The organism is Paenibacillus amylolyticus (genome assembly GCF_001570725.1).
GTDB classification, from domain to species: domain Bacteria; phylum Bacillota; class Bacilli; order Paenibacillales; family Paenibacillaceae; genus Paenibacillus; species Paenibacillus amylolyticus_A.
This window is the reverse complement of record NZ_BCNV01000001.1, coordinates 1,843,922-2,074,607: the sequence shown is the minus strand read 5'-3', so window position 1 is coordinate 2,074,607 and position 230,686 is coordinate 1,843,922. Positions and strand designations below refer to the sequence as shown.

193 protein-coding genes and 1 pseudogene (2 of these 194 cut by a window edge) are annotated in these 230,686 nt (G+C 44.9%); 43 read left to right on the top strand and 151 right to left on the bottom strand.

The genetic code is table 11. The annotated features are described in order from the left end of the window. A protein-coding gene (locus PAHA3_RS09250) for a helix-turn-helix domain-containing protein (protein WP_062834470.1) crosses the window boundary here: on the bottom strand, window positions 1–1,018 show its 5' portion. It extends 599 nt beyond the left edge of the window; the window shows 1,018 of its 1,617 coding nt (coding positions 1–1,018); the start codon lies at window positions 1,016–1,018; its stop codon lies beyond the left edge, outside the window. A 199-nt stretch (window positions 1,019–1,217) separates the two neighbouring features. Further along, window positions 1,218–5,267 carry a DUF2252 family protein gene (locus tag PAHA3_RS09245; RefSeq protein ID WP_062834469.1) on the bottom strand — a complete coding sequence of 1,350 codons (4,050 nt, stop codon included), beginning with the start codon at window positions 5,265–5,267 and terminating at the stop codon, window positions 1,218–1,220. A gap of 238 nt (window positions 5,268–5,505) precedes the next feature. Here PAHA3_RS09245 and PAHA3_RS09240 point away from each other — a divergent pair, with 238 nt between their 5' ends. After that, window positions 5,506–5,781 carry a hypothetical protein gene (locus PAHA3_RS09240; RefSeq protein WP_062834468.1) on the top strand — a complete coding sequence of 92 codons (276 nt, stop codon included), beginning with the start codon at window positions 5,506–5,508 and terminating at the stop codon, window positions 5,779–5,781. 206 nt (window positions 5,782–5,987) lie between these two features. Here the strand turns inward: PAHA3_RS09240 and PAHA3_RS09235 are convergent, their stop codons facing one another. From PAHA3_RS09235 to PAHA3_RS09210, 6 genes are all read right to left on the bottom strand, one after another. Beyond that, the gene (locus tag PAHA3_RS09235) at window positions 5,988–6,611 is read right to left on the bottom strand and encodes a hypothetical protein (protein ID WP_062834467.1); all 624 of its coding nucleotides are present in this window, start codon (window positions 6,609–6,611) and stop codon (window positions 5,988–5,990) included. 155 nt (window positions 6,612–6,766) lie between these two features. Further along, a complete protein-coding gene (gene cydC / locus PAHA3_RS09230) occupies window positions 6,767–8,494 on the bottom strand; it encodes a thiol reductant ABC exporter subunit CydC (RefSeq protein WP_062834466.1) in 1,728 nt (575 codons plus the stop codon). After that, the gene (gene cydD / locus PAHA3_RS09225; RefSeq protein WP_062834465.1) at window positions 8,491–10,314 is read right to left on the bottom strand and encodes a thiol reductant ABC exporter subunit CydD; all 1,824 of its coding nucleotides are present in this window, start codon (window positions 10,312–10,314) and stop codon (window positions 8,491–8,493) included. The genes cydC and cydD overlap by 4 nt, the downstream gene beginning before the upstream one ends. A 14-nt stretch (window positions 10,315–10,328) precedes the next feature. Continuing rightward, window positions 10,329–11,342, bottom strand: a complete 1,014-nt coding sequence (locus PAHA3_RS09220; protein ID WP_186333610.1) for a cytochrome d ubiquinol oxidase subunit II — start codon at window positions 11,340–11,342, stop codon at window positions 10,329–10,331. Next, window positions 11,342–12,706, bottom strand: coding sequence for a cytochrome ubiquinol oxidase subunit I (locus PAHA3_RS09215; RefSeq protein WP_062834463.1), 1,365 nt, complete (start codon window positions 12,704–12,706; stop codon window positions 11,342–11,344). The genes PAHA3_RS09220 and PAHA3_RS09215 overlap by 1 nt, the downstream gene beginning before the upstream one ends. Window positions 12,707–13,121: 415 nt before the next feature. Then, the gene (locus PAHA3_RS09210; RefSeq protein WP_062834462.1) at window positions 13,122–14,513 is read right to left on the bottom strand and encodes an MFS transporter; all 1,392 of its coding nucleotides are present in this window, start codon (window positions 14,511–14,513) and stop codon (window positions 13,122–13,124) included. A 109-nt stretch (window positions 14,514–14,622) separates the two neighbouring features. On the opposite strand from PAHA3_RS09210, the gene PAHA3_RS09205 reads away from it, so the two are divergent. Beyond that, complete coding sequence (locus tag PAHA3_RS09205) at window positions 14,623–15,498, top strand: LysR family transcriptional regulator (protein WP_062836035.1); 876 nt, start codon at window positions 14,623–14,625, stop codon at window positions 15,496–15,498. 537 nt (window positions 15,499–16,035) lie between these two features. On the opposite strand, the gene PAHA3_RS09195 is transcribed toward PAHA3_RS09205, so the two are convergent. From PAHA3_RS09195 to PAHA3_RS09175, 5 genes are all read right to left on the bottom strand, one after another. Continuing rightward, window positions 16,036–16,848, bottom strand: coding sequence for an MFS transporter (locus PAHA3_RS09195; RefSeq protein WP_167350862.1), 813 nt, complete (start codon window positions 16,846–16,848; stop codon window positions 16,036–16,038). Window positions 16,849–16,981: 133 nt separating this feature from the next. Beyond that, complete coding sequence (locus PAHA3_RS09190; protein WP_062834459.1) at window positions 16,982–18,406, bottom strand: 6-phospho-beta-glucosidase; 1,425 nt, start codon at window positions 18,404–18,406, stop codon at window positions 16,982–16,984. Window positions 18,407–18,434: 28 nt separating this feature from the next. Then, the gene (locus PAHA3_RS09185; RefSeq protein WP_062834458.1) at window positions 18,435–20,324 is read right to left on the bottom strand and encodes a beta-glucoside-specific PTS transporter subunit IIABC; all 1,890 of its coding nucleotides are present in this window, start codon (window positions 20,322–20,324) and stop codon (window positions 18,435–18,437) included. A gap of 176 nt (window positions 20,325–20,500) precedes the next feature. Beyond that, window positions 20,501–21,382, bottom strand: coding sequence for a LysR family transcriptional regulator (locus tag PAHA3_RS09180; RefSeq protein ID WP_062834457.1), 882 nt, complete (start codon window positions 21,380–21,382; stop codon window positions 20,501–20,503). Between the two features lie 133 nt (window positions 21,383–21,515). After that, on the bottom strand, window positions 21,516–22,271 hold the full coding sequence (locus PAHA3_RS09175; protein ID WP_062834456.1) for a carboxymuconolactone decarboxylase family protein: 756 nt from the start codon (window positions 22,269–22,271) through the stop codon (window positions 21,516–21,518). Window positions 22,272–22,621: 350 nt separating this feature from the next. On the opposite strand from PAHA3_RS09175, the gene PAHA3_RS09170 reads away from it, so the two are divergent. Next, window positions 22,622–23,167 carry a TetR/AcrR family transcriptional regulator gene (locus tag PAHA3_RS09170; protein ID WP_062834455.1) on the top strand — a complete coding sequence of 182 codons (546 nt, stop codon included), beginning with the start codon at window positions 22,622–22,624 and terminating at the stop codon, window positions 23,165–23,167. Between the two features lie 97 nt (window positions 23,168–23,264). On the opposite strand, the gene PAHA3_RS09165 is transcribed toward PAHA3_RS09170, so the two are convergent. From PAHA3_RS09165 to PAHA3_RS09130, 8 genes are all read right to left on the bottom strand, one after another. Next, a complete protein-coding gene (locus PAHA3_RS09165; RefSeq protein ID WP_062834454.1) occupies window positions 23,265–24,230 on the bottom strand; it encodes an aldo/keto reductase in 966 nt (321 codons plus the stop codon). Between the two features lie 30 nt (window positions 24,231–24,260). Continuing rightward, window positions 24,261–24,806: an NAD(P)H-dependent oxidoreductase gene (locus tag PAHA3_RS09160; RefSeq protein ID WP_062834453.1), complete on the bottom strand. Its 546-nt coding sequence runs from the start codon at window positions 24,804–24,806 to the stop codon at window positions 24,261–24,263. Continuing rightward, a complete protein-coding gene (gene dmpI / locus PAHA3_RS09155) occupies window positions 24,806–25,045 on the bottom strand; it encodes a 4-oxalocrotonate tautomerase DmpI (RefSeq protein ID WP_062834452.1) in 240 nt (79 codons plus the stop codon). Before dmpI ends, PAHA3_RS09160 begins: the two co-directional genes overlap by 1 nt. A gap of 263 nt (window positions 25,046–25,308) precedes the next feature. Next, window positions 25,309–26,280 carry a hypothetical protein gene (locus tag PAHA3_RS09150; RefSeq protein ID WP_062834451.1) on the bottom strand — a complete coding sequence of 324 codons (972 nt, stop codon included), beginning with the start codon at window positions 26,278–26,280 and terminating at the stop codon, window positions 25,309–25,311. After that, a complete protein-coding gene (locus PAHA3_RS09145) occupies window positions 26,280–26,771 on the bottom strand; it encodes an RNA polymerase sigma factor (RefSeq protein WP_036615805.1) in 492 nt (163 codons plus the stop codon). The genes PAHA3_RS09150 and PAHA3_RS09145 overlap by 1 nt, the downstream gene beginning before the upstream one ends. A 151-nt stretch (window positions 26,772–26,922) precedes the next feature. After that, window positions 26,923–28,503, bottom strand: a complete 1,581-nt coding sequence (locus tag PAHA3_RS09140; protein ID WP_062834450.1) for a histidine-type phosphatase — start codon at window positions 28,501–28,503, stop codon at window positions 26,923–26,925. Window positions 28,504–28,743: 240 nt separating this feature from the next. Next, window positions 28,744–29,163 carry a DUF3237 family protein gene (locus PAHA3_RS09135; RefSeq protein ID WP_062834449.1) on the bottom strand — a complete coding sequence of 140 codons (420 nt, stop codon included), beginning with the start codon at window positions 29,161–29,163 and terminating at the stop codon, window positions 28,744–28,746. A gap of 20 nt (window positions 29,164–29,183) precedes the next feature. Continuing rightward, the gene (locus PAHA3_RS09130) at window positions 29,184–31,166 is read right to left on the bottom strand and encodes a glycoside hydrolase family 2 protein (protein ID WP_167350861.1); all 1,983 of its coding nucleotides are present in this window, start codon (window positions 31,164–31,166) and stop codon (window positions 29,184–29,186) included. Between the two features lie 249 nt (window positions 31,167–31,415). On the opposite strand from PAHA3_RS09130, the gene PAHA3_RS09125 reads away from it, so the two are divergent. Next, a complete protein-coding gene (locus tag PAHA3_RS09125; RefSeq protein WP_062834447.1) occupies window positions 31,416–32,618 on the top strand; it encodes an MFS transporter in 1,203 nt (400 codons plus the stop codon). Between the two features lie 16 nt (window positions 32,619–32,634). Beyond that, on the top strand, window positions 32,635–33,258 hold the full coding sequence (locus PAHA3_RS09120) for a TetR/AcrR family transcriptional regulator (protein WP_235599395.1): 624 nt from the start codon (window positions 32,635–32,637) through the stop codon (window positions 33,256–33,258). A gap of 91 nt (window positions 33,259–33,349) precedes the next feature. Here the strand turns inward: PAHA3_RS09120 and PAHA3_RS09115 are convergent, their stop codons facing one another. From PAHA3_RS09115 to PAHA3_RS09090, 6 genes are all read right to left on the bottom strand, one after another. Further along, window positions 33,350–35,611 (bottom strand): glycoside hydrolase family 3 N-terminal domain-containing protein, encoded by a 2,262-nt coding sequence (locus tag PAHA3_RS09115; RefSeq protein WP_062834445.1) that lies wholly within the window; start codon window positions 35,609–35,611, stop codon window positions 33,350–33,352. Between the two features lie 114 nt (window positions 35,612–35,725). Then, window positions 35,726–38,044, bottom strand: a complete 2,319-nt coding sequence (locus PAHA3_RS09110; protein WP_062834444.1) for a glycoside hydrolase family 95 protein — start codon at window positions 38,042–38,044, stop codon at window positions 35,726–35,728. A gap of 211 nt (window positions 38,045–38,255) precedes the next feature. Then, a complete protein-coding gene (locus tag PAHA3_RS09105) occupies window positions 38,256–38,681 on the bottom strand; it encodes a MarR family winged helix-turn-helix transcriptional regulator (protein WP_062834443.1) in 426 nt (141 codons plus the stop codon). Window positions 38,682–38,819: 138 nt separating this feature from the next. Continuing rightward, window positions 38,820–39,560, bottom strand: a complete 741-nt coding sequence (nfsA, locus tag PAHA3_RS09100) for an oxygen-insensitive NADPH nitroreductase (protein ID WP_062834442.1) — start codon at window positions 39,558–39,560, stop codon at window positions 38,820–38,822. A 14-nt stretch (window positions 39,561–39,574) separates the two neighbouring features. Further along, window positions 39,575–40,921, bottom strand: coding sequence for an NtaA/DmoA family FMN-dependent monooxygenase (locus PAHA3_RS09095; RefSeq protein ID WP_062834441.1), 1,347 nt, complete (start codon window positions 40,919–40,921; stop codon window positions 39,575–39,577). Window positions 40,922–40,941: 20 nt separating this feature from the next. Next, on the bottom strand, window positions 40,942–42,045 hold the full coding sequence (locus tag PAHA3_RS09090; protein WP_062834440.1) for a Gfo/Idh/MocA family protein: 1,104 nt from the start codon (window positions 42,043–42,045) through the stop codon (window positions 40,942–40,944). A gap of 313 nt (window positions 42,046–42,358) precedes the next feature. Here PAHA3_RS09090 and PAHA3_RS09085 point away from each other — a divergent pair, with 313 nt between their 5' ends. Continuing rightward, window positions 42,359–42,712 (top strand): winged helix-turn-helix transcriptional regulator, encoded by a 354-nt coding sequence (locus PAHA3_RS09085; protein WP_062834439.1) that lies wholly within the window; start codon window positions 42,359–42,361, stop codon window positions 42,710–42,712. Between the two features lie 676 nt (window positions 42,713–43,388). Here PAHA3_RS09085 and PAHA3_RS09075 read toward each other — a convergent pair. After that, on the bottom strand, window positions 43,389–44,567 hold the full coding sequence (locus PAHA3_RS09075; protein WP_062834437.1) for an adenosylhomocysteinase: 1,179 nt from the start codon (window positions 44,565–44,567) through the stop codon (window positions 43,389–43,391). Between the two features lie 183 nt (window positions 44,568–44,750). Between PAHA3_RS09075 and PAHA3_RS09070 the strand changes: the two genes are divergently transcribed. Continuing rightward, a complete protein-coding gene (locus PAHA3_RS09070; RefSeq protein WP_062834436.1) occupies window positions 44,751–45,422 on the top strand; it encodes a Crp/Fnr family transcriptional regulator in 672 nt (223 codons plus the stop codon). A gap of 158 nt (window positions 45,423–45,580) precedes the next feature. Here PAHA3_RS09070 and PAHA3_RS09065 read toward each other — a convergent pair whose 3' ends face one another. The 13 genes from PAHA3_RS09065 to PAHA3_RS09005 form a co-directional block, all read right to left on the bottom strand. Then, window positions 45,581–46,546: a sensor domain-containing diguanylate cyclase gene (locus PAHA3_RS09065; RefSeq protein ID WP_062834435.1), complete on the bottom strand. Its 966-nt coding sequence runs from the start codon at window positions 46,544–46,546 to the stop codon at window positions 45,581–45,583. Further along, window positions 46,539–47,174: a hypothetical protein gene (locus PAHA3_RS09060; RefSeq protein ID WP_062834434.1), complete on the bottom strand. Its 636-nt coding sequence runs from the start codon at window positions 47,172–47,174 to the stop codon at window positions 46,539–46,541. Before PAHA3_RS09060 ends, PAHA3_RS09065 begins: the two co-directional genes overlap by 8 nt. Continuing rightward, entirely contained in the window at window positions 47,164–47,538 is a 375-nt protein-coding gene (locus tag PAHA3_RS09055) for a response regulator transcription factor (RefSeq protein ID WP_062834433.1), read from the bottom strand. Before PAHA3_RS09055 ends, PAHA3_RS09060 begins: the two co-directional genes overlap by 11 nt. A gap of 251 nt (window positions 47,539–47,789) precedes the next feature. After that, window positions 47,790–48,692: a carbohydrate ABC transporter permease gene (locus PAHA3_RS09050; protein WP_062834432.1), complete on the bottom strand. Its 903-nt coding sequence runs from the start codon at window positions 48,690–48,692 to the stop codon at window positions 47,790–47,792. 12 nt (window positions 48,693–48,704) lie between these two features. Then, window positions 48,705–49,670 carry an ABC transporter permease gene (locus PAHA3_RS09045; RefSeq protein WP_082762750.1) on the bottom strand — a complete coding sequence of 322 codons (966 nt, stop codon included), beginning with the start codon at window positions 49,668–49,670 and terminating at the stop codon, window positions 48,705–48,707. Window positions 49,671–49,781: 111 nt separating this feature from the next. Then, window positions 49,782–51,437 (bottom strand): ABC transporter substrate-binding protein, encoded by a 1,656-nt coding sequence (locus PAHA3_RS09040; RefSeq protein WP_062834431.1) that lies wholly within the window; start codon window positions 51,435–51,437, stop codon window positions 49,782–49,784. Between the two features lie 139 nt (window positions 51,438–51,576). Next, window positions 51,577–53,118: a response regulator gene (locus tag PAHA3_RS09035; RefSeq protein ID WP_062834430.1), complete on the bottom strand. Its 1,542-nt coding sequence runs from the start codon at window positions 53,116–53,118 to the stop codon at window positions 51,577–51,579. Between the two features lie 6 nt (window positions 53,119–53,124). After that, window positions 53,125–54,912 (bottom strand): sensor histidine kinase, encoded by a 1,788-nt coding sequence (locus tag PAHA3_RS09030; protein ID WP_062834429.1) that lies wholly within the window; start codon window positions 54,910–54,912, stop codon window positions 53,125–53,127. Window positions 54,913–54,916: 4 nt separating this feature from the next. Then, on the bottom strand, window positions 54,917–56,029 hold the full coding sequence (locus PAHA3_RS09025; protein ID WP_167350860.1) for a helix-turn-helix domain-containing protein: 1,113 nt from the start codon (window positions 56,027–56,029) through the stop codon (window positions 54,917–54,919). 261 nt (window positions 56,030–56,290) lie between these two features. After that, entirely contained in the window at window positions 56,291–57,130 is an 840-nt protein-coding gene (locus PAHA3_RS09020) for a formylglycine-generating enzyme family protein (protein ID WP_062834427.1), read from the bottom strand. 138 nt (window positions 57,131–57,268) lie between these two features. Beyond that, entirely contained in the window at window positions 57,269–57,904 is a 636-nt protein-coding gene (locus PAHA3_RS09015; protein WP_062834426.1) for a glycoside hydrolase family 11 protein, read from the bottom strand. A 68-nt stretch (window positions 57,905–57,972) separates the two neighbouring features. Then, on the bottom strand, window positions 57,973–58,746 hold the full coding sequence (locus PAHA3_RS09010) for an alpha/beta hydrolase (protein WP_062834425.1): 774 nt from the start codon (window positions 58,744–58,746) through the stop codon (window positions 57,973–57,975). Between the two features lie 48 nt (window positions 58,747–58,794). Continuing rightward, window positions 58,795–60,078, bottom strand: a complete 1,284-nt coding sequence (locus tag PAHA3_RS09005; protein WP_062834424.1) for an SGNH/GDSL hydrolase family protein — start codon at window positions 60,076–60,078, stop codon at window positions 58,795–58,797. A gap of 290 nt (window positions 60,079–60,368) precedes the next feature. Here PAHA3_RS09005 and PAHA3_RS09000 point away from each other — a divergent pair, with 290 nt between their 5' ends. Beyond that, window positions 60,369–61,511, top strand: coding sequence for a glycosyl hydrolase family 8 (locus PAHA3_RS09000; protein WP_062834423.1), 1,143 nt, complete (start codon window positions 60,369–60,371; stop codon window positions 61,509–61,511). A gap of 226 nt (window positions 61,512–61,737) precedes the next feature. On the opposite strand, the gene PAHA3_RS08995 is transcribed toward PAHA3_RS09000, so the two are convergent. From PAHA3_RS08995 to PAHA3_RS08930, 14 genes are all read right to left on the bottom strand, one after another. Then, complete coding sequence (locus PAHA3_RS08995) at window positions 61,738–63,378, bottom strand: ABC transporter substrate-binding protein (RefSeq protein ID WP_062834422.1); 1,641 nt, start codon at window positions 63,376–63,378, stop codon at window positions 61,738–61,740. Between the two features lie 36 nt (window positions 63,379–63,414). Beyond that, window positions 63,415–64,344 carry a carbohydrate ABC transporter permease gene (locus tag PAHA3_RS08990; RefSeq protein WP_062834421.1) on the bottom strand — a complete coding sequence of 310 codons (930 nt, stop codon included), beginning with the start codon at window positions 64,342–64,344 and terminating at the stop codon, window positions 63,415–63,417. 27 nt (window positions 64,345–64,371) lie between these two features. After that, window positions 64,372–65,226, bottom strand: coding sequence for an ABC transporter permease (locus PAHA3_RS08985; RefSeq protein ID WP_036671100.1), 855 nt, complete (start codon window positions 65,224–65,226; stop codon window positions 64,372–64,374). Window positions 65,227–65,501: 275 nt separating this feature from the next. After that, a complete protein-coding gene (locus tag PAHA3_RS08980) occupies window positions 65,502–67,853 on the bottom strand; it encodes a helix-turn-helix domain-containing protein (protein ID WP_062834420.1) in 2,352 nt (783 codons plus the stop codon). Between the two features lie 290 nt (window positions 67,854–68,143). Then, window positions 68,144–69,847 carry an RICIN domain-containing protein gene (locus tag PAHA3_RS08975; RefSeq protein WP_062834419.1) on the bottom strand — a complete coding sequence of 568 codons (1,704 nt, stop codon included), beginning with the start codon at window positions 69,845–69,847 and terminating at the stop codon, window positions 68,144–68,146. A gap of 274 nt (window positions 69,848–70,121) precedes the next feature. Further along, on the bottom strand, window positions 70,122–71,069 hold the full coding sequence (locus PAHA3_RS08970; RefSeq protein WP_105598719.1) for a carbohydrate ABC transporter permease: 948 nt from the start codon (window positions 71,067–71,069) through the stop codon (window positions 70,122–70,124). 17 nt (window positions 71,070–71,086) lie between these two features. After that, entirely contained in the window at window positions 71,087–71,932 is an 846-nt protein-coding gene (locus PAHA3_RS08965) for a carbohydrate ABC transporter permease (protein WP_082219083.1), read from the bottom strand. 53 nt (window positions 71,933–71,985) lie between these two features. Continuing rightward, window positions 71,986–74,562 (bottom strand): DUF5696 domain-containing protein, encoded by a 2,577-nt coding sequence (locus PAHA3_RS30395; protein ID WP_062834418.1) that lies wholly within the window; start codon window positions 74,560–74,562, stop codon window positions 71,986–71,988. Window positions 74,563–74,579: 17 nt separating this feature from the next. After that, complete coding sequence (locus PAHA3_RS08955; RefSeq protein WP_062834417.1) at window positions 74,580–75,215, bottom strand: YIP1 family protein; 636 nt, start codon at window positions 75,213–75,215, stop codon at window positions 74,580–74,582. Next, window positions 75,199–76,662, bottom strand: a complete 1,464-nt coding sequence (locus PAHA3_RS08950) for an NHL repeat-containing protein (RefSeq protein ID WP_062834416.1) — start codon at window positions 76,660–76,662, stop codon at window positions 75,199–75,201. Before PAHA3_RS08950 ends, PAHA3_RS08955 begins: the two co-directional genes overlap by 17 nt. 15 nt (window positions 76,663–76,677) lie before the next feature. Then, window positions 76,678–77,553 carry a carbohydrate ABC transporter permease gene (locus PAHA3_RS08945; protein WP_026081082.1) on the bottom strand — a complete coding sequence of 292 codons (876 nt, stop codon included), beginning with the start codon at window positions 77,551–77,553 and terminating at the stop codon, window positions 76,678–76,680. Between the two features lie 2 nt (window positions 77,554–77,555). After that, window positions 77,556–78,512: a carbohydrate ABC transporter permease gene (locus tag PAHA3_RS08940; protein WP_062834415.1), complete on the bottom strand. Its 957-nt coding sequence runs from the start codon at window positions 78,510–78,512 to the stop codon at window positions 77,556–77,558. A gap of 19 nt (window positions 78,513–78,531) precedes the next feature. Next, window positions 78,532–81,429: an extracellular solute-binding protein gene (locus tag PAHA3_RS08935; RefSeq protein WP_062834414.1), complete on the bottom strand. Its 2,898-nt coding sequence runs from the start codon at window positions 81,427–81,429 to the stop codon at window positions 78,532–78,534. A gap of 105 nt (window positions 81,430–81,534) precedes the next feature. Then, complete coding sequence (locus PAHA3_RS08930) at window positions 81,535–82,890, bottom strand: extracellular solute-binding protein (protein WP_062834413.1); 1,356 nt, start codon at window positions 82,888–82,890, stop codon at window positions 81,535–81,537. Window positions 82,891–83,164: 274 nt separating this feature from the next. Between PAHA3_RS08930 and PAHA3_RS08925 the strand changes: the two genes are divergently transcribed. Next, window positions 83,165–83,932, top strand: coding sequence for a helix-turn-helix domain-containing protein (locus PAHA3_RS08925; protein WP_062834412.1), 768 nt, complete (start codon window positions 83,165–83,167; stop codon window positions 83,930–83,932). A 122-nt stretch (window positions 83,933–84,054) separates the two neighbouring features. On the opposite strand, the gene PAHA3_RS08920 is transcribed toward PAHA3_RS08925, so the two are convergent. From PAHA3_RS08920 to PAHA3_RS08900, 5 genes are all read right to left on the bottom strand, one after another. Continuing rightward, window positions 84,055–85,686, bottom strand: coding sequence for a response regulator (locus PAHA3_RS08920; protein WP_062834411.1), 1,632 nt, complete (start codon window positions 85,684–85,686; stop codon window positions 84,055–84,057). After that, window positions 85,671–87,428, bottom strand: a complete 1,758-nt coding sequence (locus tag PAHA3_RS08915; RefSeq protein WP_062834410.1) for a sensor histidine kinase — start codon at window positions 87,426–87,428, stop codon at window positions 85,671–85,673. The genes PAHA3_RS08920 and PAHA3_RS08915 overlap by 16 nt, the downstream gene beginning before the upstream one ends. A gap of 62 nt (window positions 87,429–87,490) precedes the next feature. Beyond that, window positions 87,491–89,170, bottom strand: a complete 1,680-nt coding sequence (locus PAHA3_RS08910) for an extracellular solute-binding protein (protein WP_201028076.1) — start codon at window positions 89,168–89,170, stop codon at window positions 87,491–87,493. A gap of 146 nt (window positions 89,171–89,316) precedes the next feature. Further along, window positions 89,317–90,858, bottom strand: a complete 1,542-nt coding sequence (locus PAHA3_RS08905) for a glycoside hydrolase family 43 protein (RefSeq protein ID WP_062834409.1) — start codon at window positions 90,856–90,858, stop codon at window positions 89,317–89,319. Between the two features lie 7 nt (window positions 90,859–90,865). After that, window positions 90,866–92,395, bottom strand: coding sequence for a glycoside hydrolase family 43 protein (locus PAHA3_RS08900; protein WP_062834408.1), 1,530 nt, complete (start codon window positions 92,393–92,395; stop codon window positions 90,866–90,868). 161 nt (window positions 92,396–92,556) lie between these two features. On the opposite strand from PAHA3_RS08900, the gene PAHA3_RS08895 reads away from it, so the two are divergent. Beyond that, window positions 92,557–93,429 carry an AraC family transcriptional regulator gene (locus tag PAHA3_RS08895; RefSeq protein ID WP_062834407.1) on the top strand — a complete coding sequence of 291 codons (873 nt, stop codon included), beginning with the start codon at window positions 92,557–92,559 and terminating at the stop codon, window positions 93,427–93,429. A 111-nt stretch (window positions 93,430–93,540) separates the two neighbouring features. Here the strand turns inward: PAHA3_RS08895 and PAHA3_RS08890 are convergent, their stop codons facing one another. The 4 genes from PAHA3_RS08890 to PAHA3_RS08875 form a co-directional block, all read right to left on the bottom strand. Continuing rightward, on the bottom strand, window positions 93,541–95,235 hold the full coding sequence (locus PAHA3_RS08890; protein WP_062834406.1) for an ABC transporter substrate-binding protein: 1,695 nt from the start codon (window positions 95,233–95,235) through the stop codon (window positions 93,541–93,543). 278 nt (window positions 95,236–95,513) lie between these two features. Further along, window positions 95,514–95,789 (bottom strand): barstar family protein, encoded by a 276-nt coding sequence (locus tag PAHA3_RS08885; RefSeq protein ID WP_062834405.1) that lies wholly within the window; start codon window positions 95,787–95,789, stop codon window positions 95,514–95,516. Window positions 95,790–95,803: 14 nt separating this feature from the next. After that, window positions 95,804–96,238 carry a ribonuclease domain-containing protein gene (locus PAHA3_RS08880; RefSeq protein WP_062834404.1) on the bottom strand — a complete coding sequence of 145 codons (435 nt, stop codon included), beginning with the start codon at window positions 96,236–96,238 and terminating at the stop codon, window positions 95,804–95,806. 184 nt (window positions 96,239–96,422) lie between these two features. Then, window positions 96,423–97,184, bottom strand: coding sequence for an alpha/beta hydrolase (locus PAHA3_RS08875; protein ID WP_082762749.1), 762 nt, complete (start codon window positions 97,182–97,184; stop codon window positions 96,423–96,425). 138 nt (window positions 97,185–97,322) lie between these two features. Here PAHA3_RS08875 and PAHA3_RS08870 point away from each other — a divergent pair, with 138 nt between their 5' ends. The 3 genes from PAHA3_RS08870 (at window position 97,323) to PAHA3_RS08860 (ending at window position 100,232) form a co-directional block, all read left to right on the top strand. Continuing rightward, window positions 97,323–97,934, top strand: coding sequence for a TetR/AcrR family transcriptional regulator (locus PAHA3_RS08870; RefSeq protein WP_062834403.1), 612 nt, complete (start codon window positions 97,323–97,325; stop codon window positions 97,932–97,934). 27 nt (window positions 97,935–97,961) lie between these two features. Next, complete coding sequence (locus PAHA3_RS08865) at window positions 97,962–98,843, top strand: AraC family transcriptional regulator (protein WP_062834402.1); 882 nt, start codon at window positions 97,962–97,964, stop codon at window positions 98,841–98,843. Between the two features lie 108 nt (window positions 98,844–98,951). Then, window positions 98,952–100,232 (top strand): glycoside hydrolase family 27 protein, encoded by a 1,281-nt coding sequence (locus tag PAHA3_RS08860; protein WP_062834401.1) that lies wholly within the window; start codon window positions 98,952–98,954, stop codon window positions 100,230–100,232. A gap of 83 nt (window positions 100,233–100,315) precedes the next feature. Here the strand turns inward: PAHA3_RS08860 and PAHA3_RS08855 are convergent, their stop codons facing one another. The 4 genes from PAHA3_RS08855 to PAHA3_RS08840 all read right to left on the bottom strand — a co-directional run bounded on the left by PAHA3_RS08855 (window position 100,316) and on the right by PAHA3_RS08840 (window position 105,443). Beyond that, the gene (locus PAHA3_RS08855) at window positions 100,316–100,696 is read right to left on the bottom strand and encodes a hypothetical protein (RefSeq protein ID WP_062834400.1); all 381 of its coding nucleotides are present in this window, start codon (window positions 100,694–100,696) and stop codon (window positions 100,316–100,318) included. A 130-nt stretch (window positions 100,697–100,826) separates the two neighbouring features. Next, window positions 100,827–101,555, bottom strand: a complete 729-nt coding sequence (locus PAHA3_RS08850; RefSeq protein WP_062834399.1) for an amino acid ABC transporter ATP-binding protein — start codon at window positions 101,553–101,555, stop codon at window positions 100,827–100,829. Then, window positions 101,548–102,996: an amino acid ABC transporter substrate-binding protein/permease gene (locus tag PAHA3_RS08845; RefSeq protein WP_062834398.1), complete on the bottom strand. Its 1,449-nt coding sequence runs from the start codon at window positions 102,994–102,996 to the stop codon at window positions 101,548–101,550. The genes PAHA3_RS08850 and PAHA3_RS08845 overlap by 8 nt, the downstream gene beginning before the upstream one ends. A 341-nt stretch (window positions 102,997–103,337) precedes the next feature. Then, complete coding sequence (locus PAHA3_RS08840) at window positions 103,338–105,443, bottom strand: serine hydrolase domain-containing protein (RefSeq protein ID WP_062834397.1); 2,106 nt, start codon at window positions 105,441–105,443, stop codon at window positions 103,338–103,340. A gap of 283 nt (window positions 105,444–105,726) precedes the next feature. Between PAHA3_RS08840 and pdxR the strand changes: the two genes are divergently transcribed. Together pdxR and PAHA3_RS08830 are read left to right on the top strand one after the other, a co-directional pair. Further along, window positions 105,727–107,157, top strand: coding sequence for a MocR-like pyridoxine biosynthesis transcription factor PdxR (gene pdxR / locus PAHA3_RS08835; RefSeq protein ID WP_062834396.1), 1,431 nt, complete (start codon window positions 105,727–105,729; stop codon window positions 107,155–107,157). A gap of 44 nt (window positions 107,158–107,201) precedes the next feature. Continuing rightward, on the top strand, window positions 107,202–107,822 hold the full coding sequence (locus PAHA3_RS08830; RefSeq protein WP_062836030.1) for an NAD(P)-dependent oxidoreductase: 621 nt from the start codon (window positions 107,202–107,204) through the stop codon (window positions 107,820–107,822). 136 nt (window positions 107,823–107,958) lie between these two features. Here PAHA3_RS08830 and PAHA3_RS31135 read toward each other — a convergent pair whose 3' ends face one another. The 10 genes and pseudogenes from PAHA3_RS31135 to PAHA3_RS08785 all read right to left on the bottom strand — a co-directional run bounded on the left by PAHA3_RS31135 (window position 107,959) and on the right by PAHA3_RS08785 (window position 116,559). After that, the gene (locus tag PAHA3_RS31135; RefSeq protein WP_305778487.1) at window positions 107,959–108,153 is read right to left on the bottom strand and encodes a hypothetical protein; all 195 of its coding nucleotides are present in this window, start codon (window positions 108,151–108,153) and stop codon (window positions 107,959–107,961) included. Window positions 108,154–108,346: 193 nt separating this feature from the next. After that, window positions 108,347–109,552 (bottom strand): benzoate/H(+) symporter BenE family transporter, encoded by a 1,206-nt coding sequence (locus PAHA3_RS08825; protein ID WP_062834395.1) that lies wholly within the window; start codon window positions 109,550–109,552, stop codon window positions 108,347–108,349. Between the two features lie 54 nt (window positions 109,553–109,606). After that, window positions 109,607–109,873, bottom strand: a pseudogene (locus PAHA3_RS08820) (YggS family pyridoxal phosphate-dependent enzyme); the annotation flags it as partial. Between the two features lie 324 nt (window positions 109,874–110,197). After that, a complete protein-coding gene (gene rbsB / locus PAHA3_RS08815; protein WP_062834394.1) occupies window positions 110,198–111,130 on the bottom strand; it encodes a ribose ABC transporter substrate-binding protein RbsB in 933 nt (310 codons plus the stop codon). Window positions 111,131–111,144: 14 nt separating this feature from the next. After that, window positions 111,145–112,107 carry an ABC transporter permease subunit gene (locus tag PAHA3_RS08810; RefSeq protein WP_371327932.1) on the bottom strand — a complete coding sequence of 321 codons (963 nt, stop codon included), beginning with the start codon at window positions 112,105–112,107 and terminating at the stop codon, window positions 111,145–111,147. Between the two features lie 10 nt (window positions 112,108–112,117). Next, window positions 112,118–113,599, bottom strand: a complete 1,482-nt coding sequence (locus PAHA3_RS08805) for a sugar ABC transporter ATP-binding protein (RefSeq protein WP_062834392.1) — start codon at window positions 113,597–113,599, stop codon at window positions 112,118–112,120. Between the two features lie 15 nt (window positions 113,600–113,614). Beyond that, window positions 113,615–114,016, bottom strand: a complete 402-nt coding sequence (gene rbsD / locus PAHA3_RS08800; RefSeq protein WP_062834391.1) for a D-ribose pyranase — start codon at window positions 114,014–114,016, stop codon at window positions 113,615–113,617. Beyond that, a complete protein-coding gene (gene rbsK / locus PAHA3_RS08795; protein ID WP_062834390.1) occupies window positions 114,016–114,894 on the bottom strand; it encodes a ribokinase in 879 nt (292 codons plus the stop codon). Before rbsK ends, rbsD begins: the two co-directional genes overlap by 1 nt. A 4-nt stretch (window positions 114,895–114,898) precedes the next feature. After that, entirely contained in the window at window positions 114,899–115,876 is a 978-nt protein-coding gene (locus tag PAHA3_RS08790; RefSeq protein WP_062834389.1) for a LacI family DNA-binding transcriptional regulator, read from the bottom strand. A gap of 248 nt (window positions 115,877–116,124) precedes the next feature. Next, window positions 116,125–116,559, bottom strand: coding sequence for a nuclear transport factor 2 family protein (locus PAHA3_RS08785; RefSeq protein ID WP_062834388.1), 435 nt, complete (start codon window positions 116,557–116,559; stop codon window positions 116,125–116,127). A 187-nt stretch (window positions 116,560–116,746) separates the two neighbouring features. Here PAHA3_RS08785 and PAHA3_RS08780 point away from each other — a divergent pair, with 187 nt between their 5' ends. Further along, a complete protein-coding gene (locus PAHA3_RS08780; protein ID WP_062834387.1) occupies window positions 116,747–117,316 on the top strand; it encodes a TetR/AcrR family transcriptional regulator in 570 nt (189 codons plus the stop codon). Between the two features lie 155 nt (window positions 117,317–117,471). On the opposite strand, the gene PAHA3_RS08775 is transcribed toward PAHA3_RS08780, so the two are convergent. Then, window positions 117,472–120,654: a sugar-binding domain-containing protein gene (locus PAHA3_RS08775; RefSeq protein WP_062834386.1), complete on the bottom strand. Its 3,183-nt coding sequence runs from the start codon at window positions 120,652–120,654 to the stop codon at window positions 117,472–117,474. Between the two features lie 99 nt (window positions 120,655–120,753). On the opposite strand from PAHA3_RS08775, the gene PAHA3_RS08770 reads away from it, so the two are divergent. Beyond that, window positions 120,754–121,608, top strand: a complete 855-nt coding sequence (locus PAHA3_RS08770) for a helix-turn-helix domain-containing protein (protein ID WP_062834385.1) — start codon at window positions 120,754–120,756, stop codon at window positions 121,606–121,608. A 554-nt stretch (window positions 121,609–122,162) separates the two neighbouring features. Here the strand turns inward: PAHA3_RS08770 and PAHA3_RS08765 are convergent. After that, a complete protein-coding gene (locus PAHA3_RS08765; RefSeq protein WP_062834384.1) occupies window positions 122,163–122,576 on the bottom strand; it encodes a cupin domain-containing protein in 414 nt (137 codons plus the stop codon). Between the two features lie 270 nt (window positions 122,577–122,846). Here PAHA3_RS08765 and PAHA3_RS08760 point away from each other — a divergent pair, with 270 nt between their 5' ends. Further along, window positions 122,847–123,326 carry a TetR/AcrR family transcriptional regulator gene (locus PAHA3_RS08760; RefSeq protein WP_371327905.1) on the top strand — a complete coding sequence of 160 codons (480 nt, stop codon included), beginning with the start codon at window positions 122,847–122,849 and terminating at the stop codon, window positions 123,324–123,326. Window positions 123,327–123,483: 157 nt separating this feature from the next. Further along, entirely contained in the window at window positions 123,484–124,452 is a 969-nt protein-coding gene (locus PAHA3_RS08755) for a DMT family transporter (RefSeq protein ID WP_153028186.1), read from the top strand. Between the two features lie 101 nt (window positions 124,453–124,553). Here PAHA3_RS08755 and PAHA3_RS08750 read toward each other — a convergent pair whose 3' ends face one another. From PAHA3_RS08750 to PAHA3_RS08725, 6 genes are all read right to left on the bottom strand, one after another. Beyond that, entirely contained in the window at window positions 124,554–125,021 is a 468-nt protein-coding gene (locus PAHA3_RS08750; RefSeq protein ID WP_167350859.1) for a DUF4309 domain-containing protein, read from the bottom strand. 23 nt (window positions 125,022–125,044) lie between these two features. Further along, window positions 125,045–125,695 carry a hypothetical protein gene (locus PAHA3_RS30390; protein ID WP_062834382.1) on the bottom strand — a complete coding sequence of 217 codons (651 nt, stop codon included), beginning with the start codon at window positions 125,693–125,695 and terminating at the stop codon, window positions 125,045–125,047. 294 nt (window positions 125,696–125,989) lie between these two features. Continuing rightward, complete coding sequence (locus PAHA3_RS08740; RefSeq protein WP_062834381.1) at window positions 125,990–127,123, bottom strand: serine hydrolase domain-containing protein; 1,134 nt, start codon at window positions 127,121–127,123, stop codon at window positions 125,990–125,992. Window positions 127,124–127,359: 236 nt separating this feature from the next. Further along, window positions 127,360–127,932 carry a nitroreductase family protein gene (locus PAHA3_RS08735; RefSeq protein WP_062834380.1) on the bottom strand — a complete coding sequence of 191 codons (573 nt, stop codon included), beginning with the start codon at window positions 127,930–127,932 and terminating at the stop codon, window positions 127,360–127,362. Between the two features lie 31 nt (window positions 127,933–127,963). Then, window positions 127,964–129,934 carry an AraC family transcriptional regulator gene (locus tag PAHA3_RS08730; RefSeq protein WP_062834379.1) on the bottom strand — a complete coding sequence of 657 codons (1,971 nt, stop codon included), beginning with the start codon at window positions 129,932–129,934 and terminating at the stop codon, window positions 127,964–127,966. A gap of 183 nt (window positions 129,935–130,117) precedes the next feature. Continuing rightward, window positions 130,118–130,312 carry a hypothetical protein gene (locus tag PAHA3_RS08725; protein WP_017688524.1) on the bottom strand — a complete coding sequence of 65 codons (195 nt, stop codon included), beginning with the start codon at window positions 130,310–130,312 and terminating at the stop codon, window positions 130,118–130,120. A gap of 205 nt (window positions 130,313–130,517) precedes the next feature. Here PAHA3_RS08725 and PAHA3_RS08720 point away from each other — a divergent pair, with 205 nt between their 5' ends. Continuing rightward, window positions 130,518–131,192, top strand: coding sequence for a cyclase family protein (locus tag PAHA3_RS08720; protein WP_062834378.1), 675 nt, complete (start codon window positions 130,518–130,520; stop codon window positions 131,190–131,192). A 107-nt stretch (window positions 131,193–131,299) separates the two neighbouring features. Here PAHA3_RS08720 and PAHA3_RS08715 read toward each other — a convergent pair whose 3' ends face one another. After that, complete coding sequence (locus PAHA3_RS08715) at window positions 131,300–132,172, bottom strand: YitT family protein (RefSeq protein ID WP_036670902.1); 873 nt, start codon at window positions 132,170–132,172, stop codon at window positions 131,300–131,302. A gap of 90 nt (window positions 132,173–132,262) precedes the next feature. Further along, the gene (locus PAHA3_RS08710) at window positions 132,263–132,619 is read right to left on the bottom strand and encodes a MerR family transcriptional regulator (RefSeq protein ID WP_062834377.1); all 357 of its coding nucleotides are present in this window, start codon (window positions 132,617–132,619) and stop codon (window positions 132,263–132,265) included. A gap of 110 nt (window positions 132,620–132,729) precedes the next feature. Here PAHA3_RS08710 and PAHA3_RS08705 point away from each other — a divergent pair, with 110 nt between their 5' ends. Beyond that, window positions 132,730–133,503: an SDR family NAD(P)-dependent oxidoreductase gene (locus tag PAHA3_RS08705; RefSeq protein WP_062834376.1), complete on the top strand. Its 774-nt coding sequence runs from the start codon at window positions 132,730–132,732 to the stop codon at window positions 133,501–133,503. Between the two features lie 182 nt (window positions 133,504–133,685). Here the strand turns inward: PAHA3_RS08705 and nspC are convergent, their stop codons facing one another. The 5 genes from nspC to PAHA3_RS08680 form a co-directional block, all read right to left on the bottom strand. Then, window positions 133,686–134,813, bottom strand: coding sequence for a carboxynorspermidine decarboxylase (gene nspC, locus PAHA3_RS08700; protein WP_062834375.1), 1,128 nt, complete (start codon window positions 134,811–134,813; stop codon window positions 133,686–133,688). Window position 134,814: 1 nt separating this feature from the next. Continuing rightward, window positions 134,815–136,053, bottom strand: coding sequence for a saccharopine dehydrogenase family protein (locus tag PAHA3_RS08695; protein ID WP_017688530.1), 1,239 nt, complete (start codon window positions 136,051–136,053; stop codon window positions 134,815–134,817). Between the two features lie 546 nt (window positions 136,054–136,599). Continuing rightward, complete coding sequence (locus PAHA3_RS08690) at window positions 136,600–137,058, bottom strand: nucleoside deaminase (RefSeq protein ID WP_062834374.1); 459 nt, start codon at window positions 137,056–137,058, stop codon at window positions 136,600–136,602. Window positions 137,059–137,222: 164 nt separating this feature from the next. After that, window positions 137,223–138,482: a cytochrome P450 family protein gene (locus PAHA3_RS08685; protein ID WP_062834373.1), complete on the bottom strand. Its 1,260-nt coding sequence runs from the start codon at window positions 138,480–138,482 to the stop codon at window positions 137,223–137,225. Window positions 138,483–138,700: 218 nt separating this feature from the next. Next, the gene (locus tag PAHA3_RS08680; RefSeq protein WP_062834372.1) at window positions 138,701–139,594 is read right to left on the bottom strand and encodes a TetR/AcrR family transcriptional regulator; all 894 of its coding nucleotides are present in this window, start codon (window positions 139,592–139,594) and stop codon (window positions 138,701–138,703) included. 236 nt (window positions 139,595–139,830) lie between these two features. On the opposite strand from PAHA3_RS08680, the gene PAHA3_RS08675 reads away from it, so the two are divergent. Beyond that, window positions 139,831–140,478: a TetR/AcrR family transcriptional regulator gene (locus PAHA3_RS08675; protein ID WP_062834371.1), complete on the top strand. Its 648-nt coding sequence runs from the start codon at window positions 139,831–139,833 to the stop codon at window positions 140,476–140,478. Between the two features lie 20 nt (window positions 140,479–140,498). Next, entirely contained in the window at window positions 140,499–142,823 is a 2,325-nt protein-coding gene (locus PAHA3_RS08670; RefSeq protein ID WP_062834370.1) for an MMPL family transporter, read from the top strand. Window positions 142,824–142,936: 113 nt separating this feature from the next. Here PAHA3_RS08670 and PAHA3_RS08665 read toward each other — a convergent pair whose 3' ends face one another. Continuing rightward, a complete protein-coding gene (locus PAHA3_RS08665; RefSeq protein ID WP_062834369.1) occupies window positions 142,937–143,692 on the bottom strand; it encodes a gamma-glutamyl-gamma-aminobutyrate hydrolase family protein in 756 nt (251 codons plus the stop codon). 214 nt (window positions 143,693–143,906) lie between these two features. Beyond that, complete coding sequence (locus PAHA3_RS08660; protein WP_062834368.1) at window positions 143,907–145,106, bottom strand: MFS transporter; 1,200 nt, start codon at window positions 145,104–145,106, stop codon at window positions 143,907–143,909. A gap of 245 nt (window positions 145,107–145,351) precedes the next feature. On the opposite strand from PAHA3_RS08660, the gene PAHA3_RS08655 reads away from it, so the two are divergent. Then, on the top strand, window positions 145,352–146,218 hold the full coding sequence (locus PAHA3_RS08655) for an AraC family transcriptional regulator (RefSeq protein ID WP_062834367.1): 867 nt from the start codon (window positions 145,352–145,354) through the stop codon (window positions 146,216–146,218). 96 nt (window positions 146,219–146,314) lie between these two features. Here the strand turns inward: PAHA3_RS08655 and PAHA3_RS08650 are convergent, their stop codons facing one another. The 3 genes from PAHA3_RS08650 to PAHA3_RS08640 form a co-directional block, all read right to left on the bottom strand. Next, entirely contained in the window at window positions 146,315–148,300 is a 1,986-nt protein-coding gene (locus tag PAHA3_RS08650; protein WP_062834366.1) for a methyl-accepting chemotaxis protein, read from the bottom strand. A gap of 241 nt (window positions 148,301–148,541) precedes the next feature. After that, window positions 148,542–150,068 (bottom strand): response regulator, encoded by a 1,527-nt coding sequence (locus PAHA3_RS08645; RefSeq protein ID WP_062834365.1) that lies wholly within the window; start codon window positions 150,066–150,068, stop codon window positions 148,542–148,544. A gap of 16 nt (window positions 150,069–150,084) precedes the next feature. Beyond that, window positions 150,085–151,845, bottom strand: coding sequence for a sensor histidine kinase (locus PAHA3_RS08640; protein WP_062834364.1), 1,761 nt, complete (start codon window positions 151,843–151,845; stop codon window positions 150,085–150,087). A gap of 206 nt (window positions 151,846–152,051) precedes the next feature. On the opposite strand from PAHA3_RS08640, the gene PAHA3_RS08635 reads away from it, so the two are divergent. The 3 genes from PAHA3_RS08635 (at window position 152,052) to PAHA3_RS08625 (ending at window position 155,138) form a co-directional block, all read left to right on the top strand. Next, the gene (locus PAHA3_RS08635) at window positions 152,052–153,365 is read left to right on the top strand and encodes an ABC transporter substrate-binding protein (RefSeq protein WP_062834363.1); all 1,314 of its coding nucleotides are present in this window, start codon (window positions 152,052–152,054) and stop codon (window positions 153,363–153,365) included. Window positions 153,366–153,433: 68 nt separating this feature from the next. After that, on the top strand, window positions 153,434–154,306 hold the full coding sequence (locus tag PAHA3_RS08630) for a carbohydrate ABC transporter permease (RefSeq protein WP_062834362.1): 873 nt from the start codon (window positions 153,434–153,436) through the stop codon (window positions 154,304–154,306). Window position 154,307: 1 nt separating this feature from the next. Next, window positions 154,308–155,138 (top strand): carbohydrate ABC transporter permease, encoded by an 831-nt coding sequence (locus PAHA3_RS08625; protein ID WP_017688542.1) that lies wholly within the window; start codon window positions 154,308–154,310, stop codon window positions 155,136–155,138. 117 nt (window positions 155,139–155,255) lie between these two features. Here the strand turns inward: PAHA3_RS08625 and PAHA3_RS08620 are convergent, their stop codons facing one another. Next, complete coding sequence (locus tag PAHA3_RS08620; protein WP_036616036.1) at window positions 155,256–155,960, bottom strand: SDR family oxidoreductase; 705 nt, start codon at window positions 155,958–155,960, stop codon at window positions 155,256–155,258. A 221-nt stretch (window positions 155,961–156,181) separates the two neighbouring features. Further along, complete coding sequence (helD, locus tag PAHA3_RS08615; protein ID WP_062834361.1) at window positions 156,182–158,596, bottom strand: RNA polymerase recycling motor HelD; 2,415 nt, start codon at window positions 158,594–158,596, stop codon at window positions 156,182–156,184. 369 nt (window positions 158,597–158,965) lie between these two features. Between helD and PAHA3_RS08610 the strand changes: the two genes are divergently transcribed. From PAHA3_RS08610 to PAHA3_RS08600, 3 genes are all read left to right on the top strand, one after another. Continuing rightward, window positions 158,966–159,283 carry a winged helix-turn-helix transcriptional regulator gene (locus PAHA3_RS08610; protein ID WP_062834360.1) on the top strand — a complete coding sequence of 106 codons (318 nt, stop codon included), beginning with the start codon at window positions 158,966–158,968 and terminating at the stop codon, window positions 159,281–159,283. 146 nt (window positions 159,284–159,429) lie between these two features. Beyond that, window positions 159,430–160,311, top strand: coding sequence for an SDR family oxidoreductase (locus tag PAHA3_RS08605; RefSeq protein ID WP_062834359.1), 882 nt, complete (start codon window positions 159,430–159,432; stop codon window positions 160,309–160,311). A gap of 257 nt (window positions 160,312–160,568) precedes the next feature. Continuing rightward, a complete protein-coding gene (locus PAHA3_RS08600; RefSeq protein WP_062834358.1) occupies window positions 160,569–161,549 on the top strand; it encodes an aldo/keto reductase in 981 nt (326 codons plus the stop codon). Window positions 161,550–161,621: 72 nt separating this feature from the next. Here the strand turns inward: PAHA3_RS08600 and PAHA3_RS08595 are convergent, their stop codons facing one another. The 3 genes from PAHA3_RS08595 to PAHA3_RS08585 form a co-directional block, all read right to left on the bottom strand. Beyond that, complete coding sequence (locus tag PAHA3_RS08595) at window positions 161,622–161,993, bottom strand: iron chaperone (RefSeq protein WP_062834357.1); 372 nt, start codon at window positions 161,991–161,993, stop codon at window positions 161,622–161,624. Between the two features lie 128 nt (window positions 161,994–162,121). Further along, window positions 162,122–162,595, bottom strand: a complete 474-nt coding sequence (locus PAHA3_RS08590) for an HIT family protein (protein WP_062834356.1) — start codon at window positions 162,593–162,595, stop codon at window positions 162,122–162,124. A 183-nt stretch (window positions 162,596–162,778) separates the two neighbouring features. Then, a complete protein-coding gene (locus tag PAHA3_RS08585; RefSeq protein WP_062834355.1) occupies window positions 162,779–163,819 on the bottom strand; it encodes an NAD(P)-dependent alcohol dehydrogenase in 1,041 nt (346 codons plus the stop codon). Between the two features lie 193 nt (window positions 163,820–164,012). Between PAHA3_RS08585 and PAHA3_RS08580 the strand changes: the two genes are divergently transcribed. After that, window positions 164,013–164,426 (top strand): MerR family transcriptional regulator, encoded by a 414-nt coding sequence (locus PAHA3_RS08580; RefSeq protein WP_062834354.1) that lies wholly within the window; start codon window positions 164,013–164,015, stop codon window positions 164,424–164,426. Between the two features lie 100 nt (window positions 164,427–164,526). On the opposite strand, the gene PAHA3_RS08575 is transcribed toward PAHA3_RS08580, so the two are convergent. Next, complete coding sequence (locus tag PAHA3_RS08575) at window positions 164,527–165,105, bottom strand: TetR/AcrR family transcriptional regulator (RefSeq protein ID WP_062834353.1); 579 nt, start codon at window positions 165,103–165,105, stop codon at window positions 164,527–164,529. A gap of 291 nt (window positions 165,106–165,396) precedes the next feature. Between PAHA3_RS08575 and PAHA3_RS08570 the strand changes: the two genes are divergently transcribed. Continuing rightward, entirely contained in the window at window positions 165,397–166,320 is a 924-nt protein-coding gene (locus tag PAHA3_RS08570) for an AraC family transcriptional regulator (RefSeq protein WP_062834352.1), read from the top strand. A gap of 139 nt (window positions 166,321–166,459) precedes the next feature. On the opposite strand, the gene PAHA3_RS08565 is transcribed toward PAHA3_RS08570, so the two are convergent. The 5 genes from PAHA3_RS08565 to PAHA3_RS08545 form a co-directional block, all read right to left on the bottom strand. Continuing rightward, window positions 166,460–167,482, bottom strand: coding sequence for an NADH:flavin oxidoreductase/NADH oxidase (locus PAHA3_RS08565; RefSeq protein WP_062834351.1), 1,023 nt, complete (start codon window positions 167,480–167,482; stop codon window positions 166,460–166,462). A gap of 87 nt (window positions 167,483–167,569) precedes the next feature. Beyond that, complete coding sequence (locus PAHA3_RS08560; RefSeq protein WP_062834350.1) at window positions 167,570–167,935, bottom strand: rhodanese-like domain-containing protein; 366 nt, start codon at window positions 167,933–167,935, stop codon at window positions 167,570–167,572. 50 nt (window positions 167,936–167,985) lie between these two features. After that, window positions 167,986–168,630 (bottom strand): SDR family oxidoreductase, encoded by a 645-nt coding sequence (locus PAHA3_RS08555; RefSeq protein ID WP_062834349.1) that lies wholly within the window; start codon window positions 168,628–168,630, stop codon window positions 167,986–167,988. A gap of 137 nt (window positions 168,631–168,767) precedes the next feature. Next, entirely contained in the window at window positions 168,768–169,193 is a 426-nt protein-coding gene (locus tag PAHA3_RS08550; RefSeq protein ID WP_062834348.1) for a MarR family winged helix-turn-helix transcriptional regulator, read from the bottom strand. Window positions 169,194–169,379: 186 nt separating this feature from the next. Further along, a complete protein-coding gene (locus PAHA3_RS08545) occupies window positions 169,380–170,408 on the bottom strand; it encodes an ABC transporter substrate-binding protein (RefSeq protein WP_062834347.1) in 1,029 nt (342 codons plus the stop codon). A gap of 210 nt (window positions 170,409–170,618) precedes the next feature. Between PAHA3_RS08545 and PAHA3_RS08540 the strand changes: the two genes are divergently transcribed. Continuing rightward, complete coding sequence (locus PAHA3_RS08540) at window positions 170,619–171,431, top strand: undecaprenyl-diphosphate phosphatase (RefSeq protein ID WP_062834346.1); 813 nt, start codon at window positions 170,619–170,621, stop codon at window positions 171,429–171,431. An 85-nt stretch (window positions 171,432–171,516) separates the two neighbouring features. Here the strand turns inward: PAHA3_RS08540 and PAHA3_RS08535 are convergent, their stop codons facing one another. Both PAHA3_RS08535 and PAHA3_RS08530 read right to left on the bottom strand, forming a co-directional pair. After that, window positions 171,517–172,695 carry an MFS transporter gene (locus PAHA3_RS08535; protein WP_062834345.1) on the bottom strand — a complete coding sequence of 393 codons (1,179 nt, stop codon included), beginning with the start codon at window positions 172,693–172,695 and terminating at the stop codon, window positions 171,517–171,519. A gap of 145 nt (window positions 172,696–172,840) precedes the next feature. Then, window positions 172,841–173,698 (bottom strand): arginase family protein, encoded by an 858-nt coding sequence (locus tag PAHA3_RS08530; protein WP_062834344.1) that lies wholly within the window; start codon window positions 173,696–173,698, stop codon window positions 172,841–172,843. Between the two features lie 105 nt (window positions 173,699–173,803). Between PAHA3_RS08530 and PAHA3_RS08525 the strand changes: the two genes are divergently transcribed. Beyond that, window positions 173,804–174,169, top strand: coding sequence for a winged helix-turn-helix transcriptional regulator (locus tag PAHA3_RS08525; RefSeq protein WP_062836027.1), 366 nt, complete (start codon window positions 173,804–173,806; stop codon window positions 174,167–174,169). Between the two features lie 130 nt (window positions 174,170–174,299). Here PAHA3_RS08525 and PAHA3_RS08520 read toward each other — a convergent pair whose 3' ends face one another. After that, window positions 174,300–174,770, bottom strand: coding sequence for a GNAT family N-acetyltransferase (locus PAHA3_RS08520; RefSeq protein ID WP_062834343.1), 471 nt, complete (start codon window positions 174,768–174,770; stop codon window positions 174,300–174,302). Window positions 174,771–174,975: 205 nt separating this feature from the next. Here PAHA3_RS08520 and PAHA3_RS08515 point away from each other — a divergent pair, with 205 nt between their 5' ends. Further along, entirely contained in the window at window positions 174,976–175,635 is a 660-nt protein-coding gene (locus tag PAHA3_RS08515; protein WP_062834342.1) for an MBL fold metallo-hydrolase, read from the top strand. A 57-nt stretch (window positions 175,636–175,692) separates the two neighbouring features. Here the strand turns inward: PAHA3_RS08515 and PAHA3_RS08510 are convergent, their stop codons facing one another. Continuing rightward, window positions 175,693–176,316 (bottom strand): hypothetical protein, encoded by a 624-nt coding sequence (locus tag PAHA3_RS08510; protein WP_062834341.1) that lies wholly within the window; start codon window positions 176,314–176,316, stop codon window positions 175,693–175,695. Between the two features lie 16 nt (window positions 176,317–176,332). Further along, on the bottom strand, window positions 176,333–176,680 hold the full coding sequence (locus PAHA3_RS30385) for a DUF3888 domain-containing protein (RefSeq protein ID WP_268801813.1): 348 nt from the start codon (window positions 176,678–176,680) through the stop codon (window positions 176,333–176,335). Window positions 176,681–176,998: 318 nt separating this feature from the next. On the opposite strand from PAHA3_RS30385, the gene metE reads away from it, so the two are divergent. Continuing rightward, the gene (metE, locus tag PAHA3_RS08500) at window positions 176,999–179,293 is read left to right on the top strand and encodes a 5-methyltetrahydropteroyltriglutamate--homocysteine S-methyltransferase (protein WP_062834339.1); all 2,295 of its coding nucleotides are present in this window, start codon (window positions 176,999–177,001) and stop codon (window positions 179,291–179,293) included. Between the two features lie 193 nt (window positions 179,294–179,486). Here metE and PAHA3_RS08495 read toward each other — a convergent pair whose 3' ends face one another. The 8 genes from PAHA3_RS08495 to PAHA3_RS08460 form a co-directional block, all read right to left on the bottom strand. Further along, window positions 179,487–180,023, bottom strand: a complete 537-nt coding sequence (locus PAHA3_RS08495) for a TlpA family protein disulfide reductase (protein WP_235599394.1) — start codon at window positions 180,021–180,023, stop codon at window positions 179,487–179,489. Window positions 180,024–180,046: 23 nt separating this feature from the next. Next, window positions 180,047–180,760 (bottom strand): heme ABC exporter ATP-binding protein CcmA, encoded by a 714-nt coding sequence (gene ccmA / locus PAHA3_RS08490; RefSeq protein WP_062834337.1) that lies wholly within the window; start codon window positions 180,758–180,760, stop codon window positions 180,047–180,049. Then, on the bottom strand, window positions 180,753–181,574 hold the full coding sequence (locus PAHA3_RS08485; RefSeq protein WP_062834336.1) for an ABC transporter permease: 822 nt from the start codon (window positions 181,572–181,574) through the stop codon (window positions 180,753–180,755). The genes ccmA and PAHA3_RS08485 overlap by 8 nt, the downstream gene beginning before the upstream one ends. Before the next feature lie 28 nt (window positions 181,575–181,602). Beyond that, window positions 181,603–182,184 (bottom strand): nitrous oxide reductase accessory protein NosL, encoded by a 582-nt coding sequence (locus PAHA3_RS08480; RefSeq protein WP_062834335.1) that lies wholly within the window; start codon window positions 182,182–182,184, stop codon window positions 181,603–181,605. Continuing rightward, window positions 182,181–183,569 (bottom strand): right-handed parallel beta-helix repeat-containing protein, encoded by a 1,389-nt coding sequence (locus tag PAHA3_RS08475; protein ID WP_235599393.1) that lies wholly within the window; start codon window positions 183,567–183,569, stop codon window positions 182,181–182,183. Before PAHA3_RS08475 ends, PAHA3_RS08480 begins: the two co-directional genes overlap by 4 nt. A 319-nt stretch (window positions 183,570–183,888) precedes the next feature. After that, window positions 183,889–184,563, bottom strand: a complete 675-nt coding sequence (gene bshB2, locus PAHA3_RS08470) for a bacillithiol biosynthesis deacetylase BshB2 (protein ID WP_062836025.1) — start codon at window positions 184,561–184,563, stop codon at window positions 183,889–183,891. A 23-nt stretch (window positions 184,564–184,586) separates the two neighbouring features. Beyond that, window positions 184,587–184,931, bottom strand: coding sequence for a YojF family protein (locus tag PAHA3_RS08465; protein WP_062834334.1), 345 nt, complete (start codon window positions 184,929–184,931; stop codon window positions 184,587–184,589). 136 nt (window positions 184,932–185,067) lie between these two features. Beyond that, window positions 185,068–185,403 carry an antibiotic biosynthesis monooxygenase gene (locus PAHA3_RS08460; RefSeq protein ID WP_062834333.1) on the bottom strand — a complete coding sequence of 112 codons (336 nt, stop codon included), beginning with the start codon at window positions 185,401–185,403 and terminating at the stop codon, window positions 185,068–185,070. Window positions 185,404–185,639: 236 nt separating this feature from the next. On the opposite strand from PAHA3_RS08460, the gene PAHA3_RS08455 reads away from it, so the two are divergent. After that, on the top strand, window positions 185,640–186,461 hold the full coding sequence (locus tag PAHA3_RS08455) for a DUF817 domain-containing protein (RefSeq protein WP_062834332.1): 822 nt from the start codon (window positions 185,640–185,642) through the stop codon (window positions 186,459–186,461). A 61-nt stretch (window positions 186,462–186,522) separates the two neighbouring features. Further along, window positions 186,523–186,675, top strand: coding sequence for a hypothetical protein (locus PAHA3_RS30125; RefSeq protein WP_167350857.1), 153 nt, complete (start codon window positions 186,523–186,525; stop codon window positions 186,673–186,675). 45 nt (window positions 186,676–186,720) lie between these two features. Here the strand turns inward: PAHA3_RS30125 and PAHA3_RS08450 are convergent, their stop codons facing one another. The 13 genes from PAHA3_RS08450 to PAHA3_RS08390 form a co-directional block, all read right to left on the bottom strand. Further along, window positions 186,721–189,264 (bottom strand): glycosyl hydrolase family 95 catalytic domain-containing protein, encoded by a 2,544-nt coding sequence (locus PAHA3_RS08450; RefSeq protein WP_371327904.1) that lies wholly within the window; start codon window positions 189,262–189,264, stop codon window positions 186,721–186,723. After that, window positions 189,261–190,406, bottom strand: a complete 1,146-nt coding sequence (locus PAHA3_RS08445) for a glycoside hydrolase family 88/105 protein (RefSeq protein ID WP_235599392.1) — start codon at window positions 190,404–190,406, stop codon at window positions 189,261–189,263. The genes PAHA3_RS08450 and PAHA3_RS08445 overlap by 4 nt, the downstream gene beginning before the upstream one ends. A 67-nt stretch (window positions 190,407–190,473) precedes the next feature. After that, window positions 190,474–192,531, bottom strand: coding sequence for a hypothetical protein (locus tag PAHA3_RS08440; RefSeq protein ID WP_062836023.1), 2,058 nt, complete (start codon window positions 192,529–192,531; stop codon window positions 190,474–190,476). 44 nt (window positions 192,532–192,575) lie between these two features. Continuing rightward, window positions 192,576–194,855 carry an AraC family transcriptional regulator gene (locus PAHA3_RS08435; RefSeq protein WP_235599391.1) on the bottom strand — a complete coding sequence of 760 codons (2,280 nt, stop codon included), beginning with the start codon at window positions 194,853–194,855 and terminating at the stop codon, window positions 192,576–192,578. A gap of 102 nt (window positions 194,856–194,957) precedes the next feature. Further along, a complete protein-coding gene (locus tag PAHA3_RS08430; RefSeq protein WP_082762746.1) occupies window positions 194,958–197,189 on the bottom strand; it encodes a glycoside hydrolase family 88/105 protein in 2,232 nt (743 codons plus the stop codon). 1 nt (window position 197,190) lies between these two features. Beyond that, on the bottom strand, window positions 197,191–198,519 hold the full coding sequence (locus PAHA3_RS08425) for a Gfo/Idh/MocA family protein (protein ID WP_062834329.1): 1,329 nt from the start codon (window positions 198,517–198,519) through the stop codon (window positions 197,191–197,193). Further along, the gene (locus PAHA3_RS08420; protein WP_062834328.1) at window positions 198,516–200,054 is read right to left on the bottom strand and encodes an extracellular solute-binding protein; all 1,539 of its coding nucleotides are present in this window, start codon (window positions 200,052–200,054) and stop codon (window positions 198,516–198,518) included. Before PAHA3_RS08420 ends, PAHA3_RS08425 begins: the two co-directional genes overlap by 4 nt. 23 nt (window positions 200,055–200,077) lie before the next feature. After that, window positions 200,078–200,947: a carbohydrate ABC transporter permease gene (locus tag PAHA3_RS08415; RefSeq protein ID WP_062836022.1), complete on the bottom strand. Its 870-nt coding sequence runs from the start codon at window positions 200,945–200,947 to the stop codon at window positions 200,078–200,080. Window positions 200,948–200,949: 2 nt separating this feature from the next. Further along, the gene (locus PAHA3_RS08410; protein WP_062834327.1) at window positions 200,950–201,909 is read right to left on the bottom strand and encodes an ABC transporter permease; all 960 of its coding nucleotides are present in this window, start codon (window positions 201,907–201,909) and stop codon (window positions 200,950–200,952) included. 268 nt (window positions 201,910–202,177) lie between these two features. Beyond that, a complete protein-coding gene (locus PAHA3_RS08405; RefSeq protein ID WP_062834326.1) occupies window positions 202,178–202,873 on the bottom strand; it encodes a hypothetical protein in 696 nt (231 codons plus the stop codon). Between the two features lie 146 nt (window positions 202,874–203,019). After that, a complete protein-coding gene (gene murB / locus PAHA3_RS08400) occupies window positions 203,020–203,928 on the bottom strand; it encodes a UDP-N-acetylmuramate dehydrogenase (RefSeq protein WP_371327931.1) in 909 nt (302 codons plus the stop codon). 115 nt (window positions 203,929–204,043) lie between these two features. Beyond that, the gene (locus PAHA3_RS08395) at window positions 204,044–206,074 is read right to left on the bottom strand and encodes a methyl-accepting chemotaxis protein (protein ID WP_062834324.1); all 2,031 of its coding nucleotides are present in this window, start codon (window positions 206,072–206,074) and stop codon (window positions 204,044–204,046) included. Between the two features lie 231 nt (window positions 206,075–206,305). Next, window positions 206,306–207,295, bottom strand: coding sequence for an SDR family NAD(P)-dependent oxidoreductase (locus tag PAHA3_RS08390; protein ID WP_062834323.1), 990 nt, complete (start codon window positions 207,293–207,295; stop codon window positions 206,306–206,308). Between the two features lie 188 nt (window positions 207,296–207,483). Between PAHA3_RS08390 and PAHA3_RS08385 the strand changes: the two genes are divergently transcribed. Next, window positions 207,484–208,158, top strand: a complete 675-nt coding sequence (locus PAHA3_RS08385) for a class I SAM-dependent methyltransferase (protein ID WP_062834322.1) — start codon at window positions 207,484–207,486, stop codon at window positions 208,156–208,158. Between the two features lie 90 nt (window positions 208,159–208,248). Here PAHA3_RS08385 and PAHA3_RS08380 read toward each other — a convergent pair whose 3' ends face one another. The 8 genes from PAHA3_RS08380 to PAHA3_RS08345 form a co-directional block, all read right to left on the bottom strand. Continuing rightward, window positions 208,249–209,652, bottom strand: coding sequence for an outer membrane protein assembly factor BamB family protein (locus PAHA3_RS08380; RefSeq protein ID WP_062834321.1), 1,404 nt, complete (start codon window positions 209,650–209,652; stop codon window positions 208,249–208,251). Between the two features lie 195 nt (window positions 209,653–209,847). Further along, entirely contained in the window at window positions 209,848–211,899 is a 2,052-nt protein-coding gene (locus tag PAHA3_RS08375) for a serine hydrolase domain-containing protein (RefSeq protein WP_062834320.1), read from the bottom strand. A gap of 110 nt (window positions 211,900–212,009) precedes the next feature. After that, complete coding sequence (locus tag PAHA3_RS08370) at window positions 212,010–213,308, bottom strand: GHKL domain-containing protein (RefSeq protein WP_062834319.1); 1,299 nt, start codon at window positions 213,306–213,308, stop codon at window positions 212,010–212,012. Window position 213,309: 1 nt separating this feature from the next. Further along, window positions 213,310–214,050, bottom strand: coding sequence for a LytR/AlgR family response regulator transcription factor (locus PAHA3_RS08365; protein ID WP_062834318.1), 741 nt, complete (start codon window positions 214,048–214,050; stop codon window positions 213,310–213,312). A 230-nt stretch (window positions 214,051–214,280) separates the two neighbouring features. Beyond that, window positions 214,281–217,100, bottom strand: coding sequence for a glycoside hydrolase family 2 TIM barrel-domain containing protein (locus PAHA3_RS08360; protein WP_062836021.1), 2,820 nt, complete (start codon window positions 217,098–217,100; stop codon window positions 214,281–214,283). A gap of 187 nt (window positions 217,101–217,287) precedes the next feature. Then, entirely contained in the window at window positions 217,288–218,082 is a 795-nt protein-coding gene (locus tag PAHA3_RS08355; protein WP_062834317.1) for an SDR family NAD(P)-dependent oxidoreductase, read from the bottom strand. Window positions 218,083–218,212: 130 nt separating this feature from the next. Next, on the bottom strand, window positions 218,213–219,211 hold the full coding sequence (locus tag PAHA3_RS08350) for an AraC family transcriptional regulator (protein ID WP_062834316.1): 999 nt from the start codon (window positions 219,209–219,211) through the stop codon (window positions 218,213–218,215). After that, window positions 219,192–219,773: a TetR/AcrR family transcriptional regulator gene (locus PAHA3_RS08345; protein WP_062834315.1), complete on the bottom strand. Its 582-nt coding sequence runs from the start codon at window positions 219,771–219,773 to the stop codon at window positions 219,192–219,194. The genes PAHA3_RS08350 and PAHA3_RS08345 overlap by 20 nt, the downstream gene beginning before the upstream one ends. Window positions 219,774–219,976: 203 nt before the next feature. On the opposite strand from PAHA3_RS08345, the gene PAHA3_RS08340 reads away from it, so the two are divergent. After that, window positions 219,977–221,029 (top strand): ketopantoate reductase family protein, encoded by a 1,053-nt coding sequence (locus PAHA3_RS08340; RefSeq protein ID WP_062834314.1) that lies wholly within the window; start codon window positions 219,977–219,979, stop codon window positions 221,027–221,029. Window positions 221,030–221,173: 144 nt separating this feature from the next. Here PAHA3_RS08340 and PAHA3_RS08335 read toward each other — a convergent pair whose 3' ends face one another. Beyond that, on the bottom strand, window positions 221,174–221,755 hold the full coding sequence (locus PAHA3_RS08335; RefSeq protein WP_254847849.1) for an esterase/lipase family protein: 582 nt from the start codon (window positions 221,753–221,755) through the stop codon (window positions 221,174–221,176). A gap of 175 nt (window positions 221,756–221,930) precedes the next feature. Continuing rightward, window positions 221,931–222,239, bottom strand: coding sequence for a hypothetical protein (locus tag PAHA3_RS08330; protein WP_062834312.1), 309 nt, complete (start codon window positions 222,237–222,239; stop codon window positions 221,931–221,933). A gap of 167 nt (window positions 222,240–222,406) precedes the next feature. Here PAHA3_RS08330 and PAHA3_RS08325 point away from each other — a divergent pair, with 167 nt between their 5' ends. Beyond that, window positions 222,407–223,642 (top strand): GAF domain-containing sensor histidine kinase, encoded by a 1,236-nt coding sequence (locus PAHA3_RS08325; protein WP_062834311.1) that lies wholly within the window; start codon window positions 222,407–222,409, stop codon window positions 223,640–223,642. A 42-nt stretch (window positions 223,643–223,684) separates the two neighbouring features. Then, window positions 223,685–224,110, top strand: a complete 426-nt coding sequence (locus tag PAHA3_RS08320; RefSeq protein WP_062834310.1) for a hypothetical protein — start codon at window positions 223,685–223,687, stop codon at window positions 224,108–224,110. Window positions 224,111–224,189: 79 nt separating this feature from the next. On the opposite strand, the gene PAHA3_RS08315 is transcribed toward PAHA3_RS08320, so the two are convergent. Further along, on the bottom strand, window positions 224,190–225,422 hold the full coding sequence (locus tag PAHA3_RS08315; protein WP_062834309.1) for a sialidase family protein: 1,233 nt from the start codon (window positions 225,420–225,422) through the stop codon (window positions 224,190–224,192). 18 nt (window positions 225,423–225,440) lie between these two features. Then, window positions 225,441–225,809 carry a hypothetical protein gene (locus PAHA3_RS08310; protein ID WP_062834308.1) on the bottom strand — a complete coding sequence of 123 codons (369 nt, stop codon included), beginning with the start codon at window positions 225,807–225,809 and terminating at the stop codon, window positions 225,441–225,443. A gap of 182 nt (window positions 225,810–225,991) precedes the next feature. On the opposite strand from PAHA3_RS08310, the gene PAHA3_RS08305 reads away from it, so the two are divergent. Beyond that, complete coding sequence (locus PAHA3_RS08305) at window positions 225,992–227,266, top strand: stalk domain-containing protein (RefSeq protein WP_062834307.1); 1,275 nt, start codon at window positions 225,992–225,994, stop codon at window positions 227,264–227,266. 95 nt (window positions 227,267–227,361) lie between these two features. Here PAHA3_RS08305 and PAHA3_RS08300 read toward each other — a convergent pair whose 3' ends face one another. The 4 genes in view from PAHA3_RS08300 to PAHA3_RS08285 are tightly spaced (at most 44 nt apart) and all read right to left on the bottom strand, a layout consistent with a single transcriptional unit that may run on beyond the window. Continuing rightward, entirely contained in the window at window positions 227,362–227,580 is a 219-nt protein-coding gene (locus tag PAHA3_RS08300) for a hypothetical protein (protein WP_062834306.1), read from the bottom strand. A gap of 44 nt (window positions 227,581–227,624) precedes the next feature. Next, entirely contained in the window at window positions 227,625–228,800 is a 1,176-nt protein-coding gene (locus tag PAHA3_RS08295; RefSeq protein ID WP_062834305.1) for a Ger(x)C family spore germination protein, read from the bottom strand. A gap of 15 nt (window positions 228,801–228,815) precedes the next feature. Next, complete coding sequence (locus tag PAHA3_RS08290) at window positions 228,816–229,976, bottom strand: GerAB/ArcD/ProY family transporter (RefSeq protein ID WP_082762745.1); 1,161 nt, start codon at window positions 229,974–229,976, stop codon at window positions 228,816–228,818. 6 nt (window positions 229,977–229,982) lie between these two features. Further along, on the bottom strand, window positions 229,983–230,686 hold the 3' portion of the coding sequence (locus PAHA3_RS08285) for a spore germination protein (RefSeq protein WP_062834303.1). 706 nt of this gene lie beyond the right edge of the window; only the last 704 of its 1,410 coding nucleotides appear in the window; its start codon lies beyond the right edge, outside the window; it ends in the stop codon at window positions 229,983–229,985.

Below are 230,686 nucleotides of genomic sequence, written 5' to 3'. Positions count from 1 at the left end.
TTACCCATAACTTCATAAAATCTCTTTCTTGTTGCGGGCTCAGAGCTCCTTTTACTTCATTTCTATCGGGGGATTGAACCATATCATCGTAATACAACACCTGGTTGCTCCCTGTGAAGAAACCCTGTTGTAGAGCCATTTCTGCCTCTTGGCAGGCCATTTTAATGTGAGGTAAACCGGAAGTCATTCTACTCACACCAGCCGTGAGTGATAGATTCATAAAATCCTTGATTGAAGACAGCAATTTATTACATAGTTTAGTCAAGTCGGAGTGTACAGATTGGCTCTCTGGAAGTACGTTAACGATAAGCCAATATTCAGAAGAACTTTCAACGAAAACCTCTTTCTCCCATCTCGATGGAATGATCTCTTCCATAATATTAAGCATCGAAAACCGGAGTAGCTTCTCCCCCTTTTCAATATATTTCCTCTTCGCATCCTCGTAATAGTTCACGACGAACTTGATGACGACCAACTGGTCCGATCGTATACGAAAATGCAGTTCTTCCGCTTTAGTGACAATATCCTTTTCACTTATGAATCCGCTTACAATATCTTGGAAGAAGGTGTCCTTTAGATGTCTTAGGCTGTTGGAATAATCATGTGCCCTAGAAGATGTGTAGGTTGGATGAACATGTTCGCTTTGTAGTTTCTGTCCAACGGTACTCAGGAGATCGATAAGGGCAGTTTCTGTAATCTCGCTTTTAATCAAGTAGTCTGAAGCGCCAAGTTTTAGTGCCTTTTTTACATAATGAAATTCGTCAAAGTTACTCAGAATGACATACTTACAGGTTTTCAGTACGCAGGAGGCCTCTTGTATAAGCTGTAGCCCATCCATAATCGGCATCTTGATATCCGTAATAATTAGATCAGGCATCACTTCAAGCGCAAGGTTCAATGCCTCTTTTCCATTTCCAGCCTCACCAACAACATAGAAGTTGTACTCTTCCCAATTCAGCATGGAACGAATTCCAACCCGCATGAGCAATTCATCATCAACGATCATCAGTTTATACATGCGCATCCCCCAACATGAACCATTTTTAGATATTTTACCATTAAACGAACCGTTGCAAAGGTGTCTAGCGAACCTTCTTGAGTTGAGGATCTTCAAAAAAATTATATTCCTCATGGATCAATAAATAACAAAAGGCTATTTCGTAGGATATTTCCATCCTGAAATAGCCTTTGTTTGTTAATATCATCCTAGAGTTTCGTTATGGTTGAAGCTTAATCAGACGAAGGATCATTGCAGCTGCCTCAGCACGCGTTGTTTTGTCCTTAGGCTTGAAGCTACCGTCTGTATATCCGTTTAATATACCTTCAGCAATGGCTTTGGAAATCGCTGGTTGAGCCCAATTGGATACAAGCGAGGCGTCTGTGAAACTGATCGATGTATCACTGATTTCCCATTGCGCAGCTCGCACGACAAAGGTAGCCATTTCTTCTCGCGTAACCCATTCATTCGGTCCAAAACGATTATCACTATAGCCGTTTGCTATCCCAAGTGCATGTGCTGTGTTAATAGCATCATGAGCCCAATGAGCATCTGTATCGGTGAAGTCTGATTCTGTCGAAGTCTCTAGCTTCAAAGCCTTAACAATCAAGCTGATCAACTCAGCTCGGGAAACGTTGCGGTCAGGTCTAAACGACTGATCGGGATACCCATTAATGACCCCGAGCGACACCAATTCAAGAATATTGGCAGCTCCCCAATGTGTTTGGATATCGCTGAACGTTAGCGAAGTTTCAGGTAAGGATATGCCGTGTCCGGCTGATAAGAGTATCGCAAATGTTCCCAGATAGCTCGTTGATCCAGATATGGTCCCTTTCTCCCGATCTACTTTAACCTCATTAAACGGTTCCCATTGTTTGTTTGCCTCATTATAACCGTACAAACGGATTTCCTGATTCGGTGAAACTTTGGTTTGGTCGAAAGGTAAGGTTACTGTCACCGGTGTAAGAAACATCTTAGAATTGGCTTGGAATACATCTCCCAACAATTGATATGGTGTTCCTGTAAGCAATGATGCTGCATCTGGAACTTTGGTGATGTCCATTGTAGTGCTCGCCTGTAGTGCACCGTTCGGTACCCGAAGGGTGACTCCTTGGAATGCGAATTCTCCGCCACCGGCAGGTATTAGCTGATTAGTATTAGATGGTGTTCCACTGTTTCCATTTGTACCACTTGAACCGGCTGAGCCGCCACCGCCTGATGGATTCGAAGGCGTGGGTTGCGTTAACGCACCACGTAAAACGGTCAGATTATAGCTACGAGTTAATCCGTTTCGTGCAGTCACGACAAACGGGATTTGATTTTGTCCTGAAGACAAAGCGAACGTCTGGGAGTGAGCGTTAGCATACGAACTTCCTTTTGCCGTTAATGCTGCCTTGGCATCTGTGGATTTCGCTGTGATATCAATGCTCTCTGTGTTCGCATCAACCGTAACACGGTATTGTGTAGTTTCAGGATTAAAGGATGGTTCCATCGTGCCTTGGCTAACGGTTAAATTATCCAGTGTGGCTACATCAATTAACTTACCTGATCGCATATCTTCTTTCACAAGATTAAAATCGGTTACGATCTGTTGCGAATAATCCTCAGCTGCGTTCAGGATTGCTGGCACGAGTGCATCCCAGATCGGAATGATATCCGACACGAAACGATCTTCGTAAGCATAGTTCAACGTATCGGATATCGAATCCAAACGTGAGCTCGCATATGCGTATGATTTGGCAGCGTCGATCAAGTATTGCTGCAGCTCTTCTTTACTCTGGAAAGTCTTGTCCGTATAGTCTCCTTTGAAAGGCGAAACTTCACGAATCAGGTATGAACGCTGAGCTGCAACCAACGTGCCCAGATAGGTATCAACGTCAACACCCATGTTCAGGTAGGCATTCTTGGATTCAGAAGCGTCCGGGGTCTGCTCTTTCACATCCAGTAAAATGTCATCTGTGTGATTGTCGCTCGCACCTTCGATCAGAACGTTGAACCGTTTGACGCCAATACTTCCTACACCCTGATTAATACGTCGTACGGCATCCTTCATGGTAAAGTAATCCTCGAACTGCTCATCTGTGAGGTTTGGAAAATGGTGTCTTACTTCTGCTTTATATGCTTCCCATCCTGATTGCAACGCACTTAATTCCGCTTCAGTAGCTTTTTCGAATTTATCGGGGTTGCCTGCAATGTTAAGCTTGCCATTCAGCGTACGCTTTCCGAGTAATTTTTCAAGTGCTTCTTCATATGATTTCTTCGAAACGCTATTCATGACTGCTTTCGTATAATCTGTTACATTACTGGCTGTCAATTTGGTACCTTTCAGACCCTTATTATTTTGGATATCCACGAGTGTATCTTTGTATGTCTCCAAAAAGACCCTTGATACATCACGGTAATCAGACGTTTGCAGATGTTGAATACCTGAGCTGTCTTTATCATACGGAAGGATGTACACGCTTGTAACGAAGCGAAGGAGTTCTTCATAAAAGCTTCCAATCCCAGCGGTATCAAAATCATTCAGACCAAACACCATCTGCTTGGTGCTGTCATTGAATGTACCCACGTTTTGAATGTGAGCATCACCTTCAGTATAGGTCAGAATGTCTTTGTTCGCCCAATCCTTAATAACTTCAGCAGGGGAAGTGATTAGACCTGAAGCAAGATCAGCTTTGAACAAAGCATTTGTGCCTCGTAAGAAAGTGTACTCATTCGCGGCCAGGCCTTCAGTTCCATATTTGTACTCTTTGGTAACTGGATCATTAAAGAAAGTATTGTCCGCAATTATACTTTTCTCGACCCAATCTTTTCGTGCTATATCCGTAAGAACCGGCTTAATGTAACGACCAAGTGTCAGCTCCATTGCCTCTGAAGCGAGCCATTCATTACCGTCCTGTATTGCCTCTGGATTCAGAACAATATTAAGCTTTATTTGTTCAGACACTGGAGTATCTGATTGGCCTTCGATAGAGATGGTAACGGAGCGATCAGCAGATTCACCTACCGCAGCCAGTTCCCAGTTTCCGGATGGAAGTCCTGTTAGCGTATAAGCTTCAGATGCAAGAATGCCATCGATCGGAAGGCCTTGACTTACTTCAATTCGAACCTTCGTACTCATGTCATGTGAACCTGTCATGTGAATGAAAGCAGAGTTCGAATCTGGTGATGCCACAATCTGATGATCAGGCGTGAATTTTGCTATTGTAACGCGATGACTGCCTTGATAAACGTTTAACGTGGAAGATGGTTTGTTGATTTGGTTCCACGCCTCGGGATGAATCTCGAAGAATAACTCGGACTCAGCAAGAACACGACCCGTCCCATCCCCATTGAAAGTCAATTGAATCTGATCTCCATTCGCAGCTGCCTCAGCAAATATTCCGTTAGGCAGGCCGAGCACGTTAAACTCACTTGAAGACCACGGACCCTGTTTCAATTTTCCTCCAACAGCAGTCAGCATAACTTTGTTAGCATCATTGCTTACCATGGATTCGGACTGCATTTGAATCGTTTGTTCCTGTTCAAGAATAACGTAAGCTGCCGTATTTCCAGAGTTACGAACCGGTGCTCCTTTTACTTTCTCGAAGTCTCTACCATTGTCACGCGTATCCCAGTTGTTACCGCGATCCGGGAACATAGTAGCCGTAGCAGGTTGATCTGGGTTTAAAGGATCGAAGACCAAACGTTGCATTGTACTTTGCTTGCCACTTTCAGAAGCAGGAGTTCCCCAATAGGCATCTGCACCATAACCAACGAAGTCCACTATGTCTGCATTCAGGGGATCTGTCGTGGGGTCCATTACGGTTAAAGTCGAATCTGTTCTCAAAAGAACAATTTTGCCACTTTTATTGCTCAGTTTGATGGCGGAAGATTGCTCGTCAGCTTGCGGAAGTGCAGCTCCGACTGCTCCATTACTGTCAAGACTAATGAGATAATAACCATAGGCTGGGATGGAATGGTTCACTGTCCCCAGATCAACCTTTTTCCACTTGCTCTTCTGACTGTCTGCATACTGAATGGACCAGCCCGTCAGAGAAATCTCTTCTCCTGTGGGATTATGTAACTCGACGAAGTCATTACTGTAGGTATCCTCCACATCGTCTTTTTTACCACCGTAAAATTGACTGATTACTACGTTTTTTGCCAGATGTCCAGTTTCATACGAAGCTGCTCCAGCAATTTGGATTCCTATAAATGACCATGCCGACTGAACAATCATGACCATGACAAGAATAATTGCTAACCAGCGCTGTCCATAAATTCTCATGCTGTCTTACCCCTCTCATATTCAAATACGAGTTAGTATAACAAGCATGTATTAAGCGGGAGTAAAGAAAAATCAAATGAGCATTAAATATAATATATGAACGTATTATATTTGAGTTGAGTATTTTTAAATTCACTCGCCAATATAAATATCACTTTTACAGAACGTATGTTCCTGTTATAATCAAGTTATAGTGCTTTGTGCAGTATAGAATCCCTACCTGGAAAGGATACATATCATGAATTTATACAAGTTCGAATTAACGGTGAATGGATATCTATTACGCGTTCATTTCAGTGCATCTGAAGAAAGTGGACTCAAATGGTGCAAGCGAATTGCTACTGATTTCCAAAATAACGTTGCTAATCTGGAGATCAAGGTTGATATACATAAAAAGCAGAAACAAAAGCATGCGCGGGAATATTACGGAAAGCCATATCTGTATGATCGGACTTTGAGGAAAAAGCCACTTACGAAGAAAAATAAGGCGTTTGAATCATCTGCTGTTATGTGAAGGTTACTAAAAGACTTTAAGATTCTCATCATATAGGTAACTGGGTAGAGTACATTTTAATTCGGCTTTTCCCTGTTCTGCCAAACAGTTCAGCGACTCTGCATACTGTTGGTCTTCAATACCAGAGAAAAAAGCTTGCTCCAATGTGGAACAAGCTTTTATCCGGGTCAGTTGTAATATAGCCAAGAAAGGTTTTCGTTCACCATTTAGTATCTCTCTGATTCCTTAAATATCATATAACGATGGACGCCTCTGACAGCATGCATTGCTTCCTGTAATTGCTGAATCGCAGTTTCGCGTTGTCCCGCTTTTAGTTCGATCGCTGCAAGAAGCGAAGATCTCATCCAGACCTTGTTAATGGATTTCAAGTGTTCCCTCGCCTGCTCACTTCTTCCTTCTTCCATAAGCAAATACGTTTCATAATATGTACGATAATCTGATCTACGCATATTCTGTACCGCAGTACGAACAGCTACTAAGTCGTTGCGGTAGATGCCGTAAGCTGCATTATATACTGCTTGTGTCCTTTTATTCGTGTCCTCATTTCTGATGCGCTCTATTGTTTGTTCCAATTCATCATCAAGTCTGTTTGCAAGAGCGTAATAGATATAAAGCCTTGGATTATTTTCCTGTCTACGTAGAAATGCCTCGACGCGGTCCATGCGTGTTTCCCAGCCCAGAGGATAAAAAATACGAATGGTAAACATGATCAGAGTCGCGACGAGAACGATCCCAAGTATCAGAAACAGAGATTGGTCATTCATCTTCATGTACACAACAAATAAAAATACGGCCAAATAAAAAACAATATCCCACTTATATTTTCCCATCATCCATCTCCTTTATAGACATAAAAAAACTATTATATCAAAAACAAACCCCAAGGAGTATGTGAACCGCACCCTTTGGGGTTTATAACATTGATTTTTTGAAATTATTTTCATGCTCAAAGATTGACTGTTTTTTTGTTACAGGGACTACATTCTCACGCCCCGGCGTCTCCAATCATTTGTCGTTCAATTTGTTTCATCTCATAAAAGTATCCTTTTTGCTCCATCAGCTCGGTAAAGGAACCCGATTCCACGATCTTGCCCTGGTCCATGACCACAATCCGATCCATCTCTTCCAATCCCGTAAGCCGATGGCAGATCAACAGAAGTGTATCTTCGGATGCCTGGGCCAGAAGATGCTGCAATACACGTTGCTCTGTGACGTAATCCAGTGAAGACGTCGGTTCGTCCAGAAGCCATAACCGTCCTTTGCGCAGCATGGCCCGTGCCAGAGCCAGCCTCTGCTTCTCGCCATCCGATAGGTTCTCTCCTTTTTCATATACCATATCGGTCAACGACTTGTTCGGCAGTTGTACTTTATCCAGCACAGCCGACAGTTGTTCATCCGAATGTTCTTCTCCATTCAGCAGCAGGTTATCCCGGATGGTTCCCCGGAAGAAATGACTTTGCTGCAACACGACATTCGCGTTTTGCCAGATGCTCTCTTCATTCAGTTCCTGCACTGGAACATCGTTTAACCGTATATCGCCAGACGTTGGCGTACGCAGCTTGAGCAGCAGATCGATAATCGTTGACTTGCCTGAACCGCTTGGGCCAACAATCGCTGTTTTGGAGCCTGCTGTAAGTTGCAAGGATAGCTCCCTGAGCGCCGGTCTCCATTCACCTTCATATTGGAAGTTAACACGAGATAACTCGATTGAAACTGCATGATCGCCTGACACTTTACCGCTCGGCTGTACTGGTTCCACATCGGAGGTCGGGACTGTTTCTGACAGTCGCTGAGCAGCGTGTTCGCTATCCTGCTTATACAAAGGTAATATAGCCATTGCCGCAGCTTCTTCGAACACGGTCTGTGTGGCCAGGATCAGCATGGCGAGGAATACACCGGCAAACGCTCCATTCACAATTAAGAAAGCGCTCAGTGCCAGCACACCCCATGTAACGAGATACGTTACAAAAACATGCATGGATTGCCCACGCAGCAAGTGCGAAGCCGCTTGTTTCTGTTCTATTGCCAATGCAGCGGAAGCCTGCTGGAGCTGCTGCTCACGTTGTTCTAATTGGCCGTATACTTTCAGATCACGGAAACCATACAACACTTCGGTTACTTCCGTGGACAGCAAAGCTCGTTGCTGGCGGACACGTCCGTGTATTTTTCGCTGACCTAACAAGACAATGCCTGGTACAACAAATGCCGTGATTAGCATGCCTAGTACTAACAAGCACGCAATCCAGATCGAAAAGGCCGACGTGAACAGCATGGTAGCCAAGAACACCATAACGACCATGATTGGTGGATACGCGACTCGCAAAAAGTAATTTTGCAAGCTTTCCACATCACCTACGATTCGCGCAAGCAGATCCCCGCTTCGATTTTTGTTCAATATACCCGGCGTTACGGGAATCAGTTTGGCAAAAAAGGACGTCCGCAAACGGCTCAGCATGGAGAATGTCGCCCTGTGGGAATACAACCGTTCTCCGTAGCGGCTTGCCGCCCGCAGGAAACCGAGCAATTTAACCATCGAGGTGAGTACTATTAAGGTGTACAACGGTGGCGCAAATACCGTTTGCGATATCATATACCCGCTCGCGGAAAAGAGAGCTACACCTGCTATGCCGGCGATGAATCCGCCCAATATCGAAAGCAAGATATCCTTGCGTTCCTGAATCATCGCTTTTGACAAAATCGTCAGCTCATTCATGCTAACCCTCCTTTCCGCCCTACATCCACCATCTCTGCATATTGCGGCAAACGTGCTAGAAGCTCGTTATGATGACCTGAATCCACCAATACCCCATTGTCCATAAACAAAATGTTGTCCGCATGTTGAATCGTATATAAACGGTGTGCCACCGTAATCATCGTTGCCGTTTTGGCTAATGACGCAATGGATTGTTGCAGTACCCGCTCGGTATGCAGATCCAGTCCCACGGTGGGTTCATCGAACAAAATGACAGCGGGTCTCTTCAGAAAAGCACGTGCCAAGGCAAGTCTTTGCTTTTCCCCACCAGATAATCCCCGGCCCCCTTCACCAACAAACGTGTCTAATCCCTGCTCCAATTGTGCAACAACGCCAGCAAGTCCTGCTTCCTCTGCCGCCTGCTCAATTTCAACTCTGGAGACGTTCCGCCCTGCCCCAATCGCGATATTTTCGGCAAATGTACCTGCAAAAATATACGGATGCTGTGTAATGTAGCTAACACGCTCGAACCATGCAGCCTCATCATGTTGCGAAATCTGGCTTCCGTTAACCAGAACCGCTCCCGAATCTGTTTTCAGCAAACCTGCAATAAGATGAAGTAGCGTGGTTTTACCTGAGCCACTTTTGCCTACAATAGCGATCTGTTCTCCCGGTCCAATTGAGATCTGTCCTGTCTCAAGTCCAAAGGAATCAGGCGAGTACTGGAATCGGACATCGTTCAGTTCAATGGTCGGGGGCATTGTTATCAACTCGGCGCGAGTTGTACGAAGCTCTTCCGTCTTTGCAATTGCATCCAAATCGGTTATATCGCTTTGATCGGATCCTTCTTCTGACTTCGTTTGTGTGCTCTTAACACTTGTTTCCTCAAGCATTTGTTCTACTTTACGAATCGCCCCCATACTGGTTCGCCCGCTGTGAAAAGCCGTTCCTGTATTCTTCAACAGACTGTAGAACTCTGGCACGAGCAACAACACGAGAAAGGCCGTGTGGAAGCTCATCGATTTGAAAACGAGTAATTGGATAGCCAGTTCAAGCGCGACGATACCAATGCTTAACATCACGATCGATTCCAGCATAAACGTATTAGTAAATGCAATCTTCAAAATGCCCATGGTGGCATCACGATAACCTAGACTGCTGCGTTCAATCTCTTGCTGTTGACGTTTCGCCCGTCCGAATATTTTTAACGTAACCAGCCCTTGAAGCGAATCCAGAAACGTACCGGAGAACTCGGCCAGTTGCGCGTATTTTTCTTCTGATTTGTTCTTCGTCTGGAGCCCAACCAAGATCATAAACAGCGGAATAAATGGCGCCGTGAACAGCATAATCCAGCCTGTGTTGGCGTGCTGCGTAAACGTAACAACCAGAATCAGAATCGCGATCATCGCAGCTTCCATCATCCGTGGCATGTACTGACTGAAATAACTGTCGGCTTCATCCACAGCATCCAAAGCAACGCTGACCTTTCCTCCCGTCTGTCCACGAAGGGTTGAAGGCATGGAGGCTTGCGTCAGTTTCTGTAAAACGGCTGCTCGCATATTCGTCTTGGCACGGGCTGCCATATGCAAGCCCACTTTCCCATTGCCATACGTCAACAGTGTGCGTACAGCCATAACAGCCAGCAATAGAACAAGCAACAGGATCACGGATGAAAAGGAAGCTTTCTCTACAAAGATTCGCTGGACTGCTTCAGCCACCAATGTGGCCTGACTTACAATAGCTACACCAAGCGCCAGCGAGATGATCGCAAGGAAAAGCCTGTTTTTTCGTTGTAAAGACATTTGCTGCGATATCAGATTGGATTTGGCTCTCCTCTTCATGGAACGCTCCTCCTTTATTTTTTCCCTTTCACATAATCCGCATCAAACAGGAACAGTTTGAAGACCAGAATCAGAGAAGGAATTAACAGGCACAGACCACCGATAAACACGACCACTAGAGCGAAGCCCATTGCAGGCGATGTGGCGCTGCTCTGAATCGTGATGTATGGATCAAGAATGTAAGGATATTGCCCAATCCCGTAAGCGAAAAAGGCTGTGAAAAATTGCAGCATGATGCATATAAAAGCTAAACCATAACGGCGTCCGTTATATAACAGCCACATGGCAATCATGAAAAATGCAACGGAAAGCGCCAGCAGCCACCATAAATCCATCATATTTTGAAAATGACGCTCATTGTGTTGACCCAAATATATAAATGCAGTCAGCGCGAGAATAATGGTCGGTGTGCTCCAGAACAAAGCATAGTTCCGCATCAGCTTCAATGCCGGATGATCCTCTGCCCGTGAAGCGTAAAATGTGAGAAATGATCCGCTAATGAACAATACGGACACGATGGCTAGTCCAACGATGCTCCACGATAATGGATTCGTAAATAGTGCCCAGTAATCGAGGGAAACGGTATCCCCCTGCTTCAAAATAAAGCCACCTTCAGACAATGTCAGTGCTACTGACAACGACGCTGGAATAAGCAAACCTGTAGCTCCGTATAGAAACAAGTACACGATACTTTTTTTGGAACCATAATTTTCGAAAGCATAGAACGATCCACGTATGGCAAGTAAAATGACGGCAATACTTCCCGGAACGAGCAGCGCGGAGCCATAATAATAGGCCGTATCCGGAAAGAAGCCGACGATGCCAATATAGAAAAAGACAAAGAATACATTGGTGATCTCCCAGACCGGTGATAGATAGCGAGAGATCAGACGATTAATCAGGTGATCCTGCTTCGTCAGGCGTGCGTAAAAGGCGAAGAACCCTGCTCCAAAATCAATGGATGCTACAATAAGATAGCCGTACAAGAACAGCCAGAGTACCGATATACCAATCAATTCATAACTCATTATGCCTGCTCCCCTTTCTCGGCTGATTGATCATGCTTCTCTTTCAACCATTTCTCCATCTCAAGTTCAGCAGGATTGTTATTGAACAACCGTCTCAGTACGACGACACACATAACGCCTAGCAGGATGTATAGAAGCAAGAAGACGAAAAATAAAATTCTCACGCTCGGGGAAGAAGTAGCGGCCTCTTCTACCCGCATATAACCTCGGATGATCCATGGCTGTCGCCCCACTTCTGCATAGAACCAACCCATCTCAACAGCCAGAAAAGCAAGCGGTGCACTGAGTGCAACCATACGAAGCATCCACTTGTTAAACTGATTACGTTTCTTCCAGAACACAAACAGGAAGTACAGACTTGATATAGCAAGCAGAGCGAAACCTATTCCAGCCATTAGATCAAACAAGTAATGCACAAGTAATGGTGGATGCTCGTCTGGTGGAAATTCATTCAACCCGGTTACTTCGGCATTAAAGTCTCCAAAGGCAAGGAAGCTGAGCAGCTTCGGCAAATGAAGAGCGCCTATAATTTCATGTTCAGCATTCAACCATCCCAATAAAATGAGATCCGCGCCGCTTTCTGTCTCGAAATGCCACTCGGCAGCTGCGAGCTTCTCCGGCTGATGCTCAGCTAAAAACTTGGCAGATACATCTCCAGCTAAGGAGTTTAATAAACTGAATACGAAAACTACGGCCATCATGAGATTCAAGCCTTTTTTGTGGTAGGCTGACACCCCTTTTCTCAGCATCGCAAAGGCTGCAATTCCTGCTAACAGTGCAGCTCCTGTCAGATAGGCTGAGCTTAATACATGGAACACCTTGGAGAACGTCGCCGTATTCAGCATCGCTTGTACGGGGTTCACTGCCATGAATTGACCTGCTTCCATGACAAAGCCTTCAGGCTGGTTCATGAATCCGTTCACTGTTGTAATAAAAACAGCAGACATGCCTGCCCCGGCGACAATCGGAATAGTCAGCAGCCAGTGGATATACGGATTTTTGAACCGATCCCATGTGTACAGATAAATGCCTAGGAATATCGCTTCAAAAAAGAATGCGAACACTTCCATAAATAGTGGCAGTGCAATGACATTCCCGGCCAGTTTCATAAAATTCGGCCACACCAAAGCCAATTGCAGCGAGATCGCTGTACCTGTCACGACACCCACCGCCACAGAAATGACAAACCCTCTGGACCACCTTTTTGCCATAAGTATGTAATGGTGATCTTTCTTCCGAATACCGATGAACTCTGCAATAGCAATCATCAAAGGTACGCCGACACCAAGCGTTGCAAAAATCACGTGGAAACCGAGCGTCAAACCCGTCACCAGCCTGCTCCATAACACCGTATCAATAGCCATTCTTTGTGTTGCCTCCTTTCAAACTCTGTTTCATTTTTGTGATCAATTTTTGCTTAGGACCAGGTCTGCTACTCATTGGCTGCATTCAATATCAGGTTTGGACGTTCCTAATCGTTCATGTGAACGAATTAAGAGAAAAATTTCACAAAGTAAATGACAACGATATCTTGCCACATGTTCTTTGCGTTTACTCCTGTTGATTCCTGATATCAAATGCATAGAAAATGCTCTACAAGACCTAATAATCAAAATTATTATATCTTTATTTTTATCTAATTCAATCAAAGTCACGTCTTCTACCCTAAACGTTCAAGAAAGGATCAACTCTTTCTGACAACTTGGTGAAAAACAAAAAAAACACCCAATGGAGCTATTGATTCATTGGGTGCAACCGTGGTATTAAAGGGCGTTTCGCTTAGTTTACCTGCTCTGGATTCACCCCATCCTCCTTGCTACGTATGCTCATAATGATTAACGATGCAGCAAGCACTGTAAGGATGACGCCAAGTATCTGAAATCCTGTCACACTGAATGTATCTCCCATGACGATCCCAATCAATAATGACGATAAGATGGTCCCCAGGTAGCGTGATGTATTAAAAATCCCCGATGCTACACCGATCATTTCTTTGGGTGTGCTTTTGAACAGAGCTGCTTGCATGCCAACCGCGTTTAAGCCGTTACTTATGCCGAATAAAGCTAAAGCAACAATGATTATGAAGATTGGAGAAGTTTCATTTATAACAACGATTAATATAGATCCAAATGTCATTAAAGAAGCGGATACGATCAGAGCTGCTCGTGATCCCGATCTGTCAATCCAGCGCCCGGCGATCGGAGAAATAATTAGTGAACACACCCCCAAGGCTAGCATACTCATTCCTGTATAGACTTCGTTGAGATGACGTACCTGCTTCAAGTACGTAGGAACGCCAAAAAAAAGAGCGTAAAACAGGATGTTCACCAGCATGTATTGCACATTGATCCACGTCATTTCGGGGTATCTGGCAAACGTTCGCAGAGGAATAAAAGGCGTGTCTGCTTTTAATTCATGTCGGATGAACATGACGAGTGCGATTAATCCCATCCCCCCTGTCAGCAGATGCCACGTTGAAATATTTCCAGTGGAGTTGACTGAGAGTAATCCGATAAGCAGAGTCACCAAGGCTACCGTAAACAACAGGATGCCTGGTGCATCAATTAATGCAAGCCATTGCCGAATGGACATGTGACCAGAGATCGACGGAGATGTCTCGTCCTTCGGGATGCTTTTCCAGCCGAACCAAAAGCTTACCATGACAAACGGAATATTAACGATGAATATGCTATGCCAGTCCCACCAATGAATCAATACACCACCAATAAAAGGTCCAATTGCAGCTGCTCCAGAGAGGAATATCGCCAAGGTAGACAAGGCGGATGCTTGTTTTTCAGTCACGTTCATTCTCACAATCGCCATTCCGACAGCCACCATCATGCTTGTGCCAATCGATTGAACGATTCGAAATACGATAAGCCATGAAAAGCTGGGAGACCATGGAGCTAACATGGATGAAACGAAAACAATAACAAGACCCATGAGGAAAATCTTCCTGCGACCAAACAAATCACTACACTTGCCCATGACGGGTTGAGCCACAGCACTGGCAATGTAGAACGATAAAATAATCCACGAAACGGCTGTAAAATCAAGTTGATACACGAGTTGCAATCTTGAGATAGCCACAGTAATCATAGAGGAATTTAACGGATTCAACATGATTCCGAGTCCAACAGCTAACATCAATCCTTTTTTTCCAACGTTCATTGGTGCACCTCTCCTTCTTCTGCTGTCATCTTACTTGAAACCATTCATTTATTCCAACGCATTATATGTTATGATTTGATGAACTAGAAGGAATGAAGGAATGGTGCAAATGGAGCTTCTTCAACTAAAATATTTCCTGACGGTGGCCCGATGCGAGCATGTTACGGAAGCCGCAGGAAAGTTACACGTCACGCAGTCCTCCCTGAGCAAAACGATACAACGATTAGAGGACGACCTGGGCGTCCCTTTATTTGATCGAATCGGGAGAAAGCTGCGACTAAACGACTTTGGGAGAACATTTCTTCAGCGAACTGAAAATGCCCTATTTGAACTGGAACAGGGACAGCGGGAAATCGCTGACCTCTCCAATCCGGATCAGGGTACACTGCAATTGGCAGTGACTACGGCGAGCACATTGCCCGGCATACTGCGGGAATTCCGGAAAAACAAGCCGGATATTCAGTTCCATGTGCAAATGGTTTCGTTAGAAAACATGTCCAGACTTCTACATCGGGGCGAGGTGGACTTTTGTCTCTCCTCCCCTCCGATTGAAGGTGACGATATCGAATGTCAGATGCTGTTTGACGACCCGATCGTAGTCGCTGTTCCTATGGGTCATCGATATGCAGACCGAAGTAGCATTCAATTAACTGAGCTTAAGGACGAGTGGTTTGTTGGGGTAAAGCAAGGGTATGGTGTTCGTGATATGGTAGATTCCACATGTCAATCTGTTGGTTTCCTACCGAAGTATGTATATGAAGGTGATGAGCCTGCAAGATTAACCGCCCTTGTCGAGGCGGAGATCGGTCTCGCTTTTATACCAAGCACAGCAAGAAACCCACATGAACGCATTAAATATCTTCAGGTAGAGGAGCACAGACTCGTTCGGGAAATCGCTCTTCTTTCGCACAAAAACAGGTATATTTCAAAAGCCGCTTTAGCATTTCGTAGCGTAGTCATGAACTATTTCAGTGCTATGTCTTGAGGAAAATGGATATGAGTAAATGTACACTGGAGTGGTTAAGGGTTTATACACGAAAATAATGAATGGACCGATCATTTGGTTTATTACAAAAATTCTAATTAAACGGTTTATACAACTCACTCTAAAACAAGGGAACTCCATATCAAGAAGTTCCCTGTTTTCTATGTTTGTTGAATATTCTTCTTTTTGCGATGAAGGGTTACTACTCCAAAACTGGCTACTGACATCAACAATAGGATCATTGCATTACTGGAGACTAATGATTGCACTGTATCTAGTTGCAACAGTTGAGTAATTAACCTTCCTTCATACGGCGAAAGTGTGGCTCCCAAGTTATACGAGATCAGAACAATGGTAGTACCCAACTTTGCCATTTTCGCGATTTGTTGAGCAAACGTATGCAATAAATAGGGCATTATACAGCGGAATGAAAACCCGATGATCATTGAGCAAATGGTAGTAAGAATGATACTTTGCGATAATGTGGTAACGAACATCGAGCTTCCAAGTAACAGAATCGATAATGGAACGATATAGTTACCGAATGTTTCGTATACTTTTCCAAAAGAAAAGCCGGCAACAAAAGCTCCCAAACCTATAAATGCAATCATATTGCTTCCGTTTGTCGCAGTTCCAATATTTTTTTCTAAAATCAAAAGTAATCTGTAAATTATAATTGATGAACATAGCTACAATCACAAATAATAAGAGACCATAGCCAATCATGACTTGAAGGGCTTTTTTATTATTTGTTTGGCTTGAATTCGTTGTGGCCGCTTCTCTTCTATTAAGCTCTTTTTTATCAGAAGGAACAAAAATCAGGAATGCAATGAAAATAGGAAGTGCCAGGGTGTAGACATAAAATGATGTATGCCAGCCCATTTTCAATAGTTGACCAACGAGTAGTGTCAGACAAATGCCTCCTAATCCCTCAAAGGCACTTTCTAAGCCAATTACGGTTGCTTGTTTACCTGGATTCTGATGATACATATCACTGATCATCTGAATGATGAGCCGGTTAAACAAACCTACACCTAACCCAAACAAACAGCGAGAAATGAACAGTAACGAAAAAAGGTCATGATACAATGCAGGGAATACTCCCGCAATGAGAACAAGTCCTAATCCAGTGAGTATAGTTGCTTTCTTCCCAATCAGAAGTTCAAGTCGATTAGCGATTAACACACCAAGAATAACAAACAATGAAGGTATGGTCGTTAATAATCCTACATGTGTTACCGATATCTCTGGAAAATCATTGGCTATCGCAGGAATGTTAGCGGCAATCACTGGACCTGAAGAAATTAATAACGCAACGGACAATAACGAATATGTTTTAAGCTTCTCCATGGATGTTATAAAAATCAACTCCTTTACTGTTTGTATTTGCTCCATATTGCCAGCATTTAGCGCTCGATGCTGCGATAAATGGATAAAGCAGTAACGCATAAGTCGATGACTTCATACGTTACTGCTCAGTCGATTAGAGTTCTTTACCGTTACTTTGGATAACTTTTTTGAACCATTCAAAGGATTTTTTCTTGCTGCGTTTTAACGTACCCTTTCCAGCATCATCTTTGTCGACATGTATGAAACCGTATCGTTTACTCATCTCTCCAGAACTTGAGCTTACTAAATCAATACAACCCCAAGATGTGTAACCCAACAAGTCAACGCCATCTTCTTCCACTCCTTTTATGAAGGCTTGGATGTGTTGACGCAAATACTCGATTCTATAGTCATCCGCAATATATCCCGTCTCATCAGGAGTATCTATCGCTCCTAATCCATTCTCAACGATGAATAATGGCTTTTGATATCGATCATACAAGGAGTTCATTGTAATTCTTAGACCTTCAGGATCGATTTGCCATCCCCATTCACTCGTTTTCAAATGTGGATTGCGCAGTGTCGGAAACAGGTTAGCTGCCGTTTGTGTGTTTACTGCCGGATCTGCACTGGTCAATCGTGAACCATAGTAACTGAACGAAACGAAATCAACCGTATTATTTTTCAAGCATTCCTCGTCCCCGTCTTCCATGGCTAAGTGAATATTCATTCGTTCTAACATTTTCTTGGCATAGTTTGGGTATTCTCCTCGGGATTGTACATCGACGAAGAAGTAATGCTCGCGATCCCTTGTCATGGCTTTCCAGACATCATCTGGTGCACATGTATACGGATAAGTGTTGGCACCTGCTAACATACAGCCGATCTTCATTTCCGGGTTAATTCTACGCGCAATTTCAGTCGCTTTTGCACTTGCGATCAATTGATGATGAGCTGCCTGATATTTGACAGCGTCCTCATCCTCACCTTCTTCAAACACTAGACCTGAGCTTCCAAAAGGTAAATGCAACAGCATGTTGATTTCATTAAAGGTAAGCCAATACTTCACTTTATCTTTATAACGGGTGAAGATCGTTTCACACAGTTTCTCATAATAATCCACCATTTTTCGGCTTCTCCACGATCCAATGGTTTTCACCAAATGAATAGGGACGTCAAAGTGGGTGATGGTGACAAGAGGCTCAATGCCGTATTTCAAACATTCATCAAATACATTCTCATAGAATTGCAATCCCTCTTCGTTGGGGAGCTCGTCATCTCCATTAGGGTAGATCCGTGTCCATGCCAAAGATAAACGGAAACACGTAAAGCCCATCTCTGCAAATAAAGCAATGTCTTCTTTATATCGATGATAAAAATCAATAGCCTCATGACTTGGATAAAAATGCTCTTGATCACACTCCAACATTTTTAATTGCCCTCGCATGACAGGAACACGTTCTTTCCCTGCCGGGATCACATCAACTGTAGATAGTCCCTTGTTGCCTTCGGCATATCCACCTTCACATTGATTAGCAGCAACTGCCCCACCCCACAAAAAGTCTTTTCTTAAAGTCATTAAAACACACTCCTAACTTGTAGTTTTGTTAAGCTTTGACAACCAACAATGTGTTGTTAAAATCAATATTTTTTTGACTTGTCTCTGCAATCACATCCGAGTAACTGTACGTATTGGTTACAATAACAGGCGTTTGAGTGACATATCCTTCTTCTCTGATTTTTTCCAGATCAAATGTCAGCAAAGTCTGTCCCTTCGTGATTCTCTGACCTTCTTCCACGAAAGCCTCAAAATATTTTCCGTTCAGCTTTACTGTATTTAAGCCGACATGAATAAGAATTTCGACTCCTTCATCGGATAATAGTCCAATAGCATGTTTCTTAGGAAATAGGGACACAATCATACCATCAAATGGAGCAATGACTTTCCCCTCGCTGGGTTCAATAGCAATTCCTTTACCCATTGCCTCTGAGGCAAACGCGACATCCTGTACATCCTGAAGTTGAATGAGTTGACCTTTAAGTGGAGTTGCAATAACGGAATCTTTAATTGGAATGACTTCATCCGCAACACTACTCACCTCATTCATACTTGAAACAATATTTTGTGAAGGTGCGTCTTTTTCATATTTCAAACTGAGCAAATAGGTAAGCACAGCAGTTACAACAGTTGTTATCACAAGGGCGATCAAAATATTATATAGATTCCAGATATTTTCACCAATGTACAGCGGAATCGCCGGGATTCCTGAAGCGCCTGTTGCGTAACGGGAAACATCCATTAGCCCTGCAAAGAGTCCCCCACTGGCAGCTCCAATCATACCCGCGACAAGTGGGTATCTCTTCGGTAAATTTACACCGTAAAGAGCTGGTTCCGTGATTCCCATCAACGCTGTGATCCCACTGGAAGTAGAAATTTGTTTTAATGCTTTATCCCTGGTTCTCATCCCTACAACTAATGCCGCAACACCTTGACCTATACAATTGATCATCGCTCCAGGACCGAGGATATTCTCATAACCTGATGTGGTGATTTGAGCAATGGACAGAGGAACAATATTATGGTGTAGTCCAAACATAACCAGTATTGGCCAGAAGGTTGCAACCAGGAAAATAACCAACCAGCTACCATGTGCACCCAAGAATTCAAAGCCCATCGCTAAATACGTTCCGAAAAATGACCCCAGTGGTCCGAATACGGTTAAGGCCAGAATTCCCGTCACTAAAATAGTGAACATGGGAACAAAAATAACTTTTACTGCATTCGGAATAATCCTTTTAAACATAGATTCAATATATGATTGTGACCAAACTATTAAGAGAATTGGAACTACAGATGAACTATAAGATACAAGAGTTAGCGGGATTCCAAAAACACTTACGTCAGTTCCATCTACACGCAATTGCGTCAAGTTTGGATGGAGCAAAATGCCAGCTAAAACGAGAGCTAACACGGGACTGCACTTTAATTTGTTTGCAGCCGAAAATGCCAACAAGAATGGTAAAAAGTAGAAAATGGCATCCGACATAAGACTTACGACATAGTAGGTTTGGGAATCTTTTGAAATCCAGTTGAACAAAATAAGCAGAGCGAGTAGTGCCTTGATCATCCCAGCACCAGCAATAGCAGGAACAATCGGACTAAATGTTCCGGAGACGAAATCGATTAGCTTCCCCAAAATACTAATTTTTCTAGCTTGAGTTGGTTCACCCGATGAACTCGCGTTAGGTTTAAGTTGTTTGATCACTTCTTTGTAAACGTCTTCAACATGTGTGCCGATAACGACTTGAAATTGTCCGCCGCTCTCAACCGCATCAATAACGCCATCAAACGACTTAAGCGCTTTTTGATCTGCTTTACTGGTATCATTCAGTGCAAATCTAAGCCTAGTCATACAGTGAGTCAGAGTGGATACATTCTCACTACCGCCCACTTTCTCTACAATATCTTGAGCCAACTTCTCGTATTTCTTGCTCATCCCATAATGCCCCCTCTTGTTGTTGCCGCCTAAATGAATAAAATCGAAAGCGCTTTAAATAACTTTCCATGCAACAAAAAAGCTATTTATCTGTAATACATAAAGGCTGCATTCACTACACCTTTAAAATATCATCTGATAAACAGCTATAGCCAATACCTATAATTTATACTTTATTATGCCTGAAAGGCATGCCTGATATGTTCCAAAAAACGTACCTCAGTTTGACTGAATACCTTATGTTTTTTCCACACAATCACTGTTGGAAACTGAAGTTCCGGGTGAAAAGCTCTAAAGCATAATGTGTCAGACTGCTTCATTGCAAGCGCACCCTCAATACAGATTGCCGTCCCTAACCCCTCCTCTACGAGGTTAAGTACATTAGATATTAAATTATAGGTCGCAACGAAGTTTAGATGTGCATATTCATCGGCAAACCAGCTTGCAATCTCATTCTGTACGACAGATCGGCTGGATATGAGCAGAGGCACTCCGGCTAAATCGGTTGAAGTTACATATTCGTTCTGTGCAAGAGGTGATGAGGTCTTCATAAGGACTCCCCAGCGCTCCTTCTGGGGCAGTCTGATGAAATCGTATTTCTCAATGTGAATGGGCTCTAACAAAATGCCCACATCGAGCAGTCCTTTATCAATTCGCTCCTTTATGTCATCCCCCGTTCCACTATAGATGTGATACTTAACCTGTGGATACTCCATATTGAAGTCTTTTAATAATTGTAAAATAACATTGGACGTTAATGATTCAACACTCCCGATCGATATGGTTCCTCCAACCAGATTGTTCTGATCTTTAAACTCTTTCTCTGTTTTATCCGCAAGTGTGAGAATTTCTTCTGCTCTTTGACGTAAAAGCATGCCTGCTTCTGTCAGTGTTATTTTACTTTTCCCACGTATAAACAATTGAGTTTCTAAATTTTTTTCCAGATCAGCCAACTGTCTGCTTAACGTAGGCTGTGTCACATGTAAGATCGTTGCAGCATGTGTGATATTTTCTACACGAGCTACTGTCAAAAAATATCGAAGTACTCTAAGTTCCATAACTCCTCCTGGTTTACATTCCATTTAAGTCTGCTTGAAGCATCAATTTCTTAGCTGTATTTGCCTGTTAACCAGAAATAGACAGTTGATTGGGATAATCAACTGCCTGTAATCATTAGCGCTATTAAGGTGATTATTTCTCTGGAATGATTTCATTAACGCAGCCTAAAGCATTAAGAGTTCGAGGGAATCCCATATAGGGAAGGCAGTGAGTAAGAGCGGTGATCATGGTTTCTTTATCATTGCCGACATTGATGTTGCCCTTAACATGTGCTTTGACTTGACTATCAGCACCTCCAAGTGCACTTAGTATGCAAAGAGTAAGTAGCTCTCTTGTTTTGAGATCCAGACCTCCACGGGTATAGAAGTCACCAAAGCAAAATGCTGAAAGGTAATCCTGTATATGCTTTTGATTTGACGGGGCATTTTTCCGGTTTTTCTCAATAATATCGCCAAAAATCTCTTTTTGGATACCAAGTCCTTTGTCAAGGCGGTTATCTTCTTCAACCCGTTGTTGACTCTCAAGAGGCAGTGCAACATGTTGTTCTTCGAAAACTTCATTCATTTCCGATATGGCATTTAAAGTTTTCGGGAATCCTAAGTATGGTGCACATTGGTAGATTGCTTCTTGGATCTCCACGGGTGTCAGTCCAACATTTAGCGCGGCACGAACATGTGCCTTGAGCTGAGGCAACGTTTGATTCGTAGTAAGTACGACCAGGGTAATAAGCTCGCGTTGTTTATCATCAAGGGCACCTTGATCGAAAATTTCACCAAATATGAAGCGACTCAATATGTCCTGAAATTCAGGATGTGTAGCATATGCCGCTGGAACTCCATCGCCGAATAGTTTTTTATATGTTTCTTGGCTCTTGTCAATTCGATTCATATATTCATCAAACCTCCTGTTTCTTTTTAGTTAAAGCTAGGTGTACTCATTTTACATTGAAAGAGAAAAGAAACTATATCCTATTCATATCATTTTATTGCCTAATCCTATCAAATGAATACTGTTGAATGAGGTCTGTTTTGAATAAAAGGACTATTATAATCAATGAAATAAGGGTTTCTCGATTCCCGCTGACGCTAAAGAAAGCCATTTACAGTGAATGATATGCATATTGATTATTTAACCAAACCGTGTTTATAATGCTAAAAACCGAGCATTGAAACAGTGTTCTCTCATGATAAAGGATTTTCGAATAATACAATGTTAGGGTCTAAGACGGAGGTTTTTGAATGGTTAAACTGGATCGAAGAGTGATCAAATCTCAAGACGCTATTAAGAAAGCAGTACTTGAGTTGATGGCTGAAAAAATTTTCGAAGAAATTACTATCCGTGATATTTCAGATAGAGCAAACGTTAATCGAGGCACGATTTACCTACACTATATGGATAAATATGACCTACTCGATAAAATTATCGAAGAGCATATTGGCAATCTCCGTGATCTATGCCACGCTGCATCCGAAATGAGTTTTCAAGAAGGGAACTATGTTTGGTTTGAATATTTTGCCAAAAACCACTTATTTTTCTCAACCATGTTAAACACGAAAAGTGCCACTTATTTTCACAGCCGATTCATTGATCTGATTGTCCAGGAATATAAGATTGAGGTTGATACTACCGAAGGAAAGAATAAGGGCATGGATGACGAAGTTATTCTTCAATTTCTTGCAGCCGCAGTTGTTGGAAGTGTGGAATGGTGGTTCAAAAATGGAATGACCATACCTCCTCGGGTTATGGCAGAACAGACTGGGATATTGTTAGATAGAAACTTCTAATTCCCTTACCTTGCAGGATTCAAACAGAAGCAAACAAATAACAAATCCTCATTTCTGTTAGGAAATGAGGATTTGTTATTTGTTTATAAGAGTTCAGTTAGTGCATTGCTTTTTCCCACTCGCCTGGAACCTCGACATCCGTTTCTTCTGCTGCGATCTGCAGTTTAGTGATGTCGTCCGTAGTCAAAGTAATTTCAATGGCTTTTACAGCATCCTCGACGTGGCTCGTTTTCGTTACACCGATAATCGGAACGGTACCCTTCGCAATAGCCCATGCCATTGCAATATGGGCAACAGAGGCACTGTACTTGCTACCTATTTCTCTCATGACGTGAATCAAACTTTCGAGCTTAGCAAGGCGATCAGGACCAAAGGCTTCCCCTCTCCTTGTACCACTAGGTAAAGGATTTTGTGCACTGTATTTGTCTGTTAATGCTCCTTGTTCCAGTACCATGTAGGAGAAGAATACAATATCATTCTCTGTACAGTAATCAATAATTCCTGCTTTCTCAGACGAGCGATAGAGTAAGCTGTAATGATTTTGCACAGCTGATATTCGCAAGCCTTCCTCCGCCAATATACTGGCTGCCAGTTTGATTTCATCCAAATTATGATTGGATACTCCTACATGACGAACTTTTCCACTTTTCATTAAAGGAATTAGTTGAGGGGTCCACCTTTTTACATCTGCGGGATTATGTATCCAGTAGATATCTGCATGATCCACATGAAGTCTTTCTAAACTTTCTTCTAAAAGTTCCTCCATTGCGTTATCGTGATCGCCCGCAATTTGTGGTGTGAATTTCGTAGAAATCAACACGGCATCATGTTGTTTGGCAAAACTCCCCAATATGGACTCCGAGGAACCCATTCCATATACTGCTGCTGTATCCCATAACCAGAGTCCGGCATTCATAGCTGCGTCAAAAACTGGTTGGAGGTCCGCTTCTGTCAGCTGATTCCCGAACACGGTTTTTCCTCCAGCTTCGCCGGTTCCCCAAGACCAAGTGCCCAAAGCAATCGGTGGTACATTGGTGTTTTTTGAAAATCGAACACTCTTCATTTACGATCACCTTCTTACTATGAGTTTTTATTAGCTGGATATCTGCTCAACTTTTGGGTTCAACGCATACGTCACGTAATCCTCGGCACTTTTCTCAAGTTGCTCATCTGACAGGTGTTGCATTACGCCAGTCAATATGTATGGTGTCAGATAGCGAGTTCCAATCATATTACTGGTTGCCTCGAATGGACGTAACAGCTCTGTAATCGAATATTTAAAGTGCCCGTCTGACATATAGTTTTCTTTTGGGGCACCAGCAGAAACGGCAACAAGAAGCTCTTTTCCATGTAGGTTATTTCCTTGGCTACCATAAGCCCAACCATAAGTCAGGACGGTATCCTGCCATTTTTTCAATAATGATGGGCTACTGTACCAGTAGAAAGGGAATTGCAAAACAATGCGGTCATGTCCTTCCATCAATTGTTGCTCGGCCGCTACATCAATTTTCTCATCAGGATAAGCCTCATATAGACGATGAACGGTAACGTTGGACTGCTTTTCCATTTCTTCGGTCAATCGCTTGTTCACACGAGAAGTTGCCAAATTTGGGTGAAATACAAGAATGAGTGTTTTCATTATAGTCGGTCTCCTTGTTGTGTGTTGTTTTCCTCGCTTTTAAGCGAATCGATTTGCTGTCTGTCTGCAATAAGCTGTCCTGCAACACCTATGTTCTCTGTATCATTCTCCTTCACAAATACAAAAAAAGCTTGCTGAGGTATGTTCATGATATTTGAAGCTGATTCGGTAAGTTCTTGTACTAACTTTCTTTTTTGTTCTTTAGACAATTTTGCTGCTTCAACTGTAATTACTGGCATTGGCGTTGTCTCCTTTTATTTGGATTTTCATATAGATCACTGATCAACTTACTTTCATTATTTTAAACAGATACAGGACAGTTACAATGAGCAAATCTTCGAGATGTGTGGATTACTCAACACAATAGTTACAATTGCCTATTATAATGTATATGGATTAATATGATATTCTAATTTTATGTATAAAAAGAGCGAACAAAGCACTTTCATGCCCTGTTCGCTCTTCTCCATCTACTCCTTGCACTCGTATCGCTGTGTTTTCCTTACTCGCCCAGGCTGTTCCAGAATGTTTGAAACGCGCCTTTTTCTACTTCCAGGAATGCCGGAACATTACCGTAACGCACCAGACCTTCACCGAACAGAACCAGTGGAACCTGCGTTTTATCTTCAAGCGTGAGGTAGATAATCTTGCGATCTTCCTTGCCGTAGAGGTTCTCTTCCAACTCCGGGCTCGTTGCGATCGGTTTTGCAGCAGATAACGCCGAGATAAAGCTTTCCAACGATTCGTCCGCTGTTAACGGCTGAAGCTGCTGCAATCCATTGTTCCAGCTGTCAAACGTCTCCCATTGCGCCGAAGCGATGTTGCCTTCGAGATGAAGTTTTCCGATCAGGTCGGCTCCGCTACTGATGGTGATTCCGTTGTTTTTGTCAAATAGTTGAGCATACACCTGACCATCGATCTCGGTGTAAGACATGATACGGAAATCCTTATCGTAGCCATTAACCGTATAGATGTCTGCTTCACCAATGTTGGAAGCAAGCTCCGTGTATTTATCCTGGCCGCTCAGCTCATCGATGCCGCCAGTTGTGGTACCCAACTTTTCGCCGCGCAGGTTTAGCGCACTGGTGCCTTCAAGTAATGTTGGGGACTGTGTATATACGTTCCCCTCATAGACAACCAGTTGCAGCATACTTGCCATGGCACCTTTGCCGTTTGAATCCGGCAGCTCCGTCTTCGGAATGACAATGGGGTCGAATGACGCACCAGGGGTAACCCCTGCCACCTGTGGTGTTGGTGTGGCTGGTCCATTGAATTGCTGCCATACACTTGGCGCAGCCAACCCAATGCTGGCAGCGATAACGACACTTGCTGCAATATATAATGGTTTGCGTTGGCGTTTCGGTCCCTGATACTGCGTGTTCAAAGATTGCTCTACCCGTTTTTTCATTTGCTCGTTTGTTTTCATATGATCCACCGCTTTCTTGTAGTTTCGTTTGAATTGTTCTTCGTTCATTACAGTTCCTCTCCTTCAAGCTCCAGTTTTAACAGCTGTCTGCCACGTTTTAATCTCATTTTCACTGCTGACTCGCTAATCTCCAGGATCTCGCTGATTTCTCGGATTGGATAATCTTCGTAATAATACAGATGGACCACCGATCTATACTTGACGGGCAGTGACAGCACGAGTTCGATCAATGCGTGATCTTCAGGGTTGTCCGTAGTAAGGGGATCGACTCCCTCCAACTTGACCTCCCGTTTACGCCAGCCTCTGCCTAATAAGGATTTGCAATGATTGGTGATGACCCGAATCAACCATGCTTTCTGATGCTCCGCATCGTTGAATGTAGGGGCTTTTTCTATTAGTTTGATGAAGGTATCCTGAGTGGCTTCCTCCGCGTCTTCTCGTCTGCCGAGGTGCACCATGGCAATCCGGAACAGCGTATCCGCGTATGTCTCATAGACTTTCATCACATGATCGCCCAGCTGGGGAACTGATCGCTGCATGGTTGGTATGCCCTCCTTTATACCTCTAACACTCTTAAGGACGGCATTTGGTCACATTTTGTTTTAGGATTTTTTTATTGGTCCATTTCATTCAACATGCAAAAAAAGAAAGCAACCCCTTTGAGTGGAGTTGCTTTCTTCGTTCAACCAATTAGAATTTCTTCTGTAAAAGTTCAATATTATCTTCCAAACTGCTGTCCAAGCTTACGCCTACCTTCTGCAGTTTGTTTTGGTAATATGTCTTCACATCTTCCCACTTATAGTATGGGTAGGTCTTAGTTTCGATTGGGAAGGCGATTTCTTCTTCATTTCTAAGCATTTTCACCAAAACATCTTTACCGTTGGAGTACAGAATCCATTGAATATTTGCCCCCATTGGTGAGATGACCGAGCCATTCCAGTTTTGGGTCACGTCCTGCGGCTTATCTACACTAACATTCGCTCCGGCGATATCCAGGAATGAAGATAGTGGAATGATGGTTTCTGCGTGAGCAAAACGAAATATACCAGCCGTGTCTTTCTGCTGAATGGACTGTTCGGTTGACACGATCAATTCTTTGACCAGGGGTGCAATGATATTCTGCGGCAGATCTGTTGACGTTAAGGACGGACCTTTTTCATAAAAATCATTGATATTATCGACGCTCTCGTACCACTTTAACTGATTGGTTGTGAAATACCGCCCGAATTCGAAGTCACCTTCTCCTTTAATATTCGAAGAGATGATGTACAGTTCATATAGATTAGAAGCAGCCTCGGTTGGGTTGCTGAGCTTCACTTTTCCCTTCTCATCCTTCAGCTCGAACTCTCCAGCGTTCAACCGCTTGTAGAAGTCTTCAGAGAAAAATTGCAAAAGTACTTCTTTTGCATAACGCGTTCCTGTGCTCTGAGTAACATAATCCTCGTATAACTTAACCCAGTCTCCATCTTCAGCATATTCGTTATACTTTGTAGCTAAATCGTAGGGACGTAGATAAGGATCTTGCTCTTCTTCAAAGGCTGAAGCCAGAATGTCTACCTTGTTATCGCCCAAGCTATCCTTTAACCCTTCAATAAACTGATCTCTGCTCTGAGGCGTTCGATCTTTGAAAGTTGCTTGTGCAATTACTTTTTTATCTGATGTAAATAGTTCTTTGAAATTCTGCCCGACTCTGCTTCCTATTCCTTTCAGTTCTTCTCCACCCGTGGTGGATAGCAATCCATAATGATCTTTTTCAACCACCATCAGTTTGCCAATTTCCTTCTTCAACTCTTTGCCTAGATTGGTAATCTGCCCATCCTTTTCTGCGATGTCGAGCAGTTCAAAAAGCGTCTTGTCGTACTTGGAACTGGATAGATGTCTGGAACCATGTCTTCCTACGTAGTTAATAAATACGGGCTCATATCCATCAGGAGCTTCTGTATAACTTGCTTCTTTGAAAGGATATGGCGTTTTGGTACCACGGTATCCCTGCTCATCGTTAATCTTTTGTCCAACAAACACCGATTGAGTGTTGTTATCCCAGTCTACCTCTTTTCCCAAGGCTTCCCCAATCGCTCTTGCCGGTACATAAGTGACTCCGTTATATAGAAACGATTCTCCTTCCACCCTTTGACCGTTCACAACCACGTTAGCCGATTGTTCGGACACTTCGATCATGCGTTTTGAAGCTGCACCATAAACGTCAAACATACTTACCGATGTCAGAATGGTGAGTGATACTACTGAAATTCCGATTTTTTTGATGATCATAATAACGTGTCTACTCCCTTGATATGCTCGTATTTGTTTATTTTCGCTCATCATACTATAGGTGAAGAATGTCCGCGTAGTACCCATTCTTTGTTAATTTAATGTAAAAGAATACATATAAATATTGACGTAAAATCGCATAACGACAAAAAGAGCCGCTCATTAGCGACTCTGACTCTGCATACAGGCTATCTTGCGCCCCGACACATGAACAAAATAGGTATCATATGTTTCGCGTTATCATAGCTCCCTATATATTTTTATATCTACTCCAGACTCCGTTGAATGACCTTCGCCAATAAGCGTCGCACTGTTCAAAAAGGATAAAGCCTCGCTGTTCGTAATCATTTTGGGGGACGTGCGGAACAATGCAGTTTTCAGCGCTTTGTCGATGTTTCCGTTGTTTTCGATATAAATTTTGCAGCTATGCCCGCTGTTGTCCGTTCCGTGGAGCATATATCTTGCCGAGAGAGTATGCGGATCCCCATTCTTCCCGATGATCTGAGTATCCACGCCTCCACCTAACACGATTCCCTCAAAGTACTTTCCTGTTGCGCTGCCTGTAAAAGTAATCATAACAACCGAATCGCCTTCGCTATTCTGTAGATCCAATGATTTCTCGATGTTCACATGTACCGTGAACAACTCTTCTAATTTCACGCGTTCCCACCTCCAGTTATTTACGTGTATGTCATCAGCAAACCGCTACTCACCGAAAATCCGGTGGGTCTGATGATATCTAACATAAGTTCGTTCCATCGATTCTCAGGAATGTGGGTAAAATAAAACATGTGCTTCTCCCCAGGTGATAAATCCGGGATGTGTTCAGTAATGCAATCACCGAGCGGGTTAACCAGTCTCAGCGTATAGCCAGATATCCGATAACATGGAATGTCATTTCGGTTCTCCACGGTTACTACAACTTGGGCCTTCTCCTTAACCAGTTCCACGTTGAGGTTGATTGGTGAAGCTAATCGGCGCAAAGCTTCGTAAGAAGGCTTGGGCGTGCCATCTAAACTCATGGAACCATGCACCCGTTGGCGCAGCCTTCCCTCGCCTTCCTCCCCCATTTGCGTACGATAATCGTTTAGGCTGAAGTATATAAGTGCTGCGATGGCAGGATGCTTCCGGTACTCCCTTGTGTTTTCCACCAGGATCCGTGTACGACGCTCATCCCCGCCATTAAAAGCAGGCTCACATAGTCCATATTCAGCTACCACGAGAGGTTTATTTGGTAAATTGCTAGTCATATTTTGAATAACTTCCGGCCTGTCCAACTCACCGTGCCATGTCCCGATATAATCGTTCCACATGATCATGTCACCTACACCCGTGGCATCCTGGGCAGGATTCTCATGCACAGTGTTAGACACATAGTTAATGAATCTCGTATCGTCAAGTCCGTGCACCAGAGATTTGAGTTTCTCAAAATACCGAACTGTAACAGTGGATTGTCCGTTCACCTCGTTGCCAATGCCCCATGCATAGATGCAAGGATGATTGTAGTGACGATGGATCATTTCTTGGGCATGCTTAATTGAAATATTCAACCATTCATCATTAGGATCTTGTGGAGTCTGCCAATGTGGAATCTCCTCCTGTACCAGTAACCCGTTACGATCACACCACTCCAGCAGCTTGCTATCCTGCTGCCAATGAAAGCGGGTAATAACACAATTCGCATGTTTCATATGATGGAGCATCTCTTCCAACTGTGCTACCGATTCTGCCATACCGCTCATAGGATTCGATCCGGGCATCCATTCTACCCCCATAAGACGTACCGGCTCACGGTTCAGCAACAATGTATTTCCCTCCGAGCGAATCTCTCTAAATCCTACTGCTGTGCATACCTCATCTGTAAGGACACCATCCGAGTATAAAGAAATGGTTACTGTGTATAGATGGGGATGATCAAAATGCCACAACTTAAGGTGTTCCAACTTGATGTCTTGAAAGCTTAGAATACCTTCATCGCTGGATATTTCCCATTCCTTCGAAGTTAACATGTCTTCTTCATACGACATGATCACCTTAAGTTTTACAGATTTGCACTCAGACTCATGTGGTGGTTGCTCCCACAACCGAATCTCACCAGATAACATGCCGTATGGAGCTACAGCTCCGCCCATATCGTCTGAGAAGAAAGGTGCCGCTTGAAGTTTGGAATAGTCGATTGCCGTGCGACCGCTAACCAGCAGCGATACGCCGCGAATAATTCCGCCGTCGTCAGCCCAATCAAAGCTATTTCCCATGGGAAGAGCCGTGTGGCTATTTTCATTATTCACTGATACTACGATGTGGTTGGTTGTATCAAAAATGACTGTGTCGGAGATCTCTATAACAAATGGAGTGTAACCTGATTGAGTATGTTCTCCTACACGTTTTCCGTTTACCCAAACCACCGCATCTCGATAAACTGCATCAAACTGTAACCGCAGTAATTTCCCTTCCCATTCCAGAGGAGCGTAAAAATCATGACTGTACCATCCCGTTCCACGGAACTCCTCTAACCCATTTTGCACGTTCCACGTGTGGGGAATCTTAACGGTTTCACCCAAGGGAGGACCCTCTTTATACCATTGTAGTTCCATGCCCAGATTCTCGGTATCTGCCTGAAACAACCATGATTCTTCCAATGAAACTACTGTTCTAGCTCTCACTTTGATTCCTCTCTTTCTCATGCTGTTTTTTAATATGATATAGGAGACTCCTTTGTAAGGCCATTCAACATCCGCTGAATGTCATGGACAATCTGGTGACCATTTCTGGTGTTGGTGAGAGAAGTGCCACATTAACGTTTAATTCACTGTCACACTAAAAAAAGATTTACAAATCTCCTTCTAGTCCATTAATATGGTTTACATACTGTAAAGGTTAACATTGTGTAAATAAAGGAGAATAATACGTACATGAGTACATTGCCAAAATCAATTCGGCTGCCGCTCTTCATTCTAATGTTGAATCTGTTTATTGCTTTATTGGGGCAAGGAATGCTTATTCCCATACTGCCAGAGTATCTGAAGCTTTTTCATGCGGGAGGTACCGTCGCCGGATTTTTGGTAGCGGCCTTTGGGGCGGCTCAATTCTTGTTTTCACCACTCGGGGGACAATTGTCTGATCGCTTTGGGCGCAAAAAATTGATTATGGCCGGAATGTTTCTTTCCGTTGTTTCGGATGTGATCTTTGCACTTTCCACTTCGCTGCCTCTCCTGTATGTCGCAAGATTCATTGGTGGAATCAGTCTCGGCCTAATGGTCCCTGCGAACCTCGCTTATGTAGCTGATATTACAACGCCAGAGACTCGCGCGAAGGGTATGGGATACTTTGGCGCAGCTATGAATCTGGGAATTGTACTTGGCCCTGGACTAGGTGGTCTAATCGCTGAGATGGGCATTCGCATTCCTTATTTCTTCGCAGCTGGTCTTGGATTGGTAGCGGCTTTACTTACACTGCTACTGCCTGAGACACTTCCGCCTGAGAAAAGAACGGCCTCCATTCGTATACAAAAGGGAGATCACCTGGGCAAAAAAATCTGGAGTTCGTTTAAAGTACCTTATTTCAAATACTTAATTTTGCTACTTGTCATGACCTTTGGCCTCATGAGTTATGAGACGGTATTCGCTCTTTTTGCAGAGCAAAAATACGGATTTGACGCCGCAACGATCTCCATCATCATCACCTTGGGAGCGATTATCGGTATCGTTGTGCAAATTTGGCTACTGGATTGGTTCGTGCAGAGAATTGGTGAAGTTAAGCTCATCCGTCTATCATTAATGATTACACCCATAGCGTTATTGCTGATGTTAATTAAGGTCAACCTTGTCTTTCTATTATTCGCTTCTGCGCTATATTTTGCATTCAATTCATTCTTGCGACCAGCAATCAGCACGCTAATATCCAAAAACGCAGGTGATCGGCAAGGTTATGCGTCTGGTCTGAACACCACATTCTCCAGTCTGGGAACGGTATTCGGTCCACTGATCGCAGGGCTACTGTTTGACAAAAACATCAACTTCCCGTATATTTTTGGTGCAATTATGCTTCTTGCTTCTCTTGCACTTACAATGAAAGCATTCCGTTCAAGGAAAGGACAACTGTATACAAGTGAATGAAAACTGGCATCAACAATTGAGAAATAAAAATCGTGATGATCTGATAGAAGCAGGTAAAGAGCTTTTTTTGAAATATGGATTGCTCCAGGTGAAGATAAAGGATGTATGCACGAAAGCTGAACTTAGTAGAGTGACCTTCTATAAACATTTTCAGTCGATGGACGAGCTTCTTCTAGCCATTCAGATGCAATTGATCGAACATTTAACCGATGAGGTTAGCCGTACATCAACGAAGGACTTAAACGGACGAGAGCAGCTCACGGTCATGTTGAATGCATGGGTTGTTTTTGCCCAGGAGCATCCAGACTACATCCGATTCATTCAATTATTTGATATCAACTATGAGATGTATGATTTTAGTCCAGAATTGAGAGAACAGTATGATAAGTTCAACCAGAACGGGAAAGAAAAGCATTTCCTCTTGCACGCTTTATCCATAGGCGTAGCTGATGGCAGTATCAAGAATCTGTCCCCTCCGCTGGAACTTGCTCAGTTTATCTTCACAACGTTGATGGGCATGCTTCAACGGGTTGTTAAGATCGATCCGTCGAAATCCAGTGCAATGGATACTCGGATGACGGAGCAATTTGTGAAGATGCTGCTTCATTTTGTCTGTAGTGAGGAAACACCCGAGGGATAGCATGTTAGCATGGATCGGTAAATCAAAGTTTAAAATAAAAAACGGATTCCGTATGCTGGAATCCGTTTTTTTCTTCATTAGTAATGAGGCGTTAATCCGTTTGTACGGGCAATGTTCCTCCAGCTTTCAGTTGGCCAAGCAAAACTTTGATCCCGGCAGACGTATTCGTCTCCTGCTTTCCATACACAGCAAGCCCTGAGCGCACGTTCTGCAAATAGACCATCTCGTAAGGGTTGCCGAGTGACAATAGTGTGTACCGCTGATTACTCTTGTTCATCGAATCAATCAAGGTTTGATAATTGCTCCATCCGAACTGGCTGGCGACATTACGGAATTGGTAAGATGCAAGAATGACATAATTGGCTTTGCCAATCGCCTGAAGGGTTTCATTCATTTTGCCTTCACCAACAACTGATATTTCTGTTCTTAACGACAGGTTATTAGCGGCTTGCAATAGCTGCTTCTCGAGCTGTTTCGCCTGTTCCTGCTCGGCTGCGACAATAACAACCCGGTCGCCTTGCTTCACTGGATCTGGAAGCACACCTTCGCGACTGCTGAGTATAGTGACCGCTCGCTCTGCGATTGTCTGCTCCACTTCTCGATGCGCCTTCGATCCGATGATACCATTAAGCTTAGCTAGCTTTTGTGCAAGCGATTCGCTGCTTTCAAACAGTCCATATTTCGATTTCATCTCCAAAATTCGTTTCACGGATGCATGTATGGTTTCATCCTTGATCGTTCCATTGTTCACCGCGTTCACCAACGTTTGATGGGCCGCTGCTGAATCTTTCGGCATAAGGATGATATCAACACCTGCGGAAATGGCGCGCTCTACCGATTTATTTTCTCCAAAATGCTCCGCAATTGCATTCATGGTAAAAGCATCCGAAATGATGAGACCTTCATATCCGAGCTCTCCGCGAAGAAGTCCGGTCAGTACCTTTTTCGATAAGGTGGCAGGAATCGGCACACGTTCCCCGTCTTTGAGCGAAGTGACATGCTCGTTATCTATGGCAGGAAAAGCAATATGCGCGGTCATAATCATCTCTACTCCATTCTCGATTGCAGCCCGGAACGGTTTTAATTCTACCGCATCAAGACGCTCCTGATTATGAGTTAGTACCGGCATACCGAGGTGGGAGTCTACCTGCGTATCTCCATGCCCCGGAAAATGCTTCACTGCCGCCATCACCCTGGCTTGCTGTAAGCCCTGTATTGTGGCGAGACCAAGTCGCGTCACCAAATCTGCATTCGAGCCAAATGATCGGATGCCAATGATGGGGTTGTCCGGATTGCTGTTGATGTCTAGCACTGGCGCAAAGTTGATCTGCAGTCCCAGTGCCTTCAGCTCCTCCCCTGTCAGCTGCCCAGCGGCTTGGGCCAGTGCTGTATCTCCCGTTGCGCCAATCGCCATCTGACCGGGCAGATTGGTCCCGCCGGGTATGCGTTTAATAACGCCTCCCTCTTGGTCGATGCTAAGAAACAGAGGAATATCACCGGCTTCTCTTTGCAGATCATGTGTGAACGTTGTAAGCTGCTTCACGTCTACGATATTTTTATCAAAAAGAATAAGTCCGCCCAGGTCCTGATCATGGATACTGCGTTTCAGTCCTTCATTAACGGTGGTCGTGGCTTTACCATTCCACTGCCTGATGTCAGGCATAAGCATCTGACCGACTTGCTCGCTTACCGTCATATAGGATATCAGCTTGTCCCAATCCTGTGTCCGAATGGCGGCTTCGCGTTCGAAACGAATCACTCGCGACATAAACACGGCATATTCAGCGCGCGTGACAGATTGATTTGGACGAAAAGTAGCATCCGAATAACCGCCGACCAGACCATTGGAACTCATAATAAGAATAGGTGCTGCTGCCCAATGTCTGTCCGTATCTGTCCATCTTGCCGGTTCATTGCCTTCCGCGAGTGAATACGCACGTGTGAGAAACGCAGCAGTCTCTGCGCGGTTCAGCGGTACGTCCGGACGGAAGGTCCCGTTAGGGAATCCGCTCGCAAGTCCATTTTTAGCTGCAATTGTAATTTCTCTATAAAAGGGGTGTGTAGTTGGAACATCCGAATAGGTTGTGCCTTCCACTGCTCTTTGAAGCTGCTCCGGATAAAGCTCCCGAACCATAAATGTGATGGCTTGTGCCCTCGTCACCTGTGCCCCAGGCTTGAATATCCCATTGCCATATCCGGCCACTGTTCCCCGTTTCGCCATATACGTTATGCCATCCTCTGCCCACTTCGAGTGCTTCAGATCGACAAAACGTTCTTCCGCAGCTGCGCTCCCCGCCCCTATCAACATAGAGCCGAGAACGGCTCCAAAGATCATCTTCCATTTTACATGCATCTATTTCACTCCTGTTGTTAATCTATGGATGAATAGACGCTACTACGATATCGTTTGTTGCGCTTGTATAACAGTATATAGATGAAAACCATAGTTTTCTTAATCAGGAACTTCTTAATTATTGCTCCAGTCGTAACCTTTCAATTCAATCATAGAATTGGGGCCAGGAAAGGTTAATTCTATCTTTTGGTCCTGATAGGATACGGTTACTCTTGTTTCTTCAATAGAGCGAATCCTTGTATTCAACAGACGACCATTTTCCCATTCCAGATCTATTTCGAATCCGCCACGAGCCCGAACACCATGAATATATCCTTTTGGCCAGGCTGTGGGCAAAGCAGGTAACAATCTGATTACTTCGTCATGGCTCTGGAGAAGCATCTCTGCTATCCCTGCAGTACCTCCAAAGTTCCCATCAATTTGAAATGGAGGATGGTCGCAGAACAGATTGGGTAACGTGGAGGAACGCAGAAGTTCCACGATGTTAGCGTGTGCAAGTTCCGACTCCTCTAATCGTGCCCACATGTTGAGAATCCAGGCCCTGCTCCATCCAGTGTGTCCACCACCGTGTTCCAATCTTCTGTTGAGTGTTACGCGAGCTGCCGTAGCCAGATCAGGCGTTGATTGCAACGTAATTTTCGTTCCAGGATGCAAAGCGAATAAATGGGAAATATGTCTGTGACCAGGTTCCAATTCATCATAATCGTTACTCCACTCTTGGATCTGTCCATGTTTTCCAATGGAGGTCTCCGGTATTTTGGTTAAAGCACTACGGAGTACTTCTCCGAATTCCTGATCTTCTTGCAATATTCGGGTACTTTCAATGCAACGCGTGAAGAGTTCTCTAATAATCTGATTGTCCATTGAAGCACCAAAGCATAAAGCCCCCGCCTCTCCATTATCTAATATATAGCGATTTTCCGGTGAGGACGAAGGACATATCACCCAATTGCCGGAAGGATCCTCTATTAGATAATCCAGAATAAACATAGCCGCATCTTTCATCGTGGCGTAAACGTTTTTGAGAAATTGAACATCCTTATTGTATTCGTAGTGGTCCCATAGATGTAATGAAAGCCATGCTCCTCCCATAGTCCAAAACGTCGATGTCATGCATACATCCTGCGGAGCAGCGTCTGCCCATATATCTGAATTATGATGAGCAACGAATCCCTTGCATCCATACATGGTTCTAGCGGTTTCCTTTCCTCGGACTTGCAATCTCTCAATAAAATCAAACAATGGAACGTGACATTCAGACAGATTGCAGCTTTCTGCAGGCCAGTAGTTCATCTGTGTATTAATATTAATCGTATATTTGCTATCCCATACAGGAAGCATGTCTTTATTCCATATCCCTTGAAGGTTTGCTGGTAAAGAACCTGGACGGCTGCTTGAGATAAGCAGATAACGACCAAATTGAAAGTATAAACTCATCAGTTCAGGATCATGCTTACCAGCTCTAAGTCGTTCAAGGCGCTGATCGATTGGAAGTTCGGAACATACAACATCTTTATTTTCATCTTCGAGATGTATATCCATCTTTTGGAATAAGGATTGATAGTCCGAGACATGAGCGGCGAGCAGTTCACTATATGGCTTTGCGGAAGCAGCATCAATTCTGCGGAGGCACTCTACTTCGAGTTGTTCTTTGGGTACTCGGAAATCCGTGCAAGCCGTGATTAGAATAGTCGCTGAATTACCATCCTTCAGAGAAAGCTGACCGCCTGAATAATGAACATGCCCCCCTTCAGATATAAGGCGAATCGCACAACAAAATCGGATTCCTTCTTCTCCCCCACTTCTTCCCCGGATAATCAAGTTATTCATTCCACGCTTCTCGATCCGGTCCAGATAGGATTGGAAACCAACAGGATGCTTAAGAATATCTGAATAGGATGTTGACTCCAGAACAGCTCCCCTGCCGAAAATAGTGGAGAAAGATAACTTTCCAGGCAAGCTAGATTTGAGATGAACAACGAGTACTTGATCCAGATAGCTAGCAAAATAATCACGGCTGTAAATGGATTGATCTGCGGTATAATTCACGTTTACCTTGCCTTGTTCCAGATCGAGATGTCTTTGATATTCATTCGGTTCATGCTCACTGTGGTCCATAGCGATATACAAGTCCCCTAGTGGCTCATAATGTCTTTGCCCGTCAGGAACACCTACCAGAGTAACTGCTGCGAGTTCTTCTGCTTCACTAATCTTGCCATCAAAAATCAGGTTTCTGATCTGAGATAAAGATTCAAGTGCTTGAGGATTATTCCGCTGCATCGGACCACCGTACCATAGACTATCTTCATTGAGTTGAATTCTCTCGATCTGTGTTTTCCCAAAAATCATGCCTCCAAGAGTTCCATTTCCGATAGGTAATGCCTCTTCCCATCTTCCAGCAGGTTGATTAAACCAGATATTTTGGGTCTTCATGTTAAAACCTCCAACGAATTATAATTCCACACATTGTTTATGTTTAGTGTGTTCCGTTTATATGTTATTTCAGTGTACTGTAATCTCATGAGCATCTAAATGAACAAAATTAACTTGAATTATCACAATCCTATCTCAGCAATAAAAAAAAGCCGCTATAATAGCGACTTTGTATCGTTCATTGCATTTAGTTTAGTGAAACTTGCTTAAATTATAGGATGTTTCGCTCCATTTGTTGCATTAATTTCCTCAATATTAACCGATCCTCCAAAGAAATGGATTGAAGTAATTTCGCTTGCTGCTCACTCCATTTAAGCTCAACCGGTTTTTCTAATTCTTTGCCCTTGTCGGTTAAAAAGATACGCATAATCCTTGCATCCTGTACATCCCGTTTACGATATATAAATCCGTTCTGCTCTAATGATTTGACCATGTTCGTAACGGTTGGTGGTTCGCATTTCATATGTTCACTTAGTTGCATCTGTGTTACACCATCCCCCAACCACAGCCGATACAACAAATTATCTTGTCCTACATAAAGATTAAGTTCCCGAAGAGATTCACTATAATTTCGACGCATTTGGGAGGAAATTCGATCTAAGGACTGTCGAATATCACAATCTACTGCATCTGTCATGAACGATTCCTCCCTGCCATCCGAATTATATTTAGCAGACTAAATGTATCATGGGGAAATGGAGGTGTCAATTCACCCTAGTATCGTTATAAGTACCTTTTCCTAACCAAGTTTCAGCAGGATACATTGGTTTGGTCCTTATTTTTTGGCAAAACCTTGCTTGTTCAAATAGTCCATCATTTGCGGCTGAATACTTCTCTCAAGGTGATCCTGAATATGGTCACTCCATCCTTTTACTTTTTTTACGGTGAAAGGAGCTCTCGTCGGACGATTTTCATAATACTTCAGCATGGTCTCATCATAGATTGTTAATTTCTGTTGATCAATAGATTGATACTGATTCTCAAATAAAACCATGGATTGAGGTAGCCGAGGCTTCAGCTCAGGTTTATCTCCATCTGGATGACCAATGCATAGCCCCACCAGAGGAATAACATATTTAGGTAAATTCAACACGTCAGATAGTTCGCTAATATTAGCTCTGACCCCACCAATGAACACGCCGCCAAGTCCCATCGATTCGGCAGCGGTTAACGCATTTTGTGCCATCAGGCCGGCATCGAATGAACCGATTAGCAGAAATTCAATATATTCAATATCCACTTCTGGGGCAATTTGATGATTGCGGTTAAAATCTGCACAGAAAATCCAAAACTCAGCCGCTTCTTCGATATAAGGTTGATTGACAGAAAGTTGTCTGACTTTCTTTCGAAGAACCGGATCGGTGATTCGAATAATAGACACGGCCTGCAGGAGACTGAACGATGAAGTTTGATTCGCTGCCTGAAAGATCACATCGATTTGCTCTGCTGTCAGAGGTTGAGATGTGTAAGATCGATGCGATGTATGGTTATGAAGCAATTCAAGTGTGTTATTCATAAATACTCTCTCCTCTATCTAGTTTTTTCATTTTCCCGCATTCCATACTCATAAGGAACACCCATATTCTCGCGTAGTGTTTTCCCTTCATATTCTCTATGAAACAGACCCCGTTCCTGCAAAATGGGGACAACCATGTTGACAAAATCCGCAACTCCGTCAAAAGATATATCCGGTACCACTGAGAATCCATCACATGCATCTGCCAAAAACCATTCTTCCAAGAAATCAGCAACTTGTACGGGAGTACCCGCAACCACTGGGTGATAGTTAATAACACCATGGGCCAGAACCTCGCGAATCGTTAATCCTTCTAAAAGTAACTTCAACGCCCTTGCGGAACGGGGGTCCATTGGGTTGGCATATGCATTTCTCAACAAGTTTGGTTCTAATGGTTTATCAATATCTACCGAGTTTACCGAGAGCGGTATACCGATCATGGAACCAAGGTAACTTACCCGATTGGGTATCTCTTCAGGATTAAAACTCATGAGCTGTTTTCGACGTTCCAACGCTTCTTCTTCCGTAGCACCCAGAGAAAACATAAAACCTGCAAACATTTTGATATCATCTGGGTTTCGACCGAAACGAATAGCACTTTGTTGAATAGCTAGTCTCTGCTCACGAGCGGACTCTATGTCATATGGATTAGCATATACACCTGAAGCGTATTTTCCCGCCAACTCAAGTCCCTCACTTCCTCCTCCAGCTTGGAAAATAACCGGCTGTCCTTGCTCGGATGGAGGAATCGGTAGAGGACCACGAGATGCATAATATTGACCTTGAAGGTTAATAGGCCGGATTTTATTCATATCCGCAAATTCCCCTCCCTCCACATCTAACGTCCAAGCATCTGATTCCCAACTTCCCCATAAGGACTGAACAATCTGAATGCTTTCATGTGCTCTGTCATAACGTTCCTGGCGACTTGCCACACGTGCCCCAAAGTTTGCCGCGGCTGCAGGATCGGATGTGGTAACCGCATTCCATCCCACACGTCCATGACTGATTACATCCAATGCTTTGAACTGACGTGCAATGTTGTAGGGATAATTAAATGTCGTAGACAGCGTAGCAACTAATCCAATGTGCATTGTCTCTCTTGCCACGGCCATCAGTGCCAGCATTGGGTCCATAGGAAACATGGGCGTTTGAGGACCTAAGTTAACGGTTAGTGCTGGTGTATCAGCGATGAAAATCATTTGAAATTTTCCTTTTTCTGCCAATTTGGCTCGTTCCACATAACTATCCGTGTTCGTATAAGCTTCGGGATCTGTCCCAGGCATTCTCCACGCACTGAATTCTGCTCCATATCCCGAAACCATCTGTAGTGCCAGTTGCATCTCTCTTCTTTTATTCATAACGTTCTTCTCCTTGAAGATTATAGATATTGACGTTCACCGCTCTGTGCTGATTTTTCGACAGCATCAAGTAACTGATGAAGTTTTACCGCATCCGCGAAGTTAGGTGTCAAAGATGTCCCCTCTTGGATATCTTTGGCGAACTTGCGATAAGCTTGAGCTATATTCAGAACAAATCCAGAGTCGGATTGAAGTGAATCAGGAGCATAGTAATAGGAATCAGGAATACGTAGTTCACGAAGTTCGTTGTCCATTGATCCCGCACCGCGTAATTGGTGTGATCCGAATTGAATGGATGCAGGTGCACTCAGCACGAGGGTTCCTTTGTCTCCGAAAATTTCTAACGTTAGTCCTGTCTGATGTTTAACTCCACCTTGAATATGAACGCTGGCTGCTGCACCATTAGTCAATTTTCCAGTAATCATAATCTGATCATCCGTTGTTTTCTTGATGACTTTCTGAATATCTACCAATTCAACTTCTGGAAACTGTTGAGCTGTGGTGGCAGACAATTCTGTAAAGTCCCCAAGCATGTAAGTGAAGGCATCCAGATTATGTCCCCCTACAATGGTCAGTAAGTTCCCTCCAACTTTCCGGTCAAACAAGTATGCAGTCGACTTGTCACCAATGCCACCCATGCCATCTATAGAGATCTTCAGGTTGGCAGACAACACTTTCCCAGCATAACCCTCTGCCAACAGATCTTTCACATACTGAATTGCTGGTGCTTGTCTGGCCTGAAGTCCAATCGCATTTGGTAATTGGGCAGAGGATACCCAATCCTTCATTTCAAGCGCTTCCTCTGTATTAGAACCCAGGGGCCATTCACAATAGATTGGTTTGCCAGCAGGAGCGATGGCTTTGACTGCATTATAATGCTCCCTAACATTAATGCTAACAACCACCATATCAACATCGGTATGATGAGCCAATTCCTCGATGTTATCAAATCCGTGATCTGCGCGGAAAGCTTCTGCACTCTTCTTAGCACTTGCCATATTACTTGTTCCCACTGCGGTAAGCTCGTACTCATCCAGGTTCTCAATAGCTGGAATATGTGTTCCACTTGCCCATCCGTTATTAATTGAAGCTCCTATGATTCCTGTACGAATTTTTTTCCTCATTATTAAACAACTCCCTTGTTATAGTTCACGGTATGATCGAATATCAGTTGTTCCCAACCATGTACATCTAAAAAACGCATCCCTATTTCCTTCTACTTGCTGTATGCCCTTATCAGTCACTCCTTTCTATGGTATATTTATTTAGCTTGCTAACTATAGAATCAAGATATCATTATTTATCTTTCACATTTTAGGTAAACTAAAATTGTTTTGGTGTTGACACCATCATAGGTGTATTCGTTTTGTTTGCAAAGAGGGCAATTTAAGTGAACATAGTACATCTTTTTGTACCTTTGGATCAGGAGTGATATGAATGAGAGTATGCAACGAAGGATTTGATCAAGACTTTATAGATGGAAAAAGTGATATGTACGCCATAGCTTTTACACAGAATGTTCTTTCCGGACGATGGAAATATTTTATATTATGGTATCTAAAAGACGAAACACGTCGATATACGGATATCAAAAAATTCCTTGGAGATCTGTCTCAAGGCTCTCTTACGAAGCAGCTTAAAGAATTGGAGAATGATGGAGTTATTCAACGTGATGTCTATCCGGAAGTTCCTCCAAGGGTCGAGTACTCATTAACAGACAAGGGAATCAAATTACTTCCGGTTCTTGAAAAGATGGCGGACTACGGTAGAGAATATGGTGAGACAACGTAAGCTTAGAACACGACGTGACAGAGATGTTTATTTGATCAATTTCAGTTAACAATAGCATTCTCAGCCAGCATAGGCACATCAATATGATCAATAGGGTTCCTTATTACTTATCTTTGTTAAGGGGGAGGATTGTTTTCTCCTTTTTTAATAATAACCAAAAAAAGCCGCTAATATAGCGGCTCTCAATTGGGCCATGCTCTGGTCCCTCTAACATGTGGTCATACCAACATTAATCTTATGGTTTAATATTAGCTTGCTTACCATCAGGAGCCACCGACCTATCGCTCGTTCTTACACCCCTGCGCTTCTTGTAACCTTTGAATATGAAATACCCCACTATTATTAAAATAATCGGTATTCCGTATTTTAATAGGATATAGTAAAACAACACCAAAAATAAAATTAACATACTAACTATTTCGATCAATCTGTGCACTCCTTTATAAGTATCCCTGGCTAATTTCTTACTACATTACTTAATAGCTACTTTTTCATCTTCATATGTAAAAATATAAACTTAATTCCTTGTCAATCTTACATCAAACGAAATAGAAATCATAGCTTAAGGATCAACCTTCTATACTCTTAACCAATTCAGCTATGTGCCCCCAGAATATCATTAGATAGATCGTAGTTATCCAATTTTATTCTAGGGGTATATTTCAAGTCGACTTCTCTATTGTAAAGAGTTCATAAATAGCTTACTAACTTGACTATCAATATCTTTCGGTACAGGTTGCAAACCATGTTGCAGTGATTCCACATTCGTCATTATACGATAGGCAGAATAGGAAATTAGAGCAAAGCCCATGTCCATAATCTCGATGGGATTACCGTCAGCTCCTGCCAAATTAACAGGATTGGCACTGTGAAGCAAATAGATACTTTTCTCTGCAAAACTTATTCGTTCAATCCCTTCTTTCACGATTTCAACGGATTGAGAAGCTTGCTTGATTTCTTCCACATTGATTTCAAACCCATAGTGTCCTGAATTCGCAAGGATGACTTTTTCTTTGAACAGAGGTATATGCTGCTCGGTAATGACATTAAAAGATCCAGTTGCCGTAATAATCACATCTGCTTCGGGAATTAATTCGTGCAGCTCGCCAACCCAATGCCCGTCTGTTTTTGCATTTAAGAGATGAACAGGATTCATGTCATAGACTAACGTATTCGCGCCTAATCCCCGGAACTTTTTAGCAATCCCGCTGCCGCAATAACCATAACCTACAACCAGAACTTTTTTCCCTCCAACGAGAAGACTGGTTGTTCGCATGAAGCCATCCACAACAGACTGTCCAACACCCAGCGCGTTCTCAAAAGTCTGCTTTAAGGGCGAATCATCAATCACGATAACTGGGTAGTCAGGCTGAACCCCATTTTTCTCAATCAATAACTTTCCTGTGCGTGTCTCTTCGTTCGCACCGATGGGATTCCAACCGGGTTTTAGTTCATGATGAGCAAGAATCAGACTAGCACCATTGTCCAGGAAGAGATCGATTTTATGCGCCATAACCATCTTTAGATAGCGTTTGTGGTCCTCATAAAGATCTCCTTCTTTCGCTAAAACCGTTACATTAGGCAGAGATGCCAAATATGCTGCGGTATCCTTCTTCGTTGTTCCAAGACACCCGACTAAATAGATATGTGCAGCCCCACCAGCTAAGAGTCCCTCTACCCAGAATCCGGTTTTTGGCTCAATATGCATACTGATCGCGATGGTCATTCCTTTGAGGACTTGCTGTTGCTTGAACAATTGATTCACTTCTGTGACCAATGGCATTCTCTCTCTATACCATTGCATTCTCACTAACCCCGCACTAGCCAAACTTTGATCATCAATAATACTATTCATCACAAGTCCCCCTATTAACTACTCCGTTGTTTTCTATTTCGAGGTAAGTATAATATTAAAAAAGGACTGTCAATAAGGACAAATGTCCGCCTTTTGGAGAGTACATCAAATAATCACTTTATGTATGATGATCGGGAGAACATGAACGATCTAAAATAGTTAGTGAAGGAGTCATCATGTGTTATGTCTATTAAGGTTCACCCTGATATCACAGCTGCCGTTCTCAAATCGAATTTACATGAAATCATTACCGATGAAGCTTTGACCACTCTGCAAGTGAAAATGTATAAGAAAAACGAGACGGTTGTCGTCTCAGGCAACGAATTGAAGTACTTTTATATCGTAATTGAAGGCAGGGTTGCCATTCACAATTATTCTGATCAAGGAAACATAGCCGTTGTCGATTATGTAGAAAAAAACGGAGTGTTGGGGGACTTGGAATTTTTTCAACAATGCAATTATCTTCATACTGCTGTCGCTGTTGTACCGTCAACCATTCTACTGATTCCTTTGGATATTGTACATTCGCATTTGACCCAATCAGTCACTTTTTTATCGCATATGTGTACAGTTCTCACGGATAAACTCATGAAGTCTTCAGTAAAAAATGCAAGATCATTGTTGTATCCTGCAAAAAATAAGCTGTGTAAATATATTCTGCAAACCTCGGAGAAATTGGAATCAGCAACGATTCCGTTTGTCATGAAAGATATTTCAAGCATGATGGGAATCTCCGATCGACATATTAGAAGATTGTTAAGTGATTTGGCCCAGGAGCAGATCATCATTAAGGAAAATAGAACATTAAAGGTGTTGGATATGGAGCAGTTACATCGATATTCAACCGATTTCTAAAAACAAATGATTCAAAGGTCATACAAAAAACACCTGTCCTTCTAAAATGCAAAAGACCAGGCGCTTACTATTTAGGAAAAACATATTTTTTCTTGTATTCATTGTATAGAAAAATAAAGTTGCTATTCTAGCAACTTTAAGAAAGGCCATGTTCAAATTTATTCATCACTTTCAGGTTCGAAGATTCCGTATCCGTTCTTACCATTCTTCTTAATCTTGTACATGGCTCGATCCGCATGTCTCAAAAGTTCGGAAGGTTCCTGTCCATGCTTCGGAAAAAGGCTTATGCCAATACTGATCGATAAATTAATATAATTTCCGGCAATTTTGAAATGGGTGCTGAATGCAGCTTCCAATTGTTTGGCGATGATGTCAGCGTCATGATCATCCTTCAGGTGGCTTAATATGATGAATTCATCCCCGCCGAGCCGTGCTACAGTGTCTGTCGTTGGAATCGTTTCGCTTAATCGCTTGGCCATTTCCAGCAACACTTGATCACCAACATCGTGTCCATACGTATCATTCACTTGCTTGAACCCGTCAGCATCTACAAACATGACAGCAAGTCTGCTATCACTTCTTTGGGCGTTGCTGATAGCCCATGCAAGACGGTCATTATAAGCCAGACGATTAGGCAGACCCGTAAGTGGATCATGCAAAGACATATGCTTGCTGATCTTCTCGGAAATTTTGATTTTGGTGTACTCGGTCTCCAGTTCCTTAATCAGGTTTTTAAGTTTATATACCCGGGTATTCATGTTTGTCATATCAGTAATTTGAATTAGGGCATAACAGCGATCTTCCTGATAAAGCGGTTCAACATGCATATTTTGTCGGATTAAATGTTCATCCTCGCCTTCATTAGGGAGAATAAACGCTTTATGTAAAGCGCTTGAGCAAAACCTGCTCTGACCATGATACAGCGCATTTTGCAAAATATTCAGGTAGACATTGGACTTAAAGCGTGGACACACTTCAAGCAGATTCTGGCCAACGACTTCTTCCCTACTCTTGCCAGTAAGGCGTTCCAACCAGCCATTCCACACCACAACTTTCAGTTGCCTGTCGACAATCATAATTCCCATATTGGCTTTGTTCAAAGCTTGTGATACGAGATTACCCATGGTCTGCCTCCAATAAAGCGTCCATTTTGGCCAACAGGCTCGATATGGAGTTCATACTCAGCGCTATAACAATAATGCCTGTCACATCGGTATCGGCAAGTAAAAACGATGTGTGCAACACCAGCACATATACTTCATTCTGCAAAAGTATTTGTTGATCTGAATTGGTGACATAGATCAGCTCAATATCAGGTAGTACATATTCCAGTTTAATCTCCAGGAAATTTCCGAATTCGCCAATGATGGCGTTAAGTAAGACATTGCTAACTTCTTTTAGCACGTCCAGATCCGTATCCATCAAGCTCGGATCAGCAGGAATAACGGTCTCTCCCATTTCTCCAAGGCAGATATTGGCCAACACTTTAGCCTGCTCAACAGGAAACATCAGAAATGCTTTTCCTTGAAATTCGTAGCCAAACTGTAAAGAAGATCTGAACAGGTGACCTTCACTGAAGAAAATGTTGTATCTTCGATCTCCAGGATCAACATCTGATATGGAGATCAGCTCCACTTCCGGAATATTTAAAACGATACGTTTGTCTACAATCTCTGACAACATGTTAGCCGCTTGTCCCACGTAAACGTTCACAAGTTCAGTCAGCAGATCTTTCTGTAAATCATTCAGCATGATAAGCCGCCTGAATCAGTTGAATCAATGTATTTGCCTTTTCCGCGGTTAACGGTTTATTCAAAAATCCGGAGATCCCCAGATTCTCTACTTCATCCCGAGTCGTCTTCTGAATATCCGCAGATAGAATAATAATCTTGACTGTGCTATCCGTTTCCCGAATCATTCGCAGCATTTCTTGTCCGTTCAAGCCAGGCATCAGCAGGTCGGTCGTTATAAAATCAGGTCGGAACTCCTGAAATAGGTTATATCCTTGCTCTCCATTGCTAGCAATCTGAATCTCGCATTCTGGAATATGATCAACAATCAGCTTTCGAAGCAATTTCTGTACGAATATGGAGTCTTCCACAATTAATACTTTCATTTTCTCTTCAATCTCCTCAATAAAATGGTAAGAGTTCGGGATTGTCAGGCGCTGTTCACAGTTCTTGAGAGAGACTGACTGGTGAATCAAGTAAATATAAATTATAGTAACTTTAATTTAATTGTCAACAACATTATTGAATAGATTAGATTCGTGTACAATGGATATGGCATGGCTTTCCGCTAGAAAAACAAAAAAAACGGTCACCATCGTGACCGTTTTTGATCGGTTATCTGCAACTGCATCTAAGTTTACTCTTTTACCCCACCAAGCTGCAAGCCATGAACAAAATACTTTTGCAAAAATGGATAGACGACCAAGATCGGCAATGCAGCTACAATCGTAATCGCTGCCCGAATAGATACAGGAGTAACCATGTTACGCGCAGCGCCGAGATCTGCACCATTGGCAACGGCTGCACTGCTGTTCGAGTTCATGGAAGAAGACAGTAATTTCATCAACTCATATTGCAGAGTGCTCAGGTTTTGCTTGGAAGACGCATACAGAAACGTATCGAACCACGAGTTCCATTGACCGACTGCAATGAACAGTGCAACCGTAGCCAGCACCGGTTGGCACAGCGGTAGAATAATCGATATGAATGTTCTGAAATCTCCAGCACCGTCAATTTTGGCTGATTCGATCAGTCCCTCGGGTAGTGTCTGGATATAAGTCCGAATGACAATCATATTGAAGGCACTAATCAGTCCAGGAATAATGTACACCAGGAAGTTGTTTAACAAATGCAAATCTTTCATCAGGAAGTATGTTGGAATAAGTCCTGCACTGAAATACATCGTAAGCACAACGAAAATGGTAATTGGTTTACGTAAAATATAATCTTTTCGGCTTAGTGTGTAAGCCAGCATGGAGGTCAGAAACAGACTCAAAACTGTTCCGAGCACCGTTCTCGCCACCGAGATACCAAAGGCGCTGAAGATCGTCCCTCCTGCAAATACAGCTCTGTAGTTTTGATCTGTCCATACCCGAGGCCACAGATAAATCCCACCCCGGATGGTGTCATTACCGGCATTGAACGATACGGCGAGTGTATTCACAAACGGATACAGGGTAACAATCGCGATAGCGATCATCAGTATACCGTTTAACGTATGGAAGACAATCGGTTCAAGCCGAGATTTATTGATTCCCATCTCTAGTCCCCCTTATATTAATCGGTCTTCCCCGAGTCGTTTGGAAATTGAATTCGCCGCAAAGATCAGCGTAATACTAACCACCGTCTTGAAGATACCTGCCGCGGTAGCCAAAGAATAATTCCCGATCTGTAGTCCGTATTTCAAGACAAATATATCTATCGTCTGTGACCAGTCCACAACCACACCATTACCCAACAGATACTGAACTTCAAATCCAGCTTCCAAAATCCAGCCCATATTCATGATCAGCAAGATGATAACAATGGATTTGATTCCGGGTAAGGTCACATACAGCATTTTCTTATATCGGTTCGCACCATCAATCTCTGCCGCTTCATAGAGTGACGGATCGATAGACGTGATGGCCGCCAAATAGATAATGGCATTCCAGCCTACTTCTTTCCACACATGAGATGCGCCTACAATGCCCCAGAAGTACTCGGGAACGCTAAGCCACATGATCGGTTCTTGAATGATGTTCAGCTTCATGAGCACCACATTGACAATCCCGCCGTCTACAGACAGGGAACTTGCCACGATGCCTGTCACGATGATCCATGAGAGAAAGTGAGGCAAATACGATATCGTTTGAATGGTTCGTTTATAGAACTTGTGTTTGATCTCATTAAGTAAAATGGCAAATATAATGGCTGTCGCAAATCCGAGTACCATATTGATTACACTCATCGCAATGGTATTACGAAGCACGTTTAGAAATGCATCGTCTGTCAGCAAAAACTTGAAGTGCTTGAGTCCGACCCATTCCTGTTGGGAGAAACTCTTGGCAGGACTATAATTCTGAAAAGCCATAACCCAGCCCCAAATGGGATAATACGAGAATACGAGAATGTACGCAACGATGGGCAATGACATGAACATCAGTTGTCTTTGTCCGCGCAACCGTTTTAGTATTGGTGTCTTGGTAACGGCTGTACGGGTAGTTTGCTCCGGTATGGCTCCAGGCGTGTTCGCCATCTTCACTCCTCCTATTGGCTTGCAACGACATTATGCATGATCGTCCCGGAAGGCACTCGCCTGAGTAATCCTCTGGTTGATACCTTCCGAGGCAATCATTGCCGTATTTTTTTATTTAACAGACCAGTTCTCGATTCTCCATTTCAGTTGCTCATTAATCCGGTCTTCATAGGATTGCACATTGATTTTCTTGTAAGCGTCTATATATTCGGTCCAAATGTTATCAAACTCATCTGGTTTTGACATGATCGCCTTAGGCAAGAATTTTAAGGAAGTGTCTGTCATTTGCTTGTTTGCTACCGCAGCATCAGAGCCTTCTTTCAGATCGACCTGCCATGCTGGATAGTACACCGGATTCTCTGGTGCAGGAGAGAAGAAATCACTCCATGTTTTGAAGCCGTATGCGTCCAGAAGTTCTTTATCTTCCGGTTTGAGATTGTCATAGAATTCCTCAGGTTGGTTGATCGCTCCAATCGCATTGCCATCTTCAAAGGTTCCTTCCAGCTTCGGTGCCGCAGCATAGAAACCTTCTGCTTTGTTAACCAGTCTCCATGCCGGATCTTCCTGCTCTGTCCGTTGCTCTGGGGTACGATAGAATCTTCCTTCTTCATTTACCTGATAATCTACACCCTCTTCGCCCCATGACAGGAGCTTCTGGTACTTCTCGTCCATAAGCTTATCCAGGAATTTGATGAGTGCGACAGGATCTTCAGCATCTTTACTGATACCAAAACCATTGTTCAAGTTGATGACCGGACGATCCAGATAATGATCTGTAATACTTGTATCATAGACTAGCGGGAAGCCTACGTAAGTCTGGCCAATCTTGCCTTGAGCTACGAGTGGGTCTTCACCAGACTGGAAATTCCAGTGCTGGTCGAACATGCCAAGCACACGTCCCGATGAGATTTTCGCCAAATATTGATCGTAGTTCTGAACAAAGGCTTCTTTATCAAGCAAGCCATCATTATACAATTTGTTCAGTTCCTTATAATAACGTTTGGAGATGTCCTTGTCGGCAAATACACTCGCCACTCCATTCTCATCTACGACCACACCGCCATCATTGGGATGACCCGTAAGATGCTCTGGTGGATTAAGCAATGGGAACGTCCGCCAGTCAGAAGCCAGTGTAGTAAAACCAATCGTCGGTTGACCATCAATGGTTGGATTCTTGGCTGCGTAATCACGGATCAACTGTGTGAATTCATCCAGTGTTTTAGGCGTCGGGTATCCGGCATCCTTCAGTACGGACTTCTGAATCCAGAAGGCAGGGCCAGAATAATAGTTACTAATGAACTCCCCTGTATACACGCCATAGTTAGGCAACCAGTAGATATGTCCGTCACTGGAGTCTTTCATCCGGTTCCAATCTTTACCGAAATGCTTCTTCAGATTGGGTGCATGCTCCTCGATCAGATCTTCTAGCGGAATGACTGCGCCGGCTGAGACCAATTTGGTGTCTGCTGTGATCAAGTCAGGGAAATCGCCACCGGCGATCATAACGCCGAGCTTCTGTTGAAGATCACCTACCAGAAACTCCATCTCCAGATTGACGCCGAGTTCATCCTGAATCTTCTTGTAGATTCGGTTATCTTTAGCTGGCGCCTGATTCGGCGTTCCGATAAAGGCCGAGATGTTCAATACCTCTTTACCATCCGGTGTTGTCGCTTTCTCATTGTCACCACTGCATCCTGCCAGTGCCAAACTTAAAGCCAGAACGAGTGATACGGAACCCCAAAGCTTCTTTTTCTTCAGTCCCCCCATGTACTTGCCCTCCTTGGAAGTGGTATGTCTTACTGTTTTTAGTATGAAGAAATGTATGCGGTTACAAAATATATACATTTAAGCTCCTCCCCCCTGTAATTGCAGGTCTTATTCAAGAGGGGTTCTTTTCTTGAGCAGATCAAGTCGTGAACTTTTGCCTGTATTCCAAAGGTTTCATGGCTGTTCGTTTTTCAAAATGTCTGAGAAAATGCTGGTAACTACGATACCCTACCTGTTCTGCAATGGCACTTGATGTCTGATTCGTCTCCTGAAGCAGACGCTTCGCTTCTTCCATTCGCAGATCATGCACCACCTCTATTACACCCTTGCCGTACTTGCGTAAGAAAGATTGGCCTAAATGGACCGGGTTCACGTAGAATCGTTCTGCGAGCTCCTGGATCGTAAAGGTCTCCCTGTAGTAGGTCTGCACATATTCGGCCACCTTAGCCTGAATGCCCCCGACTTGCCTCTCACGCAGAATAGCCAGTTCCGATTTGCATTGCAAACAGAAGTGTTCCAGATTGCCAGCAACCTCTTCTATATTTCGATGACTCTTCTCCAGAATGCGGCTCGCCGATTCGTTCATCAGTCCATTAGGCTCTCCTCCCAATTCTTTACATAGGGAAAGTCCGCGGAACATAATGTGTGTGGAGAAAATATGTACAATCTCTGGTGCAGCCTTCATCTGCAGAAACAGTTCAAAGACATCACGAATGGAACTTGAGAGTTCATCTACAGATCCGTTCTCAAGCAGATCGGTAATACGATCAACCTCTGACATGGTTTCCGGATCAAATTGCCATTTCTCCAGCTCGATATCTTCGGCAAACAAAAGACGCTCTTGATTAAAAAACAAATAACGTCCAACTTCCTGTGCGGAGTGGAAGGATTCAGACAAATGTTCCAGATTGCTGATCATTAATCCGACGGCGATATGAATATCTTCACAACCATTATTTTGCATGTTGTTCAATAAGCGCTGTGTAAAAGCTTTAATTGCTTCAGATGCCCCGCTTCTGCTAGGCTCCTCCTCCCCCCATACAAGTCCTAATGCGTCTCTTGTTTTGTCTATCACATAACAAAAGGCTGATCCTCCAGCCGTTTGTTCAGCCACTGAGCAGGCCTCCTGAATATCTCCTTGAAAAGTAATCCGCAGGTAAGTCCAATGGGACTTATTTAAATGAGGAACGATCTCTGAGATCTCCTGCTCCGATATATTCTGTTTATCCCGGATCAGTGTGGACAAATATGCTTTGATCTTTTGCACCTTTGCATGTTCCCGAATACGTTCCTGCTTTTCACGTTCCTGCAAATGTAGACGGAGACGTTCCAGCATCTCCTCTGCTTCTGTACTGTCAACCGGCTTGGTTAAATAGTTTGAGACACCTAATCGGATAGCTTGTCTGGCATAATTAAAGTCACTGTATCCACTCGTGATGACAAACAGCACGGATTCATGCTCCAAACGTCGTGCTTCTTCGACCAGCTCCAGCCCATTCATGACAGGCATACGAATATCTGTCACCACGAGATCAGGTTGGTCTTGTTGTATCATCCGAATGGCTTCCTCCCCATTGGCACATACACCTCTGATTTCAAAACCATACTTTTCCCAGTTGATCAGAAGTTGTAATCCTTCAATAGCATACGGTTCATCGTCTACTAACAGCACTTTATACATGAGAGTTTACCTCCTATTTCCTCTTTCCAGCTTGGAGATTGGTATACGGTAACCCGCGATAGTCTCCTTTCCAGGCACACTACTTAGATCAAAGATCGCATTCCCTTCATAAAAGAGTTCCAATCTGCGATATACATTTCGTAGTCCTACATGCTCGCCATTTCTGGGTCTTTCAGAACGAATATCTCGCAGGAGCTCGGTTAGTCTCCCTGCATCCATCCCGATTCCATTATCAATCACCTGAATAACCAGTTCAGAAGCGTTTCGTCTCGCCGTTATCTTGATCTCTCTTCCATTTTTTCGCGCCTGCAAGCCGTGTTTACAGGCATTTTCGACGAGCGGTTGAATACTCATTCGGGGAATGAGCAACGAAGCTGCATCAGGATCAACCTCGAAGGTGTAATCAAACAGCTCTCCGAAGCGAAACTTCTCAATCTGGAGATAAAGATTCGTAAATTGCAGCTCTTCTTGCAAAGGAATCAGATTGTCAGAATGACTGAGTAGCTGTCTCATCAGCATGGACAGACTTTTAATAATTTCAACTACTTCTGTATATCCATTCTTTGTACTAACGACCAGCAAGGCATTCAATGTGTTAAATAAAAAATGGGGATTCATCTGACTCTGGAGCATGGACAATTCGGTCCTTACTTGATCCAACTCCAAATCTTTTTGACGAATTTCCAGTTTATATACGTCATTAATAAGCGTATGAATTTTACCAATCATGATATTAAATGTACGAATAAGCCCGCCGATTTCGTCGCGGCCTTCGTGAATTTCAATCAGATCGAATCGTTCGTTACGAACCTTCTCCATATGTCTGGATAACTTGCGAATCCGATAGTGGTAGGAACGTAAAATAATGTAGATCAATACAGAGGGGACCACGATACTTAATGCAAGCAACCCCAGAATTGATTTAAAGGCTTCTTGCAAAAGGTGGTCCAGGTGACGCGTATCGGCAACTCCTATCAATTTCCAACCCTTTAGGTAGGCTAGATTCCCCAACGACTTCTCGAGCGTGTAAGCAGAATTGCCAGATTCCTTGGCTATTGAATCGTTCTCCGAGTTGGATAAGTCGGTTTCGCTAAATTCCCCACTTGAAACGACAGTACGATTGTTGCTGTCCACCAGGCGCAGCTGAAGACTGTCTGATTCACGATTTAAAATGCTATATATCCGGCTAACTTCCAGATCAATCTTGGAATATTTCGCATAATTCGCATACGAGGTATAGGTATCCATTTTGCCAATCACACTGATCCTTCTTCCGGCGTTAAATCCAGATGGTTCAATATAGTCCACGACCAGAATGCCGCCGCTGGTGGATTTCAGCTGTTTTAATCCGGGAAGTATATTCTTGTCATTCATCACGATATAATGGCTGCCGGTTTGAATAGTATCGTTCTCGGTAAAGATGCGCACCTCCAAAATATTGGCCGACATATAACGTGTTAATTTATCTCGCAGAAATGCATGGTACTCGTTGTAATAATCCACAGGGGAACGATAAGTTCGATCAAGTAGCTCATAGAGTGAATCGTCTGCTGCAATGATTCGGCTCAGAGCTACGCTCTCATCAATCATGCCCAGCAGTTCCCCCGCAGCCCTGTCGATAGATTTACGCAGATTTTCCTGTTCTCGAATCTTGATGTCTGCAGAGGTTCGTTGATAAAAGAAGATATTAATCGTTATTACCGGAAGGAGAATGCTAAGTACATAAATAAGCAGAAATTTGGATCGGAGAGGAATATCATTAACGTTACGGAACATCCAGAATTTATGGCGCATGTGATCACCCTTGGTTTTTGTTTTTATATACGGATGGAAGCTCCCCTGTATGCGCTCTGAATTTTTGAGTAAAATACTCGGCATCATGATACCCAAGCTTGAATGCTATGTCAGTGATTTTCATGTTGGTACGTCGCAGAAGTTTGCGTGCCTCCTCAACTCGAAGCTGGTGCACATAGTCACTGAAACTGACTCCCATCTCTCGCTTGAATTGCTGGCCCAGATAGGCAGAATTAACGTGAATACGATTAGCGACATCTTGCAATTTAATTTTACTTCGGTAGTGTTGCTTCAGTTCATGGACTGCTTCCGCAACAAGGCCCCCTGTACCCAACTTTTTCAGATCAGACTGGGATAGTTGCTCAGATATCCGAACACAGAGCTCTTGCAATGTGCCGGAAGACCAACTTGCAGTCTCATGCCATTCCTTCTCGCATAATATTTCTCTGCAAACCTCCCTTTTGCCATATTTTCGTAGCAGATCGCCATGGATATATCGGATGACATGGTGTATCCATTCCAATGAAACCTCTGCGTTCTCAGTCATCAGTAGCAATTTACTCACGGCATTATCGATCGGATCTGTGTCTCCCGCTTCAATTAATGTCAATATGTCTTTAGCGATATTCATCATTTGCTCTAAATCATATTCTTCGCTTATGCGTCGTTCATCAAGATGATCTACATGAGCATCATCTGTAAACGTGACACCATCCTGCTGATGGAGCTCTTCTCTGCGTTTGTCCAGAGGCTCAATCATTTCCATAAGAATTTGATGAATTTCCTCAGGGACAAGAGGTTTAAGCACATATTGATCAACCTGATACCGTATCGCTTGTTTGGCATAATTAAAGTCGGAGTATCCTGTAACAATAACAATTTTTGAAGTGTAGGCAAGATCCTCACGCAAGGTATGAATTAAACCCAGACCATCCATAACAGGCATTTGGATATCAGTGACCACAAGATCCGGTTCAACAGCATTGAATAAAGAAAGTGCTTCTTCTCCATCCGTTGCTGTTCCACAGAGTTCATACCCACAAGCTTGCCAGTCGATCATCGTTCTCCATCCTTCTAGCATAAACGGTTCATCATCCGCGACAATAACTTTATACATTACCTCACCTGCCATTCCTCCGTGATCAGTTACATGAAACTCGTTTATATGGAGTAGTAGATTCCAGTCGTTCTCGAACACACTAAACAGCAGAACAACTGCAGGATTGTTGTCTGCTCGCCCAACTCGAAGAACCCAACGTTCATCATATGCAATTCAAGTGTAACGCTTACAATTGCACACAACAACCTGAGGAATTATAGGTTTTCACCCGATGAAGTATAGGTTGAACTGTGGGCTTGCCCCTTTCGGAAAAGGAGGTTATTCTCCACGCACGATTCGAAATCCTTGATCAGGACCATAACCATTCGCATCGAATTTACCTCGGAATAAGATTTCATTGTTATTGACGCCGCCAATCCAACCACCGCCTTTTACAACTCGCCAAGAATGATCTGCACTCTCTGAATCACTGTACCAGTCCCAGCACCATTCTCTCACGTTTCCAGACATATCATAGATTCCTAACTCATTAGGCTTCTGGGTACCGACCTTTTGGGTTTGATTACGATTGCTCTCAATAGCGGGCCAGCTCCAGTCACCAGTCAGTACGGTGTCACCAGCATTTTTCCAGTACCAAGCTACTTCATCCGGATTATTACTTCCACTGTAGGTGTAATCTAAGCTCTTTTGACCTCCGCTTGCAGCGTACTCCCATTCTGCTTCTGTTGGTAAACGGTAGCCGTTAGCATCCTCATTCATCGTTACGGTCCATTTTATATTGTCGTTTTCATTGTGATTATTCTTGTCCTGTGTGTCTTTGTCTATATTGTAATAAGGTTTCAGGTTCTCTTTGATGCTCTTTTGATTACAGTATTCCACGGCATCATACCAGCTCACCATCTCAACGGGCAGGTCATCTCCCTTGAAGCCAGACGGGTTTTCCCCCATGACCTCCATCCATTCTCGTTGCGTCACTTCGTATTTGCCAATATAGAAGGAATCCATCATTTCATTTCGTTCAATTTGACTTGACTTACTGCTCTTGAACGCTCCTCCTTCGACGAATACCATATCATTATTTAATTCAGAATTACTCGCTGAACAGGCACTTAGACTAACAACCATGGCGATTAAAGTTAACCATACCAGCTTTCTCATTTGACTATCCTCCTATGCTAAGCTTGAATTCAGGAACGTCGAGGGCCGTTAGTCTGGTGAATAGCGGTCCTCAACGCTTCCGGAATACATTAATTCCCAATGCAAATGCAGACGTTCATCTGCATCACATCGTCATTTTTACCAAACAGTCACGTTAGCGCTTCCGCTGCTCTGATAACCCTCCGTCGCCATCACCTGATAGGACCAACTATTTCCAAGGTTCATCCCTTTGCTCGCCCAAGCATTCACATGATTGCTGAACGTAATGGTAGAGTTGACTCCGATCGGTCTCTTGGACTGTCTAACACTCCAATACTGAGGGAAAGTCTGCGTACCATCAATGGAAGGTGCATTGTATCTCATCGTTGTATAGATGTCGTATGTGCCGCCATCACTAGTCATAGAGCCCTTGTACGTTCCGGTTGGACGATACGTTCCCCAGCTATCCACCACGTAGTATTCAATTAGAGCGTTTCTGGTCCAACCATAGAAGGTCAGGTATCCGTTACCCGATGGAGAGAATACACCTGCATTGTAATTGACTACCCGATTCGGCGTGCCAGATGTCCACCCTTTCCCGACCACAAAGTTACCTACATTCTGCCAATTCACGCTGTAATTTCCGCCCGATCCATTCACGGCGTTGACCGTTCCTCCGCCATCTGTCCAATTTTGCCAATAATCTGTTGCAGCGCTGGATGTTGCTGCAAAGACGCCAAAACTCATGGAAGCTGCAAGAACAACAGTCATTAATTTTTTGCTGAATTTGAACATAGGATGATACCTCCTGATATTTTAATAGATTTGGGTGAAACGCCAACCGATGAGATTCCCCAGCCGATTTATTTGAAAAGACGTTGCGAGAACAGATACAGATCGTTCTTCCACACGGGCCAGTCATGTCCTCCACTTTCCTCATGCCAAATGTGAGGCACTCCGTGTTGGGTGAGATACTGATGAACTCCGAGACTGATGTTGATGAGATTGTCCTGATCACCGCAAGAGAGCCATAACAGTGAGAGAAGTGACGTGGCTTCCGATGGATCGGGAACTAGTACCTCTGGTGTTCTGGTATTTGGAGCTGCGGAAAAAGCACCGACCCAGGCGAAATGGTCGAGATTGCCTAATCCGATATTCAAGGACTGCCCTCCGCCCATAGATAAACCGGCAATCGCCCTTTTGTCCCGGCTTGTGTGCGCAAGATAGTTGGACTCGATGTAAGGTATTAAATCATGAAGCAGATCGGATTCAAATCTTTCAAATGCCTGGATTTTCTCAGGAGCAAACAGGTCTCCTTCCGCCCGGTCATTAACCATGGCACGACCGTTAGGGAAGACCACAATCATCGGCTCAAGCAAGTTATCGCTGCACAGATTATCCAGAATAATTTGCGGAGATCCATGATTATGCCATTCGGCTTCGTCTCCACCAATACCGTGCAACAGATAGAGTACAGGATACGCATTGGTAGAAGAGTATTGTGGTGGAGTGTACACCATCGCTTTACGCGAATTTCCCACCGTTGTTGAAGGATAATCTATAATTTCCATTACTCCACGCTGTATATTCTCCCGGTATTGGTCATATCCCGCTGGTGCTGATGATATCAATGTCATTCTCCTTTCTCTCCGAACATTTCACTATGAGTGACTATCAACCCTCAGTTAATCCACATAGCCAAAGCCCAAAATGGTGAAGCATTTATGTTCATGTCCTTCTGCCATTTCAATCTCAATGGAGTGCTCTCCAACATGCACTTCGTTAAGCAGGAGTGTGGCATGACAATGAGTCCAGTTCACCTGACGTGGATCGACTTGTTTGACGAATTTCCCATCTATCCTGATCTGTGCGGTTCCAAATTCGTCGTGACCAGAGTCCTTGAAGACCAGGATAAGTCGTTTGCATCGCAAACTTATCTTAAAGCTGCGCTGGGCAACGTTTCCTTCTCCTGTTCGCATCCAGTTGTTGGGGAACTGTGGTGTACCATAGTCATGAGCATCCATCTCAGCCATCTGCAGATCCGTGTCCGTTTTATCAAAAGAACCTGCATCGATTCGGGCGATATCGTTGCCGTTTTTCCGATCCAACAACTTTACATCCACAAAGTCATTTCCAATTAACGGCGCTTTTTCAATATCATGATCTTGCTCGTCCCACTCAGAGCGATTCGTCACGTCGAACAAGTATTCCAAACTATCGGCCATGATCCGATGCCCCAAGTTAGTCGGATGATATATATCATGGAAAAATTGCTTTTTGGAAATAACGTTGCCCTCACCTTTTGTCTTGTGGAACTGATCTACGACAGCGTCCTTTACACTTACCATTGGCAGGTCATAGTGCCAGCCCACCGGAGCGAGACGTTCCTGAAGATTCCAGTCATTTTCGAATACACTGAATAACAAGATGACCGCTGGCTTGTTATCGGCAGCAAATGCTTTGAGCACCAGACTCTCGTAACAATTGCCTTGGGTTTCATCGTCTGCGTCATTGACTGCGAATTCGATAATCACAATATCCGGCTGAACGGTACCTTCCCGTAGCACATCCCGGTCATAGCGTACAATCCCCAGTTCTGAAGGTGTACCACCCACACCTGCTTTAATTAGATATACCGGACTCTCTTTTGAAAGCGCAAACATAAACTTGAACGACTCATACGACCGATAAGCGTAACTTTGGAGATGAATCGGTGCCGAACCAGCACCTTGGGTAATGGAACCTCCAATGAAAGCCATCACAACAGGCTCGCCGTTTTTTGCCTTCTCAATGGCTCGTTTTAATCTGACATTATTCCCTTTGTTCAGAAGAGATCGGCTAATCATATCGCGATATCCATGTGATTCAAAGTCAATATCAGGCTTGACTGTCGACTCTGTCACTCCCACTGGATCCCGCGGTGCAGTGAATTCCGTGTTCCCACCGGTATCTCCTGAATCCTGAAGCATAACTCGCCGTCACCTCCTTTCCGCTAGATTCTGATCATTCTCGAACAACATGTGAAGGATCACAGCTTGCGTTATGATTAGTTCAGGTGTGATCCTTCTCCCAAAGTGTATCGCTTACATAATTTTACAACAACCTGGCAAAGTATAGAATTTTTACCACTATATCATTTTAAGTTGACTAGCATAACACATCGATTCGAACACCTATAATTTTTCATGTAAACGCTTTAATTTGTATACTATTTCCATGTTATAATTTTTGAAAACCACATTGACGAAGGAGAGTACCCATGAATATCACGGGACAGGATGCATTGCATACGCGTACATATACGAATCAGTTTCTCGAATTAGGCTATGATGAGAATGAAATTACCACCAGATTGGAAGACACATGGAAAGAGTTGTTTTATGGCGATGAGAATACTCGAATATACTATCCCATGGGTGAGGACAAAGGCTATTTGCTGGATACCGGTAATTTCGATGTTCGCTCTGAAGGTATGTCTTATGGCATGATGATGGCTGTGCAAATGGACAAAAAAGAAGAATTTGACCGACTCTGGAATTTCTCCCACACGTTTATGCAGCATACCGAGGGTCGATACAAAGATTACTTCGCTTGGCATTGCAAGCCTGACGGAACACGCTTGTCGCAAGGACCGGCGCCGGACGGTGAAGAGTTCTTTGCCATGGCGCTTTTTTTTGCCTCCAACCGCTGGGGCGATGGCGCTGAACCTTATGATTACAAGGAACAAGCACGCAAGATCCTTCGTGCCTGTATACATCAGGGCGAAGACGGCGAAGGTGACCCCATGTGGGACCCGGAAACAAAACTGATCAAATTCATACCCGAGACACCGTTTAGCGATCCCTCCTACCATCTGCCTCATTTTTATGAACTGTTCGCTATATATGCGGATGAAGCTGATCAGGCTTTTTGGAATGAAGCGGCGGCAGCAAGTCGGGCTTATCTGCATACAGCTTGCCATCCCGTAACCGGACTTTCACCTGAATACGCGAACTATGACGGCTCTCCGGCTCCAATACAGCCACATGGAGATTTCAGGCATTTTTACAGTGATGCATATCGTACTGCTGCCAATATTGCGCTGGACTGGGAGTGGTTCCGCAAGGATCAATGGCAGATCGATCAATCCAACCGGATTCAATCCTTCTTCAGTGAAATTGAAATGTCCGATTATCGTCGTTATACAATAGAAGGTGAACCCTTCGACGAACCTTCACTGCATCCTGTAGGTTTGCTAGCTACCAATGCTATGGCTTCACTTGCTGCGGACGGTCCACATGCTGACACATTCGTTCGTAAGTTCTGGAACACACCTCTGCGTCAGGGAGAGCGACGTTATTACGACAATTGCCTGTATTTTTTCAGCATGCTGGCTCTAAGCGGACAATATCGCATGTACTAAACCAAGGGAATGTGCACGAGCCGTTGAACCTTTCCTGTGAATATTGGGCTTACAGGACAGGTTCAACCACAGAATTTTAACAAGGATGCAGTGATATTACGATTTAATCTAAAAAAACAAAAAACGTTACTGGCTCGCAAGTACTGACTGCGAACCAGTAACGTTTGTTTGTGCAAATACAGGCAGTAACTTTTCCGCTCTGACTGGATATGATCAGATACTTTAATTATTTGGAAACAGAAGAAGTATCATAGGAAGACTGCATGATCTCCAGATATCGATTCATGTTCAGTCCTTCCAGACCTTTCACATATTTATCCCAATCCTTATCCAGACTTTTGGCACCTGTAATAAATTGCAGAGCGTTCTGATCGATGTAATCCTTGAGATTGGTCTGCATCATGCTGGCTTCATCAGCAAGGGACGGATCTACCCACAATGCCCAATGTGGAAAAACCTCTTTCGGTTCCTCACCCTCCATTAACAATGTCGCCTCATAGAGCCGTCGCTCATAACCATCATTGGCATAGATGTCTGTTCCCTGTACTTCGGCGTCCCGATATGCCCGATGATGGTTGTACTGACTCAATGCAGCCCAACTGTCATTACGAGGTTCTTCACCAGAAGGAAGCGGAATGGCTTTATATAGCGGCTCTATCTGATCATTGAGCGCCACTTCGCCCTCCTGTGGTTTGCGCCAGCTTGTGCCCTCTTCTCCAAGATAAGATGCCATAGTCCCTTCTTGGGTGTAGAAATAATCCAGCAGCTTTATGGCCGCGATCTGCGTTTCCTCACTGGCTTTGTTTGTCAGTACAAAGGACGCTCCGGGATCAATCGGATAGTTGTACGTAGCATAAGCAGCATTGGGTCCCTTCAATGGAGGGATGGGATTGTAATCATTCCCGTAGGGTGAACCTTCGGCTGTGGTTACAAATAACGATGGATGCATCGCTGCTCCTGCACCGAGAAGCTGTGCATCGGCGTTATCGCCAATTTTTTTGAAGGCCCCGACATTTTGGGTAAATGCCCCTGGATCAATCAACCCTTCATCGTACAGGGATTTAATATAGGCAAGTCCTTCTTTCCACTCCGGTTTGTTCACTACGGTCTCCACTTTCCCTTGATTGACAATGAGATAATTCCGATCGTCGTCATAGATAAAACCGTTCATCAAGTACGGAATAATGTGCACGCCGAAATTTTCAGTCGAACCGCTTAACGGTACTTCGTCGGCTTTACCGTTCCCATTAGGGTCCTTCGTTTTAAATGCCCAAAGCATTTCCTTAAACTCCTCTGTCGTAGAAGGTTCGGTCAAACCGAGTTGTTCCAACCATTTGGTGTTGACCCACATCTTGTTCGGGTATGAACAGTGAAAACATTCATTCAGACCCGTCAGACCGTAGATATTTCCGTCGGGAGCAGTGTTCATGGCCCGATAATAGTCATTGCTTTCAAGCACTTTTTTAATATTGGGAGCATGCTCCTCAATCAGCTCATTCAGCGGCAAAATAACCCCCTGCTGACCAAACTTCAACAAGTCTGTCTGGGAGAAACGATCTACCCAAGGGATAAGCAGATACAAGTCCGGATAATCGCCGGAAGCCAGTGAAATCTGTCTTTTCTCCGCTGCACCGTCGAATGGAACCGTAGTCCAGTTGAACTGAAGATCAAACTTCTCTTCCATTTTCTTCGTGAATTTGTTAGTGGACAGGTTGGTATCCGAACCCTGGTGAGCAAACACATTAATGGCCGTCTTGCCTGACGGATCGCTGCCTTCCCCGTTCCCCTTATCAGAACTTGAACATCCGGCAAGTACCAACGAGGTAAACAGCAGATAGGCAAGAATGATGAATCCTGCTTTTTTCAATGCAATCCTCTCCCTCACAGATAGATAGAAATGAACTTATCCTTTGACTGAGCCAATCAACATGCCTTGCACGAAATACCGTTGAACAAAAGGATAGATGATCAGAACCGGCAAGCTGGCCATAACAATTAACGAGTACTTCATGAGTTCAGCCATTTGCTGCTGTTTGATCATTTCCGATGCATCCATGTTCCCCGTACTGCTGTTCAGAATAAGAATACTGCGCAATATCAGCTGTAGCGGATAGAGCGACTGTGATTTTAGATAGATGAGGGCGTCAAAGTATGCATTCCACTGACCAACAGCGTACATAAGTGATAATACGGCGATAATCGGTTTGGCGAGTGGCAGGATAATACTGTAGATAAATCGGATGTCACTGCAGCCATCGATGTCTGCTGCTTCGGACAGCTCTTCCGGTATTGAATTCTGAAAAAAGGTACGGGCAATGATGACTTGCCATACCCAGACGGCATTGGGAATCAGCAGCGCCCAGCGGGTATCAATCAGTCCCATAGTTTTAACCACCAGATAGGTAGGGATCAAACCGCCCGAGAACAGCATGGTGAAGGTGATAAACATCATTAACGAGCTTCGACCAACAAACGTTTTTTTGGATAATGGATAAGCGATCATAATGGTCAGTGCCACGCTGATGAGGGTACCGCAAGCTGTATAGAAAAGAGAATTGGCATACCCGGTAAGTACTTGATCATTCCGTAATACAGATTTATAACCGTCGAACGTCAGGTCAATGGGCCACAACCAGACTTTTCCCGAGGAGACGGCAGCAGGGCTGCTGAGCGAAGAACTCACAATATAGATCAAGGGATACAGCACGGCAATCAGCACCACAGTCAGCATGAAGTAAACAACTGTTATAAATACGCGGTCTCCCCAGGATTCACGGATCGTACTGCTGCTCTTGATCCGCGAGCGACCTGTATGTGTCTGTGTGTTAGGCATGGGTTGATTCTCCTCCTTTCGCTCCCGTTACCATAAGCTTGTATTGGACAGTCGCTTGGCGACCGCGTTTACGATTAATAGTAGAATCAGGTTAATCACCGAGTTGAACAGGCCAACCGCAGTAGCGAAGCTGTAATTCGCATTCAGCAATCCTATTTTGTAGACATACGTGGAGATGATCTCCGAAGCAGACAGGTTGAGCGGATTTTGCAGCAAATATATTTTTTCGAACCCAACAGCCATGATATTCCCTACACTCAGGATCAGAATGATGACGGCTGCCGGAAGTAGTCCGGGCAGATCAACATTGATGATTTTCTGTATTCGGTTGGCTCCGTCCACTTTGGCGGCTTCATACAGGGATGGATCAACACCTGCCAGAGCAGCCAGATATATCACAGCGGAGTACCCCATTCCCTGCCACACATCAGAGAATACGTAGATGGATCGAAACAGTCCGGGCTCACCGAGAAAATTCACCGCTTCGAAACCAAGGGCACCTGCAATTGTGTTGACAATACCCAGCCTAGGGGACAGAAAGAGCATAATGATGGAGACCATCACAACGGTAGAGATAAAATATGGAGCATACGTTACCATTTGTACTGTTTTTTTGAATCGTATGTTTTTGATTTCGTTCAGCGCAAGCGCCAGTAAGATCGGAATCGGAAAACCAACGATCAGGCTGTAAAACGAAATGTAGAGCGTGTTCTTGATCAGCATGACAAACGCCGGATTTTTGAAAAGTAATTCGAAATACTTGGTTCCGGCCCATGGACTGCCCCAGATCCCCTTGATAACGTTGTAATCTTTGAATGCCAGGACCGCATTCACCATGGGTACATACTTGAAAATAATAAAGTAAGCAATCGGTGGCAGAATCAGCAGATATAGTTGCCAATGTCGCCTCCAGCTTCTGGTTAATGCTTGCTTCAAGATAGACGGTTTACTTGGTTTCTCCATGGACTTTGTTTCACTGGTCATTGTGGTTCTCAGAATCATCCCCCCATTCTTGGCTCCCAATCGTGCTGAACTCCAGCTCAATTTGGTAGCGCTTACTTTTTGAGTAATCATAGGATTTCGCTGGGGATGCGTAAAGGTACAGTTACGCTGAGAAAGTACAAAAGGAGAATATAGTTCCCGAGAAACAGCCTACATTAACCGCTAGGAACGTCCATTTTCCGAAACACACTCGGGGAAATACCACGTACCCGCTTGAAAGCTCGGCGGAATGAATGTGCACTGTTATACCCGGTAGACTCCGCGATCTCGTCAATGGTCTGACCAGTGGAGTGCAACAAGTTCGAGGCAGCATCAATGCGTACCCGTTCTACATAATCGGAAAGATTCTCTCCTGTATGCTCTTTGAACAGTTGGGATATAAACTTCTCGGACTTGCTCATGTGCTCCGCAATCCGATAAAGCGTCAAGTTTGCATCTCCATAATTATGTTGGATAAAACAAATCATTTCGTTTACAGTATCCGCATGTGCTCCTGCTCTTCTTCTCTGAAAATCACCGCAGATATCTTCTGTTAACTGTTTAAATTTTTCACGCAGCGAAGCGATCGTTTCAGTCATCTGAATGGATGTCACCCGAGTTTTATATTCCTCCAGCAGGGAGGCATCCAGCTTGAATTTGGGTTCGTCCAGCTTCAGAAAAGTCCCCTTCAGCTCCATGATGAACTGCTGTGTCATCTCGTAGGACAGTTCCCGCTCCTCTGTATTACGAAGAAATAATTGCTCCAGAATACGTATCGCCTCTTCAGGCTCCCCAACTTTGATTGTGTTCAGCAGCCGCTGTTCAGACTCTATCGGATAGTAGAACATTTCATTTTCCTTCATCGTATCTTCAAATCTCACCAGATGATCTGTTCCCATATGAATGGCATAATCCAGAGCTTGTTTGGCTTCGTCAAAGGAGCGCCCTGCATCATTCCAGACCTCATAAGCTGCACCTGTGCCAATTGTTGTGGATATCCGATGCTCCCGGTAGATCACTTCCATCAAGCTGTTCAGCTCTTTTTCACATCTCCCAATAGCTTCATTTAGTGGGTTCTCACCCAATGGACAGGCAAAAGCAATCTGATCGGTTCCCCAATCCGTGATTAGAACCTGAGCGTTCCACTCTGTAAGTACTTGTTTAACGAGCAGTCTTGCGACACCCAGTTCATGGATAGTTTCCTCACTGTCCGGATTGGCATATCCGTTTACCTTCACTAAGCCTGCCAAGCCCTTGCTGCTATGAAGAGAAATGTGCGCCTGGGATGAGATGACCTCCAACTCCAGTGAGGTATAGACCTCTCCGGTTAACAAACGTTTGATAAAACCGTCTCTCAATAACGGAATCTGCTCATTCATGGCGCTTTTAAGTGAGTCGTTATTCGCAATCAGATTGTTAATATGGCTTGCCAAAAAATCATATTCATTGCCCCGTCTGCCTGGGGAATCGGTGATTTGTTCCCGAAAAGAGGCCAACAGTTTGTACACGGGTGCACTATTCCGATAGGCCAGAACCAGCCCGAATAACAGTCCCAAGGCAATGGTTGCCAAAGTAAAGAACAGTGTGACTTGTTTGATTTGATCCGCTTTTGTCATGAGTGCTTTCTCCGGAATCCCTGCCATGTAATTCCATCCATTTTGACTGGACTCTATTGATATCAGCAGCCGACCATCACTTCCAGGCTGTACATTCTGCACGTTCAGCTCCGTTTCCGCATCATCACCTTCTCTCTGGCGACTCTGTGCCATTTGCTCTGCTTCGGCTTGTTCAATGCCATGGGAGAAAATGATCTGTCCTTCCGCATCGGTGACGAGAGTCCAGCCGTCATATTGATCCACAATATTTTGAGTAAGGCTGGCCATCTGATCCTGATCAATCATGACACCAATCGTGGCTTGCGGTTTGTTGAAGCTGTTCAAAGGCAGAGATTGCAGAAATGTAATGGCGGGAACGTCTTCAAGCACAGTGCCGAGTATTTCACGTTTATAGTTTCGAAGCGGTATGATTTCATTAAAGTGTGGTTGTTTGAGAATTTGGTCATGCCATTGCTCATACGACATACCGTCCAGCTGATTGGCAGCATAATAATGCTCTGGACGATAATACACGGTTCTTGGTGTAATGATGGCATTGTAGTTTGGAATGTGAATGAAGAAATGAGACAAGTAATCATTGGTACTGCTGTACATGGAGAGGCTCCGCTGCATGCGGTTCATCCCGTAGACGTTGTAAAGATCATCCGGCTTCGGGCCAGCAATTAAATTTTGCAAATCGGGATTGGCGGCAAGCTGTCTAGTAAAGGCTTCGACTTGAAGAAGATTTCGCTCAATGATCTCTTTGCCAAGACTCAGCGACTTCAAACTGTTCTCAATGGAGCTGGAACGAGCCGCTTCAATGGAAGCTCGGTAAGAGGCATATCCCGCAATTTGAGGAATCATCAGAATGACAAGATACGATATGAGGAAACGGCGGAACACGGGTGAAAATTTGGACCATAGGAGCTGCATATGTACCCTCCCTTTTTTATCAAGCGCTTACATTCCTCTGTGATAAGGTAGCTGTTCCATGATACAACGGGTATTTCTTCCTGGTGAAGGTACAACTTCTTCCTTATGGTACATTTACTTACTACAGCCTACAATGCTTGCATAATAATAATTGTCTTTTTGCGTTTGGCGCACAAATATAGTGGTATCTACCTTGGGACGGCCTCCATGCCAAAGCATCAAAATGTACGCAAAAAACCTCCCCAAGACAAAGAGTGGCTTGGGGAGGTTTTTGTTTAACATTATGCTTTTTAATTGCTGACGGCAACAAATTTCCATTGCTGGTTAGTTGCACCCATATAGGTGTTCTGCTGCAGCTTGGCTCCATCCGAAGTGGAAGCGTTGGCGACTTCAATCGCTTTATTGCTGTTCACGTTGATGATACTCCAGTATCCGTTTCCAAGGTCATTCACTTTGAAATGCTGAGCGGTTGTGTTCAGATTGCTCATGAGCTGGACCACTTCCCCATTGGTGTTGGTACCGTTGCGAATGTCGATGACTTTGTCAGGTGAGTTCACACTTGTCAAAGTGTAGTTGCCGCTGCCGATCGAGGTCAGTACCCACTTCTGAGGGTTGCCGCCCAAATCACTCCACTGCTGGAGCTGAAGATTGTTTTCGTTTTGACCACCTGGGACATCAATAACCTTGTTGGAATGCCGGGCTACAATTTTATAGGTAGCACCGGATACAAGACCTGTTGTTGGTCCACCTGTTCCACTGCCCGGGTAAGTCTGAGCACGTTCATGGTACCAGTTAAACAGGAATCGTCCCATGGCACTCCGTGAAGCATCTCCATCCCATTTCAGTCCAGCAGTTGGGTCGGCAAAGGAGCTTCGTGGTCCTTCACTTAAAATGAATCCGTTCATATGAGCTGCAATGCTGACATTGCCTGATGCGTTGAAAATCGTTTTGGTATTGGTGCCAAAACCTTCATTGCTGCCATTAAATAAGTTCCAATAGGCCGAATCGCCAGGTTTGTTTTTGAACCAGGTTACCTCGGTAATATTAATCGGATACTTGTCAGCGGCTGCCTTCACGTTGGTATTCCACTGGTCTTGCAGGATAGAGAAGTTGTCATATGCCCCATAACCAGGGTACCAGTGAACCGCATATCCATAGTTATTGAGCGGATCAGTCAATGGATGGCTTGCCGTCAAGCTGTAAAATTGGTTGTATCCCAGACCTGCCGCCCAGATGACGTTGTCCGCACCTTTGCTGCGAATTGTTGAAATCATGGAATTTTGGAAATTACGCAAGTCATTCCAGTGATCCACAAAGTCATTTTCCCCGTTGTATCCACCCCAATGTCCATTGGCATAGGATTTCACCGGTTCGTTGATCAGTTCGAAGTGAACGTTGTCTGCACTTTTGATTTCCGGGCGTGAAGCGAGATAACCCCAGATTTCGTTGAATTTTTGCAGGTTGGCAGGTGTTGTTGCCTGATCATCCTTCAATGTGAAGTCCAGTCCCAGGACAACATAGACACCTTTAGTTTTGGCATATTGAATGTACGGAATAATTACATTTTGCGTAACGGTCTGCACACCGGCAAAGTTATATGTACCAGCAGCCACATCTCCCATGTCCTGACGATCGATGAACAGACGTACCTGATTCATATTCCAGCCATGATTGCTTCCGTACTTTGCGCTGGTGTCAGCAAAAGTATCGGTAATGTCTTTCAGATAAGCCAGTGTAGCTGCATGACGGTTATTGCCGTGCAGATTGAGATAATAATTGCTGTCCTGATATGTCCAGTAGGCACCTGAGGGTTGATGCCAACCGTTCAGTAGCACAGGCTGGTTGTTGCTGTTCACCAGGTTTTTGCCGTTTACGTGCAGCTTGCCCATCGGCATGCCCACCCATGCTTCGGCACGGCTGCCTCCCCATGGAGCAATTGTGATCAATAAAGCCAGAATGAGTACAAGTTTACAAGATGTCATGAACTTCTTCACTTTAATTCCTCCTGATCTGATATATTGCCTTGCCATATTGCGAGGTAAGCTCCGTCAGAGTATCTCTGATCAAACATATCGCTCAGTCGGTGCCCGCTCCCGCAATCCGTTCCACACCAGCAGGGGGATCCTACGTAGGGAAGGGTCGCGGTTCTGCTGTGAGCAGACGTTCATGAGATTGTTGCATGCCCCCTTTTCACAGATGGAATATTGCATGAAGTTCCTCCTCCCTCTTCCAGTCTGATTCCACTCCAAACGCACAGAAGAACTTAATTTAACCGACGATTCCCGTACGCTCTACACTCTCTACGAAATATCGTTGCACAAACAAATAGATGACGATCAAAGGCAGAATGGCAAGAAGAATTCCTGTATCCTGGATCATGCTCAGATAGAACGGATCGGCCTGGGAAGCTGCACCGTCAGTAACCTGCTGGGCCAGATTATACGGAAGGGACGATAACTGGGTTGACATGACTTTACTTGAAGTCAGATAAGTTGTCGTATAAAAGCTGTCGTTCCACTGCCATACGAAGGAAAACAGCATGACTGTTACCATGGACGGAATGGCATTAGGTAGCATGATTCTTGAAAATGTTCGCCCGATGCCCGCACCGTCCACATAGGCCGCCTCCTCCACTTCCTTCGGAATACCTCTGAAGAATTGCCGGAAGATAAAGATGTACAAGCCGGCTTTAAGTGAATTGGCCGTAATCGCTGTCAGAATAAACGGCCAATAGGTATTAAGCAAATTAACAGGTTTTCCGGCTATAAGCGTCATAAGCCCCATCAGGTCAAAGCTTTTCAGATTCAGGTATACCGGAATGAGAATGGTCGTTGGCGGTACAAGAATCGTCAGAATTACACCAGCAAACAGCCAGTTGCTTCCCCTGAATTTCAGTCTGGCGAATCCGTATCCTGCAAGTGCACAGGATGCTGTAGTCAGCAGTGTAGTCGTTGCAGACAGGGCAAACGTATTAAACAGCGTTGCCCAGTAATCCATTACGCGTATCGCCTCTTTGAAATTGTCGATGGAGAAGTTCTGTGGAATCCACACCACCACTGCTGAATACAGATCTCCTTTAGCTTTGATGGATGTGGAAACCTTCTGAAATATGGGAAACAGGATAACGAAGGAAAGGCCGGTAATCAGAACGAATCGGATCATGGCCCACAGCCAGCCTTTCCAATGCTCCAGCGATAATAATCGTGATGTTGTCACGTGGGACACCCTCCTTTCTAATCTTGATAGAAGACTCGCTTCGAGAAAATGATGTTTACGATAACCAGAATGATGGCAATGGCCAGAAAGTAGACCCATGCCATGGCAGAACTTAATCCAAAGTCAAATTTGACGAAGCCGGTATCCCGGATCAGTTCCGTCATGGCGTTATTGGCAAACGAATCAATGATTGTATAGATCGCATTGACAAAAATAAGCGGGCTGACCATCGGGAACGTAATTTTCCAGAAGGCTTCATAACCCGTCGCCCCTTCCATCTTCGAAGCCTCATACAATTGAGGGGAAATCGTCTGGATCCCTGCCAAAAAGATCAAAATCTGTACACCGGATTGACTGACGATCTGATAGATCCGATCTACGGCGCTGCTCAGATACGTAACGATCCAATCGCTCACTCCGGCGTTAACCATCAGATTTTCGAGTTCAAATGTCCCGAGTGAGCTTCCACCTGTGCTGCTCTGATTAACCGCTTCAATCAGGCTGGTGCTCTCCAGTGTCATAATCACTCCCGATGCCAGAATAACGGGCAGGAAAAAGATCGACCGCGCTACAGCCCGGCCCCTGAACTTCTGATTCAGGATAACGGCAAGGAACAGACTGAAGATAACGATAAGCGGTACGTTGATGAGCACGTCTGTGATCGCCTCAATTAACGCACGGTTAAAGCTTGTATTGACGGTCAGCGCCTGAATGTAATTGGCAACACCGTTGAACTGAATCGCTATGCCTTCCGCGTTAGCCTGAATTGTACTCATGCTGTATCGCAGAGAGGCTAACAGCGGAATGAAGAAAAACAATACAAAACCAATGAGCCAGGGAAGCACGTAGATTACGCCCCACATGGCTTTCTGCTGAGCATACGTACGACTTCCCCATTTCCATTTCAGGAGCGTCTTCAGAGCTGCTCACCACCAGTCACATAGCTTTGGGCTTCCACTGTATCGTTGTCAACTTCTACAGAGAAGTCGTTATAATTGACGATTACGAACCCGCCACCTTCATATGTTGTCCGAAAGACGCCCTCCTCCAGGGATTCATGGGACATCATGGAACGTCCGGCAAACGGTTGGTTTACCTGGTTCACCTCGTTGTAGATCTCGGCAGCCAGATCGATCCATTGCTCATAATTTGCCGCGTAGAGATCATCATAATCCGTTTCTTTCACAACATGGTTTGGCGCATTGAACCATGCAAAGTAAGGACTGGCTCCATATTCAATCAGCTTCAGCACATATTGCCTCGCATTGGTATATGTGGAGAGATTGTATGGCGTCCCCGTATAACCGATGCTGCCGTGTACAACGAGCTGATAGAACGGAATCTCTTCGTCCTCCAGCTTGAAACGACTGCTGGTCATCGGTGCATCTGTCAGACCAGTTACATACGGCAGGGCATAAGCGTTCCCGCCTTCAGCAACAAGCGAGCCAGCCTGCTGCCCGATCTGTTCCAGTGCCTTCTTCACGGAGCCGAGCGCTTGTGTTCGGTCCACCAGCTTTTTCGGATTCATATCGCTGTTTAACTGAGCTGCCAGGTCATTCAGGCTTAGCGACAGTCCATCCTTTTGAAGGGACCTCAGCTCATCTAACATGTCTGCCGTCACGTCCTCCAGCATGTTGGGCGAAAGCACATAGGATGGTGATCGATCCCGGTCACGCCGCTGGATGGCCTGGTTCATCGGATACAAGACCGCCGGTTCCTGAGTTAATGTGCGTGAAGCTTCTTTGGACGGTTTAAACCCTTTTTTGGATTGCACATTCAGCAGAGTGATATCGGGATAGAAACCGATGCCCGCTTCTTGTGTGTATGCGCTGAAATCCCGCAATCCCTTTTTCCCGCCTACCGCGCCATCTACTTGGATGGAATCCGGCAGTCGATGATGAAGTCCGCCGTTAAGCCATCCCGCATAGCGCACCTGAATATTGGATACCTTCTTCTCCGTCAAGGCGGAAAGAATATTTTTGGCTTCATCAAACGTGGTCAAAGCCTCCGTTGAATCATACGGTATGCCAAGCATATGCTGCCTTGTTGTCATGCCACCGAACAGTTGCAGATAAAAGGGAACGTTACTCTGCTCCTTGCTGGCATTCAGCTCGGGAAGTCCGCCGTTTTGCACCAGATAATCCCGATAGAGAGATGCAAGCCCTGAGTACGAGGCCTTATCCGCCCCCACAAAAGCATATCGAACGACGAAGTCGGACGCGGTCGGTTTCTTCTGGAATTTCGGAAGTGTACGAACCATATCACTTGCCTGAAGCGTCACATGGCTCTTGTTAACCACATAGAAGCTTGGATATACGTTGTTGTAACTGTTCAGTTTGCCGCTGATATCGGCATTCACAACTGCAACGGCATCTCCTTCTTCAATGATTCCCAGGAAAGCTCCCTCTTTTCGAATCAGTCCAAATACCGGCAACCTGGCTCTGGCTTCATTCGAACTTGCTTCCCGCAGTTTCATGGTCATATCCGGTCCGTATATGTCTTGTTGATAGGCAGGATACTGCAGCTTGCCATTGTTAAAATGGATTAGCGCTCCTGAACCGTCCGGCACCAGTATGGAGCCCTCTTCTTCTGAACCCCCGGCCCCGAAATAATCCAGTACAGATATGCTGTTGATCGGATATTCCTCCGGAAAATGAATGCCTGAGGACGGAACACGCACGAGCAGATCCTCTCTATCCAGCTCATATTCCATCGTAAGCATAAACAGCCGTGGTCCACTTCGTTCCTCTTCAATGCCGAACTCAGCATGATCCTGAACCAGATCCTCTGGTGTGTAACCGGCTGTGTCAAAAGCCTTCAAGGCCCGGGACAATTGCAATCCTTGCATCGCCTTATCAATCCGGACGTAAGCGCCTTCATCCTTGTCTTCCGCATAGCCGACCTTCAAGGCCCGTTGTCCGGCCTTGTCTAGCTGTGCAAGCAGCTTTTGTTCAAATCGCTCCTTGCTGATCTTCATCGGCAAGTCTTCTATAGATCGCTCAGTGCTTCCAAACTGGTAGCGGACCCGCACGCCGCTTGGCAGCACCTCGTAGCTTATCTGCTTGTGTGCAACACTATCCGTGAAGGAATTCACGGTGCTGCTCTGTCCGAGGCTGTTGAAGAAGCTGAGCTTTGTTTGTGATGACAACAGGTCTTTGTTTATCCCGGCTGCAACCCCATCCTGCTCACGATCTGCAGGATTGCTGCGCCAGATCTGGCCGCTCTGCGTGTGAATCACTGCAATCTCGGCAGTCTCTTCGTTAATGAACAACTGCAGCGCAGCATTCTGCGCAATGCCTACCATGCCGGGAAGGCGGACATCGCTGAACGATGATTTCAGTTTCTCTCCGGGAGGCAGGGAGGGAAAGTCCGTCGGATCAGCGGCAGTCACTGTCTCATGAGCGAGCGGTGTTGGCGAGAATTGACAACCGCCAAGAAGCAGACTGCCCGCGAGCAGCATTCCTGTTATTTTTTTGGCTACGGCATATTTCATAACAAATTCCTCCTCCCTTAGCCCCGAAGCACTAATTCCTGATAGATGGTTACGACAAACGATACAATCTGCTGTACAAGACTGAAGAATAACAGGCACAGAAATGCCATAAACGCCATCGCTACAAGTGTCAGCAGCATCGTGAGCACCGTTTTGGCTGGTGTGTACTGATGAACCGTCATATTCCCCACAAATAACAGATATACCGTCCACGCAACGGCGAGTGCATTGGAGAAATAATAAAAGGCAGTTTCCTGCGCAGAGATCACAAGACTCAGCCAGATCCATGGGAAATGAATGAGGAACAACGGTACCAGTGCAAAGCACGTTGACATGAAAATTTCGGAGAACTTGCCTTCCCCGTCCATCAATGTGGTTAACGACCAGTTGGCCACACACCAAAACAGTACCGGTATAATGACATATACCATTTCGAGCAGACTGTTCAGGTACTTTGGATTACTGAGATTAATGAGAAAACCGCTGTACTGGGCATGCAAAATCTTGGTGATGACCAGAAGCACCAGGATCATGAAAGCAATCAGCAGTGAGGTTCTCTGGTTCCGTTCATATTTCAATTCCCAGTATCCGTCAAACGGATGAAATATCAGATGCAGCGGGTACTGGTACAATTGCTTACTTGATGCCTGCATTCGTAGTCCTCCTTTTCTGCCTGCGAACGATGATGACGGTGACAATCGCAGCGACAGCCAGGAATATACCGGACATCATCCATGAAAAATGCTCACGCATCAGCTCTTTGCGGTACAAAAGAAAAGCTTTGGAATACCCTTTTGGCTCCATGCTGCGCTTGAAATATTTCGCAGACTCGGCATATTCCTTCTGACGAAGCAATGCTTTGCCAATTCCCGCATACGCGTATTCCAAGTTAGCGTTCATTTCAGCAGCTTGGGCAAACAGCACCGAAGATTGATCTTCATCACCGTTATAGTAGCTGCGCACCGCTTCGTGGAGCGTACGTCCGTATTCGGTTGTTTGAAAGACAGTGATTTCACCCAGCGCTTTATCCAGAACTAACATCCGGTCTCCCGCACGTTCCAGGGCAACAGGTGTATTAAATTGGCCCAGCCGATTCCCGATGCCGCCATAAATATGGAGCAGGTAACCGTCTCCATTGTAGGTGAAGATTCGGCCCTTGCTGGAATCCAGTACGGAATACATGTCACTGTCACCCACATCCACATCAATCAGGCGGGATGGCCCTGCTTCCTGGGTATACAGCAAATCACCCTGCGGAGTCTGATATCCTTCTCTGCGCAAAATGTCTGTACCCTGGGCATTCAGCTTCTTGACCGGATCTTTGCCGCGATCCCCGCTAGTGGCGTAGATGAAGCCCTCTTCATCCATATCCAGATTGGTAAATTCCGTTGGAGTGAACATGACCATCTGACTGCGCTGCTCACGTGTGGCGAAGCGTTTCCACAGATACTCCACCGGGTCCACCTGAACTCTGTTCGCTCCAATGAAGGAAGAGAATGTACCATCGGCGCTGAACTCCATGAATCCATCAAATACACCTTCGGCCATGACGTATATACGATCTCCTTTGTCCATAACAATCCGCATCGGTTTAAACTGGAAGTCTGCTTTTAACAGATCCGATTTCGGTTCAGACACGATCTTGACAAGCTTCCCCTGTTCATCCAGATGCACCACCCGGTGATTATCCGAATCAGCGACCAGCAGATGGCCTTTTTCCGTGACGTACAATCCCTGTGGATTTTTAAAATGATCTTCCTTGCCTTCCTGCTCAAATGAATCAATCGTCCGTACCAGCTTGAAGTTGCGATCCATCTCAATGATGCGGCCATTGCCCGAATCGAGCACAAAGACGTGCTGATTGGCGGTAACATGCATGTCACTTGGCTCTTTCATAGGAGTTGTGTTCAGCTTCTTGCCGGTGATAATGGTTGTTGCCTCATATGCCGCCGGTGAAGGAACTGCGTCACCCCAGAAGGAATAATGATACGCATCCGTTTTACCGTCTGCACTCACATAGGGCGCCTCTTGAACGAACAACAGGAGGCAGATCATGCCCATGATGATCGATTTACGTTTTTTCCATGTGCTTCTCCGCACCTCGCTGCCTCCTTTCTACTCTTTCATGCCCGAAGTGGCCATCGTCTGCATAACACTGCTCTGAGAGATAATAAACAGAGTGATCGGTACAATCATCAGCAGCAAGGCAACAGCCGCACCTACACCGGCTCTTGCAATCCCTCCCTGCACAATCTGACTGAGCGCATAATGCAGCGTTTTGAGATTTTCACTGTAAATGAAACTCCCGCCATCCGTTCCCCATAATGCTGGAAACTGCAGGATCATAAGCGTGAGCCATGCTGGCTTTACATTGGGCATCACGATGCTCCAGAATATACGATATTCATTGGCTCCATCGATTTTGGCTGCCTCCAGTAACGCATCGGGAATCTGCTCCATGAACTGTTTCATCAGGAAAAGTCCCAGTGAGAACGCCAGTGATGGCACAATAATGGAAGCGTGAGTGTTAATCCATCCAAGCCAGGACATGACCATGTAGTTGGGAATCGCCGTAACATGCGGCGAGAACATCAGGGACAGAATGACAATGGTGAACAACACTTTGGAACCCGGAAAACGATATTTCGCCAGCGGATAAGCCGCTGCAGATGCAAGCAGGATATGCCCCGCTGTGCCAAGTATCGTAATGAGCAATGTGTTGGCAATATAGCGGGATAACGGCACCCACGAATTACCCATGAGGTTGATCAGATCGGCAAAATTCTCCGTTGTCGGATTGTTCACCCAGAAGCGTGGTGGGAAAATAAACAGCTCATCCAGCGGCTTGAATGCATTGTTGACAGCATAGATGAGCGGAAGCACCATAAAGGAGCCGAACACGCCCAGCAATGCAAATAACATCAGGCTGACGGTAAATGACCGATTAAGCCTTTTTGGCATGCCAAACACGGCACGTACTTTGCTGGTCATCGTCATTCACCTATCTTTCTAAGCATTTTTTGCGTGAAAACGTTTGTACCCAGCATCAGGGCAAACAGGACCGTTGCGATGGCCGAGGCATACCCCATCTCGAAACGAATGGTTCCGAAGTCCATCAGATGCGTGACAACGGTGTGCGCCGCATAGTTCACGCTCGGGAAACCCGCCAGTGCGATGGAGATCTCAGCTACGGCGAAGGAAGCAGTAATCTGCATTACCGCACCAAACATCAACTGCGGTCTCATCGAAGGCAAGGTGATGTACCAGAGCTCCTGCCAGCGGTTTTTGATCCCGTCTACGGTTCCTGCTTCAACCAGAGAACGATCAATGGTTTGCAGTCCTGCAATAAAGGCCAGGAAGCTGGTTCCGAGGCTCAGCCACAGCTGTACAATAATGACGATTGCCAGTACATACTTCTCGTCTGCGAGCCATTGGATCGGTTCCAGTACGACGCCAAGGCGCATCAGGAAGCCATTCATATACCCGTAGCTGTCACCCGAGAAGATGATCAACCAGATGAAGAAAACATTGCCCGATATGGATGGGGCATAGAAAACCAGCGTCATGACCGCCCGAATTTTAGGAGACAGCTCATTGATGATCCACGCAAACAAAAAGCAAGCTATATAACTGACAGGGCCTGTTATTACGGCAAAAAGCAGTGTGTTTTTGAGCGCGATGAGAAATACGTCATCGTTCAGAAAAAGCCGGGAATAGTTCTGCCAGCCGACAAATCGCGGCAGCTCCAGCATATTGAAGTGAAAAAAGCTGAGCCCGAGTGAAATGCCGACCGGAATGACCGTAAACAAGAAAAAAATCAGCATAAACGGTGCCATCAATACATAATAATGCCTGCTGAGATACAGATCCCGCTTCAATAGGGACCACCAGCCGACCTGGCGGGTATGAACGGCAGGAGCGGCGGCTGTCTTGGTTGTTTTAGCTTGCAACCGTTACCCTCCCTTTCCTCTATTTCAGATTAAATTCTTTGCGTTTCAACTCAATTTCGTCATCGATGTACAACACATAGTCCGATAAGGCTTCACGTGGATTTTCATTTGCATTGACCACTTTGCGGAAAGCATTGTCCAGATGTCGTCCCGTGAAATAACCTCCGGGAAGCTGCGGGATTCCCTGTACCCATTCCCATTGTTTCTCGAGATTTTGATAATCCTTCACAGGCCAAGGCAATTGTTTCAAGGCTTCGATATTGGCCGTCGGGTAACGGGCAGCCGCTCCCATAAGGCCTTCCATTTCTCTCCCGTATTCAATCTGGGTCTGCTCATCCGTCCACCACTTCATGAACTTCCACGCCGCTTCCTTGTCGTCGGCATTTTCGAGCATCATCACCGCGCTTGTTGCGCTGGCCACTTCGTTCCGTATGGACCCATCCGGAAGCTGTGTGCCCGGAACAATCGTAAAGTCCCAGAGATTGCGGATTTCCGGTGCCATAACCGTCAGCATGTTATACGTGGTGTAATCAGCAATCCCGATTGGCATTTCCCCGGTACGGAAGCGGTTCGGAAAGTCGGCTTTGAGCGGAAACTTGTAATTGGTATAAAATTGCGTCCAGCGTTTGAAGGCGTCCATTGAAATCTCCGAATCCAGCGCACTTTTCTTCTGGTCTTCGGTGTAGAACGTTCCGTCATTCTGATATAACAACATGGCAAAGGTTGAATTCGGAACCAGATTGGCATTGTTCAGCGTATCCTCTATCGGTAGATAAAACTCCATGTTATGCTTCTGCAGCACGGCGATGGCGTTATATACGTCTTGCCACGTTTTCGGCGGTTCGAGGCCCAGTTCATTCAGAATATCTTTGCGGTAAAATAGCATTGGAAAATGCTGCTGCTCCGGAAGGGCATATACCCCGTCGTTGTAGCGGTAAGGTGTCAATCCGCTTTCACGGAACCTGCCTGAAATTTCCTCAAAATCGGGGAACTGGCTCAGATCCGCTGTTGCATTCCTCATTGCATAGTTTACCGGAATGTCTTCGCCCATCTGCATGGCTACATCCGGTCCTTCCCCCGAGAGCGTTGCGGGCAGTAAAATGTTAGGCGGTACGAGACGTAACTGCACGGACACATCCGTATCCGGGGTAAACGAATCGTCGATCATGCCTTTCAGTACTTGGGCCTGATCCCGTCCAGTCGTGATCCATACGGTGATGGCATCCTTCTTTTGTTCCACGTTGCCAATGCTGTCGTAATCTTCGGTATACGAGGCAACATATGCACCCAGTTCGTGCTTCACCTGCTGGACGGTGCTCGCTTCCGCTTTTGGCAGCGATTCACCCGGCGGAGATACGACAAGGTAATCCAACGTAATCGGCTGTTCACGTACCGATAGAATCCATGTGCCGAGACCACCTACGTTAATTTTGAACGTATCCAGACGTTTGGGAACCGTCTCTGGTCTGGCCGCCATATCTTCAAGCTGCAGTACCATGGCGTGCAATACGGCCACTTTGTCACTTTGCTCACCCGTGGCCTTTTCCAGATAATCTGCAACGGAGCGCAAGGTGTCAGCTTGTCGTTCAAACACCTCCGTCATCTCCGGAATACGCTGTTCCAGCTGGTAATCCCGCAGTGGGTCCGGACTGTTGGAGGTGATCATTAATATTTTGCGATACATCTCATTCAGTTCCAGCACGCTGGATTCCACGGTCCGCAGCAGTGGAGCGATGTCGCCAAGTGTAACCGTCATTCGGATGCGGTGTTTCCCTTTTTCCAGATGAAACTGATATGGCTGATCTTCTCCCGAACCCAAGACCTGAGTTTGCCAAGCCGGGCTGTAGTTAAATCGAATTCGTTTCATTTCCTTAAACGGAACTTCGCCGTTAATCGTCAGGCTGCGTGTGGCATAGATGCCACGCAATTGATCCTGCTTCACCTTAAGCGCGAGTTGGTACAGTCCATCTTCAGGCACGTCGATTTCCCATTCAATCCATTCGCCCGGCAGCTTCCAGTTAATGCCCCCGATGGCGTTCATCCGAATTTTTGATACATTATAGGGCTCCAGTGAAGGGCTTGATCGGTCCGAGATCGGTGCCAGTGTAGGGGATGATTTGCTGACAGCTTCCTCCCCCTGTACTTTCAGCATGACAGAAGCCGCTTGTTTCAAGCCGAGTGAGGCATAGGTCTGCTCCAGCTCTGCATAGGACGGCACTTCATCTTCCTGGTACAACTCGATATAATTAATTGCCATACTCTCTCGTAATGAAGTAAGCGATAACTGCTGATCGCCTTTGTCAAAATAAAACTCAAACGGTTCCTCGAAGTACCCTGCGCTGTCCTTGAAGGAAGTCAGCTGCCATTCGGGCTGTTCCACTTGTCTTGGTCTGAGATCATTGCCACGATCGTCCTGTCGGACGTTATCCTCGCGATTCCCCCATACTCTGTCAAACAGAAGAATATCGGCCCCTCTGAACGGGACCTTACCGTTAAGCTCAAGCCTGCGTTCGATACCGGAGCTTTTGCCTTCTACGGGATAATAGTGAATGCGAATGTTGTACAAACCGCTCACTCGAACGGGAACATCCCAGCGAATGGTTCCGGTTTCCGGCGTAATTACGGCACTTCCGTCTAACCCAGCGTACCCTTGCACAACCTCATATTCCCCATCCTCTGCCTGAACATAAGATTCGCCTTCGATGCGTACAATTTCATCCGGTTTGGCCGTATTGTCATGAGCAGCCAGATAATGCTCATAACTGAATGAATCCTCGGTCCCCGATACCGCCTCAAAGTCTTCAAGCGCATGTACCGTTCCCGGATTACGATCCCGCGATGGATATAGTGTCCATATGGAGAGCACCAAGGCCAGGACAAGCACCAGGATTAGTCCCTTTTTCTTACGTGACCGCATGTTTGAATGTATCCCCTTTCCTCTAAGTGTTGCGAGAACTGGACGATTGACTAACCCGGACAGACCACACCTTCACTGGTGCGTTCTGCCCGTGTAACGTGATGCTTATTTGTATACCTCATCAATCGCAGCCTGGAAAGGAGCCTTGTATTTCTCGATCAACGTAGATACGGATACCCCTTCTTTGAGCTCTGCATCAAAGTCCCAGAAAGGCAAGGACGGGAATGTGTTATGGTCTAGAACCAGCATACCTTCCGCGACCTCTCTGGCGTTGTTGATATCTGCTTCATCGGTCAGATGTGTCTCCAGTGTGGATTGCCCCGGATACTCATAGATCGAATCGATCTCGTTAATTTTCTCCCAGATGTACATCAGTTGTTCCGGATTCTCTACCGCTTTAGGAATCGTTATAGCTTGGTAACGTGACTCACCGGAGTGATACGCTGTTGCACTTGGACCTTTTGGGAACGGTACAAAACCGATGTCATAGTCCTTCATATCCGTCATAATGCCTTCGACTTCGTACATGGCACCTGAATACATCAAGGTGTTACCTTGACGGAAGAACGTGGATGGCTCTGTCCAGTCACCGCCCTCAGAAGCTCTTCCGACCTTCTCGGTAGCCAGTTTGGACAGGAAGTTCAACGCTTCTTTCGTTTTTGGATCTTCCAGGTTCTGCTTATCCTCTTTGGTCAGAGAAGCCTCGTTGGAATACAGAATCGGTTCCAGCAAGCCCGTTTGAGCGAGTCCCCAAGTGTCCAGCTTGCCATCATTGTTTCGATCCTTGTTCGCTTGCTTGGCAACACTGATGAACGTATCCCAGTTCCATTCATCGGCATCCACATACTCCTGAAGTGGCTTCAAGCCGAGCTCTTGCATGAGTGTGCGATTATAGAAAATTCCGTTGATAAACGAGGACTGGTCCTCGGTAAAGCCGTAACCTTTGCCTTCATACTGCATGTATTCCTTGGTTGTTTTCTGGTTGAATACCTTGTCGTTTTTAATATAATCATCCACCGGCCATAACAGATCCTGTTTGGTCAATGCCGGAATGGCATAGTTTTTGCCCAGTCTCACCAGATCGCCAAGCGGTTCACCGGCCATCAGGGAAGCAACTACTTTTTCCTGATATTCACCGAAATCGATGGAAACGTATTCAATATTAAAGTTGTGTTTTTTCTTCAGCGCTTCGAGATTCTCAAGGCGTTGAATGTTGTCCGGGTTGTTCCCCTGTATTTCCATGTCCCACCAAGCAACAACCTTGATGGTTCTGCCGCCCATGTCAAAGTCCATTTCTGGCGTGGAGTTTTCATTCTTTGGCTCGGTTTCCGCGGGTTTTTGTTCCTCCTGTGGTGTTGTCTTTTCCGGCTCGGGTTGAGCGGTAGGTGCAGAACTGCATGCAGCAATCACCAACAAGACCGCAAATACCAGGCTCAGTAGCATGAACTTGTTTTTTCTCATCGTCTTCCCCCCTGATTGTCGTTTGCTCTCACAGTGTATCGTCACAATGAAAGCGCAAACAACCTGCCGGAATACAGATGTTTACCCGGGCTGAATATAGATTTGCGTAATTTTGCGCGAGCAAAGTGCATTAGAGGTTTTAATTGGTAAAGAAATGCACTGTCTACAAAAATATGCATATTGTATGCGCTTTCTTTTATTACCATAATGAAATTAAGTCAAATTTCAGTTAATCTAGCGCATTACAATTCAGCAGAAGGTGAGGTATTGCTTCATGTATGATATTTTACTTGTGGATTTCAGCCGTCGTTTGTGCGGAGAGTTGCAACAGATGTTGCTACGGAGCAAAGCTCAATATACTATCGCAAATTGTGTGTTCTCATCGGCCGAGGCTTTGACCGCATTGTCAGAACGAGACTTTTCCCTTGTTATGGTACATACAGAGAGGTTTGATACCGCGGGGCTCTGGTTATGCAACAACATTCGAAAGAAAAGTCAGATACCCATCCTCCTTATGGGTGGAAGAGATCACTTCAGGTTTGTACGCAAAGCCCTGACGTATCAGGTAAATGATTATCTCCCGTATCCTGTTAGTCCCTCTACTTTACTTAACAGTCTGCATGGACTTCGATCCCACCTTGAAACCGACCCGGCACACAAAACGTCGTCGTTCTTCAAAACACCCGTTCAAATGAATGGTAAACCCATGCACTCCAGTCATGTCATTCGTATCGTCAAGGCCTATGTACGGGATCATCTGAGTGATGAAATCACGCTAAAGAAGATCTCTGACATGCTTCATTTTAACTGTGCGTACCTTGGACAGAAGTTCAAGCTGGAAGAGAAGATGTCTTTCAATGATTATATGCTCCAGCAACGTATGGAAAAGGCCCAGCAGTTGTTGTCTTCCACAAATCTGCGAATATATGAGATTGCTATTGAGGTAGGCTATAAGGATATTGATTGGTTCTATAAAAAGTTCAAAGCGTATGCCGGATCGAGTCCCAATGCATATAGAAGACAAAAAATCAACACGGCCTAAGGTGAAACGCCGAATCGCTTTGTTTATCAAGTAGATAATAACCACAAAAAAAGCAGGCTGAAGAATACATCCTGCTTTTTTTTGTGGTTATTTGGGTTTGGTCAATTCCAAAGGATTCACCATTAACGTACCAAAAGGGATTCCCGGTATTCTTGGGGAGTCATTCCCGTTATTTTCTTAAAAAGTCGGGTAAACGAATGTGCAGCCTCGTACCCCACTTGAAGTGCGACCTCACGTACCATAAGATTTGTGTTCTGAAGCAATTCTTTGGCTTTCCGTATTCGGCAGTCGTCAATGAACTCTGACACGTTTATCCCCATTTCCTGCTTAAAGAATCGCGATAGATAGGATGGATTAAAATGATGAAGTTCAGCCAGTCTCACCAGAGAAAGATCTTTCTCAAGGTTCTCCTTCACGTAACTGCACAAGGAATGAATCACGATGTTGGCGCGTTCTTGTTCATTGGATCTCTTGAATCGAACTAGTTCGTCGGCAACAAGGTAGAGATATTGTACAGCATCTTTCATACAGGTATACTCCCCCAAATGAAGCAAACTTCGCTGATCTGGTATTTTATCTTGGAGCCCCCATCGATTGATTGTCGAATGCAACAACAATGCCAGATGATAATATGTCTCCATAGCGCGTTCCATCGTAATCTCCTGTTGCAACAGTTCTCCAGCAAGCTCCTCAAAACTATCGTAAAATGGTTGAATTCGCCCCGTTTCCAAATAGCCCGACATAATCTCGATTCGGCTTGAGAGCCGGATCGCTTCTTTGGGTACACCAGCCGAAAAATCATTGCGAAGATCGGTGAGTACCATGGATACACCGTCTCCAATTTTCATCCACTGGAGCAATCTCAGCCGTTCATATTGTTTAGTTAACTCGGACCAGTCGCAGCTTCGCCCACTTAATGAAAAAGCAATGGATACGCCAAGGGATACCATGCAAGCTTCCTGTACCAGTTCCAATGTCCCCTCCAGAAATCGCACAAGTTTATCATTCGCTATCTCTTGCTCTTGCTCCTGCTTCGGCTGAAGCAGCCAGATCGTATCCCCATGATGGTCCGTTACACTGACGTACACTGTACGCTCATGCATTAGCGAAGAGCCGATAATGCGCACAGATTCCTGGAGTTGTGTGAGCTCCGATCCTGTTTCTGGTGGGGTGTTAAACCGACCCAGTATGAGATACACTGGCGAGTTCACCTGCAAGAGAATATTTCGTTTCGTGAATTCATCTCGCATTACAAGCGGATTAGATATGATTGTAGTACAATCCTGAAGTAGCTTCCGCAAATATTCCTCTTGCTGAATCACGGCAAGCTGGGAGTTTACTTCACGAGATCGTTCCAATAATTCAAGCATACTGTGACTCTGCCGGATCTCTTCCATCACATTTTCGACAACAGACAGTACCTTGTCATAGCCTTCCGTTTTGAGCAAATAACGCACATTGGACATCTGAAAAGCTCGATAGGCATAATCAAAATCGCTATGTCCTGTCAGGAAAATGACGCGACAGTTCGGCCAGCTAGCTTGAATCTGCTCGGTCAGTTCCAGGCCACTCATCCCCGGCATGCGGATGTCCGTTAACACGATATCGATTCTTGATCTACGCATCCAGGACAAAGCTTCAGCGGCGGAATAGGCCTTGCATACGTCAAGCCGGTCAGGCATATGTCTGGCAAACGTTTCATAGAGACTGTCCGTAATAATTTCCTCATCATCTACAATTAAAAGTCGATACATTCGTTTTCTCCCTCTTTCCACTGGATTCGAATTGTGACTTTTAATCCCTGCAGTTCACTTCTGGATAGGAAAAGGCCACTTCCTTCTCCATACGTCAGGACCAGACGTCGGTGTATATTCATTAAGCCAGTCATTTCTTCTGTACCTCCGTCTTTATGCATACGTTGTTGGAGAACATGGATGTGTCCTTCCTCTAACTCATTCCCGTTGTCCTCCACCGTGATCTCGGCATGCGAACCTTCAAGATTGAATCGGATGAGTAGAAGACCGGAATCCGTATTCTTTTCCAGGCTGTGTTCATAGGCGTTCTCAATAATGGGTTGAATGATGAGCCTCGGAACGTGAATATGTTCCATATTAGCAGGTAGTGTCCCGAAATCGACCTTGATTCGTCTGGAAAATCGCAACTGTTGAATATCCGTATAGATTCGTGAATGCTCCACTTCCTCTTTCAACTGGACATGATCTGTTTCATTCCGGGTAATGAACCTGAAATACTCACCAAGCATGTTAGTGAATTGCTCAATACGTTCTGTTTCGCCTGTTCTTGCAAGCGAATTTAGAATAAAGAAGCTATTGTACAAAAAATGAGGATTAATTTGGGATTGGAGCTGTTTCAATTCGGCCCGTTGCATCATCATTGTTTTTTTGAAATCTCGATCGATCAGAGATTGAAGATTTTCAATCATCTGATTGAAACGGGTGTAGAGGAAGCCAAACTCGTCCTTTCGATTGTGCGCGATGGGAACATCAAGTACGCCTCCCTCCATTTTTTTGAACCTTTTCACCAACAATAACAATGGAATGTGGATCAGCTTGTAGCTTGAATAGAGATAAGCCGTGATCGCAACAAATGATGTAATGGCAAATAACCAAGCCCAATGATAGAACTTGCTAAGTGGTCTGGTTACAATTTCTTCAGGCAAATATGTAGCTACGGATATTCCCAGCGAGTCCATATGCAACTGACTCACATGATACATGGTGTCCCCCACTTTCATCCGAAAACCATCAAGTGTACCTTTTACACTGTGCTCACGGTAATTCGCCAGAATAACACTACTTTCTTGCTTATCTGTGATGGCATGTCCCGTTTTGTCCTCCATCAGAAAAGTTGAACTCTCCGGGTACAGATTAAGCCGCGTGAGTTCATTTTGAAAATGCTCGGTATCCAGTTCCACTTGAATGACAAAAAGCGGCGCTTCTTCTCTCTTGCCTGTCAACCGGACTGCACTCAAGTTCAGAGTGTCCTCTTTCACAGTGAATCGTGTACCTTTTCCTTCTGTGCCTGAACTGAAGTACAGATACGAACTTTTATCGAAATCGTCGATGCCTTGTGTCGCGGATATACTTTTGTCGACTGTAGGGATATGTACATGAACGTTCTTGATGTAAGCCGTGCTGTTTTTGAACGTAGCGAGCCGTTCCGATAAATAATTCAACGTATCACGACGCTCAACCTGATCCATCATCTCCCAGAGAATAGCCAGACGATTCAGTTTACGATCCTCGACGATATCAAACTGCTGTAACTCCATCCATTCCAGCTCCCTGTTCAATTCCACGACATATTGGTTCAATCGTCTCTCCGTTGACAAGGATATTTCCTGGCTTGCATTATCATAACTCCAGTGATATAGATACACGCCAAGAAGAATAAGGGGAAGCACAAATACGAGATAGGTGAAGATTAAGCGTGCAAATATACTGTTAAACCATGATTTAGCAGGGATCTTGATCAATACATCACCTCCAATGCCAAAAACTAAATTAGTTCCTTATATGAGTAAAGTTAATGAGAACGTTAGTGCTCCTTTGGCTTGTTGGTTGTATACCACGCGTTAACTTCCGATGTAATCTGATCTCCGCCCAGCTTGCGCCAGTTCTGTACAAATCGATCAAACTCATCTATTGGCTTACCGAGAATAATGTTCATATAAGCTTCAAGCTGAAGATCCCGAAGAATAATCTGTCGATCAACCATCGTGTCCGTAATACCGCCCGTGAACTCATCATAGAGAAGTTGGTCGTTTTTCTCATATGAATCTGCAATGCTAAAGGCACCCGAAGGTCCATAGGTTTGTTTCCAACCCCAGCCGCTATCCACACCTTCCGATTCATAGGCTGCAATTCGTTTGTGAATGGCGAGAGCTTCATTCTGGAGAACAGAGAAGTCTCCTGTGCTTCTGGCATCACGAATTTGTTTGTAGGCATCTATATTTTTATTGCCGGGAAAAGGCGTAACCGGTGAGAGCATCCACACGGCTCGGGAATCATCATTGTAATAGGCTTCGTACTCTGCCTCATCCCCCCAGTTCGTTTCGAGATGCAGATTCATGAGCTTAACGACAACTTCCGGGTTAGAGAACCCTTTTTTTACAGCAAAGTATTGCCCTGTGTTAGAACGGAGAGGTACCTTGAGGTCTTTGCCTGACTTTGCAGTAATTGGATATGCCTGCCATTCTACATCTGTATCTGTAGCCCGTGTAGTCTGAAGCATAAAGGATGTCCACTGTTCGCCGTAGAGCATCCCTATTCTCCCATCCTGAACCATACGAAACGCCTTGCTGCCACTTTTGTAACCAAAATCTGGATCAAATTGGCCTTCGAGATACATCGTTTGCAATACTTGCAACGCCTCGCGAACTTCAGGCTGTATGCCTCCATAAGTGAGGTTTCCTTCTGCATCTTTGACCCATATATTAGGGAAGGCACCATATCCGGACATGAATCCTGCAGCTCCCATAACGGGGTCCCATAAGTGATTCGTTAGCGCCAGTCCGTACGTATCCCGCTCTCCGTTCCCGTCGGGATCTCTCTGTGTAAACGCTTTCGATATTTGAAGCACATCTTCCAGCGTTTCAGGCGGCCGTAGCCCCAGATGCTCCAACCAATCGGTTCTAATCCACAGGTACTGCGCAGTCTCAATGGAGGAAGATGATTCGGGAATCGCCATAAGTTTGCCGTCAATGGTTGCCGCGTCGAATGCTCCTCTTCCCTCCGCCTCCAAAATACTCTTTGTTAGTGGGGAAGCGTACTCTTGGTACACATCGGTTAAATCTTCGATCATTCCAGCATTGCTTAGTTGTCTAAGTTGATATGGATTCACTTTGACCACATCCGGGAAACGTCCTGCAGCGAGGGATACACCCAGCTTCTGACTATACACATCCCCGTTCGCAATCCAGTCATAATGAATTTGAATACCTAGTTCTTTTTCGTACAAACGAGTCCAACGATTATCCAGCATCGTCTCACCAGGCAACTGGTTAATCATTCGCTCAAGGTCATCTCCAGTTTCCCTGACAAAAGAGACCTCTATGGGAGGAGAATACCTCTCAATCGAAGAGGGAAGTTGAATCTGCTGCCCATCTGGCTGCGGATGATATTGTTTGGAGTTCCCTTCGGTATGACCTGCTGGAATGGACACAGCAAGAAACAGAATGAAGGTCCATCTTGTTATGTCCAGACATCTCTTATACATGATGACATGCCCCCAGTTCGGTTTGAACATCTCTCTTCTCTCTGTCGATTTGAATCCATATCATTGTACAACAACTTATACCCATTGAATACGAAAAGCCGCTGTTCGGCGGCTTTTACAAATTCTCACTGTTCTCATCATTGTGCTCAATCAGGATGAATCACGCGATATTCGAAACTCGAAAAATCAGCTGTTCCTCCAACCATTTCGGTTGAATATAGGAACAACCCTATCCGGCAACCCATAAAATGATCCAGTTTATATATCATTTTATGGGCAATCCCTATCTCTACCCATTCAGTCCCATCGAAGTAGGCAAAAGAGCACTCATCCAGATTGTTCTCAAAATTTCCGTATGCTTTCAGTTTAACTACGGGGTCTGATACCGGAACACGTGAATGTTCAGCAGCAGGCTCCTGATCGATCAGATTACCAAATATCGTTGAATCTACACTATCTCTAGCATGCATGACCAAGTAAAACTTACCTTCCTGTCTCGTAAGAGCGATCATACCGTATGAACCGATCAGGAAGCACAGTCCCGCAAAATCTCCATCCTTCAGATGACTGCCATCCAGCGTGACCGTTGCTTCGCAAGCGGGCCCCATGGAACGCTGGGTTAGTGTGTTTACGGCAAACGTCAGATTTGGGCTGATCTGTCCAGTACGAACACGATAAACTCCCGGTTTCTCTGTAACGGACCAGAGTTCATCATGAGGTGTATGGTTCCATTGCCAAAAATCGCGTAGGCGTACACTTCCATCTTCTTCAGCTTCATAATTGAAACGGTCGCTGCCTACCAACGGGTTATAACGGTGCTCAGGTCTGGTACTTGGGATATCAATCTGTTTCGGAGCTTTGCTTGCAAATACCGGAGTATCTTGATCAAAATGTAGCGGAACCAAAACAGGAATGCGGCCAACAGCCCCATGATCCTGAAACAGCATTGCATACCAGTCCCCATCCGGCGTATCCACGATGCCGCCTTGAGCAATACCTGAATTGAAATAACCCATATCATCATTGAATACTTCCCCACCCGTGAAGACACCTTCAAGTGAGTCAGCCATGTAAAATGCCTGTGTTCTTCGCCCGGAAGCTTTCGTGATATGAATCAGAAACACCATATACTTACCATTGATCTTGTAGAAATGTGCTCCTTCATAACCAAGATGATGAGGCTGCTCGTCTTTTACGATCAAGCGATGTAATCCACCAGGTTTGGGCCCAGACAGATCAGCGCTTAATTCGGTCAGATAGATCTCGGTATTACCGTACACGAGATATATCCGTTCATCATCGTCGAAAAATAAGGAGCAATCATGGTAGAAACCTTCTACGATCTGTTTCTTCCACACTCCCGATATGGAGGTCGACGTATACAAGTATGTCTTACGGGTATCATTCGCGACAAAGATCACATAGAACATCCCTTGATGATAACGAAGGGATGCAGCCCACATGCCTTTGCTATAAATGTGCTGACCATTCTCCAGCCGCTGGGCTGGTGTGTCGTCAAGCCTATCATATACATAGGTGGCTACTTCCCAATGAATGAGATCATATGAACGCAAAATGACACATCCCGGCATCATGTGCATAGTTGTACTGACCATATAATATGTGTCATCTACACGAATGACGTCAAGATCCGGATAATCGGCCCATATAATTGGATTCGGATACATGCTTCAATTACACCTCATTTTGTCTATTAAACTTCCATTCTCGTAATAGGATGGTCGAGTTGTCTGTTGAACCATTAAACATAATATACAAGTCATGCTCACCTTGCGCACCCGTAACTTCAGTTGTTAGCTCCACCCAGTGAAGTGATCCGGTCGCGGAAGGGATAATCAGCTCTCCAATTAACGGTGCGTCTGAACGATCAAGCCGAAGCTCTAACACACCTTCGGTTGCTTGATTCAAAATAAGGGCTTTGAAGATTGTAGGTCCCTCACTACCAAAGTCGACGTTCGATATAGCGATCCAACTGTCACTTTGCAACTTAGCAGAAATCACATTCGAATCTGATGCTGCCATCTCAGCAGACGTCTCATTCGAGTTAAGACATTGCTCTGTTGATACGCCGCTACTCCACCCAATCGTCGAACCAGTCACCTGTTGATAGGGATCGAACCACTTGATCTGATCTACGCCCTGATAATCTGCTTGCACCTTCTTGATCCGACCAGAGGTTTCGTCATGTTCCACTCGATTGAGATGCGTTGAGCGGTAACCTTCCGGTATATTCATGGCTTGGCACAACGTCTGGGCATGGTAGGCAATGTACCACTGATCCGCCAGTTGGAATATAGCATGATGGTTGTTGCCGCCAACATCAAAAAAGTGACCCGGATTCTGAAGCAACGTTCCCTGATATGTCCATGGTCCCATTGGCTGAACGCTAGTCATATATGCGATTTCACCGGGTGGTGGATCTCCCTCTGGCCGATCACCCTCGTCAAAATTGGAGCAATACGTATAGTAGTACATATTATTATATTTATGTATTCCTGAATCCTCAAACATATATGGCGCCGGGATGACCTTTGCTTTGCCAACAACGCTGATCATATCATCTCCCAATCGCATCACTCTTGCCGTGTCCGGTCTCTCGGCCTTCCCCTCTGGAATACCACCACCGAAGTATATGTAGGCTTGATGATCGTCATCTACGAACACAGCAGGATCGAATAACCAGGTCACTTCTTCTACTCCCGAAGTCTCTCTTGTAATGAGTGCTTTTCCTATAGGATCTACCCATGGACCTACAGGTGTTGGTGCGGACAATACACCGATTCCACTGGCATTATTTGCGAAATATAAAAAGAAGCGGTCTTTACCTTCAATAATTCGATGAGCAGCGGCCGGGGCCCAGGATTGCGAAGCCCATGTCGCAGCACCTTGAGGTCCAGCAACTCTAATCTCGCCATGATCTGTCCAATTGACCAAATCATCTGAAGAAATCACCGTAATCCGATTGATTGAACTATAACTATTTTTCTGAGGAAGACCATTCTGATCATATTCCAGCTTATCGCTAGTCATATATAAGTAGACTCGATTGTTAAATACCAAAGCATAGGGATCGGCTCCGAATTTGTGGGCCATCAGAGGGTTACCGTTGGGATGAAGCTTTCCAATCTCTCCTGTAACACTCTTCAGATTGGCTGACGGGTCTTGCTTTTGCACATTAGCATGTGATGTAGAATTATGATTCATCGAAAGAATCCCCCTGTAAACGTATTAATCTTCACATTACTCCGAAAGCGTTTGCAATACAAAAGGTATCATGATAGGATGATTACATTTTAAGGTAAGCTGAATACAATTTCATTGCGTAAAGCGCTCTATTTATTGCGTGAAATGACGGGAGGTGTTTCATGAGTGGATCCTCTGAGTGTTTCTATGACCCTATCCAGCCTGAATTCCTGTATCTACACCGCGTAACTACGTATAAGCTGGATACCATTTACCATCGCCATAATGCATATGAGATCTATCTGTTTCTTCGTGGCAACGTTCATTTCTATGTAGATAATCGATGCTATCATGTTCAGCCGGGGGATTTACTTGTGATGTCACCTGAGGAGATGCACCGAGCCTTTATTCTGGATGAATCTGAGTATGAACGAATAACCATCAATCTCAAAAAAACATATCTATATCAGTTGTCTACACCATCAACCAATTTATCATCATGTTTTGATCATCGCCCCAAAGGGACAGGCAACATCGTACATTTAGACGATTATAACTTGAAACAGATGCTGCAATGGACGAACGAACTGGAAGAATTGCTTGCTTCTGATGCTTATGGCACCGACATCAAAATAAATGCAGCCGTAGCCCAATTATTACTCATGATTAACGTCTGGTTTCATAACAATTCCTTTGTTCCACATGACATTATGCCTGAACTGGTTCGTGAAACCATGGATTATATTGAAATACATCTACATCAAGACATTACACTTCGCAAACTTGCCGAAGAGTTCTATATGAACAGCACCTACATTAGCCGCCAATTTAAGAAACATACCGGATTGACGATCCGGTCCTACATGTTGGGTCGCCGTATTGAACGGGCCAAATTCCACCTGTCTGAAGGAATGAGTATTACGGATGCATGCTTTCAGTCGGGATTCAGTGACTATGCCAATTTTATTCGCAGTTTTACCAAAATGGTCGGCATCTCCCCGGGTAGATATATCAAACGACGGCGTGATGCGATGGAGGCATTACCAAGATCATGACCAGCTTATTCAATGAAAGAAAAAAACATCGAGCCATCCTGCATGGCTCGATGTTTTCTTTACAGGATCGGGAGTTGAATCTGATCCGTTTATTATGATCATATCTGTTAGTTAATTGATCTCTTTTCCAGTCCATAGTCTAACGCGATCTTTAATCCACTCTGTATACTGCTGTTCCATGCCTACTGCACCTGCATTATCAAGTTCAGCAATCATATTGTCATATATGCCTTCAAAAGCACTCGGAGAGGATGTAATCGCTTCGGCGATCCGCTTCTGAATAATATCCTGTGTTTTCTGATACACCACATTATAATCTCCGCTATCGGATGGAATCGGCATATTGTAAGCCGCACCCCACTCTTTTACCGGGAATTCCTCTTCGGAAGGGAACAAGTCCTTCCAGGTCGTGATGCCATAGCCTTTCAGAGCTTCTTTTTCCTCATCAGAATAACTTTGCTGAATCTGTTCAGGATAATTCGTTGTATAGTAGTTATCCGTTGAATCTTTAACACCATCCCCGTAATGAGCACCAAAAATGTAGTACAAACCTACGCCGGTTTCTTTGGTAAATGTGTTATTGTCTTTGTTTTTACGTTCCTGTACATCTGCCGGGATGGTGCGAACACCGTCTTCCACATTGTATTGCTCGCCTTCAACGCCCCAGTTTCTCAATACTTGCCCTTCTTCAGAAGACATCCAATCCAAAAACTTGATGGCCCGAACAGGATCTTCACAATCGACCGTTATGCCAATACCATAACCGTCAAAGCCGATATTCTGGAAGTCTTTGCGCTGAAAACTTTCATCCAGTGTTACCGGATAGAATCCGTAGGTCATGTCGTCTTTCCCTGCACTTTTCAGTGCATTTTCCGCATCACTGAATCCCCAATTCGGATCAAGCAACGAAAGCACGCGTCCGCTGGCGATTTTCGATTTGTACTGGTCATCTTTTTGAACAAAACTGTCTTTGTCCAGCAACCCTTCATTGTACATCTTGTTCAACCACCGGAAATATTCCTTTTCCTCTGGCCGCTTGTAATGGAGAACAGCCTCGTAAGTGTCAGGATCGATGAAATACTCCCCATCTCCAGGGCCACCCGTAGACATGGCAGCTGGATCGGTAACCGTGATCATTCGCCGCCATCCATCTGCACTAAGCGTCAGTGGAATTGTAGGTTGGCCATCTTCTGTTGTCGGATTCTTCTCGTAAAAGTCACGTAGCACATTTTCGAAATCGTTTAAGGTTTTGATCTCAGGATACCCGAGTTCCTTGACTACACGATGTTGAATAGCCGCACCGTTCGTGGCATCGAAGCTAACTTGATCGATTGCACCGTTGGTTGGAATCCAATAGATTGAAGGATCATCATTGCTGTATTTCAACCGATTGAAGTGCTCACCGTAGATTTTTTTCAAATTGGGGGCATGTTCTTCGATCAGCTCCGTCAAATCAACCATTGCACCAGCATCAACGAGTCTGGTTAAGTTGCCTTTGGGGAAGATCAGGTCGGGATAATCACCGCTGGCAGCCATCAGGGAGATACGGTCGTTGCCGCCTCCGCTCGAGATATCGAATTCTGCATCAATGCTTACACCGGTTTCTTCCGTAATTTTCTTCCCTACAGCATCTTGCATTTTGTTCCAGTTGGGACTTGCATCTGCGCCGAAAAAGCTAAATGTAATCGGACTGTTGGGATCACTGGTATTCGATTCGGAATTCTCTGCAGCATTTCCGCAACCAGCGGAAACTAGCACAACACTTGTTACGAGACAAGCTCCTAGCACTTTTGATACGGCTCTCATTATTTCTCTGCCCCCTAGATGTTGTTATTCGTGTTAACTAATGCAGACAATACGATGGTTCACTTCGGAATAGTATACGCTTACATATCAAGCGTTAACAAACGATTAAAGTCCTGCCTATCCTATTCCATGCTTAAAGTATAAGGAAGTCTATTAACTCCAACCTTGATTATTAAGCCATGAAAATAGCATGATCTAGACATGAGTCTCAGTCAAACTGTAGTGGAAAACCAAAAAAGCGATGGTTGCCCATCGCCTCATAATCCCAATAATACTTTTCAATAATATAGTTCCAACGTGAATCCTTGGATCTCTGCTTCAACTTCCCGCAACAATTCCATGACTTGGTCAGCGTAATCTCCAAGAATCTCTTTGCTCTTCTCGAACCCGATCCATTGAAAAGTAAGCGGCATGCTTACAGCGCCAGTCAAGACATCCCATAGTGCGTCCAAATTGCCTCCATAGCTCTCATCTAACTCAAGCTGGTTTTGAAGACTTTGATGAAGCTCTTCCTTGCTGTGAAAATCGTTTCCGTTAATCTGAATGATGCTCATAGCAATCCCTCCATTTATTTTAACTGTTCAAATGACTTATAATGATCTGTCGTCTGGTAGATTAGACCATCATTCGAGTATAGAATTCGATCGCTTCCGCGCCGACCTCCTGAGTAATTTATATCGGCTTCGTACCAGATACGGCCTTTTTTGTTGGGGAGTAATCCTTCCCGGTTTCTGAATACGTCACCGCCGATGCTTTTGCCTGGAGCCACTTCATGCAGGTTCCCTTCACTTGGTTCCCATCCCAGATCCCTGGCCTCTTTCTTGGTAATGTAATTTGGCGGGAGTTCATTGTGCTCAGAGATATAGTTGGCAACTTCATCAAATCCCATATCCTCCGAAACTTGAGGTGAGCCGAGATCAAGCAGTGACTGTGAAGTACAGCCCGAGAACAATAATGCGGCGATGATGATCAATAGTGTGTAAGCGAATTTTCTGAAAAACATAATCTTTTCTCCTTTTGCTGTTCTTGCTCTTGCTGTCCTTCGTTTTGCTGCTACTTCGATGACAGTGCTTCTAATGTTAACGATTAGTGGTAATTAAAGCAATTCTTCAAACAAAAAAAGCCGCTAAAATAGCGACTTCAATTGTACCACGTTAATTATCCATTCAATACATTCATTTAATAGTTTAATTTAAAGTATCCATCCAGTTCTCCAGTGCTGCGACAACCTCTTCCAACTGCTTTTCTTCCGTAATAACAGGTTGATTATCTCCTTTTTGCATGCCGTATGAGCCAAATTGACCGTGATTACCACCCTCGATACTTACATATGTCGTTTTTTCCGGAAGATTTGCTTTGGAGTTCTCCCAGTCTTCCCAGTTAAGCACTCCGTCGTCCGAGCCTGTAATCTGTAAGATAGACAAGTCCGTATTCTTCAAGCTACCCCCTTCGTCTGCATAAGAAGCCAAGAAAAAGACGCCTTCCAAATTCTCCTTGTGCTCCGCAGCATACCGTGCTGCGAATGACCCGCCCAATGAATGGCCGCCAATAACAAACGCTTCGTTAGGATGTTCCTCGATAAAGGAGTCAGCCTTGTTTTGACCGAAAATCGCCAAATTTATCGGCATGTTCGCGATGTATACACGGTGACCCTGTTCTGCCATTTCTCTGGCAAGTGGAGAATAACTTTCAGGTTTAACTAGACCCCCCGGATAAAAAATAATATTCGGTTCGGTTACCTCTGTACCCAAGGGTTCAAACCGGTAACCGTCCTTAATCTTGGTGACATTAACCTGAGCATCGCTTGTCATCGCCGTTTCAGCTCGCTCAGAAGGACTATACGTAACCGAATTGAGATATACGAAAACTCCGGCCACGATGATAACGATGGACAAGATTGTCCACATGATTATCTTTTTCCATTTGTTTGTACGTTGTGCTGTCTTCAACCCTAAAACCACCTTGTCATGAGGATAATGTGTTGCCTTTTTTAACTCTTTATAAATTATACTTACCGGTAAGTATAATTACAAGTGATTTTGCTTACTATCGTTATTTGTCATAAAATATTCATGGAGGGAAGTCCAATGACAAAAAAATCACCCAAACGTTTGCCTGGAAGACCGAAACATGGCGACGAAGATATCTCTATTCAGCAAACCATTATTCAAACGGCTTCAAAGCTATTCATGGAGTATGGCTACGAAACGGTCACGCTTCAGCAAATTGGCCAAGCATGTAGCGTGTCAAAGCCAACCATTTATTATCATTTCACCAGCAAACCAGAGCTTTTTAAGGTTGCCTTTACAACGATGCTACACAATGTGAGTCAATTAACCTCGCAGATGCTTGATCAGGCCGAGAATTTGGAGTCGGGGCTTGTTCGTCTGGCAGAGGCCAGATTGGGCAATCCACATGCAGAGATTGAAACTATGCTCAGAAAAGCTGAGCCTTTTCTCGACTATGCTCAAATTCAGGATATACGCAACGCTGAGCATCAGATACACGAAGTGTTAGCCGCTCATTTCCAACGGGAAATCGATGAAAATAGACTACGGACGGACGATCCGTTTTTCCTAGCAGAGACCTTCTCGACTTTGATGCTTATGGGTAATCGGGAAGATAACCTGCACAAATATGGTTCGAATTTTTCATTGGCCCAAAAGCTAGTAGAACTTTTCATTCGCGGAGCGCAGTAAAAATTCAGGGCAACAAGGAGAACTGATATGAATATCCCCAGAGGAACCTACGGGTTTCGATTCGCCGAAGACAAGGAGCTCCAGCTGTGTGTACTGTTTGCGGCTGGATGTGATTCAATAACCGATCCTTCTTATCATTGGGATGGACTCGAGCGTTCGGACGGACCTCTCCTGTTGTTCCAATATACAATTTCAGGTGAAGGTGTATTTGAGTCGAATAATCGTATTCATCATGTTACCGCAGGACAAGCTTTTTTAGCAGAAATTCCAGGGCCACATCGCTATTACTACCATCCAGCATCAAAAGAACCTTGGGAGTTTCTGTTCCTGCTGTTCAGGCCCACTCTTATTCTGCCCCATTGGCGAAAATTTCTTCGTGAAGCGGGAGAAGTTCCCTATCTTCCCGCTGATTGTACACCAATCCGACTGTTGCGGATGATCGTGACTGATGCGGCTGCAGGCCGAATTACTGATCCTCTGATCGCATCATCCAGTGTGTATCAGTTCATGACAGAATTGACCCGACTACAAAAAACAACATTGCACAACAGGGAAAATTGGTCTGAGAACATTCAAAGAGCGGTTAAATACATAGAAAACAATTACTCCAAGATGATCAGTATCGATCACCTTGCCGAGCAGGTTTCCCTTTCCAAATATCACTTTATACGTCGCTTTTCCTCCAGTACAGGCTTAACGCCAGGTGCATATCTGACCCGTGTACGCACTGAGAAGGCGATGGAACTGCTGCGCGGAACTACCCTTAGTGTTGAAGTCATCGCCGAACAAGTCGGCTATTCCAGTGGAAGCTACTTTATCAAAGCTTTTCGCAGCATAACCGGGGTTACGCCAGGTGAATTTCGTAGTGGCGGAGAAAGCCTTGTGTACCGTAAATTATTCTTCGACTAACCGCAATATTTTGCTATTCTACACTCAACATTACTGTAGATATTAATAAACTCCTTTATTATGATGAATTTAGCGAGAGCAATAATTAATCCATAAAGGAGCCTTACCATGAATCATACGCTTACAGCATCAACTCCACCGCTTGGCTGGAACAGCTGGGATTGTTACGGTGCAGCCGTTAAGGAAGACGAAATCCGTGGCAACGCCGAGTACATGGCAGAACATCTTAAAGACTTCGGCTGGAGCTACATTACGGTCGATATTCAATGGTACGAACCTTTGGCCAATTCTTCGCAATATCGTCCGTTCGTTCCACTAATTATGGATGAATATTCACGGCTTATGCCTGCTGAGAATCGCTTTCCTTCCGCTGCAAATGGACAGGGATTTAAGCCATTAGCCGATTACGTTCATAGTCTTGGACTGCAATTCGGCATTCACATCATGCGCGGTATTCCACGTCAGGCTGCACATGCGGCTACTCCGATTCTGGGTACAACCGCCACTGCGCGCGATATTGCTCATCCGAACTCCATCTGTCCCTGGAATACGGATATGTATGGTGTCGATAGCTCAAAAGAAGGCGCACAGGCCTATTATAATTCGCTTTTTGAACTGTATGCACAATGGGGCGTTGACTTGGTTAAAGTAGACGATATTGCTGCTTCAAGGCTCTATGACACCCATCAGCCTGAGATCGAAATGATATCCAAAGCGATTGAGCGCTCTGGTCGGCCTATGGTACTGAGTCTCTCTCCCGGCCCTGCTCCGGTAGAATACTCCGAATTCTTAGCCGAGCATGCCAACATGTGGCGGGTCACGGACGATTTCTGGGACCTTTGGCCGCTGTTATTGGATATGTTCGACCGCTGCCGGACATGGCAGGGCGTTCCCCAAGCAGGCTGCTGGCCAGACTGTGATATGTTGCCTTTGGGTCATATCGGTATCCGTTCTGTAGATGGTGGTGGAGCGGATCGCTGGACTCGGTTCACGCCTGACGAACAGTTGACGATGATGTCGCTGTGGAGCATCTTCCGTTCCCCTCTCATCTTCGGTGGAGAGTTGCGAGATAACGATGACTGGACATTGTCCCTGTTAACCAATCGTGAGGTTTTGCGAATGCATCGCGAGAGCTACGGAGCCAAAGAAGCCTTACGCAAAGACGATCTTATTGTGTGGACTGCCCAGCATGCGGATGGCTCCTCTTACGTCGCTGTATTCAACATAGGTGAGAATGCTCTACCTGTGGATCTGTCCATTGAGGAAATCGGCCTCTCGGGCATTACGAAAGGTATCAATTTGTGGAGTGGAGAAGCAGCTGAATTTAGTGAGAACTCCTTAGCTGCGACTGTGCCAGCGCATGGTGTGCGGCTGTATCAGTTTTCCTAAACTCACAAAAGAAAAAGAGAGATCTGTCGTTCATTAGACAGACCTCTCTTTCATTTCATGTTCATCGTTAAGATGGATTACATTCAATCCCCATTCGATAGACGATATGAATCCATCGCTTGAACCGCTAGATGAAATGCTTTCATTCTTCTTTCCAGAAGTGTCTTTTGAGGGCTACCTGCTTTGGACTTAGCATACATGCTCTCAAGGGATGGGAACAACCCAACCAAAACAAGGCGAGCTTCTGTTATCTCTTCATTAGTGTATGGATGAGGTTCAGCTTCATGATTCCAGACATTTTCCAATAACGCTGCACCGATATGTAGAGCATTGAGGCGTTTTTGTAATAAGGTCGTATTTGAACTTTTCTGAATCATATTTGCTAGAGCATTTTCCGATTTACGGATGGTTGATTGAAAAGCTTTGATGGATTCCAGTTGGTCTTCTTGGGAAACGTTTTCCATGGAGTACTGACCTCTCTCTTCGCTTATTTTGACCGGTTTTTTCTATGATTTCACCTAATAAATATAACAAAAAAAGCCGCTTACATAGCGACTTTCAATGTATGACCTGTACAGATTGTTTGATTCAGTGCTAGAGTACCTTTTCCAAAAAGCTGATCGTCCGCTCATTCTTCGGATTTCCGAATATCTCAGCAGGAGTCCCTTGCTCGACAATGTAACCACCGTCCATGAAAATCACGCGATCAGCTACTTCGCGGGCGAAACCCATCTCATGAGTAACGATGATCATCGTCATACCTTCGCTCGCGAGGTCTTTCATTACGCCAAGTACTTCTCCTACCATCTCAGGGTCCAGCGCCGACGTCGGTTCATCAAATAACATGACGTCCGGATTCATGGCGAGCGCACGAGCGATCGCAACCCGTTGCTTTTGTCCACCGGAGAGTTGACTAGGGAAACTCTCTGCTTTGTCAGACAATCCGACACGGTCGAGTAGGCTGAGGCCCGTTTTCCGAGCCTGTTCTGCGTTTAAAACCCCTAGTTCTCTTGGCGCAAACATAATATTTTTCAAAACACTAAAATGAGGGAATAAGTTAAAATGTTGAAACACCATTCCAATATTTTCACGCGCTTTGTTAATGTTGGTTTTAGGATCATTGAGATCCTGATTATCTACAATAACTCTGCCTGCCGTAATCTCTTCCAATTGGTTGATGCAACGCAAGAAGGTACTTTTCCCTGAACCGGAAGGTCCGATGACACAGACGACCTCTCCTTCGTTAACGCCCACATCAATGCCCTTCAGGACCTGATTCGTGCCGAAACTCTTCTTCAAACCTTCAACTTTAATTTTAGCCACGACGAACCTTCACCTCCAGATAATCAGCAATTTTGGTCAATGTGATGATAACAATCAGGTACATAACAGCAACCGTTAACCAAATGTCAAAAGAGGAGAAAGTTCTTGCAATTACAATTTTACCCGATTGTGTCAACTCTACGAGGCCAATAACGGATAAGATTGACGTATCCTTCAACGTGATAACCATCTGGTTAATGAAGGAAGGAATCATCACCCGAACAGCCTGCGGAATGACGATCTTTATCATCGCTTTGCGATAAGGAAGTCCCAATGAACGAGCAGCTTCCATTTGACCACGATCAATCGATTGAATCCCGCCTCGGATAATCTCGGTTACGTACGCCCCTGCATTCAGACTAAGTGTCAAAATAGCCGCCAGGAACAAAGGCATCGTGAAGCCCATCGCCTGTGGAATCCCGAAGTAGATAAAGAATGCTAGGACAATCAGCGGAATGCCGCGGAAGATATCTACAAATACAGTCGCAACACCACGAAGGAATTTGTTCTGTCCCACCTTCATAAATCCGAAAATCAAACCAATGATAAACGCGAAGAACAGGGACACAATGGTGTATAAAAGTGTGTTTCCCAGACCTTTAAACAGGGCAGGAAGAGATTTCTGAATTAGCTCCCAGCGACCTTGATTGGCAACAGTCGGAGCATTGTCACCAAGATATGTCTCGGTAATACGCTTATACTCACCATTAGCTTTGATATTGGCGAGACCTGTATTAAACATCTCCAGAAGCTCCTGGTTTTTCCCCTTGCTTACTGCAAAACCGTAAGGAGCGCCGTCTTCTTTGTCGGTAACAATTTTCAAACCGTTTTTCTGGTTTACACCATAAGCCAGTACGGGATAATCTTCAAAGCAGGCTATGGAATTCCCCGTCTTTACATCGTCATACATTTGGGAAGAATCATCGAATGGGACGATTGTAAATCCATACTCTGAAGCAATGGACTCAGCAAAACTGTATCCTTCTGTACCTGTTTTTACAGCGACTTTCTGACCGCGTAGATCTTCATAGCTTTTAACGGTGTCATTGTTTGCGCTGACACCCATCACGACGCCCGATTCAAAATAGGTATCAGAAAAATCAAATTTCGCTTTTCTTTCATCGGTAATACTCATGCCTGCGATCACACCATCGACCTGATTCGTCTCAAGTGCCTGAACAGCTGCATTGAATCCCAGAGCTTTAATTTGATATTTGAAATTTTGATCTTTGGCGATAGCATCCAGCAAATCCATATCGATACCAACATAATCACCATTCTCATCTTGATATTCGAATGGAGCAAAGGTGATATCGGTTCCGATAACATAAGTCTTACCGGAATTGGATGTTGCCGAGGCCTCCCCCGCCCATCCCGATAAACCGCTCACCAGGAGCAGCATCAGTGAAAGTATAAAAAATGAGATCTTCGTTGTTTTCATATGTCCTCCCCGTCTCGGTGTTGTCCGAATATTCATTATTTTCTTTTCATAAGTATTTCTGTAGTCCTTATGTCGAACTTTTGCACATCAGATTGTTATTATTTACTGTATATTAACAATCAATGCTTTGCCTTTCCACTTGCAACATTTTCCTCCGTCATTTTTTTTCCAACCAGTAAATGTCCTCTTATACTTACCCTTCAAGTAAGCTTTGTGAAACCCAATATTACATCGTGAATCTGAAAAAGGTCCATTTACTTTAAATCGTAGTATTTAAAATTTAAAGCTCAAAAAAAGCCGCGTTATCCGCGACTTTTTGTTGTACAGTTTTTTATCATCTATTAATTTGCCCTGGTTGTCAATACAATATCGAACTTCGAATCAGCTTCACCCGCGAACACAATCATTCCGTTCTCAGGCAATACAATTTCGCTTTGTCCACTGACCACTGTATGATTAATGCCTACGCCCGCTTGGTTGTATACAGCAAATGCGCTGTTTGCAGACATCTTGACGGTCATTTCTTTACCTGCAGCTGAGGCTGGAATCGAGTACCATGTAGCATGACCATTCGCCTGAATCGTTGTCTTCGATTGTTTTCCCGCATAGATCGGTTTGATGATGTCTTGAGCAGCATAGATGTTACCTCCAGCTGTAACGTATTCCACGCCGTTTTCCTCATAGAAATTGAATTCCATCGTATCACGACCTGCCAATCCAGGAATTTGCAATTGGTTCACGGCTTGGTTAGCTCCAATGATTTTATTCGTGTAGACATAACCGGGTAGCTCATTAAACGTATGAATGGGTATCATCGGCATGGCTGTGTTGTACAGTGTTGATGTGTATTTTTCATTGACTAACACATACGCTTTGCCTTCCCGCTTCTGCCATGCGGCCTTTACTTCTTCCGACAATTCATTGGTTTCAAGCTTTTCTGCCTTATATTCAGAGGAAGCAACTTGCCCAAGCCCAGGCACAGACTGATACGAGCGAGACCACAAGTATGTGTTTCCGTTGACTTCCTGAACGAATTTCAGCTTTTCCGTACCTGCATCATTAACAAATGAGCCATCAGCGGTGTACGTATATGTCTGAGCAGGGCTGTTAGGAGACGACAAATTAGACAGTGTTAATTGCCCAACATCTTTTACGTCCAGCTTCATTAACATGTTGGCCCCACCAGCGTACATGCCTGTGTGCTGTGAAAGTTCTGTTGGCATGGTGGCTTTCACAGGTGCATCATATGACTTCTCCGGCTTGCGTTCCGGAATGATATTTTTCTCCTCAAGTGCGCCCAGCAAAAGTTCAGTTGCCAGCAATTGATCCGTTGAGCTATGACCACCCGAAGAGGTTACAGCAGCAGCCATATTGTATTCCGGAAGCACAATCAATGAGGAATGATAGGTTATCGTATTGCCGCCTTTGGTTACTGCCTGGATGCCATAATCATTAAAAGGAAACAGGTTCACGCTGTCCCAACCCAGACCATAGCCAATGGACGAATCGCCTTCTTCCGGCCACATGCCTCTATTGTATTCTTCTTGCTCCATGGCCTCTACAGATTCCTCTGAAAGAACACCTTCAACCTCACCTGTAAAGATTTTCGAGAATTGAACGAGGTCTTCAGCAGTCGAATATAGGCCTCCGGAAGCAATCATGTTTGTGGTCTCTAATGGAAGCTGTCCCTCATATGACGGGGAATATGTTGCTGCCATTTGGGTAAGTTCCACTACATCCTGGGGCGTTTTGGTATGCTCCATACCCAGGGGTTCGGTTATGTACCGGTGCATGAAACTGGTAAAACTCAATCCGCTGACCCGCTCAACCAGAATCTCAGCTAATGTGAAACCATCATTACTATACACGGAGTATGCGCCAGGATCGGCCTTCAGATGTTGCGTCGCTAATTGATCCAATAACGTATCATGTGCGTGGGTATCATTATCTCCAAACAGTATTGCACTGTTACTTGACGTTCCGAGAAGTCCGGATGAATGATTCAGCAGCATGCGTGGTGTGATCTGTTGGTACCGCTTGTCTTTCATTTTAAAGTCCGGAATATACTTCACGACAGGCTCATCAAGATCAATCTTGCCTTGGTCCACTAGCTGCATTACGGCGGTTGCGAGCACCATTTTACTGGTTGAACCAATGCCATACATTGTATCAGAGGAAAGCGGGATGTTGTTTTTCGGGTCATTTTTGCCTGCCTGACCGGAGATCACAATCTGGCCCTCATCCATCAGTGCATACTGCACACTTGTCGTAGCGTAGGATTCAGTAAGTACCTTGGCCTTCGCGCCTACTGCCTTTTTAGTTAGATCATACGTAGGGCTACTACCGTTACTGGTAGCGGGTGTGGCCATGGCCGACATTGGGGACATCATCGCGAGCACCAAGGTAATGGCCGCGATAGAAGTTCGTTTCTTTCGTGTCAATCTCATCTTCTCCTGTCTAGTCTATGGATTAGGAATCTCTGTGGTCGTACTCCAGTAGTGTAACCGAAGAAGATGAACTATCTGTGGCTTGAATATGAATCGAGTATGAACTAGGCAGAACCAACGACATAGGTTGGACTCACGGGAAACATCACTTTAGTCTAGCTTTGTTTTGTTTGCAAATTAAACTTTTGCTATAATAATATATCAATCATTGGAGTGCCAAAAGATCCATAATTACATAAGTCAATGCAATCCATAATTCAGTATGAACACTGGAGTTGAATCAATGCTAAAAGTAAATCGGAATGACCATCGCCCGATCTGGCAGCAACTTCTGGATCAAGCGATTTATAATATTACAACCGGGAAATGGCAACCTGGTGAATTGCTACTCCCCTCACGCGAACTTGCTCAATTAATTGGTGTTTCACGGTCAACCATACAGATTGTCTACGAGGAATTATTCAGCCGCGGATATACGGTAACCTCCCGACGGGCCGGGACAAGAGTTAGTGATTGGACATATGCACCTCGTTCATCAGAAGATGTCACAATGAAAGGGCCTATCCAGCCCGAACTGCCGATACTAAACGATTCGATTGGTCATCTGCATAGTTGGTTCGGTAATAGAGACGATCGCAAAGTAGAAATTGATTTTAATCCCCACGAGCCTTATCTAGATGAAAATTTCACAAAAGCCTGGAGGCAATCTTTTTTACAAGCTTCTACTGAACCCAATCTGGATATATGGGCTTATGGTGATGCCAGAGGGTTACTGGCGTTAAGAGAGCAGATTCAACATTATCTATCACTTGAACGAGGCATTCATATCGATGTTGATCAAATCTTGTTAACCTCAGGTGCACAACATAGCATTGATTTAATTGCCCAGGCACTTTTAAGTGAGGGAGACAGAGTTTCGGTAGAGGATCCCGGCTTCCCGGCTGCTTGGATGGCGATGAAATACCGCCGGATGCAAGTCGATCCCGTTCCAGTCGATGAGTATGGATTATGTGTAGATCATATTCACCCACAGACGAAACTCGTATTTGTCACGCCTTCTCATCAATGTGCCGTTGGCGTTATTATGTCGGAGCCACGCAGGCAACAATTGATGCACTTGGCAGCTCATCATCGATATTGGATTGTTGAGGATGACTACGATAGCGAATTTAGGTACCGTGGAGATCCACTTCCGACGATATTCAGTCAACAACCTCAGAATACGCTTTATATGATGAGTTTTTCCAAAATGGTTGTACCTGGCATTCGACTATCCGCTATCATCGGACCCAAAAAAGCCATTGATCGCCTTACACAAGTTCATGAATTAACCTATCGTCATCTGCCGATTATGGAACAATTAACGCTAACTCATTTTATCGAGCGTGGTCATTTTATGCGTCATATGAGAAGAGTTCGGAACATATATCGACGCAGACACGAAGTCATGACCAAAGCCATTGTTGCTTCAGGGCTAAGCTCACGATTTACTTTAAGTGGTGTGGAAACAGGATTGCATATGCTCCTTGAATCTGAAACGTCATTTGACGAAGAAGCGATGACGAATGCTGCCCTTGATCAAGGCGTGCGCGTATATCCGCTTAGCAAATATTGCCTGGAAAGTCATCGTAAAGGATGGATATTAGGTTTTGCAAAAGTGGATGAGGATCAGATTGAGGAAGGCATTCATCGGCTTGCAAAGATTGTATTATGATGGAGAACATGCTCTCCAATTGGATTCGAAAGGATGTTTTTGTGATGAAAATTTTAGTATTAGGAGCCACCGGACGGGTTGGAAGTCATTTCGTCTCTAATGCCCTACGTTCCAATCATCATGTAACCGCACTGGTTAGAAGCCCGGAAAAGGTACAAATCAACGATGAGAATTTCGTTCTGCATCAAGGAAACGCTTTAGTCAAAGAGGATATTCATCACGCCATACAGGGTGTGGATCTCGTTGTTAGTTCCTTAAGTACCGATGGAACGACTACATTATCGCAATCCATGGGACATATTGTTGAGGCTATGGCTCAGGAGCGTATCAAAAGAATCATTACCATTGGTACAGCAGGAATATTGGAAAGTCGAACGGATCCTGGCTTGCTTCGTTTTCAATCCCCTGAGTCCAAACGTAAGTCCACGCGCGCAGCTGAAGAGCATCTGGAAATGTACAAGATTCTCAAAGCTTCAGAGTTAGAATGGACCATCGTGTGTCCTACATACTTATATGATGGAGAATCTCTTGGTAAGTACCGGGTTGAGCGCGACTACTTGCCTGACGGCGGAACTTCTATATCTGTAATCGATACTGCGGAGTTTGCTTATCAGCAATTAATGTCTGATGAGTATGTGCAGTCTCGTGTGGGTATAGCCTACTAAGGCGTGTCTTAAATCTCACTTATAGTACATCTCTTCTGTTCAAAAAAGTAAGCTTTAAGATACGCAAGCAAAATAAGAGCTTGCAATTGTTATCCATTAGGAACAATTGCAGGCTCTATTTGTGTCTGCTGTTGAGTTATTTGAGGTCTTCATATAAAGGGAATTGCGAAGTGATTTCACGGACATTACCTAATATTTGATTTTTTACATCTGAGTTCTTTGGATTTTTAAAAGCAAGCCCTATCAGCTGAGCAATTTCTTTCATTTCCCTGGATCCAAGCCCTCTTGAAGTCATAGCCGGAGTTCCAAAACGAATACCGCTTGTAACCAAAGGACTTGCCGTATCGTGAGGGATTGCATTTTTACTCGCTTATGATTATCTGTTCCTCCCGATACAAGGGTGAGTCCTTCATTCATTAAAGTTTCTGCCAATACGTTGGCGTTACTCAGAACACCTTCAATGAAAAATTAATGAGACTTCCGTGTGTTAGATAATCACCTTGGGCTTCCTCCCAACCTTACGGTTATCTATTCGATCCAAATTGTTTTTTGGGAAATTTACTATTCATCAGTAGATGTGCCATCATTCCTGCAAACAGTCCCCAAAATGCACCACCGACACCTAGTAAAGTCACATTCGCTGCTGTGGCCAAAAACGTAATCAATGCAGTTTCACGTCCCGTAGGGTCCGTTAATGCATTGGCAAGACTGCCACCGATGGTTCCAAGTAAGGCCAATCCCGCTAATGTTGCAATAAAGGTAGCAGGAAGAATCAAAAACAGAGAGGCCAATGTTACGCCAAAAATGCCGACAAAAATATAAAAGATTCCACAAGCAATACCTGCAATATAACGTTTGGTTGAATCCGCATGTGCATCCTTTCCTGAACAAATCGCTGCTGTAATAGCTGCCACATTAAAAGCATGTGATCCGAATGGGGCTGCAAGAAGCGAACCCAAACCTGTTACAGCCAAAATAGGATTGGCACTTGTCTTGAATCCATCATTACGCAGAACAAGCATTCCGGGCATATACTGCCCTGTCAAAGTAATAATGAACAGCGGTAGAGCAACGCCAAGTAAAGCATTTAACGAAAACGCTGGAACAACAAATACAGGCGATGCTACAGCCAATTGGATCGTACTGAAGTCTGTTTTCCCCATGCATATCAAATAAATCAAACCGATTGCCAATATGCCAACAATGGCGTAACGGGAAGTAAACCTTCTTAACACGATATAGCCTGCAAACAGTACAATCACAAGCAAAGGATCTACCTTCGCCCCTCCAAAGGCCGAAATGCCAAACTGTAGTAAAATACCGGCTAACAATCCGGAAGCGATGCCCGGGGGAATAAGTCGAACGAAACGTTCAAACATGCCTGACCAACCTAAAATAATAAATCCGACTGCTGAAATCATGTAAGCGCCAATAGCTTCTGGATAAGGGGTTACCGCTAATGCTGAAACGAGAAACGCCGCACCCGGTGTAGACCAGGCTGTAATAATCGGTTCCTTGTATCGATAACTGAGCCAAATTCCTGTTACTCCTACCCCAATCGAGATGGACCAAATCCAGGAAGCGGTCATTTCTGGGCTTAAACCAGCGACTTTTGCAGCTTGAAAAACAAGGATAAACGTACCCCCGTAATTAACAATTACGGATATTAAAGCGGCGATCACCGGCGATATCAAATCACGGCCATGTAACGAAGGGGATGCTGTCTTCATATTTAACACTACCTTTCACTTAATCATCGATGCGTGTGTTTTCATTCCAGTAATATTCGTCTGGTAAATACCGTGTCCGATAAAATGCCATTCCACCTGTTCGTGTTGCTGCATAAGTGGAAATTTGTCACGAAGTTCCTGAGCTTTGTTTTCTCCGAATAGAACCTCACCTGCTTGAATCGCTACCTCTAGTTTCTCAGGCGGTACCGTTTTGGTCGCGAGCAACAACTGAATTTCCTCTATGTTGCGACCGGAAGCCTGGCAGGCCAGTGCCATTTGCTGTCTTACAGATTGAAGATTTTCTTCTACCAGATGCCGCATGTCAGCCACCTTCTTTCTATTCCGTACAGGAATGGATAATTGAGATTAGCTCCTCCTTATGTATTGTGAAGACTGTGTAGAACGTCATGCTAGTGTATCAACAGATGGATTGGTTATACATATCCAAAAAGACTATTTTGAAGCAATCCAAAACTAAAGTGGACATTAATTCAATTGGGGTTCCTTTAATTTGCTTTTAAAAGTCAATAATCTGATTGATGTGATGTCCGCACGCTTCTTCTGAAATGAAAAAAGCCGCTAATTTAGCGGCTTGGTTTAGTCCTATGTTCATGCCCAAAACGAAGATACATGTTTTATGATGATTTACTCATTCACATTTTCCTTGGTTACCAGCTTCAATTCAGCGGGAATCGATGACTCCACCTGCTTGCCACTGAGCACATCCAGAGCGGCTTGCAGCGCCAGTTGACCAATCAGTATAGGCTGCTGAGCGACAGTTGCTGTCAATTTCCCATCCTGAATGGATTTGATTGCATCATCATTACCGTCGAATCCGATGACCGGAATGTCTTTACCCGAGCTTTGGATGGCTTCAATTGCACCAAGTGCCATCTCATCATTATGGGCAAATACCGCTTGCACGTCTGGATTACCTTGTAGCAAGTTCTCCATGACATTCAATCCTTTGGACCGATCGAAATCAGCAGATTGCTTGGAAACTACATCGAGTTGCTTGTCAGCCACTTCGTGGAAGCCTTTACCCCGTTCTCTTGTTGCAGAAGCGCCCGGCACACCTTCCAGTTCAATAACTTTTGCTCCCTCACCCAGTTGTTCCACAAAGTATTCAGCTGCCATGCGTCCGCCTTTTACGTTATCCGATGCTACTAGTGCCGCCACTTCGCCTTTATCTGCGGAGCGATCCAGCGTGATCACGGGAATACCAACACTATTGGCCGATTGAACCGCTGTGGAGATCGCTGCAGAGTCCGCAGGGTTAATCAGAAGTGCACTGACGCCTTGCTGAATGAGATCATCCACATCATTGGTTTGTTTGGCCGAATCATTCTGTGCATCAACCACGATCACCTGTATTCCCTGTTTTTTGGCTTCAGCCATGACCCCGTCCTTCAGTGATACAAAGAATGGATTGTTCAGTGTAGATATCGACAAACCTATTTTCTTCTGTCCGTTACTTTTGTTTGGATTAGGTTTCGCCCATTCCGGTGGCTCCAGAGAGCACCCGGCTAGAACAATGATCATCAGCATACTTACGAGTGTTATCGTCCACTTTTTCATATTCGCTTCTCCCCTTATGCTGTTTTCTTGCGGTCCAGCAGGACGGCAATGGCAATGACAATACCTTTTACAACCATTTGATAAAATGAGTTTACTTCAAGCAAGTTCAATCCATTATTCAACACGCCGATAATCAGAACACCGATCAGTGTACCAACGATGCGTCCGCGTCCTCCAGCAAGACTTGTACCACCCAATACAACGGCAGCGATTGCATCCAGCTCGTAGGATGTACCTGCCGTTGGTTGGGCTGAATTCAAGCGCGATGTCAGAATTGCACCTGCCAAAGCAGCGAGCATTCCTGTCAGGGAGTAGATCATAATTTTCACGCGATTAACTTTGATCCCCGAGATAATGGAGGCTTTCTCATTACCACCAATAGCGTACGTTTTGCGGCCAAAAGCCGTTTTATGCAAAACAATCCACAGAATCATGAAGGTAATCAGCATCGTGATTGCAGGTACCGGAATGCCCAGCAGGTAACCGCGGCCGAACAATTGGAACAACAGATTATCTCCGAGTCCTGTAATTGGGTTACCGTTCGTGTACACCAATGTCAGTCCTCTGAATATCGTCATCGTTGCCAATGTAGCGATAAATGGAGCCATTCTGCCTTTGGTAATCATCAGTCCGTTCACCATACCCATGACACCACCGAGTGCGACACCGATAATGATGGACAAGATCGGATCCAGGCCGGACAACATCATATTCGCTACAAAAGCACTGGATAAAGCCAAGATCGAGCCGACCGAGAGATCGATTCCGCCCGTCAGGATAACAAACGTCATACCGAAGGCAATCAGCGCATTAATCGAGACTTGTCGTAATAAATTCAAGATATTAAGCGGTTCCAAGAAACTTGGATTCAACACCGATACGATGAGAATAAGAATGATTAAGCCGAGCAGCGGTCCTAATTTTTGTATTACATTTGAGAAACGGAAGCCGCTTTGGGCCGTTTTGTTTTCCTGCATTGTTGTCATATCACTGTCCCCCTGTGGCCAATGTCATAATGTGTTCTTGTGTGGCTACTTCCCTTGCAACCTCGCCACTGATGTGTCCTTCATGCACAACCGCGATCCGGTCGCTCATGCCAAGCACTTCAGGTAGCTCCGACGATACCATGATGATTGCAACACCGCGTTCTGTCAGTTCATTCATCAATTCATAGATTTCACGCTTCGCTCCGACATCCACTCCGCGTGTGGGTTCATCTAGGATAAGTACGCTTGGACCGATCCCAACCCATTTGGCGATAACGACCTTCTGCTGGTTACCCCCGGATAGATTCCTTGCCGCCGTCTCGGAGGATTGCGTTTTGATCTGTAGACGTTTGATCAATGTATCTACGAAGTCTTGTTCTTTGGAAGCTGAGATAAAGCCTTTGCTTGAGAAACTGAACAGATTCGGCAACGCCATATTCTCGCGAATGGAGAAGTCTAATACCAGACCTTCATCCTTACGGTCTTCTGTAATAAACCCAATTCCATGTTTCACGGCATCGGCCGGTTTACGAATGTTCGCTTTTTTGCCCCGAATGAAGATTTCACCGCTATCCAATGTATCCAAACCAAAGATGGTTCTCATGATCTCTGTTCGTCCAGAACCCATAAGTCCTGAGAAACCTAGGATTTCCCCCGCTCTCACATTGAAGTTGATATTCTCAAATAACCCTTTGCTGCTTGCATTCCGTACCTCCAAAACGACTTCACCATAGGAAGGATTCCGGGCAGGGTAACGCTCCGTAAGTTCCCGACCTACCATTTTCCGGACCACTTCATCAAAGCTTGTCTGCGGGATAGCTTGCGTGTCTACCGTTCTTCCATCACGCATAATCGTAATTCGGTCACAGATCGTGAAGATCTCCTCCATTCGGTGAGAAATATACACGATGGATACGCCTTCCTTCTTCAGCGAGCTGATTACGCCGAACAGCTTCTGGATTTCGCGCTCTGTGAGTGCTGCTGTTGGTTCGTCCATAATGATGACCTTGGCATCTGTCATTAGCGCTTTGGCGATCTCGATCATCTGTTGTTGCCCGACGGAGCACTCTCCCGCAGGACGTTCCAGCGGTATGTGTACAGAAAGCTTGGCGAACTGTTCTTTGGCAAGCGCTTTCATTTGTCTTGTGTTAAGCAACCCGAATGATGATGTCAGTTCCTTACCGATGAAGAGATTATCCAGCACCGTCATTTCAGGCCATACGTTCAGCTCCTGATGTATAAAGGTGATGCCCAGTTTCTCTGCTTCCTTCGGACTTGCAAAATAGTTTTCTTCTCCGTCTATGGTGATGGTCCCCTGATCACGCTGATGAAGACCAATCAGGATGTTCATCAGTGTGGATTTGCCGGCCCCATTCTCCCCCATCAGGGCATGAACCTCACCATCTTTTAGTTCAAAATCCACTCCGCTCAGTACCTGATTGGTACCGAACGCTTTATGAATGTCTTGCATCTGAATGTGCATTACGCAACCTCCTTTTTAACCGAAATGGACTCCCGATTGTAAAATGCAATTGGCATAGGGTGTGGCTTCACCTGTGCGGATAACAGCTTTCACCTGCCGTGTTAATTCTTTGAATTGTTCGTGGCTGACGGAAGCATCGATAGCTTCTACCCCGAATTTCTCTGTGATGAATCGTAGGGCTACGGGATTGCCTTCGCAAATCTCTTCGGCCACAATGACTTTCTCAATGACCATATCTTCAGCGATCACTTCCACCACTTCGCGAAAACTTGGTGTTCCCAATTTAAGGGCCAGATCAATTTTGAGTACCCCGTCCGGTACCGGCAGACCTGCATCCGCAATCGCAATCATGTCCGTATGGCCCAGATCAGACAAAATCTTGGAAATGTGACTATTCAGCATGCCATTTCTTTTCATTACAAGCTCTCCTCTACTTCATCACGCGTTGGCATGCCGCCCTGCGCTCCGAACTTGGTGACGGACAACGATGCAGCACGATTGGCGAAGCGTATGCTCTCTTGCAACGGTTTGCCTTCAGCCAAAGCAACTGCAAATGCGGCGTTGAACGTGTCCCCTGCCCCAGTGGTATCCACTGCGTCAACCTTGTAAGTTTGGACCAGAATTTCCTCTGCCCCATCAAAATAACGAACGCCTTTACTGCCTTCCGTGATGAACAATTTGTTAGGATATTGACGTAATGCCTCTGCCGGACTCATGCCCTGAAACAAAATCTCGGCTTCATGCTCGTTCGGCGTGATATATGCGGCATTGTCGATCACTTCTTGCGGCAATGTTCTCGCTGGAGCAGGATTGAGCAGTAAAGGTGTTCCGAATTCAGCACATCGTGCACTCACATGAACAACCGTTTCCTCCGGAATTTCCTGCTGAATTAGTACGATATCTGCATTGCGGATCACTTCCGCTGCTTCATCGACATATGCAGGAGTGACTTCGCGATTCGCCGCTTCAACCACTACGATACTATTATCACCTTCCGCCAGAATGATATGAGCCGTTCCACTTTCTAAATGTGTAACCGGTTTCACATTTTGCGTATTTACAGCATTTGCTCTAAAGTTCTCTAAAATATCTTTGCCAAAAGCATCGTCGCCTACCCGGCCGATCATCGCAACCTTGGCACCCAATCGTGCAGCGGCGACAGCCTGATTGGCTCCTTTGCCACCAGGAACCGTTTTGAAGCTATCGCCAAGAACGGTTTCACCCGCTCCCGGCCGTCTTGCAGAAGTAACAACCAGATCCATCGAACTGCTTCCAATTACGCATATTTTAGCCATCTGATCACACCTTTCTCGTTGTGCCCCGTTCGATGAAGCTGACGGGCAACTGTATGTTTTTGTTCTCTATTGCAGCTTGTTCCACAAGCTGGATAAGTAATCCCGCTGCTTCTCTTCCCATCTCGTATGCTGGCTGACGGATGGTGGATAGTGCCGGTGACAGCAGGCTGCTCATCGGAATATCATCGAAACCAATCACTTGTACGTCATCAGGAACCTTTCTTCCGATTCGTGATGCTTCATGCAGTACGGCCATGGCTGCGATATCATTACTGGCAATGACCCCGTCTGTGTCCGCATATTTCCTGAATAATTCTTCAGCCCATACCCCTGCCTCGTTAATCGAAAACGAGGTCGTCTGAATGACGTGATAGTCTAGCCCTGCATCACGGATGATTTCAATCGCGCCTTCGAAGCGATCCTGCGCAGGTCTGATCTGTGACGGTCCTTGCATAACCGTGATCCGACGACTGCCGCGGTTGATGATCTCCCTTGCAGCTAGTCTTCCACCTTCCCTGCCATCCGCATACACGGATGGACGATCCAGTGAAGTTCTGTCCAGAAACACGACAGGAATCTTCAGTTTTTCATATATTGAAGAATGAGGGTAGTTCGTTGAAGAGATCACACCGACCACGTTGTTCTGGATAAACGTCTGGATGTAATCTTGCTCCTTCTGTTCATCCTCATCACTATTTCCGAATATCAGTCTATAATCCTGCTCCTGCATCCGGTCCTCTACGCCGCGGGCCAACTGCGGGAAGTAAGGGTTGGTAATATCCGGCAACAACAGGCCAATCAGTTTGGACTTGCGCTTATATAATGAGCGAGCCACTTCATTTGGCGAAAAGTTAAGCGCCTTCACAGCATCTTCGACTTTCTTGCGTGTATCCGCATGAACATAACCTCTATCATTAATGACCCTGGATACAGTAGCTACAGATACGCCAGCCAACTGAGCTACGTCTTTAATTGTTGTCATAAGTTGCTCTCCTCTATGTGTAACCGGTTACAGACACTAAATTATCATATTATTTTTAATTTGACAAGCGTTTTCATTCTGGAAATTTCTCCAAGTCCATTGGAAAATGGACTGTAATACACGCAAACCCAAGCCATACTGCCTGTTCGACGCCTGAAATAACATGCTGCAAAACATAGAAAATGACGAGAGCATCAGTGAACGCCCTCGACATTTCTTTAAGCATTATTTTGGGTATATCATTATGCTTACAGAGATCTTGCTTCGATGATGATATATTGTGAAGTACGCTCCTGTATCAACCACTTTTCGCCCTGGCGAACATAAACATCATGATATTGAACACTATAATCGGTGAGAACTTCTTTGCCTTCTTCGTCCCTAACCATTTTGATCTGAGAAAATAGAATGCCTGTTGCAGTATCACCTTCCACGTTCACTACATGCTGTGCATTCGTTGTGAAATAGCGTTTCACCAGCGCCACATGACCGTTAAACTCTTCTTCTAGCTGCTTGGTTCCGGTTACTTCGGACATCAGTTGATCACCAAAATACACTTTAAACCGTGTATCCGGTGTGAATAAGAGCATCTGATCTGCAATTCTTTTGGCATCGGTTAATGTAGCATACGAGTCCACCAAATCTCTCAATTCGGATTTTGCTTGTAAAATTTCCAGTGACATATCATTGTCCTCCTTGATGTATCGTCTGAGCCATAGCATTTTGTAATCCAACATTTGTTGAATAAGTATGACTTATTGATTATTATAAGGAGTACAAAAATAACTACAATCGTTAATCTGGCGCTTTTTGTTCGATATCCAACGTTCAATAAAAAAGTGATAGATATCTCGGGGTGGAGGTTACCAAGTGCACATTAAAATCGATCGAAGAGTGGTCAAAACGAAACAAGCGATCTTCCAGTCCTTTCTTTCTCTCATTGCCGAGAAAAATTTTGAGGACATTACAATCAACGAAATTGCTGATCGAGCTAACATTAATCGGGGAACGGTATACTTTCATTACAGTGATAAGTATGATCTGTTGAACAAGTGCATCGAAGAAAACTTAAACAAAATGATATCCGCAACCACGACAACGAATGCGAATGGTGAAACGGTTGATCTCATTCAATCCTCTTTTCTACCTGTAATCCGATATTTCGAAGAGCATCATCGTTTTTACGCTTCAATGCTCTCTAACAAAGGAATTCCTGCGTTCCGTGAACAGATGTTGGAACTCGTGACAACGCACATAAGGATTAACATCAATATGGATGGTGACAATAGCAGCTACAGCAAAGAATTCGTCACTCAATTTATGGCATCAGCCTTTGTCGGCATCATCGAATGGTGGATTATGAATGATATGCCTCAGTCATCGGAAGATGTGGCGGAACAATTATGGGGGCTTCTAAAAAGAAACCAAGTTATAAATTAGGTCGTGCCTGAAAACTTCGAAGGAAACAGTTTTTGAGATGCGCCCTAGAATACTAAGCTTATGTTACGCAAAAAATTCGTATCTCTTACTGTTTCATGAAAAAATAACGTCACTTGAGAGTAACGTTATTTTTCCTTCATTTCATTTTGCTTGGATCAGCTACCGTACACTTCAAATGCACGATGTCCTGCCCTAACTCCCTGCGGTAACCCATTGTATACAATTCTTATATACCTGCCCTTTGCTTCAAAATGATCCATCCGTGTCTGTTCATGTGATGTCTGCCCCGTCTGGTTAACGACCACACGCCATTCGATTGCATCGCTTGAAACCTGAATCACGTATAGGAAGTTACCTTGCTCGTGAAATCTTACTTTGCTTCCTATGATGGAACGTTCCTCTAACAAATCCACCTGCCACCAGTGGCCTGGATGATCGTCTTGTGCCTGCCAGTAGGTCTCATCGACACCATCGTTTCCATACGTGGCATCATTGCCATCGTTCATGCTATCGCTTGATGCGAACTTCCCGCAGGCAAGCTCATGCTCCGAAGTGCATAAATCAGCAGTTCCTGTCAGGGCAGGCTGATCATTCTTCTCAAGCAATTGGCGAAGCTCTTTCAACTCCATCGATACTTTGGGGGCAAAAGAATCTGAAGACATATAGTCGATTAAGCTTCTGCGAAGCTGCGCTGCGACAGGTCGACTGTCCATATCATTCTCGATATCGATTCCGCAGATGATCACCTTTCCTTTTCCAATGGTATATTCCGCAAGATTCATCAGTTTTCGGTTATGAACAAAGTTGGGGATGACCTGAACAATCGGGTTAAATGCAATATCATCGTTCACCACAAGAGTTACGGATCGCTCCAGCAGGTCCTTCCATGGATATTCCGCGTACTCCCTGGTCGGGAAGTCGCTCAAGGCCGGATGTTCAGAATCAACCATAATGCCACATGGAGCTTCAGTTGCAAAATGTGCTGGACTCCAAAACACCGGATAGAACTTCCCTGGGGTCGTATTTCTTAAGTCACTATCCTTCGCCAAAAATAAAACGGTCCCTCCCTCTTCAAGGGTCTGCTCCATTCCTTTGTCCAGACTACGTTTTACCATTATGCCCTGAGGAAGTTCCTGATCCTTCCCGCTGCATTCGTATACCCAGAACGGCCATTCATTTCGTATTTCGCTACCCTCCATTTCCAAAGATATCGTCAGTCTGCAACTTTTCTGTATTCGATGTGGGGCGTTCGAAACCAAGCGACCTAACGGTTGACCTGATCCAAGAGGAATCGTATCTGTAAGCAGAGAACCTGAATCGAGCGTGCGGCCCTGCCCATCTGCAATTGTCCACTGGATGAAGGACGGTGGAAGTTCTTTTACTCCAAAATGGGCAATGTTGATTTCTGCCACATACAGCTCTGTATTCGTATAGATGCGTTTCGGCATGCGAAGCAACAGTACCGTTGGCCCACAAAACTCTCGGAATTGTTGAGGTTCGATCAAACCCTTCGATTCCCAAAATGCATTAAGCAGACCCACTGTTGCGGTGCTCTGACCAGGGAAATCATGCAAATCCAGCAACTGAAATCCTCCAAGACTCGGCGTGCGCAGTGCAGCTTCGATCTCATCGCGATATAATTGCATCGCCAACATGCCTGAACCGTGGACGAATGAACGAAGGTCACCAAGCAAGCCTCTTTTTTTCATATCTTCGTGGATGACCTCCAGATTAACCGGACGCAATGCACCGCTATACTTCTCCATCTCTTGTACATCCGGGTAGACAGCATACTGTCCCACTTCATGTGAAATAACAGGTACAGATCGATTGGCTACGGCGTCTCGGAAGTCTAGTTGCGTGGACAACGCTAATTCTTCCGGGAAATATTGACCGCGAACACCAATGCCATCAACCGATTGGGCTATAAACAGATCATCTGCTGCATCAAGCTGCCGATCCCAGTTCGTGGTGAGCGTGTATAAACGTCTGTCATCGAACGATTTCAAGTCTTCTACCATCCGGTGCAACAGGTCGAAGTCACCATTCAATTCATTGCCATTACTGTAGATACAAAAGGAAGGATGATTCCCGTAGATATGAGCAATTCGTCGAACCTCCTGAGGCAAGTACATGTAATGCTCTGGGTGCGTCCCAACTGCCATATTCCACGTATCCATCCACATGGGAGACTCGACTTGCAGGTAGACCCCCAATTGATCAGCTGCTTCGAATGCTGCTTCAGGTGGGCACCAGGAGTGAAAACGGATATGGTTCAATCCATAGTTCTTAGCTGCCTGAAACAGCTTGAGCCAAGATTCAATGTCCATCGGCGGATGACCTGTATGTGGGAAGATACAACACTCCAAGGTTCCTCGCAAAAAGATAGGCCTTCCATTCATCTGCAATTCTCTGTCCTTGCGATGAAAATATCGCATGCCAAATGTCTGATTTTCTGCAATGTGAATCGGTCTGTATTTTTCCAATAATACATTTGCTTCTATTCTCAACTCATAGATATTGGGATTGAATTCATCCCATAACAAGGGGTTTTCACCCATATCCACTTTCCATTCAAAGTTTTCAGAGGATGCGGCGGAGACAAGGATGCTTTTATCTATGTCAGGAATCGCATTCGGTGCTACGCCATGTTTGATATGCGCGGATATTCGCAACTTGGCATGAGCTTCAGTATCGGTTTTATTATGGCATGTGCCCTTCACTACAACGGAACGCAGATCCGGCTCTGGGAAGACCTGTATATTATTGATCCAGAATGGCTCTGAAATATGTAGCTCCATCCGGCCTATAATTCCATTCCAGATCGTTTGCGTCTCTTCTGTATAAGCGCTCGAATGACTACCCAGATTCTGAACATCCCGATTATCAATCCGAAAGGTGAACCGGTTGACCTTTCCAGGTTGAATGAATGTACTCACGTCATATTCATGAGCAACGGATAAACTATCTTGCTGCCCGGCAAGGTGACCGTTCACCCATAAGGTGGATTGAAACATGATCCGCTCAAGATATATGACAAACCGTTGTTCAGCCCATTCAGCAGGCACATGGATTTCGTATTCGTACCATGCTGATCCAATATAGGAATGCCGCTGCCGTAGAGAACGGACCGTCTCCCGATCCATCTCATCGCCCCATTCCGTTTCGTCTCCAATGCAGTTGACTGTCAGCGTACCAGGGAGTGTTACCAGATGCTTTGATTGGGAAACGAACGACTCGTGCCATTGTTCGGTTTCACCGATATCATGAGGATCCAGTACGTATTTCCACTCCCCCGCAAGTTGAACTATTCTCTTGTTATGCTGCTGATCTGACATGCGGCTCACCTCTTATTTCCACTAATATAGAACGCTTTCATTCCAAGTGATTCTCGTATATTATTTTAGAATAAGTATTGTAGCGAAAGGAATGAAGATATGGCTAACAAACCAGACGATCCTGCTATATTTGAAACAAAAAAACAATACACACATCCTCCTGGTATTCTGGTGTCCGACCACTATATTCAACCCTATGGTTACTCCTGTTATCGTGCACAAGGAACCAAGGATTGGCTAATCATATATACTTTATCGGGAAAAGGACGTATTCATAATGGAGCCAGTGGATACCTGAGCTGTACAGCAGGAACATTGACCATTGTCTCTCCTGGAACCGCACAAGACTATTTCACCGAGCAAGGACATGTATGGGATAAAATGTGGGCTCACTTCATTCCACGTCTACCTTGGATGGATTGGATACCCTCCAGCAATACAGATGGCCCGATCTTTCAACTCCATATCGATAAGGAAAGCTCCCGGAGAGCCATTGAATCGGCTTTTAGCAGAGTGATCTCCTACAGATTATACGAGGATTCCATGTTGAGGGATGAGCTGACATTGAATGCACTGGAAGAGGTCATCTTGTTGGTCGCCAGTCAGCATCAATCGAAAAAGGAACTGGATTCACGCGTTCAGGAAGTGCTAAACATTATATCTCGGCATTACATGGATCATATTCTTATCGAGGATTTGGGCAAGAGGGTGTGTTTATCCCCTTCCCGTCTGTCTCATTTGTTCAAGGAACAAGTGGGAGATTCCATCATGGAAACGTTAATGAAGTATCGCTTGAAACAAGCTGAACCATTACTTCAATATACCCTCAGGCCCATTACCGAGATTGCTCTGGCGGTTGGCTTCCATTCACCCGACTATTTCTCCCGGCAATTCTCCAACCACTTTGGAGTCTCCCCATCGAACTATCGGAAGAAATATAGGGAAGCCATATAAGCTCCAACTAAGCATAATACTATGCAATTCTAACTTGTCCGTTGGCCATGTTGAATACTGTTGCTTCAGCAATTTATTAAATGCCCTGCCCATCGCTTCCTTTATAGCCGTTTCAATTTTAGGTGTAAATGCCTCATAACTTCGTGAACACTGATTAGCCAGCCCACTTTGAAAAGTGATTAAGCTAATGAATATATCATGTAAGACCTTTGGTGTTAAAGCTTCATGCGAAGTCACATCTGTTAAAACTTCCCGCAATATATCTTCATTTAACACGGTTTCCATCAGGTCATATTTATCAAAGAAATGGTAGTAAAACATCGCTCGATTACTGGTCGCTTTTTGTGTGATATCCTTGATCGTAATAACATTTATTGAATTAACAGATAGGAATTCTATCCCTAGTATTCCTTATCATTCTTTTATAAGTGGTAAGCAGAAAAAGCCCTACCGTTCCCGGTAAGGCTTTTCTTGATTTCCCTATCATTACAGAAGGCTTACTAGATGACATTCAGTCACCTTTTCGCCATATTACTGTTCATATTATTCACCGCTTATTTTGTAGCTCTTCCGTAAATTTCATCTGTCACAGGTTCCAACCATTCCGGTGTACCCGCAGTGATGGCAATATGTTCAAACCAACTATCTTTAGCGGCCCCATGCCAGTGTTTCACACCATCATGAGTCACAATAACGTCGCCTGCTTTTAGGAATTGAGCAGGTTTTCCTTCTTCCTGATACCAACCTTCTCCACCAGTCACTAACAACAGCTGAAATCCACCACGGTGGATATGCCAGTTATTTCTACATCCCGGTTCAAACGTTACATTCCCAACCCCCACATTCACTTTGGGATCAGCAACCAAGGATTGCAGATAACTTTGCCCTACAAAATATTGTGCATATGCTTCGTTTTTCTCTCCTACCGGGAAAATAACTCCATCTTTAACTTCTTCATGCTTAGCCACTTCGAGTACCTCCAATGAATTAATTTAACGAATTGTGTTCACCATTGTTCAAAAAAAACACATAAGTGCGATATCGCACATTCGTGTATAATATAAAATAATTGTACTGCCTCTGCAAGGATCAAATGAACCTGATCTGTGCCTTATTGCGCAAGGGGACAACATTTGTGCAATTACTCTCTGGAAAGAATGGTGATTACTATCGTTTCTATCACAGATCGAAGAATACTTAAGTCTCAGGAAGCGATCAAATCCGCTTTTATCAAGCTCATGAACGAGAAACCTTTCGATACCATTACGATGCAGGATATCTCTGATCATGCTAATGTCGGCCGCAGAACGATATACCATCACTATTCGGACAAATTCGACTTGCTGGATAAATTAATCGAAGAACATATCGATGAACTAAGAAGATTGTGCAAGGAAGCATGCGATCTGGATTTTATAGAAAGCAATGTACTTTGGTTCGATTATTTTGAAATTCACTATTCATTCTTCTCAGCTATGTTACGGAGTAAAGGAGCCCCTTTTTTCCGCAGTCGCTTCCTCGCTCTCGTTATTGAAGAACTGGAAGATGAGGTGAATATAACGGAGGGAAAAAATAAAGGACTAACGAAAGAAGTTATTCTTACGTTCTTTGGTACAGCGATCGTTGGTATCGTGGAATCCTATTTCACCAATGGATTACCCCGGCAACCTCATACTGTCGCAGAACAAGTTGGGATTTTATTAGAAAGGAATCTATAACAAAGACGCTTCATGAACCGTTCCTCTTTTATAATCTAACCACCTGGGGAGCGGTTTATTAATTATCATTACAAACATTGGCGTTATGTGATATGGTTTGTGAGGATATTAGATTCGTACATACATATATGCATGAAATGCGAGGAGAAGATCGAAAGTGATAGAGAGAAATACCCTTAAGAAACCAAGTAAGTTTAGTGATCCTATTTTTGTCATGCTCGTGGCAAGCCTGTGTTGCTTGTTATGGGGAAGTGCGTACCCGTCCATCAAACTTGGATATATCGCATTTAACATTCTGCCGGAAGATATTGCTTCCAAGTATGTATTTGCCGGATACCGTTTTACACTGGCGGGTATGCTGCTCTTGCTCCTGTCTCGTATCGTTAGAAAACAGAAACTCCAATTGTCCAGGCCTCAGTGGACAGGCCTTATCATGTTAGGTATATTGCAAACGGGTTTGCAATATATGTTTTTCTACGTTGGCGTAGCCAATACGACGGGTGTCAAAGGCTCCATTATGAATGCAACTACGACCTTTTTCAGTGTTGTTCTGGCCCATTTCATTTATAAGAATGACAAATTAAGCAGAAATAAAATCGTTGGCTGCTTGCTCGGATTCGTTGGTGTAATCATCGTAAACTTCCATACGGATCTGCTTGCTTTTTCCTTTTCATTCACAGGCGAAGGCTTCGTGATTATAGCAGCACTTGTTTTCTCCGTTACGGCCCTTTATGCAAAACGTCTCACAGCTACGATCGATGTTCTGATCATAACAGGTGTCAGCTTATTCGTCGGAGGACTGGTACTTACGCTGTTAGGTTTATCACTCGGCGGTCGGGTCACTCATTTTACTCTGGAATCCACTAGTAACTTGATCTACCTGGCTTTACTGTCATCCGTCGCATTTTGTTTGTGGAATATGCTTCTCAAGTACAACAAGGTCGGAAGAGTGTCTGTGTACAACTTCCTAATCCCTGTATTTGGCGCATTGTTATCGGCTTTATTCTTAGGTGAAACGATTCTGGAACTGAAAAATCTGGCTGCATTGCTGTTTGTGTCGGTCGGCATTTATTTAGTCAATCGTGTACGTTCTGTGCAAAGCTCTAATAACACTCCAATAAAATAGACTACGCAACCACTGCCATGGATAACAAAAAAAGCCGCTGATCAGCGGCTTTTCATGTATATACCAATACGATATACTTTCGTTTCTTACGATGTTATACCTTAATATATACTCGTAAAGTCAATCAAGTCCTCTTCTTCCTCATAGTTAAATACAATGGCGTGATTACCTAATTCGTATACCATCTCATAACCGCCAACGACTTCATTGTAATATTCTGAGGAAGGTTTCCCCATCCATATTTTCACATTCCATGGAGAAAGATTCTGCTTCTCATTGTACAAATCAAAAACGGCAATACGTGATTTATTGGTAAGTTCGTGCATGTATGAATCGAATCCGACGCCGAATTTAGAATAATAATAGAACGCTCCCCATTCCTCGTTTGAACGAGAGGTTGGTTTCCCCAGTTTTTTTTGCGCATTTTGAAGCGTCATGCCAATCTTAACATCCGTTCTGCCGGGTAATGCACCCTTTAAAGCGGCTTCCTTCAGGCTTTTCAGGTAAGCGCGATCGCCAACTCCCGAGTTAGGCCAAGCTTTTGAACGGAGGTTACGCGTATCTTCCAACCGCAATTCCAATTTGTTTACATTCAGCTTAAACGTATTAACTCCATAGACGAATTGAAGGTTGTTGTAATTTTTGAACTGTACTCGGGCACCTGAAAGAGTACGGATTCCATCATTTCTGCTTGCAGAGTAGGAATCGTCGATTTTTTTCCCTTATTATCGACAAATGTTACACGGCGCAATTCCCCAGAGCGAACAATATACGTTTTCACCTCATTGAAATTAGAAGTTCCCCAGTCAGTGATCATCAGCATATCTGGTGTACTAGCCTCTTTGCTCTTCACAACGAAGTTCCAGGTTTGAGGTAAAATAATCGTATTCAGATCCAGTTTTGCTGCTTGGACTGTACCGTATGCTGCACCTTTTTTCAGCAAGGCTGCACGATACGTTCCTGAATAACTCTTGTCGCCTTTTTTATTGTTGGTCCAGCCATTTTCTTCAGTCAGCGTGCTCTTCTGTTCATCATAAGCGAAAATATAAACGGTGTAAGCCGTTTGCTTGGCATCACGAAGCGTAAATGAAAGCCGGCTCATACTTTCGAGCTGTTTGGCGGAGATTTGCTCTCCTTTGGCATCGGCATGGGATGGTAGCAGGAGCAATGCGCTCAGAATGTAGGCGAATAAGGTAAGTAAGGCCAGTGAAGCCCATTTTGATTGGTGCTTAGGGTGTATCATCGTTGACTCTCCTTTGAGTAAATAAATAACAATCTAGTAAGCTTTTCTAATTTTAAACCGTGCACAATCTCAACATTCAAACAGGTACTTGCTAACGTGTAATCTTGATCGAACTATGTAATTAATATAGGTTAATATTCGATAAGCATATCCTCCCATTAGTACTATTTTCCTAAGAATGATAACATACCCTTTCTAATAAAGAAATAACAATCTAATGAATCGTTTTTGATCCATATAATATAAAAAGCCGCTTATTAGCGGCTCTTCAAGTAACTACGAATACAATACGATTTACATACAGGAATACACGACATTACGTAAGCGTCGTTGAACGTACGGCTCCTGACTGTTCAGCAGGTGCTGTGCATACATGACCGTAAGTTCTGAATCCGGATCAATAATGGCCATACAACCAGCAGCGCCGCTCCACCCAAATTCACCAAGGGGACTAAGTGAGCCACTGCCTGCTTTGGAGATATGTGTCCGGACACCTAGTCCATAGCCGTATCCATACATATGATCCCAGGAATAATCACCGCGGGTCATCTCGTTTAGGTGATCCGTTCGCATCAGTTCCACTGAAGCTTGAGACAGAATCCGTACGCCTTCTGGACTTGTACCAAGACCAGTAAGCGCGTTCAGAAAACGTGCATAATCGCTAACGGTGGATAGCAACCCTGCACCGCCGCTCTCTAGCTCAGTACCCACACGGAATCCATTGCCATCCATACGTACAGCTTTCTCAAGCTCATCATTGTACGCATACTGCGGAATCAGGCGCGACTGCTGCTCATCGTTCAGATTAAACGCCGTATCGTTCATGCCAAGTGGTCCAGTGATTTCTTCCCGCAGATACGTACCAAACCGTTTGCCACTTACCACTTCCACCAATGCTCCGAGCACATCATGGCACATGCTGTAGTTCCAGTGTGTCCCTGGTTCAAACAGCAATGGTTCTTTCGCAAGCGCTTTCGCGAAGTCCCGTGTCGGCAATGTTCCGTTGGTTCTTTTGACGGCTTCCTGAATGCTGGGGTTACCGACATCATAGGAGAAGCCGGCAGTCATGGTAAACAAATCACGTACTGTAATGGCTCTTGTCGCCTTTTCCAGTCGGATCTCTCCGTTTGCCATCGTTTTCTTAACTGTCATCTCAGCATACTCAGGCAGATAATCGGACAACGGATCGCTTAACAGCATTTCCCCTCTCTCCACCAGTTGCAAGCCTGCAACGCAGGTCATGATTTTGGTCATGGAGTATAGATTGAAAATCGCTCCATCGCCGATCGGCGTTTTCTCCTCCAGATTGGCGAAGCCATTGCGGTAATGGAAAACGGTATCATTTCGATGCATCACCAGCACCTCTGCCCACGGAATGCGCCAGGATGTCATGCGGTCAATAAATGAAGCAAGCGGTTTAAAGTCCATCTTTCCCCGTCCTTTTATGTATAATCGTATATCATTTTGCGATGTGGTCCATGTTCACTGCTACAATCCACATATTAATAATATACGACCTTTTACATATATTGACCACCACCTATATTGCTTCAATGATCGTAATCAGGGATAAGCGGTTAACTACAGTTCTCTTGACGACGAATCCGTAAACTGGCTTACGGACGTAAAATATCTGAATCAATGCGGTATGTCTGTTGAACATATTAAAGTGCCACAGAGACACAGGTCAATAACTCTTCTACTGGAGTACGAGGACGAGGCTTGGGAATCTTATCCTGATCAAAGTACCCCAGATGAAGTGTGCCAACAATTCTCTCTCCTGGTCTCACAGCGGTCTTGGAGTAGAAATCAGGATCGAAATTATATTCATTTGTCTTCCACACAACGCCGATACCCTGCTCCCATGCCAGAAGTTGTAAATTCTGAATAAGCGCAGCACTTGCGCCAACAGCATCTTCCCACACCCTTTGTCTAGGATCAGCCTCGATCACAACAAGCAGATGAGCTTGGATGGACTCACAATAGTCTTTTTGCAACTTCTCTCCCCAGCGCTCTCGCTCATCCTTGGAGAACGTATGCAGTACGGCATCAGCGAATTGCTTCCGACCTTCTTCCACAAATAAAATGAAGCGCCAAGGCTCTTTACGTGAATGCACGGGTGCCCACACGGCAGCTTCGAGCAAGTGTATGATCGTTTCTTTCGCCAGCGGTTTGCCATTGAACTGACGAATAGTTCTTCGTTCACGAATGAGCTTCTCCACGACGGACGTTTCCATATGTGTTAATCCTCCTGTCTCGTTTGCTTATTTATTGGGTAAGGAAATTTACCGCTTCGTCAATAATCTTGGTCTGTCCGATAGGTCCTCCGGGGCCTTGGAACCACAAGCCGTATTCAACGATGTAGACATTGTTATTTTTAACAGCATTCAGGCTCTTCCACACTGCTGTTTTTTGCAATTCTGTCGTTTCATTCTCGTCTGATGACAACAGGAAAATATGATCCGGATTAATCGATGGTAATGACTCCATGGAGATTACTTTCATTGAATCCGTCGGGTCAGGTATGGATACAGGAGGTGTCAGGCCGAGATCGTCGTACAGAACTTCATAGTTTCTTTTACTGTAATAACGCACTTCTTTATCGGATAAACGCAGGAACATTACGGTTTCGTCTCCGATGGATTGCTTGATTTTCTCGCGGGCTTCTGCAGCCTTCTTCTCGTATTCTTCAATGACTTGTTTGGCCTGATCCGTCTTCCCTAACATATCTCCCATATGTAACAGGCTGGTTTTCATACGAATAATACCTTGCTCGTCCTGCAGCTTCTCTGCCAGCAAGGTAGGCGCAATTTTGCTGAGGCTGTCATAGGCATCACTCATGAAATCCTGACCGATGATCAGGTCTGGCTCTGCCGCCAATATGCTTTCGTAGTTGGGATCAACCTGCCAGCCCAGATTTTCTTTTCCTTGTAGTTGATCGGACAGGTAGGTAGGAAACTGATCACTTCCCTCCTCATTACTGGATGCTGCCTGGAGTACAATACCGAGTGCTAACAAATAGTCCGTTGCAGCCGGGAACAACGAAATAATATGCTGAGGATCACCTTTGATGACCGTTTCTCCCCAAGGATGTTTAACAACACGTTCCTGTACTGCTGATTCGGTGGATTGCGCGACTTCTGTAGTTGGAGCATTGTTACCGTTTGTTCCATTACTGCTTGTTGCTGAATTGCCCTGAGAAGGGGAACAGGCTGATATTAATAATGTAAGGCTGAGCATCAAAAGCAATGCAACGGGTTTTCTCGCTCTCATAGATGTAAGTGATTCTCCTTTGGGTTTGTATTGATAATAATTATCATCATCAATAGGATCATAACCGCGATGCAGGGGACTGACAATGGATAATTCTGATTCTCGGATAGCATTATTCTGACCGGTTGGCAGGGCGATACATTTTTGTTTGAAACGACCTGGTGAAAGGCCAACATGCTTTTTAAATAATCGATTAAAATAGATCACATCCGGAATGCCGATTGCCTCGGCAATCTTCTGAAGAGATGCATCTGTGTGTAACAGCAGCTCCTTGGCTTTGTACATCCGTATCCGAGTTAAATAGGTAATCAGACTGCTACCTGTCTCTTTCTTGAACGTTCTCGACAGATGCCCTGCACTGCAATCCAGAATTTCTGCGAGCGGATCGACCATAATGGGCAACATGTAGTTCTCATGAAGATAACGAACGGCTTGAGCTACCAGATCTGGTTTGGCAGTGTCAATCCCTTGTGTACTTAACTGCCTCATTAATTCATTAATAAATTGATAAAATAACGTCTTTACCTGAAATTTCGAGAACGCATCTGTCCGTTCCCAATGTTGCTCTATTCTTTGGACTTTGTCATATAAGTCAATGGGATAGCTTGGGGCAAAAGCATATTGCACATGAAACGGGACATGTTGCCTGAGCAGAGCTTGATTCTCACGAGTATTGGTTAACGACAAATTAGCCCGATAAAACATCAAATAAAACTCGAATGAATCCTTGTTCAGGGAGATATTCATCCATACCCCCTTGCCTCCATGTAAGACTTGCATCTGATCGATCGCGTACATCGTGTCATCCAGCGTAATCGTTGCATTGCCGCGAACTGTATATATAAACCCGCTAATTGGAAATCGATAGGCATGAATGGGTTCGCCAGCACGCACGACGACGTGACGCACATCCCATATTTTAATTGAGGCCAGATTCCATAACTTCACATGCTCTTCTACGTGCATCTCTTCCTTCACCTTCCACAACCCATTAAGTTAGCAAAAAATCAGCAAAATCAGCGGATATTTTCACTTTTCTCCATTCTATCGATAATCATTCTCAACTACAACATATATCTTCCTATTCGATAACATGCTACGCAAGAAAAAGCCGATCCATGAAAAAGGATCGGCTTACGTTCTACCTTTTTAAACTTCGCCGCGTCTGTTCTCAACCGATTTCATACGGTTTTGGTCATCTGGTACCCGGTCAACACTGAACTCTTGACCAGCTTCAACCTCACCATGACCGGAAATATTTCGGGAAAAATTAGTGAACTGTCTTTTTTGTTCATCCAGTTCGTGTTTTTGTTTCAAAAGCTCTTGCGGGTCCTGCTTTGTCACTATGCAAACCTCCCATTTATTAAGTCATGCAATGATTCGTACTACAGAAGTTTTCCATAAGAGAGCTATGCTTATGCATTAACACCAGGAACCTTACATAATATATGCTCAAGCACTGTATCTGATCGTGTAATATATAAGAGCCACTACATGTTAGATGGGTTTGTTAGAAACTATAAACGTGGATTACAAAGGAGTACGGTAAATGAAGCGACTGCTCTTGTCCTATCCTCTTAGCGTGAATACTCCAGTTTACAAAGATAATCCGCCTGTTGAGATTCAACAACAGTCCAGTATAGAAAAAGGAGCTAAGTACAATCAATTTATCATCACATCCCTTAACCATAGCGGTACTCATATTGATGGGCCTTGGCACTTTAATCCCAAAGGAAAAAAACTGAGTGAGATTCCAATTGACGATTTTATCTTCCACCATCCTTCGATCCTCGACATTCCCAAAAGTGATGACGAATTGATCACTAAAGCCGATTTGGAGCCATATGAGAACCTAATTGCCGGTTCTGATTTGCTGCTCATACGCACAGGTTTTGGGAAGCTACGTTCCTCAGACCCTATTCGTTATAGTGATCATAACCCTGGGTTTGCCGCATCTGCTGCCAGTTACCTCATGGTGTTTGATTCGCTACGAGCGATTGGCATGGATATGATCTCTGCGGGCTCTTCACTTCATGAGGATGAAGCTATCGCTTTCCATCAGAAGATCCTGGGAAAAGATCGTGTGGATGGAAAATATATTCTGGTTATTGAGGATATGAATTTAAATCAGGATTTGTCAGACATCGGCAATGTTTATGCTGTGCCTTTGTTTATTGAAGGAGTTGACAGCAGTTTCAGTACCATTTTCAGTGAGAAATATTAGCTGGAGCAACCGGAAATAGCTTTGAGGGTTCTCATAAATAATATATCTAATACAAAAAACGCGCTAAGAGATCCTCTCAGCGCGTTTTTTTAGTTACTAATACGTGATTAGTGAATATCTTTCTTTTTGAAATTGCCGCCTCTTACCTCAGCTACATCGTATACGACGACAAAGGCAGTCGGATCAATTTCATGAATGATATCTTTAATCTTACTCTCTTCCATCCGGTTAATGACACAAGTGATTTCCTTGAATTGTTCATTAGAATAGCCACCGTACGCCTCAGTGTACGTTGCACCACGACCTAGTCGGTCCCGAATGGTTTCAACCATGATCTCTGGTTGATTCGTAATAATTTTAAACGTTTTGGAGCCGCTCAAGCCCTCTTCAACAATATGTATTACTTTAGAAGCAATAAAATACGCAAGTCCTGACAAGATCGCTCCTTGCAGACCGAATACGGTTGAAACGACAATAAAGACAAACATGTTGAGGAACAGAATGAGATCACTGGTTCCAAAAGGTACTTTTCGCGAAAGGAGTACAGCCAGCATATCTATGCCATCCAATGCCCCGCCATTACGCAATGCAAGTCCCATACCGAAACCGATGATAATCCCGCCGACAACCGTAACGAGCAAGGTATCGCCTTCAATGATGGTTGGTACATGGTGCATCAGACTGGTGCTGATTGCCAGTGAAGCAATACCAATGATCGAATATAACGCGAAGCTTTTACCGATTTGCTTGTACCCGAGCCACACAAATGGAATGTTAATAATCCCGATGAGCATCCCCAGTGGTAATCCGAACAACTGTGATCCTACGATACTTAGACCTGTGACACCACCATCTGAGACATTATTCGGGATCAATATGGCTTCCAGGCCATATGCCGTTATAAATCCCCCAATAATAATCAATAATACTTTGGAGAGGATCTTTAACTTGTTTGACTTTTGTTTTCTGTTTTGATGCATTCCATTTCCCCCTTGATGAACAACCGATAAAAAACAGTCTATAATAAAAATCACTGTTTTGGCAATAGATCGTCATTTGTGTGTGTTACTTCATTGTCCGATGAGCGTTCGATACGCCGAAATTTTATGCTCAAGCATCTCATCAGCTGTATTAAGGATGTGCATCTGTTTTTGGATCGACTCTTTATGCTCCTCCAGCAGCTTCAAACGATCTGCCGCCGTATGCTCCCCTTCCTGAAACAAGGATGCATACTTCTTAATAATCGCAATGGGCATTTGAGTCTCTTTTAATTTGATCACAAATTGTAGCCATTTCAGGTGTGACTCGTTGTACCGTCTGTCTCCACTGGCATCTCGGAGAGGAATCACAATCTGTTCCTTCTCATAATAACGCAACGTATGCGCACTAATATGAAGCAATTCTGCCACTTCACCAATGGTATGCATGGTTAACCTCCCCTCCATTTTCCCGCTTGACTTAGAGTAAGCTCTAATCAGTATAATCAACTCGTGGTCATATCACAATAAATATGAAATCAGATCCAGGAGGAGTTTCCATGAAATACACAGTGATTACCGGTGCCAGTTCAGGCATTGGATATGAAGCGGCTTTAGCTTTTGCAGCTCGTGGCAAAAATATGATTCTGGCAGCTCGCAGAACCGATGAATTGGACAAATTAAAAGCAAAAGTAGCTGAAATTAATCCTGATCTGGATGTTGTCATTCGTACAGTGGATCTGTCCATTGCCGCTAATGTGCATGAATTCTATGAAGGTCTTCAGGCTTATTCCATTGAGACATGGATTAACAACGCAGGATTCGGGAATTTCGCTTCCGTTGGCGAACAGCATCTGCCCAAGATTGAACAGATGCTTCATCTTAATATAGAAGCTCTTACGATTCTTTCTTCCCTGTATGTACGTGATTATGCAGATGTGGATGGCACACAGATCATTAATATCTCCTCTGGTGGAGGATATACGATTGTGGCCGATGCTGTAACCTACTGCGCAACCAAGTTTTATGTAAGTGCCTTTACCGAAGGACTTGCGCAAGAGTTAAAAGGCAAGAACGCAGCAATGCAGGCCAAAGTGCTCGCTCCGGCTGCAACCGAGACGGAATTCGCGAAACATTCCTTTAATGTAGACGAGTTTGAATATGAAGGCAGAGTTCCGAAGTTCCATACGGCAGAACAAATGGCTGGATTTTTACTTGAATTGTATGACAGCGAGAGCGTGGTCGGCATTGTGGATGGATTAACGTATGACTTTGAACTCAGAGAACCGATCTTTCCATACGCAGCGAGAGCAGCCTCGAAACCACAAAATTAATCCGAAACTGAACTCGAAACCGAATCCCCGGAAACGGTTAGACATCACCTAACCTGGCTAATAAACATCTTCTAATCTAATCGTTAAACATTATTGGACGTTAAAAAGGGAACCTGTCTCCAGGCTCCCTTCTTTTTATTTATAATCAATTCTATATTAATACTTACTATATAATGAAGTAATTATGCTAGCCTCATTTTGAAATCCTGATATCCGAATTCGCGGACAACTTCGCAATCGCCGTCTTTTCGTTTAACAGCAATCGCTGGAAGCGGCATGCCATTGAACGTGTTGGTTTTCACCATGGAGTAGATCGCCATGTCCTCAAATACCAGACGGTCGCCTTCTTGCAAAGGCTGATCGAATGAATAATCCCCAATCACGTCACCAGACAGACAGGTTTGTCCACCTAGGCGATACAGATGAGCCTTCTCACCCACTTCTCCCGAACCGATCAGCGGCGGGCGATATGGCATTTCCAACACATCCGGCATATGACACGTAGCTGAAGTATCCAGAATAGCGATGTCCATACCGTTTTTATGGAAGTCCAGCACAGAGGTCACCAGATAACCCGCGTTCAGCGCAACAGCTTCTCCCGGCTCCAGATATACTTCCAGGCCATAGTCGTTCTGCATACGCTTGATACAAGCTTCCAACCTTGGAATATCATAATCTTCACGTGTGATGTGGTGACCACCGCCGAAGTTGATCCATTCCATTTGTGGCAACCATTGTCCGAATTTCTCAACCACTGCATTCAGCGTAGTCTCCAGATCATCGGAATTTTGCTGACACAGCGTGTGGAAGTGCAGTCCGGAGACACCTTCCAACAGGTCTGCATCGAAATCCTCCAGTTTCGCGCCAAAACGCGAACCCGGAGAACACGGATCGTAGATCTCGTGTCCTTCTTGGGTAGAGCATTCAGGGTTGACGCGCAAGCCGACCTTACGGCCAGCTTGAAGCGCCTTATCCTTGAATTTTGCAAGCTGTGAAAATGAGTTGAAAATAATGTGGTCGCAGATGGAGAGAATCTCGTCGATTTCTTCTGCTCGGTATGCTGGAGCAAAGACATGATTCTCTTTGCCCATTTCCTCATGGCCCAGACGCGCTTCATACAAACCACTCGCCGTTGCACCGCTCAGGTATTCACCAATCAGTGGATACATCGCAGTCATGGAGAATGCTTTTTGAGCTAGCACGATTTTGGCACCTGTACGCTGCATAACACCGTTCAGGATTTTCAGGTTTTTCTCGATAAGCGCCTCGTCAACAACAAAACATGGTGTCGGTAATTGCTCGAACCGCATTTTAACGAACAAGCTCCGATTCTTTAACTTCTTCTGGCAGCTCATCCACGAGTACCGGGTTGAAGTCTTCTACCCATGGGAGGCCCCATTTGTTCAACTCTTCCATGAATGGATCTGGGTTGAACTCTTCTACATTGTATACGCCTGGTTTGTTCCATTTGCCTGTCATAACCATTGCTGCACCGATCATAGCTGGAACGCCTGTTGTGTACGAGATCGCTTGGGAACCCACTTCTTTGTAGCACTCTTGGTGATCACAGATATTGTAAACATAATATGTTTTGTCTTGGCCATCTTTTTTGCCTTTGAAAATACAACCGATGTTTGTTTTACCCACAGTGCGTGGTCCAAGGGATGCTGGATCCGGCAGTACTGCTTTCAGGAATTGCAGTGGGATAATTTGTTTGCCTTCATATTCAATAGGCTCAATTGAAGTCATGCCTACATTTTCAAGAGCTTTCAAGTGAGTCAGGTAGCTTTGACCAAATGTCATGAAGAAACGGATACGTTTCAGACCTGGCATGTTTTTCGCCAAAGATTCCAGTTCTTCATGGTACAACAGGTACATGTCTTTCTCGCCAACTTCTTTGAAGTCGTAGACACGTTTGATTTCCATCGGTTTTGTTTCGATCCATTCACCATTCTCCCAGTATCTTCCGTTCGCAGATACTTCACGAATGTTGATCTCAGGGTTAAAGTTGGTTGCGAACGGGTAGCCGTGGTCGCCGCCATTGCAGTCCAGAATGTCGATGTACTCAATTTCGTCAAAGTAGTGCTTCAGGGCATAAGCGGAGAATACGCCTGTCACGCCTGGGTCAAATCCACTTCCGAGCAATGCAGTGATGCCTGCTTGTTCAAAACGCTCTTTGTAATCCCATTGCCAGCTGTATTCGAACTTCGCTGTATCATGTGGCTCATAGTTCGCTGTGTCCATGTAATTTGTTTTAGTTGCAAGACAAGCATCCATGATTGTCAGATCTTGATACGGCAAAGCAAGGTTCATAACGATATCCGGTTTAACTTCGTTGATCAGAGCGATCAATTCGTCAACATTATCAGCATCTACTTGTGCTGTTGTAATTTTTGTTTTTCCGCCGTCCAGCTTGGCTTTGAGCTCATCACATTTGGATTTTGTACGACTCGCGATGCAGATTTCCTCAAAAACTTCGCTGTTTTGAACGCATTTGTGTACTGCCACGGAAGCAACGCCGCCGGCGCCGATGATTAGTGCTTTTCCCATTTTACATTCTCCTATCCCAATATGTATTTTTTTTAATTGGTTTAATACGCTGACAACAACAAGACAACAAAAAAAGCAAGGTGAAAAATGCCCGCAATCGCGCATCATCACACTTGCTTATCGATATACATCATAAAAAAGACGTGAAGTCTCCATGACCAAAAAAGTTCACAAGAACTCCTTTGGCGGAAAGCTCCTTCATGTATATCAATATTGGATCAGAGTCTATATAGCAAATAATTCGCCTTTACCACTCTTATTGACCGTTTCACAAGTTGATGTGCAATTGCACTGGTTGTAAAGTAACCAACTTATAAAATTTGAGCTTTGAACTCAATCAATAAAGCAACGTAAGTTGCCAATCGGCGTTTGACCCGGCTGTCCGTATGGCCTTAACTTCCTGATGAAAGTGGTCAAAAATTATCTGCTGGAAAGCTCTAATTCATATTGATAAATCAACTTCCCAAAATCACAGGTCTTACACTATCAGACGTTGAAAAAAAAATCAAGCAATTATCAAAAAATAATTTTTTGACCGAATTACAACTAGGAATGAAATTGATATCCTTCGAAGACTTTTAAGCCTTCTGTGTTAAGTAATTTCCCTGTTACTTCAGGCTTTTGAGGACTTTTGTCGAATACTTCTTCACACGCGATCATGATGTTGCCACCAGCAATTTCAGCTAATTGATCATGGGATACACTATACACCAGCCTCCCCAGATTCGACCAAACCATAGCACCCGAACACATCACACACGGTTCACAACTCGTATAAAGAGTGTATTCGCTTAGATCAAACACATGATGTTCGGAACAATACTTTCGGATAAGACCAATTTCTGCATGATGTGTAGGGTCACAAAAAGTGTTGATTTTATTTTCCCCAATCATGACGACCTCTCCGTTTTTCACCAGAATGGCTCCGAATGGTTCGTTTCCTTCTTTGCGAGCTTGCAGAGCAATTTCAATGGCTTTATGCATGAAAAGTTCATCTTTATTCATAAGGTTTACCTCCATAACAAAAATTATGTACTCGACTTTATCTTTTACATTAAGCATGTTCACTCCATTGAAATGCTTCTTGTTCATACCATTCTATCATCATTACAAATAAAGAGTATGACGAAAATTCGTCATACCCCAGTGAATTACACTAAGTTAATCTATTAAAATTTCACAGGCAATGCTGCCAAGCCCTGTGATGACAAAGCGGAGTGCCAATGAATCTCTTCCTGAGGAACGCTGAGTTGAATATCCGGTAGCCGACGTAAAAGAGTAGTAAATGCCACGTCCCCTTCCACACGAGCAAGTGGAGCACCGAGACACATATGGATGCCGTGTCCAAAGGCCAAATGCCGTTTTATTTTGCGTTCGATATCCAACTCTTCGGGGTCAGTGAACTGCTGCTCGTCCCGATTCGCTGATTTCAGAAGGGGAATCACGACATCTCCCTTTTGAATCAATTGTCCATCCAGCTCCGTGTCCTGCGTTGCATAACGAGGACCTGAAGAAGTGGCGGGTCCGTTATATCGCAGCAACTCCTCCACCGCAGAAGGAACCAGATTCAGATCTTGTTTCAGTTGTTCCAGTTGTTCGGGATGGGTCAGAAGAAGATATGAGCCGGTTGCAATCAGATTGGAAGTTGTCTCATGTCCGGCAAATATCAATAACGTGATCATGGATATTAATTCATCTTCATTCAGTCGATCTCCCTCCTCCTCAATCGCAATTAATTGACTAATGAGGTCATCTGAAGGTTCTACTCGTTTATTCGCCACAAGCTGTGAGGTGTACTCTGCGAATGATCGCAAGTGTTGTGCTACGGCAGGGTCCTGTTTACCAAAACCAAGACCTTTCGCAATAGCTTCAGACCATACATGGATCTGAGGTCGGTCTTCCAGAGGTATACCTAGCATCTCAGAAATAACGTTGATTGGGAAAGGATAGGCATAATCTTTTACAAGATCCATCTCTCCTTTTCCTTCAAATTGGTCAATTAATTCATCGGCAATTTCCTGGACGCGTGGACGTAGGCTTTCCATATACCTAGGTGTGAACGCTTTGGAAACCAGGCTACGGAGTCTTCGGTGATCCGGTTCATCCACAAAGAGCATCGACTTTCCGGTAAAAAAGGTCTGGGGTTCGGATGAGCCAAGCTCGCCTGAGAGATTCTTTCGAATATCATTGCCGCTATCAATAGAGTTCATGTCTACCGTAAATTGAGAATGATCTTTCAACACTTCCATGGCAACGTCCATCCGAGTTACAATCCAGGTTTGCCCTGCTCCACCCATCGGATTAGGGATCGGGACAACGGATCCTTTGGAACGCATCTGTGCAAATATAGCAAATGGATCTTTACTATTTTCTTCGCTAAATAAATTAAACTCTGTTTTTTCTGATGTCTGGTTATTCGAATGATTCATAATAATCTTCCTTTCGAAGTGAAGTTATTTCAAATCTATGGAAATATATGTTCATTTCGATTATATACCACTCGTATATTTAATTTCAAATTTCATAGAAATAACTACACTAAACAACTGTTATACCAATACTTTATTAATATACGATTAGTATAATCATTATATTTGCAAGCACAAAAAACATAAAAAAGAGGTCGGCTTTTGGGCCAACCCCCATATTAATGACGTTGTTTCACCAGTTCCAAAAACCACCAGCAAGCTTCGGTCAATCTATTGGCTTCTGCGTGAAAAGTATTGGATTTGTACTCTTTGTGGAATGCTTGAAGTACAACTTCAATTACAGGAATATTTAAATCCTCTTTGTCCTCTAAAAGCGCCAAAAGCCCTTTCGAAAGTTGCTTCAATGGTGCAGATTCCTTGGATTTTTGAACACGCTTATTGAACTCTTCCAATTCCTCCAGCAGAGTATCGATATCCATCCCCATGTCACGGTTACGCTCGTCCGCATTCAGGAAATAGAGAGACTGAAAGTCGAAAATATGTTCATTTCTCTGGTGCATTGTTCTTAGTATCACTTCAATGTACGTTAATACTTTGGGAACCACTTCGCTCCATACCGGTTTTGGCGTATTTAGACTTCTCGAAGTGTTGGCAATCTGGTGTAATATGCCATAGCACAATATTGCACCTTCGTTGGCATACAAGCTGATGTCCTTCCCGTACACCTGAATCAAGCGTGCAGACAGCCAATTTAGCTGAACTGTAGCTAGTTTCGCTGAGTTGATCTCCCCGGAATAAAAACCAGTCCAATATAATTCCCATACTCGCTCTTTATTAGGTACGGACATAGGAATAGCTATCTGATCTACGAGCAAGTCATAATCCGATGTATAGTGATTTTGCTCAAGCTCTTTACGAATGAAAACATCCTTTTGCATACGCTGATCAATAATCGAATATAAACAGTCTTCTTTCGAACTGAAGAATTTGTAGAATGTGCCTTTGGATACACTCGATTGATCCAAGATCATCTGAATTGTTGTATTTGCATAGCTATGCTCTAAAAATAGTGCAAGTGCTGTTTCCAATAAACTTTGTTTACGACTACTCATGTCCCGTCATCGCCCCAGGTTTTTCTCTGATTTTAACATTGATTCCTTTGGAGTTGAAGCTTTGATTCGAAGTATGCCTGTCACACCAAAATAATTGCACAATGAGTAAATTTGCACATTGGGCAAATTGTTGTTATGATAATCCTCACAACGTGCATGCTAAGTATGTATGCTCTTCATTATTATAATTACACCATAGTCATTGGTGCTGGAGGTGAACGCATAAGCGGAGAATAATGACCAAAAGAAACTTGCGACATTTGAAAAAAGAAGCAACTGAACGAGCGCTTGCTGTTGCTGCATTTGAACTTACCCTTGAACATGGCCTTGATGGCTTTACGGTGGAAGATATCGTACATCAGGTGGGTTGTTCACGTAGAACATTTGCAAACTACTTCACATGTAAAGAAGAAGCCGTAGCAAGAGGCGCAACATCCGTTCAGAATACAACGGAACTCGAAGCTTTACTTACCGAAATGCCCGAAAATGTCTCCTTGCTTGACGTACTGTATGACCTGATCAAAATGCAGCTTACAACAGAACTAATAGGAAGACTACATCAGCTACTATCGCTATCCCAGACCTATCCCGTGCTTGAACCGCACTACCTTGGAGCCATGCACCGCATGCAGACGCAGGCACAAGAAACCTTATTAGACTTATCTAACGGAAAGCACGACGAGATTTATACTTATCTTCTAATTAATGCAATGTACGGTACCATACTGCCATTAATTGATGGAAGACTCAATGTGTTGCTGCCCGGACAAACCATTACTGAAGATACCAAGCCCGGTGCTGTAACGTTCGATCAATTTTTAGAAACCATGTTTGGTCACTTGCGAACAGGATTCGAACAAGCTAACCATCCACATTCATCTTAGAGGGAGTGTAAAATAGAGAAATGTCTACATTATTATATCGAGTGGGGAAAACCGCTTTTAGCAAACCTGCAACCTTCATTATTGGCTGGGTTTTAATTCTGGGAATTGTCATCTCCATGATCAGCATCAATGGTATTCACATCAGTTCTGAAATGAAGATTGAAGGTACAGAGTCGCAGAAGGTTCTGGATCAATTGGCAAAAGAACTACCAGCCGCCTCTGGCGGTCAAGGAAGCGTTGTGTTCAAAGCACCGGACAACGAGCGTTTGGATACGCCTGAACGTTTGGCGGCCATGATGAAAGGTGTTAATGAAGTTTACGGATTAGACAAAGTCATTAACCCTGCGGACTACGCAGCTGAAGCGGGTAATTCAGGTGCTACAGCTGAGATGGCTCAGAATGCTCAGGCTACTGATTCGGCGCAAGCCGCAACAACCACACCTCCTCCCTATGGACCTTTAATGGTGGATGGTGTTCCTGTACCTGGCATGCTGATCTCTTCGGACGGCAGTATCGCACTGTTCCAGTTCCAATTTACAATCGAACAGTCTGCCATCACGCAAGATGTATTTGATTCCGTGATTCAGTCCGTTATGACGGTAGAGCAAGGAACCAATATTACGGTGCTGCCGGGCGAAACGCTCAAAGCGGTATCAATTGGGGTCGGCTCGGCTGAGATTGTTGGACTGGTCATTGCTGTGATTGTATTGCTGATCACCCTTGGCTCCGTCGTTGCAGCAGGTCTGCCTCTGATCACAGCACTCCTCGGTGTTGCCATTGGAGTTGGTGGTGCGTTCTCAATCTCCAAATTCATTGAAATGCCTAGTGTCACTTCCGTTCTGGCTCTTATGGTTGGATTGGCTGTCGGAATCGACTATGCGCTCTTCATTGTCAATCGCCAGCGTCGAATGATTATTGATCAAGGCTTGAGCGCAAAAGAAGCAACGGCAAGAGCCATTGGCACATCGGGCAGCGCGGTATTTTTTGCCGGATTAACGGTCATTATTGCACTGTGCGGTATGCTTGTCATCGGTCTCACCTTCTTGTCTACGATGGCTTTGGTCGCAGCTGCCACCGTGCTCATCAACGTATTCGTTGCTTTAACCCTGTTGCCGGCTTTGCTGGGATTGGTAGGAGAACGCATCTGTTCCGCCAAAGCTCGTGAGAAAAGCACGAAACTTCCTAAAGCCACTAGCCACGGAGTCGCGGATAGATGGGTGAAATTCGTTATCAAGAATCGTTGGGCTACCATTATCGCCATCATCGTCATTCTTGGTTTTGCGGCCACACCGATCGCCAAAATGGAAATGGGTATCCCTGGCGCTTCCTCAGCGAATCTCGATACAGACGCAAGACAGAGTTATGATGCCATCTCGGAAGGCTTCGGAGAAGGATTCAACGGACCACTTATTCTGGTCGCAGAGCCTAATCAATCTTCCACCAAAGTCACCCCGGAACTCTTGGGTGGTCTGATGATGGAGCTGCAAGGTCAAAACAACGTTGCACAGGTTACACCACTTGGGATGACAGAAGATTTGGCGATCTTTAGTCTCATTCCAAAAACAGGTCCTAACGATGCGCTAACTAAAACACTGGTCAATGATCTGCGCTCGGCTGATTCCGGTATCGCACAGAACTATGATGTGAAGCTCGGAGTTACTGGACTTACAGCTGTTAACATCGATATGTCAGCCAAACTGGCCCAGGTGTTCCCTGTTTATGTAGGCATTATCATCCTGCTGTCACTGATCATCCTGTTACTCGTATTTCGTTCGATCATCGTTCCCATCAAAGCAACAATTGGCTTCCTGCTTAGTATCCTGGCTACATTCGGGATCACGACTGCTGTATTCCAATGGGGCTGGCTGCATTCGCTCTTTGGTTTCGATACCGGCGGCCCGCTGCTCAGCTTTATGCCGATCATCGTGACAGGTATCCTGTATGGCCTCGCGATGGACTATCAGGTCTTCCTGGTTAGCTCCATGCGGGAGTCATATGTTCATGGTCAACGCGGAACCGAATCCGTCGTTCATGGGTACAACCAGGTTAGTCGCGTGGTTGTTGCCGCAGCGGTGATCATGGTCTCTGTATTCGCAGGATTCATCTTCACCGATGATGTCATGATCAAGCAGATTGGTTTCACCTTGGCGGTAGGCATTCTGATTGATGCTTTCATCATCCGTATGGGCTTGGTCCCTGCTATCATGGCTATTTTCGGAGACAAAGCTTGGGCACTTCCGAAATGGCTGGATCGCATCCTGCCGAACCTGGATGTTGAAGGCGAGAAGCTGATTGCTTCCCTTCATGCTGAAGAGCATGCCAACACCAAGTCTGGATTAAAATAATACTGCCTATACAATGGTGATATCGCGACTACAATCACGTCTACTCTCACTATTAAAAAGACCTCCTCTGTTTTTTATAAACAGGAGGTCTTTTTTTCTGTTCCTAATCTTTTTTATGCGGTTATGTCTTCAATAAGGATATTATAGCGTGGGGATTTAGCAGCATTAACAAATGCCGCAAATAACTTCTGACTATAGTCATCTACTTTGTAGCTATACTCTGGATGCCACTGCACGGCCAAAACAAACGAGCGGCCTGCCATGACTACCGACTCAACGAGTCCATCTTCAGCGACTGCCACGGCAGTTAATTTATCCGATAACTTCTTGATTCCCTGATGGTGATAGCTGTTCACTTGTATCGTATCGGTTTGCAAGATATCATGAAGCAAATTATTTTGCTCTATATGTACATCATGTACAAGATTCCAGTAAGGCGGACTTTGCTTGTGAGTAACGATCTTGTTCACATGAAGTTGAAGGCTGGTTGGAATGTCTTGATACAACGTTCCACCCAATATAACGTTAAATAGCTGCAGTCCACGGCAGATGCCAAAGGCAGGCTTATCAAGCTCAATCACTTTTTGTAACAGGTTCGACTCCATAATATCGCGTTCAATACACAACTCCCCACAGGCAATCTCTGCATACTCATGATATAGCTCAGGATTGAGATCATGTCCCCCCGTGAACAGGAACCCATCGAACTCATCAGCCAGAGTTGCTATGATCTCGATATCCGTTGTCAAAGGCAGCATAATTGGAATCCCACCAGCTTCCTCAATGGCGTTCATATAGTTCGGAAGCATCCAGTAACTTTTTTTGTCTGTATCGTACAAAGGCAGAACACCGATCATCGGCTTTTTCATGGGTTCCCCTCCTATCTTTTCATTCATTTTATCAGATCTCTTCATATACAAATTCACTGAATTATTGCATTTTCCTACCTTTATAATCTACGAATCCGTTTCATCCGGAGTGCTGGAAAAATAAAAACAAACAAAGCCGCTAGAACAGCGACTTTGTTTGTCGTTCAAATCTCACATATATACATTCATCCCATTAGTCTAAAAATCATCTCATCTAAGCTGCTTTTACAATGGTTTCTTCATCTGAATTCAATTGGATGGAACGCTGGCATATTTGTGTAATGACAAAAGCAAGCAACGCAAGCATCACAGCCACTGGAGGCACCCACTGCACACCACCCATGTTGACGGCAATCCCGCCGACACCAGAGCCAAGCGCTATACCCACGTTGGCTGCTACAGGCAGGAGTGTAGATGCGAATGCTTTGGACCCCGGTGCGATCGTTCCAGACACATCAAACAAATATAACTGGGATGCCGCGCTCATCGAGGATGACACACATCCAATCAGGAACAGGAATGCCAAGCCCATCCATACATTAGAAACGGTAAAACTCATGCCCAGGAACAGGATGGCTTGGATGACGAAAAGTCGCTTGAGCTTGGGTAGGAAGTCACCCTTGGCTATTTTGGCACCAATCCAGTTACTCAGGATGCTACAGGCGCCATAGATCAGGAGTATGGCACTAATCCATTGTACAGGGACACCCATTGTCTCACTAAGGAGTGGCGTAATGTACGTAAAAACGACGAAAATACAGCTGTTTCCCAGTACCGGGATCAGACAGGCCAGCAATATCCGTGGTTTTAAAAAGAGAGACATCTGATCACTGAACGAACCGGCAATCGTTGGCGTTCGGCGTGGCAGAATACGGAACATGAACACCAGCGGCACAACACCTATGCATGCCGTAACGACGAATGTCATGGACCAGCTCAGATGTTGTCCGATAAATGTACCGAGCGGAACACCTAGCACATTCGCAATAGAAAATCCGCCCAAAATCCAGGCGATGGCTTCCCCTCTTCGCTCCCGGTTCACTGCGTCGCTTACGATCGAGATCGAAAGCGATATCGTAAGTCCACAAGCAACGGCCGAAACGATGCGAATGGCCATTAGAGAATAGAACGTTGTTGAGAACACGGTCAACAGATTTAATGCTAATACGATCCCGAATCCAATCAATATGGAACTTCGTCTAGATATTTTAGCCAAGAAGGCCACTGCAAATGGTGTACCCACTGCGTATGCAATCGCAAAACCGGAGACAAGCATTCCCGCGGCAGCAAGTGATACTTTCATGTAACTTTCAATTTCCTTCAACACACCCACGATGACATACTCGGTTGTTCCCAATACAAAGCTGACAAGCGTAAGCGTTAAAATAAGTAGGTTCTCTCTATTTCTAGTCATAAATCAATACTCACTAATCCTTTCTATTGTTGCAAGCGCTTCAATTCTGTCTACCATCATTAATTCATGTATTTTCTGCTTTCCCATCCCTCCACTTTCGATATATAGTACATTTTGGATAGTGAAATTGTACTGTCAGATATGCCATGACGACAATCAAGGTTGTTGTGGTTTTGTTGCAAAACATTATGTATGTTGTCATTTCAGCACAGATTATCATTATAGATTCTGAAGGGAAGATATAGATGAATACACACTACGAATCCGGCCAACTGCATGCAAATCGAGATTGCACCATTATTTATGTAGGAAAGCTGGCCGACAATCCGCATTGGAGCTTTCCGACGCATAAGCATGACGACCTGCACGAGATTATCTACGTAACTGAAGGCAATGGATTGTTCACCATCGACGGTACCAAGCACTGGGCTCAAAAAGGCGACATGCTCATTTATAACAAGGGTACTCTTCACGAGGAGAAGTCCAATCCTGAATTCCCGTTATCCACCTTTTATTGTGGGTTTCGTTTTACAGAAGGTACGCACGAGGATTGGGTCATCCCTCCCTCTAACGAGCCGATCATTCGAGCCAACCGATATTCCGATGAGCTTCATTCGTTAATGCAGACTCTCTTCAATGAATTTTCAATCCGGGAACACGGATACGAGTCTATTTCTGGGCATGTGTTGAAAGCTATCCTTATGATCATCGATCGGCTGTCCCGTCAGCAGCTTCCTGATGGAGAGAGTGTTCGGAGCAACACCCTTGTTGAGAGCATTAAGGACTATTTGGATACCAACTATCGGCAAAGCATTAAACTGAAGGAATTGGCAGATCAGTTTCACATCGATTTTTATTACTTAATTCATATGTATAAAAATCACTATGGCACCTCGCCTTATCACTACCTGATTCAACGAAGAATGGGTGAAGCCACCCGATTATTAGTCTCAACCAACAAAAAAGTATGGGAAATTGCCAAACTGGTTGGTTACGATAACCCGAATTACTTTACGATTCTATTTACCAAAACAGTTGGTGAATCCCCGCGAAGTTTTCGAAAAAAGAATCAAAAGGATATGTTCGGGGATGAGGCATCACATTCATACTAATCTTACTAATCTCTCTAAGCGCAAAAAGGCGCTCCAATTTGGGGAGCGCCTTGGCTATTCACTTTTCCTTACACACACATACATACATTTTACTCTCTAAAGCTTAAACCGGCGAACCAATTCTTGCATGTTCTCAGCTGTTTTGGATAACTGTGCAGATGATGCCGATATCTCCTCCATCGCCGCCATTTGCTCTTGGGCTGCTGCTGAAGTCGTCTGAGCACTGTCAGCCGACACTTTAGAGATATGACTCATCGCGGCAACGGTAGCCGAGACTTCTTCCGTACTGGCTGACAACTGTTCTGAGACAGCGGAAATATCCTGAATTTGATCCACGATATGCGTTGTATATTGTTCAATGTTGGATATGGTTGCAGAAGCTTCTTGGCTGATCCGCATTCCCTCACCAACTTGATTGCGGACTTTATCATTCATGAGGGATGTGGATTTCGCAATCAGATCGAGCATTTTTCCAATCGTAGCGCCAATCTCATCCGCACTTTGTTTGGATTGCATGGATAACGTACGTACCTCACCTGCAACGACAGCAAAACCTTTTCCGTGTTCTCCTGCTCTTGATGCTTCAATAGAAGCATTCAGTGACAGAAGATTGGTTTGCCGAGAGATATCCGCAATTGCTTCATTCATTCGATTGGCTTCGGCCGATAGACTGGACAGCTCGTTAATCAATGCCGAAGTTTCTTCAACAGCTACGAGAATATGTTCCATTTGTGTTCCGACCTGGTTTATCGTTTTTCCACCATTAGCGACAGCGCGCTCTGTCTCTTCAGCCGAATCCACAATCGCACTCGCGGATTCTGCGATTGTACTGATACCTCTCGCCATCTCTTCGACTGCATTCGCTGTCTGTTCCGAATTTTCCGCCCCAACAATAGCTGATTCGGCAGTCTGTTGCATGGTTTCAGCTACATGTTGAACCGATTGGGTCGTTTGTTCAGTACTCTCCTGAATCATTTGGGAAGAGTGGCTTAACAACGATGATGTCTGATGAAGTTCAGCAACTACCGATTGAAGAGAACTGGTCATTCGGTCAAAATCATTTGCCAATATACCAAATTCGTTTTCAGTTTTAAGATTCACTCGTTCAGACAGATTCCCTTCGCTTACACTGCGAGTTGCCTTTCGCAGTTTTTGCATAGGTACGATAAAAGATCGCAAAATGAAGAAAATAATTACAACGGCAATCAATACAGAGATAGCAATGACGGTTAGACTCGATACCATAATAGGCTTCGCAGCAGCAATAAAGTCTTCATGGCCCATCAGAGCAATGACATTCCAACCTGTCAAGGCATTAACACCGTTATACACTTCAAGATCATACGCCAGATCCGTTCTGACAAATTGGGAAAACGCCATCGGTTCTTCGGAACTGGAAGCCGTATTCGGATGAACTGGAATTCCCTCAATGAGTGCTCCGCCGAGCTCTCCTCCCCCACCTTTTACAATGGCACCGGACCAAGCCGCAATCGTCCGATTGGAGTCCACCACAATCAGACTCCCATTGCCTCCTACATCCACATTCGATATTTCATTTGCTAAGCGCTCCAGATCAAGTTTAATACTTGCCACACCTCGATCATCTGACAGAGCTTTTGAGATCTCTACATAAATCTTCCCGGATCCGGAATCCTTCATAATACTTGAAAAATAGAGTGATCCATTGTTACTTTCCCCATTGGCATACCATTCTGTGCTGCGTGGATCATATGTTGCATCTTCTATTGTTGGAGATGATATAACATCACCTTGGTCGTTGCCCACAGTTATGGCCAGAATATCAGGATATGTATCAGATAATTGGTCGATTCCTACTTGTACCGCTTCGTTGTTCGCCTGACTGGGGGTGGAGCCATACATGCTATCGATATAATTCAATAATGCTGCTTTTTCCCCCACCAGATTGTTAATGTGCTGCCCTGTCATGGTTAAAATGGTATAAATGGGATCTGTCATTTTTTGTTGTACCTGATCTTTGGCACTATTATACGAAAAGTATCCGATAAGTGCAGTCGGGATAATAAGTACCGCAAGGAAAGCTGCAATGAGTCTGGTGCTCATCAAACGTAAAACGGTTCCTCCTTTCTTCAAAAATGAACTTTGTTTCTTTGCCTTTTTCAAATAAATCGCCCTCTCTTTATTGATTTTGGTAGAATCAATCAGCAAGTAAACGCAAAAAAACCCATATATACACACACTCAAAGAAGCGTTGAGCACGTATATACATAGGTATTGCCTGAATGAATTCAGTAACAAGCCGTATTTGTTTTGTATTATACCATAGATAAAAAGGGTTTGTTAGCTATGATTGGGTCTTACTGCCAGACAGCTGTTGTTTATATTCCGTAGGACTTTGCCCCGTATATTCCTTGAATACCTTCGAGAAATAGTGCTGATCACTAAACGACAGCAGATCGGATACTTCCTTGAACTTCATGTCCGGTTGGCATTGCATCAGTCTGCAAGCTTCCTGAATGCGAAGCTGGGTGTAATACTGAACAAACGTAATTTGCGTTGCATTTTTGATCACTCTGCTGACATACGACGGGCTGACGTGAAATTTCATGGCAATGTCGTTGATCGACAATGGAGAGTATTTATTCAGTTTTACGTGATCGTCAATCTGCTCGAACAAGATCGCCTTGCTTTTTCGAACGTGGGATTGCAGCATATCGAAGCACTGTCCCGTCCATTCCGTCAGTTCCCGGCAAAAGTCATCGTAGGAATGTGCCTGAGCGAATTGTCTTGCCCGCAGCTCCAGACCTAATCGAATCCCCGACCCCTGTTCCTCGTACAGATGAGCGAACGTGTCTACAATTAACCCGATAAACCGCTCCACCTCGGTGATATGTACATTTTCCTCCGCCCATCGATTCAGCAATTCGGATAACTTAAGAGCAAACCGCTCTTTCTGACGAGCCTGTATCATCTGTACAAAAGCAGCTTCCAACACCGAATCCAGACAGCCCGTCTCGGATCTGGCCATCGACACCGGATTCCCGGTATCCAGCGCTAATCCTTGTTTCAACCTTTGCTGCTCAGACACTATGGACGACATGCGGTGATAGAGTTCTGGCAGATTACCAGATTCAGCGAACAGCAGTTGTCCTCCGATTATGGCATCATAATCATGTGAAAGCAGATGCCGACGCAACGATTCAAGACATTCATGTACGGAAGAGTACAAATCGAGTGCACTCTTGTTGACGAAAGCGACCATTTGATACGGGGTTTGACTGGTGTAAACTCGACATGCATGGGATGTAAAAAAATCCTGCATTATCATCTCAAGCTCCAGCTGCACCCATCGTTCATGTCCTGCGGTGAAGGGCTGTTTGTTCATAATGATCATCATCTGGCTGAATAAAGGCGGAAACGCCTCCCCTTGTTTCAGTACAGTTTCACATTGGGGATGAATGATTTCCTGTAAATCCAGTAGGTCCTTGGACATCTGTTGATCCAGTTGGTCAATTACCCGACCCATGACCTCTTCGAGTGCCTCTCGCTCCACAGGTTTTAGCAAATAGTCAAATACTTTCAGGTTCAGTGCTTTTCTTGTGTATTCAAAATCGCTATAACCACTAATCAGAATGACCTTCAGCTCTGAGTTGGCAAGCTTGGCTTGCTCAATCAGGGATAAGCCATCCATTTTCGGCATCCGGATATCGGTCAACAGCAGGTCAATCGGTTCCTGCTTTAACGCTGCCAAGGCTTCTTCTCCATTCGTTGCCGTTGCAGCTATACGAATCGGGAAGCTCAACGTCTCCAAGAGCATTTTAATATTACGTAATATCGGTTTGCTATCCTCAACGATCATAACGTTATACATCGCCTATACCTCCTAGCTAGTAAAAATCCTTCGTCAATGAGCCGATGATCTGAATCGTTGCTCCATGTTCTTCTTCCGTATGATTGTTAAATATATTAATAAAGAGCCGGTTGTTATACATTAGTTTGAGTCGATTGACACTGTTGATAATCCCCATATTACCAAGGGCTGTAGTACGATCGGCAGTCTGGTATCCGGTCCCCGATGTCTGAATATTGGCTAAAATCTCCTGAATCTTATCCGGTTGAAAACCTTCCCCGTTATCCTTGATCTCCAATGCCCATAATCCGTTATATTGCTTCACGGTAATCTGGATACGCCAAGGCGGTGCGGTGTTGGCAAAGGCATGTTCTATGCAGTTTTCCACAAAAGGCTGAATGACCAACCGTGGCAACCGGATTTCGTTCGCCAACTCGTCCGCACGGATGTCCCACTCCAGATCCTCTTCGTACTTTTGTTGTACAAGGGACAAATAATGCCTCGTATGTTGAAGCTCCTCAGCCAAGGTCACATGTGCGTATGGTGAAGAGACAATATAACGCAGACTGTCCGAGAGATGCTTGCACATATCCGATACGACTTTGGTCTTCCCCTCTTGCGCAGCAATGCTGATCAGATATAGAACGTTATGAATAAAATGAGGCGCAATCTGGGCTTGCAGCGCCGAATTACGAGCCTTTACTTCTTCATGAAGTGCCGATTTTTCACGGTCAATGGACTGCTGTAGTCTTTCCATCAGGTCCTGAAAAGCTTCATTCAGCAATAACAGATCATTATTCTTCGGCGTTTCATCCACTTTCAGATTCATATTGCTATAGTTCATACGCCAGATCTGACTGCGAAGCTTGCGGATAGGCAGCAGCAGGTTACGCGTCGACAGGAATATATACACAAATGAAACCAGCATCAGTGCCGTAATCAGCAGAATGGACATCGTCTGAACTGAATGGATCGAGCCCAGCACGGATTTTTTGGGTGTTATGATATACGTGATCCAACCTGTACTGGGTGATGTGGAATGCGTGATATAATTGTTGTCTTTGTCGACACCCAGTCCCTCGTCTGATGAAGGCTTCGTCCAATTGGGAAATGTCACACCCGCTTCCGAGCCTGTCATCTGCTCCCCTTGTTCATTCAGAATATAAACATCTCCTGCAGTTATGCCTTCCGTTAGGTTCTGTATATAGGCTTGTTCCATCTGAATGCTTAGATATCCATACACCTTGCCGTTCTGATCATTAATCGTGCGAACAAAGGAGATAGTATCGGCTTGGCGCAGCAGAACAAACCCACTTTCCGTCCAATCTCGTCCGATCTGGCTACTCTTCATCATGGTGTTCAAGATCGCTGGTGGATTGCCCGAACCCAGATAGGACGTCAGAAGAACGCCTTGCTTGTCATAGATGGACATGTCCATGATATTCATGCTCGGCCCGATGGCCTGAAACATGATGTCTTTGATGATCCGAATCTGCTTCAGCCTTTCATAATTACTATGAGCTGAGGAGCTCTTGTCCATGGCTGAAAAAATGTCCTTGCTGGACAATATTCGCTGCGACATCTGGTTCTGCTGTTCTACGTAAAGGTCAACCTGCTCTCTTACCTTCGTAGCGGTCACGAGGGTATCCTGCTCCGTTTTCAGTTTGAGCGGGCGGACAACAATCACATTTACATACACGATAAAACAGCCCAGTACGAACAAAAGTAGAGCCAGAAACGTCAAAAACACCTTCGTCTGCAAACTGAATTGAGTTGCTTTATGTATGAGCTTCGCCATTCTTAGAGATGCCCTCCTGTTCCGACATGATGTGAAATCCCTTACATTCAAGTCTACTCTATCACGGTACTCCATGAAATGATAGCGATTTCAAGTTCAGGATTTTACACATCAACGTTCAAGCACAGACATGTACCGGGGAGAGAAAAGAATCTATAATCGGACTTGTAAACGGATTCACTAAACGTTTTAGAGGGGGATTTGCATTGAAAACAATAAAAAGAAAAAAGGCGATTTCCATTATCCTAGCCAGTTTATTATCCATCTCGTTAACCGCTTGTGGATCAGGCGGCACGGATTCCGGTACAGCTGCTGGCGGGGACAGTAAGGGCGGCAAAGTCACACTGGAGCTGGCGATCTCTAAAAGTTCTCAGGACTCTGCCTTCATTCAGCAAGACATTCTCGATGCATTCGAAAAACAAACGAACATTCGCGTCAATTTGCAGCTGATTCCAGCGGAACAAACGACGACTGTACTGCAAACTAAACTCGCTGTAGATGAAACGCCTGACATTATTCAGTACAATCTGGCGAGCGCAGTTACGGACCTGAACCTTGAACGTAACTTCGAGATTCTGGATAACGAGCCTTGGGCGAGCAGAATTGTGAACAAAGACGTCCTCTCTTCTGGTGGACACCTCTACAGTTTCCATGTCAGCCAAGATACAGGGATGCAAGGGGTCGTTTATAACAAACAGATCTTTGAAGAGCTCGGGTTGTCTCTTCCAACGAACTACGAAGAATTCCTGGCGATCTGTGAAAAAATCAAAGCGAGTGGCATTACGCCTGTATTCATGCCTTACAAAGATGCCTGGGCTGCCAACATCTGGCCTGCTGCAGCTTTTGCCGATTTTGTAGCCAAGAATGAGCCGACGTTTTTTGATGACTTGAACAGCAATAAGAAAAAATGGTCCGACATTCCGGAATTCAAAACCTTCCTGGAACAACAGTATGAAATTTACACCAAAGGGTACACCAACACGGATGTGCTTAGCGATAGCTATGACATGGCCGTAGGTAAATTCCTGAACAAGGAAGTAGCCATGATGTTTATGGGAGATTGGTTAATTGAAGGCGTTGCTGAGCAAGATCCAAATATGGAACTGGGCGTATTCCCGATTCCATCGTCAGAGAATGCCAGTCTCGGTGCAAGTCCACTCGGCGGACAACTGTTCATTCCGAAGAAATCCAAACATTTGGAAGAAGCTAAACAGTTCCTGGACTATATTGCTTCCAAGGATGTCGCACAACAGATCGTGGACTCCAAAGGTTACGTATCCAATTTCAGTGACGTCACCACACCGGAATTGCCAGCTTACAAGCAGGATATTGTAGACAACTACATTACGCCGAAGAAAACGGTACTAACAACAGATGCATTCATGCTGGTCGACCGCAGCGAATTGTACCGGTTGTTACAGGATCAATTTGCAGGTGGTTTGTCACCGGAAGAAGTCCTGAAATCCTGGGATGAGAAGTTCAGTCAGCTGATGCAGGATAAAGGTGTAGAAGGTTTCTAAAGAGTGAAATACAAGGCAGCATAACATGGACGATCGTTATGCTGCCTAGCTATAACGGAGTGTGAGACATGAAAAGGACTAAAAATTTGTATTCGTATTACATGATATTTCCCGCACTGATTATCTACTCCATCTTTTTCGTTGTGCCTGCTCTCGCCGCTTTCTATTACTCATTCACGGATTGGCGGCTGGATCGGCTGGAGCTGAAGTTCATCGGGTGGGATAATTTTGAGAAAATTTTCTCGGACAAAACGCTGATTCTGGCGCTGAAAAACACGGCGATATTTGCGATCGTCACCGTCGTTGGCAAGAATGTCATCGGCCTATTGCTGGCCGTAGGCCTTAACATGCGATTAAGAACGAAGAACCTGCTACGTGCGATCTTCTACTCCCCTTCCATTCTCAGCATCCTTGTGATCAGCATTTTGTTCACTCCCATGTTGCGTACCGAAGGTACCATCAACAATCTGTTGGAATCTGTTGGGTTACATTCGTTAAGCCAAGCTTGGCTTACCAACCCATCGATTGTCATCTGGACGATTGCCATCGTCTCCATCTGGCAGAGCGCCGGGTTCCAGATGGCCATCTATCTGGCTGGTCTGCAGTCCATTTCTCAAGAATATTACGAAGCAGCCAAGATTGATGGCGCAAGCTCGTGGAGAAGTTTTTTCAAGATCACACTGCCACTCTTATTGCCCGCGATTAACATTAACCTGATGCTGACATTGATCGGTGGACTTAAAGTATTCTCCGAGGTGTATGTCATGACCGGTGGTGGCCCGGGTAACGCTTCCCAAGTCGTGGGTACGATCATTCTGCGATCTTTCGGCGAAGGCAACTGGGGACTCGGTACGGCGGTCAACACCCTTCTGTTCGTGGTCGTTACCATTATTGCTATACCGCTATTGATCTTCATGCGGCGTAAGGAGGTTACGGAATAACATGGGCTACACACGCAAACTTGCCATCCGCAACTATATCGTGGAAGGTTTCCTGATTCTGGCCTCCCTTATCGTTCTGTTGCCACTTGTCATTCTGATCTTTGGTTCATTCAAAACCAGCGCCGAAGTGCTCAGCTTCTCCCTGAGTTTCCCAGAAACATGGCAGTTCTCGAACTATGTTCGTGTCTTCCAGGAGGGTGGACTGTCTCGAGCGTTCTTCAACAGCATTTTGATTACTGGCGTATCGTCAATTATTAATATCGTTGCCTCTTCGGCAGCGGCATTCATTCTGGCACGTCGGGAAACCAAACTATCCGGTACGATCTACATGTATTTCTTCATGGGACTGATTGCGCCGATGTCGATTATTACGACCATACGTGTCGTACAGGGATTAGGATTCTACGGCAGCATCACAAGTGTCATCCTGATCTACGCCGCGTTAAATACGGCCTTCAGTGTATTCTTGTATAGTGGATTCATCAAAACCATTCCAAGAGCGCTGGACGAAGTGGCATTCCTGGAAGGAGCAAGTGTGTTCGGCGTGTTCTTCCGTATCGTCACACCGCTCATTCTACCCGTTAACGCAACGGTAGCCATCATGGTGTTCATGTCCGTCTGGAATGACATCACAATTCCGGTGTACTTCCTGACAGATAGCTCCACATGGACGATGCCACTATCAATCTACAATTTTTACGGCAAATATAGCCGGGACTGGAATCTGATTTTCGCCAATCTCGTGCTCACTTCACTGCCTGTATTCATCCTGTATCTGTTCGGGCAAAAATATATTGTCAGCGGCCTCACAGCCGGTGCAGTTAAAGGCTAAACCTTATATTGTCACCGTTCTTGAGGGAATAGAATTGGAGTATTCATGACGTACTCAACCCCCACCATATCTGGTGGGGGTTGTTTATTTATAGCGAGAAAATGCATCTACACCTCTCTATTTTTGAAACAATTGCGGGTAAAGGGCAGCAACACCACCGGCAAGACCCTGTTGTACATTCCGACTAGTATCATCAGCAATAATCTCGTAGAGATCCGCTTCGATGGAATCTATTGCAATTTTAGCAATATCCGTTGGGCTCGTTTTCGGTGCGTCGATACCTGCCGTCATATCCGTATCCATGAACGCTACGTGCAATCCGGCAACGCTAACGTTCTTAGGGGCTAACTCCAGACGTAATGCATTCGTAATTCCCCACTGAGCGGATTTTGCAGCTGAATATGCACCTGAGTTACCAAGGCTGAGCCAAGATAGAGCGGACAGGATATTCAGTATCGAACCGCCCCCATTCTTCTCTATCACCGGTGCAAACGCACGAATCATTGAAAGCGTACCGAATACATGTGTATTGAACTCCAAGTGAATATCGTTCAGCTCACCTGTGAGCAGAGAAGCACCCGTAGCGGAACCAGCATTATTGATTAGAAGGGTTACATCACTAGCTACCTCAGCAGCAGCCATGACAGATTGTGGATCCGTAATATCGAGTTGCAGTGGAATAGCCCCCGGCAGATCAATGGATTCAGGGTTTCGTGCGCCAGCGTAAACTTTGGTTCCCCGCGCCAGCAATTCAAGAGCAAGTTCCTTGCCCAACCCTCGATTAGCCCCACTTACAATAGCAACTTGTTTGGAAATATTCATTTATTATTACTCCCTCTCATTGAGAATTCATTCATTTTCGAGCTGTTATGGGAATGATCATTCTCATAACTCCCAATAACAATCTATCACATTAAGAACGATCAGTAAAGAATAACTTTTATGATTCATGTCTTCATAAAAAGAAGATGCCCGATAACCTTTGAAATAAGGCTCCGAGCATCTTTCTTTGGTCCATCATTGAGAACGGATTTACATATGGATTATGATTTTATGTCATACAGATTCGCAGGCAACGCCTGCACAAAAGGTGACCACTCGCTAGTACTATATAGATGAAGTCGGTGCATGGCCCGTGTGCATGCTGTATACAGAAGCTTCCGATCATATTCCTGGCTGTAGTCTTCGGGTGAAGCATCATAGACCAGGACAGCATCGAACTCAACGCCTTTGGCGAGGTACACAGGAATAACCATGATTCCTTTTTCAAAAATCTGTGTGTCCTTTGTTATGAGCTGTAACCCTTCGCCGCCTTGACTTCGTAAACTTTCATAGGCGTCATGGCTTTCAGCCGCAGTCTTCGTAATCACAGCGATGGAATCGAACCCCTCCGCCTTAAGCGAGGCGATGTCTGCGAGAATCTGCGCACTACGCAATTTATCGTCCTTCAGTCTTGTTAAAAGAGGCTTCTGATCTCCCCTTTCAAACGGCCTGATCTCTTCTCCCCCTGGCAGCATGCATTTCGTAAATTCAACAATTTCTCTGGTTGAACGATAACTGCGTACCAGGCGTATTAATGTAGTTTCGGCTTCTCCGTAAAGGTGAACCAGTGGCGAGTTGGATGCTGCCAAATCCGTAGCCTGCATAAAGATCGCTTGCCCGAAATCCCCCAGCACCGTCATGCGGGCACGAGGAAACAGCTTTTTGAGATATTCATATTGAAACGTCGAATAATCCTGGCCTTCATCGACAAAGACATAACGAATCTCTGTGTTCGTACGGACGCCTTCGATCATCTCTTTTACATATAAATAAGGAGTAGCATCCTCATGGAACAGCTTGTTCTGGAGGATCATTGCCTTGGTCTGTTTAGAAATCTCAGGCCAATGCTGCGGGGGGATTGCCCCGTTCGTCTGTTCCCTATATGTGGCTTCATCCGCAAAGAGTTGTTCATAGATGCCTTTTACATCCACGAACTGGAATTTCCGTATACTCTTCCTTAACGGTTTAAACATACCTTTCACCAATTTCTGACGAAGAAGTTCCTCTTCCCGCTCTGCAAAGTCGAAGGCACCCTCATCTTGCCCTGCCCTGTTATTTCCGTTCTCGCGGGCTGCATATTTTTCCGCCACATCGAATACAGCCTTTTCTTTATGCAGCATGCCAAAAGCTTCCACATACTCATCCGTGTCTAGATAATTCAACTCCTCCTGAACCCAGTCTGCCTCCCGCTCCAATCGTTCCAACGTCACAAGTTCTCTCAACAACCATTCCTGCAAAAGAAGAATACGGTTGGACAAGGTAAGATTTTGATCCAAACTGTAAAATTGGGTCTTAATTCGGTCCGCAGTGATGAATTCACGGCCCCGAAATTGAATGCCATTGAACAGCATGCCCTCTCGCCCCAGCCACGTGCCGTAGTTTTGGAGCACTTGCAGGAATGTCTCGGAAGCTTTGTACTTGATCGCCTCGAGACGAGCGTCATAACCTGGATCTTCTTGGGCTGTCAGCACATATTCAATCTGATCAAAGGCATCCTCTGGTCGTAAGGAGGAATCCAACCAATAGTTCAGATATTCCTGAAAAGTCGTCTGCTGCATGTTCTCTTCCCCAAGTTCCGGGAGCACAGTCGAGATATAACTCGTAAACATCGGATTTGGCGAGAAAAGCACTATTTGATCTGCTTTGACAGTCTGGCGGTGTTTGTACAGTAAGTAGGCGACTCGCTGTAACGCAGCTGATGTCTTGCCACTGCCAGCTGCCCCTTGAACGATAAGCATGCGGCTTCGGTCATCACGGATAATGGCGTTTTGTTCCTTCTGGATGGTTGCTACAATACTCTTCATTTGTGAGTCTGCACCTTTGGCGAGCACTTGCTGCAACAATTCGTCACCAATTGTCTCAGTAGAATCAAACATGCTATGAAGCTGCCCATGCTGGATCTGGAATTGACGCTTGAGCTCCATCTTGCCCTCAATTCGTCCTGAAGGTGTGTCATAGCCTGCTGGCCCGGGAGAGTGATCATAGTACAGACTCGCAATTGGCGTTCTCCAGTCATAGATTAGAAAGTTCAATCCATCCTCATCCATGAAAGATGATACGCCAATGTAGATCTGTTCAGTAAATGTCATGCCTTTTTCCTTATAGTCGAAGCGACCAAAGTACGGCGTCGGAAGCAGTCTCTTAGTATTTTTCCATTGTTGTGTTAACAGCTTGTGCCCGCGCTCCCTCTCGGCCAACACTCTGGACTGCTGATTAATGGTATAGAATGCATCTTCAAAATCCGTATACGAGCCCGTGTTAATCGTCACTTCTTCCCAGAAGCGTTTACGAATTTCGGCAGCCTGTTCATGCAGTCCGGCAACCTTCGGCTCCAACTCGTCGAGTCGTGCCTGAAGTTTGTTCCTCACCTGAAACAGTCTTTCCTCTTCCAACTTCCATTCGTTTGTTTTATCCATGAATAAGTCCACTCCCTTTTCCATTTATTAGGACCAAAAAAAGAGCATTGACAAATCGCAATGTCGGATGTAAAATTAAATTAGGAGAAATAATGATTCACCCTTTATATTTAATGGAAATGTCAATTGCGCTATAGATTATATCATGGCTTTTTTTCACGTTCAATGCTTTTTTTCTTCTCTGTCTGAATTGAACAATAAATTATATCGAATAAGATGTCCTTTGAGCTACACTTGGGGCATCTTTTTTTATGTCCTGGGCATGGCTCATACCTTGAATGCGCTGTAAGCTATACACCCTTTTATAAATTCGATAAAATGAACAAAACATGAAACATGAGTTGATGCTTTTGGGAGGGATACATAAATATGAATATAGAACCTGTGGAGGACCGGTGTCCTGTTGAGTTTGCAGTAAGTATGATTGGTGGAAAATGGAAGCTATTAATTATAAACCGACTCATCCGCCATTCAACAATTCGATTCAATGAATTGCAGAAAATGCTTGACCCCATTACGCATCGTACGTTAACCAGGCAACTACGAGAACTTGAAGAAGCCGGTTTGATAAACCGTGTTACTCACCCTGTAGTTCCGCCTAAAGTCGAATATTCCCTGACAGAAAAAGGACAAAGTCTGACTTCGATCTTGTTTCAGTTAGGTGATTGGGGAGCGAAACATATGTAATACGCCTTCCCATAGTATCTCAAGGGATACTTTATATCATTAATGTGCGTACTTACGCTCCTATTCTAAATCCGTTATGCTGAGGTCAATGCTGAGTGCTAACTCATCCATTCCAATCACATATTGAAAGGAAGTTATCGACCACTATGACACAGAATGATCGATTTTTAGTATATGGAGCATCGGGCTCCCAAGGCGGAGCTGTCGCTCAATTACTCGTTCAAAACGGTTGTGAGGTTCGCACAATCACTCGAAATGAGGAAACAGCCAAAACACTAAAGGAACAAAACATTGAAGCTTTCATCGGGGATTTATCAGATGTGGAACAGCTCCATGCGGCGCATGAAGGTGTAAGTAAAGTATTCCTAAACCTGCCGGTGGAGTTCAATTCGGATAAGATCAGACAATATACCAAAAATGCAATTGATGCTGCTATACAGGCAAACGTTAAATTAATTGTAGTTAACACCGGTACCTATGTTCCTGAACCTATCACCCATTCCAAGGGAATTGAATTGAAACGTGAAGTTATCCATGAATTGCAGCAAAGTGGTCTTCCATATATCATTGTGGAACCCATTGTATACTTGGAAAACTTCCTGATTCCTGGAATACTGAACAATGGCGTTTTGGCCTACCCTGTACCATCAGACAAGCCCATCTCCTGGATTAGCTTAAATGATGCTGCTCAATTCCACTATTATGCCCTGACTCATTCGGAATTGGCAGGAAGCATCATCCCAGCACCCGGATTAGAAGCCCTGACAGGTGCACAATTAGCGGAACAATTCAGTGCTGTATTAGGTGAAGAGATCAGCTTCATGTCTCTACCTTTTGATCATTTTGAAGCAGCGATTCAGCCTTTGTTGGGAAGTGAGACAGCAGCAGGTCTTAAAGGATTGTACCAATGGATCGATGGGCATACCGATCTTCTTCCACGGTATGAAGAGTTGGAGGATAACATCAAAGCCAATCTTAAATTAACCAAGATAAGTGATTGGATTCATCAAACAATGATTAAACAATAATTTTAATTGGAAATTCCCTCTCGCCTGCTATTCATGAACAAGCCATTTGAATCTCCAATGGAGAAACGAATGGCTTGTTCTTTTATATAAGAACTTCAATAGACTCAACTGATTCAGATTCAGAGATTGTGATAGGATTAGGCAAAAGTTTGATAGAAATGTGGTACAGGTTAGTTCATTGGTTATGACATAATAATGTGTAAATAGATCACCATACAGGTGGTAATAATAAACATTAGAAAGGATTTGAACATAACATGGAATATACTAAACTTGGTAACACAGGCTTGGACGTATCTCGATTTTGCCTGGGATGTATGGGATTTGGGGATGCCAGTAAATGGGTTCATGAATGGGTACTGAATGAAGAAGACTCTCGTCCCGTGATCAAAAAAGCGTTGGATCTAGGCATTAATTTCTTCGATACAGCCAATATATACTCTCTGGGTACGAGCGAGGAGTATCTTGGTCGGGCGTTAAAGGATTACGCGAATCGGGATGAGGTTGTGATTGCAACCAAAGTACACGGACAAATGCATCAAGGACCCAACGGTTCTGGCCTTTCCAGAAAAGCCATCCTGAGTGAGATCGATAAAAGCCTGAAACGATTGGAAACCGATTATGTGGATCTGTATATTATTCATCGTTGGGACTACAATACGCCTATTGAAGAAACCATGGAAGCCTTACATGATGTAGTGAAGTCCGGTAAAGTAAGATATATTGGGGCTTCAGCCATGTTCGCTTGGCAGTTCCAAAAAGCATTGCATGTAGCAGAGAAAAATGGTTGGACCAAGTTTGTCTCCATGCAAAACCACTTGAACCTCATCTACCGTGAAGAGGAACGAGAAATGTTGCCTTTATGCAAGGAAGAAAAGATAGGTGTCACTCCCTACAGTCCTCTTGCTTCAGGCAGGTTAACCCGTGACTGGTCCGTATCGACACTGCGATCCGAGACAGACCAAATTCAGAAATCCAAGTACAACGCGACAAGCGATGCAGATCGACTTGTTGTTGAGCGAGTTGCATCCATTGCAGAAAAATACGGTGTCCCTCGCACACACATTGCACTTGCGTGGTTGCTACAAAAAGACACTGTAGCGTCTCCAATTATCGGTGCCACCAAATTATCGCATCTGGAAGATGCGGTAGGCGCTCTTTCCGTTAAGTTGACTTCAGAAGATGTTACATTCCTTGAAGAGCCCTATGTACCTCACCCTGTTGTAGGTGCTCAATAATCGCTTGTGCTTAAAATATAGAAGACCCCCTTTCCGCACTCGGAAGTTGGGGGTCTTCTTTTTATATCGCATTTATTTGCGCCAAAACGTTGAACATTCTGCCTTGTCCGCTATATTAAACTCAATCATTCGCTCAAGTAACGAAAAATCAATTTCCTGTTTCCACTTCATCCGCACCAACTCTTTAGTGTGATCATACCCCGCCTGCGTGATCTCTTCCGAAAAACGATTAATTCCTGCCTTCTCGGGAGCAACGGCCAAATGTTGCTTGGATACACTAAAGCCAATGATAAAGGTCTCATGATCGGTAAACATCGGTTGATTCCAGGCTATTTTTTGCTTTAAATTCGGGAATTTTTCAGTGATCCAGTTCAAAACTTCTTCCGTTCGTGCCTGGTGTTCCGGATTATCGATGCGTGCTATAAATTCTGCAAAGGTCTCCATTGTTTCCCCCTATATCATGAGATATACTATTTAATTTTGCCACATTCAAACTCATTTTATCATGAATATCAAATTCAAAAACCCTTATCTACCGATAACTCAACAAAAAATAAGTGTCTAGCTAGACTTTAAATGTTTTCCTTTATCCAAGAACGCAACTGATCAGCATAGAAGGCGCGTTCATCTGGATCGGACTGGGAACCATTTGTCAGATACAGTTGATCATTCACGTATCTAGGGTAAACATGCAGATGATAATGCCACACGTCTTGATTGCCAGCAGGTTCATTATGTTGCCGTGTAGAAATCCCATCACATCCATATGTACTTTTCATTGCAAATGCTGTAAGCTGAGCCGCGCGGTGGATTTCAACAGCGTACTCCTCTGGGAGTTCAAAGATGTTCTCGAAATGTTGATTAGGAATTATAAGAACATGTCCTTTATTGTTTGGCCACCATTTGCCTGCTATAAATGCCGTTACCTTTTCATTCTGATAGATGATATCCCTTTGTTTTGTTCCCTCATCAGGTCGCTCGATACCCCAAATCCGACAAAATGGACATTCGTACCCTTCGGGCTGATGTGAAAATGATGCTGTCATCTTTCTCACCCCACTCCTTTCACGTTTTCTTCAAGTTATTAGACGGTGGTATTTTCTGTTCGTTGCGATAAGAAGGTGGGTTATAGCCTCCTCTTCAATGAACAAAACAGAAAAGCAGCTTACCTTATCGGAAGCTGCTTTCTTCTATTTTTAACTATCACTATCCATAATCACACTTCACAATTACATGGTGCTGTTATCGATAACAAAGCGATATTTTACGTCGGAAGCCAATACACGTTTGTAAGCTTCGTCAATCTGGTCAGCGGAGATAACCTCAATGTTAGGAGCAATATTATGTTCTGCACAGAAATCGAGCATTTCCTGCGTCTCACGGATGCCACCAATCATGGAACCTGCGAATGAACGGCGATGGCCGATAAGAGAAAATACGTTTACGGCTAGTGGCTCAGCAGGAGCACCCACGTTCACGAGTGTACCATCAAGTGTGAGCAGTGAGAAATAAGCGTTAATATCAATATTCGCACTTACTGTGTTGATCATCAGATCAAATGTGCCTGCAAGTTTCTCGAATGTTTCCGGTTCGCTTGTGGCAAAGTAGTGATCTGCACCAAATTGCAGTCCATCTTCTTTTTTGCTCAAGGATTGGGAGAGAACCGTTACTTCCGCACCCATCGCATGTGCGATTTTGACAGCCATATGACCTAGACCACCCATACCTACAACGGCAACCTTCTTACCTGGGCCAGCTCCCCAGTGATGAAGTGGTGAATACGTCGTAATACCGGCACACAGCAAAGGTGCAGCAGCATCAAGTGCAATGTTATCAGGGATGCGAACGACGAAATCCTCTACGACAACAATATGAGTTGAATATCCACCTTGCGTATGCTCACCGTATTTGTCTACTCCAGCGTAAGTTTGAATATTTCCTTTGAGACAGTATTGCTCTTCACCTTTGCGACAGTTAACACATTCACCACAAGAGTCCACCATACATCCGACCCCTACTCGGTCACCGACCTTATATTTGGAGACTCCAGTTCCTACATCGGTTACAATGCCGGCAATCTCGTGTCCAGGAACGAGTGGATAATTCACAGGACCCCATTCACCGTGGGCAGTATGGATGTCAGAATGGCAGATACCCGCATATTTAATCTCAATTAATACATCATTGGTATCCAGATCACGTCGTTTAATTTCAGCACTTTTGAATTGTTGGTCTGGTCCGTCAACGGCTCTGGCTTTAGCTATAATCAATGGGATAACCTCCTAGTAATTTAAAGTTCAAAGTTATCTTACCCCCTCTAGTTAACTCTAGGTCAAATGTTTATCTTATTTTTTTTATCTTCGCTGCACTTTGACATGCAGTTATACAGCATGGTAGAATTCACTCGGATCAATCCTAGAGTTAACTCGAAGTCTACCCCATGTAGAAAGGAATTCATTCTAAATGACCTATTCAATCGGTGAAGTTGCCAAAAAATTAGACCTTACGGTATATACATTGCGTTATTACGATAAGGAAGGACTTATGCCTTTTGTGGAACGTACCACGAGCGGAACACGCCTGTTCAAAGACTCCGACATTGATTTTCTAAAGATCATTCAATGCCTGAAGCTGACTGGGATGCCTATCAAAGACATTAAGGACTTCATTGAATGGTGCTCTGAAGGAGACTCCACGCTGAAGCAAAGATATGACATGTTTACGGAGCGAAAAGCGATTGTGGAAGCACAAATGGAGGAATTAAGAAGAACCATGGAAGTTATTGAGCACAAATGCTCCTACTACGAAACGGCTTTGGAAGCTGGAACCGAAGAGATTCACAAAATTAAACCGATAGAAAATGCCATCACCAATTGATGGCTTATGCTTTTTTATTCTAAAAAATTGGCGCACAAAAAAGCAGCTTGAAGTCCACTGACGGATTTCAAGCTGCTTTTTTGTGGTACTTCTCTGCTCATCATTTCTCCAAAAGTTTTATCGATACATCGATAATCCGGTTTAATTTTTCTTTATCCATCGAAGTTCTTCCCATTGCTCTTATGCCGACGGAAATGTTGTGCAGGTATTCTGCCATTTCCTTTGCATCATGGTCTGAAGCGAATTCTCCGTCCCGCTGTCCCCATTGGATAATCTGCTCGAACATCCGCTCTGTGTCGTTAAAGGATTCAAGAGATCGGGTATCTACATCCGAATCACGTGTGCCCAGCTCTACCGCCGAGTTTACGATCAGGCAACCCGATGGTGTATCCTCTGCTTCACTGATCATAATTTCGAAAATTTTATGCAGTGCTTCCATTGCCGTCTTGGACGCTTTGATTTCTGCGAGTAATGTGGCGCTGATCTTCCCTTTATAACGATCCATAGCCTGCAAAAACAGCGTATGTTTATCGTCGAACGTATCATATATACTTCTGCGATGAATGCCCATATGCTCAACCAGGTCACTCATCGACGTCTTCTCGTAACCTTGTTCCCAGAAGATCTTCATTGCTTTATCCAATACCTCGTTCACTTCAAACTCTTTACTTCTAGCCATTCGACTTCCCTCCCAAAATCAATCTAACACATTGGGAACGATCAGTAAATAAAATGTACAGAGATACCTCTTTTCCTTCTTATCTGATCATGTATTAGCTAATCCGTAAGTGTATAACTTGTGTACTTATTGTATATCATGACCTGTGTACTTGTGAATATGCGCCAGCAATCACCATGTCTTATCCATTCACATCAAATGTTTGCCTATTCCTATCCGTTTCCTACCGCATAGAGTCTAAATACGATAGAATGTAACTTATTATGTTGTGTCGAAAAAGGAGAACTATGTATGTCTGATCGAATTCATGAACATCAGGTCGAATTAGCCAGACGCATTGACCGTTATTCCAACATGGATGGAGTACACTCAACTGCGATCCCTTCATTATTTCTAATCCGTGAATCGATTGTTACTGAACCTATATTTAGAGTGAATGAACCTTCCTTCTGCATTATCGTTCAGGGCGAGAAAGAGGTCCTGCTGGGACAGGATCGTTTCCGATATGGTCCAGGAAGTTATATCGTGGCAACCGTTGACTTGCCGGTTAGTGGACAAGTGATTCAAGCCTCGTCTGAGGCTCCCTATCTGGCCCTGAAGCTTGAATTCACATCCAGTGAGATTCTGGAGGTATTGAACCATTCCGATTTCCCAGCAAGACCGCGGCAAAATACGCGACGTGCGATGTTTGTCAGCCAAGCTGAGCCGTCTCTGCTCGATGCAGTCGTCAGGTTAGCCCGTTTGTTGGAAGAACAGTCAGAAGATATTCCACTACTCGCTCCTTTGTTCAAAAAGGAAATTCTCTATAAAGTTCTGAAGGGACCCCATGGGATTGCCCTGGAGCAAGCTACCATGGAGGGCAGCCACACCTATCGCATCAGAGACGTTATCGAATATATTATGAATCACTCTGATCAAAATTTTCGGGTTGAGGATCTGGCGGATTTGGCGAATATGAGTACTGCTTCGCTGCACAGACACTTTAAAGAAGTGACCGCCATGAGTCCTATTCAGTTTCAAAAACAACTGAGACTGCAAGAAGCTCGGCGCTTGTTATTATCCAAGTCCACCGATGCAGCAGATGTAGCATTTCAGGTAGGTTACGAGAGTCCTTCCCAATTCAGTCGTGAATATTCTCGCATGTTCGGATATCCGCCCAGAGAAGATATTAAACGCTTGAGAGGCAGAGCCGATGAAACGACTACCATCTCTTGACTGGTTACTGGTTAATATCGTTCCTTTACCTCATCTAGTTTAACCACAAAAAGGACTCCTTCTGTTTTATCAGAGGAGTCCTTTCTTATTCATGTATTAATGAAGATCGTTAAATCATTAACATAAAATTGTTAATAAATTAAAAACCAGTCGTATATTGTTTTGGAACGTCCGTTACCTTACGCAAAGCAGACGCAGCTTCCAAGGCCCAGTAAGGATTTCTTAACAGACCTCTGCCCACTGCAACGAGATCAGCTTCTTCATTTCCGATGACTGCGTTCGCCAACGTAGGATCATCGAGTCTTCCAACAGCAATCACGGGCACATCAAGAGCCTCTTTGATTGCTTTAGCGAGAGGCACTTGATATGCCGCGTGAGTTCCTGGTCTGCCCCATGCAGCAATAGGTCCCTCACCGCCAGATGAGATGTCAAATACGTCAACGCCTGCCTCTTGATATGCTTTGGCAAACTCGGAACTTTCGTTAATTCCATAGCCACCTTCTACATATTCTTTTGCGGAGATACGCATCAACAAAGGCATGTCTTTGGGCATCTCTGCCTTCGCAGCCTGAATGATCTCCCGGCCAAATAACGTTAAATCTTGACCATATTCGTCTTCGCGCTTGTTCGTTAGTGGAGAGTGGAATTGATGAATCAAATAACCATGTGCACCATGAATCTCAATCGCATCAAATCCCGCTTTTACAGCACGAGCTATAGCACTCCGGAATTTTTCAACCAACCCTTTAACTTCATCCGTTGTGAGCGCTCTTGGTTGCTTGGAATTCTCATCAAAGGCGATCGCGGACGGAGCTACTGGAACTTCAGCATCTTCTGCTTTGCGGCCCGCATGAGCAATCTGGATACCCACCTTGGCACCATAACTGTGACACGCATCGACGATCCGCTTCAGAGCCGGGATCTGTTCATCCGACCATAGTCCAAGATCAAAGTCTGAAATGCGGCCATCCGGCTCCACATCTGTCATTTCAATGATGATGAGACCTGTTCCTCCCACAGCACGACTAACGTAGTGCATGTAATGCCAATCTGTTGCTATACCATCTTTTTGATCTACTGAATATTGACACATTGGAGCCATTACAACCCGGTTTTTAAGCTCTAAACCTTTAAAAGAATATGGACTAAACAAATCTGTCATCAAAATAAACTCCCCTTTTCATATAGCAAACTAATTATAATGCATGCGCAAGCATCAAAGTTTCGATAAATAATATTCCTGTATATTTCATGAAATCACATCAACCTTGTACTTCATCACATAAAGACATTTAAACCCACGCTTTCGCAATATACGTGCAGCCTTTTTGGATTGGAGTACACCAGGAGACATAATAATAACGTTATCTTCTCGTAGAAGGTATTTTTCCCATGTAAAAGCAAGACGTCCCAGTGAGATGTTAATGGTATCCGGAGTAGGATCAGCCAAATAATCTGTTGCATCTCGGATATCAATCACCTTATATTGCCGAAAATCACTCTGTTGTCTGAGAAATTCTTGATAATCTATATGTTTAAGATTAGCTAGCGGCCAAAATGGACGAACAGCGATGTAAAAAACTAATATGAAGGACAAAAGCATGAATCCCATCATTTATAGTCCTCTCTTAACTCTACTGATATTGTAAAATCTTTCATTCTGGATCAGAGTCTACTCAGTGCCTCAGGCATTGCAATCTCACCAGCGATTAGATCAAATGAACGATTATAGGTATTCTTCTCACTCAAACTTGCCATAATCACCTGAGCTACGTCTTCACGAGCAATGTTACCGGATGTGATATTCTCAGCAGCAGATATTTTCCCGGTTCCTGGTTCATTCTTCAAAATCCCTGGACGGATAATCGTGTAGGTTAATCCGCTGAGTTCCAACACTTTGTCAGCATAATGCTTCGCTGCATAGTACGGCAGGATGTTATCATGCCAGTTTACACGGTTATTGGCCTGGATTGCACTGACCATGATAAATCGATCAATATCTGCTTTTTGAGCCGCTTCAATGGTTTTCCCGGCACCATCCAGATCAATCAGAAGTGTTTTGTCATGCCCCGTTGTACCGCCAGATCCGGCTGCAAATACGATTGCATCACAACCCATTGCAGCATTTGCAATCGAATCAACCGTACCTTCCAAGTCGGCAAGCACCGCTTCCACACCCTGTGCTGACAATTTGTCTGCCTGCTCTTGTTTTCGTACCATGGCAAGTACGGTGTGCTCTTCACTATTCTTCAGAAGCTGGATAAGCTGTTGACCAATTTGTCCATTAGATCCCACGACGAACACCTTCATATTGAATGCCTCCTTATAAATAAATCACCGCATCTACAATAAAAGCATGCGCATGCATTTAATTTAACGGATATATGAATGAGTGTCAAGTCTTCCTATAGGGTAAATTAATACATTACCCTATATTCACCCTAGCCTTAGAACAATTCTTTCGTGAGGTTCTCTAATCGAGTCTCAAATCCATCCTGTTCCAATTCGGTTTGCAAGACCTGATTAAACGTTTGAATTGCTTTCTTGTATTTATTCTCTCCAAGCTCTGTAATACGAGTGTAAATGCCACGCCGATCATCTTCACAAGTATGTCTTTCCAGAGCCCCACAATCTTTGGCTTCCATCCTTACGACAAGCCTGGATGTAGCACTTTGGCTCAACCCCACCAGTTCTTGTAGTTGCTGTAGGCGTAATTCCTTACCCTCGGCATTAAATATAAAGTTTAAAACATAAAATTCCTTCAAAGATAAGTTATATTCTTGAAGAAGGGCTTGTTCCAACTTCTCGTTCAGATGGGTATGAATGTTAGACAAAGACAACCATACATTCAAACGTTCACTTTTTTGTTGCAAGCTAAATCACCCCACTTGATTTTAAATATTCGTCTACCGTTATCTTATTGTATCAAGCTTAATTAAATTGGTCAAAATCCATCCATAATCGACCTATATAAAATAACTCACTCATAAAAAAGAGCATTTCCCCGTCTTGTAACGACGTTTGGAAATGCTCCGTACTACCATCTATGCAGTCCTATATTACTTCGCCGAAAGCAGGCTATCGGAAATAAACTGCAGCTGACCTTCCAACGTTAACGGATCGTTATACGAATCTGAAGTTGGATCAAGCTGGAACACATGATTTGCCTTCACCGCAGGCAAGTTCTTCCATAATGCATTATCATACACGATCTTGGGATCGGTTGTATCTCCGGACCACGGGCTGGTAAAGATGATATCACCCGAATACTCCGGTAATAGTTCCATGGAGATCGAAGCCCATCCAGTTCCGCTGTCAATTGCTTCAGCTTGGGCCTTGGCTGGTGCTTTGAGACCAAACTCCCCGTAAATAATTTCACCGCCTCGACCATAGTTATGACCGAATACATATAATCCTTTGGCATACGGATTCAGGATGGAAACCGTGCGATCGCCTACAGCTTCCTGAACCTGAGGCTTCAGTTCATTGATCTTCGCTTCCCATTTCGCATTCCAAGCTTTAGCTGCGTCTTCTCTATTGGTGAGCTTACCCATCTCGAGCATGAGATCCTTGAAATCGCGCTTACCAAATGTAATCTGTACGACAGGTGCAATCTGCTCCAGCTTATCGATGCCCTCTGTGCCAGTGTACACGATAAAGAGATCGGGTTTTAAGCTGATTAGCTTTTCTGGGGTAGGCTCTTCACCCAGATCGCTGGTGCCTGCTGCTGCAAGTTGGTCCTTGATATACTTGTTGTTCATCGCTCCGGATAAAGCGCCGACTACCGGTGCATCCAAGGCAACAAAGTACCCTGTCGAGAATGATGTCAAATCAATAATACGTTTTGGATTTTTGGGCACCTGTACTTCGCCTGCATCCGATTGATATGTAACGAGTTCCTCTTCGCCGGTTGCCACTTCATCAGCGGAAGAAGCTGAATCCGAGTCCGTCTTGGTTCCTGTCTCAGCAGCTGCACTCGTGTTGTCCCCGGTTGTACTATTCGTCGTGGCAGCCTGACCACATGCACTAAGTACTAGAATCAATATGAGTGCCATCATGATCCATATTGGTTTTCTCTGTTTACGCAAAATAAACCCACCTCTTTGTTGATATTGATAATCGTTATCAACGATATCATGCTATGCAGGATTTGACAAGCTATGTTTATTTCTCCCCCTCTATGAACTCTAACTTGCAAGTCACCGAGTTAAACAGCTATCATCAATAGAGTAAACCATTCACTTTTTCTAAAAAAGAGAGTATTAAAAAGCCAATGAAACGTATTCAAGGAGGAAAACATGGAAGAGATTATATTGTGGTTAAAGTATTTGTTTTTAGGTATTGTTCAAGGTGCAACGGAGCCGATTCCCGTCTCCTCGAGCGGTCATCTGATCATCGCCCAGAAACTGATGGGCATCAAGCAGAATGGATTGTCATTTGAGATTTTAACAAACACAGCATCACTTATCGCTATTATTTTTATTTTCCGGGAAGATATCAAAAAGTTGATTATTGGTGCATTGGGTTACCTGCGTACTCGTAAAGAAGAATATCGAGCTGACTTCATGTTTTGCTTATACATAATTATTGGTACGATCCCTGCTGCTGTCGTTGCGGTCCTGTTCAAGGACCGGATTGAAGAAATTTTCTCGTCCGTATATACCGTTTCCATCGCGTTATTAATCACCGGGGTTGCCTTGTGGCTTATTCGTAATCTTCGTGGGCGCAAGCAAGACGGTGATCTGTCTACGAAAGATGCACTGTTGGTAGGTCTGGCTCAGGCGGTCGCTCTTATTCCGGGCATTAGCCGCTCAGGGGCAACTGTAATTGCGTCCATCGCTGTCGGCATGAAACAGGAAACCGCTTTGAAGTTCTCCTTTATGCTGTACATTCCCATAAGTATCGGTGGACTCATTATGGGTGTATCCGACATCGCCAATGATCCGAATCGATCACAGCTGGCGATCCCTTATCTGATTGCATTCATCACGACGCTCTTCGTCACCTATTTCTCCATGAGATGGTTTATGGGCATTATGGCCAAAGGCAATCTGAAATACTTTTCGTATTACTGTTTTGTAGCAGGTACATTGTTACTGATCTTCTTATAAAAAAGTTCACACACCAAAAGGAACAACCAGCCATGGTTGTTCCTTTGTTGTATAGTGGCAGAGCCTAAATGACCCATAGCAAGAGCTAGATGGTCAGACGCGTAGCCTTATTGCTCCTGTTAACCAGCTCTGTAGCAGCGAACATGACACTGAACAGAATCAGCAGGATCAGGGGTACCATGGACATTCCCCATTGGCTGGCTAGGAGTCCCATACCTAACGGGATCAGTGTTGAACCTGTATAGGCACTGGCCATTTCAAGTCCAATTACACTTGGGGATGCTTTCTCTCCGAAGCGTTCCGGTGTCGCATGAACGATACTTGGATAGATCGGTGCTCCCCCCAATCCCACGATAAATAAAGCCCCTGCGGCAATCCAATAAGGAATCGGCATAACCAGGAGAACCAATCCAAAGCAGCCAACGATTCCACCATATCTGATGAGATTTTTGCTGGATACATGAGTCGATAGAAAACCTGAGATTACGCGACCCAAGATAATGCCAATGAAAAATAGGGAGGATAGTGCTGCGGCAGTACCAGGAGAAACGCCTTTGCTTCCGATGAAGAATGAAGCCATCCACAGACCGGCTGCAGTTTCGGAGCCATTGTAACAAAGCATGGCCAGCATCGACATTTTCACGCCTGGGATACGTATAGCCTCACGGTTGCTTACCCGTTTCTTCTCATCGCCTGACTCCTCTACTCTTCCCTTCTCGAAGATCTTCCACAGAGACAACGTTGACAATAAGATCACCGCAATCCCAAGCAAAATCAACCCTACAGTAACATATCCCGCACGCCAGTTGTTAGCTTGATTCAGCCAATATGCCATAACGAGTGGGCCTGTCACTGCGCCAATTCCCCAGAAACAATGCAACCAGTTCATATGCTTGGCCTTGAAATGCAATGCTACATAATTACTTAGTGCCGCATCCACCGAACCTGCACCCAGACCGAGAGGGATCGCCAGAATCAGCAAAAACACAAAATTCTCAGAGATCGAGAACCCCAACAGCGCGATCGTTGTTGAGAGAATGCTGAATAATGTGACTTTACCTGTTCCGAATCGGTGTAACAATCGGCTGGCTAGGAGACTGGACACGACTGTACTAAATGAAATAATTAACGATATGTAACCTGCCATTTCCGTTGTCGCATGTATATCGTTTTTCATAACGGACCAGGCACTGCCAAGTAAAGCATCTGGCAATCCCAGCCCTATAAATGCGAGATAGATAATAATTAACAATAACGTGACCATCTGGGTGTACTCTCCTCAGTTTGTTTAATTTCTGATTCTCGTCGAACCACCCATATAATAATATTGATATGTCTATCTGTAATCTTCCTATATTTTGACTCCTTATATCAGTATTCTGATATATTCTGGCGACTTATAACCTATATCATTGGTTCAGGATAGGTATTTCTCCCAGCAAATTTTTCAAGTTAATGGCATCCCACGGCATATGTTCAGTTATCCCTAATCCCACTACATCTGTTTCTTCAGACAGTTCTTTGATCAGTTGAAGCAAATGAGGTAATTGCATGGTTCCCGCTGGTGAAAACACATAAGGTTCCCCTGGTTTGGCGAATAACAGTGAACGGAACATGTTGGGATCAAGCACATCCAGATCAAGATGAATTGCCAGATGTTTGATACCAGTCTCTTTAATCCACTTCTTAATCGAATCCATGTCATGGGTTAATTCTTCAGTTCCAGCCGTTCGGATACCCAATCTTTGAATCACTTCGTTTTCCTGTTGCGTGGGGGTCGTCAACCCGGCCATGAAGATATTTTCAGGCTTCAAATGGACTTTCACATGTTTGGCAAACTCCGGATCTCCTTCTCCAAGAAGATTACCGAGCGGCAATGTATGACCATTGTCATAACCCGCGTATTTAACCAAGTCACCGTGTGCATCAATCCATATCAAACCAAGTTCTCCGCCATATCGTTCATTCAAATAGGCAAATGGGGCTTGTTCAACCAAACAGTCACCGCCAAACATGACAATGCGATCAGGCTGGTGAGCTTGAATAATATGCTGGGCAGCCTGCAATTGCTGAAGTAGCTGTGCTCTGCCTTTTATCCCATTCTCACTTACCAGAGATGTTCCATCATAAGCCTTAACAGGAACATGAATGAGAGGTTGATCATTGTCAGGTGCAAGCCATGCAAGCAGCTCCGCTCCAAAAGAGTAGTTAGGATTATCCCCACCTTGCCATTGTGGCATAAGCAGACGTATTGTTTTTTGAGTCATCGTAAATCTCCTTTACTTCAAAGTAAGGTTAGTATAAACTGAGCCCAAACAAATAAATAGTACGGTCTTTTAGGATAGGTACTACCCGGAAGGATAGTGTGAATGATGAGTATGGCTGAATACCACGGTAAAGTTAAAAACATTCAAGATACCCCTTTTGGATACACGTTGTCCGTTATTGGTGGCAAATGGAAAATGGTGATTATGTACCTTCTGGCAGAAAACCCACCAGTCCGCTTCAATGAGCTAAAAAGGCAGATCGGCGCCATCACGTATAAAACATTGAGCTCACAGCTCAAAGAATTGGAAGCAGATGGTATGGTGGAACGGAAAGAGTACCCCCAAGTCCCTCCTAAAGTCGAGTACCGTCTGACAGCCAAAGCTGAGACGCTATTGCCCGTTTTGGAAGGACTATGCGAATGGGGTGTTCAACATCAAGACCCTTCGATCATTCATTCCGCAAAGAATTAAAATCTTGGGTCTATTCCTATAGAGAAATTGGATAAGTTAAAACGTAAAAAAGTCGCCCATAGGCGACTTTTCTTGTATCTTATACTCCTCTTCCCATTCAGTGAATAGAAGCTGTGATTCGTTCGCAGAGTTATACTTTTTCATGCACCAAGTCTTTCTGGTAGGCCAACACTCTGTCCCAATCGCCACTGAAAATAGGGATTCGATAATACCCTACACGCTCATACAGCGCGGCTGCTTCTGGCTGCAGTGGACCTGTTTGCAGTTTGAGATTGGTGTAACCAAGTTCGCTTGCAAGACGGTCCGCCTCGGCCAAAATAGCCTGCGCAATCCCCTTACGGCGGTAGCCACTGCGAGTATACATGCGTTTAACCTCAACGGATGTTTCATCAAGGGGTCTAAGTGCTCCGCAACCAACCGGATACCCGTCGATTCTGGCAACGATAAAGGCCGCCCGTGGCACTTCAACGTCTGATAGTTGAAATCCCGCTGTTCCATCACCGCCATATAACAAACCGAGTTCTTCGCTCAACTCCTTGATCAATTGCAGTGAATCCTCGCTTCGAATATCTTCAGCTGCTGCATGCACGATATGTGTCATCCCACATACCCCCTTTATCTTATTGGACTTATTGGTTTTATTGATATATATAAATTATCATTCCCAACAGCAAGCGTCAATTCTCTCATACATTGAATATTTCTATAATTACCCGAGCGTATCTTATTGCCGTCTTTATTCGTTTACATAAGAAATGTAATGAGAAACGATAGATATGAAGTTCAACTCTTGGAGGTCTGATACGATGGAAATTTCAAAAGGAATAGAAATGCTTCAGCTTGATTTTGAAGGGAATATAATTCACCCTGTTCTGATATGGGATGAAGAAATGGTTGTGTTAATTGATACCGGATTCCCTGGACAATATGACGATTTGCGTATCGCACTCGAAAAGATTGGTGTGCCGATCAGCCAACTTAAAGCAGTGATTTTGACACATCAGGATGTGGACCATATCGGGTGTCTTCCCGAGATTTTGAAAGAGTGTGGCTCACAAGTCAAGATATATGCGCATGAGCTGGATAAGCCATATATTGAGGGACAGCTCCCTCTTCTCAAAGATGGTCACCTTGAGCATCCTCCAAAGGGCAAAGTAGATGAAACGGTAATCGATGGTCAGGAACTGCCGTTTTGCGGTGGTATTCGTGTTATTCATACACCTGGTCATACGCCAGGACATATTAGTCTTTATTTGATGGGTAGCAAGACGCTCATCGCTGGAGATTCAATGTACAGTGTGGACGGCATACTTGGCGGCGTTCATGGCCCTACCACACTCGATATCGAGACTGCTCGTTGCTCTTTGAAAAAGTATATGGAACTCGACATTTCATCTGTGATTTGTTACCACGGCGGACGAAGTCATATGAATGTGAATGAACAGATTTCAGGGCTATTTAAATGACAGAACAACCTTCCGATCGCTGTTAGCCACTACAATTCTCTATCCTTGTGCATGGTTTTATTGTTTTGCAAACTGTAAAATGGCTGTAGCCGCACGAATTCGCAGCTCTTCTTCTTCACTGTGTAACGCTTCTCTTAGCACATGGAGAGCTGTTTGAATCGTGGCTTCATCTACCCTCGTTGAGGGTGGGTTGGTTGCTTCAGCCGCTACGCTGACTGCAAGTCCGCGATCCAGCTGTGCTTGTGATATGGGATACTCAAACTTCGCAAGGATGGATGAGTCATTTTGTAGTGCCTGCACTTTGTCATTCAGCTCAGGGAGAGGAATACGACCCAACCATGTAACTCCGCGACGGTGACAGATCAAGTCGTTTTCTGTGCCAGCGGAATCGTCGTAATAATAATCCCCGATATCCCCAACATACGTCCATTCATCATCGCTAATTAATATATAATCTCCATCCTGCATGAGATTAACAAACATATGTAGTGTCGCAAGTGTGCTCGCCAATTCCGACTCATCCAAGCTATCGTTCTGAACCAGCTGTTCCTTCCATAGCTCAGGGGGCGTGTGCCCCAGATCCCCTGTACCTGACCAAGCGATTCCAATGTAATTATCCTCCAGAAATGATGCTACTCTGTTGATTCCGTGCACGTTGGACTGAATATGATACAGATTCATGCGTACCGCCTTCCTTTCAATCATTCGTATGAACGTAGTTCACCATTGTAACATTAGTGGGGTCTATTTCAAACGTAATGATCTCTTTCCCATATGGCGGATTATGTGGACCATAGAAAGTTCTGACTTCCAGAACGGTTCGAAAGTTATAACCACCTTGTGTACGCCTTTTAAGTTCCAACACGTGAATGTCATATAGCCCATAGCTAGGGACCGGTTTATGATTTTCCTGATAATAGCTGGTAATCTCACGGGCAATGTATGAATTGAGCATCGTAAGTGCTATTGCCTTATAGTCGTTCTCCTGTACGCTCTCAGGATCTGCATATGTAACATCTGTGTGTAGGGAAACACTATTTATCATTAATATTATAGCTGCAAGTATTAAGAGAAAAAATCGTTTTTGAAATACCATACTCATCCACCTTTTTACTTTTTATTATCCCGAGTGAATGCAAAAGCATACAAAATATGATTATGATCTATTATTTATCCTAAGCTGAGTTGGAAGGTTATTCTGTCATCGGAGTGGTAAGTGTACATACTCGTTAGTTCAACTTATATAGCGTGCACCCTTCGCTATAGCCTAAGGCTATAACTAGGTATAATTTAATGGAATTACTTTATAACTCCGGATCTGTGATAAATTTTGTGTAACATAAAAGCAGAGGGGTTTTAAGCGATGACGAAAAGTAGTGTATTGGGATATCCGCGTATTGGTGCTGATCGGGAATGGAAGAAAGCGTTGGAAGCGTTCTGGGCAGGTAAGCTGGAGGAAAACGAATTTCATGCACGTCTGCAGGAGATCCGCATCGATCATTTGCGCAAACAACAAGCCAAAGGCATCGACATCATTCCGGTGAATGATTTCAGCTATTATGATCACATCCTGGATACGGCTGTGATGTTCGGCATTATTCCTAAACGATTTGCTTATGATGGTGGTTCCGTTCCGTTGTCCGTATATTATGGTATTGCCCGGGGAACGAAAGATGCCGCAGCAAGCGAAATGACGAAATGGTTCAACACCAACTACCACTACATTGTACCTGAACTGGACGGGGCTTCCCCAACTCTGACGGAGAACAAACCACTTCTCGCTTATCGTGAAGCAAAAGAAAAACTTGGTATTGAAGGAAAACCGGTTATTGTTGGACCGCTAACTTTCCTGAAGCTCTCCAAAGGCTATGATAAATCCGAGACGGACGCTTGGTTGGACCGCTTGCTTCCACTCTACACTCAATTGCTTCAGGAACTTGCGAGCGAAGGCGTTCAATGGGTGCAGATCGACGAGCCTATTCTGGTAACCAAATTAAGAAATGAAGACGTACAGCGTCTGAATAAAATATATAAAACATTTGCCACAGCCGTTCCAGGCCTGAATATCATGCTGCAAACGTACTTTGAATCTGTCGAAAACTACAACGATATTGTTGCACTGCCAGTTCAAGGTGTAGGACTTGATTTTGTACACGGACTCTCTGGTAACACACAATCTATTCGGACATCCGGTTTCCCGGCAGACAAAGTGCTCGGAGCAGGTATTATTGATGGACGTGGGATCTGGAAAGCTTCCCTTCAAACAAAACTGAATTTGCTGAATGAATTGACTGAGTTCGTGACGCCTGAACGTATTATCGTGCAATCGTCCTGCAGTCTGCTGCATGTGCCAGTTACAACTGAACGTGAGGCAAAACTTACATCTGAACTGAAGAATGCTCTTGCATTTGCAGATGAAAAGCTGGATGAGATTGTTCTTTTGACTACTGCCTTATCTTCACCAAGTGCAGAGATTACCGCTAAGATTAACGAAGCAGAGCTTCCTCTTCAGGCGCTTCAACAATCCGAAGACCGGAACCGCACCGCTGTACAGAAAGCCGTTGCTTCCATCAGTGTTCAACAGCCGGAGCGCTCCCGTCCTTTTGCCGAGCGTCATGTAGCACAACAAGCCAAATGGCAATTGCCACTCTTCCCGACGACAACGATTGGTAGTTTCCCGCAATCTGCTGAAGTCAGAAAAGCACGTCAATTGTGGCGTAAGGGCGAATTAAATAACGAACAGTATGCTGCCTTTATCCGTGAGCAGATTGATATCTGGATTAAGCTTCAGGAAGAGATCGGAATTGACGTATTGGTTCATGGTGAGTTTGAGCGTACCGACATGGTTGAATTCTTTGGCGAGAAACTGGCCGGCTTTGCCTTTACACAGTTTGGCTGGGTACAATCGTACGGTTCACGTTGCGTGAAGCCACCTATTATCTTCGGCGATGTTGCGTTTACTGGTGAAATGACGGTTGAAGAAACGAAATATGCCCAATCGCAGACAGAGCGCCCTGTCAAAGGCATGCTGACTGGCCCGATTACCATCATGAACTGGTCATTCGTACGCGAAGACATTGCTCGTGAGCAGATTGCTTATCAATTGGCGTATGCGTTGAGACAGGAAGTCGAAGCACTTGAACAGGCAGGCATTGGCATGATCCAGGTGGATGAGCCAGCTGTTCGTGAAGGGCTTCCGCTGAAGGAAAATGAACAAGCCGATTATCTGGCCTGGGCAGTTAAAGCGTTCCGTATCTCTACTTGCACAGTGCACGAAACGACTCAAATTCATACACATATGTGCTATTGCGAATTCCATGACATGATTGATTCCATCGAAGCTATGGATGCAGATGTCATTTCCATTGAGACATCCCGTAGTCACGGTGAACTGATTCATAGCTTTGAAGAAAATACGTATGAGCTTGGGATCGGTCTTGGCGTATATGATATCCATAGCCCACGAGTTCCAAGTGTGGATGAAATGAGCAGCATGATTGAACGTGCCCTGCGTGTTCTTGATCCGAAGCTGTTCTGGATTAACCCAGACTGCGGATTGAAAACCCGTGGACAGGAAGAAACGGTTGCTTCCCTGCGCAACATGGTTGATGCAACTAGAATCGCCCGTGCCAATCACGCTTCAACTGCTGTATTGTAATCGGCTGCGAAGCAGCATAGCTTCAAAGAAAAGCCGGACCCCCCTAGGTTTAAGGGGTGTCCGGCTTTTTATGTGGTTACTTTATATGGTTACTTTTAACGTACATTCATTTCACTTGTAACATGGGCGATCTCAGGCGATCTCAGGCGATCTCAGGCGTTCCTGCCCTTTTCTCACCATCCAACGCTTACGACTAGATACTCTCTTCCAGCCATTGCTGCAACGGTGTATCTTCGGTCAGTTCACCGAGCAATATATGACGGAACTCCCCGTCCTTATCAATAACCATCGTTGCCGGTAAACCTGTAATTCGATACATGCCTGATATATTGCCTGTCACATCAATAATGACCGGAAAATCAAACGCCTGCTTATCCATAAACTCACGAATCGTGCCCTTCGATTCTCCCACGTTAACAAACAGGGTTTCCACGTCGTTCTGATAATCCTGAGCAATCTGGTGAACGAGCGGCATCTCCCTTACACAGGGTGTGCACCATGAAGCCCAAAAGTTAATCATGACGGCTTTACCTCGATAATCGGACAGTCTGACTTGTTCGCCTGCTGAATTAACCGCTGTGAACTCAGGAGCTACTGCACCTGCTTGAATAGTGTTGCCTCGCTGAGACTCGGGTGTCGACATATTTTCAAAAACGGCCCAAACACCTGTGAACAACGCAACCAAGCCAATCAGTATTGTAAGTATATGTCTGTTATTAAATCTCTTCATCTTCTTCTGCAATAAACTCACCTTCACTTTAAGCCAAGACTTTGATGAAATGCTGCATGGAGCGAACCGAATTGATCACGAAAGTCGTGAGTGGAGCCCTCTCCCACATTACGTCCATGGTTCATGAATATCACCTGATCCGCAATATCGTCTGCAATCTCCAACTGATGGGTCGAGAACACGACCATGTGGCCATCCTGCTTGATGCCCTTGAGCAGCTGAGCTAGTTCCTGCATCCAGAATGGGTCCAATCCATTTGTTGGCTCATCCATGATGAGCAGTGGAGGTTTCGACAGTACAGCCTGGGCGAATAACACACGTTGGCGCATACCTTTGGAGAAGGTCGTTACCCGGTTTTTCTTTTGATCCTCCAAGCCTACCATGGTCAATACTTCCTGTACTCTCTCCTTGGGGACTTTCCTCAGAGAAGCCCAGAATAGAAGCATTTCCTCCGCACTCAGCCCTTGATTAAATTGATAATCGTCCGGCATATATCCAATCTGCTCTGAATAACGCTTGCGCTCCTTCAACCATCGCACATTGTTCACCGCAACCTCACCGGAGGTAGGCCGAAGAATTCCTGCGATCATACGCAGCACCGTGCTTTTCCCTGCGCCATTCCCTCCACAGAGGGCAAGCACTTGGCCTGAAGTAATGCGAAAGGAGATATCCTCAACAATTGGTTGCTTTTTAATGGATTTGCACAATCCTCTCACTTCAAGTCCCACTTTATCCATGAGAACGCCCCCTCTCCCAGATCGCGTATACAGCCAGGACAGAGCAGGCAATCCAGAACAGGCATATCCCGATGAAAATCCAACTGCCACTTGGTTGCTGCACCCATTCCACCCATTGATAATATTCCGGTCCCAGAATGGAGCCGCCTCCCAGTTTGATCACGACAAACAATCGCACCAGCTCAGCCGGATTGATGAGCGTTAGTATAATCAACAGCGGTTTGACCCACAGATAAGGCATCAATCCCAGCACAGAGAGCAATAACGTCGGCCATCCAATAACAGCGAAGAACCATACGGTCACGGATATGGTTAACGCCTGCCACCGATTGCGCGACAACGAACCGATAAATAGGGCCAGCGTCAGGAATAACAACACCAGTCCACAGGAAAATGCCAGAAAGAGAAGATAGGTCATGACATCCAGTGGATTCCCGATCAACCCGCTAATGCCCCCCATCAGGCCGTATCCAAACGCAACAATAGTGATCAAAACAATCGACAGCCCCAGATACTTCCCAACAATAAAGGACATTGTGCCAATGGGATACGTGGACAGCAGTTGCCAGCTACCGTCTTCCTTTTCGGATGTTAATGAGAAGGAACCGAGGAACAGCGTCATTAATGGCAAAAGGTACAGAATAAGATTCAACATCGAACCTGTTGTGCCCGAATATCCTTGAACCAGATTCTGCGAATTCAGAAGTAACAAGCTTAGGCTAAATGTGCAAAAAAGGATCAGAAACGAATACGCCCAGGGATTGCGAAATCCCATCTTCACTTCTCGTCTTGCAATCTGTATCATATCTGCCATCATTGATCACCATTTTCTATTGTCATACCTAGTGACCCGACTCTTCTTCCATCTCACCTTCCTGGTGTGTTCCCTCACTTGCCCCTTCTTCACCATGTCCGTGTGCATCATGTCCATGTTCACCCATCATGTCCATGTTCTCTGTATTCTGTTTCCAGTCATGAGAAGCAAGATCCTCAGCAGTCATAATGGTTCCTACACCTTGCTCTGCAATGAAAGCTTCGGCCGATGGCTTGTCCTTAAAGTTAAGAATTCCATAGGCCATAGGCGTGCGTAATGAAGCATCGTATACATACGTGGCTTTGCTGTATTCAATCCATTCCTTGTCATTGTAATCACGTACATAGTCCATGCCGATGTTATCTGTGCCATTTTCCGTTTTCCACTGGTTCATGCAACCGATGTCATCAAACTTGTAATTTTGGCCGTCTTTCGTAGTGAGCTGCGTTGCATACGCATCGTCCTTCACCTGCATTTTACAGATCGCACAGATATCCACGTCTTCATTGATCGGCAATGCGGCGTATTTTGTTCCACAAGCGGTTAACAATACCATACCAAACATAAGTACCATGACCAATGTCCATCTTCTGTTCAAACTTTTGTTCATTTTCGTAATACCCCCATATAGATGATTATAAAAGTTGCTACGCCCAGCAGAATTAAACCAAGCATCCACACCACATTGGATCTTGCTGGCCTTTCCACTGACATGTTCAGGTCAGATCCCGTATCCATGCTCATTCGAGGCGATTTGTCGGTTGTCCATTGTTCTCTGCCCTCTGTAAACAAGTCACTCAGAAAGACCATGCCCGGCGATTGAAAAAAGAGCTGATATGCTGAATTTCGACTGACCAGTTGCTCATAAAAAGGATTGATGGCATAGGATATTTCACTGATCCCATCCCGATTCAGATCGAGCCCCTGGAAGGAGTCCCAGTAGTTCTCCATCAGGACATTATTTGGGCTATCCAGCGCCGAAGCTTCAATGACATTAGACACCAATTGGTTACGTGTAAACTCATTAGCTTCTGCCAGAACAAGCTGTATGCCAACAAAATTCCGAAGCACCGCATTGTCATGGATCTCATTGCCCGATGATTCTGCAATATTCATCCCGACACGATTCCCCTCCACCACATTGTTGTGAATTGAGGATTGATGCACGTCATACAATAAAATGCCTTGGGAATGAACATTCGTACTCTGTTTGCGAAAAGAATTGCCCGATATGACCGTATTCTTGACGCCCATAATCATGGCACCTGTCATGTTCTCCTCTCCGGTATTGTCCATGACAGAAGAGCCGTCAATGTACATACAGTGGATGCCATACCTTGTATGTAACAGCCTGTTATTTTGCACAGTAGACTTGCGACTGTTCTCCAGATAGATTCCATCCCTCATGCCGGTGATCTCATTGGCTTCAATGTAGCTATCATGGGAGTTGTACAGATCAATGCCATTGCCCTTCTGGCCACTGGAAGCAGAATCAGACCCGGCCCACGTAATGTTGTTCCGCTGAATCGTTGCCTGACTCGAATTCCGGATGATCATCCCATAACCCTGGGTCTGAATATGCAGATCCGTGATCTCACTTTTTGCACCTTCAACCTGAATCGCTGCCGTCAGTTCATTCGCATTATGCTCAATTGTAAACCCGCTCAACTTCACCCCATCCGACTGAATGGTTATCGCAGAGGTGGTTTTCTCATTCACGACTATGACCGTAGGATCACCCTGAATGGTGATGTTCTTATCAATCGTTACAGGGCCCGAATATCGGCCTGATGCAAGATGAATGATATCTCCAGGTGCAGAACGGTCAATTATAGGCTGAAGGGGAATGAGATCACGCTCGCCGGAGCCGGCCATTGCCTTACCATGCGGGAAAAATAATATGAAAATCATCATGCCAATTAGAAAAACCAATCCTCGACCCGTACTCTTCTCACAGCTCTTGAATGTGCCTAACTTCACCCAAGGATTACGCATGTAACTTCCTGCGCAATTCTAGCTTCTTGTTGCAGATGCTCATTGCTGTGGCATTGTGTTCAACAGGTCTTTCGTTTACCCCAAGTATACGTTGGTTGTACACACCATCCCTCCTTTCCACTCCGAATCAACCCTCCATGTTCCTCATCCAATTGAAGCAATGCCATAAATGAAGCGTTATCACAATCCTGATCATAGTGTACTTAAAACGATATTTTTTCCATATAGCTCAATCAGGCTATAGACCCTACATTTTTGTGTCGATATTGTGATGTCAAACGAAAAAAGCCGCCATATAGGCGACTTCTACGTAGTTATATTATTCAAATGGATAGGTCCAAAATGTTTCTTTACCAAAACGTTTCTTGATTTCTTCATCATTCAGCTCACGATTTCCGACAAGCTCCGCTGCCTGGAATTGTGAACGATGGGCACGAATGGACGCCATCTTTCTGTCCAAAAATTCGGTTACGTCAACGAATACATCCGCCTTACCAATGTACTGTTCCTGATTATTAGCGAACGCAACGCAGTGAACAATCGGACGCTCATCCACAGGAAGTTTACCAATTGTACGTATAACAGCGGCTCCCGTTGCATCATGATCGGGATGAACACTGTACCCTGGATAGAACGTAATGACCAGCGTGGGGTTTAACTCTTTCAGTAGTGACATGATGGTATCTTCCAGTAACTGAGGGTCTTCGAACTCCAGCATTTTATCGTGGAAGCCCAGCATCCGGAGGTCCTGAATACCAATCGCTTCAGAAGCTTCGATGAGTTCCTGTTTACGGATGGCAGGCAACGTCACTCGGTTGGCAAATGGAGGAATCCCCATGTTGCGCCCCATCTCGCCCAGTGTCAGACAAGCATAGGTTACATGAGCACCGCCATCTATGTACTTCGCTAACGTTCCTGATACAGAGAAAGCTTCATCATCCGGATGTGGGTACACCACCAAGATGCGCTCATGTTCGTTGTGTGTAGTATTCATGGTTATTCCATCCTCCGTCTTCATCAGAACATCTCCCGACTCAGTTGTAACGCCACAACCAGCTTGCCTTGACTGTCGTGACCAGCTAGAATGAGTCTTTCTTCTTCCTGCTCATCAATGTGTGTAAGGCCTTCGGCGTAGAGCCAACCTTGAGTTGTTTTCAGACCAACCCGGTAAGGACCTGTACCTGAGATGGAGCCCTGCGTATATCGTATGGCCGCATTGGTAATGAATGCAGATGCTGGATGTCTTGTGCTATCCATGTGGTGTGCGTAAGCACCTGACGTGAGTTCGAGATGTACGTATAAGTCCTGATCAGCAAGTTGATTGATCCGGAGCTGAATGTCTTGAGGTTTAATCGGTTGCATAGCGGCCTCCTTGTCTAATGTAATTGTACGAATTTCATTTTAACATAACCACGAGAGAATATACATGGAGTGACCCTTTCACACTCTCATAGAGCCATCTCATAGAATCGGCCAAATTCCAACAATCGCTGCCTGATTATGCCCCTTGTTCGGAACCGTTACCTGTCTTCACGGTCTGTACCTCATACATATTTACGGTCGTGCTTATTAGATAGTCCGGTTTCTCTTGTGTTCTCTTCTCACGGTGGCCTTTGATATGAACATCACTTTTCTCCCAATTCTTCCATGCTTCTTCCGATTCCCAGCGAATGATGATCATCACTTCTTCGTTCTCTGTACTTTTCTTGTTGACCATGACACTGAAATCAATCAGACCGGGCATGTCCACAACAGGAGTTGGACCACTGAAACGTTCCACGATCTTATCGCTATTTCCTTTTTTGACAATGATACTTCGAGTTTGTATTAACATATTCATTCCTCCTGGTAGAGTCACATGCCTAGCGTTATGAGAGACATAGTGAGCTTTTTATTCTTTTATTCTAATCTAATTGAAAATCATTATCAATGAAAGGGAATCGTTATAATTTGAAAACAAGAACAGATTTGCGTGTTTTTTTCTCTTTTTATTCACCAATGAACTCTATATTATGGAGTGTAGGCAAAAAGACGCCCATGATGAACACCTTTAAATCATATAAATGAATTATGCTCAAACGTGTTTGGAAAGGAGCGAAACTTGAATTGAAACCTCTAATACAACTACTTCATTTCGGCTATCATCAGGCCATGAGTTGCATATTTCCTGTAGCGATCTTTGGAACATTGGCTCTCTCCAGCGTAATCCCGATTCCTTTCCTGCATCGCTATGATGCCATTCTTCTTGTATTGCTTGGTGTGCAGTATCTGATGTATCGAAGTGGTTTGGAAAGCCGGGATGAAATCAAGGTCATCTGTGTATTTCACATTATTGGTCTGGTGCTGGAAATCTATAAAGTATGGATGGGATCATGGTCATACCCTGAGCAAGCTTATACCAAAATCCTTGGGGTCCCTCTGTATAGTGGATTTATGTATGCAAGTGTAGCCAGTTTTATGTGTCAGGTGTGGCGAAGACTGCGCATGGACATGACCGGCTGGCCTGGTTTATTACCTTCCGTTCTGCTCGGAGCAGCCATCTATATCAACTTTTTCACCCATCATTTTATTCCCGATTTTCGCTGGTGGTTGACGGCGCTTGTTTTTATTGTCTTCTATAAAACGTGGATTATCTACCGGGTAAGGTCAACGACCTATCGAATGCCATTATCGCTTGCATTTATCATTGTTGGTTTCTTCATCTGGACTGCAGAGAACATCGCTACATTCTTCAATGCCTGGAAATATCCTGATCAGCATGATGCCTGGCAACTGGTTAGCTTCAGTAAGATCAGTTCGTGGTTCCTGCTGGTGATCATCAGCGTCATCATCGTTGCACAGCTTAAATATGTGAAGGCCAATCGGAACGCAGATGATCCAAAACCCATCTAACCACCATTACATCCCTAACCATAAGAACAGCAGCACGCTTAGACTGGAATATAAGTCTTCGATGGTATCGTACGTAGTAAGTGAGGCGACCTGGTCATTGTATGGCATCCAATCCGGAGATACCGTTCAACTGATCGTTATTCATCAACCGCATTACGTCCCTATCCGGGAGATTAGCCGAAATGGTGAAGCAGATACGATCGGCAGTTATTAGATTGATTAGATCCCTATGTAAAAAATGCCGCTCTTTGGCGGCATTTTATTCATCATTTTTTCCAAACTTTGTTCGCCCCAGAATGAGTTTCCCTCCAGCTTCAATCTCAAGCTCATAGATGCCATTCTCATCAAGTTCACATAGGCAGGCATTTATACTGAGCATCTCGCATGCTTTTACCCATTCAGGAATATGAAGCTTCGTTATGATCCGGCGACAGGCGCTGATTTCTGCCCGGAACAAACCGGAACTCTGATCCCATGTGCAGGACAGACTACCTCCAGGAATACGCCAGCCGTGTATGGAACCTCGTACCCAGCGTTCTGGCAAAGCCGGCAGCAGCTTGATCCATTGTTCTGATACATAGAGAAGCATTTCCTGTACTGCATTAACCCAGCCCATATTGGCATCCAACTGAATCGGGGCAGCAGGCATGGACATACATATCCCCATATTGCGCCAGTCATTATGCAAGGTATACCCATTACTCAGCACACAGGAGCGTGCAAGAAGATCGAGACTTTCCAGCGCTCGCTCACCATTGCCAAGTCGAGCATATATGGACGACATATGTGCAAGAGACCAGCCACTCTGAGCACCAAGCCTTCGCTGATCAACTGCTGTCTCGAATGCTTGGAACAGTTCTGGCTGTTCTTCACGGGTGACCTCCTGTCCTGGAAAAACAGGATACAGGTGTGAAAGATGACGATGATCACGTCGATCTTCAAACGCAGGATGCAGCCATTCTTTCACAGCTCCCTCCGGTTCAAGAAGATAATCGGGCATATGCTCCAGCATGGCTTCCCAGCAAGGAATCTTAGACGTATGCACTCCAGTTAGTCGACTGGCTGCAATGACATGCTGTAGCAGTTCTTTAATAATCGCAATGTCCATAGTCGCATTAATGGCTGTAGGCATAGGGTGGGCCAATGGCTGTCCATGCTTAGGCATAAAATTCTCAGGTGTATTCTCTGGCGAAACAGACGGGTATATCTTAAATTTGCCGTCTTCACCCAGCACCAGAAAATCTTCATAGAACTGAAGGGCCTCCTTCATAAAGGGCAGGGCTTCCTTCAGCAGAAATTGCTTATCCCCAGTGAACTGATAATGAGCATAATAATGCCTGGCGATCCATCCTGCTGCTCCCGTCCAATTCATGATTACCGGAACAATCTGGTTAGGCACACCGATACCCGGTGTTGTTCCAGCTGGAATGTAAATCCCACGGCATCCATATAGCTTGCGAGCATTGTCCCGAAAGTCATCCATTAATCCGTTGTAATAGCGGAACAACGAACGATTCAGATTGGATAAACCACCTACCGCAGTGTGCCAATACATCATTTGCACATTTTCATTCGCCATATTGTGGCCCCAGATCAAGCGATAATCTCCACCCCACAAGCCGTATAATCCAAATGGCAATCCGCTATGTTCAGAAGTTCCGCTGATGAAGAGATATCGACCATAAGCCCACATCTTGCGAATTAACCCTGTAGGTGCTTCACCTTCATAGGCTTCCAGAAGCAAGTCTTCATTGCAGCGCCTGTCATCATTCTCATCATCCAGATCAAGTTCAGCGGACCTAAATAACGGTTGATGCATTGAGATATGACGATCCAGCAACATATTGTAGTCGCTCTCAAGCAATGCGAGTTCCTGCTTCAACCGTGTCCATTCCTCCGCTCGTCTACCCGTAGCAAACATTTTGACAAGCACAAGCACTTTTCCAGAGGTATGGAAATGAAGTTGCCTGCTGTGCGTGGCTTCGTTAGGCTCGCTTTCCTTTTGCTTATCATGAATCACATCAGGTATTTCGTTCAATTGGATCAGTCGTAGCACCGCACCATAGTCATGTCCATCGTCATTTTTGCCGCCATAGCAAAGGTAGTCTCCATGATCATCCCGGTCGATTCTCATCGTTATAGACGACTTTAGAACGTTGAACTCATCGTCTTCTCTCACCCGGTCACCTTCCGGGAATTGCAGGCCTATAGTTCCCGACAGCAATGAATGCCCAGCTGAACCTGTTCCTTGTGCACTTACTCCATCTTTCACTCTATGGGCTTGAATCTCATAGACAACACAATCGTCTGCACGCGAGACAAACAGATTTCTTGCATAGCTCTGACTCCCCTCCAGCCAGCGCACCTGAACTTCTCCTGTGTCCATATCCAGTTCCCGCCGATATTTGCGAAAAGCGTTATTACACGGCATGCCCACCGTCATTGTTGCCAGCGGATAGCGGGAAGACAACCTTGACGCGTAACCTTCTTCTTGCAGCTTACGAGTCAGATGCCAGCTTGCCTCCAGATATCGTTCCTCATCCATTAACTTGCGGGTCTCTGATAAGGTATAACTGACATCGGGCAGCTCAGCCTTGTGTCCCCAGTGCCATAATTCACTGTGCTGCAAAAGTACGGTTTCCGCCTGAATTCCCCCTTGTACTGAAGCACCAAGTTTACCGTTTCCGGAAGGAAGTGCTTCTCGCCACATCCCGTGCCACCAAGATGAGGGATATTTCAGCAAAAGTTTATTCTTGTCCCGCCGTGTGCCTGAGGTGTCTGGATGGTCTATGTGATGCTTCACCCTTCTTTGGCTCCAAGTCTCTCTATCTCAATACTGGCTAACAAGAATGGAGCTACGCCCATCTGTACATCACTAACGACCGGTTCACTGATGTAATATTCATAAGAACCGTCCCGATACTTCTTGCCACCAAGTCCGGCACCATGACAGATGTGGTGCAGATGCACCCCATTTTCATCTTCAGTGACCAACCGCTTCAATATGCCTGCATAGGCATGATCAACGACTTCACGGTTCAGCTCAGCCAGATAATGTAATCTGAGGCCTTTTGCAAGTGCATAGGTCAGCATACAGGAAGCAGAGGCTTCTAGATAGTTTCCCGCTCTTCCGTTCTGATCCATCACTTGGTACCAGAGTCCGCTATCCTGATCCTGAGCGTGAGCAATCGCATAGGCCATTCGTTCAAATATACCCATGATCTGTCCGCGCTGTGGGTGATCCACCGGAAAATGCTCCAGTGCATCCACCACCGCCATTGCATACCATCCCATGGCCCGGCCCCAAACATGAAAGGATCGACCAGTATTTTGATCACACCAGCGTTGTTCCTTGCTCTCATCCCAGGCATGATGCAATAAACCAGTTCGTGGATTACGTGTCTTTCGCTCAATCAACAGAATCTGCCGTGCCACTTCATCGAAGCTCTCACTGTGATCGAAAGTACTGGCGTATTCCGCCAGAAAGGGTGAAGACATGTAAATGCCATCCAGCCACATCTGAAAGGGGTATATTTTCTTATGCCAGAATCCACCTTCACTTGTCCGAGGCTGTCCTTTAAGCTGGTCAACGAGGTGCAGGATCGCTTTAACATACTTTTCATTGCCGGAATTCTTCCACTGAATGAACAGATTTTTCCCTTCATTGATCATATCCAGGTTGTAATCATTCAACTGGTAGGTGCGAATGGTGCCGTCATTCTCGATGAGGTCATCCATGTGACGATGAACAAGTTCCGCATAACGGGATTCTTGATTCCATTCGGCAGCGCGTTCAAGTGCCATCAACGTCATCCCGCCTACATAACCCCATTTGTTTGCAATCTTGGGGTGATTGCCATTCTGGCATTCGGAAAGCAAGGTATCTGCTATTTTGACAGACATTCTGCGTTCCTGTGTAACTGCCCTTGTCGAAGTTCCAACCATATCGAAATCCTCCTTCTGATGGACTAAGCCATCTGTACCGTTATTTCGAGGGTTAACTTTCTGACGTTTACATCAAAGGATGAAGACCTTCCCACTTCACAGTCCAGCTTCCATCCCGCGGAAATCCCGGATTTTCTTTTTCTCCCGTCCCTGTCCAGCCTGCAGCCATCATGGCAACAGCAGTCAGCAAGCCACCGTTCCCGGGCAGATATGCCCACAGCCCGGCTCTCTGATAGTTGTGCCCATTAGGCAAATACGTGTTCTTCGTCGCATCCATTAACAAGAAATCCATTGCAAGCTCTGGTTCATTCAGTCTGGCCGCTGTCATCGCACACATCGGAAAATCCCATCCCCAGGCGGACTCCCAGTCCCAGCACTCTTTGACCTTGAGCAACGTATTTCTCATGATCTCCGGATCAATCAACGAACCTGGCAATAGTCCAAGTGCTCCAACCATCGAGGGATGATCGTGGTTCTTAGCAGTAAAAGTGTCCGGACAATTCTCGTGTGCAAGGTACACACCGTCCTCATGTCGAGGTTTAGCCATGCGCGAAGCCACGCTTGCCCAGTCTGGATTGGCTGGATGATTCAAGCGCTCTGCCCACAGGATGGCTATCTCCAAGCCAAATTTCCAGTACTCCAATTCATAAGGCGGATTCAAACTATCGTTCATGGCGTGATTCTCCTGGGCAGGAATAAGCGGCGGACCTAACACATACGCTTGTCTTTTCTCATCCCAATGGGCATAGGACACCATAAAGTCTGCCGCTTCAAATACGATATCCTTATACCGTGTTAACATGGCAGGATCAGTCCGCGACAGATAACACATCTCAGCAAGTGCCATGGGATGGGGTTGCTGCCAGATTAATCCCGGAGCTACCGGCGACGGAGTCTGATGCCCGTTATAACCCACCATTTTGGGCCATCGCGCACCTACATAACCTTGAGAGCGTGCCAGTTCGCGAGCTTCAGGCAGGATGGTCCGGTACCAGTCCATACTTTTGCACAACAGATCGGTCCGATTCCAGAGTGGAAAATGCGCTGCATGCCACCAATGCATCTCCAGATGCATTTTGCCGAACCAGCTGTTATACATATATCCAGTCTCTTGCGGTGGCATGGAACCACCACTGTGCACCGCACTCAGGAACTGGGATAGGACCACTCTACGCTCCAGTTCAGCGGCACGCGGATCTGAGCTGCCTTCAAAATCAATCACTCCGCCATCGTTCCAGAACTGATTCCAGTGGACCGAGCTTGATTGCAACACTGTATCTGCTGGCAAGGTTTCCGGCTTATGTGCAGCAAAAGATACACTGCACGACCAGATGTCCGAGTCTGGTACGGCCTTGGGAGATAGTGTGAATTCGTGAGTTCCCGTCTGTTCCAGTTGGCCTTCGTCCCAGATCCATTCCAATGCATACTCATCTTCATCCAGCACACGCTTTAATGATGCGGAAGTTGAAGTGACCGATGTAAGCACAGTAGAATGTCTGTCAGGTTGCTTCCAGTCGGGAAATACTGATTTCGACCAGCTCCGGTGTGTCATATCAGGGGATGGAAATACAAGAAACAGTTGCAGACGCTGTTTACGGATTAATCCGGATTGTACACGAATGGCGATACAATCGAGCTGTGGGTCACAAGCTGTCTCTACACGTACTTCTTCCCCCTCTACTGTAAATTCACTGTGCAGAATTCCGGTCCAAAGATTCAATTCCTGACGTACCGGGACGACATGGGTGACGTCCGTGTCCTGACCATCTTCTCCTAACAAACGAAATGAAATGCGTCCAAGCTGAAGTCGATGCGGGTTCTGCCTAAGCCAGTGATAGGCTTCTTCCTTGTCTTCGGGTTTCATGGGATACGGCACTTTGCGGCCATGTGTCTCAAATGATTGATAGACGATATCCTCATCTCCAAATACATGATGACCGCCTGTATAATGCCACCCCCAGTTGGATTGTGTACCGAGAGGTATTTCATACAGATCTGGATACGTCTGAAGTCCCGTAAAATCAGCACTGAACGCAAATTCTCCATTACCTACTGATAAAGGTGATCTGGGCTCAAGCTGTGTGAATACCGGATGATTCCTGGTGACGACTGAATGTCGATCTATCAATGGTTCTGCCTCCTTATCATTATCTTGGATTCAAGTATGGATCAAGACTCACCTAGCACACCCCTACGGCTTCGCATTATCTCTCTGTACTTACCCGGTGTAATTTCCTTGTATTTTCGATACACACGAATAAAGCTGTTCTCATGCTGATAACCCACCATCGTTGCGATCTCGGATATTCTGTAATCCGTATCCAGCAATAGTTCACAGGCACGTTCCATGCGGAGCTTAGTGAAATATCCGTGGATGGTATCCCCCATTTCCTGCTTGAACAACTGGCTTGCCAGACTGCTTCCGATCCCGGCATGCTCGGCAATCTCCTGAATGCTTACCGGATCTTCCAGGTGGTTGTTCATAAATGTAATCATCTGTTGACACAGTATGAAATCCTTGCTGAGCATAAGGCTACCGAACCAATCAGCCAAACTTTCGATCTGACTTCGCAGCACTTCACAGACAGCCTCAAGATGCATGGTCCGCATATCCACCATTTCGAGTCTGCAACCTTCTGTCTCGCGCTTCAGGCGAATACGTTCAAGTGTAGCTGCAACAGCTTCAAGAAAGGCCAGAGCAGATGAAGGATGCCATTGCTCATGCGCCATTCGACCGATTATTTTGTCAAAAGCTTTCAGGGCTTCTTCGCCTCTGCCTGCTTCGACGATCTCCGTCAGTTGAGTCATGAATGCATGTTCTTCCGATGTGTTCTCCGGCGGTTGCAGACCTGATATCTCTTCATACGAAATAACTCGCTCATTCCCCCGGTACAATCTGTAATCTAACGCACTCTCCGCTTCATGCATGGCTCGCTGAAGGTGTACGAACCCGTCGTGACCCCCGCTAACGCCGCTCGACACCTGGAACTTGAGCAAGCGGGGAATCATGCCAATCGTCTCTCGTATTGCTGTCGCTACGCACATTCCCCCGCCAGAATCAAGCGGTTGCAACATCACGAGCATCCGGTCTCTGCCCAGATCGGCAGATAACACTCGCCACTGTCCAGACAACAGTTCAGCTATGATATTACCAATTGCAAATTTCAGCAGGGAGTGATCTGACTTCGTAAAACGCTCACACCAGGCTTTATAATTATCAATCGACAACATGGCAATAGAGAGTGGCTCATCGCTCCAATCCTTGAAATAACGGCACCATTTCTCGCTAATTTCCCGATTTCCCGTCATATGTCCATTATAAATATCCGTCAGAAATTTGGATGACGCTTCCGGAAGGGTCTGCCTGAGATTGATGGCCTGCTGAGCATGATCTGTTAACAGCTGACCCGTTATTTTCTCCAAATCGATCTCTGCTGGATGAATTTTCTCCTGGTCGTACCCACTGAGTAGTTGCCTCATGCGTCTTACCGGTCTAAAAGCAGCTGCATTGTAAAATATGATTGTAGCCGCTCCTGCTACAAGGGCCAACAAAGATACGATGAAAACAATATTACGGATTTTCTGCGCATTAGCCAGCAGACTATCTTGTGATATTACGGACAGATAACGCCATCCGGTGTACGGTGAAATCACCTGTGAAGCCAATAAAAGCTTACCCTCATGCTTAAACTCGCCAAGCTTTTCACCATCCAGTTGGGTGAGCACATGACTAACGGCATCCTCTCCGACAGCATAGTTGCCAAGATCATATAAAGGCTGGTTGTTCGTGTCGAGGATGAACCGATGGCTGTCAAGGTTGGAGACGGATGAGAGCAGCATATGCTCGAACATCTTCTCTGTCTTGAAATTGATTGCGATAACCCCTTTTAAGTCGCCAGCAATCATTATTTTTCGGTAAAGTGTAATTTGCGGCATGGATGCACCAGAAGAAGTGGAAATCTCACGTTGCTTGACCAGCATGGGACGCTCTTCAAGTTCATCGGCAACACCAACCCAACCCGAATCCGGGAAATTAACCTTGCTGGAGCTGTAGCCTTGTGGAAACGCAACGATGCTCTCCCGATTCATATCATAAATGTAAGCGCTCTTAATAAAGGACGTACTACTGATTAAGGTTTCCAGAAATTGTACCAGTTCCGTAATATTGCGGTATGATCCCTGTACTTCATTGGTGAGAAATCGGTATACATTACTGTTCAGTGCAATTTTCACCGCAATCTGGTCACTTTCGCGGATCACTTCATCAATATCATTCATGCTGATACGCAGCATCTGGTGTTGCGGCTCACTTAATTCCTGCTGTAACACCGATTTGGAAGAATAATACGTCGTCATCCCCACCGCAATAATAATCATGAAGACAACGACGGTCAGAATCAGCAGCAGCCGGGTCTGGGTATTGGTGACATTGAATTTTAGCCACTTCAAGAAGGAAAGGGTCACAATTATCCCACCTCATATGCAATATACCGATATTATACCGTTCCCATATGCCCAATACGACCCGGTCCAACAGCCTATTTTCTCCCTCTAAAAAGATGATTTCTCCAATTTCTCCGGTGTTCCGACCCTTTCCGCAGCAAAAACTGGCTTGTTTGTCTGCCATTCTTGCATGGAAATCGTTTCAAGCCCAGCAAGAAGTACAATGCCGATCCCATGGGTATCATTCAGATTCCAACCCAGTTCATGTTTGTAATAGTGATTCGTGAAGGAGTAGCTGGAGCCACGACATACGCCGTATACATTGCCTCTTTTATCAATTGAACGCTCCGATAGCCCTTTCCACCCTTGATATGCTGCTTGTGCATAGGGTTTCGGATCTAAAAGCCAGCCTTTTCGAACCCCTCGGGCATACGCATAGATAAACATGGAGGTACAGGAGGTTTCCTCATACGACTCCGGGTCTGATAATACCTGATGCCACAGTCCGTTTCTGCCCTGCAATGCCAAGTACCCTTCACACAATTCCCTGTAGAACTGAATGAGAACTGTATAGGATGGATGCTCTTGAGGAAGGGCAGTCAGCAGCTCCGATATGGAGAACAGCACCCAGCCGTTGCCTCGCCCCCAAGGGGTGCGTGTTGGCTCACCTCGCTCCACATCGAATACATGGGACATGATTTGACGCTCTGGAATATACAGATACTTTTTATACAAAAGAACCTGTCTTGCCGCTTCATCCAGCAGCTTATTCTCACCCGACCATTCGGCGTATCTACATAGGAACGGGATGCTCATATACAGATCATCACACCACATCGTGTTATCCATTGATCTGGAGACACCAATCTTGCGGTATAACGTGCCATCTTCCAGACGAGCCTGTTCATTCAAAATATAGTCGGCGATATGAGCTGCCGTCTCTGAAACGCCGTCCAACTTGCGTTCCTGATCGGCAAGCAGCATGGTGGCTCCGAAAGATCCACAGTCATCCAGGCTGTCGATCTGGGAGAGCTGATTATTCAGCCCAGCTGCACCATAACGCTCCCTGTCCCATAAGGAGTAGCTGAAACGTGAAGAGGCAAATTCAATGTGACTCAGCACGTAATCTCGAATATTCGATCGTTGACCCGCTTTGCCAAGCTGAAGCAATCCGTATAACGTGACACCAAGGGGATAGTTCCATCGGCCGAACCATTCATTTTCCAGAAATAGACGTACCTCTCCGTCTGGCACCTCTGTTCGCCAGTATACGTCTTCACCTGTTCCGCTACGAACAGTTCGCTTCATCTTCTGGCAGGAAGCCAGATCAATCTCCTGTTCCGCTTGAAAAGGACCCAGGAACAGCCACTTGCCTCTATACCCTTTTACATCCAGTGCAGGCGTCAGCAACTCTTGTGTAGTCTGGTCCATACGGAATCCCCAATCCCGGTCGCCACATGTACACTTTACAGTCAGATCTTGCAGCGCAGCAGACAATGGCAGTTCGAAGCGAAAGCATCCGGCCTGCTCTTGATGGAATACCACCTTGCCCTCCACCGAGAATTCAATCGGGCTGTAAGCCTCACCAGAGATTAGCACAGTCTCAATGCCGCATTTCGTACCACTTATCTTCGTCCATGCATATGCAGACATGCCACTGGTCAATCCGTACATCCGTGCCAACTGTCCATGAGACGATGCCTTCTCGGGGTCTTCCTCCCGAGGCAACCAGTTAACGCCAGTGTCCTTCTCTCGCATGGGGCCAGAAGGAATTTCCGACAACGGGGCATCCAACGGCTCTGTGTAGAGCCAGCCTTCTTCCCCATCTCGTTCGAACGTCGGCACAATGAAGTGAAGTGGTTTGTTCTTCCGGGAGCCAGTGCCAAACTGGCCACCTCCCCCTTTTTCCGCTAATTTGAATTCAAGAACGAAATGATTCCAGCCTCTGACCAGTCCACATTTCAGTTTCAGAACAGGTATCTCAGGATATTCTTCCTCCGGAGCAGAACCATAGATCAACACGCCATTATGATATAGCCGAGCAGGTCCGAAGCAGGTGATATGAAAAACAAATTCCTGATCACTGTCACTCCACAGTTTGGCCCATGCATAGACCTGTTGTCCTCTCTGCATGTTGGGGAATAGCTCCACCAGCGGGAAGACGTAGCGGTGATCGTCGCACTTGCGCACAAGTCCTGGTCGACTCACTCTGTAGACCGGGGGATGCGGAGGATTGGCTCCAATATATCTTCCCGCAATGCTCATCAGGGCGTGCATAACGTCTTCTCCACCGTGATAAGCCATGCTCTCCTCCGGTTCAAAATACACAGGTCTGCTCATGTCACTTCTCCCTCCCTTTGTGCGTGGGCACGCTGCTGTTCCAACCACCCAGCACTTCGTCTATGGAAATAGGCCGATGCTCTTCCACAGATCGCCACACTGCTTCTCCAGCGGCAACGGAATAAGCCCCATCTTCAGCGCCAGACAGAATTCGGTAAGGGCGTCTCTTATCTTCGCCGAGGAAAATATCCTCCAGCAGCAGTGGATCTCCTCCTCCATGCCCGCCTTCACGATGAACAACATGAATCGTCTCTTTTGAACCAAAGAGCGGAAAGTAATCGATTGTCTGGACGGGTGTGGGAAAAGGCGTCCGGGCGGGCATATGATACTCCAGTGTTTCAAGACGCCCCTTCGTACCATTTACCGCCAGACGGTAACCCTCGTAAGGAAGAGAGAAATTGACCGAATAACTCATCAGCGCACCCCCGCTATATTTCACGGTTGCGGCGTACGTATCTTCAATCTTAATAGTGGAATCGAAGATACACTGGTCGGGGCGGTATGAAGTGTACGGAAACTCCTTCTGACTTACTGTACTGAGTTGGTTCAGGTGGTCATCCGGCACCCGAATCTGACGACTGCGGGACGTCCAACGGGAATAATAGGCGCAATCTTCTGAGACATTGCATGTACGGCAATGTCTTCCGTCCTCCTGTGCCGGATTCCATTCGCCTTCAGCCCCATAATAGTTCAGTGCCCCATAGGCAAAAACTTCAACTGGCTTTTGATTGATCCACCACTGGACCAGATCAAAGTGATGGGTACTTTTATGGACAGACAGACCGCCTGAGAATGCCCGTTCACGGTTCCACCGTTTAAAATAACTGGAGCCGTGATGGGTATCGATATACCAGTTAAGGTCGATGGAAGTGATGCGACCGAGTCTCCCCTCCTGAATCAATTCCTTGATGCGCATGTGGATCGGCATATACCGATAATTGAACGTTACGGTAACGTTGCCCTTACTCCTTGCTTCTGCTTCCAGAATGCGTCTGGCATCAGCGCCTGTAGTCGTCATCGGCTTTTCGGTGATAACATCGAGATCCCGCTCCAACGCGGCGACAATATAGTGGGCATGAGTATCGTCCCTGCCAGCCACGATGATACAGTCAGGCCGAGTCTCATCGACCATGACCCCGAAATCCGAAGCGCCATATACCGCTACTTCTGTGTGCTCAGGAAAACGGACGCGATAGACTTCAAACCGTGCAGGATCAGTATCCAACAGCGCGACAACCTCTGAATTATGGTTAAACAGCTCATGAATTGGTTTTGCAAATTGTCCCAATGCTCTGCCGCTAACTCCACATAGAGCATATCTTTTTTTCATTTTCTCACCTTCTCATACCATTCCTGTACACGCTGGGTGACCACTTCTCCCCCGGAAGCATTCCATTTCTTCACATATTCATCATAAGCCTCGATCGGCAGCTCGCCGATGACAATCTTGGTCAATACCTCTTGAAACAACTTGTGAGACTGGATATCAGGAAAACCTTCATACACAGAGGCTGGCAGACCGTCACCTGCAATTTGCCGTGCATCGGCAGTGCTGACTTCGAACATGTCTTTGACCATTTGCTGCTGATCTTCCGGATATGTCTCTTCAATCCGCTTGTTCATGTCTTCTGCTGTGGTCAGATTCTTCATACCCAAGGCAAGCGGTTTGTTGTCAGCAGGTGGAAGAATGACTTTGCGTCCATCCTGGACTTCATGCTGCTCACCTTCGAGACCGAAGCGACCGAACTCATCATTTTCAGGATTATAGAAGAAATCCAGCAGCTTCAGCGCATTTGGCGCATTATCCTGTTTGGTGGCTGGGATCATCCATTCCGGTTCACCCATACTCTTCTGGGTGACAAAAGCTTCAAACCCTTCGGCTTTGGGCAACGGCATTGCTGCAATGTAGGCATCTGGAGCCTGGGTCAGCATCGCATTGTACCGATCTCGCACATTTGCAGGCAAATGATACCAGCTGCCTACGAGGTTATTATTGATTTTGGCCTGCCACACTTCCCCTTTGTTCAAGAAGGTTTCATTGTCCAGCAGTTTTTCCACATATAACATGCGAATGAACTTGATTGCTTCCCTCATATTGTCGGTAGTCCCTGCGTACTGGATTTTCCCATCGTATTCATCCCATTCGGGATATCCTTCCCACATCGCCACACCATACATCGCGAACAGATGGTCCATCCATCTGCCGAATTCCCTGCCGCTTGTTGGCAGTTCATCCGGTTTGCCGTTGCCATTCGGGTCCTTGTCACGGAAAGCTGTGAGCAGCTCCACATATTCATCAGTGGTCTTTGGCATCTCCAAGCCCACCTTATCCACCCAATCCTGACGTATTAACGGTGCACGTTCAGGCACAAGGAATACCTTGGGCACATAATAGATTTTGCCATCAGGGGAAGCAGAGCGTACGATATCCCAAGCTTCCTGTGGAATACTTTCCCACACATGCGGTGCATATTCAGGTAGCAGTTCATCCAGTGGCAACGCGCCTCCCTGCTGAATCAGCGTCTGCTCAATGCCTCCAATCGGGCGCAGGATATCGGGCAGTTCATCCGAGGCAATCATCAGGTTCAAGTATTCGGATGGCTCCGAACCCGGAGGCGTTGTAATGAGTTCATACTGGACTCCTGTCTGTTCAGCGATGTATTTCACATGTGGATTATCCGCAGTTGGCAAGCTGCCGACACCCATATGGCTTTTGAATACTTTGACTTTTACAGCTCCACCACTGCCTTCGCCGTTACCACCGTCATTTCCGGAATTAGTAGTAGCCGAGCCACATCCTGCGGCCAACAGCATGGCTAGACTGAGCATCAGCGGCATCATCTTGCGGGTCAGTTGTTTTCTCATGGAATCATCCCCCTGAACATGGTTTATTCTTTCAGTGATCCAAGCAAGGAACCTTTCACAAAATACTTCTGTAAATAAGGATACACCAAAATTATGGGAACGCTTGCAAAAAGTATCGTCGCTGCCTTTAACGTCGTTGTATTGAAGTTGTAATCACCTAGGAACATGTTCACCTGAGCCAGTTCTTCCGGGCTAGTTAGATATGCTCGCAGCTTCATCTGCAAAGGCCAGAGTCCTGGATCACGAAGGAACAATACTGCCCGCTGGAACGTATTCCAGTATCCTACCGCATAGAACAGACTGACCGTAGCAAGAACCGGCTTAGATAGCGGCAGATAGATCTGGAACAAAATTCGGAAGTCATGACAACCGTCGATTCTTGCTGTGTCATCAAGCTCCTTGGGCAAGCTCATGAAAAAGGTACGCAGAATAACCATATTAAATGTACCAATTACACCAGGAATGATCAGAGACCAGATGGAATTCATCATGCCCAGCTCCCTCACGGTCAGGAAGAACGGGATCATCGGTGCATTGAAAATCATCGTAATCACGATGCCCAGCATGACTTGTTTGCGAATCATGAACTCTTTGCGCGACAACGGAAAAGCGGTCAGCACCGAAAACAACATACTAAGCGCAGTACCCACTACCGTAATGAATACGGTTACACCGAATGATTGCCATAAACCCGAGCTTTGCAGAATGTGTTTCCATGAAGCGAAGGTAAAACCGACAGGCCACAGAAATACTTCTTTGGAGTCTGCTGCAACCGGCGAACTTAGGGAAACGGCAAGCAGATGCAGCAATGGAAGGAGCATCGTAAAGGCTGCAAGCGTCAGGAAAATGTAATTGGCGGTTTGGAACAGCTTTTCTCCAATCGTCTGCTTGATCATTACCACAACCCCTCTCCTGATTTTCTCGCAAGCCGATTGAAGACCCAGAGCAGAATAAAGCCGATCACTGACTGGAATAGACCAATGGCTGTTGTTACGCTATATTGCCCTTGCAGTACACCAGAGCGGTATACATACGTTTCAATGATATCCCCTACCGAGTAGGTCATCGGTGTCAGCAGGTTATAGATCTGATCAAAGCCAAGTTCCAGAAAATTGCCGATATTCAGCAGGAACAGCGTCAGGATCGTTGGGAATAACGCAGGTAGTGTAATGTATATTGTCTGTTTCCAACGATTTGCTCCATCCATCACTGCCGCTTCATATTGCGTAGGGTCAATGCCACTTACCGCAGCAAGATAGATGATTGTTCCCCAACCCACCTCTTTCCAGATAGAGGACAGGACGACGATAGGTCGAAAATATTGCTCCTGCTGCATATACAGGATCGGCTCGAACCCGAACCATCCACGGACAGCGTTTACAAAACCACCCGAGGCTAGCACCTCAAACACGATCCCCCCGACAACAACCCAGGAGAGAAAATGAGGCAGATAGAACAGGCTTTGCAAAAAGCGTTTGGCAAGCATTTTTCTCACTTCGTTGAACAATAGCGCCAGCAGGATGGGAGCAGGAAATCCGATCACCAGTTTGTATAAGGCAATCAGAGCTGTATTTCGAAGCACATGATAGAAATCCTGATACGTAAAAATAAACTTGAAGTTATCCAGGCCTACCCATGGGCTGCTCCATATACCTTTCATAATCTGAAAGTTCTGAAATGCGATCACGCTTCCGCCCAGTGGGATGTACTTGAAAATAATATAGAACAAAATACCGGGCAGGATCATGACATACAGCATCCAGTGTTTTCGAATGTTACGCAGATAACTTGGTTTGACGGGTTTGTTGACTATAACCCCGGGTTGCAACGTTGATGTTTCCGACAGCTCAGCCATACGATCGCGGGCCCCCTTTGACAAAATGATGGTGAATGACGAGCAGGCTCCTCTGTTCACATGTTAAGGGAGAGCGGGGTCAGCAACAATCGTTCAATCAGCCATAGCATGAGCCAATCGCTTGCGCGACGCGGGTTTGCAGGATCGGTTCATTCGTTGGCGGAATGGTTGGTACTACTTTGGCAACAAAAAAAGGCCGCCAAAGGCGACCTCTGAAACGATTATGGTGTTGTTTACTTTTGACTTAATGTCTTTGATAGTCCCTATCTCATTTCCTCAGAGTTAACGATCCGCTGTCATTGGCATCTTTAATTTGTTTATTGGTAATTAGCTTCCCTTCTTCATTAAATCCCTTAATCACATACGGGATAGCCGCTGACGGAGGAAGGAAAACATACCAGATTAGATGTCCATGACTCACCTCAACCAGTTTCGCATCGGTTGCGATTATTGTTTCATTTTCCTGTGTCTCCACGGATATACGTTTAATGGAAGAGTCTTGAATATTACCAAATAACATCGGAAACGGAGTGGAGACTTGGTCCAGTGTCGGAATACTCATATAATCTAAAGCAAACTCGCCTTCTGTAGCCTCGCTGACGGAATACCCTCCACCCCATACCCATTTCCATCCGAAAATGTTCTTGCGAACATACTCCATCTGAAGATTACTGCTATTTTCCCGACTCTTTTTGTGCGTAAACAAAATCATGCCCCCATCCACAGCTTCCTGATGAATGAAATCGGGGTTGTAAAATTCGCCTCTAAATTCCTGAACTGCCCCCTCAGGACTGTTCGCTATAGGTATACGTATAGGTTCATTCAATCCCCAAACTTTGGAGATCCGTCGATCAGCTAACCCGCCAGCTCGTTCATTCATATACATATACGTAAAGACTGACAAGAGCGACAGTAAAATCACCATTGCCGCGATTAGTACAATTCTTATGTTACGTTTGGACACCTCAATATACACTCCTTATGATAACGATGAAATATTAAACAAAATCATTCTAATATTACCATAATTAGCATACAGGCACTTGATTTCGTGCAATCCCCACAATCAAAAAAGGCCGCCATAGGCGACCTCTCAAGTCATTTATCAAGTTATTCTCCCAGAAAAATTACTTCGGTTTCCAATTCAACATGGAACGTATCATATACTTTCTTTTGAATAAATTGGATCAGATCCATATAATCCTGGGCAGTAGCGTGATCCACATTTACAATAAAACCTGCGTGCTTCATGGAGATTTCAGCCCCTCCAATGCGAGTGCCCTGCAAGTTGCAATCCTGAATCAGTTTTCCGGCAAAATGTCCTTCGGGTCGTTTAAATACACTTCCACAAGAAGGGTACTCCAGCGGCTGCTTGGATTCTCTCAGGAACGTTAATTCCTTCATTTTACCTGCAATATCTTCCTTGTTTCCTTTTTTGAGCCCGAATTCGGCCTCCAGTATGATATAGTGATCCATCTTGAAGAGACTATTTCGATAACCAAACTTCATCTCTTCTCGCGGGATCTCCAACACTGTGCCGTCTTTGGTGATCACAGTTGCACGTTCAACTACATCAGCGATCTGACCGCCATAAGCACCGGCATTCATGTATAGTGCGCCCCCGGTGCTGCCGGGAATGCCACAAGCAAACTCCAAACCGGTCAAGCTATGCTCCAAAGCAAGTCTGGATACATCAATGATATCAACGCCGCTTTGCGCAATCATGCTGTCCTCATTCACTTTAATTTGATCGAAGTGGCTAAGAGAAATCGTTACTCCCCGGATGCCGCCATCTTTAATGATGACGTTCGACCCTTTGCCAATAACCGTCAGAGGCAATTGATGTATGTTGGCAATCTCTACGATTTTTGTGATTTCGTCTATCGTTGTTGGATGGATGAGAATATCTGCGTTACCACCAATTTTAATAAACGTGTGATTTTTTAACGGTTCATTGAATTTCACTTTTTCCAAAGGTATCTGATGTTCAAAAATATTCATGATTTTCTCTCCCTGAATTCATAAAGAAATGATTGCACCATCGCCAAAATGAGATGCTCCTTCTTTATTATATGCTAAATAGGAGATTTTGTTTGAGATTATGTTGTTTTCATTATAATTAATCGCATTCTCTTTAGATTTTGAACCTTTCCGTGAGTTCCTGAAGGCGTGATGCCATGCGAGCCAGATAAGATGAAGATGAACTGATCTCTTGCATTGAAGCAAGCTGTTGTTCAGTTGCCGCAGATACGGTCTGTGCTCCTTCCGCCGTTTCCCGGGAAACATGAGAAATGTCCTCGATTTTCGCCACGACATGGGAGGTTTCTTGAACGATATCATCGGCCATAGTGGACACTTCGCTGGCCTTGCTGTTCACCGTATCCACGGACAAGGTGATTTCTTCAAAGAGCTGGCCCGCCGTATTCATGACGTTCATCCCTTTGGAAACCTCACCAATCGCCTCAATCATGGATTGATCCGCATGCTGGATTCCTTCATTGATGCTGCCAATTAGTGTAGTCACTTGCTTCGCTGAATTAGCTGCCTGCTCCGCGAGTGCACCTACTTCTCTGGCTACAACGGCAAAACCTTTACCGTGCTCACCTGCCCGTGCAGCCTCAATGGACGCATTCAAAGCCAGTAAATTGGTCTGACGGGAGATATCGGAGATCACCTTGATGATTTGCCCGATCTCCAACGAAGTCTGAACCAGATGGTTAATGCCATCCGACACACGGCCTACGGAATGGTGGATGGTTCCCATTTGTGTTACAGCGCCATTGATGGCCTGTCCGCCTTCCTTGGATTTCTCTGCAACCTGTTCTGTAGCTATAGCTGTTGCTGAGGCGTTATTGGCGATGCGACCAATTTGCTCCGCCACATGATGAATGGTACGCAGGCTTTCTTCAACCAGCGCGACCTGTCTGTCGGCGCCTTCCGCCATCTGTTCAATCGTCTCAGCGATATGTCCAGTTGCCGTAGCACTTTGTCCCGCATTAGCGGATAACTGTTCCGAAGCGGCGACCAGTTGATTAGACGAATTCTTCACTTCGGATACAATGGAATTCAGGGAACCGACCATCAGGTTGAAGGCATCACCCAACTGACCCAGTTCGTCATTCGAATGGATAGATGCACTTCGGCTCAAATCTCCCCGACTGACTTCCCCGGATACATCATTCAATGTTTTGAGCGGTTTGGTGATCGAACACACGATCAAGATGGTCATCCCTATACCTAACAGGGCAAATACGGAGACAACTATCAAAGTATTGTTCCAGATGGGTTTGGCTGCTTCTACGATCTCAATCGGCGAGCGATCCCCTGCGATTTTCCAACCCGTAAGCTGATTGGTAATATAGACGAGTTGGCGTGTCTCTCCTTCAGGAGAGCTTTGCTCAATTTGCCCGGAGTCGCCCTCAAACATCGTTGTCTCAGGTCCTCCCTCACCTTGAGAGCTGTCTTGTTCTGCATTGGAAGCAGCGTTGACCGGTGTTGCACTAGCGGTTTCCGCTTCCTCACCCTGTGGACCTTCAGTCCCCCAAGGTGGAGTTACGATCATAGAGCCATTCGCGCCAAAAATGACGACAAAGCCGTTATCTCCAATTTTGATCTGACCTACAGTCTCTTGAAGAGTGCTTAAATCCAGGGTTACGGCGACGACTGACTTGCTGTCACTGGACGCTTTCGCTATGGTCACTACCGTGTTACCCGACTGTTCCGAAGTGAACGGCTCTGTCAGAACAACCTGTCCTGGAGCGGCAATCGCCTTCGTATAGTATTCGCTCTCCAGAGGTTTATCGTTGTCTGGCTGGATCTGACTGGAAGAAGCGTACACATGTTGTCCGTCGCTGTTAACGAAGATCGCCGATTCGACCTCCAAATGGTTATTGGTATAGGCTTTTAATGCGGTTTCCGGATTCGTTGATGTAATGGATTCGGATAAGAGTCCCACATCTGATTGTTTAGCTTGTATGTATTGGTTGACCATGCTGCTAACGAGCGATATGTCCGTGTCGGCCATGTTGGCGAGCTGTGTATCTACTTGCTGTTTGGCGGTCAGATAGGCGAATCCTCCGATAACCAGACTGGGAAGTAACAATACGATTAAAAATGAGGCTACCAGACGGTTCCTGACTGTACCAAGTTTTTTCTTGATTTTCATAGGCGTTTCTCCTTATGTATGATGTATCGTAGCTTATCCTCTATTAAGCATGAAGTAGATGAGGATACGATTAGTTTTAACTTAAAGATAAATGAAAATTTTCATGGGTTTAAATGGATGTTTTCAGAAATAAATAAAAAACGCCTTGCGGAACCAGCATTTGGGCTGGATCAACACCGCAAGACGTTTCTCATGCAATATCGTTATCTCGTGCACAAGTTAATTACATGTTCAGGAGAGTTCTATGTCCGTATGAGTCAGCTTAGCCGATAGCTCCCATAAACGAATAGCTTGCTCGGGATCAATCGCATACTCTTTGACTCCGTAGAAGCCTCCATCCGCTGGAGCCAATTCACTGATGTCACAATCCTCGCAGTAGACACCGCCTTTTCCCTCAAGCTGAGGAGAGGTTGCTGCCCAGACCTGCGTCGCTGCCCCCTGCTCAGGTGTTTTGAACGCAGGATTAGCCACTTCTCCAGATTCATCAATCCAACCTAGCGCAATCATTTCCTCTTTTGGCATATGACGTTGCATTGGTGTCATAATTCCGCCTGGATGAACGGAGAAAGCTCGTACCCCTTGCTCAGCACCGCGTCTGTCCAACTCAACGCTGAATAAAATCGTTGCTGTTTTGGACTGTCCATAGGCAGGGAATTTCTCATAACCATGTTCAAATTGAATATCATCCCAACGAATCGGCGAGAAATGATGTCCAGCTGATGCCAAGGAAACAACTCGTGCTCCACCCTGACTTGCCAGTGCTGGCCATAACAGATTAGTCAGGGCAAAGTGGCCCAGATGATTAGTTGCAAATTGAGCTTCCCAACCAGGACCTACCCGCGTCTCCGGACAAGCCATGATGCCGGCGTTAAGAATCAGCATGTCGATGCTCCGATTACTCGCCAAAAAATGATCAGCAAAAGCGTGCACGCTGGATAAATCAGCGAGGTCCAATTCATCTATTTCAACACCTTCCAGACCAGCAAGTGCTTCTTTCGCGACCGCTGGACGACGCGCAGTCACCACAACATGGGCTCCCGCATTCACAAGCGCGCGTGTCGTCTCCAACCCAAGGCCGGAATAACCACCCGTTACAATGGCAAGTTGTCCGGATAAATCCAGATCTCTCAATACATCCTGCGCTGTGCTGTTATGGTTGAAGCCAGAGCCGATTTTATGTTGTAAAGTTTTAAAATTATTCTCCTGTGTCAATCTGTTCATCTCCTTTGGAATAGTTCTTCTTTTGCAAAGTCTACACCTTAGAGTGTACTCTAAGTCAAATGGGTTATTACCCATGGTAGAAACTCGGAACCCATAGGTCCAACCTATGAACTTATCCATAATCGATATTTCCCTTGATCCCTTCCCGTTTGTAAACTATGGAGAAAACGTCAAGGAGTGATGAGCATATGCAATTCTCAGTAAAGCAGCTGTTTGATAAGGTAGCCCAAGATTATGATGTGCAGCGTAAGCAGCTTATCCCTTGTTTTGATGATTTTTATGGAATGGCCCTGGATCTAATGGTAAGCCCGCTTGATTCTCCACGTATTCTTGATCTGGGTGCAGGAACGGGACTGCTCTCCGGATTGGTCCTGCAAAAGTATCCCAACGCGCGATTAACGCTAATCGATATTAGTGATCAAATGCTCGAAGGAGCACGTCGAAGATTTGCTGATGCTAACCAAATACAGTATGTCGTCGGGGATTACTCCAACTACGATTTTACCAGTTCCTACGATATGATTATTTCCTCCCTGTCTATTCACCATCTCACACACGCTGACAAGAAAAAGGTATTTGAAACTGTGCACCAGCTGTTAGAACCAGGTGGACGCTTCATCAACGCAGACCAGGTTCAGGGAAGAACCCCCGATACGGATAGCTATTACCGCCATTGCTGGCTAGAAGCGATTCATCGAAGTGGTCTGTCAGAGGAAGCCATCTCGGCTTCGATCGAAAGACGAAAGGTCGATATCAATGCCACGCTCGAGGATCAATTGGAGTGGTTAGAGGACGTAGGGTTTCGTGTAGCGGATTGTATGTACAAATACTTGGACTTTGCGGTGTTTTACGCGCAAAAATAAGAAAGACCGGATTATGAGCAACCGTGCTCGTAATCCGGTCTTTTCAAATGATTTTCGTTCAACGGCAGATGCAGCTAAAACTAAAATCATTTATTTCAGCGATGCTGGCAGCTTAACGCCGAGTAGTTTGCCTTCGGCTTGAACAATGATCATCCCGTTTGTCTTCAACGTTGAGTTGTGTATATCTCCACCGGTGGAGACGCGGAAGACCGGCTGACCCGACAACATATTGAGGACAAGCAGAGTGCCGTTACGTTGCGCTCGATACATCCCTTTGCCGTAAACATCAATCTGAGAAACGGGAGCATCACCATGCCACTGGACCTCTTGACCATTAGCCAGCTTGATGCCTGTGAGCTCTCCCGTGTTTCCGTTTTTGAAGATCAACCTTTCCTGTGTAACGCCAAGCCATACCATATTTTCGCCGTAAGGACGGTGAAAAGTTCGAAGTGGCGCCGTTCCCGACTTGGTCAAATTCAACGGATACTCCGCTATCGTATTCCCTTGTAGAATGTATAGTTTATCTTTATCGGAAAATATCCCTCCATACCCATTCACATACGGTGGATCCCCCGGCATGGTCCACTTATACTCCTGACTCCCTTTTAACACACCGGTCTTCAGATTGTACGCATTGACTTTCCATTTGCGTTCTGGTGAAGACTCGTCATTTCCCAACATTGAAGAATAGTAGTCCGCTGAGTACACAAGACCGTCTTTGATCTGAATAGCTTCCCCCTGACCAAAATGACCCCATAGCTTCTTGCCCGTTTTCTTGTCATATGCATTAAGCTGTGTGGATGTAAGTGCACCTTGGACAAAAAAGGTTCTCAGCACCACACCATTAGATTCTCCCAGATACTCAGTACCATGACCTTCACCTAATGGTTCATCTGCCTCCCAGCGCAGTTTCCCTGACTGGATATCCAGTGCGAACGTTGTACTCCCCTTAATTACGTAGAGGGTATCCACCGTTGGAATCAGAGCTTCCGTACGGTTATACGTATCAATCCAGGTGGATGTGCCTGACTGCCATTTTGCCTTGCCTGTCTTTGCATTCAAGGCATATGGCTTGTGATCAATGGTCAGTCCGTAGAGAACGCCGTTTTGATAGGTAATATAAGGCGTCAGTTCTTTGCCGTAAGTCCACAACCGCTTACCTGTTGTCGCATCGAGTGCAATCAGCTTCGATCCAGCAAACGTGAATACTTTCCCCTCTTCTGCGATCGCATTAACTCCAACATACGTCTCGTTCATATTCAAATAGTTATCTACCTTTGCAGTCCAAGAAGGTTTCAGTTCAGGCACTGTGATTCGTTGATACGAATACCAGTTACGGATGGATACATCCGATGTTTCAGCATGTGCCTGAGATGGCAACACGCCGAGAACGCCCTGAACCATTAGCATTCCGGCAGTAATGCCTGCAATGATGGGTCTTCCTGCTCTTCTTTTCCAACGCTTATTCATTTGACGTTTACGTATATTGATCATGGATAGCGATTCCTCCTATTGAAAATTGGCCTGATATATAACTACATAAACATAACGTGTGATTAGGCCAAATAGTTACCAGATTGTTAAATTATTCAAAGAGAATATCAAAAAAGCCGCCACTAGGCGACTTCTTGATAACTGTATTTTTTCGGTGAAAAGTTACAAACGTGACTTTGTACTAACGTCCCTGTTTTACTTTAATTGGATCTGGAAGACATCCCCCGCATCACCACCAAAAACGATAAAACCACTTTTCGGGAGCTTCGTCGAATCCTGATCGGTTGCTACAGAGAAGTGAACCATCTCGCCTTTCTCATCATACACCGCATAACCTCCGCTCTCCGGAGAATCCACTGTGATGGATTTGTTCGCCGAACGGGCATCGATTGCATACCACCGGGCCTGACCGTTAGCTGGAATGGTCGTCAGCCCCTTTTTCCCACCAAAGATTGGAGTAATCGCATCCTCGGCAATGTATTCCTGCCCATCCTGAATCAAAATCTCTGCGGCATTCTTTGTATAGAATTGCAGATCGAATGCGTCTCTTCCGTTCATTACAGGAATCTCGGCAACATTCTCTGCGTAGTTCGCATCCATGATTTGCGTGCCATTAGCGTAGCCATTTTCGGTATCAACGGATAGATTCTTGATCAGCATCGATGGAAGCAGATAGAAGATCGACGTTATTTTTTCATCCAATGCGTAATATTTTGAGCTGTTACGTGCTGTCCATTTCTCTTTCGTTGCTGCGTCCAGCGTGTTATGCTCCAACTTTTGATAATCATACGTGTTCATCACCGTTTGGCCTAAACCGGGCAACGTTATTGTCGCCTGAACTTTAACATACACCTTGTCATTACGTTCTTTCACAAAGCTGGCTTTCACACTGCCATCCATGCTCGTAAAATGTTCGTCGCCTGTGTACACATAGTTCTGCTCCGGAACGATTCCTCCCAGCAAGGCAGGCAGTTGCATCTCATCATTCTTGATCGCTATATCCAGTGTTGCACCTACCGTACCATATAGGCCTGAGTACGAATTCAAATCCGTCGGCATCTTCACTTTGACAGGTGGTGAGAATGTCTGATCAGGCTGAACATCGTTGATGATGCCCTGATCCTCCAGAACGTCCAGCAGCACTTTGCTGGCAAACATCTGATTGTAGACGGAAGATCCGCCAGATGATAGGACCGCCATTGAAATATCATGTTCCGGTATGGTGATTAACACGGCATGGTACAACATGGTATCTCCGCCCTTGGCAAGCGCGGTAATCCCATAATCGCTGAAAGGTGCAAGGTCAACCGAATCCCACCCCAAACCATAATTGATCGTATTTTGCTCATCAGATACCCATATGCCCTTACGATATTCATGAGATTGCATAGCCTTCACAGCAGATTCGGACAGAATATCCGGTCTGTTCCCCATTAAAACCTCTCCGAATTGGCTCAATTCCTCTGCGGTAGAGTACACTCCGCCTGTACCAATAATGTTTGCATTTTCGGTAGGCATCGTCATCTCAAGTGTAGGCCAATAGGTTTCGGATAACTGCGCTCTGTCAAAGGAATCTAGTGGTGTCTTCGTTGATTCCAACTTCAACGGCTCACTGATGTACTTGGCGATATATTCGCTGTAGCTTAACCCACTCACCCGTTCAACCAGGATTTCAAGCAATTGAAAACCGTCATTGGCGTAGACGGAGTATTCGCCAGGTTTGGATTTCAGTTTTTCGGACTGAAGTTTGAGCAATAACTCATCATGATTGCGGGTGTCATTATCGTCAAACAACATGCTGTTTCCATAATGTGTACCGTATAGACCGGATGAATGATTCATCAGCATGCGCGGTGTGATTTGAGTATAGCGCGCATCTGCCATTTTAAAGTCCTTGATATATGAAGTAAGCGACTCATCCAGATCTATTTTGCCAGAATCGACCAGCTTCATGGCGGCTGCCGTAACAACCATTTTGCTAACCGAGCCTATGCCATACATGCTATCCTTGTCTATTGGCTTCTGTGATGCCTTATCGTGCAGTCCTACACTATCTGATAAAATGTATTCTCCTTCATCCATGATCGCATATTGCACACTGGTGACACCGTAGTTTTGCACCATCGCCTTGGCGATCTGCTCCGCCCGTGCCTCAATCGTACCGCTGTTATTCGCCTCTGCGCTGACATCTGCCAGCGGTGTAATGACAAGCACCGCTGTACATAAAAGACTAATTAATTTCTTCATCCCATGTCCTCCCTCAAATGTTCTTATGAATGAATTCATCATAACCGGGAAGATATAGATCGAACGCAAAAGAACCCTGAATGGAAAAAAACAATCCCTGAACGGCAGGTTCAGGGATTGTCGGTGTGGAACGGAAGCACGACCATGTTGTTAAACTTCCGATGCTGATGCTCAATACTCATATGTCCACCATATTTCTCGCACATTCTCGATATATTGGTTAGACCGATCCCATGGTACTCGGGATTGGGCTTTTCACTTTTCAAGTCGACTATCGGTTGCCCAACATGATTCATAATCTGGATAACGAGTGCAGATGATGTGGAGTGAATGGCAATGAGAATATATCGATCCTCCGCCTGTCTGACCTTCTTGGAAGCTTCAATTGCGTTATCGAGCATGTTACCGAGCACCACACACAGATCGTATCGATCAATCTGGACATGCTGCGAGTGGAGCTGGATTTTGGTGTCGATTTTGATCCCGTTTGCCTGCCCCATAGCCAGGGTATTCGTAACGAGAGCATCAATGACCAGATTGCCGGAGTTCACCCGCTGGAACGCACCTTCAATGGTATTTAATGTAGACTTGATATGGTCACCTGCCGCCGCAAGTTCATTACGTTGGATACATTCATCGATATACAGAAACTGCTGGTTAATATCATGGATGATGGATTTAATGCTTTTGTAACTGTGAACGGTCTTCTCATAGTTGGCATCCTGATAGTCCATCTGACGCTGTAACTGGGCATTTTCATGCGCAAGCTGTACCTTTTCCACCATATTATCGAATACATAAACAATGAACACGTTGAGAAATAGAGAGCCTAGTACAGAAAAGACGTAGAATATGTTTTTTTCACTATATATCGAGGCCACATTGATCTGATAGATCGTAATAATGGGTACGATGAGAAACAGCAAATAATAACGATAATGCACGGCAAAGCTCCTGCGTTTGGCCACTAAACGTACAATTTGAATAACAATGAACATGATACTGCAACCAACCAGCATCACTTTGGATAGAATCCAGTGGTTTTCTCCGTTGAACTGTTCCCATGAGATGAATTCTGTGGATTCCAAAACTCCGAGAATATATACAGCTATCGTATTCGCCATCGTAATCAGAACCGCATACAGGATGGTAAAAACAAGTTTGATTTTGAACTCCACTTCATAGGATTGCGCCAGACTGAAGATTAATAGCAGGGCAACAGCAGTAGAAACGATGTCAGAGAAGGAAGAAACCAAATAAAAATAACAAAGCAGGATAAAAACGATAAAATAAATAGCTCTATGCGACTTCCGCCTGGACTTGCCCAACACAGAATCAAAATAAAAATTTGCCTGAAATGCCATAAGTAAGGTCACAAAAATGATGGAAAAGATCATGTAGGTATCCATATCATTGAATCCTCATGATCATGTATTTGGTATAGGCATCCTTGACTTCCTTGACCTTGGATCGGCCTATGGGCAGTTCCGTTCCATTCAACATGACGACTTGGGTACCGGAAAACTTCTGAACATGCATCAAGTTAATGATAATTGAGCGATGAATCTGCAAAAAACCATGGTCTTTCAACCCTGATGCGTAACTCGATATAACACCTTTAGTCTCATGCACATTTTCCTCGGTCACAAACTTCAATTTGTTCTTGATCGTTAAACTTTTGACGACCTCAATCCAGAAAATATCATCATATTTCAGCAACAATTCATCATAGTCTGATTTGATCAGTACATACTTTTTGTCCAGTGCCTGAAAATATTGACACAGCTTAATCATCTTTTCCTCGAAAACTTGCGGCTGGATTGGTTTAATCAGATATTGAAAGGTGATGACATCAAAGCTCTCCACCATATATTCCGGGTAACTGGTCAGAAACATAATCTGTACATCCAGAAACTTCATGTTCCTAATCTCTTTAGCGGTCTGAATCCCGTTCATTCCGCCCATCTCCACATCCAAGATGAGAATATTGAATGTATCCCCAACCTCTCTGTAGTGTGAGAGCAGTTGTTCACCAGATGTGAATAGGCTAATTTGAAAATCAAAATTGGTTTTTAAAGACAAGGAGACCAGCATGGATTTCACACGTTCTCGTTGCTGCTCCTCATCATCACAGATTGCAATATTGAACATGGGGGACATCCGCCTTTCATCGACATCGACTCTGAATTTCACTCTCGAATATACTATTTTAACACAGGTTTCGGAGTCGAATTGGGCTGAAATGCATTATACTGACCCTAAAGTGCAAGAGAAAGAAACAAATGCCAAAGACCCCTCCATTCGTGGAAGGGTCTATAAGGGCATATTTCTAAGAATAACGTTGTGAAAATAAGGAACACGCTGCCTCTTCTCTACTATCCTTAGTTCAACAACTGGCGAAGCTCATCGACTTCCAGACAGGTAGCTGGTTGGTACGCCGGACTCTGCACATAACGCTGGAAGCTGTATAACAACTGTCTTCCCTCCAGCGTAGCCATTAGACTCTCCAGATTCAGCGCCCCCATAAGCACTCTACCATTCCGCACCCGGCATTCCATCAACAATCCGAGCTTATGGTTTCGTTCAAAATTATCAATGGTCTGCACGATCGGTTGCAAGTCTTTATTCAGCTCATCCAGAATGATGGATGACGACTCGGATACGATGCTCCACCACGGATAGGTCGAGTACTCCTCTGTGACAAAATGTTCGAAGGCCGGATGGTCCTGTTGAATCAACAAGCCCATTGTACCCACAGGAACTTCTCTCTTCATATTCTCCGATATCGAACGGAACATGGGGTAAGACCAGAAATCGGTGCTGTAGAAACCTTCAATCGCGTGTTGAATCTGATTGGGATTCGGGAAAAGTAAAATATCCTCGCCCTGCTCAAGCAGCGCTAGCGCTTGGTCCGATAATTCGGTAAAGAGATTCAAACCGCTCAGGTCCACTTCCTGCTGACTCGGGTAGATCCACAGGTCGTAAGACTTACGGATATCCGTGCCCGGGATGGATAGTCTAAGCTCCACTTTGGTCATATCGGAGACTTCAGGAATGCGAATGCTGAGATCTGTGATATTCACATAATGTTCTCCATGAGTCGCTGGCAGGTCTGCTTTCCCTTCCAATTGGATGCTTCCTTCGTTCTGCTCGCTTTGAAGTTCCCACTTCAATTGAAGTCCATCTAACACTTGTCTCCGATAGTAACTTAGTTCAATGCGTGCTTCGAACAATTCACCCGCTTGATAATTATATTTGGGGAATCTCGCCAGCAGCACAGCATCGGAACAAAACGTTCTCCACTCCTCAGGAGTAACCATGCCTTTGGAATCCATGAATGCGTCCAGTACACCCACCAGCGCTGTTCCCTGACCACTGAAATCCTGGAGATCCAGCAGCTGGAACCCGGCAAGTTGCTGCGAACGAAAAGCAGCTTCCAGCTCTTCCTTGTAACATGCAACCGCGAGCTTACCAGAGGCTCTGAAGTAGGCTTCCGCCAGATGTCCCAGTCCTTTGGCTTCCAGACGCTCTCGAAACACTTCGAAGTTTTTCGCTTTGAGAGAACCCGTATATTTGCTAATCTCATCGAAATTAGGAAACGTGGCGTACTGTCCAATTTCATGCGAGATGATCGGTACGTGTGAGACAAGTTGGTCACTGCCAGCTTCGGCCTGCACCGTTTTGGAGCCTGTCCCATACTGAATCTGAATCTCTTTGTTCGCCGTTTGCCCAGAAGGATCAGCATCGCTGCCTTGCGTCGGCACAATGTTCGAATCGTAATCTTTCAACGTATTGGGCAAGTCGGTCTGCACGTGACCAAGCGGAGCATCACACATCGCATACGAGCCTCTGAACAGACGCTCTTTGGAGAAACGAACCCCGCAGAAAAATTCACTTTCCTCCAGAATGTCCGGTACAAACTGAAAGTTATTGGAACCTTCCGTGTATAGATGACGAGGATCATATGCTTTGTATGCCTTCAGGATCGAATTCAAACTGTCTTTGCTTCCCCATAGTTCATTCCCCATGGACATCATGACAAACGAAGGATGATTACCAAAAGCACGTAGCATTGCAAATCCTTCGCTAATCAAGTAATCCTGCTCTGCTTGATTATGCCCATCTGATGATTCATCGGTGATGGTTCCCCAGAACGGAAGCTCAGGTTCCATGTAGATGCCGAGCAGATCCGCTGCAATAAAAGCAGCCTCCGGAGGACAACAGGTATGGAAACGGTAGTGATTGATACCGTAGGACTTGGAGATAGCGAGAATGCGAACCCATTCATCCACATCGGTTGGCGCGTATCCCGTGAGCGGAAAGATCAGCCCGTCATGTTTGCCTCGAAGAAACGTTTTGCGACCATTAATGGTGAATTTGTCTCCGGCAGCCCGGAATTCCCGTAATCCTGTCCATACTTCGGTGGAATCCAGCACTTCGCCATCTTGATCTTGCAGTTGAATGTGAAGTTGGTACAGATTAGGTTCATCATCACTCCATAACATCGCATCTTCACCAATCGTGTACGTCAGCTGGATCTCCTGCGAATCCGGAGCGAAAATCTGTTCCTCTGTCCTAAACACCGGATCTGCACTGACAGCAACAGCTGATACCACGATTCGCACTCCTTGCAAGTCACCGATAAGTGCTGCTTTAATGTCGAAAGATCGAGTCGCCAGAACAGGGTAAACTTGAACATTATCCAGGAAAACACGCTCGAAAAATTGAAGCTCCAACTTCCCGGTGATGCCGTTCCAATTCGTCTGTGTGTCTTCGGATGTAAGGTGACCGCCTTTGGTTGGATAATCGGTATTGTCCACTCGAATCGTAATTGTATGTGATCCAGCGGATAGCCCTGCCCCGATCTCGTAACGGTGAGGTGTGTTCAAACTGTTTTGCGTTCCCCATTCCACCCCATCGATCCAGACTGTGGTTACTCGAGTTCGTTCCAAATGTAAGAAACACCGTTTGCCAGCCAAGTGTTCGGGAATTTCAATCTCTCGTGTAAACCATGCATAACCCTCAAATAAATACTCATCCGTTAGCGCACCGATTAACACCTTCTCGTTTTTCTTGCCCTTGGCCGCATGCGATGTGGTATTGGGCAATGTAATGACGTCTGAGAAATTCAGACCGCTTTCCACCTTATTTTCATCGAGTTGGAGTTTCCAGATACCTTCCAGATTTATTGCAGCTATCATGATAATGTCCCCTTTTAGATTCAAATAATCGATATAAGTAATCGCTTCCAAGATAGAGAAACCGTTTTCGAAAATCATACCTGTATTATAAACTCGATTGATGCTCCTCGCATAGATCATTTACAAATAAAAAAGTCGCCAATACTGGCGACTTCTTATCGTTACATATGCTATATCTTGAACAAATTTAAAATATGGTTGGAACCATGCCCCCGTCCATACGAATGGGAGAGCCTCTAAAAGCTGAAGCATACGGACTACATACAAAAGCTGCGAGTCTGCCGATTTCACTTGGCTTGATGAATCGCTGCAATTCAGACTGAGGCAGATTGCTCTTCATAAAATCTTTCTCTTTTTCCTCGAAAGTCAGCGCCTCATCAGGGTATATGCTTTCAATAATATCACGCACATTCTCAGACAGTGTTGGCCCTGGCATGATCGTATTAATCGTAACTTCAGTTCCTGCTGTCAGTTTGGACAGACTTTTGGATAATGACAGCAACATTGACTTGGTCATACAATATTGGCGCATCTGGCCTGAGGGCATAAGAGCTTCCTCACTCGCGATAAAAATAATACGTCCGTCATTGTTCTTCACCATTTTAGGTAAATAAAATTGAGACAAGCCATTGGCAGCCAATACATTGGTACGGAAATATTTTTCCCATACTTCGTCGTTCACGTCTTCATAACTCATGATCTCATATATGCCCATGCTATTCACTAAAATATCAACCTCAGGGAACTTCTCGAATAAAGCTTGTCTTTGCTCCAGATCCACAAGATCAGCCGTAGCCTTTTGTGGAGAGGTCTCCGGAAAAGTGGACTTGATTTCACGAACGGTTCGTTCCACCTCTTCATCATTGCGTCCATTAATTAGAACATGAACACCTTCTCGGGCGAGCTCTAAAGCAATTGCTTTACCGATTCCTTTTGTTGATCCTGTAACTAATGCTGTTTTCTCTTTTAGTCCCATATCCATCCTGCATTTCTCCTTCTTGATTACAACTATCCGGCAGGTGCTTCTTGAAACTTGCCAACAGCTTCATGCACCGGATAGGTATAATATTACGCAGTCTGAAGGGACTAGTAACTAGCACTTTGCGCCAGTATTAATGCCTGACACGCCAATTTGAAGGTGTATCCCCTTCCCAATTTCGGAACGCACGATAGAACGAATTCTGGTCTTCATATCCAACCAGGAATGCCACTTCTTTGATATCGAGCGAAGGATCTGCAAGGTACTCTCGGGCCTGCTCACGTCTGGCCTCGGTTAATAATTGCTTGAAGTTTGTGTTCTCCTCTGTCAGTCGCCGCTGCAAAGTACGATCACTCATGCGAAGCTCTTTGGCGACCGTCTGAATGTCAGGGCGCTTTCCAGTGAGGCTGCGTTTTATAATCCATTTGACCACTTCAATAATGGATCGACTGCTCTCCTGTTCGTCCAGCGACCGTTCCAGTGCCGGGGTCAGAATCTCCAGTAACTCCTCGTTATACGAAAGAAATGAAAGACTCAGATCTTTCAGCCCTAGCGTCACCCGATTATAGTTGGAATGGGTATGGACTCCACAGCCGAAGTAAGCTTCGAGTATGGCTACGTCACCCATTGGTTGCGAGAATTCAACCCTTTTTGCAGTCAATGGCTGTCCTGTGCCCCTCCGTCCAAGTTCGATCAAGAATGCCAGCGTAATACCCACCAGCAATGGCGGACCTGGTTGCTCCTTATGTAACCATTCGAGTTCAATGATACATTCTTCCCCTACTTCGTTCATCTGCAAGCTCTCGGGAGGGCACATTTGCTTGTAACGGACCATTCGATTCAACGCATCCCGATAATCACGAGCATGGTACATCGCCAGAACAGGCGGAGGATACTTCGATATTTCATATCCAGTTGCAAGTTTGATGATGCCTTCGGCAGTGTCCCCAATGAGATCTGAATAGGCCTGCCAGATTGCAAAGTACTGAGCTTGGGTCACTACAGGTTGATTGATTACCTCTAGAGGCAGTTGTGCAGTGCGAGCTACGTCGTCAGCACCAATCCCTAATTGATGTAATCCTGCCCAAAAGCCTGGATGAACTTTAATTCGATCATTCAATTGTATCTTCATGCTTACGATCTCCTTTAGCCATATTCTGATGACCCAAAGAAGAAATGAGACGAGCAATCGTTTGCGGGCTGTCCTCGCTATTGGATTCCAGCCATTGATTGATGATGCCTAAGGAACCATGAACCATGTAAGTGAGCGTATAGTCCATTGTAAATGTCTTCTGGCTGCCCGCGTCTTCTCCATTTTTTAGCAGAAAGTCTTCCAGTAGAACTTGTGATAAAAAGTTATTTTCTCCACTCTCCGAAATCAGGATTTGATAGATCGTTTTCTTATCCTGAATGATGTTCAGCAGATTAATCATCGATTGCTCTGTTGTGCAGGGACTTGTCCCCTGTCCTAACGTTTCCATGATTTCTTGCGTAAATTCCATCTGCAAGGCTTCAAACAATTCATAAGGATCTTTGTAGTGCAAATAAAACGTCCCCCGATTGATATCCGCCTGCTTACATATTTCAGTTACCGTTATTTGAGGTAATTTTTTGCTCTCTAACAGCTCTAGAAAGACCTCTTTAATAAGCTCCATCGTATATTTAGTTCTTCTATTATTTTTGATTCCAACCATGAGCTAACCCCTCTTATTATCATCTTCTCAACAAACATAAGCCGAACTGTTGAATTCATAACACTATCACATCTATTGATTATTGTGATTGCAGAGATGAGTAGATTATACTGACATTGCGATATCAAATCAACACATGTTCATTTAATAACAAGGATTCAAACGCATAATTCGATTTCAACCATATAAGAGGAGCAATCAATATGACAACTATCTCAAAACAACCTAAAGTTTTAATAGTCGGCGCAGGAGCTGTTGGATTTTCAGTGGGTTACCACCTTCACTTAGCTGGTGCTGATCTGACTTTTCTAGTGCGAAAGGGACGAATAGAAGCTTTCCATGCTCCTCAGAAACTCTATTGTTATGACGATGCTTCTCTGAAAGATTTTAGCGGCTATCATGTCATTGAAGATGTAGCAGCTATCAAGCGTCAGCAATATCAATATATTATTGTCACCTTGGATGGTCATGCGAGTCGCACACCAGAAGGTATCGAACTGCTGTCCAAGATAGGTAATGTTGTGCTGAACTCCACAACCACTGTCATTATGTGCGGGTTTGGGAGTGGAATCCGTGAACATTATCTGGAGGTGATGCAGATTCGAGAGGATCAGTTACTAAGAGGAATACTGGGTACGCTGAGTCATCAATCCTCGGCTGATTTACCTGTCCACGAGCCCACCGATCCCAAACAGGTTGCTCAAGCCATTGTCTGTTACAAACACCCGACGAACAACGTCGGTTTCCAGGTAGAATCCAATAACAAAGCAGCAGCTAAACAATTTATCGCGCTGTATAATCAATCTAAAGTCTCGCGCTGTGGTCGAGTAAGCCCGGCCATGTTCAATATTTACTCCAGTATCGGTTTTCCTGTATATGCTGCTTGTGATATTTTGGGCTGGCCTCCCTTCTCGACTGTTATTGCCAATACAGAACTTTGGCAGCTCGCTTGCCGTGCCCAAGGTGAGATAGCAGCCTTGCCTAGTCATGGTCTTGTCGGCAAAATGATGGGTGTTGTGATGGGCGCACGCATGACGGCAAAAATACAACTTAACATGGAACGGGATATGCTGCCTCTCGATTATCAAGCCTTCAATCGTTTCCATCATGGTGGGAAGGTACGCACTCAAGATGTGGAATCTTTGCGGAATTCAATAATTGAAGGCCAACGCCAAGGCCGTCCCATGAAGGCATTGAAGGAATTACTGCAACGTGTAGTTGAACATGAAGCAGCGAGCGCATCTACACGACGTTAAAATAAATAGAAGAGGTCCTTGCTCTCCAGCAGGGACCTCTTCTTTGTTTCACTCCGCAATACGAAAACACGACTGCCCTGAGTGGTCAGTCGTGTTCAAGTTCATCATTTTATATCTATGAAGAATATGCATTTTGTAATGAGGCTACTCATTTAAAGCCGTTTTAATCAGGGCGTTCACCCGGGAATTAAACAGCAGACCGATATGAGATACGAGGGAAACGGAAATGTTGTTCGCTCCGCTCAAACGAGAAAGTGTCGGGGAAACAATTGTATCACTGGTAGAATAGATTGAAGTCACCTTTATTCCACTCGGAGCTGTAGTTGTGGTCAATCGATTAGCCCCGCCAAGGGTTATCAACTTATCCACTTTAGAAGCGCCTCCACGGTTAAGTATGTAATACAGACTATTGGCTCCGCCCATGCTATGCGCTACAATATTGACTTTCGTGTGACCTGTTTCCCGTAGTACATCATCTACGAATCGACTGATTGCTGCGGAATTCAACAGCTGGTTTCCTTGTTTGCTCGGGAGGTCAATAGCGAATAGTTCCTCTCTCGTCCACCCTTGGCTACGCAAATAACTCTCAATCGCTGTAAAATTGCTATCTGAACCGGTTAATCCATGTACCAATACAATGGGTGTACGTGCTGTAGCTGCAGAAGCCTTTGAACTTGAGCCTATTCCAGGTATCGATAAGGTAAGGATCATACTCATGAATACCATAAGTATTAATTTAGTCTTTTTCACTTCATTCACTCTCCTGTAAAATGATTTATATTCCATATATTACAAGCTGACATATGGAATATAAATGAACCTTTAGCCTCATTTTTACAGGATTATCCAAGGAAAACTACGTTATCATGTTTGAAATTTGAACTCTAGTTCTCTAATTCTTTTATCCTTCAACGATATCTGCGTGCAGATCTGTTGCAATTTCAATCATTTTGGGTACAATAGCTTCGTTAGAGATAGCTACATATAGATCTCCCATGTACAAACGAAAAGCTATTTGTGCTCCTTCAAGGTCCCACATAAAAAAGTCACCATCAATGGACATGGTGCTCTCCGCTCCGACAATGTTAAGAACCGTTGAATAGGTAAAATCGGGTTTGGATGCGAAGTAGAGTTTACACTCTTCCAGGGAGATGGATTGTTCCACATTGCTTTCTTGCATGGATCGGGTAATTCGAAAACGCTGATTCATTGATCTGCCTCCAACATTTTATTAATACATACATGTTCCACAGCATTACATTTTCTCATTTTCGTCTTTCACTGTCAAAACCATGCATGCTCTATTCTATGAATTCATATATACTGGTACATACAAGTGCACAACGAATTTCTACAATCAGGAGGAGTCAAATCAAGATGTTGAAAACAGAATTCATTGATGTACTGTCCATTGTCTCACATAAATTATATGATTCGGCTGCTAATGTTATGGATACAGCGAGCAGGTTAATTCCTGCAAATACGTTTTGTATCGCCCAGTTGGATCACCTATCGACCAAAGTTCTGAACGTATATAATCGCGACAAACTAATTCTGGGTGAGGGGCTAGTCGTTGACAACGCCGAGTCATACTGTGCGCTTGTGACCGAACATAGTCAGGGCCCATTGGTGATAAATAATAATCTGACTCATCCATTAACCAGACATATGGACGCTACCGAATTCGTAGGCGGTTGTTCATTTGTCGGTGTACCCATACATAATGAAAACGGAGAAATTTACGGCTCCCTCTGCTCATTTGATCAGGATTTCTATTCCTATCAACAAAAGGACGTGGATCTGCTTCTCTCCTTGTCTTCATTTTTCACGGGTCTTCTTGAGATGGAAACGACGCTGCAACAGTTAAAACATGCGGAAGAAACGGCTGCAAGAGTGCTTGAAGAGAAGAAAAATCTGCTTGCCGTCCTTAGTCACGAAATCCGCACGCCGATGAATGGTGTTCTTGCAATGGCCAATCTGTTGCAGTCTACCCGACTAAATGAGGATCAATCGTTATATGTTAATGTCATCGAGTCAAGCGGCGCAAGCCTTCTATCGATGATGGATCAAATTCTGGACTACTCCAAAGCGGAAGCGGGTGCGATTTCGTTGGAAATCAATCCCTATAGTGTCACTGACACAGTTGAGCACGTACTACAGTTGTTTTCCTCTGAAGCACAAAAAAAAGGAATCCGATTATACGCAGAATACAATATAAATGATCATCTGGTGCTTATAGGTGATCGTCATAAAGTCCGTCAGATTCTAATTAATCTCGTTGGCAATGCGCTGAAATTCACAGAGAAAGGTGAAGTATGTATCTCTACTCAGGTAGCTGCTGATCCAGAAGGTACACTCCATGCATCTTACGAGATAATCGATACGGGCATCGGCATCCCCCAGGATCGCCAGGATCTGTTATTCAAATCGTACTCCCAGATTCATGGTAACTCAGGAAAATATGGAGGAGCGGGGCTAGGCCTGTCCATCTGTAAACAACTCGCTGAATTGATGGGTGGCGTGGTATGGCTCAAAGAGACGAGTGACTTGGGCAGTCGGTTTGCCTTTAATATTTCCAGTGCTGCACCAACGTCCATGCAAATCTCTGAATGAGGAATATATTATTCTATCTGAAACAGATAGGAGGTATATACGTTGACCCAATTTCTGGATGCTCGATCATCGCAAAATGCTGCGTTGTTTAATTCCATTTCCATACCGATCCCAGTGATTAACACGCCTCAGTTATTCGCCCAGATTGGTCTGCAAACGGCTGGAGCGGGAACCAATCTGAGAGTCTCTCTAAAAGGAACCATAACGGTACGATTACCGCTTGCTCTATTTCAAGTAAGAATTATTATTGTAAGAGGTACAGTTGCAACCGATCCGATCATATACTCCGGAAACTACACCTATGGTCTGAACGGTCTGCTTAACCCTGAAGTGATTGTCTTCTCTGCCAGTGACTTTAACATTCCCATCGTGCCACAATTAACCTACTCCGCATTTATCAGTACCAACTTGCTCGGAACGGTTCGGGTAGGCCCTGAGAGTTTCGATGGATTTGTCGTTTCGGATTAACATGAATACCTCCACCCCCATACTCTTAATCTGTTTGCCATAAAGATTAAGAGTATGGGGGTGTTCCAGTTACACTGAATTAGTTTCCAAAATAAACATCCAGCTTACCCGTGGGCGGCGTTGTAGCCATCCACACCGCTGCCAGATTATCCGGACTGACGGTGGCCGCAGTAATATAATCTCCAATCAGTACTGTGGGCATCGGAGAGTTGCCATTGGGATTAAAGGATGTAGTTGTAATCCGTCGGTTGGTGAAACTGGCACCCCCATTAAAAGATTCCGCAACAAAGACGTCCAGTAGGAACCCGTCAATTCGATTTGTGTAATAAATAACTCGAATCGTGCCCGCAAAAGGTGACACGCTGATCGACGGGAAGAAATTCTGCGTGCCTGGAGGTGCGCCTGTAATACTGACTGGATCTGACCAAAGAAGGCCATCAGGAGATTCGCAGAATAAAATATCGGTATATCCGGCACGTGCATCATTCCAAACGCCATACACAGTCCCACTGTTAGGTCCATTCGATATATCCGCGCCCAAACTTAAGTTAGTCTGTACTCGAAAAGCGTAATTCGGTACAGGCAAGGGCGAAGGTGCAGGTACAACGGATGAGATGAACGTAGCCTGCCGATCTAGAGGGGGTTGATAGGTAATACCCCCATCATACGAAATACGCAATAGCGCGGAAGGACTGGCAGGACCCGTAATGATATATCCCGCGTAGACTTGACCTGAGAATCCAACAGCCAACGCTGCCCGGTCATGAATTCCTCGCGGATTCGACTGTCGGTCAGGTGGTTCCCAGGTTATTCCTTGCGAGAGTGACCTTTGCGTAAATATGGCGGAAGAAGCGGTAGCAAGCGGTGTGTAACCGACATATGCATTGCCTCGATATGGGCTTCCTGGGGAACGATCGACGGCTATGTACGGTTCATCATTATGAACAATGGTACCGAAACCCGCCTGTACAATAACTGGTGGCTGCCACGTTAGTCCATCATCAAATGAGGTATAACTTGCAATGGTTCCATCGTTGATCCCGTTAAACAAGTGAACGGTAACGATGAAGGTATTGGGAAACGTGTAGTCAATTGTTGGTGCTTCTGCCCCTGCATATCCAGCTGGTTGAGGAAGTACAGTGGTCGACCAGGTACTGCCTCCATCAATGGACCTATAGAAGCCAGTCAATGTGGGTCCTGTACTGGTATCCACAGCAACTACACACATGATACTTGGGTTCAACGTATTAACCGCAATCGAGGGTTCAAATTGACTGCCTGCCAAAGCTCCAGTAATATTCACTACTACCATCTGCTCACCTCTTTTCGTTTAAGGGATATTTGTGAAGCGGTCAATCAAAGTCATCTCCGATTGAAGCACACGCTGAATGATCTGGCCTGTAGAATTAACACCGTATACATGAATGACCGTACTTGTGGCACTGAAATAATCACTTTGCACTTCATAGAAAGCCGCATTAATCAGTGGATAGATTAAGCTTCTCGTCGCTTGGGGAAGTAATTCAAAAAGATCATGACCAATGGGTATGCGCGCCGCTTGAGTGGTGTCCCACCTGAAAACTTCCAGCTCAACATTGGCAGGTGCATTGAGGGAATCATTAATGCAAGTTACTATCAGCTGTGTGGATTGGGTCTCACCCGAAGTTGGATTGTAAATAAAGCCCGTAGAGTTTGGCAAAAAGCACACTCCTTCCGCTATGTTTATTGGAGTATATTATGATTCCTGCCATCGGTATGACTAAACATCCAACTCTTATATTGGAACGATATGAAAATTTTGTTATGCTAAATATGCTAGATTACTAGATTTTGTTATAACATGATTCGACTACTTATGTAGAAAGTTGGAGGAATTATACGATGTTCATTAAACGAGCAGGAAAAATTGCTGCGGTTACTGTAATTGCTCTCTCTATCCTTGGAAGCACTCCAAATATCGGTGGAGCCTATGCTGCTCCAGCCATTACCGTTCAATTGGATGATGTTCCCCTGAAGTTTGATGCAGCACCCCGGATTGATAAAGGTGTCACTTACGTTCCCTTTCGGACGGTCGGAGAAGCCCTTGGTATCGATATTACCTGGAACAGCAAATCACAGACTGTAAAAGCGACGAACACTGTGAACGGACAAACGACCGAGGTGCTATTACAAGTTGGCAGCACCACAGCCACCGTAAATGGAAAAAAAGTTACACTCCCTGCAGCACCTGTTCAGCGGGAAGGACGTGTACTCATTCCACTCAGTTCATTCAGTAACCAATTCGGTGTAAGTGCGAGCTGGAATCAGGCAACCAAAACGGTCTCCCTCGTCTCACCACAGCGCGAAATGCATCTGAGAGCCTTCTATGCATTGCAATCCTTTCAAGAAAAGGATCTTATTGCTTCCATGAATTCCGTAGCCTTTGGCTGGAGCCGCATTGATCGTGAAGGTCAGTTTACGCTCCAAGGAGATGAGTACCGCCTCCCTGCTGCTGCGGGTGAGATTACACCGCAGTCCATCGTTGCTGACGCAGCGGATCAGCAGATCCAACCACAGCTCATGGTGTATGCCTTGGATGGAAATGGTGAACTGACCAAAGTTCTGAGTGACAGCAGCCTGCGACAGAAATCGATTGAAGGTATAACTGCTGCGGTAGCTGAGCATGGTTTTGGCGGAGTTGTTCTGGATTTTGAAGGACTGGGGTTTAAACTGGATGCGGTAGAACAACAGAAGTTGCTCAATGCTTATGTGAAACAATTGAAGAGTTCCTTACCCCAAGACACAGCCTTATCTCTGGCGGTACCGCCGCTAAACAGTGCTTATAAAGGATATGATTACAAAACACTTGCCTCTATTGCAGATGATCTTATTATTATGGCCTATCAGTATAATCCGGTTGGCACCAAATCCCAGGTACCCGAACCCAATAGCCTTGTGGACCAAGCCATTCAGCAAGCTCTTCAAGCTGGTGTCCCCAAAAATAAGTTGCTTCTCGGTATCAGTTTAAGCAGTGAAACGCCGTCCTCTGTGGATGATAAACTGGGTCTTGCCAAACGTTATGACCTGAAAGGAGCTGCCTTCTGGCGCCTGGGTCTGTTCCGTTCGTACAATACGAAGATGGAAGATGCCGTGAATGCATCTGTCATCAAAGAATAGACATCTTTGAGTGGATGAATAAATTACATTTCACTTAAAATAAAAGAAGGACCGAATCTCTCTTGTCAGAGACTTGGTCCTTCTTTGCTATCCATTTATTTCATAAGTTTATCCACGCTTCCAAATACAAGCTTCACAATCTGGGTCGGACCGGGCAAACGAGGTTGAAAGAGAAGAATGATTCCAATGACAGCCGCCACAGCAGTAATTCCTGCTGTCACTATTCTGGCTCGCTTCTCTTTGCTACTCCTCCACTCTCCATACACTATTGCAGTCGCCAACATCAGGATTCCAAGGATTGAGCCCAGTTTCATGCAATCACCTCTCTTTCTCAAGCTTGTAACAGGAGCAAATGCTGTTAAGTTTCGTCCTCATTCGGTATCCCCTGTGGTCCGGTTGATTTACCGGTACGCACTACGTGTGCATCCACTTTAACTTCCACGTCCAATTCAGGATAGAGGGTTTCCCAGTTCTTCTCCTGCTTCTTCCATTGCTTCGGATAATATCTGCGGAATTCAACTGCAAATTTGAAGAAATCGGAGCGCAGCTCCTTCTGGGACAGATCTAAAGCATCATGAGCCAGAGATGTGAGCTTGGCAGACCATTCCTGTTCCAGTTTAGTTAACACAGCGGGATCCGTTAGATTGGCATCCGTCGTATTTAACACCACTTCTCCGCTGGTTTGGATATCCACCTTCATGCTCCAATGCTGGTTTACAATTCGTGGCTTCAAGGCCGTTTTAATTTCAATGAGTCGAATCGAGAACGAACCCTCTAACGGCTCAAACTCAACAGGCATGATAATGTTGTTCAGCTCTTTTGCGAGTAGCAATACACCTACGCTCATTGGTTCCTTAACCGTTTTGACATAGCGATCCTTGTTATACAAGCTCAGACCTTTCACATATGGTGTAGTCGTCAGTTTATCCTGATCGGGTTCTGGGGGTAAGACTAACATGCGAGACAAAATGGCGGAAGTGCTTGGTCCTTCAATGGATTTAGCCAGTTCAAGTGCAGTGACACGTGTACCTAGCTTCAGATTGGCCATCTCACGCAATGATTCAGCAGAACTCCGCTCCAGGGGATCAAGTAAAGCCAGGATATCTTTCGCCGCCTTTTCGCTGGAAAAGACATACGCATGCTCCCTGAACTGAGGATAACGCAGGAAGAAATCGATGTACTCGCGAATACCGCGCTTGCCGGCTTGTTCACTAATGATAATGACTTCGCAGTGCCCCCAGAACATATTTCGGGGAACTTTCCGTTGCAGCCGATTCAACGCCTCGGCAATCGTACGCCCCTCCGCTGTTCGAATCAATGTGACACCGCTTGGACTGCCTCCGCTCCCACTGCTATCTCCTCCACCTGCTTTGCGCGGAACAAATATCTGTGAAGTCAATTGTACTTTGCCCTCTTCGTAATCAATCCCCGTAGCCAGCACGATGGCCAAATCGTTAATTTCGATACGATCCCAGCAGCCACTTAACAGCACACAAGACAATATCAGCAGAAGTAGTACTCTGCATATTCGCAAGTGCCCCTCCCCCCATCAATCATTACTCGCTCGATTCTTTCTAACATGTGCCCAACCCTTTTTCAGCCATGCAACACCGTAGATCATAGCCGGAAGGATTAATAAAATGCTGATCGTATACAAGTTGGCTGAAGCGCTAACCAGACTGGAAATGCCAGATCCGCCGGACACAACCCAGTAAGCAAATACCATACACAGGAACGAAAGCGGAAAAACAACGGGCTTGTAGTCCTTCAACCCAAACCATTCCGCTGTGGATGTAGCAAAGATATATAGAAAAACGGAAATTTTAACGAAAATACCGAAAATCCAAACTGCAATAATAAGGGACTCGATATGTTGCAGAAAGTCCGCAATGGTTATGTATCTTGCTGCAATCATGACCGGAAATACGAATGTATCCGTCAAATCACCAATTAAAAACAGGCAAAACAGATTGGTAACCGTCATTGCAGTTGTCGTCAGTACAAGGGAACCCAGCATGACCCGGGTTGTTCGTTTTTTTTGATTCACATAAGGTAACAGAAAAGCCAGCACGATATATTCACTAAACCATGCAGCGGGTGCAGCGGCTCCTGTAATAATGGGAATGGGTCCTTTCTCCATGAAAGGGAACAGCTCGGCAGGATTCAGTTCACCAATTAACAGTATAAAGATCAACGCCAGCAGCACAATCAGCAGGGTAACAAATACCTGAGATGTTCGTCCGACAACTTCGATTCCCAGCCTGACATTAATCGCACATACAACAACCATCGTACCCATCACAACAAACAAAGGTGTACTTGGAAGTGCATTATTGACAATGAACTCACCGTATTCCCGAATAATCAAGCCCGTCAGGTGGGGCAAGAAAGCAATGTATATCAGGCCGAACAACTTGCCTGGAATCCGACCAACGATCGATACACTGGATTGAATAAGCGTTTTTCCAGGGTACATACGATCAAGACCAATGGAGATACCGATCGCAGCCAGTCCAACGAGAGAACCTATAATTGGAGTCATCCACATGTCATGTCCTGCATAGTGCATTGTAATTCCAGGCACTGATAAGATGGCCGTCGCGAGAATGGCGGGAAAGACCATGAATGCCAATTGTGTTTCCGATATTTTTCCTTTGTCCGTCAACATGTGTGATCCCGCTCCCTTGGATGCATTGGTTGCTTGGTGCATATTGGTCTAGTGAGGTTTGTTCCTCGGTGATGGACGCCACCATACATCCTTGAGTTCCTTAGCCATCGTAGGTGCTACCGGTGACAGATAAGGTGTTCCGAATGAACGAAGGCTGCTCAGATGAATGACAACCAAGATGACGCCAAGCATGACACCCGTAAGTCCCAGCGTTCCTGCCAGAATCATCATGGGAAAACGCAGTAGTCGGGTCGCGATGCTGGCAGCATAACGGGGGATCATGAAAGAAGCGATTCCGGTAATCGCGACAATGATAATCATGGGGGCTGACACAATTCCTGCACTAGTCGCCGCCTGGCCGATAATTAAGGCTCCCACGATACTGACGGCTGATCCGACCTGCTTCGGCAATCGGACACCAGCCTCACGCAGTGCTTCAAAGGCAATTTCCATAATGAGCGCTTCAACCAGTGCCGGGAAAGGAATTTCTTCTCTCGCCCGGGCAATACTGAGAAGCAATACAGTAGGAATCATCTCCTGATGAAACGTAGTAATTGCTACATAAGCCGATGGAAGCAGCATGGATAACACATAAAAAATGTATCGCAGCCAGCGTACAAAAACACTCATGAATACATTTTGATAATAATCTTCGGGGGATTGTAACATGGAAAAGATGGTCACTGGCGCAATAAGGGTGAACGGCGTTCCATCAACGAGAATAGCAAACCGACCTTCCAGCAAGTTGGAAG

Coding starts and splice junctions, on each gene's coding strand:
- PAHA3_RS09245 (WP_062834469.1), bottom strand. CDS start 5,267: ATGAGAATTTATGGACAGCGCTGGTTAGCAATTATTCTTGTCATGGTC.
- PAHA3_RS09240 (WP_062834468.1), top strand. CDS start 5,506: ATGAATTTATACAAGTTCGAATTAACGGTGAATGGATATCTATTACGC.
- PAHA3_RS09235 (WP_062834467.1), bottom strand. CDS start 6,611: ATGGGAAAATATAAGTGGGATATTGTTTTTTATTTGGCCGTATTTTTA.
- cydC (WP_062834466.1), bottom strand. CDS start 8,494: ATGAATGAGCTGACGATTTTGTCAAAAGCGATGATTCAGGAACGCAAG.
- cydD (WP_062834465.1), bottom strand. CDS start 10,314: ATGAAGAGGAGAGCCAAATCCAATCTGATATCGCAGCAAATGTCTTTA.
- PAHA3_RS09220 (WP_186333610.1), bottom strand. CDS start 11,342: ATGAGTTATGAATTGATTGGTATATCGGTACTCTGGCTGTTCTTGTAC.
- PAHA3_RS09215 (WP_062834463.1), bottom strand. CDS start 12,706: ATGGCTATTGATACGGTGTTATGGAGCAGGCTGGTGACGGGTTTGACG.
- PAHA3_RS09210 (WP_062834462.1), bottom strand. CDS start 14,513: ATGAACGTTGGAAAAAAAGGATTGATGTTAGCTGTTGGACTCGGAATC.
- PAHA3_RS09205 (WP_062836035.1), top strand. CDS start 14,623: ATGGAGCTTCTTCAACTAAAATATTTCCTGACGGTGGCCCGATGCGAG.
- PAHA3_RS09195 (WP_167350862.1), bottom strand. CDS start 16,848: ATGGAGAAGCTTAAAACATATTCGTTATTGTCCGTTGCGTTATTAATT.
- PAHA3_RS09190 (WP_062834459.1), bottom strand. CDS start 18,406: ATGACTTTAAGAAAAGACTTTTTGTGGGGTGGGGCAGTTGCTGCTAAT.
- PAHA3_RS09185 (WP_062834458.1), bottom strand. CDS start 20,324: ATGAGCAAGAAATACGAGAAGTTGGCTCAAGATATTGTAGAGAAAGTG.
- PAHA3_RS09180 (WP_062834457.1), bottom strand. CDS start 21,382: ATGGAACTTAGAGTACTTCGATATTTTTTGACAGTAGCTCGTGTAGAA.
- PAHA3_RS09175 (WP_062834456.1), bottom strand. CDS start 22,271: ATGAATCGAATTGACAAGAGCCAAGAAACATATAAAAAACTATTCGGC.
- PAHA3_RS09170 (WP_062834455.1), top strand. CDS start 22,622: ATGGTTAAACTGGATCGAAGAGTGATCAAATCTCAAGACGCTATTAAG.
- PAHA3_RS09165 (WP_062834454.1), bottom strand. CDS start 24,230: ATGAAGAGTGTTCGATTTTCAAAAAACACCAATGTACCACCGATTGCT.
- PAHA3_RS09160 (WP_062834453.1), bottom strand. CDS start 24,806: ATGAAAACACTCATTCTTGTATTTCACCCAAATTTGGCAACTTCTCGT.
- dmpI (WP_062834452.1), bottom strand. CDS start 25,045: ATGCCAGTAATTACAGTTGAAGCAGCAAAATTGTCTAAAGAACAAAAA.
- PAHA3_RS09150 (WP_062834451.1), bottom strand. CDS start 26,280: ATGAACGAAGAACAATTCAAACGAAACTACAAGAAAGCGGTGGATCAT.
- PAHA3_RS09145 (WP_036615805.1), bottom strand. CDS start 26,771: ATGCAGCGATCAGTTCCCCAGCTGGGCGATCATGTGATGAAAGTCTAT.
- PAHA3_RS09140 (WP_062834450.1), bottom strand. CDS start 28,503: ATGATCATCAAAAAAATCGGAATTTCAGTAGTATCACTCACCATTCTG.
- PAHA3_RS09125 (WP_062834447.1), top strand. CDS start 31,416: ATGAGTACATTGCCAAAATCAATTCGGCTGCCGCTCTTCATTCTAATG.
- PAHA3_RS09115 (WP_062834445.1), bottom strand. CDS start 35,611: ATGCATGTAAAATGGAAGATGATCTTTGGAGCCGTTCTCGGCTCTATG.
- PAHA3_RS09110 (WP_062834444.1), bottom strand. CDS start 38,044: ATGAAGACCCAAAATATCTGGTTTAATCAACCTGCTGGAAGATGGGAA.
- PAHA3_RS09105 (WP_062834443.1), bottom strand. CDS start 38,681: ATGACAGATGCAGTAGATTGTGATATTCGACAGTCCTTAGATCGAATT.
- nfsA (WP_062834442.1), bottom strand. CDS start 39,560: ATGAATAACACACTTGAATTGCTTCATAACCATACATCGCATCGATCT.
- PAHA3_RS09095 (WP_062834441.1), bottom strand. CDS start 40,921: ATGAATAAAAGAAGAGAGATGCAACTGGCACTACAGATGGTTTCGGGA.
- PAHA3_RS09090 (WP_062834440.1), bottom strand. CDS start 42,045: ATGAGGAAAAAAATTCGTACAGGAATCATAGGAGCTTCAATTAATAAC.
- PAHA3_RS09085 (WP_062834439.1), top strand. CDS start 42,359: ATGAGAGTATGCAACGAAGGATTTGATCAAGACTTTATAGATGGAAAA.
- PAHA3_RS09075 (WP_062834437.1), bottom strand. CDS start 44,567: ATGAATAGTATTATTGATGATCAAAGTTTGGCTAGTGCGGGGTTAGTG.
- PAHA3_RS09070 (WP_062834436.1), top strand. CDS start 44,751: ATGTCTATTAAGGTTCACCCTGATATCACAGCTGCCGTTCTCAAATCG.
- PAHA3_RS09065 (WP_062834435.1), bottom strand. CDS start 46,546: ATGGGTAATCTCGTATCACAAGCTTTGAACAAAGCCAATATGGGAATT.
- PAHA3_RS09060 (WP_062834434.1), bottom strand. CDS start 47,174: ATGCTGAATGATTTACAGAAAGATCTGCTGACTGAACTTGTGAACGTT.
- PAHA3_RS09055 (WP_062834433.1), bottom strand. CDS start 47,538: ATGAAAGTATTAATTGTGGAAGACTCCATATTCGTACAGAAATTGCTT.
- PAHA3_RS09050 (WP_062834432.1), bottom strand. CDS start 48,692: ATGGGAATCAATAAATCTCGGCTTGAACCGATTGTCTTCCATACGTTA.
- PAHA3_RS09045 (WP_082762750.1), bottom strand. CDS start 49,670: ATGGCGAACACGCCTGGAGCCATACCGGAGCAAACTACCCGTACAGCC.
- PAHA3_RS09040 (WP_062834431.1), bottom strand. CDS start 51,437: ATGGGGGGACTGAAGAAAAAGAAGCTTTGGGGTTCCGTATCACTCGTT.
- PAHA3_RS09035 (WP_062834430.1), bottom strand. CDS start 53,118: ATGTATAAAGTGCTGTTAGTAGACGATGAACCGTATGCTATTGAAGGA.
- PAHA3_RS09030 (WP_062834429.1), bottom strand. CDS start 54,912: ATGCGCCATAAATTCTGGATGTTCCGTAACGTTAATGATATTCCTCTC.
- PAHA3_RS09025 (WP_167350860.1), bottom strand. CDS start 56,029: ATGTATAAAGTTATTGTCGCGGATGATGAACCGTTTATGCTAGAAGGA.
- PAHA3_RS09020 (WP_062834427.1), bottom strand. CDS start 57,130: ATGAGAAAGCTGGTATGGTTAACTTTAATCGCCATGGTTGTTAGTCTA.
- PAHA3_RS09015 (WP_062834426.1), bottom strand. CDS start 57,904: ATGTTCAAATTCAGCAAAAAATTAATGACTGTTGTTCTTGCAGCTTCC.
- PAHA3_RS09010 (WP_062834425.1), bottom strand. CDS start 58,746: ATGACATTGATATCATCAGCACCAGCGGGATATGACCAATACCGGGAG.
- PAHA3_RS09005 (WP_062834424.1), bottom strand. CDS start 60,078: ATGCTTCAGGATTCAGGAGATACCGGTGGGAACACGGAATTCACTGCA.
- PAHA3_RS09000 (WP_062834423.1), top strand. CDS start 60,369: ATGAATATCACGGGACAGGATGCATTGCATACGCGTACATATACGAAT.
- PAHA3_RS08990 (WP_062834421.1), bottom strand. CDS start 64,344: ATGCCTAACACACAGACACATACAGGTCGCTCGCGGATCAAGAGCAGC.
- PAHA3_RS08980 (WP_062834420.1), bottom strand. CDS start 67,853: ATGCAGCTCCTATGGTCCAAATTTTCACCCGTGTTCCGCCGTTTCCTC.
- PAHA3_RS08965 (WP_082219083.1), bottom strand. CDS start 71,932: ATGTGGGGCGTAATCTACGTGCTTCCCTGGCTCATTGGTTTTGTATTG.
- PAHA3_RS30395 (WP_062834418.1), bottom strand. CDS start 74,562: ATGAAATATGCCGTAGCCAAAAAAATAACAGGAATGCTGCTCGCGGGC.
- PAHA3_RS08955 (WP_062834417.1), bottom strand. CDS start 75,215: ATGCAGGCATCAAGTAAGCAATTGTACCAGTACCCGCTGCATCTGATA.
- PAHA3_RS08945 (WP_026081082.1), bottom strand. CDS start 77,553: ATGACCAGCAAAGTACGTGCCGTGTTTGGCATGCCAAAAAGGCTTAAT.
- PAHA3_RS08935 (WP_062834414.1), bottom strand. CDS start 81,429: ATGCGGTCACGTAAGAAAAAGGGACTAATCCTGGTGCTTGTCCTGGCC.
- PAHA3_RS08930 (WP_062834413.1), bottom strand. CDS start 82,890: ATGAGAAAAAACAAGTTCATGCTACTGAGCCTGGTATTTGCGGTCTTG.
- PAHA3_RS08925 (WP_062834412.1), top strand. CDS start 83,165: ATGTATGATATTTTACTTGTGGATTTCAGCCGTCGTTTGTGCGGAGAG.
- PAHA3_RS08920 (WP_062834411.1), bottom strand. CDS start 85,686: ATGTATCGACTTTTAATTGTAGATGATGAGGAAATTATTACGGACAGT.
- PAHA3_RS08910 (WP_201028076.1), bottom strand. CDS start 89,170: ATGTATAAGAGATGTCTGGACATAACAAGATGGACCTTCATTCTGTTT.
- PAHA3_RS08905 (WP_062834409.1), bottom strand. CDS start 90,858: ATGTATCCGAATCCAATTATATGGGCCGATTATCCGGATCTTGACGTC.
- PAHA3_RS08900 (WP_062834408.1), bottom strand. CDS start 92,395: ATGAATCATAATTCTACATCACATGCTAATGTGCAAAAGCAAGACCCG.
- PAHA3_RS08895 (WP_062834407.1), top strand. CDS start 92,557: ATGAGTGGATCCTCTGAGTGTTTCTATGACCCTATCCAGCCTGAATTC.
- PAHA3_RS08890 (WP_062834406.1), bottom strand. CDS start 95,235: ATGAGAGCCGTATCAAAAGTGCTAGGAGCTTGTCTCGTAACAAGTGTT.
- PAHA3_RS08885 (WP_062834405.1), bottom strand. CDS start 95,789: ATGAGCATCATTCAGATTAACGGAAACGATTTTCACAGCAAGGAAGAG.
- PAHA3_RS08880 (WP_062834404.1), bottom strand. CDS start 96,238: ATGTTTTTCAGAAAATTCGCTTACACACTATTGATCATCATCGCCGCA.
- PAHA3_RS08870 (WP_062834403.1), top strand. CDS start 97,323: ATGACAAAAAAATCACCCAAACGTTTGCCTGGAAGACCGAAACATGGC.
- PAHA3_RS08865 (WP_062834402.1), top strand. CDS start 97,962: ATGAATATCCCCAGAGGAACCTACGGGTTTCGATTCGCCGAAGACAAG.
- PAHA3_RS08860 (WP_062834401.1), top strand. CDS start 98,952: ATGAATCATACGCTTACAGCATCAACTCCACCGCTTGGCTGGAACAGC.
- PAHA3_RS08855 (WP_062834400.1), bottom strand. CDS start 100,696: ATGGAAAACGTTTCCCAAGAAGACCAACTGGAATCCATCAAAGCTTTT.
- PAHA3_RS08845 (WP_062834398.1), bottom strand. CDS start 102,996: ATGAAAACAACGAAGATCTCATTTTTTATACTTTCACTGATGCTGCTC.
- PAHA3_RS08840 (WP_062834397.1), bottom strand. CDS start 105,443: ATGAGATTGACACGAAAGAAACGAACTTCTATCGCGGCCATTACCTTG.
- pdxR (WP_062834396.1), top strand. CDS start 105,727: ATGCTAAAAGTAAATCGGAATGACCATCGCCCGATCTGGCAGCAACTT.
- PAHA3_RS08830 (WP_062836030.1), top strand. CDS start 107,202: ATGAAAATTTTAGTATTAGGAGCCACCGGACGGGTTGGAAGTCATTTC.
- PAHA3_RS08825 (WP_062834395.1), bottom strand. CDS start 109,552: ATGAAGACAGCATCCCCTTCGTTACATGGCCGTGATTTGATATCGCCG.
- rbsB (WP_062834394.1), bottom strand. CDS start 111,130: ATGAAAAAGTGGACGATAACACTCGTAAGTATGCTGATGATCATTGTT.
- PAHA3_RS08810 (WP_371327932.1), bottom strand. CDS start 112,107: ATGCAGGAAAACAAAACGGCCCAAAGCGGCTTCCGTTTCTCAAATGTA.
- PAHA3_RS08805 (WP_062834392.1), bottom strand. CDS start 113,599: ATGCACATTCAGATGCAAGACATTCATAAAGCGTTCGGTACCAATCAG.
- rbsD (WP_062834391.1), bottom strand. CDS start 114,016: ATGAAAAGAAATGGCATGCTGAATAGTCACATTTCCAAGATTTTGTCT.
- rbsK (WP_062834390.1), bottom strand. CDS start 114,894: ATGGCTAAAATATGCGTAATTGGAAGCAGTTCGATGGATCTGGTTGTT.
- PAHA3_RS08790 (WP_062834389.1), bottom strand. CDS start 115,876: ATGACAACAATTAAAGACGTAGCTCAGTTGGCTGGCGTATCTGTAGCT.
- PAHA3_RS08785 (WP_062834388.1), bottom strand. CDS start 116,559: ATGTCACTGGAAATTTTACAAGCAAAATCCGAATTGAGAGATTTGGTG.
- PAHA3_RS08775 (WP_062834386.1), bottom strand. CDS start 120,654: ATGTCAGATCAGCAGCATAACAAGAGAATAGTTCAACTTGCGGGGGAG.
- PAHA3_RS08770 (WP_062834385.1), top strand. CDS start 120,754: ATGGCTAACAAACCAGACGATCCTGCTATATTTGAAACAAAAAAACAA.
- PAHA3_RS08760 (WP_371327905.1), top strand. CDS start 122,847: ATGAACGAGAAACCTTTCGATACCATTACGATGCAGGATATCTCTGAT.
- PAHA3_RS30390 (WP_062834382.1), bottom strand. CDS start 125,695: ATGATACACCCTAAGCACCAATCAAAATGGGCTTCACTGGCCTTACTT.
- PAHA3_RS08740 (WP_062834381.1), bottom strand. CDS start 127,123: ATGGACTTTAAACCGCTTGCTTCATTTATTGACCGCATGACATCCTGG.
- PAHA3_RS08735 (WP_062834380.1), bottom strand. CDS start 127,932: ATGGAAACGTCCGTCGTGGAGAAGCTCATTCGTGAACGAAGAACTATT.
- PAHA3_RS08730 (WP_062834379.1), bottom strand. CDS start 129,934: ATGCACGTAGAAGAGCATGTGAAGTTATGGAATCTGGCCTCAATTAAA.
- PAHA3_RS08720 (WP_062834378.1), top strand. CDS start 130,518: ATGAAGCGACTGCTCTTGTCCTATCCTCTTAGCGTGAATACTCCAGTT.
- PAHA3_RS08715 (WP_036670902.1), bottom strand. CDS start 132,172: ATGCATCAAAACAGAAAACAAAAGTCAAACAAGTTAAAGATCCTCTCC.
- PAHA3_RS08710 (WP_062834377.1), bottom strand. CDS start 132,619: ATGCATACCATTGGTGAAGTGGCAGAATTGCTTCATATTAGTGCGCAT.
- PAHA3_RS08705 (WP_062834376.1), top strand. CDS start 132,730: ATGAAATACACAGTGATTACCGGTGCCAGTTCAGGCATTGGATATGAA.
- nspC (WP_062834375.1), bottom strand. CDS start 134,813: ATGCGGTTCGAGCAATTACCGACACCATGTTTTGTTGTTGACGAGGCG.
- PAHA3_RS08695 (WP_017688530.1), bottom strand. CDS start 136,053: ATGGGAAAAGCACTAATCATCGGCGCCGGCGGCGTTGCTTCCGTGGCA.
- PAHA3_RS08690 (WP_062834374.1), bottom strand. CDS start 137,058: ATGAATAAAGATGAACTTTTCATGCATAAAGCCATTGAAATTGCTCTG.
- PAHA3_RS08685 (WP_062834373.1), bottom strand. CDS start 138,482: ATGAATCATTCGAATAACCAGACATCAGAAAAAACAGAGTTTAATTTA.
- PAHA3_RS08680 (WP_062834372.1), bottom strand. CDS start 139,594: ATGAGTAGTCGTAAACAAAGTTTATTGGAAACAGCACTTGCACTATTT.
- PAHA3_RS08675 (WP_062834371.1), top strand. CDS start 139,831: ATGACCAAAAGAAACTTGCGACATTTGAAAAAAGAAGCAACTGAACGA.
- PAHA3_RS08670 (WP_062834370.1), top strand. CDS start 140,499: ATGTCTACATTATTATATCGAGTGGGGAAAACCGCTTTTAGCAAACCT.
- PAHA3_RS08665 (WP_062834369.1), bottom strand. CDS start 143,692: ATGAAAAAGCCGATGATCGGTGTTCTGCCTTTGTACGATACAGACAAA.
- PAHA3_RS08660 (WP_062834368.1), bottom strand. CDS start 145,106: ATGACTAGAAATAGAGAGAACCTACTTATTTTAACGCTTACGCTTGTC.
- PAHA3_RS08655 (WP_062834367.1), top strand. CDS start 145,352: ATGAATACACACTACGAATCCGGCCAACTGCATGCAAATCGAGATTGC.
- PAHA3_RS08650 (WP_062834366.1), bottom strand. CDS start 148,300: ATGAGCACCAGACTCATTGCAGCTTTCCTTGCGGTACTTATTATCCCG.
- PAHA3_RS08645 (WP_062834365.1), bottom strand. CDS start 150,068: ATGTATAACGTTATGATCGTTGAGGATAGCAAACCGATATTACGTAAT.
- PAHA3_RS08640 (WP_062834364.1), bottom strand. CDS start 151,845: ATGGCGAAGCTCATACATAAAGCAACTCAATTCAGTTTGCAGACGAAG.
- PAHA3_RS08630 (WP_062834362.1), top strand. CDS start 153,434: ATGAAAAGGACTAAAAATTTGTATTCGTATTACATGATATTTCCCGCA.
- PAHA3_RS08625 (WP_017688542.1), top strand. CDS start 154,308: ATGGGCTACACACGCAAACTTGCCATCCGCAACTATATCGTGGAAGGT.
- PAHA3_RS08620 (WP_036616036.1), bottom strand. CDS start 155,960: ATGAATATTTCCAAACAAGTTGCTATTGTAAGTGGGGCTAATCGAGGG.
- helD (WP_062834361.1), bottom strand. CDS start 158,596: ATGGATAAAACAAACGAATGGAAGTTGGAAGAGGAAAGACTGTTTCAG.
- PAHA3_RS08610 (WP_062834360.1), top strand. CDS start 158,966: ATGAATATAGAACCTGTGGAGGACCGGTGTCCTGTTGAGTTTGCAGTA.
- PAHA3_RS08605 (WP_062834359.1), top strand. CDS start 159,430: ATGACACAGAATGATCGATTTTTAGTATATGGAGCATCGGGCTCCCAA.
- PAHA3_RS08600 (WP_062834358.1), top strand. CDS start 160,569: ATGGAATATACTAAACTTGGTAACACAGGCTTGGACGTATCTCGATTT.
- PAHA3_RS08595 (WP_062834357.1), bottom strand. CDS start 161,993: ATGGAGACCTTTGCAGAATTTATAGCACGCATCGATAATCCGGAACAC.
- PAHA3_RS08590 (WP_062834356.1), bottom strand. CDS start 162,595: ATGACAGCATCATTTTCACATCAGCCCGAAGGGTACGAATGTCCATTT.
- PAHA3_RS08580 (WP_062834354.1), top strand. CDS start 164,013: ATGACCTATTCAATCGGTGAAGTTGCCAAAAAATTAGACCTTACGGTA.
- PAHA3_RS08575 (WP_062834353.1), bottom strand. CDS start 165,105: ATGGCTAGAAGTAAAGAGTTTGAAGTGAACGAGGTATTGGATAAAGCA.
- PAHA3_RS08570 (WP_062834352.1), top strand. CDS start 165,397: ATGTCTGATCGAATTCATGAACATCAGGTCGAATTAGCCAGACGCATT.
- PAHA3_RS08565 (WP_062834351.1), bottom strand. CDS start 167,482: ATGACAGATTTGTTTAGTCCATATTCTTTTAAAGGTTTAGAGCTTAAA.
- PAHA3_RS08560 (WP_062834350.1), bottom strand. CDS start 167,935: ATGATGGGATTCATGCTTTTGTCCTTCATATTAGTTTTTTACATCGCT.
- PAHA3_RS08555 (WP_062834349.1), bottom strand. CDS start 168,630: ATGAAGGTGTTCGTCGTGGGATCTAATGGACAAATTGGTCAACAGCTT.
- PAHA3_RS08540 (WP_062834346.1), top strand. CDS start 170,619: ATGGAAGAGATTATATTGTGGTTAAAGTATTTGTTTTTAGGTATTGTT.
- PAHA3_RS08535 (WP_062834345.1), bottom strand. CDS start 172,695: ATGGTCACGTTATTGTTAATTATTATCTATCTCGCATTTATAGGGCTG.
- PAHA3_RS08530 (WP_062834344.1), bottom strand. CDS start 173,698: ATGACTCAAAAAACAATACGTCTGCTTATGCCACAATGGCAAGGTGGG.
- PAHA3_RS08525 (WP_062836027.1), top strand. CDS start 173,804: ATGAGTATGGCTGAATACCACGGTAAAGTTAAAAACATTCAAGATACC.
- PAHA3_RS08520 (WP_062834343.1), bottom strand. CDS start 174,770: ATGACACATATCGTGCATGCAGCAGCTGAAGATATTCGAAGCGAGGAT.
- PAHA3_RS08515 (WP_062834342.1), top strand. CDS start 174,976: ATGGAAATTTCAAAAGGAATAGAAATGCTTCAGCTTGATTTTGAAGGG.
- PAHA3_RS08510 (WP_062834341.1), bottom strand. CDS start 176,316: ATGAATCTGTATCATATTCAGTCCAACGTGCACGGAATCAACAGAGTA.
- PAHA3_RS30385 (WP_268801813.1), bottom strand. CDS start 176,680: ATGATAAATAGTGTTTCCCTACACACAGATGTTACATATGCAGATCCT.
- metE (WP_062834339.1), top strand. CDS start 176,999: ATGACGAAAAGTAGTGTATTGGGATATCCGCGTATTGGTGCTGATCGG.
- PAHA3_RS08495 (WP_235599394.1), bottom strand. CDS start 180,023: ATGAAGAGATTTAATAACAGACATATACTTACAATACTGATTGGCTTG.
- ccmA (WP_062834337.1), bottom strand. CDS start 180,760: ATGGATAAAGTGGGACTTGAAGTGAGAGGATTGTGCAAATCCATTAAA.
- PAHA3_RS08485 (WP_062834336.1), bottom strand. CDS start 181,574: ATGGCAGATATGATACAGATTGCAAGACGAGAAGTGAAGATGGGATTT.
- PAHA3_RS08480 (WP_062834335.1), bottom strand. CDS start 182,184: ATGAACAAAAGTTTGAACAGAAGATGGACATTGGTCATGGTACTTATG.
- PAHA3_RS08475 (WP_235599393.1), bottom strand. CDS start 183,569: ATGCGTAATCCTTGGGTGAAGTTAGGCACATTCAAGAGCTGTGAGAAG.
- bshB2 (WP_062836025.1), bottom strand. CDS start 184,563: ATGAATACTACACACAACGAACATGAGCGCATCTTGGTGGTGTACCCA.
- PAHA3_RS08465 (WP_062834334.1), bottom strand. CDS start 184,931: ATGCAACCGATTAAACCTCAAGACATTCAGCTCCGGATCAATCAACTT.
- PAHA3_RS08460 (WP_062834333.1), bottom strand. CDS start 185,403: ATGTTAATACAAACTCGAAGTATCATTGTCAAAAAAGGAAATAGCGAT.
- PAHA3_RS08455 (WP_062834332.1), top strand. CDS start 185,640: ATGCTCAAACGTGTTTGGAAAGGAGCGAAACTTGAATTGAAACCTCTA.
- PAHA3_RS30125 (WP_167350857.1), top strand. CDS start 186,523: ATGGTATCGTACGTAGTAAGTGAGGCGACCTGGTCATTGTATGGCATC.
- PAHA3_RS08445 (WP_235599392.1), bottom strand. CDS start 190,406: ATGGTTGGAACTTCGACAAGGGCAGTTACACAGGAACGCAGAATGTCT.
- PAHA3_RS08430 (WP_082762746.1), bottom strand. CDS start 197,189: ATGAGCAGACCTGTGTATTTTGAACCGGAGGAGAGCATGGCTTATCAC.
- PAHA3_RS08425 (WP_062834329.1), bottom strand. CDS start 198,519: ATGAAAAAAAGATATGCTCTATGTGGAGTTAGCGGCAGAGCATTGGGA.
- PAHA3_RS08420 (WP_062834328.1), bottom strand. CDS start 200,054: ATGAGAAAACAACTGACCCGCAAGATGATGCCGCTGATGCTCAGTCTA.
- PAHA3_RS08410 (WP_062834327.1), bottom strand. CDS start 201,909: ATGGCTGAGCTGTCGGAAACATCAACGTTGCAACCCGGGGTTATAGTC.
- PAHA3_RS08395 (WP_062834324.1), bottom strand. CDS start 206,074: ATGAAAATCAAGAAAAAACTTGGTACAGTCAGGAACCGTCTGGTAGCC.
- PAHA3_RS08390 (WP_062834323.1), bottom strand. CDS start 207,295: ATGAACAGATTGACACAGGAGAATAATTTTAAAACTTTACAACATAAA.
- PAHA3_RS08385 (WP_062834322.1), top strand. CDS start 207,484: ATGCAATTCTCAGTAAAGCAGCTGTTTGATAAGGTAGCCCAAGATTAT.
- PAHA3_RS08380 (WP_062834321.1), bottom strand. CDS start 209,652: ATGATCAATATACGTAAACGTCAAATGAATAAGCGTTGGAAAAGAAGA.
- PAHA3_RS08375 (WP_062834320.1), bottom strand. CDS start 211,899: ATGAAGAAATTAATTAGTCTTTTATGTACAGCGGTGCTTGTCATTACA.
- PAHA3_RS08370 (WP_062834319.1), bottom strand. CDS start 213,308: ATGGATACCTACATGATCTTTTCCATCATTTTTGTGACCTTACTTATG.
- PAHA3_RS08365 (WP_062834318.1), bottom strand. CDS start 214,050: ATGTTCAATATTGCAATCTGTGATGATGAGGAGCAGCAACGAGAACGT.
- PAHA3_RS08360 (WP_062836021.1), bottom strand. CDS start 217,100: ATGATAGCTGCAATAAATCTGGAAGGTATCTGGAAACTCCAACTCGAT.
- PAHA3_RS08355 (WP_062834317.1), bottom strand. CDS start 218,082: ATGGATATGGGACTAAAAGAGAAAACAGCATTAGTTACAGGATCAACA.
- PAHA3_RS08350 (WP_062834316.1), bottom strand. CDS start 219,211: ATGAAGATACAATTGAATGATCGAATTAAAGTTCATCCAGGCTTTTGG.
- PAHA3_RS08345 (WP_062834315.1), bottom strand. CDS start 219,773: ATGGTTGGAATCAAAAATAATAGAAGAACTAAATATACGATGGAGCTT.
- PAHA3_RS08340 (WP_062834314.1), top strand. CDS start 219,977: ATGACAACTATCTCAAAACAACCTAAAGTTTTAATAGTCGGCGCAGGA.
- PAHA3_RS08335 (WP_254847849.1), bottom strand. CDS start 221,755: ATGGTATTCATGAGTATGATCCTTACCTTATCGATACCTGGAATAGGC.
- PAHA3_RS08330 (WP_062834312.1), bottom strand. CDS start 222,239: ATGAATCAGCGTTTTCGAATTACCCGATCCATGCAAGAAAGCAATGTG.
- PAHA3_RS08325 (WP_062834311.1), top strand. CDS start 222,407: ATGTTGAAAACAGAATTCATTGATGTACTGTCCATTGTCTCACATAAA.
- PAHA3_RS08315 (WP_062834309.1), bottom strand. CDS start 225,422: ATGGTAGTAGTGAATATTACTGGAGCTTTGGCAGGCAGTCAATTTGAA.
- PAHA3_RS08305 (WP_062834307.1), top strand. CDS start 225,992: ATGTTCATTAAACGAGCAGGAAAAATTGCTGCGGTTACTGTAATTGCT.
- PAHA3_RS08300 (WP_062834306.1), bottom strand. CDS start 227,580: ATGAAACTGGGCTCAATCCTTGGAATCCTGATGTTGGCGACTGCAATA.
- PAHA3_RS08290 (WP_082762745.1), bottom strand. CDS start 229,976: ATGCACCAAGCAACCAATGCATCCAAGGGAGCGGGATCACACATGTTG.